The organism is Bacillus sp. T-10(2022) (assembly GCF_056502895.1).
The window spans coordinates 527843-758528 of record NZ_CP113518.1; the positions used below are offsets into that span (position 1 = coordinate 527843).

A 230686-nucleotide genomic window follows, 5' to 3' on the forward strand; every position below is an offset into this window, starting at 1 on the left:
TCAATAAGTATGTTCTTATATTTTGATCACACCTAACGCAAACGTTTGCGTTATGGATAAAGAGGTATAGTTAAACCATGCAAAGCAAGTTGCCGTGAAATGAATCTTGAATGGAGGAGGTTGTTCATGAGAGTCCTGGTATGGAATGAGTTTCGCCACGAGAGAACAAAGCCTGAAGTAGCCAAAGTATACCCAGATGGTATCCATGGTGCAATTGCCGGCTTTTTACAAAGTGAGCAGGTCGAGGTGAGGACCGCTACTCTCGATGAAGAAGAGCATGGATTAACGGAAGAAGCACTGGAACGAACCGATGTACTTCTTTGGTGGGGGCATGTTGCACATGATGAAGTTCAGGATGAAATCATTGCAAGGGTCCACAAGCGAGTACTCGAGGGCATGGGTCTCATCGTCCTCCATTCCGGTCATTTTTCAAAAATCTTCAAACGACTTATGGGCACGACTTGCGATTTGAAATGGCGGGTCGCGGATGAAAAGGAACGGCTTTGGGTTGTCGATCCCAGTCATCCTATCGTTGATGGAATCGGAGAATATATAGAGCTTGAGAAGGAAGAGATGTACGGGGAACATTTTGATATTCCTGCACCAGATCAATTAATATTCGTCAGTTGGTTTGAAGGCGGGGAGATATTCAGAAGCGGCTGCACGTATCAGCGGGGAAAAGGGAAGATTTTCTATTTTCGTCCAGGTCATGAAACATATCCTACTTTCCATAATCCGGAGATTCAACGAGTAATTAAGAATGCCGTTGATTGGGTCAAGCCGGAAACTGGAGTCGTAACGAACTATGGGAAAGCCGAACCGTTGGAATCCATCTCAGGCAAAGAGATGAAGTGAAGGAGAGAACAAAATGGGCAAAGTGAAGGTAGGAGTCATTGGATGCGGGAGTATCGCAAAAAACAGGCATTTTCCGGAGTATGATGCACATCAGGAAACGGAGATCATTGCCGTTTGTGATATTGTGCAGGACCGGGCGAATGCAGCAGCACAAAGGTATGGCGCCCAAGCATATACTGATTATATAGAACTTTTGAAGAATGAGGAGATTGAAGCGATCAGTGTATGTACACCGAATTACCTGCATGCACGCATCACGGTTGCGGCCCTGGAAGCTGGTAAGCATGTCCTTTGTGAGAAACCAATGGCTACTTCTTTGGTGGACGCTGAAAAAATGAATGCAGCAGCAGCGAAAAGCGGCAAAATACTAATGATTGGTCATAATCAGCGTTTTGTTCCTTCTCATCAAAAAGCGAAACAGCTTATTGAGAGCGGGGAGCTAGGGAAGGTCTATAGCTTCCGGACGGCTTTTGGACATTCAGGGCCTGAAACCTGGAGCGTGGACGGACTGGAAAGCTGGTTTTTTAAGAAGGATCAGGCAGTCATTGGTGCAATGGGAGATTTAGGCGTTCATAAAGCTGATTTATTACGGTATATCCTTGGAGAAGAATTTGTTGAAGTGGGAGCCTTTGTGGAAACGACTGCCAAGAAAAATACAGACGTTGATGACAGTGCGGCCTGTATCCTCCGGACGGAGAGCGGTATCATCGGAACTCTTACCGCCAGCTGGTCTTATGCAAAAGAAGACAATGCTACGGTCATTTATGCGGAAAAAGCGGTATTGCGCCTTGAAGACGATCCGAAATACTCACTTATCATCCATCATGATAATGGAAAGACAGAAACCATCCAATTAGGAAGCATCCAGACTAATGACTCAGAAGGACAGCATGATTCCGAAGTGATCAGCCACTTTGTAAAATGTGTGGTGGACAATGAGGAGCCTCTTGTCTCAGGAGTTGAAGGATTAAAATCATTAAAAGTCATTCTTGGCGCGATGGAATCAAATGCATCCCGAAAAATCATCCGCTTATAAAGGGGTTAAAAGTCATCATGTACAAATTAAAAATGGGTATTATCGGTGCTGGCGGAATTGCCCAAAAAAGGCATATCCCAGCTTTTCAAAAATTTCAAGATAAAGTGGTTTTATACGCCATTCAGGATATAGATGAAATGAAGGCGCGAGAAGTGGCGCGTGAATTTCATATCGAAAAGGTTTTCACCAATTATGAAGAAATGTTTGCTGAAGTGGATGCTGTTACTATTGCAACGCCAAACAAGTTCCATGCGGAGATTTCCATTGCTGCTCTGCAAGCGGGTGTTCATGTGTTATGTGAAAAGCCGATGGCCATTACAACTGAGGAATGTTTAGCAATAACCGAGGCTGCAAACATATCAGGTAAAGTGTTATCGACTGCTTATCATTACCGCTTCATGAAGGAAGCTCAGGCTGCCAAAAAAATGATTCAGGCCGGTGAGATCGGTGAACCGTATGTAGCGCGTGTACAGGCAATCAGACGACGCAAAGTCCCTGGATGGGGAGTTTTTACAAGCAAGGAATTGCAAGGCGGGGGAAGCGTGATCGATTACGGCTGCCATTTGCTTGATTTGGCATTATGGCTGATGGATGACCCAGAACCGATTGAAATCGTAGGTTCGACATATAATTATGTCAGTAAGGGTGTCGATCAGGTCAATTTATGGGGGAATTTCGATGCCTCGGTATTTGAAGTGGATGACCATGCCACGGCATATATCAAATTTGCCAACGGAGCATCTCTATTATTCGAAACATCCTGGGCCGCGAATATCCGTGAAGAAGCAACTGTTTTGAGTTTATCCGGAACGCAGGGCGGGCTTGATGTGTTCCCTTTAGTCTTGAATCAGGCTAAGCACGGCATGCTTTTAAATAGTGAAGCAGTATGGATGCCAGGGGAGGATACACCAGACCTGCAACAGGCAGAGAACTTTATTAATAGCTGCCTGGGGTTGGCAGAACCATTGGTAAAACCATCGGAAGCCATGAAAGTTTCAAAAATAATCGAAGCCATTTATCAAAGCTCGGCAAGTGGGAAGGTCATGAGTATAAATTAATGAAAAGGTGAGGTGGGGCATGTGAAATTAGGGATCTTTACAGTGCTATTTGCTCAAAAATCATTCGAGGATATGCTTGATTATGTCGCGGATTCCGGATTAAAAACAGTTGAAATCGGTACAGGCGGGTATCCAGGTAATATCCATTGTCCACTCGATGAACTGCTGGAAAGTGAAGAAAAGCGCCAAAAATACCTCGAATCCGTTCAAGCAAGAGGGTTAACGATCAGTGCATTCAGCTGCCACGGCAATCCAATCTCTCCAGATGAAGCATTCGCTAAAGAAAGTGATGAAACACTGATTAAAACAATCAAGCTTGCTTCCTTACTGAACGTCCCGGTCGTCAATACCTTTTCCGGTACAGCGGGTGATCACGAAGGAGCTAAATATCCAAACTGGCCCGTCGCCCCATGGCCGAATGAGTATACAGATGTGCTGAAATGGCAATGGGAAGAAAAATTGATCCCCTATTGGAAAAAGGCGGCCGCCATTGCCGATGAGCACAATATAAAAATCGGCCTTGAACTGCATGGGGGCTTTCTCGTGCACACTCCCTACACCTTGTTAAAACTGCGGGAAGCTACATCTGATGCAATAGGCGCCAACCTTGATCCAAGCCATCTTTGGTGGCAGGGCATCGAACCAGTCGGGGCCATCAAAATCCTCGGGAAAGCGGGAGCAATCTACCACTTCCACGCAAAAGACACATACTTGGATCAGGATAACATCAATATGTATGGGTTAACCGACATGCAGCCATATGGAAATATTCAGAGCCGTGCCTGGAACTTTCGCTCTGTAGGATGCGGCCACAGCCTGCAAGAGTGGTCCGACATCATGAGCGCCCTTCGCACATACGGTTACGATTACGTCGTCAGCATCGAACACGAAGATCCGCTAATGTCAGTTGAAGAAGGATTCCAACGGGCCGTAACCAATCTGAAAACTGTACTCATCAACGAAAGCCCAACTGATTTATGGTGGGTTTAATTTAGAGCCGATAACGAGCAGCCTAATGCAGGTTGCTTTTTATTTTTGGCCCTTACTCGTAGAAAAGAGGAATTCACGAGTAAAACAGTATAATTCACGAGTAAAAGTGCAAAACTCACGAGTAAAAGCGTGAAATTCACGAGTAAAAGTGCGAAACTCACGAGTAAAAGCGTGATATTCACGAGTAAAAGTGCGAAACTCACGAGTAACAGCATGAAATTCACGAATAAAAGAGGAATTCACGAGTAAAACAGTATAATTCACGAGTAAAGTGGAACTAATAATACGACAAAATTTCTTTTTCACTTCAATTGTGTTGAAGACAAACATATTATGACCTTTTCCGCCCTTACGTTTAAACGTGTTCTTCACTGTCAATATACAGAAATCTTTCGCCTTTCTTAACATACGTGTAGTCATTGTGAAAGAAGTATAGGAGGAATAAAAGCTCCATAAAAGAAATCAGCTGTATTCAATGCAGATAGCTGGTTTTTAAAAAAATTCAAGTTGACAGTCACCCTACTACGTGTTACATCATACCTTATAGTAAGTAACACTGGATACCAACATCACTGAATAGTGAAGTTGCAAAAATATTATTAAGAAAAGGAGTTGACACCTCTGCTACTCGGTGTTACAGTTTAGTTGTAATAAGTAATACTGAATAGCGTGGTTACCCAAAATCTATTCAATAAAAGTTCAGCAGTATCCAATGCAGATAGCTGGTTTTTAAAAAAATTCAAGTTGACAGTCACCCTACTACGTGTTACATCATACCTTATAGTAAGTATCACTGGATACCAACATCACTGAATAGTGAAGTTGCAAAAATATTATTAAGAAAAGGAGTTGACACCTCCGCTACTCGGTGTTACAGTTTAGTTGTAATAAGTAATACTAAATAGCGTGATTTTCCAAAAGCTATTCAGTAAAAATTCCCCTCGGAACTACGTTATAATATAAGTCACAAAATAGAGGAGGCTCTGAACATGGAAAATTTAACTGAAATGCTGAAGGGTTCGCTGGAAGGCTGCGTGCTGGAAATCATCAGCCGCCATGAAACCTATGGCTACGAGATTACCCGCCGCCTGAACGAGCTTGGGTTTACTGAAGTCGTGGAAGGGACGGTCTACACCATCCTCGTGCGATTAGAAAAGAAAAAACTGGTGAACATAGAGAAGAAACCGTCAGATATGGGGCCGCCCCGCAAGTTTTACTCACTTAATGAGGCTGGCCGCCAGGAACTTGAATTGTTTTGGGAAAAATGGGATTTTGTATCATCAAAAATCAATGTCTTAAAGTCAATCTAGCTTCATAAGATATTTCGTACGCTATTTTTGGAGTGTCTTGTTCAGCTTTATAAACAAGGAGGAAAAATAACATGATGGAATTGTTCAAAAAAATGATTGGTGATAAAAAAGAGTATAAAATGATGATGGCACGGGTTGAAGCCCTGCCAGAGGACTACCAGTTTGTATTTAAGAAAATTCAAAACTACATGTGGAATTTCTCAGCGGGCAACGGGATGGATATGCTGCACATGCAGTATGAATTAATCGAGTTGTTCGAAGCCGGTGCGGCGGAAGGCAGACAAGTGCTGGAAATCACTGGGGACGACGTGGCGTCCTTTGCCGACGAACTAGTGGCAAATGCTAAAACCTATTTCGCCAAGTATCGTGAAGATTTGAATGAAAGTATCATGAAGCGATTGGGAAAAAATAAATTCAATAAATAATTCCGACTGAATAGCTGGTTACAAATGTGAATTGCCACCTTCGCTATTCAGTATATTTTTAACTCGGTAATAAGTAATACAGAATATCAGTCAGACTAAATAGAGGAGAATAGGCAATCTAGTTCCGCTAGGCGCTCGACGGATATTTACGAAACTTACAAGCGGCCTTGCCGCGCTATTAAAAGGAGGAAAAAAAGTATGAGCAATGCAGCGATTTCTGTAAAAGGGTTAAAAAAATCCTTTAAAGACAATGAAGTCTTAAAGGGGGTGGATTTTGAGGTGCGGCGTGGCGAAATTTTCGCACTGCTGGGCTCAAATGGAGCGGGCAAGACGACGACGGTCAATATCCTCTCTACTCTGATGAAGGCCGATGGCGGCGAAGTAGGTATTTGCGGCTTTGACGTCCAGCGTCAACCGGATCATGTTCGCCAGAGCATCAGCCTGACAGGGCAGTTCGCAGCTTTAGACGGTATGCTCACCGGGCGGGAAAACCTGATGATGATCGCCAAGTTGCGGGGAGTTTCCAATCCCGCTCAAGTCGCTGACAATCTTCTTGCAAGATTCAGCCTGACCGATGCGGCCAACCGCCGGGCGGACAAATATTCCGGCGGGATGAAGCGCCGGCTTGACATCGCCATGAGCCTGATCGGGACGCCAGCAGTCATTTTTCTCGACGAACCGACGACAGGGCTTGACCCCGAAGCGCGGATTGAAGTCTGGGATACCGTCAAGGAGCTTGCCGGCGGCGGCACGACAATCTTGCTGACGACCCAGTACCTGGAGGAAGCCGAACAACTGGCGGACCGTATCGCCATCCTGCATGGCGGAAAAATCATCTCGACCGGGACGCTTATCGAACTCAAGGAGATGTTCCCGCCAGCGAAAGTGGAGTACATCGAGAAGCAGCCGACACTGGAGGAAATTTTCCTCGCAATCATTGGCAAAAAGGAGAAGATGTAAATGAAAAGTAAAACAGGGGTATTACTAGGACGTTTAATGCGCAACATCATGCGCAGCCCGGATACAATTATCACGGTGGCGATTACGCCGATTATGATGCTGCTGCTGTTTGTCTACGTATTTGGCGGCGCCATAGAGGCAGGCACGGACAATTACGTCAATTATTTATTGCCGGGAATCTTGCTGATGGCTATCGCATCCGGCGTCGCTTACACTTCCGTGCGGCTGTTTACGGATGTAAAGAGCGGACTGATGGCGCGTTTCATTACCATGCCCATCAAGCGCTCGTCGGTATTGTGGGCTCATGTGTTGACCTCGCTTGTTTCCAATGCGCTTACTATCGTGGTGGTTATCCTTGTCGCGCTCTTGATGGGCTTCCGTTCCAACGCTGATATCCTGGAATGGCTCGCGGTAGCTGGGATACTCGGGCTGTTTACGCTAGCGCTGACATGGCTGGCGGTCATTCCCGGATTGACAGCGGGGTCTATGGAAGGGGCGACAGCCTACTCGTACCCGCTGATTTTCCTGCCGTTTATCAGTTCGGCCTTTGTTCCCACCGAAACGATGCCTAAAATTGTCCGTGCGTTCGCTGAGAACCAGCCCGTGACTTCAATCGTGAATGCGATTCGTGCCCTCTTGTATGAAGGATCTGTTGGCAACGATATTTGGATCGCGCTTGCCTGGTGCGTCGGCATCATGGTCATCGCCTACTTCTTCGCCAGTAAAGCATTTAAACGCCAGTTAGGGTAAGTACACCATTATCGGATTAGCCATATCAATAGTCAGCCGCCGCGATGAATGCATGGAAGGCTGCTTAAATATTAGGGCAACCGTCCCATGGAATCCCTCAAAATTGTTATGATTGGTGGTGGCTCAATCACTTATCCCAACGCGAGGTTTGCCATGCATGCTCCGAGTAAAACAGCAAAACTCACGAGTAAAAGCATGAAATTCACGAGTAAAACAGCAAAACTCACGAGTAAAAGAGTGAAATTCACGAGTAAAACAGCAAAACTCACGAGTAAAAGAGTGAAATTCACGAGTAAAACAGCAAAACTCACGAGTAAAAGCGTGAAACTCACGAGTAAATCGGCAAAAACGTAAAACTAATAACAAATGATTGCTGAAAATTCTTCTGAAATTAAAAAAACGATGCCCCCGGAATTCCGGGGGCATCTTCATTATCATCTTTGCCTTGGGGTGTAATCCAATTCCTTAAATAGTTCCGTCAATTCATCCTCGGTCAGGTCGCGCCATTGGCCGTTCGCCAGTCCGTCCAGATGGATGTTCATGATCCGGATTCGATGTAAATCACGGACTTCATAACCCAGTGCGGAGCACATACGGCGGATTTGTCTGTTCAGTCCTTGCATCAAAGTGATGTTAAATGTATATTTGGTCAACTGCTCAACTTTGCAAGGAAGTGTTTTCGTATCCAAAATCTCCACTCCGGAGGACATATCTTTAATGAAGGACGCGGTAATTGGCTTATCCACGGTTACGATGTATTCTTTTTCATGCTTGTTTTCTGCACGAAGGATTTCATTTACGATGTCTCCGTCATTTGTAAGAAGGATCAGACCGCTTGAGTCTTTATCAAGCCGTCCGATATGAAAAATGCGAAGCGGATGATTTACAAAATCAACGATATTCCCTTTTATGTGTTTTTCGGTCGTACTTGTAATCCCTATCGGTTTATTCAGTGCAATATAGACATTTTGCTGTTCGACTTTTATCGGCTTGCCGTCTACACGGACATCATCGCCGGGTTCAGCTTGACTGCCGAGCTCAGCTACCGTGCCATTAATCGTCACACGGCCCTCGGCTATCCATTTGTCTGCGCCTCGTCGCGAGGTAATTCCGGATTCACTGATAAATTTATTGATCCTCAACTAAAGCACACCTTTACATTCAGATTTTCTTCTTTAAAGGATAACGTAAATCATGGTGCATAGACAAGGGGAAAAGACAAGAAAGCGTTCGTTGGTGAGAATTACTGGAGGTTCTTTACATGTTCTTCGTGACAGCTGCCGGATATGCCTTTTTCTTTTTGCTTGTCAGGTAAACGCCAATAAAGACAAGGATGCCACCGAGGATTTGGATGAACGTAATCGCATGACCTAAAACTAGGCTAAGGATGGCGGTAAATACAGCAATCAGATTCAGGTAAATTCCAGCCTGGCCGGCATTGATATGACGAAGGGAAATATTCCAGAAAATAAATGAGCCGACAGACGGGAAGATTCCAATATATAAGAGACCTGTGATTGCTTTGCTGCTTAAATCAAGGTTCATTCCAGAGCCAATGGCGAATGGAGCGACGAGAATCAATCCGAGAAATACGGAAACGGCAGTAGCAGAGATGATCGGAATGTTTTTCAGTTTTTTACCGATTATTGAATAGAAGGTCCAAACGAGAATCGCCAGGATCATCAATAGGTCGCCTTTATTATAGGTGAGCTGGAAAATATCCAGAAGGTGTCCTTTTGTCAAGACCAATAAAACGCCGAATAAAGATATGATAAGTCCGAGAGCATGGAGGGATGAAATTTTCTCCTTTAACAGCAAAGCGGAAAAAAGAACAATTAAGGCAGGGTTCATGGAATTGACAAGAGCGGCATTCATGGAAGTTGTATAGGTCAAAGCCCAATAAAGGAAAAAATTATAACTGATGATTCCGAGCACACCCAAGACTAATAGTAATTTCCAGGCTTTCCATATAATCCTCCAGTGTGGCTTTTCAATCCATTGCGCTAAAGGAAACAATAAGAAAACGGCAATTAGCCATCGCGTAAATGTTAGCTGGATTGGGGAAAGTTCTGTCACAACGTATTTTCCGAAAATGTAATTACCGGCCCAGAACAAATTTGCCAATATAAGAAATAAAATAACAATAGATTTTTTCATCAGACTGCCTCTTCCTTAATTTATGGAATATTCACTAAATATAACAAAGTAGAGGTACCTAAGCAATATAGAGACCCTACAGTCAATTTAAGTACAAGGATGAACCGCAGAGCAGGATAAAAAGGCCGTTCAGCTTAAACTGAACGGCCTTTTCACATCTATAATTAAGCGAAAATGGCACTGATTTCGGCGATTTCATCCATGGTTAGATCGACGTCCAATGCTTGTAGGTTGCGGGTGACCTGTTCTGGCTTTTTCGCTCCGGGAATCAATACATCGATCGAGTGCCGAGTTAAATACCAAGCTAGTACGACATCGGCGACTTCGGTATGCTTCCTGTTGGCTATCGCCCGTACTTCTTCCACTTTTTGCAGGTTGCTTACAAAGGCTTGTCCTTGGAAAAGCGGACTTTTTGCCCGGCCGTCATCGAATGTTGATTCCTGATTATATTTGCCGCCGAGCAGACCGGACGCAAGCGGGAAATAAGGAATGAAGGAAATATCATTCTCGGCTGTATATGGCAGCAGGTCTTGTTCTGCCTCACGTTTGAATAGATTGTACTCGGATTGCAGGACATCGACATAACCGTCTTTATTCGCTTCCTTCAATTGTTCGAACGAAAAGTTCGAGACGCCGATTGACTTGATTTTGCCTGCATCCTTCAATTCCTTTAAGGCACCTACTGCTTCATCTTTAGGGGTATCACTATCAGGGAAATGGATATAAAATAAGTCGATGTAGTCTGTTTGGAGCCTTTTTAGACTCGAGTCCACGGCATCTTTCAGAAAAGCAGGAGAGTTATCAAAGACGATGTTGCCATCGACAAATTTATGTGCCCCTTTAGTGGCAAGGACTATGTCATCGCGTCTGCGGCTATCTTTAAGGATTTCACCGATAATTTCTTCTGAACGCTCAGGACCGTAAATGTAAGCCGTATCCCAAAAGTTGATTCCCTCTTCCAATGCCGTTCTCAAAACATCCCTTCCTGTATCCTCACTTAGATTAGGGAAAAGGTTATGTCCGCCAATTGCATTCGTGCCAAGGCCAATCGGATTTACATACAGATCTGTTTTACCAATACGGGTTTGCTTAGACATATTACTTATCATCTCCTTTGACCCCATCATAACAAAAAGTGGATGTCGATTTCCAAAATAAAGCAATGCAGGCGTGCACAAAATAAGCAGATGATCTGTAAAATCACCTGCTTACTTCATTATTATAGTGTTTCGATTTCCAACTCCTCAGCTGGAGCTGTTTGTCCGATTTGACTGAGCAGAACGCCAAGGGCTGTACCGACGAGAGCAGGGATGATCCACTCCATGCCGAAGGCGGAAAGGGGAAGGACATCACTCAAGGTTTGCACGGGTCCTAATTGTAAGCCGAAAGCATTCAGTCCATCCATCAAGGCGAAAACCCCTGTGAAAGTCATTGCACTGCGATAAACCTTCTTCGGGTTTTTGAAATGACGGCTGAAGAATGTCAGGACAATCAGGACGATCGTTAACGGATAAGCCATCACAAGGAATGGCACCGATACTTTCAGAATTTGATTCAGACCCATATTTGAAAGGATGAAACCGACGATTGTTACGATCAGAATGACGGTTTTATAGTTCAGCTTGGGGAAAAGTTTCGAGAAATATTGTCCGCAAGCAGTCGTCAATCCGACAACGGTGGTGAAGCATGCTAAAGTGAAAATGATGCCGAGAAGGACCTTACCGCCAGTACCAAGTAAAAGGGTCGATGCGACAGTGAGGATATCCGTTCCGTTTTCGAATGAACCATCGGCTGCCATGCGTGCCCCGATTACTCCTAAGGAGATATAAACTACAGAAAGCAAAACACCAGCGATGAGACCCGCTTTTACTGTATATCTCGTCAATTGCTTTCGTTCGGAAATCCCCCTTTGCTGGATTGAAGTAAGGATGACGATCCCAAAAGCCAGGGAAGCTAGAGCATCCATCGTGTTGTAGCCTTCAATGAACCCTTTCGAAAATGCTCCTGCAGCATATGCTTCGGTTGGAGCTTGGAATGGAGCATCAAGCTTTACGAACCCAACGACGCAGAGAATGACCATGGACAATAGTAGAACGGGTGTAATCCAGCGTCCCATGAAGGTTTCCATTTTTTCTGGATTCAATGAAATGGCATAAACGATGATGAAAAATACGGTTGTGAACATGAATAGAAATAGTGATTGATTCATTGAGTCGCCAAGATACGGCTTGAAGCCCATTTCATAGGCAACATTCGCATTCCGCGGAATGGCCAGAAACGGCCCGATGCTTAAATAGATGACAACCATGAACAACGTACTGAATAGTGGATGTACACGGGCACCGATGGTTTGTGCCCCGCCTTTAACAAGTGAGACTGCAAGAAGCACCAAAATTGGCAGGCCGACTCCGGTGGCGACAAAACCGGCAATGGCCGGCCAGAAAGAAGTTCCTGAAGATGCTCCTAAAAATGGAGGGAATATAAGATTCCCTGCTCCGAAGAACATTGAGAAAAGCATAAGGCCGATAAATAATGTGTCTGTTTTTTTCATGGTGATTTCTCCTTTTTTTTAAAAATGATAAATCTCGCCGACTGGCCTGAAAAAGGCTAATTAAAGTGTTTTGTGCAAATAAAAAACTCGCCCCTGAAAATCAGGGACGAGTTTGTGCTCGCGATACCACCCATATTCCGCACTTCAAAGAAGCTGCGGCACTCAGTCAACGTACGAATTCATACGTGATCCGTTGTAACGGCGGAAACCCGTCAAAGCCTACTGCATTTTCAGCTTTGCATCTCAGAGATGATTTTCGGATAGGCCTTGGACATCGACTTCCACCACATGTCGACTCTCTGTGGAACAGGGTTCTCATCTTACTCTTTCTCTTCATAGATTTTATAATATAAAGACAATTTAGCAAATTCTGATTATGAAGTCAACATAATTTATCATTAATCCTTTAAAAGGAGCAGGAAATTAGTCCCTCATTGGCGAAACTTCCTTTATCCAGAGGATTTTTTGAGCAAGAATAGGCTATAACTCCCTATTATCTTTCTAATCGCAACTATATTATAATAGAAGGCAGAACACTAAAGGAGACAACAGTATGTCTGAAAATAAAAAATTAAGCCTGGCGGATGCAGTCAAACAAAAACTGGCTCAAAAGCAAGCAGGATCAAGTAAAGATAAACTGGAAACAGGCGTTGTAAAGAAAACGAAACAGCTTAAAAGCCAGTTGACCAAAAAGCCGAATAACCAACGTAAGCGTACAGGGGTATAATCCTAATTTGTCAAAGGACAAGTACTGTTCGGAGCTTATCAGAGAGCAGTTACCTTTTATGAATGAGGTACTGCTTTTTTATATGGATGAGGCAGGGTGATTTTGCTTTTTACCGTTTATAGGTAAGTTGAAGGGGTGGGCTTCTGGTAATTTAGAGGGAGAAGAATGGTTCGCTCACCTCTAGAAAAAACATATTTTCTCGAATATGGAAATGACATCTCTGTATCGGTTTATTAAAAACATTACAGTTCCAATTGTTTCTGTTTTAAAATTGTAAGAGTGGTGACATGTTGTTACCATATTGTTTTGCTAAAATAACATTTTAAGGTTTTGTAAATGATTTTTTAACTAAAGGAACCTATAGATTGAATGTTAGGTCTACTAGAAGGCTTATAGAATCAGTGATTATCCTTTAATTGAAAATATGAAATATATCGGGGGAATAAAGATGGACGAACGTCTGATCGGGAAAAAATATTATGAAACGATGATTGAGGATACAAGGAAGCACCCCATTCAAGCTTTGGGTGAAATGTTTCTCGTGGAACAAAAAAAGGAAATAGCGGATTTAACCGCAATTCGATTTGCTCAAGGAGAAATATATTTTCAGCATCATGACTATGAGGCAGCCATTTTTAAATGGGAAAACATAGAAGGGGAACTTGGTTCATGGGCGAAGAAAAACATCGCTGATGCTTATTTTGAACTGGAAATGTATTCAACCGCAGAGGATATCTATAAATCCGTCGATACGGATGAAGCGGTCTTGAAAACAGAGGTTCTTTTGCAACTGTTTTCCCTGTACATAGTGGAATCGAGAAATGACCTGGCTTCCAATGTCGTGAAAGAAGCGGTCGAGTTCCAACCGGACTACCCGAATGTCACGGAAATTGCACGCGCCTTTTTTGAAGAACAAAAGGATTGGAACAGTGCGGTTGTATTAGCGGCGAATGAAAGTATCCGTACAGAATCAATGGGCTGGTTCGATGTACTGAAAACGTATATCCAGCAAGGTGTTGCCCAATCGATGGATCCGGATTATTTTTCAACTGTCCTTGGTTCGCTTTACACACTCGACCAGGAACGTTTCGAAAAGGTGACGGTTGCCCTGTGGAAAAACTATAAATATACGGACTCTTATTTCGAATGGCTAAGAGTGATTAATAACTTGATAGATACCATCGAATTGAACCATGCGGATGTATGGGATGAGCTTTCCGTCTATTACAGGGATGCATATGCAGGTCTGTTAGAAGGAACGCATCTAATCAAGGAATTAAGTCCTGTCGTGCCAAGGTTGCTGGAAAACTGGCTCAAAATCGCAGACGGGGAGCTCTCGCTGTTTGCGGCGGCATCCGCGTTGTCCTGGAATGAAATCTTCCCGGATACGATCAATGCGTTGGTCATTCAGGACGCAGAGAGCCTGCTTTCGAAATCGCCTAAATTGGGTGGCGGACTGGAAGCGGGAGAGAAACTGTTCAATTCCATTATCCAGTGGGCTGAAGATAATGATTTAAAGGTTGGCAATAAGCTTAAATGGATGGTAGACGGGCTTAAGGATACCCGGAATTTCAATCTCCTTCTTGCAGGAAGTACAGGAAATGGCAAGACATCCTTTATTCAGTCAATCGTTGGCGAGAGCATTGCCGCTGAAGATCATTCTTCCCTAGTCAGTGTCAAAGACGGGGATGATTTGGAAATCCTTGAAATTACCGATACAGATAGCAAGGTTGTCGAGGAGCTAACTGATTTGGATGAAACACGCCGTCAGCGCGGGACTATTGTCGATGTGACGATCATCAGTGACTACCTAAGAAATAATCATCTGCGATTATTGGATACACCGGGGTTCAATGGGGAAAAAAGCGTGGAATCCGATTTCCAAGGCTATTTACATGGCAGTGATGGCCTGATGTTCGTTCTTGACGCCCGGGCGCCATTCACCGGCAGCGAACGGGATCTGTTATTGGAAATTCAAATGATGGCTCCGAAACTGCCGATTCATTTCTTATTAAATAAAATGGATACGATATACAGTGATCAGGTCGCAGTCCGGATGGAAGACGAAACATGGGATAAAGTGAATGCATATTTCCCGAATGCGAAAGTATTCGCTTTCTCCAAACATTATGACAGCAGGCAGCAATTGAAGGACCTTTCAGCCTTCCTTCAATCGAATTATCAAGATGATAATTGGAAGGAAAGAAGATCTGAAAAAATTCTGGCATTCATTCGTAAAACTTTATCTTATCTGTTAGAAAAACGGGCAGCCAATGAGCGGAAATGCGAGCATTCCATCTCTTGGAATGAACAGATGGAAGTCAAGCTGAATGGGGCGGTCAATCAACTGGCTGATTTGGAAAAAGAAAAAAGTGAAAATATCATAAGGTCGTATCGTCTGCTTAAGGACGAAGTGAAAAATCAGCTTTATTCAAAAATTCCTGAGTTACTGAGGGATTGTTCTAAATCGTTAACGGAAAGCAGTGATTTCAGTCAGGTCCATGTACAGTTAAACCAGGAAATGAATGAGCGGATTCAAAACTTCATTTCTGACAAGATCATGCCTCAATATTACCGTTCTCTTCAAGACTGGATTGCCAGTTCCCAAATGGAGTTCACACAAAGCCAGCAGTTTATGGATGAGATGAGTGCCGGATTCAATGAATTATACAAAGAAGAACGGATTACGCTGGCAGGCGACTTCAGGGTATTGGATGACTGGCGCCGTGATGCCGACCGGATGACAAGCAGTATCCGCATCGAAAACGTCAATATCCTTTTGCGCAGGACTCCATCTCAATTACTGCTTAAAGGGGCAGGGAAGCTGTTTGGGGCGATACCGCAAAATAAAGCCAATATGTACAATCGTTATAAGAAATACCTGGAAAGTGAAGATTACCTGGATGTTGCGGAAATGATCACGGAACGTTTCCTTACCCAATTTGGATTGTTTGAAAAATCTTTGGATCGTGACATCTCCCTTTTCTATCGCGGTTCATTTGCCTTACTTCAAAAAACGATTGAGCAAACGCAGACTGAAATAAAAGACTACCAGGCTGCATTGGAGCATATGAAAGAAAATCCGGAAGTTTACCGTGACCCTATCACTTTATTCGAAGTGAAATTAAGGCAGTTGGAGAGGCTTGAAAAGATTGAGAAAAAGCGTCTAGCCCAACTACAAAGAAAATAAAAAATAACGGGGAACATTTCAAATATTCAAAAATCTATTGACTTTACGACTATATCCCTATAAAGTGATAATTACGAAAACGCAACACATATATCTCTTATCAAGAGTGGCGGAGGGACTGGCCCTAAGATGCCCAGCAACCGTTCCATTAGGAATTGGTGCTAAATCCTGCAAAACAGAAATGTTTTGACAGATAAGAGAGGGACAAGTCTGCAAAACAGCCGATTAAACCTCTCTATATTAGAGAGGTTTTTATTTTGGGATTTACACCAACTTAACTGATAAGACTAATAAGAAAAAATGGAGGGAAACAAGATGAGAAGGTCTATTAAAGGGATATTCATTTCAGCCATCGCTTCGGCTTTGCTTTTAACGGGTTGCTCTACAGGGCAGAGTTCCACAGAATCGAAGAAAGAAGAAAAAGTATCATTTGAAAATGTTCCGGAAAGATTTGCTGATGGAGATGGAGCCAGAATCAAAGTGATTCGTAAAATTGGCGGTGATGATCATACGGCCCAATACCTGGCGGGGGCGAAGGAAGAAGGAGAAGCACTGGGGTTTCAAGTGGATACGTACACAGCCAATGGTGATACGGCTAAATTCCATGATGCGATAGCGCAGGCTTTGGAGGAAGATTATGACGGCTATATCATTTCACATGGAGATGATGCAGCAACTGTAAATGACGTTCAAAAGTTGGTTGATGCAGGTAAAAGCGTTGTCACATTCGATTCAATAAGCGATCTATCTAAAATAGAAGGCGTGACATTAACTTCACAAGATGATGAAGCTTTGGCAACACTGGCATTTGATAAACTGATAAAAGAACAGAAAGGTGAAGCGGCAATTGCATATCTTTGGGTGGACGGTTTTCCTCCAATGGTACGAAGAAATGCAGTCTATCAGGAAAAATTAAAAGAAAATCCTGGAATTAAAGAAGTCGAAAGATTCGGAGTGGCATCTGCTGATACTTCAGTTCAGACACAAAATGCTGTAGCCGCAATGCTGAATAAATACCCTAAAGGTAAATTGGATGCCATTTTCGCAACATGGGATGCCTTTGCTATCGGTGCAGCCCGGGCGATTAAAGAGGCAGGCCGTGATGAAGTGAAGATATATGGAATAGATGTTTCGAATGCAGATCTCCAGGAAATCCAATCGGCTGATAGCTCATGGTCCTACACGGCAGCAGTGGATCCCAAGTTGATCGGTGCAGTGAATATGAGGATATTGGCTAAAAAATTAGCGGGCGAAGAAACGCCGCAAACCTATGACTTGGAGGCTTCACTTATTTCACAAAAGCAAATCCAAGCGTCAAAAGAAGCGGTGAACATGGCAAATCTGTCTGGTATTGTCGATGGCTGGGGTGTATCGACGGAATTTGAAGAAGATTGGATGAAAGTTTTGAAAGATCATTATAAAAAGTAAAAAGAGACACTCTCTTTAAGTAGAAGGGAGTGTCTGTTCAATAAGGGGGAATGGACATGGGCACGCAACTAGAAATGAAGAAGATTTCGATTGAATTTCCGGGGGTGAAGGCGCTGAGTGATGTTGATTTTTCCGTGAAATCAGGGACAGCCCACGCATTGGTCGGTGCAAACGGAGCAGGGAAATCGACGTTAATGAAAGTTTTATCGGGAGCCCATGTTCATTACTCAGGTGACATTTTTATCGATGGGATGAAGCGGGATATCCGCTCGCCAAAAGCGGCTCAAGAACAAGGCATTCAAATTGTTTATCAGGAAGTGGATACCGCCCTCATCCCTTATTTAACGGTTGGGGAAAATGTAATGTTGAATGATATGGTCCAAAACATGGGAAAAAAACAGATGGTCCAATGGAAAGAGCTGCACAACCAAGCCGCTTCTATTCTTGAAGATATGAAAATTCGTGTCCCTTCGAAAAAGCTGGTAAGAGACCTTACCTTGGCTGAAAAACAGATGGTCCTGATAGCAAGAGCCGTTTCGACAGAATGCAAATTCTTGATTCTCGACGAGCCAACTGCTCCGTTAAGTCATACGGAGACGACAGAACTTTTTCGAATTGTAAATGAATTAAAGCAAAAAGGCGTGGGAATCATTTTCATTTCACATCGTCTGCCCGAAATTTTTGAAATCTGTGAGGAAATTACGATCATGAGGAATGGGGAGGGTGTCACTTGTCGAAAGAAGGAAGACATAACCCGTAACGAAGTTGTAGAGAACATGCTTGGGAAAACCATGGATGAACAGTTTCCTGAAGTGAATGCTTCGATTGGCGACGTTATTCTGGAAGTGAACGGATTGTCAGATGCAGAGAAAGTTAAAAATGTCAGTTTGAATATTAAAGCAGGCGAGATAATCGGCTTGGCAGGGTTGGTCGGGGCTGGGAAAACGGAGCTGTGTAAAACCCTTTTCGGCCATACGGCCATCACAGCGGGCGAAGTCATCCTGAATGGTCGAAAGCTTTCCTTGAAATCACCGCACGAAGCAGTAAAAAGCGGTCTGGCACTTGTACCTGAGGAACGCAGGAAAGAAGGGGTCCTTGTTCAGGAATCAGTCTCGGCGAACTTGACGGCAGCCAGTCTTGGCAAATTCTCCAAGACATTCAGCTTCGTGAATCGCAAGGCGGAAAAGGAAAGAGCGAAGGAAATGATCGCAAGTCTCGGCATTAAAACTCCTTCAGGGGAAGTGAATGTCGAAAACCTTTCAGGTGGCAATCAGCAAAAAGTAGCCATCGGGAAATGGCTTATGGCCGATGCGGATGTATACATATTCGATGAACCAACGAAAGGGGTCGATGTTGGAGCCAAGAAGGATATATTCGAATTGATTGCAGAGCTTGCAAGGAATGGGAAAGCGATCATTTATGCATCATCCGAGCTTTCTGAAATCATTGGCATTACCAACCGGACATATGTGTTATATGACGGGAGCACTGTCATCGAATTAGAAACAAGTAAAACGAATGAAGAAGAACTACTATTCTATTCAACAGGAGGAAAATAGAATGAGCATACCCATTCCTGTTACACAGACAGCGAAAGCGAAGAAAAAGGTGGAACTATTCGACTTTTTCTATAAATACGGCACAATATTGACGATTATCATTCTGATTGGAATTTTTGCCGTGTCCAATCCATCTTTCATTCAAACTACAAATCTGGTCAACATCCTGCGTTCCATTTCAATCGTGACCATCATTGCGATCGGCATTACGATATCCCTGACCGTAGATGGCTTCGACCTTTCCGTCGGTTCCGTCGCATCATTGGCCAATGCCATCGTCATCTCGATGTTTGTCTGGTTTTCACAGGATACATTAATTGCTATATTAGCTGCGATCGGTGCCTCACTTGTCGTAGGGGCCTTGAATTCATTCATGATCGTTAAATTGAGAATTCCCGACATGCTGATGACATTGGCTACCATGTTCATTATCCAGGGAATTGCCCTTACCTATACAAAAGGGGCCACGGTTTCACAAAATATGGTCATGCCCGACGGGACATTCGCAACAGGACTGATCAGCCCGTTTTTCGCCAAAATTGGCCAGGTACCATGGATAATCCTGATCATGGCCGTCATTGTGATAGCGACTCATATCTTTTTGACTTATACGAAGCACGGTCGTTATATGTACATTATTGGGGGAAATAAGGAAGCGGCGAGACTTTCCGGGATATCGGTTAATAAATACAAAATCCTTGCCTATCTGCTTTCGGCTCTATTTGCTGCAATCGGGGGGATTGTCCTTGCTTCAAGGGTCATGACATCGGAAATCAATTCAGGGTCACCCTATTTAATGGATGCCGTCGCGGCAGCCTTCATTGGTTCCTCCGTTTTAGGGGCGGGGAAGCCGAATGCCTTTGGAACCTTTGTCGGAGCAGTCCTGATCGGAATCCTTCAAAATGGGCTGATCATGATGTCCGTTCCGTATTATGCGATGGATATCGTCAAAGGAACAGTGCTGGCCCTTGCGCTCGCTGTAACCTATTACAAACAAAAACATTAAAATGACAGAAATCCTATAATTGTGAATTTAGAAGATTGATAAAAATCCTGTTGGAAATACAACAGGATTTTTCCTTTTTTAAAGGGACGGGTCATGGATATAAATTTTCGCATCTTCACCATTTTACTTTTGCTAAAATGGGGGCAGGAGGACCTTTTGCTCCCTCATTGTTAGAATATAAACATTGTCTACAATAGTAAACTTTTATAGGGACCTTATTTACCTTTTAATAAGATTGATAATGATCTATTGTAAAGTATGAACATTCATATCATATACTTATCTAAAGGAGAGTGTAAACTTATGCGCGAAACCTGTGTTCCTACTGGCGTGAAACCAAATGACACTGGCTTTGGATATACGTTGTCCTTAATAGGCGGCAAATATAAAATGATCATTATGTATTGGCTGTCTGAAAATAAGGTTATGCGGCATAATCAGCTGAAGCGGAGTATCGGCACCATTTCCTTTAAAACGCTAAGCATCATGTTAAAAGAGCTGGAGGCAGACGGCCTTATCATACGCAAGGAATTTCCCCAAATACCTCCGAAAGTAGAATATTCATTATCTGAACGTGGTCTATCCCTCATTCCATTGTTAAATATGATGTGCGAGTGGGGAGAGAAAAACAGTTTGCCAGCTCAGGAGATTGTACGGCCGTAGGTTTAGCTATTTTGATTAAATCAAAAGAAGTATTTCCTATACAAGGAAATACTTCTTTAATGAAACTGCCTATTAAAGGTTGTCGACAAAATTCAAATAATCTTGTGCGCTTTTTTCCAATTCGCTTGCAGACGGCTCATTTTCAGCACCATAAAACGCAAAGAATGAACGATAGTCTGCATTGCAGTACAGGAAGGTAGTTTCAAAGGGAGATAATAAATGTTCAAGTGTATAGCGATATCTTCCCCCTTCCCTATAATCCTCTTTGTTAATTCCGGCAGATACAGCTAAAGCAGCTTTGCGATTCTTTAATTTATCGCCTCCATTTGAACCATATGCCCAACCATAAGTAAAAACATCGTCAAGCCATCTTTTTAGGAGGGGCGGACAATTGAACCAATAAAAAGGGAACTGTAAAACAAGATTACTATGCGATTCGATTAATTGCTGTTCTTTTTCCGCATTAATGTTTCCGTCAGGGTAAACCTTATACAATTCGTGTACTGTATACTTTTCCGGATATTTCCTTAGCGCTTCTACCCACCGCTTATTTATGACGGATGTTTCTAGACTTGGGTGTGATACGATAACAAGAGTTTTCAAAGATTTCTCCTCCTTAATTTTTATTTATTTTAAGTATAAAGTGCACTCTGCAAGTACGTAAGTATGCACTTTTATTATAGGTACTTACCTAAAGGAGAGTGTTAAATCAGGTATAACTAAAAAAACGGTTAGTTGAATTTGTAATATTTTATCAAATGAATACCTTGCAATATAAAGTAATATAAAGTATATAATTACAATATGTAAAAAAAAGGATATTAATAAGGAAGTCTTAAAAGGTCATATAGACACGCTCATCCTGTCACTTTTACATAGGAGGGATATGTACGGCTTTGAATTAGCCAAAATTGTTCGTGAAGAAAATAATACAGACTTACATCAGTGGGTGAAGAAGGTTTTTAACAAAAGCGCCTGGAATGGGAATTTGTAAGAGATGTGATTGATTCCTTTTTAGATTGGGGGAAATAAGGAAGCGGCTAGACTTTCCAGGATATCGGTTAATAAAAACAAAATCCTTGCCATTTGCTTTCAGCCCTATTTGCTGCAATCGGGGGAATTGTCCTTGCTTCAAGGGTCATGACATCGGAAATCAATTCAGGGTCACCCTATTTAATGGATGCCGTCGCGGCAGCCTTTATTGGTTCCTCCGTTTTAGGGGCGGGGAAGCCGAATGCCTTTGGAACCTTTGTCGGAGCAGTCCTGATCGGAATCCTTCAAAATGGGCTGATCATGATGTCCGTTCCGTATTATGCGATGGATATCGTCAATGGAACAGTGCTGGCCCTTGCGCTCGCTGTAACTTATTAAAATGAATCCGTTACGTTAATATAGTGATAAATCTGTATGTAGAGGATTTAAGAGGCTGATAGCTAGCGGTGAGTTTTAGCTATAAGAGATAGGGGAAGAGGGTTCTTTTTAACCCTCTTTCCACACTAATTTCCAATATCCGAATTTTAAAAAAGTAATTACACTCACTATATTTTGTTTTTATAAATGACTTTGTTAACATCGTGTCTTACTGTTTTGTGACCTTCTTTAATTCCTTTCCCCATGGCAATAAGCATAACATCTAAATACCTATCAGAAATTTTTAAGGCTGACTTTAATTGTTCGGAATCATACCCTGACATTGTAATGGTTTCAAGACCTGCCTCGTTCGCCAATAAAACTAACGACATTGACGCCAGGCTTGCGTCTCTTATTAATTCAACCTTTAAATCTTCTTTTGATTTATTTAGATAATAATTGATTGCCGCGTTTGTTAGATAATCTCTTACTGATGCATCAAAATAACCTTTTTGAAATTCATCCTCATGTATCATTATGATATTTTCTTTTTCAAATGCTTGATAATCACCTAGTATAACAATCAGTACTGAGGCTTCAATTACCTGTTGTTGATTAAAAGCGATGGGCAGTAACAAATTCTTTAAATATGGTTCATCTATAACTAGGTATCGTGTTGCTTGAATATTGTTTCCGTTAGGCGATTTACTGGCTCCTTCAATAAGTGTCGCCAACGTTTCTGGACTAATTTTATAATCGGGATCATACTGCCTTACGGAACGTCTTTTTTCTATAGTCTCTCTTACACTCATCGTGTTCACTCCCAATGTTATATTTGCTTTATAATCAGAGTATAATGGACCCATGATGTAGAAGAAAATAACGCACAATAAAGTGGCATAGCCACCTTTATGTGCCTATTCAGGAGGAATGAGGAATGAAGAGCCTAAATACGGGAATAAATATTTTCATGAATACTGTAGGAGGAAAGTGGAAATGCTTAATCCTCTTTTTTCTGAGTCAAAAACCAATGAGGACAAAAGAGTTTTATATTCTAATACCGGCCATTACCCAGAAAGTCTTAACCGACCAATTAAAGCAGCTGGAAAGAGATGGGCTTGTCCGGAGAGAAGTATATAAAGTGGTACCACCAAAAGTAGAATACAGTTTAACTGAGTTAGGTCAATCATTTGTACCTGTATTAAATACAATGTGTGAATGGGGCACTACATATGCAGTCGAACAAAACCTAGAAAGACAAGATCAAATCTGTCGTCATCATAAATAAGTAAGATCTGCATCAACTAGGAGTATGGATTTTTTTTGACAAGTTCAGTGATGCAAGCAGAATTTATTCAAGCTATCAGTATAATTGTAAGAAATACGTTATTAGAGGGAATGTCTTGAAGATGACTTTTGGCAGTCTCTCTAGAGATTGTATTAAACTAACAGGTGCTTTTCTTTAAAGTAGTTGATTTGCCCCGCCCCGCTCTTTTTCTTATGGGTTTAAATGTAACGGTTAGTTGCATAAGATTTTTTTTGCTTTATAATTAGTACCAGGTGTTAATATCAAGTTATAAAATGATGCAATTCATACACACGAGGTGGCTATTCTATGTTCAAATCCAAAGCACGTATTACTGCGATAGGTTCGTATGTTCCTGAAAAAAGGTTAACAAATAAAGACTTAGAAAAAATGGTTGAAACCAATGATGAATGGATTGTTAAACGTACTGGTATTAAAGAACGAAGAATTGCACATGAAGAGGAGTTTACTAGTGATATAGGTTATAAAGCTGTAAAGGATTTAATGGAACGGTATGATAAATCTGTCGAAGATGTTGATATGATCATTGTCTGTACCTTTACACCTGATTTCAACACTCCAAGTGCAGCATCTTTAGTCCAAGCAAAGCTAGGTATTAAGAATACTGGAGCTATTGATTTAAACGCTGCCTGTGCAGGATTTACTTATGGGCTGCATGTAGCTAATGGATTGGTAACATCTGGTTTAAACAAGAAAGTTCTTGTTATTGGAGCTGATACTTTATCTAAACTTATGGACTATGAAGATCGAGCCACTTGTATTTTATTTGGAGATGGCGGAGGAGCAGTTCTTGTAGAATATGATGAAAAACAGCCAAGTTTTATTTCTTCACATTTATATTCGGAAGGAGAAGGCGGAAAACATTTATATAGTACAAACCTATCGACACGCATAAATGGTGAAGACTTAAATGATAGCGGCAACCTTGTACAAAATGGACGTGAGGTTTATAAATGGGCTGTCACGAACGTTCCAAAAGGAATGCAAACTGTGATGAAAAATGCTGAATATCAATTGAATGATGTTGATTGGTTCGTACCGCATAGTGCAAATTTAAGAATGATCGAGTCAATATGTGAAAGAAGCGGCTTTCCAATCGAGCGAACTTTATATAGCTTAGTGGAGTATGGAAATACTTCTTCAGCAACAATTCCATTAGCTTTAGAAATAGGATTAAAAGAAGGGAAGGTCAGTGCTGGTGAGAAGGTTTTATTATATGGTTTCGGCGGTGGGTTAGCTCAAGCCGGATTGCTTATCAATTGGACCTTATAACACTTTTTCTACAACTAATAACTGAGTTTGTACCGGAAGAAGGCCTCTCATTGGGGGCCTTCTTAAAGTATGATTCTTTGCAGAATTATATATTCAAGGCAAGGTAAAAAATATCTTTAAAACGATTCAGTAACATGACCTTCATTTGAACTACAAATAATGAGGAAATGATATCTATAAAGAACAGTTTCCGTTATGTTTTTTACTCACGGAATCATCCTGAAGAATGGGGAATTGCAAAAGCCGCAAGAGTAATAAATGCTTCGTGAAATTATGGAAGCGATCTTACAAGGCCTTTCTCTGCCACTTTCGTGTTAACTGGCTGCAATTTTTTGAAATTTTGACTTTCTACAGCAGTTCCGGAAAATTAAACGGACTCCCTTGATATATCAAGGTTTTCTTCGGTGTCACCCATAAGTTGCATAGTAATGCGCTTATTACTATCTTTACTTTGCATAATTCATCTCAATATACTAGGAGCAGGAAAGGCGATGAACTCATTATGATTTTTAGCGAACGATTAAAAAAGGAACGGGAGAAAAGAAATTGGTCACAAAATGATCTTGCAGAGAAGATTCATGTGAGTCGCCAATCTGTGTCCAAATGGGAAACGGGAAAAAATTATCCAAGTATTGAAGTACTCATTAATTTAAGTGATTTATTTCAAATTACGGTAGATGAATTATTAAGGAGTGACGAGGAATTGAAAGAGAAAATAATAAGGGAAAGTAAGCAGTTAGCATTTCCAAAAAGGAAAATGTTTTTTGATATCGTATTTTTAATAGGAGCATTTTTGTTAGTGTCCAAATTAATTATTTTTGGACTTAATAAATTTGCCGGCACAGATATTACCATTTTAAAAAGCATGCCAGTTTTAGCGAATTTTTTACCATTTGCTTTGATGGTTATTGGCGGTATTGGTTCAGATTATTTGAAGGATAAATATGTAGATTGAAAGAACTCTGCTTATAAAACTGATTAATGAATCATAAAATGGAATCTTGTATTTCCTTTATTGGGGGCAGGAAAACATTTTTGATTGAACTTGATCATAAAAGAACAGAACCTTTGGATTTCAGGTTCTGTTCCTATTTCTTATTTGAACTTTTGCACTTCTTCTTGTCCCTCGAATTTGTTATCTTTCAATATGCCGATTTCTTCAATATGGTTTCGTGCCGTTTCATCCCCTAATTTATAAATGAGGGCATAAAGCCTTTTCATGGCTGCATCGTATTTATCATTTGCCCGGTCATGATGATAGAGAAGGTAGGGCACATGTGAACGGGCATATGCCTCCAGGTCATCTGTCCGGTGTTCCTCCAAGCATTGTTTCAATTCTGCAAGTTCCTCATCGGTTGCGTGTACAGTGAAGCTTGGATTCTCTTCAAGTTTTTGTGCGAGTACGTCGCCGCTGACCAAATCGACATGATAGGTCTGTTTTTCCTGCATCATTCTGCGATCATCCTTTCAAGCGTTTATCTATTCTGTACCACTATTTGTAAAAAGTTAATCATCAATGTAAACATTTCCTTAATGAAAAAGATAGGAAATAGAGGTATCGGATTTCTTATCAAATGGTATAAGATGAATTTACAGAATAATATGGAAAATCAAGGAGTGATATAGTGAAGAGGTCAATCATGGTTATTTTTTTGGTGTTGATTGCTTCAGGCTGCGTAACAAGGAATTATGATTCCAATATGGATTTAGGGAAAAGTCAGTTGAATGAGGAAAATTATTTAGAAGCCCATGAGGCATTTGTATTAGCTTATAAAGAAGCAAAAACACCGGAATCAAGGGAGTTAATGGATCTTTCAGGTTTTCTGGCGAGTGGAATGAAGAAATACGACGAACAGGATTTTGATTCGGCCAAAAGCGATTTTGAAGAAGCAACCGCATATAAAGCAAAATACCGGGAAGGTAAACTAATGGTTTCAAAGGCGGTGGAAATGCAACCGGTATCAGAATCCGCCACGATTGAAGAAGTAGAGGGAAATGACAAGGCGGAACCGGCGGAGGAAGCAACTGTGGACGGAACCATTGGATCCAAACTAGAAGATGAGGCGGCAACGGATACAATAGGCAAAGAAGAGAGCAAGGCTTCGGTTGGAACATTAAGTAAATCTCAGGCAGAGAAGCTTGTGATGGATTATGTGGACATGGAAAATTTTCCGAATTTGGATATCGAATATGATCATGATGCTGAAAAGGGAGATTACATTTTTCATGTTTTCGAGGTGGATGAACCTAGTCAGAAAAGTGGCCACAAAACCACTTGGGGCTGGTATGGAGTGAATAAGAAGACTAAAGAAGTTTATGAAGTCTTGTAGGATAACTGTATGGTCGAATTGAAGGCCCCTGTTGAGGCCTTTTTATTTTGCAGTGCAGCAGCAAATTACAGGATTCGATATAATTTTATAATTTTTGTGAAAATGTTGCCCTATTCTTATTTTCTTAAGAATTTTTTAATATTTCCTGTTTATGATTGAGTCAAGTAAAGGATAAAGGAAAATCATAGGAGGGATAAAGATGGAGAATTATAATGGTGATGAGCAGGTCAGAGTGAAGGCAGAACGGAAAAAGGGAAAGTCTCTTTGGCTAACTAGCCTTGTTTCCGGAACGGTTGCTTCTATGGTTACATCGTCTGTATTTCTATTTGGCGGGGACTTTATAGATCAAGGGAGTAGTTCAGTGAATGAGTCAACCGAAACGGCAGGTGTACAGCAAACGGAAAGTGTTGAAAAAGATAAAAGTGTCACGGCGGAAAAGTTATCGACGAGTACTGATTCAAATGATAGGGCCGAGATGGTCGAATCAGCATCCAAATCGATAGTCGGGGTCGTGAATTTACAGGAGATGCAAAACCAGTACCCGTACGAGCGGCAAAGCACGGAGAGCGAAACGGTTGAAAGCGGCACCGGCTCAGGGGTCATCTATAAAAAAGCTGATGGGAAAGCCTATATCATCACGAACAATCATGTTATTGAAGGAGCTAAGGAAGTCGAAATTTCATTGTATGATGGACAAAAGGCAACGGCAGCTGTTGTAGGGGCTGATGCTTTGACGGACTTAGCGGTTTTGACAATTGATGCCTCGATGGCACCTGAGGGAATTAAATTCGGGAATTCCGATAGCATGCGTCCAGGTGAAGAAGTATTGGCAATTGGCAATCCTCTTGGACTTGATTTTTCACGATCGGTTACACAAGGGATCGTCAGTGCGACCGGACGCTCCATTTCAGTCGATACCTCGGACGGGGAGTGGGAACTTGATGTCCTTCAAACAGATGCAGCGATCAATCCCGGCAATAGCGGGGGTGCATTGATCAACACCGCTGGGGAAGTGATCGGCATAAACAGTTTGAAGATTTCCGAAAACGGTGTGGAAGGCTTAGGGTTTGCCATACCAAGTAATGATGTGATTCCGATTGTTACGGAGCTGATTGAAAATGGAAAAATCACGCGCCCATATTTAGGAGTCAGCTTGGCCAGTATGGAAGAACTGCCGCAATATTACATTCAAAATGTTCCAGAAGCCGTAAAGTCCGGCGTAATGGTGACGAGTATAGAAGCGGGATCGGCTGCGGCGAATGGAGGGCTTAAGCAACAGGATATCATCGTTGAGATTGATGGAACGAAAATTGATACTGCTGCAGCATTAAGGAAATACTTATATTCAGATAAGAAAATCGGCGATAAAGTAAAGGTTAAAGTATATCGAGGCACTGAAGAGAAAACGGTAACGATCACCTTGCAAAAACCATAGAAAGAGGTAAGGCCCCTGGTTATTCAACAGGGGTCTTTTATTGGAAGTTTTTTTATAGTATTCAAAAGGTTAATATCGGAAAAATAGATAGTGTATTTGCCCTGTTTTTGCAGTTTGTTCATATAGTCTTGAATACCTAAAAGTGAATGGTGGCGCCTTCTATTTGTCAAGGTTTTCATCGTGGATATGTTAAAAAATAGAAAAGATTTGACAAATTTGTGAAATGTCATAAAATAGAAAGAAAGGGGATGAAATTATGGAAGCTAATCAGAAGATGTTAGATGCAGTTAAATGGGTATCGGGCACAGGTTGTGTAATCGGAATTATTATTTTTGCTTTAAGTTTCTTTGTAAGCGATTACAATAAGGATTATATATTTACCGCTGTTGGAATCGCCATCACATTAAGCGCAGCTGCCATTTTTCTAGTTGGTATATTTTTTGTCCTGACAGAAGAAATGGTAATGAATACACATAAAGGCAAAAGAATTGAACCGGAAACGACTAAAATCATAAAAATGAAAACAAAGGCTAAAGCTCCAACAAACAGAAGTACAGAATTCAGTAACTAAAACGAGGAATATAGGGCAATATACTGTTTTTCTAAACAGAACTAGTTGTTCTTTTGCCTAACTTGCTGAATTTGAGTCAACTTGATCTCAATCAATGAATACGCTTTCATTTTATGTATATCAGAATCGAAATACCGATTTGTTACATTTTAAACTATATCCACGAGAAAAGGACACTTTTAAGAAGTCCTTTTTTCGTGGATTTTTTTCTATGTACTTTTAATTAAAAATTCAAAAGGGATACAGGTATCAATATGGGGTTATAGGACAGTGGGTTTTGCTAAAGGGGATTTGATAGAACCACTACTACCAAGCCTATTGCTAAACGGCTGTTTTAAAAATACTGACAGGCCATAAGGATTGCGAAAGAACCCAATTTCATTTCAAACTCGTCGTTTCCTTATATATATATAATATTGACCTGTGTTGGATCATAGGATATTGAAGCATGGAGACAATATCGTGTCCAATGTGTCTACCATTTACCAACCTCCATGGCCGAGTGAAAAAAATCCGTTTTAAATCATGTTTTCTAACGATAAATACCTAATTGACAGGATAGGTAATATAATTCATAATCTTTAAGAGTTTTGAGGCAATATACACAGTGAATATAATGTGAAATTTTTATTTCATTATATTAGAGTAATATTAAATGGAAAGAGGATCGGTACTATCTGCAATCCTGTACTGATAAGTGAAATTTTCAAAGGCAAGATATGAAACATTTATTATATTTCATTTGCTGAAGATTTTCGAACATTTCAGTTCATTTACCATCTTCTTACTGCTCTTTAATGAACTTTATGTGACAGATGTCACTTTGTATTGTCTTTTTTTAGACTTGGGATTAATATTGGTATGTCGGGGTTTGTGAACATGGTAACACTTTGTCCGAATAATTACCAATTGGAATTTTATTATGTAAGAAAGGGGTAGTACTATGAAAATAAAATGGGCTCTATTAACTATACTTTTTACTATTGCCACTGTGCTAACCGGTTGCGATAACCCATTAATGGTCTTGGACCCTAAAGGGCCGGTAGCTGCAACACAAGCAGATGTTATTATGATTTCGATATGGACAATGGCCTTTGTCGTCCTTGTCGTTATGGTACTGTATATCTTCATGATAATGAAATATCGTGCTTCCAAACAACGTGATGATTATGAACCGCCTCATATTGAAGGAAGTAAGGTTCTTGAAATAATTTGGGTTGCGATCCCAATTCTAATCGTCGCTTTCCTATCCGTTGTTACTGTTAAAACAACAAATGAAGTTGAGGCAACACCTAAAGGATACGGTGATCAGGAACCTTTAATTATTTATGCTTCATCTTCCAACTGGAAGTGGCATTTTAGTTATCCGGAAGAAGATATCGAAACAGTCAACTATCTGTTTTTACCTACTAACCGACCAATTGAATTTAAACTTTACTCATTCGGTCCAATCTCAAGTTTCTGGATTCCGCAACTTGGAGGACAAAAATACGCGATGTCGGACATGGTTAATACGTTGCACTTAGCAGCTGATGTACCAGGAGAGTATATGGGTCGAAATTCAAACTTCAGTGGTTCAGGTTTTGCTCAGCAAACGTTCAACGTTAATGTACTTTCTGCAGAAGAATACGATAAGTGGGTAGATGAAATTAAAGCTACTGCTAAACCGATTACTGAGGAAAAATTCAATGAATTATTAAAACCTGGTCATGTGGGACAATCCACTTACACTGGAACTCACTTAGAGTTTTCTCCAGCTCCTGAAGGGGAAAATGCTGGTCATGACCACGGATCTTCTGATAAGGAAGAAAATGATTCCAAGGATTCACACGAGGAACATTCAGAACACAGCAACATGAATCATGATCACTAAGAATTAATTTCGTTCGATAAAACAACTAGGTTTACAAGATAAGGAATATTTTCCTGAAAGGAGTCACAAAAGTATGGATTACTTTGATCGATTTGCCGTACCTCATCCAAGTCCTGCGATTTATGCATCCATGGTTGCCATTGGTTTAACCATGATTGCGGTTGTTGCCGGAATTACCTATTTTAAAAAATGGGGTTACTTATGGCGTGAGTGGTTAACAACGGTTGACCATAAACGTATTGGTATCATGTACATCTTGGCAGCACTGCTTATGCTTTTCCGTGGTGGCGTCGATGCTCTTATGATGCGTGCTCAAACGGCTATTCCAGATAACGGTCTTTTGGATGGACAGCATTATAATGAGGTATTTACAACACACGGGGTCGTCATGATCCTGTTCATGGCTATGCCATTTATCATTGGGTTAATGAACATTGTCACACCATTGCAAATTGGAGCGCGTGACGTAGCATTCCCACGTCTGAACGCAGTAAGCTTCTGGTTATTCTTCATGGGGGCAATGCTATTTAACATCTCTTTCGTAGTCGGTGGTTCTCCTGATGCAGGTTGGACATCTTACTTCCCGCTGGCAAGTAACGATTTCAGTGAATCAGTAGGTTCGAACTATTACGCGATTGCAATTCAAATAGCTGGTATCGGTACATTACTGACTGGTATCAACTTTATCGTAACAATCTTGAAAATGAGAGCACCTGGCATGAACTTAATGAAAATGCCAATGTTCACATGGTCTATCTTGATCACAAACTTCATTATCGTTTTCGCTTTCCCTGTATTGACAGTGGCACTTGCGTTGATGACAATGGATCGTCTATTCGGAACTCAATTCTTTACGATGGCCAATGGCGGTAGCGATATGCTTTGGGCGAACTTGTTCTGGGTTTGGGGACATCCTGAAGTTTATATAGTAATTCTTCCGGCTTTCGGTATTTACAGTGAAATCATTTCGACATTTGCACGTCGTAACCTGTACGGGTATAATTCGATGGTTATCTCCATGGTAGCTATTTCTACTCTATCTTTCATTGTATGGGCTCACCATTTCTATACAATGGGTCACGGTGCAATGGTTAATGGTATCTTCTCGATTACCACGATGGCAATTGCCGTCCCGACTGGTGTTAAGATTTTCAACTGGTTGTTCACACTTTGGAAAGGTAAAATCGTGTTTACCGTTCCAATGCTATACTCTTTAGCTTTCATTCCGATTTTCACGCTCGGTGGGGTAACAGGGGTTATGCTTGCAATGGCAAGTGCTGACTACCAATACCATAATACAATGTTCTTAGTAGCTCACTTCCACTACGTTTTAATCCCTGGTACTGTATTTGCCGTACTTGCTGGTTTCACGTACTGGTGGCCAAAAATGTTCGGTTTCATGTTGAGCGAAAAGATTGGGAAATGGTCGTTCTGGTTCATTACAATCGGCTTTAATGTAACATTCTTCCCGATGTTCATCACTGGTTTAGATGGGCAGGCACGTCGTATGTATACGTACTCTGAATCAACAGGGTATGGTCCATTGAATATGCTCTCGTTCGTTGGAGCGATTGGCTTGGCAATAGGTTTTGCACTTATTGTGTACAATATCTATTGGAGCACTCGTTATGCGTCAAGAAATATTTCAAACGATCCATGGGATGCACGTTCACTAGAGTGGGCTACACATACACCAATCCCTGAATATAACTTTGCAATTGTGCCAACAGTTGATTCTACAGAAGCATTCTGGGATTCAAAGAAAAAAGGCTTTAAGTTATTTGGCGGTAAAGTAGAAAAGATCCATATGCCAAATAACAGTGGTGTGCCGTTTATCATGAGCTGTATCTTCTTCGTTTGGGGCTTTGCGATGGTATTCAGCATGTGGATCATTGCAATCATTGCAACGATCGGTATCTTTGCTTGTATGATTCACCGTTCATTCGAAAAAGATCACGGACGTTATATCTCTGTTGAAGAGATCGAAGAAACTGAAAATAAATTGCGAGGTGCTAAGTAATGAAAATAGATAACTCGCTGCCACTAGAATATAGCACGGAAGAAAATCGCTTAAAGATTTTTGGATTCTGGATTTTCCTAGGAGCAGAAATAGCTCTTTTCGCTACACTGTTCGCCACTTATTTTGTATTGGTTAATGGAACTGGAAATGGTCCAACAGGGGAACATCTTTTTAAACTCCCAACCTTAATGTTCCAAACAATCTTTCTTTTAACAAGTAGTTTTACCATAGGTCTTGGAATCAATGCAATGAGACTTGGCAGACAGAAAGCAACGATTGGTTTCTTCATTATCACCCTTATTCTTGGTTTAGGCTTCTTGGGAGTCGAAATTTATGAATTCGTGGAGTATGTACATGAAGGAGCAACCATTCAAACAAGTGCTTTCTTATCTAGTTTGTTTACATTACTAGGTACGCATGGAGCTCACGTTACACTTGGTTTATTCTGGGGAACCTTCATCGTCATGCAGATCAAAAAGCGCGGTATGACTCCAGAAACAACAAACAAGGCTTTCATCTTTTCACTTTACTGGCATTTCTTGGACGTTGTCTGGATTTTCATCTTCAGTTTCGTCTATCTGAAAGGAATGATGTAATATGAAAGAATTATTCCCACGGGGCCAAGTTATGGGATTTGCGTTTTCTCTAGTCCTGACTTTGGTCGCACTATCAGTTATTATGTTTGATCTCTCACTAAAAATGGCCATGATCATCCTTCTTGTTACAGCTTTCATGCAAGCTGCACTGCAATTAGTTATGTTCATGCACGCAGGTGAGTCTGAAGATAAAGCATCGATTTACACAAACGTTTATTACGGATTGTTCGTTGCATTGGTTACAATTTTCGGTACAATGCTAACAATGATTTGGGGATATCAATAATCGATTCCGGAAAAGCTGGGCGTCTTGATGACGCCCAGTTTTTTGTATTTTAATAAGTATAAATTTGTTAAGAAGGATTTGGATGAAATCATTTTGTTTAGTATAACCATTTCGGAACATTATATTTATTAAGGGGAAATTGCGTTTAAGTACAATGTTTTACCAAAGTAAAACGTTAATAGAACGGACACATCTTCTAAGAAAAACTGCCAGCCCTATTGATATAATAAGTTATATAAGAAAGAAATAATTTATAAATGTAGCGGAGATGATGAATTGACATTGCCGGTTTTGATTTTGACAATTATCTTAAGTTTGTTAAAAATATTGGTTTCCTGTCTTCCAACCGATGCTGTTAATTGGATTATCAGCAAATTTAAAATACACTCAGAAATTAGTGGCGGGAATGCGATCGTATCCTTTGACGGAAAACGTTTGGAAGGTGAAGAAAAAATTCAAGTTATTAATCATTTTAATAACGCCAGATTTTTGAAGAAAAATCATATATTCCCGGGTAACGAGCAATTGTTTTTACATCCAGAGGACAGTGGGACTCCATTGGTCATTGATACTAAAAAAGGCAAAATTGATGTTAAGTTATTTGTGTACATTTACAATGACCGCGTGGATGTAGTTAAACAGTACAAGAAGAAACTCATTTCTTATAGTTTGTTTTCCGATAGCCTCCAAGAACGTTCCGTGCCATTAATAAGTAACTTAGCTTAAAAGAACCAAAAATCAATTATTATCAAGTTTGTAGACAAAAGGGGTTCTATCTAAATTTTAAAACAAAGTTGATTGGAACGGAGGGTACGAGACTCCTGCGGGAAATGCGAGTCCAAGGGAGACCCCGCAGGCGCAAAGGCGCCGAGGAGGCTCCCGGACCGCCCGCGGAAAGCGAGTGCCTGGAGTGGAAATTAACGTTTAAATTGTCTAAAGTCTGAGACGGTCCTTTAAAAGATCGTCATTTTTTATAAGTCTTTTATTCATTTAGGTACTTTTTTCATTAAAGAAAATTCTTAATTACTTGTTATTCAGATTGAGAGGTTTACTTACACAAACTGACGACTGAATTTTAGTGTCTTTGTGTTTTTAAGTAGGAGGGAATTGCTAAAAGAGGGTCTTTAATAGCGCATATGAAAAATATTTTGGATATTATTTAATGGTAATAAAAAAGCAGGTATCTATTGCGATGCCTGCTTTTTTATGCTTTCCATTGCTTTTCAACTTGATGAAGGGCTTGTTGTAAAATTACTTCATGATCTGTACCCGGTTGAGTAAGGACGTTAGTTTGATAAGATTTTCCTTGGAAATCTACTGTTACTGTAACTTTTACCATTATGCATCTTTCCTTTCTTGATTCAGAATTAAATGAGGTGGTTGTACCTATTTCTTTTATACCCATGGCAGAAGAATAATCAAACATTTCAAAAGCAGTAAAATTGAAAGAATTAATATTCAAAATTATCTGATATTTTTATGGATGTGTCAACATTTTTTTTTTTTTGACCTGCCCCATTTCCCGTTTAAATAGAAAATGACCTGGCTTGTACACATGACAGCCAGGTTGTTTTTGTAAACGAATTATATTCATATTTTAGTTAAAATAATACCGATTAATGCTGCAAGAACACCGGCAATTTGATAGGTTTTTAGTTTTTCCTTGAATAAATAACATCCAGCGAATACGACAACTAAACAGTTCAGGCTGACGACAGGGAAAATGATGCTTGCAATCCCGGTGTTCAATGCAAAGAAATAACATCCATAGCCTATCATGCTTAAAAAACCTACTAAGGAACCGATTTTGACTTCCTTTAGCTTGATTTTTTCTTTTTTAAAGGCCAGAGCCGAAAGAAGATAAAGCATTCCGCCTCCATACATTGATACAAGGATATCAAGGGAGTTTAAATGAAGACGTGTTGATGTCGTCATTAGAATTCCGAGCACACCAAATGATAAGATGGAGAATAATGTGTGCATGATCCAAGGGACATATTGATGGTTACCTTTGGCGTTAGGTGTATACTGGATAACTAATGTAGCGAGAAACATGCAGACGATTCCACTCCACTGCAAGGAAGAAATATGTTCGTGAAAAATTAAAGCTGCACAGAGTATGGGGAATATTGCATTCGCTGCGATTAATGGTGATGTCAAGCTTGCCGGCCCTTTTTCAAAGGCGCTTGCCATCTGGATGTTACCATTAGCGTTCAGTACACCAATTGCTGCACCAAGCATGATGGACAGCCAGTTCAGCTGTAAACCATCCATAAATACTCCATAAATAATGGACAAAATAAAAGCTGAAAAATAAAAGAAAAATTGGATATGTATCTTGGAATATCCTTTTCCGCTGCTCCATTTGAAAATACTGTTATTGATTCCGAAACATAAGCTTGTGATGAGTGCTGCAAAAATCCACATGTGTATATTCTCTTCTTTCTTATAGGTTGAACTGCTTTTTCCATTTTAAACTGAATATATAAAGGAATCAAACCCAATTTAAGAGAGTTGCATTGACAGATTGACTATTTTTTTTTATATTTACTAAGACAATTTTAAAATATTTCCCGATAAACGGGAGAGGTTCATAGCATCACCCTCTTAAAAAAACTATGGCTTTGATATTTTTCGCGAATCAACCATATCTTTGAGGAGATATGGTTTTTGTTATATAGAGGCCCATTTTATGAATCTCCCTGAAACGTGGGATTAGGAGGACTTTTCATGTCTGGAAGAAAAGAAGAAGAATTAAAAAAAGATATTACACTGCTTGGGAATCAAGGAACAAAATATACATTTGACTATGCGCCTGAAATCCTTGAGTCATTCGATAACAAGCATCCGAACCGGGATTATTTCGTCAAATTCAATTGCCCGGAATTCACTAGCTTATGTCCGATAACGGGCCAGCCGGACTTTGCTACCATTTACATCAGCTATATTCCCAGTGTGAAAATGGTGGAAAGCAAGTCTTTGAAACTTTATTTATTCAGCTTCCGCAATCACGGTGATTTCCATGAAGACTGCATGAACATCATCATGAATGATTTAATCGAATTGATGGATCCTAAATATATTGAAGTCTGGGGCAAGTTTACACCTAGGGGCGGAATTTCCATCGACCCTTACACGAATTATGGGAAACCAGGTACGAAGTATGAGGAAATGGCGCATTACCGCTTGATGAACCATGACTTATACCCGGAAACTGTGGATAATCGCTAAAGAATAGGAGAGACAATGGGCATATGCCCGTTGTCTTTTTCCTTGTTTTTAGCCATTCTTTATCAGTCGTCCTGATGATTTGTCCTTTTTAAAAATACAAATGTCCTCCTATAATGGAATTTCCGCTTGATTGTTTCGAGAAAAAGCGTAATAATAGGGAGAGTTGATTTTGACAGAATATTTACGAAAATAGGGGATGTCGAGATGAAAGTTGCAAAGTTTGGTGGAAGTTCACTTGCGTCAGGTGAACAGTTGAGGAAGGTATTCGAAATTGTTGTTTCTGATCCAGAGAGGAAGATTGTGGTCGTTTCGGCTCCAGGAAAACGCAATTCCGATGATATAAAGGTGACGGATTTATTGATTGAAGCTGCGGAACAGCAGCTGCGCGGGGATAACGGAGAGCATTTGATAGAAGATGTTGTATCCCGCTATGCGAGCATTGCTGAAGAGCTGGATATATCCGAGAGTGTCATCACTGGGATTCATGAGAATTTAATGGCACTGCTGCATGCAGACCAAACTAACCCGAAGCGCTATCTGGATGCCTTGAAGGCCAGCGGCGAGGATAATAATGCGAAGCTGGTCGCAGGTTATTTTCAAAGCCGTGGTGTAGAGGCACAGTATATCAATCCAAAGAAGGCCGGCTTGATCGTAACGGATGAAGGTGGATTCACCAAGGTGCTGCCAGAGTCTTATGATCGGTTATATGCTCTGCGTGATGAACCAGGAATCGTTGTATTCCCAGGGTTCTTTGGATATACGTTAGATGGTGATGTGTTAACCTTCTCAAGAAGCGGTTCAGATATTACTGGTTCGATTCTTGCGAATGGGGTCAAAGCTGATTTGTATGAGAACTTTACGGACGTGGATGCCGTTTATGCGGTGAATCCAAATGTGGTTTCCAATCCGAAGGGAATCCGGGAACTAACCTATCGTGAGATGCGTGAGCTTTCTTATGCAGGTTTCTCGGTATTTCATGATGAGGCGCTGATTCCTGCATTCCGTGCGGGAATACCTGTCCATATTCAGAATACGAACAATCCGGCGGCACAAGGGACCCGCATTGTGAATACACGGGATAATACGAACGGGCCCGTTATTGGGATTGCAAGTGATAAAGGATTTTGCAGTATTTACATTAGCAAATATTTGATGAACCGGGAAGTTGGTTTTGGCCGGAAACTGCTGCACATCCTCGAAGATTATGGAGTTTCATATGAGCATATTCCATCAGGCATCGATGATGTGACGCTTATTCTAAGGCAGGATCAGATGAAAGGTGAAGCCGAGAATAAAATCATTTCCCGAATCAAGAAAGAGCTGCATGCCGATGAAGTGAATGTGGAGCATGATCTGGCCTTGATCATGGTTGTAGGGGAAGGGATGCGTCATAATGTCGGTACAACGGCAAGAGCGTCAAAAGCCTTGGCCGAAGCAAAGGTGAATATTGAGATGATCAACCAGGGCTCTTCTGAGGTAAGCATGATGTTCGGTGTGAAAGGGCACAACGAAGAGACGGCGATTCAGGCATTATATCACGAGTTCTTTTGAGAATAATAGATCAGTGACCTCCTTTTAGAAGGGGGTTTTTTTGTGATCAATCTTTTAGTCACTATACATACGGCTGGACTTTTCATCTGGTACTTTATGATAGTGGCAATGACCGTATGGGGATATTGAATCTGAGCTAAAAGACGCGGATACTTATTGCAGTGAATTGGTATGGTATATTCGTATTATAAAGCTGGGAAAGACTATAAAGTTAAGACAAATGCTGCTTCTGGATGTTATCCCCAATTGGTTTAAAATATTCACTTTGAGTTGATCTCGCTGAATAGAATCATGTTTAGAAAGCCATCCTTATCACCTCAAGTTTAATACTTCTATATTTAATACAAAAAAGACTGTAGGAATAAGTTCTATCTGTATATTAAAACAAAGTTGATTGGAGCGTAAGGTGCGAGACTCCTGCGGGGAAAGCGCGTCAAGGGGAGACACCGCAGGCGTAAGCCGAGGAAGCCCGGACCGCCCACGGAAAGCGAGTGCCTGGAGAGGAGATCAACGTTCAAATTGTAAAAGTCATAAAAAAACTGTAGGCAAACTCGATTTTCATCGAGTTTGCCTACAGTCTGAGCCTCCTAATGGAAGATTGGAGGCTTTCCTTTTATGTTAGTCCATAATGGTCAGGAGTTGATCGATCGCGTTCCTTGGACGCGGGGCAGGGATCATATCGGGATAGCCAACGTGAAGGCTGCCCACGATCTTCTCGCCAGGTTTCACGCCTAAAGCTTCACGAAACTCCATGCTATGTATCATGCCGTATGTTTCCCATATCATCCCGATTCCCTGTTCCCAGGCAAGCAGGCTGAAATTCTGAATCAAGGCACTTGTAGCCGCATAATCTTCTTCACGTGTCATGGGATTCGGATTCTCTTCCATGATCACTGCGACAAACATCGGTACACCTATAAGTTTATTATATCCTCGCTGTCCGGCTGCTTTTTTCTTTTCAGGGTCCTTCTCTTTGCCTTCCATGAATGCACGGGTTGCTTCTGCGAGTTTTAAGCGGCTATCACCCAGAACCACGACGAAGCGCCACGGTTGGGTCAATTTATGGTTCGGTGCCCATGTTGAAGTTTCCAATAATGATTGGATGGTATCAATAGGAACAGGAATGTCTTTAAATCGTTTGATGCTGCGCCGTTCTTTAATGATATCTTCTAGTTTCATGATCATCCTGCTCCTTTAATCATATATGTAAATTTAATAGTTGAAAAAAATAATCCCCGGCTGCCTAATATGCTTCCAACGTGAATAAATTACTTGAATAAAGAGGGGGCAATATTCTAGTGACTTGCATTCGCTAATGAGCATATAATTTTACTAGGCACAGAGAAGCCGGGGCGACATTGTATCTATGTACAATATCAAAAGGGTACGATAAGAGAATATCGTAATTGCTTATCAAATTTCAGAGATCAATAATGAAATTGAAAATCATTATCAATTAGAATTTTCGCTTATTTCCTGTTATTTGTCAAGGGTATTTATAAAAAAAAATCAAGATTTTTACCAATGCTTTAAAACAGTTAAAATCTTTTAAAAAATCTGTATAAAAATGTATAATGAGAGGATGAAAAGATGCTATTTACATACGGAGAATCGAAGGTGTCATAGATGAAAAAATTGTCCTCATTTCTTAAGCCGTACTGGCTTTTGATCATTCTTGCTTTATCCTTAATGATTGTCGAGCTCGGGGTAGAGCTGTTACAACCTTTATTTATAGCAAAAATAATTGATGATGGCATTTTGCAGAAAGATTTATCGGTGGTGATTAAATGGGGAAGTGTCATGGTTGGGCTTTCTGTTTTTTCATTTCTTGGCGGGATTGTTAATTCCTTTACGGCATCACATGTAAGTCAAAGCTTTGGACATGATATCAGGAAAAGCCTTTTTGGTAAAATACAGGCGTTTTCTTTTGCGAATTTGAATAATATCCCGACTTCCTCGTTGATAACAAGGATGACAAATGATGTGACCCAACTTCAAAATACGGTTTTTATGGGCTTGCGTATCATGGCGAGGGCGCCATTGATCGTAATCGGCGGAGCGATAATGGCTATTGCGGTCGATTTGAAATTATCCCTTGTTTTGGTCATTTCAATTCCGGTTCTTGTTTTCTTCTTGCGATGGGTTATGAAACGGGCGGCTAAGCTGTTTAAGCTCGTCCAGAAAAAACTCGATAATGTCAATGGTGTCATGAGGGAAAATCTGATAGGCATGCGCTTGATCAAAGCTTTTCTTCGTAAGGAGCATGAAATCGGCCGATTTGATGATGCGAATGAAGAGTTGAAAAGAAAGACTGTGTCTTCCCTTCGTTTAATTGAAACGACGATGCCTGTGCTGATGCTGGTCATGAATGTGGCGATTCTGATCATTCTCTGGCTTGGAAGTGAATTTATAACAACGGGAGATATACAGGTAGGGGAAGTTGTGGCGATTGTCAACTATGCCACGAGGATTGCGGCATCCCTTTCCGTTTTTTCATGGCTGATCATGGTCATTTCCCGTGCAAAGGCTTCAGCGGAACGTGTGACGGAAATATTTGAAACCCCGATAGATATTGATGAAGGTAAGGCGGTAAGCAAGAGTGGGGCCGTCAATGGGGGAGGCATTAAGTTTCTGGATGTATCTTTCCGCTATCCTGGAACCGAAACCCCGATATTGAAAAACTTGACCTTCTCCATCGATCCGGGAGAATCGCTTGCCATCATAGGAGCGACAGGATCAGGGAAAACATCACTGTTTCAGCTGATTCCGAGATTATACGAAGTTGAAAGCGGCTCCATTCAAATTGATGGCCAGGATCTGAAAGATATTCCCTTGAATTCGCTGCGGAACAGGATCGGCTATGTACCGCAAGAGGCCCTGCTATTTTCAGGTACCATAAAGAATAATGTCGCTTGGGGAAAAGAAGGTGCCTCGATGGAGGAAATCATGGCTGCAGCCATGCATGCTCAGGTCCATGAGACTGTAATGAAACTTCCGAAGCAATATGAAACCCAGTTAGGGCAAAAAGGAGTGAATCTGTCGGGAGGGCAAAAACAGCGCTTATCGATCGCAAGAGCATTGGTGCGCAAACCGAAGATTCTCCTTCTGGATGATAGTACAAGTGCGCTGGATTTGAAGACGGAAAGTAAATTGCTTGCCGCTTTAAAGGGCTATACATGCACAACGCTCATCATTACACAAAAAATCAGTACAGCCATGGAGGCTGACAATATCTTGTTGCTGGAAAGCGGTCAAGTACTTGCGCTGGGGAAACATCAGGATTTGATGCAAACAAGCGATCTTTATCGAAAAATCGTTCACTCACAGTTTGGGGAGGAGGGGATTTCGCTTGAGTCGAAGAATATCTCCCGATAAGGCAAAGTCTAAACCTGTCAACTCCTGGAATACGATAAAAAGGATCATTCCCTACTTGGCAACGAATAAAAGCCTGCTATTTTGTGTCCTTTTCATGGTACTGATAAGCTCGGTTTTGGGATTGCTTGGCCCCTTTCTTGTTGGGATGGCCATTGATGATTATATTGTCACAAGAGATAGCGGGGGGCTGATCAGCCTTCTTTTAGGGCTTCTCGGAGTCTATATATTCTATTCCCTATCCATGTGGCTTCAGAATTATTGGATGATCGGAATCGCACAGGATACGGTTTATGCGATGCGCAATCAACTATTCAAAAAGCTTCACCAGTTGTCCATTCCCTTTTTTGATCGACGTCAGCATGGGGAATTGATGAGCAGGGTCACGAATGATATAGAAAATGTCAGTTCCACTTTGAATAGTTCCGTCATCCAGATTTTTTCAAGTGTGCTGACACTGGTCGGGACGATCGGAGTTATGCTGTATTTGAGCCCTTTATTAACCGTTTTAACCTTATTCATCGTTCCTCTCATGTTCTTCGGTCTGAGGTGGATAACGAACAGGACGGGAAAGCTGTTTAAAGCACAGCAGAAGAACCTTGGAGAACTGAACGGGTTTATAGAAGAAACGATTTCCGGACAACGGATCGTAAAGGCTTTTTCACAGGAAGATAAAGTGATCCGTGATTTTATCATCCGGAGTGAAAATTTAAAGAAAGCCGGATTTCTATCACAATCATACTCAGGGCTGATTCCAAAACTGATGAATTTACTGAACAACTTAAGTTTCACGGTAATAGCCGCTGTCGGCGGATTTTTGGCGCTGAGTGGCATAGGTACGGTTTCCATCGGGGTAATTGTCATCTTCACCGAGTACTCAAGGCAATTCACCCGTCCGCTCAATGACCTGGCTAACCAATTCAATACACTCCTCTCAGCTGTTGCCGGCGCTGAGCGGGTTTTCGCCATACTTGATGAAAAAGAAGAGGAAGTGGATGAGAAACAGGCTTCTGAACTTCGTGATGTCCGCGGTGAGGTGGACTTTGAGGGTGTTTCCTTTTCGTATAATGATGAAGAGCAAACGATATATGATGTTAGTTTCCATGCAAAAAAGGGGGAGACCATCGCGCTTGTAGGTCCCACGGGGGCCGGTAAGACTACGATCATTAATCTTCTTGCACGTTTTTATGAGCCGAACAGCGGCCGGATATTGATTGACGGCCAGGATATCCAACAGGTGACGAGGTCCAGTCTCCGTAAGCATATGGGCTTCGTTTTACAGGATTCCTTCTTGTTTCAAGGTACGATTCGTGAAAATATCCGCTACGGCCGGCTGGAGGCAGAAGATGAAGAAGTGGTGAATGCAGCCAAGCTTGCCAATGCCCATTCCTTTATCATGAAACTCCCAGATCGATATGAAACCATCTTGAATCAAGATGGCAGTGGAATAAGTCAGGGGCAGCGCCAGTTATTATCGATTGCCAGGGCTATTTTAGCTGATCCCGTTTTATTGATTTTGGATGAAGCGACAAGTAGCATAGATACGATAACCGAGCTTAAAATCCAGGAAGCATTACACCGCTTGATGGAGGGAAGGACAAGTTTTGTCATTGCCCACAGATTGAATACAATTCAGCAAAGTGATCAAATCCTTGTACTTGATGAAGGAAGGATCATTGAAAAAGGATCCCATGATGAATTGTTGCGGCAGAGGGGTTTTTATTACGATCTAAACCTCAGTTCATTAAGGGAAAATCAGATAGGATAAAGAAAAAATGTGTGCCATCAGGCGCACATTTTTTGTGTTGGTCCCATAACAAGGACAACTTCCGTTTCATTTAATGATGCTCAAAAAGGGATTTTTTACCTGGTGCGATTTTTATAAAGAATGTGTGAATTCATAAATGCATATTGGTGGGATAATAGGTAATTATCGACAAAATAATGGAAAACACTTTACAAATTGACTAAATTGCTATTGCTAATAAACCTTATGGTAACATATAATTCAGAATATATATAAAATTCTTTAAATTTAATGGGTACGGGGAGAAATATAGCCCTGGCCCCTTATAAATGAAGGTTTTTTATAGTTGCATACTAGATCAATAGAGAGGAGATGGAAAAAAATGAAAGCGCTTAAGTCGGTTATTCTTTGGGGGGTCATATCTGCATTGGGTGCGGTGAGTTTTGGTTTCGTCGCGCTAAACCGGGGGGAAAGCATCAATGCCATGTGGATTGTCACTGCGGCACTCTGTGTATATTCAATTGCATACCGCTTTTATAGTAAATTCATTGCACGGAAAGTGTTTGAGCTAGATGACAATCGCCAGACTCCATCGGAAGCGAATAATGATGGGAAAGATTATGTCCCTACAAACAAATGGGTGTTGTTTGGCCACCATTTTGCAGCAATTGCCGGAGCAGGACCTCTCGTAGGTCCCATCCTTGCAGCGCAAATGGGATATTTGCCAGGGACGCTATGGCTTGTAGTCGGAGTTGTATTGGCTGGTGCCGTACAGGATTTCATCATTCTCTTCGGTTCGATGCGCCGAAACGGCAAATCTTTGGGAGAGATGATCAAAGAGGAGATTGGCCCGATTACAGGCTTGATAGCGATGATCGGTATTCTCGGTATCATGATCATTTTATTAGCGGTACTTGCCCTGGTTGTCGTAAAAGCGCTGGTGGGCAGTCCGTGGGGGATGTTCACGATTGCCTCGACGATACCGATCGCTGTTCTCATGGGCATTTACATGCGTTATATAAGGCCGGGACGGGTTGGAGAAGGATCGATTATCGGAATCATACTTTTGATGCTCGCTTTATATTTCGGCCGCTTTGTAGCCGAAAGCGCAACATTGGCGCCAATGTTCACTTTCAGCGGGGAAACGATTGCCATCATGTTGATAGTATATGGTTTCGTTGCCTCCGTTTTGCCTGTATGGATGTTATTGGCACCGCGCGATTATTTAAGCACATTCTTGAAAATCGGTACGATCATCGGACTTGCACTTGGTATCTTTATTGTCATGCCGAGCCTTGAAATGCCTGCCGTCACTCAATTCATCGATGGAACAGGACCTGTATTTTCCGGAAATTTATTCCCGTTCCTATTCATTACGATCGCTTGTGGAGCGGTATCGGGATTCCATGCCCTCGTTTCCTCAGGTACAACTCCTAAAATGATTGAACGCGAATCGCATGCACGCCCAATCGGATACGGGGCGATGTTGACTGAATCCTTTGTAGCCATCATGGCGATGATAGCCGCCTGTGTATTGACGCCAGGTATCTATTTTGCCATTAACAGCCCGGGGGCCGTTGTGGGAACGGAACCAGCGCAAGTGGCTGCTACGATATCCGATTGGGGTTTCCTTGTGACACCTGAGATGATTACCGGCCTTGCAGACGATGTTGGGGAAGAGACCATTATATCCCGTACTGGAGGAGCTCCAACCTTTGCTATCGGCATGGCTCATATCTTCTCGCAAGTGATTGGAGGGGCGTCCCTGATGGCGTTCTGGTATCATTTCGCGATCCTGTTCGAGGCATTGTTCATATTGACCACCATTGATGCAGGAACCAGGGTGGGACGTTTTATGATACAGGATATCATCGGCACCTTTTATAAACCATTTGCCGAAACGAATAAATGGCTGCCCAATATAATTGCGACTGCCATTTGTGTAATCGGTTGGGGGTACTTCCTTTATCAAGGGGTCATTGATCCTCTTGGCGGGATCAATACCCTTTGGCCATTGTTTGGAATTGCGAATCAGATGCTTTCCGCCATTGCGTTGCTGCTTGGGACGACGGTCCTTTTCAAAATGGGCAAAAAAGCGTACACATGGGTCACTCTTGTGCCCACTACATTCTTGTTGATAGTGACCATGACGGCAGGGTGGCAAAAGCTGTTCCACGAAAACCCGGCAATTGGCTTTTTAGCACATAAGGATAAATTTAAAGCGGCTTATGATAGCGGGGAAGTTCTTGCTCCGGCAGCCAATCTGGTCGAGATGAAGCGGGTTATCGTCAATGATTATGTGGATGCTGCCCTATGTGCCATCTTCATGGTCGTGGTGATCACGGTCCTGATTTCTGCCATTAGGTTATGGATAAAAGTCTTGAAGAACCAGAAAATAGATTTACATGAAACGCCTTATGTATCAAGGTCGTCATAAGGGAGGGAAGGCAATGTTGAAAAGAATAATTACAATTCTCAGCTACAGAAAGCAATTCGTCAGTTTGCTCGTCGGCGTGCCAAGTTATGATACGTATGTGGCGCATATGAGAATGCATCATCCAGAAGAGCCCGTGAAAACCAGGAAAGAATTTTTCTGCGAAGCCCAGGATGAACGGTATAACGCAAAGGGCGGGAAAGTGTCCCGTTGCTGTTAATGAATATTTATTGAAGGGTCCTCAATAGGAGGGCCCTTTTTTTAGTGGTTTTTTCAAGGTGGGACATAAGTGGAGGGTGAAATGTAACACCCATGGAGTCGTAAAGATGTGGAAAAGTAATGATTAAACTAAAAAAATCACATTTACTGGTCCTTTATTCATGGAGATGTTATATAATCTAACATTTATTAGTAAAATATAAAAATTAAGTTGAATTATTAGAAAATTAAGTATATGATAAAAAATATAACATAATAGTGTTAATAAACATAACATAAACAAAAAACAAGGGGGAAAAAACAGTATGCAAATGGCAGATTCGGTATTCATGTTTTTGGCGACAATGATGGTTTGGTTAATGACACCAGGGATTGCCCTATTTTATGGAGGGATGGTAAAAAGTAAAAATGTCCTGAATACGGCAATGCATAGTTATATGCCATTGGCTGTCATTTCGATTCTTTGGGTGCTGATTGGATATTCATTATCATTTTCACCTGGTAATACACTTCTGGGCGGTCTGGACTGGGTTGGCTTAAAGGATGTAGGCTTTGCACCTGGACCATACAGCGAAACAATTCCTCATAGTTTGTTCATGTTATTCCAAATGACTTTTGCCGTTTTAACCGTCTCGATCATTGCAGGTGGCATTGCCGAGCGGATGAAGTTTTCAGCATTCCTGATTTTTACGATCCTTTGGTCTTTATTCGTATACGCTCCCGTTGCACACTGGGTATGGGGAGGCGGCTGGTTGGCGGAACTGGGGACACTTGACTTTGCAGGCGGCAACGTTGTTCATATTTCTTCAGGGGTTGCAGGTCTGGTTTTAGCGATCATGTTAGGTAAAAGGAAAGAGTCGGGAGACAGTGCACCGCATAATCTTCCTTTAACATTCCTTGGCGGATCATTAATTTGGTTCGGTTGGTACGGCTTTAACGTCGGAAGCGCACTGACAATCAATGAAGTGGCGATGAATGTATTCGTCAATACAGCTGTTGCAGCCGCTGCTGGTATTATAGGCTGGCTGATCGTTGAGTATATGGCTAATAAAAAGGCAACATTGCTGGGTGCGGTATCCGGAGCTATTTCTGGCTTGGTTGCCATTACACCTGCTTGCGGATTCGTAACCCCAGCCTCTTCCATCATCATCGGGGTCATTGGCGGTGCAGTATGTTTCTGGGGCGTATACTTCCTGAAGAATAAACTGGGTTACGACGATGCACTTGATGCTTTTGGATTGCACGGGATCGGCGGGACATGGGGTGGCATCGCTACAGGTTTATTCGCGACCACTTCCGTTAACGAAAACGGTGCAGATGGTTTATTCTATGGAGATTTCAACTTGTTGTGGAAGCAGCTTGTAGCGATCATTGCGACATATATCTTCGTTGCAGTGGTCACTTATATCGTTGCTAAAGTCATTAACCTTTTCATGCCGTTGCGTGTCAGTGAAGAAGATGAGTCAATGGGGCTTGATCTTACACTTCATGGAGAAAAAGCTTATCACGAATCCATTTAAGAGGGGGTTGCTCATATGTCCGAGGTTTTAACGAAAATAGAAATCATTACACGTCCGATCAAGTTTGAACAATTCAAAGCGGAACTGGCAAAAATAGGGGTAAGCGGAATGACTGTATCGGAAGTAAAAGGAACGGGTCTTCAGAAAAGTTATGTGGAAACCTATAGAGGCAGAAATCGTGAAATGTCACTACATGACAGAATGAAAATAGAAATCGTCGTGTGTGAAGTGCCAGTTCAGGATGTTGTGGATGTAGCAAGGAAATTCTTGAGTACAGGTAAACCAGGTGACGGAAAAATCTTCATTTATGAATTGGCGAATGTTGTGAATATCCGTACCGGGAAAGAAGGTCATGATGCGTTAAAAAATGACATCTGAATGTCCGGCCTAATGTGCCGGATACCGTTGATGCTAAGAAAGGGAGCTGAAAATGGGGAGACTGGTCCGAATTGTTAATGCAAAAAAACAGAAGATCGTTAATACGCTCATTTCAGAGGATGTATATCAACCTGATGACCGACCCTTTTTATTGGAATTGCCACTGAAAAATCTAGAGGAGATACTATCTCTAAGAATAAAATCCTCGTTTCAAAATCCCCGTTTTAAAAAATAATCTTTCAGCCGTTAACCTATATGGGGAGAGCGGCTTTTTTTATGCGTTCCACCCTCCGCTATGGCATTTAAATGTTAGTATATAAGGAAACTTTTTTCTTGAATCCCCCATGGAAATCGGGGAGCTTTCCAACTATAATGAATAAGAATATAAATTTAAATACGATTTTTTTGCTTTTTTCGACGCTTTTCGCTTAGTTACTTCAATTTTTCTTTAATTTTACGAAAAGAAAATTCAAAAAAATGTAAGTTTACCAAAAAACTATGAATTAATTCATGAATGCCCTGCTGAATAATAGGGAAATTATTAATATGTTCTTTTAAGAGGTGAAAGGAAATGGATCAATTTACGGTCGAATCCGTTTTAAATATCATCAGGGAATTTGTACCGAAGGATGCTTCAATTTCTGTGGCTGATTCCGAAAAATACATTTATTATCAACCGAGCAAACAAGTCGACTTAAGAATAAAACCAGGTGATTTAATCAGTGAAAACACAGCGACATATAAAGCACTGAGTGTCCGTAAAAAAATAGGGGTGCAGGTTGAAAGCAATGTATTTGGCGTACCTTACTATGGCCTGAGTGTTCCTATCATGGACCAGGGCAATCCTTTAGGAGCGGTTACGGCCATCTTGCCAACAAAGCCATTAATTTTACCGACATCATTTTTGACCATTAAAACGGAAGATCGCTGGATACCGCTTCCATATGATGAAATCATGTATCTGGAAGCTCAAAATAGGAAAACTAAAATTCAGTCCGAACGTGTGAGTGGATTTCATAAAATGAACTTAAGTGAATTGGAATTCATTTTACCTAGTGATTTATTCATTCGTGTGCATCGTTCGTACATCGTCAATATCAACTATATTCAAGAAATCCTTCCCGATTTTCATTCTACATTTTTACTGATAATGAAAGACAATTCCAAAATCCAGGTCAGTCAAACGTATGCAAGTCAATTCAGGAGGGCTTTAGGATTTTAATGATTCTCCCTTGTGTGAATAAAATGCTGGTTTATGCCCTATATAAGGCTTTTCATTCGAAAATGAATGTGACGATTACACAGGATTGGTAAAATTAAGTGTAAGAAAAGCGAAAATGGGGGTCTTTTGTATGAACGAAAGCGTTTTCAAAAAAATTCGCAATGAACAATTTAAGGGGAAAGTAGTTACAGCGGAAGAAGCAGCTTCATGGATTAAAGATGGGATGAAACTCGGTATGAGTGGATTTACCCGTGCTGGTGATGCTAAAGTTATTCCGATGGCTATAGTTGAAAAAGCAAAAACTGAAAAATTCAAAGTTGACGTTTATACTGGTGCCTCATTAGGACCGGAAGTCGATCAACATATGGCGGAAGCCGGTATCATAAACAAACGTTTGCCGTTCCAAGCGGATAAAGGCATTCGCAATAAAATAAATGCTGATGAAGTCACTTATGTAGACCAGCATTTATCTCATACAGCTGAACAAGTTCGTCAAGGCATTGTCGGACCTATAGATTTTGCAATCATCGAAGCATTGGCGATTACGGAAGAAGGATTGATCATCCCGACAACTTCTGTAGGTAACTCAGCCATATTCGTTCAAGAAGCTAAACATGTAATCATTGAATTGAACGTGTCCCATCCAGAAGGATTGGAAGGGATGCATGATATATATACACCAGCAAAACAAGGGGAACGCGAACCGATTCCTATGACTAAAGCTAGCGATCGCCTTGGATCGATCGGTATTGCGGTTGACCCTGAAAAAGTAATGGGAATCGTCATTTCTACAGATCTTGATGCACCTTCTACAATCGTGCCTCCGGATGAAGAAACTGCAACAATCGCCAACCACCTCATTAACTTCCTTCGTGAAGAAATCAAGGCTGGCCGTTTAACTGAAAGTCTTGCTCCGCTTCAGTCGGGTGTAGGTTCAGTGGCAAATGCAGTATTCGCTGGCTTTCTTGATTCTGAATTTAAAGATTTGGAAGTTTATTCAGAAGTGCTGCAAGATGCGGTATTTGATTTAATCGATGCTGGAAAAGTTAAATTCGCTTCAGGTTGTTCGATCACATTAGCTGAAGAAAAAGGGAAGCAAGTTTACGGTGAGCTTGAAAAATACCGTGATAAACTAGTTCTTCGTCCACAAGAAATATCCAACCATCCTGAAATCATCCGCCGCCTTGGCTTGATTTCAATCAATACAGCGTTAGAGTGCGATATCTATGGTAACGTGAACTCGACACATGTTTCTGGGACAAGAATGATGAATGGAATCGGTGGATCGGGAGATTTTGCCCGTAACTCACGCCTAGGCATTTTCGTAACGAAATCATATGCAAAAGGCGGCAAGATTTCCAGTATCGTTCCTTTCGTTTCTCATGTGGATCATACTGAACATGATGTGGATGTATTAGTGACAGAGCAAGGGATCGCAGATTTACGTGGCTTGGCACCAAAAGAGCGCGTAGAGTTAATCATAGAAAACTGTGCGCATCCTGACTACCGTCAACAGCTTCGTGCATACTTCACTGAAGCTGTTGCGCAAACGGGCGGGCATCAAACTCCGCACATTCTTGAAAAAGCATTTTCATGGCATACGAACCTAGCTAAAAACGGTACGATGCTTGAAGCGGTTCTTCAAGATCAAAAATAAGACTCAAAACCCCGCCAATACAGCGGGGTTTTTTTATTTGGGTCCGTGTCCGGTATAGGTGAAAATCCATGAATCTTTCGTCACATCAATGGAATATTGAAAGGTAAATAGATTATTTCTCCTGAGTAATTTGTATGATGTATCCTATTGATTCTTTTTCCTGCGACATATAACAGATTTAAAGTGTAAAATGATGCTTAACCATCAAAAGGATAGGGAACTGTATCTTTAGGCTTTTTTCTTTTATTTTTGTATATAATTATTCATCCAAGTTATAGAAATATGGTAAACTGCTAACAATGAATGATTATATACATAGGATTTTTCGCATTTATGATGTTGTTTCCTTAGAAATAGGGAGTTAAATAGAATTGCTATAGTGGAGGAGATAATTTGTTCAAGCAAAAACTGCATTTTTGGACGTTAGAGTTATTACTATTGTCTTTACTTTTTTATGTTGGTACAAAGATTTCTTTTCTTTTTGAACCAATAGTCATTTTTACATCTACATTGTTCTTTCCAATCTTGATTTCGGGTTTTCTCTACTTTTTGTTCAACCCTACCGTTGATTTCCTCGTTAAAAGGAGAATGCCAAGGGGATTGGCGATTTTATTGCTTTACGTATTTTTCCTTGGGTTGATTAGTTTACTGGTCGGTCTGGTTGGCCCGTCACTTTCCAAACAGGTTACGGATTTACTCAATAACCTTCCGGATTATTTCAATCAAACAAGGAAGTTCATTGAAGATTCAGCGGAGTCAAAATGGTTTTTGTGGACGGTGGAACAAGATTATGTACCTCTGCAAGAAGTAGGGGATTCGCTGCAAAAATATTTGACGAACTTACCTAGTAATATAACGAACAGTTTAACTTCCGTTTTCAGCGTAGTGACGAATATCACTTTAGTGGTCGTAACGGTTCCTTTCATCCTGTTCTATATGTTGAAGGATGGAGATAAGCTTCCGGCCGCCATCATGAAATTCGTACCGGTTCGCTATAGAAAACCAGCTTTAACAGTACTTCAGGAAACTGGGGGGACGCTTACTACATACATACAAGGGCAGATGCTTGTTTGCATGTTTGTCGGGATCGGAACGTTCATCGGATATCTAATCATTGGATTGCCTTACGCGTTCTTATTTGCGCTGATTGGTGCTGTAACCAATATCATTCCATATGTAGGCCCGTTTATCGGAGCGGCTCCTGCGGTCATTGTGGCTTTGATTCATTCACCGACCGAGGCGTTATTGGTCATTCTGGTTGTAACGGTCATCCAGCAATTGGATGGTAATTTCATTTCACCGTTAGTCATCGGGAAAAAATTGAACACACATCCGCTTACCATCATCATCCTATTGCTCGTCGCGGGAAACATTGCCGGTATCATCGGTATGATTTTGGCCGTTCCCACTTATTCCGTTGTTAAAACGATTGTATTGAATATCGTAAAATTCATCAGGATCCGGAAAGAGGAAAAGCTGGAAGAAGATATATTGGAATGAAAAAACGGGCCCGACTCAATTGAGTCGGGCCCGTTTTCTTAGTGCTCCTAAATAGGTTACAAACCTAAGGAAATATATTTTACTTCCAGGAATTCTTCGATGCCTTGGTGTCCGCCTTCACGGCCGAGTCCGCTTTGCTTGAATCCGCCGAATGGAGCTTGCGGAACGGAAGGAAGTCCATCGTTCAAGCCAACAATACCGAATTCAAGTGCCTCGGTGAATTTGATGCCCTTTGTGATGTTTTCAGTGAAGACGTAAGCTGCCAAACCGAAGATGGAGTCATTTGCCCTCTTGATTGCCTCTTCATCAGTCTTAAAGGAGGCAATGGGAGCTAGTGGACCAAATGTTTCTTCCTTCATGCAGAGCATGCTGTCATCAATGTTGGACAATACGGTTGGTTCAAGAAAAAGGCCGCTTATTGATTTACCGCCAGCTTCGAGCTTAGCGCCGCTGCTGATTGCTTCATCAATTTGTTTTTGAACCTTATCCACTGCATTTTGATCGATAAGCGGACCGATATCGACGCCATCTTCCAGTCCGTTTCCTACCTTTAGTTCCTTTACCTTGCCAACGAGCTTTTCGATGAAGGCTTCTTGAATGGCTTCGTGGACATAAATGCGATTTGAACAGACGCATGTTTGTCCTGCGTTACGGAATTTTGAACTGATGATGCCATCTACCGCTTTATTAAGGTCGGCATCTTCAAGAACGATTGCTGGTGCATGACCCCCGAGCTCTAGCGAGATTTTCTTTACCGTGTCAGCTGAGCCCCTCATAAGCGTTTTGCCGACTTCTGTAGAACCGGTAAACGTCAATTTGCGGACCCTCGTATCTTGAAGCCATGTTTCACCGATTTCTGATGATTTTCCTGTCACGACATTGATGACTCCTTTTGGAATGCCAGCTTCTTCAGCTAATTCAGCCATTTTTAAAGCTGTTATGGGAGTCAGGTTTGCCGGTTTAATGACGACTGTGCAGCCGACGGCAAGCGCTGGTGCCACTTTTCTTGTAATCATGGCTGCAGGAAAGTTCCAAGGCGTAATGACAGCTACAACCCCGACAGGCTGTTTAGTCACGAAAAGCCGCTTATTGGACACGGAAGCAGGGATCGTTTCGCCGTACACCCTTTTTCCTTCTTCGGCAAACCAAGATAAAAAGCCATTTGCATATGTCATCTCACCAAGTGCTTCTTTAAGGGGCTTTCCTTGCTCTTCAGTCATGATTTTTGCCAGTTCTTCTTTATGATCATCAATCAATCGATGCCATTTCCAAATCAGTTCAGCACGTTCGTAGACTGAGAGTGCAGCCCAGCCCGTAAAGGCTTCATATGCGGCATCTGCAGCCTTTGCCGCTTCAGTTGCACCGCCTTTAGGAACGGTGGCAACTATTTCATCCGTTGCGGGGTTTCTCACTTCAATTTTATCCAATCCAAAATCCGACCACTCACCGTTAATAAATAATCCGTAATCCTTCATGATAAAACCTCCTAATTTGGTTAAATCCATCAAACTACTAAAACTTTTAACTTTATACTTTTACCTGTTACATAAAAGTATAAACACTTTTCACTGATTCTGAAATTTATTTGATTGGATATTTATAGAAAATTGGCTAATTGATAGAAAGGGAGCAATACAAAAAAAGAGGTGCAAGTTGCACACCTCTTCATTAGTGTTCGATTATTTTTCCGATGAGACGGCCACTTCACTCATATCACCTGAGATGGCCTGGTTTGGATTGAATTCACCTTCTGATTTAGAAATGACCACTGTAGCGACACTGTTACCGATTAGATTGGTGATGGCACGTGCTTCAGACATGAAGCGGTCGACTCCCAGCAGTAACGCCATTCCTTCAACTGGAATCATTGGGAAGGCAGCTAATGTTGCAGCAAGTGTAATGAAACCGGATCCCGTTACACCAGCAGCACCTTTGGATGTTAACATCAAGATTCCTAGAAGGGTCAATTCCTGCCAGATGCTTAAATCGACACCATAGGCTTGGGCGATGAAAATCGCAGCCATGGATAAGTAGATGGATGTGCCATCAAGGTTGAAAGAATAACCGGTTGGGACAACCAAACCGACTACCGATTTTGAGCAACCGTATTTTTCGAGTTTTTTCATCACGCTTGGCAGGGCGGATTCCGACGAAGATGTTCCTAAAACTAAGAGGATCTCTTCTTTTATATAGGCAATGAACTTGAAAATATTAAAGCCGTACATTTTTGCGATCGAGCCAAGGATTAGAATGATGAATAATGCCATCGTGATATAAACACTGCCCATTAATTGTCCTAACGAGCTTAATGAACCAAGGCCAAACTTACCGATTGTATAAGCCATTGCTCCAAATGCGGCCAATGGAGAAACTTTCATGATCATTCCGACGATGCCGAAGAAAATGTCGGCAATATGCTGAAAGAAAGAAACGACTGGCTGCACTCTCGGTCCCATTGCCGCCATGGATAATCCGAATAATACGGCAAAGAATAGAATAGGGAGTAAGTCTCCGCCTGCCAGTGCTGCAACGGCATTATCAGGAATGATATTAGAAATGAAAGCAACGGCGCCATGTTCCGTTTCGGAAGCGGCTGTTGTATATTGTGATACATCTCCGCCCTCGACTGAATCGATGTTAAAGCCTTTACCAGGTCCCAGCAGATTGACCACGATGATTCCGATGGCAAGTGCGAAAGTGGTAACGATTTCAAAATAGAGCAGGGCCTTTCCGCCGATGCGGCCAACCTTTTTCATATCACCCATACCGCCAATTCCGATTACGACGGTTAAGAAGATGATTGGTGCAATGACCATTTTAATCATTTTAATAAATAAATCAGCTAATATCTTCAGTTGTTCACCGAAAGCAGGGAAGAAGTAACCGACTGTTATACCCAGAATGATACCGATGATGACCTGAACTGTTAGATTTTTTAATATTTTCAAGGTGCATTCTCCTTTGTTATATGATAGCGCTTTCTTAACTTGGTAATAGTGTAACAGAAGAAAGAATCAGAATATTCTTTTGGTGATATTGTTTTCTTTTTGTTCTTTTTGGTCTTGGGGATTTTTAATAACTGAAGGGATAGGAGGAATTAAAATGACGATTAGGTATAGATAGATTACTAAGCTGCAAAAAAAAATACCGGTGGAGCACCGGTATTGGCGAAAATTAATTTTCAAAAGGTTTTATGAGTGCATATAGGGTTCCGATCACAGGAAGTTTCAAACCGGCCTTTTCGGCAAGGCGCAGTGCACCGCCCTGTAAATGTTCCACTTCGAGGGTTAGGCCCTTCCGGCGATCCTGGTGCATGGAAGAGGTGGATTCGTCAGGTAAACCTGCCATGTTTTCTAACGCTTGAGCAATATTCTCCACAGTAATACCGACGTCATAAGCATTTGCAAGCTCCTTCATTTCAACAAGGACCTTTTCTAGCAATCCATTGGTTTCCGGGAATCTCCGTATCGTGCCGATAGGGAGGTTAGATGCAGTTGTCACACCGGAAAAAGCGGTGATAAACATATATTTGATCCACATCCTGATCAATATGTTTTCCGTTCTGCTTGCCTTCATGATAGCTGATCCGGCAGCCTGTTCGAATTCATCACAAATCTTTTTTTGTGACGGATGAAGCGGGCCATAGATTAAATCGTGATTTTCATTGGAGTGAATGACATGACCTTTTTCATCAAGGGTTGCTATGATGAAGGCGCTTCCTCCTAAGACGGCTTCTTCGCCCAGTTCGTCCTGTAAAATGGATACATGTTCCAACCCGTTCAAAAGCGGGAGGACCTTTGCGCCCCTTTCAACAAGCACCTTTAAATCTGTAAGAGTGCCTTGTAGATGCTGGCCTTTTACAGCGAGAATCACAAGATCGACCTTTTCTATATCATTTACATTCTCTGTGATATGAAGGTCGTTTAATTGGTAGTTTCCATGTGGGCTGGTTATGCTGATCCCGTTTTCCTTCAATTGTTTGGCGCGGTTTTTTCGGACAAGGTATTGAACATCCTGCCCGGCCTGCTGTAACCTGCCCCCAAAGTAGGAGCCGAGTGCCCCGGCCCCTATAATGACTATATTCAAAGTGCACACCTCTCTTTTGATTAAGATATTCTAATCATAACATTGACTGAATTTTCGGTAAATGTTAAGGATTATAAAGTGTTTATAAGCTTGGTTGCCTAAGTCAATCGGTCCTCATTGCAGTGGTCAAAAATGGAAATTTGGAGTATGATTGCTTTACCATTATATTTAGGCAAATCCTGTTTAATAGATAAATCCGCACAGTATCACATGGATACTGTGTTGTTTTAGTTGACAAAAGGAAAAGGCATTTGTGATTTTATAGTGAAATAGATTCGAGAATGGTATTAAAATATATATTGTTCCAGCCTTGTGTATTATTTCATATCTCTAATTCCTATTGCCATTCCAGACTAGCTGTTAATTCGTAAATTACCTTAGTTTATGTAGGGCGGAACAGTAAAATTGGTCATAAACGAAATTGAAAGGTTATTACTACATGTAAACTTCAAAGGATTTTAAAAAGTGTTATTTTTTTCGATATAAAAAGAGTATGAAATGTATTTTATAATCAATTCCAGGTAAGTTATAGATCGTTTTCAACCACTTATGATTAAATTTGAAAAATCATGAAATGCCCATGGTATATTTTAGAAGAAGCGGAGGAGGCTTATGCAAATTAAGCTAATAATCGATGAAAAATATGTCGAGCCAGAAGTAGTTATCCATGCAAATGAGTATAGCAGCCAAATAGAACAACTTATGAAGTATTTGAAGGCTACGAGTACAGATGTAATTGACGGATATTTACAAAAAGAAATTTTCATGTTGAAAATTGTCGACATTTACTTTGTATTTTCAGAAGGAGCTAAGGTTTACTTTCAAACAGAAGAAAATGAATATGAATCTAAGCGTAAGTTATATGAACTTGAGGAGTTATTAGAAAAAGATTTTGTACGTGTAAATAAATCCACACTTGTGAATGTAACGAAAATTTCCTCTATGAAGGTTGAGGGAATGGGGATGATGCAGCTCGTGATGAATAATGAAACGACTGTCCTTGTTAGTCGTTCGTATTTAAAAGGTCTTAAAAAGAGATTAGGAATCGGGAGGGATACATGATGAAAATCATTATGCAGGTTTCCCTTTTAGGAATGGTAATCGGACTAAGTATTTCCTATACAATCATTACTATTATCTTATTACAAAATCCAACCCATAAGATAGACGGTCAGGAGTTATTTTTAGAATTTCTTTTAGCTATTATTCTTGGGTTTGGCTGTGGTATTACTTTACTTATTTTTTACATTGAGCGATGGCCGATAACGCTAAAACTATTCATACATTATGCTGTTTCTTTGTTGCTTGTACTTGCTTGCGGTGCAAAAGGGCAGTGGTATGAAAGCCCATTTGAGAATCCTATGGCAATCATCGTGTTCTTTGTCATTCATCTTGCGATATATCTTGTTATTTTATGTGTAATTTATTGGATCAATTTTCAAGAAGTGAAAAGCATTAATGAAAAATTAAAAAGACGATAGAGGGATAAATTATGTCACAAAATAGCTATGAGAATGCAAGAAAACGTGTAAGGGAATTAAAGTTATTATATGTTCATTTAGTTTGGTATATTTCTGTGAATGTTATGTTGATTTTTATTAATATGATGACTAGTTCCGGCAGTTGGTGGTTTATTTATCCTTTAATGGGATGGGGACTGGGTATTGTCGCACATAGTTTATATACCTTGGTACTAAGTAGATGGGGCAAAGAATGGGAAGAGAAAAAGATAAAGGAATACTTAACTAAAGATAATGAATAAATTAATTATGGCTGGTATATTTCCTTTCGCTTAAGGATGAGTGAACCATGGAATTCCTAAACTGAACGACCAATTATTGATTATCATGGATACATAGATTTATAAATGTAATAAAAATCTGTAAAAGTTACTGTTAAAAACTAGTGAAATAATATTTTTTCTTGCGAAATATATAACTGGACAAATTATCACAGTCGATGGAGGTTTGATGATCTAAACCTCCTGTATAGATTGAAGAGGGTGAAGGAATGCCGGAAGAACAAGCCATTATTAAGGTAACGAATTTGCAAAAAAAATACGGTGCATTTGAAGCTGTAAAAGGGATATCCTTTTCGGTGAAAAAAGGGGAGCTATTTGCTTTTCTGGGAACCAATGGGGCAGGCAAATCGACAACGATCGACATTCTGTGTACGCTGCTAAAAAAAACCGCTGGGGATGTCATGATCGATGGCTGTATCCTCGGTGAGGGCAAAGGAAACAACTCGATTCGCGATAAAATCGGGGTTGTATTCCAGGAGAGCATATTAGACGAACGTTTAACGGTGTATGAGAATATTATGAACCGGGGCCACTATTATAATTTGAGCAAAAGTCAAATTCAAGAAAACTATCATTTTGTTTCGAAGTATTTGAACCTGGATGATATAAAAGCTAAAAACTACAGTACTTTATCAGGCGGTCAAAGGAGGCGGGCGGATATTGCCCGTGCCATTATCCATAAACCGAGTATATTATTCCTGGATGAACCGACGACGGGTCTGGATCCACAAACCAGGCTATTTGTTTGGGATGCCATTAAGAGGTTACAGGAAGAGACGAATATGACCATTTTTTTAACAACACATTATATGGAAGAAGCAGCCGTGGCTGATAATGTAGTTGTCATAAAAGAAGGGCGTCTGGTCGCAAAAGGTACACCTAGTCAATTAAAGGATGAATATGCATTTGATAGTATGCATTTAATATTTAACCAGGCTTTTGATCCCCCGTCATGGTTTAAGAAGAAACGATTATCCTATACGTTGAAAAATTCAACGTACACCCTTCGCTTGCCTTCTACGTTAGATGCGTATGGCATTTTAAAAGAACTAGAGGGGCAAATAAAATCGTTTGAGGTTATAAAAGGAAGTATGGATGATGTCTTTATCAACATTATAGAGGAAAAAGGGAGTATCTCACAGTGAAATCCTTGTACCACTTAATCAGTAGGAATAACAAAATATACCGTCGCGATCGTACATTATTGCTTCTTTCCTTATTGTCCGTTTTCATTGTCATTCTATTGTATGCGGTATTCTTACAACAAACCCAAATCGACACAATAAAAGAACTTGTCGGAAGCACAAAAGCATCCAAAGCGATGGTCAATGAGTGGATGGTCGCAGGGTTATTATCGATTACTGCAGTAACGACAACTCTAGGCGCATTCGGGATTATGGTCAAAGATAAAGAAAGCAAAAAAACAAATGATTTTTTAACGGCGCCATTATCAAGATCAACAATACAGCTAAGCTATGTTATAAATTCATTTGGAATTGGTCTGTTTTTCTCGTTACTTGCCTTCGTGGGTTGTGAACTATTTCTTGTCTTGGCAGGCAGTGAAATCATGAGTGGGGTGAAGATTTTAAAGGTATTGGGCATTATTGTTCTTTCGGTTGCCTTATCCAGTTCAATCAATTTATTCTTGACCCTTTTCATCCACACGCAAAACGCATTTTCCACACTGAGTACAATCGTCGGAACGGCCATAGGTTTTTTATGTGGGGTGTATGTCCCTATTGGTGGTGTCCCCACTTTTGTGCAGAATATCATCATGTACTTCCCGATAAGCCATACGGCCGTCCTCCTGAGGAAAGCATTCATGACGGATTCGGTACAAACTGTATTTAAAGATGCGACACCGGAACAGATCTTATAATACAAGAAACATTACGGCATAGTATATGAAATGAATGATAAGCTTGTGACATCCGCCTATAGTTTATGGATGATCCTAATTACGATGGTTGCATTCACTATAATATCCCTCATCGTATTCAAAAAGAAAAATAAATAACCATGAGGATCTTTTTATTGAATATGAATTCCATTCATAAAACAGATTATTATAGTTTGTGGGATACCTGTTTGCCAGAAAATAGGGCTAGGTATATCAATAGTTCAAGTCAGTACAGAAAGCAAACTATATTTGCAGGAGATATACTGTTGCGCTATGCTTTATTGAGTGAAAAATTAGATATTTCAAAAGTTAAGATTGGTTACGGCAAATATGGAAAACCTTATATAAAAAATGGTGGGATTCATTTTAATTTATCTCATAGTAAGAATTTTATTGTTCTAGGAATAGGAAAACAAGAATTAGGTATCGATATTCTATGTGAAAGAAAGTTAAATAAAGAATTAATTAAGTATTTTTTTAGTGAAGAAGAACAGAGATACCTCCATCACTTAAAAGAAGGAAAACAGGATTATTATTGGAACGCGTTATGCTATAAAGAGGCATATATTAAATGTAGTGGTGGTCAAATAATAAATATGAAAAACAGGCTTGTTTGTCCTAAGGATTTACAGTATGGCAAAGTAAACAGAGTGAAACAGGAAAGAGAACAGATCGAAAGCATATTCTTCAAAGATTCAAATTACCATATTTGTATGATTTCCAATAATATATCAAGGAAATTAACTTTTGAGATTTTAGATATGGATGTAATATATAGGAAAATTGAAGGTTTGATTTCATGATAAACGTGATATTCCCAAAAATAACTTGATTTTTGTAACCGATCATAGGCTTCTTTTATGTCGAAGTATGCGACATAAGGGAAGTCTATTTTTTGTTTTATAGTTTACTCTTAATAGTGACAGTCCTTTGTATGGAATCTATTGACCTTCCATTTCGGATTTATATGGTAAGGTTTTAGCTTTAGTAAGGAAAATATTGCAAAAAAAACAGCCCTGTGTAACCAGAGCTGATCAGATTCTACTATTATTATTTATAGATTTTTACTTTAACGGTTTTTCTGCCCCAATTGATAGCTTTTGAGTGAGAAGAGTAGAAGACGTCAATTTTATTACCTTTGATTGCGCCGCCTTTATCTGCCGCAATGGCATCCCCGTATCCTTCTACATGAACTTTTGTTCCAAGTGGAATGACTTTAGGGTCGACTGAGATGGCTTTTACGTTAGGGTTTTTCTTTAAGTTAAGACCCGATGCTGTAATCCCGCTGCAGCCTTTGCAGTTCGCTGTGTAAGCTGTTGCCTTCACCGTGATCGTTTTATATTTTTTTGATGATGATGATGTTTTAGCTTTAGGTTTAGCGGCGGTCGATGTTTTCTTGACCTTTAAAACTTGTTTTGGATGGATGTTATCTTTTTTCAGGTTGTTCCAACTTTTGAGTTGATTGACTGTTATATTATGTTTATTGGCGATACCCCATAGTGTGTCGCCGCTTTTAACTTTGTATGTAGTAGTAGCAGCCGATGAAACTCCGGAAAAACTAAATACCAAAAAGAAAGCAGTGAATAATGGAAGTAGTATTTTTTTCAAAATGAATAGTCTCCTTTGTTTTAAATCGTAGACTTAGAATAACAGGTCTTTATGACAATAATGTTTCGGTGGAATAGTAATTGTGTTACAAAAAGGTTTCCCTTGATAAATAAATGTAATATAAACTAGGTCAAAAGGACTTGTCTAATAAATGTAAATATATTATTTATTATGTCAGTATAAGCGTATTTTTGTTAAATAGTGTTGCTATAATGGCGTATCCTGTTTAATGAGGTAATATATGGATGTTTAATCCCTGGTTTTAAAGTCCTGTATATTTTGTAAAAAAACAACGTAATAATAGACGATTGAATGCTGTTTATTTTAGTAGGAGAGGATATGCGGAACATGAAAAAAGCCGACATCTATGTGATGCCGGCTTAGACTAGACAAACTCGATGAAAATCAAGTCTGTCTATAGTTTTTATGAGGGTTTGTAAAGCTTCGAACGTCGATTTCCACTCCAGGCACTCGCTTTCCGCGGGCGGTCCGTGAGCCTCCTCGGCGCCTTTGCGCCTGCGGGGTCTCCCTTGGACACGCTTTTCCCGCAGGAGTCTCGCACCTTCCGTTCCAATCAACTTTGTTTTGAAATTTAGATAAACCCCTTTTGTTTACAAACTCAGCCGGCATCTATGTGAAGCCGGCTTTTTTTCATGAAATGGTTTAATTTAAAATAAATTCAGAAGCGAAATCGACTAGCATTTTTTGATAGACTGCTACCGATTCAAGATTGACGCATTCCCTATCTCCATGCCAGTTCTCACCTTTTGGTCCGAATTCAATCGCTGGGATATCATATGCCGCAAAAAAGACGGTATCTGCGGAGCCGTGCTGTCCAAAAATGACAGCGTCTTGCTTCGTGTTTCTTTCGATAATCGGACGGAGCAGAGTGATGAATGGGTCTGACTCTTCGGTTTTTACAGGTTTACTGTACATATTAAGGTGGACATTATTTCCTGTCACACTTTCGATCTGAGCAAGGATATCTTCCATTGTTTGCGTAGGGAGATAGCGAATATCAAGACTTAGCAAACAGGCATCCGGTACCTTATTATAGACCTCCCCGCCTTTTATTTTTGCTAGGTTAAGTGAAGGGGAAGAGTAAAGGGGAGTATGATCCCGGGTGAAAGGAAGTTCCTTTATTTTTTGATAAAGATCATAGGCCTTTTCAATTGCATTCACGCCTTCCCATGGACGGCTTCCGTGTGCGGATTTGCCGGATACTTCAATATCGAGACGAAGGGCACCCTTTGCCTGGAGCCCGATTCCCAATTGCGTCGGTTCGGCACAGATCACAAAGTCCCCTCTATAACCATGTTTCGCTAAATATCCGGAACAGTTCAAACCGCCAATCTCTTCATCCGATACGATCTGAAGCTGGATTTTCAAACCTAATTCCTTATCTTTCAGTTCGGTAAATGCACACATCATCCCTGCAACACCGGCTTTCATATCGGCTGTCCCGCGTCCATATAAGTTTCCTTCATGAACCTCAGGGAAAAATTGATCCGGCGTTCCGCTGACAACATCGACATGGCCATTCCAAATTAGGGTTTTATCTCCGCTGCCAATCTCGCTTACAAGCATCTTATAACCGTTATTTACGATCACATTCACGGTAAGTCCTTGATCTTTAAGCCAGTTTGCACAGTAATCAACTGCCTGGTTAGCGCCTTCTTTCGATGAACTGTCGATAGATACTAAATCTTTAAGTAACTCGATGAGCAAAAAGAAAACCTCCTAAAAATATGCATACTATGATTATATATACCCTTTCTGGGGAAGGGTTAACTCAAAATTTTTTTCCTGTTAAATAACGTTTAGCACTTTCATCCTCTGGGGTATGTAAAGGGGGAGCGACAATTTACATTCTTTAAGGAGGATGATAGATATGGATAAACGTATAATTGGTGTATATGAAACTGGAGAAGAAGCCATAAAGGCTGTTGAGTCATTACAGGCCCAAGGATATGATCGTGAAGATATTTCAGTGGTAGCTAAAGATAAAGAGGAATTAAATGCAGTTAATGAAGAAACGGGTACAAAAGTTGAGGAGGGGCTCGCAGCTGGTGCGGCGACCGGAGGTATTTTGGGCGGTGCTGCCGGATTATTAGCTGGTGTGGGTGCGTTGGCGATTCCGGGAATCGGACCGGTACTGGCAGCTGGACCGCTTGCTGCAACATTAGCCGGAGCGGCTGTAGGTGCTGGTACAGGAGGATTGGCCGGTACATTAATCGGTATGGGCATACCTGAAGACGAGGCGAATCGTTATGAAGCGGATGTAAAGAGTGGCAAGCTGCTTGTGTTAGTCGATTCGGATGCGAGAAAATCCAGTTCTTCTTACTCAGGAATAACGGAAACCGATGAAACGCTAACGAACGGTAGAAGAACTCTATAGGTCGTAAGTTAAAAAAGGACGGATCCCTTAGGATCCGTCTTTTTTTTGATTAGAATGTGAACTTCTTTATTTCTTTGTGCATTTCCTGGGATAGGGCATCCAATTCACTAGCCAAGGAATTTAATTGTTCCATGGAAGCATTCGTTTGTTCTACGGAAGCAGATACTTCTTCAGTTCCTGCGGCAGTTTCCTGACTGATCGAATTTAATTTTTCTGCATTGCTCGCCATCCGTGTGACCTCGTTTACCATATCGTTCATCATCTTTTTGATTTCGTCAAAATTGCTGAATGTGTTCGCGATGATGGATGCAATGTGACTGAAGGCATTTTCCGTATCCGTTACAGAAGTATCCTGAAGATGGATTTTTTGATTGACTTGATCAATCAAATGAACGGTATTTGTTGTATCGGTTTGCATTGCTTGAATGATTTCAGAGATTTCTTTCAGTGAGTTTTCCGTCTGTTCGGCCAATTTCTTAACTTCATCGGCAACAACTGCAAACCCTTTTCCGTGCTCACCAGCCCTGGCTGCTTCGATGGCAGCATTAAGAGCGAGTAAATTCGTTTGTCCTGCAATCCCGCTTATGGTCTTTACGATCGCACTAATATCATTGGAGCGTGCATCCAATGATTTGACTGCCGTACTCATCTTATTGGATATTTGGGACGTTTCATTGAATTGTTGTTTCAGGCCTTGCACTTGAGTGATTCCGTTTTCGGAAGCCTTGAACATATTTTCGGATTCCGTGGCCATTTTGCCCGTTTGCGCCTCAAGATCATTGATTTTGTCAGCCAATAGCTTTACGGCCACTTCGTTATTCTGCCCGACTTCGATTTGGTCTATGGCTCCGGCTGCTATTTGTTCCATCGTCATGGCCACCTCGTTAGCTGCCGCTGAATTTTCATCGGCACTAGCCACTAGCGTCATGGAGGAATCCGATACTTTATCGGAAAGGTTGTTGACAACCCCTAACATATGACTCATATTCCTGGTCATTAAGCTGGTATCTTCTGCAAGTTGGCCTATCTCATCTTTCCTTGAAATGGAATTCCTGGAGGTGAAATCACCGTTAGCCATTTTCCGTATGGATTCCTGCAGCTTTTTAATGGGATTCGTTAAAGAACGGGTGATGAAGATGGCAGATAGTGCAGTGACGGTAAAGACGATCAACAGTGTGATGATATTATCGATTATCATCGGGTTTGCACGGACTAGCACTTCGTTTTCATCCATTACCCCTGCTATTCTCCATCCGGTTGTAGGATTTGTGGCGTATCCGACGATCCTGCTTTTCCCTTCAAATTCCTCGATCATTGAACCGGATTCACTTTTCATTTTTTTGAAAATATTTTCCTTTGATATATCCTGTTGAATTTTTTCCTTGTCTGGATGGGTAACGAATGACCCTTTCTTATCCAGCAAAACCGTATAGCCCGTTTCGCCGAATTTCGTTTGATTGACCATTGTGATCAATGTATCGATCGAGATGTCGACACCGAGCACGCCTATTAATTCATCACGATCATCATATACAGCTTTTGCTGCGGTAATGACAAGTGTATCCGTCGCCTTATCAATATAAGGTTCCGTCCAAATGGTCTTGTTTTTTTGTTTCAATGCGGATTGATACCAGTCCCTTTGTCTTGGATCGAAGTCAGTCGGCAATTCAGCTTTTGGGAATATTAATGTTTTTCCATCTTTCTCCGTGCCAAGGTATAAACCATTTATTTCAGAACTGCTTGATTGTGTATGGGAAAACTCATCCATTATGGATTCGGGGTTCTTATCATAAGTACTCATGATAGGATACTTACCGATCCTATCCAATTGACTTTCCGTTTTTTGAAAGAAGATTTCGAAAGAATCGTTCATTGACTTGACTTGCTCTTCAGTCGTTCCGGTAAATTCCTTGGTCGTCAACTCGATACTATTTTTATAGCTCATGTAAGAGATGGCCATTCCGCTTAACATGATCAAAGCTAAAAAAGGAATCAATATTTGTTTTTTTAGCGAATTAAAATACCAGTCTGTTAGTCTTTTCATATGTACAATTCTCCTTATATACCTCGAATTAATTTAGGCTTCTATAGATATTTCGGTCTGCTTTGACTTTTTTGAAGTTTCTAGTTAGAAAATTCCCAATATTAATTTTGAGGTGAGTGGGCGACATATATTCAAGGTATGAGGAGGATATAGAGGATAAAAAAAGAGCTGACTGCCGTAGTCAACTCTTTCATTCAATGATAACTATTCGACTTGGATATTTTTTGTCCTGTCCATATACCATGTGTAAAACTCGTCTGCATATTCAACGGATACATCTTGGAGCTTTGTATGGTGTACAGGCTTGGAGCGGTTGATCGTTTCAATTGTAGCAAGCCCGAAAAGCTTTTGCAGCTTCGAACGTTCCACCTCAATTTGAATGACCTTGCTTCTTTTGGTTATGAATAGTGATGTTTCCAAACTTCCGGATTTGAACTGAATGAACTCATCATTTATTAAGTAACGGCTATTTTTGTAATTGATTATTCTCAATGTATAAATGAGAACGAGTAGAATCAGTGAGATATACAATAGGGAGGGGTTGAAATAATAGATCGCCAATGTTGTGAGAATCCAGAAAAAGCTGGGCCGCAGCATTCGGATTTTGAAGGCCTGTTTCGATAGTGACTTCATTGACCGTTCCACTTTATAAGCGGGTAAAATCTCTTCTATCATCCCATATGCCCGTTCAATTGATAAAAAAGGATAGAGGGTGTTCGTTTCCAGCTCTTCATCACCGGTGCTTCCTGCACTGATCAGTTTCACTTCTGCCAACCCTAGTAATCTTTTAATGATTGATTGGGTGATTTCGACTGCTTGTACTTTTTCTTTCCGAATGGAAAAAGCGGATTCGTCCAGTACGCCTTTCTTGATATATATGCGCTCGTGATCCGATGAAATTTCATATTTTCCATATTTAACGAATGTGGAAACGATTCCGAAGGCAACGGCGACACATATGAGGCCTGCAATAACGATGGTAATGATCCACCATGTATCCAATAACTTGGCAAGAAACCCTTCGGCATTCTCCAAATCGATAAAATCATCGAGTGTATTATATAACGTAGCCAATATCGGGATAAGAGCCAGGAAGCTGAGTGATGTAAAGGAAGCTTTCAGAACATCTTGTTTGCTTGGCGTGAAGTGGATCGTTTTTTCATTGGCTGGTTCCATATCCTCAGCAATTCGTTCTTCGGGAATATCCGCTTCTATTACCGGAAGTTCCTGTTTTGAAGCATATTCCCCCTCAAGCCGTTCGGCCTCTTTTCGGGAAATCATCTCGAAAGGTACGCTACCCTGATCACCAGTCATCCCGGTTTCGAATGTTAAAGAGGTCAATCTGAAAATCTTATGAAATAACGTCGTGCGTTGCTGGACATTCTGAACCTTATGAAGCGGGACAGTTCGATACGATTTCGAGACAAGCCCTGAAGTAATATATAAGGTCCCATCTTTGATTTGGTATTTATATGTATACCATTTAAGGATGACAGAAATGACTTTCCAAATCAGATAAACTAGAAAGCCGATTTGGAGTACCTTCATATACATCTTTTCAGAACCGAAATTCAGGACATAAAGCATGATTATGAAAAATACATTTCCTTTCAGCAATTTCCACAATTCGAAAGGGATTTTGATAGGGTGTAATCGTTTTGCTTGTTCTTCCATCATTAATCCACTTCCTTAATTTTTGCGAAATGGGCAATTTTATCTCGTAATTCATACGCCTCTTTCTCGGGGATCGCTGGTATGTCATGAGAATCGCCCATTGTACCAATGCTTAGGGAATAAAGGTTGTATTTTCGCAAAAACGGTCCTTGGTTCAATTTGACGGATTGAACCTTCGTCATCGGAATGAGTTCATGCGTTTCACTCCAGGCTCCACGTCTTGTTTGAATGAACTCTTCGTTCACGTCGTAACGCCAATACTTTTGCAACAGTATCGGTTCAATGAAGATGGACCATATAGCATGGAAAAAAGATAATACGATAAGTCCGTTTAAAATCCATCCAATCCATTCTTTCCAAGTGAAATAATCATCAACAAATAATAGGGTGCCAAGGACGGCGAGGATAATGAGATTGGTAATGGCTTCAGTCATCCGCCACACCTTCACTGATTCTTTGGATATTTTCTTCGTTGGTGGCTGTATCTTGGAATACATATATTCACTCCTTACTATGTCTTTATACTTATACGGATTATCTTGCAAAAAAGTTCCCTATTATAAGTACATGTAAAGAAATTATGCAGCCGCATACCATGGAGTGGCGGCCGAATGATCCTGCAGTTTCCCGAGTATGTATAAATAAGGAGTTTTCTAGTGGATCTTTTCTTTTTATATGACCGAAAAATGGACAAGATAGAAGTGGTGAGTTTCTAGAGTGGGAGTGATAGGTTTGACGTATAAAAGGAAGTTGGGTTTTATATTCTTCCTGTTTTTGATTTGTTTTTTTTATGGAGAATCGATGCAGGCTGCGAATGATGATGAAAACCTAGGTCAGGAAATTCAACGAATATTGGAGCATTCGCCAGGATTGGCTGGGGCGTTGACGGGAATTTCCATCCGTTCAGCTGAAACGGGGGAAATGATTTATGAACAGGGGTCGCAAACGAGATTGCGGCCTGCTTCGAACCTTAAGCTTTTGACTGCAGCAGCTGCGCTGGAAACTTTAGGGGAAGATCATGCTTTTCAAACGGAACTATACATAAAAGGAGTGCAGGTTGGCCAGGTTCTGCAGGGCAATGTATACCTGAAGGGAAAAGGAGATCCTACATTATTGGAAAAGGATTTTGATGAGCTGGCAGCTTCACTGAAGCACAGGCAAGTTAAGTTCGTTCACGGGGATCTTATAGGCGATGATTCTTGGTATGATGATGTTCGTTATTCCCAAGACTTAGTTTGGAGCGATGAACAGGAATATTACGGTGCAGCCGTTTCGGCTTTAACCGCTTCCCCGAATGAAGATTACGATACCGGTACCATCATTCTGGAGATGACCCCTGGGGAAAAGGCTGGGAAGAGGGCAATGGTGAAGCTTGAGCCGGAAACCGATTACGTGAAGGTCATCAACAAAACGAAAACTGTATCGGCAGACGCTAATAACAAAATTGAAGTCGAACGGTCTCATGGCACACAAGTCATTACGGTTTCCGGGACCATTCCGGAGCATTCCGGTGTGACCAAAGAGTGGATTTCGGTGGAAGATCCCACAGGATATGCGCTGAGCCTATTTGAAAAATCAATGAAGGAACATGGAATTAAAGTGTTGGGAAAAAGGAAAAAAGGGAAAACGCCAGTAGGAGCGGACATGATTGCCACTCATCAGTCCATGCCGCTTTCACAGCTGCTTATTCCTTTCATGAAATTGAGCAATAACAGCCATGCCGAGGTTTTGGTAAAGGAAATGGGCAAAGAGGCAGAAGGGGAGGGAAGCTGGAAGGATGGTTTGAAGGTTACTCGAAATCAGCTGAAGAGTATGGGTCTCGATATGCAAACGATCATGATGCGTGATGGATCTGGAATTTCCCAAGTCAATATGATTCCAGCGAATGAAATAACGAAGCTGCTGTATGCCGTTCAGGAAAAAACGTGGTTTCCTGCTTACTTGAATGCTTTACCGATTGCAGGCAACGAAAATCGGATGGTGGGCGGTACGCTTAGAAAGAGGATGAAAGGGACACTTGCAGCCGGGAATGTTCGTGCGAAAACAGGAACGATTTCAGGAACGAGCTCCTTATCAGGATATGTGACGACCAAAAAAGGGGAAAAAATCATATTTTCAATCATCTTGAATAATTTTGTCGAAGAAAAAGGCATTACGGCAATCCAGGATAAAATAGCCGTAATGCTCGCAGAACAGGAAAACCTATTGGGAAGCGGCCATTAGTATCCATGGAAAGCTAAGTTGAAGTTCAGGATCTGCGAGAAACAGGTCGGCATCAGCCAAATCATTTTTATATAGTTTCCCAAACGACTGTTAGTGAGACGCCTGTAATCCAAGAGGAGTATACCCTGTCCAGCTTACTTCTGTTGGAAGAATCTTAAGCATTTTTCTTTAGTGAAGGACCTAATCTATTATTTGTTTGAAACAAGGTCCATATCGAAAATTGGATTTTATTAATAACAGTATCCTTCATCTTAGTTTTTTCATTTTATCCACTCAAGGAAGGAATTTAAGGGAGGATGAATAGAAATAAGTAGTATAGGGGGAATGCTTATGAACTTTCCAACACTTAATGGACCGTATACGATTAGCAGTCTTATAGCTGAAATTCACGAAATTTCCAAAGAACGATCTCTCTATATATTGGCCATAGATGGCCGGGGCGGGTCTGGAAAAAGTACACTCGCTGCCAGTATCCAAGCAGAATGTCCGGGCAGCGCGGTCGTACATATGGATGACTTTTATTTACCGTCTTCGGATAGGGTTCAACTGCCTCCATCCCAAAAGGCGATTGGAGCGGATTATGATTGGGAACGGGTTTGTAACCAAATCCTAAAACCGCTTACAGAGGGGAAAGAAGCAAGATATCAAAGGTATGATTGGGAAACGGACACTATGGCCGAATGGCATGAGGTTCCTGCTGGGGGCCTTGTCATTATAGAAGGAACTTATTCTATCCGTAAAGAATTGGCAGGGTATCATGATTTCACGATTTGGGTGGAATGTCCCCGTGATCAGCGTTTGAAACGTGGCCTTGAGCGGGATGGTGAAGATGCGCGTCAAATGTGGGAGGATAATTGGATGGTTCATGAAGATCTCTATGTGGGTGCGCAAAGGCCTCAAGAAGGAGCGAATCTTGTTGTGGACGGAACGAGCTGAGTCAGAGGATATTTTAATTGTAAGGGTTTACCTATAAAATAGATTGTATGTTTAGATAAATTTCTGGGGAGCCGGAAACAGGGGGGAAACTATGTTTACTAATGAAGAACAAGCTGCTGTATATAAAGCCATTTATAACCGAAGGGATATCAGGAGTTTTTTGCCAAAGCCCATTTCAAAGGATATACTCCGCAGAATTTTGGATGCTGCACATCATGCGCCATCTGTAGGATTCATGCAACCTTGGAGTTTCATCGTGATTTCATCTCAGGAAACCAAGAACAGTTTGGCATGGGCAGCGGATAAAGAAAGAAGGGCACTCGCTATTCATTATGAAGGAGGTAAAGAAAATAAGTTTCTTAGTTTGAAAGTGGAAGGGTTAAAAGAAGCACCATACACCATTTGTGTTACATGCGACCCGACACGGGGAGGCTCCCATGTTTTAGGGAGGAACTCCATTCCGGAAACCGATATTCTATCCACGGCCTGCGCAATTCAAAATATGTGGCTGGCTGCCTGTGCGGAAGGATTGGCAATGGGATGGGTAAGCTTTTATAAGAAAAATGATATTCGTGATATTTTGGAGATTCCGCCGCATATAGAACCCGTTGCACTCCTGTCGATTGGCTATACGGATCAATATCCGGATAAACCCATCCTTGAACTTGCTAATTGGGAAAAAAGAAGGCCGATGGATGAACTTATTTTCGAGGATAAATGGGGTAATAAATAAAACGATATATTAAGATTCCAAAAAAAAGCCCCTGGTTCAGGGGTTTTTGGTTGTGATGAAAATATAAAAGACTCTTACGAAAGATACATCTTTTGAAAGAGTCTTTTTAAAAATTTGGTTTGATTTTAAAATCTACGCCGTTTTGAAGATCCCGGTATACCGAGATCTTCACGGTATTTTGCAATAGTGCGGCGGGAGATCTTCGTTCCTTCATTTTCGAATATTTGACAAAGTTTCTGATCTGAAAAAGGCCTTATCTTATCTTCATCGGCAATCAACACCTTTATTTTTTCTTTGATGGTGGTCGTTGATTCGGTTGCTTGGCTGTTCACGCGGTGTAACCCTCTAGTAAAGAAGTTCTTTAGTTTAAAGAGGCCATGCGGCGTCTGGATATATTTATTGCTCGTCGCCCTGCTGATCGTTGATTCATGAAGCTGAAGTTTTTCCGAAATGTCTTTCAGTGTCATTGGTTTTAATCCCGTAATTCCCTTCATGAAAAACTCTCGCTGCTCGTCCACGATTGACGCTGTCACTTTGTAAAGTGTCATTTGCCTTTGTTCAAGCCCTTTTAAAAGTAATTGGGCATCATTTATGTGCCCTTTTATATAATCTTTAGCTGGATTAACAGAATTCATAGCAACGTGGTTCTTGTAGTAAGGATTGATGGAAAGTTTAGGTGTGCAGCTATCGTTGACCGTTATCAGAAAACCTTCTTTATCTTTTTCCACGTAAACGTCCGGCACGATGTAATGAGTCATATCATCGGAAAAGTGACTGACTGGACGTGGGTTTAACGTACGGATGAAATCCGAGGCCTCTTGTACTTCCTGAACGGTCACTTGGTAAAGGCCGGCAATTTTCCTGTAGCGTTTTTCTGCTAAATCCGTTAAATGCTTTTTAACGATCTTATACGCCAATTCATTGTAATCCTCATGCCCATGCAGCTGAATGAGTAAACAGTCGGTCAGATCTTTAGCCCCGACTCCAATGGGCTCAAGGGACTGCAATACTTGAATCATACTTTCGATTACTTCCACGGACACGGAAAAATGCGAGGCAGCCCATTTGGCATCCAATTCAAGAAATCCATATTCATTTAAGTTCCCAATCAAGAATTGGAGAATTCTCTTTTCAAAAGCTTTCAACGAACTTAGTAAACTCAATTGTTCCAGTAAATGGCTTTCCAGTGTTTCTGTGTTGATTGAATAATTGTTGATAGGGTTGTAATCATTGTCTCCGTTGAAACTTTTACTTTTAGAGGACCGTATCTGAGAATTTATTTTATGTGTATGAATGCTGGATTCAGAAAGTGATGCGAGGGGTTCTTTAAAGCTAATTTCGAGAACGGGATTTTCGTAAGCCTGTAGGTTCAGGAAATCTATCAGTTCATGGGTGGAGTATTGAAGGATATTGATCGATTGCTGTAATTCAGGGGTTAATGACAATTTCAATGTTTGTTTTTGGTACAGTTCAAATCCTACCTGCATATATATCAACTTCTTTCGTTTAGATTAACATAGCGGTTCAAAAGGAATGAAAAAATATTAAGATGATAATAATACAAATCTTCCGAAAATTCAACATTCTGTGTCAGGTTTTATAACATTGATTAGAAAATAAAGAGGGGGATTCAAAAATTTGTGTAAATTAATATTTAATTTAATGAATAGGTATCGAGTGATTCAAATTCGAATTGAATGATTCGCATATGAATCGACACACGCTCCTAATGATTCATCTATGAATCGTTTTAACTTGAATACCTTTAATATAAGGCTCATATAATTTGGCATGCATCTTGCTATATCTATATATATAAATATAAAAAATTAACTAGCTTGAAAAAAATCCATACATGAGAAGGGTGTTTTTTACATGATTAAAGAAACGACGGGTATTCAGGAATTAATCGATTTGGATAAAAAGCATTTTATCCATCCGACTACGGCAATCGAACAACAGCAGGCAGATGGTCCAAGTTTCATCTTTAAGGAAGGAAAGGGAATATATCTTACGGATGTAACGGGCAGGACTGTCATTGATGGCATGGCTTCACTTTGGAATGTGAATATTGGACATGGACAAGAAGAGATGGCTGAAGTCGCGAAGGAACAAATGGCGAAGTTAGCTTTCACCTCAAGTTTCGCCACTTTCAGCAATGAGCCGGCAATCCGTTTAGCGGCCAAAATCGCTTCCATCGCGCCTGGGGATTTAAATGCAGTTTTCTTCACTTCAGGTGGATCGGAGTCGAATGATACGGCTATCAAGCTTGCTCGACATTACTGGCTTTTGAAAGGGCAGCCTAATCGTCAAAAAATCATTTCCCGCTCGAAATCTTATCATGGAGTGGCAATGGGAGCCACAAGTGCGACTGGCCTGAAACCGTTCCGAGACTTCACGAATTCAATCGCACCGGATTTTTACCATGTAGACGGTTCCTCCATTGAGGAGTTGCGTAAGGTCATAGAACAGGAAGGACCGGAAACGATTGCGGCATTTATCGCTGAACCGATTCAAGGGGCCGGTGGCGTGAACCTTCCTCCTGAAGGCTATTTTAAGGAAGTAAGGGAGATTTGTAATGAATACGGTATTTTAATGGTGACGGATGAAGTCATTACAGGTTTCGGAAGAACAGGGACTTATTTTGGGATTGAGCACTTTGGTGTTGTACCTGATATGATGTGCTTTGCAAAAGGTGTGACAAGCGGATATGCACAGTTAGGCGGGGTCGTCCTGAATGATAAGATGCATCAGGATTTCATTGCCCTTTCAAAAGGCACGCTTTTACACGGCTACACATACAGTGGCCATCCTATGGCTTGTGCGGTTGCTTTGAAAAATATTGAAATAATTGAACGTGAAAACCTGATAGAAAACTCTAAACAGCGTGGTGAAGAGTTGCTTGCCGGCTTTAAGAAGCTTCAAAGCAAACATCCGATTGTTGGTGATGTCAGGGCACTTGGATTAATTGGAGGCATCTCCATCGTAAAGGACAAACAAACAGGCGAAGGATTTGAGACACAGCTTGCTCCAAGGCTGGTTGCTGAAGCGGCGAAAAATGGTTTGATTTGCCGGTCTGTTACGTTTGATCAAGATACACTCGTATTCGCACCGCCTTTAATCATTACTAAAGCGGAAGTCGAAAGAATAATTGAAATCCTTGATGAGACATTTACTGCTGTCGAAAAAGAAATTTTATAAGAGGTGAAAGTGATGGTCATGACGGAAACGCTGAAAAAGAAATTATTCATTAATGGTAAATGGCAAGAAGCTGAAAAGTTCACGACACTAAAGTCTCCTTATAGCGGGGAAGTTCTAGCGGAGATTCCTTCGGCAAGCCTTGAAGATGTCGAGTTGGCAATAGAATCAGCCTATCAAGCTAGAAAAACAATGGCAGCTTTACCTAGTCATAAACGTGCTGCCATACTTGAAAAGCTTGCGAGCCTTTTGGAAAGCCGCAAAGATGAGGCAGCTGAAATAATTGCTAAAGAGGCAGCGAAACCGATTAAAACGGCAATGGTTGAAGTATCCCGGACGATTGCCACATATAAATTTGCAGCAGAGGAAGCAAAACGGATTCATGGAGAAACATTGACGATGGATGCTACAGCTGACGGAGAAGGAAGAATAGGATACACAGTCCGTGAGCCTCTTGGTGTCGTGGGTGCAATTACGCCTTTTAATTTTCCGATGAACCTGGTTGCCCATAAAGTAGGCCCGGCGATTGCTGCCGGAAATACACTTGTCCTGAAACCTGCGAGCCAAACACCGCTATCTTCGCTATTTCTAGCTGAACTATTAGCCGAAACGGATTTGCCGGCAGGTGCGTTTAATTTAGTTACCGGAAGCGGCTCGGTAATCGGTGATAAATTAGTCACCGATGCACGGGTGAAGAGCATTTCATTTACCGGAAGTCCGGCTGTCGGAATTGGGATCCGTAATAAGGCTGGGTTAAAGAAAGTGAGTCTTGAACTAGGTTCGAATGCGGCTGTCATCGTTGATAAAGGGATTAATATCGATAAAATCATCCAACGCTGTGTATCGGCAGCATTCGCTTTTCAAGGGCAGGTCTGTATTTCCTTACAGCGTGCATATGTTCATGAAGAGGTATATGATGAGTTCGTCAAAAAATTCACAGAAGCAACGAAGGACTTGAAACTTGGAGATTCTTTGGACCCGTCAGTGGATATTTCGGCATTGATCAGCGCTGGCGATGTACAGCGAAGCCTGGATTGGATCGGTGAGGCTAAACAACACGGTGCGATTGTTGCGGCAGGAGGCAAATCTGAAGGAAATATCCTGCATCCCACTGTTTTGCTGGAAGTGGATGCAATGCTTAAGGTATCTTGCCAGGAAGTCTTCGCTCCAATTGTTTTGATCAATAAGGTTTCTTCCGTTGAGGAAGCGATTGACTTGGTCAATGATTCCGAATTCGGATTGCAGGCCGGGATTTACACGGAAAATATCAATCTGGCTCTTTCTGCCGCAGAAAAATTGGAAGTCGGCGGTGTTATCATTAATGATATCCCAACTTACCGTGTCGACAACATGCCATATGGCGGAGTCAAAAAAAGCGGAACTGGCCGCGAAGGGCTAAAATATGCCATTGAAGAAATGACGGAAATGAAATTGGTCATTATTAACCGGAATTAATCAGAAAAGAGGTGAGCAGCTGCTCATCTCTTTTTTTCTATGAATCTTGAAAGAGTTTGGCCCATGAGTTATGCAAAAATGAATAGGTAATTCACGACTGAATTTAAATGAGACAGGAAAGGGCAAAAAACCGTGAGTTACCTAATATTTCAAACTGGCATGAATCTTGCTCATATCTAATATATAGGTAGATAACTTAAAATCGAGGAGGAAATTACATGCAGGAAACATTGCAAAATAACAAGAAAAAAGACGGAACGGGAGCACTGGACTTAAAGATGTTCATCAATGGGGAATGGGTGAATTCGACTTCAGGTGAGAAGAGGGATGTATTGAATCCGGCTACAGGGGAAGTTATTGCCAAAGCTGCGGAAGGAACACAGGAAGATGTGGATGCAGCGGTCGAGGCAGCAAAATATGCTTTCTATGAAGGTGGTTGGTGGGGAACTCCTGCAGTGGAAAGAGCTCGCATTTTATTCAAAATAGCCGACAAAATAGAAGAAAAAGCTGAAGAACTAGCTGCGTTGGAAACATTGGATAATGGGAAACCATTGCGTGAGGCTCGTTATGATATCGCTGATTCAGCAGCCTGTTTTAGATATTATGCAGGATTGGCTACAAAACCGACAGGTCAGACTTTTGAAGTTCCTGACGGCCAGCAAGCGATGGTCGTAAGGGAACCGATCGGTGTATGCGGGCAGATCGTTCCATGGAATTTCCCACTAATGATGTCAGCCTGGAAACTGGCTCCGGCGCTTGCAGCAGGAAATTCCGTTGTATTCAAACCATCTGAGATCACTCCGGTGACAGCGGTCAAACTATTTGAAATCATGGATGAAGTCGGATTGCCAAAGGGTGTCGCAAACCTTGTGTTAGGAGCAGGGCCAGTTGTCGGACAAGCCATTGCCGAACATGAGGAAATCGATAAAGTAGCCTTTACAGGAGGAACGGCAACAGGACGTAAGATCATGGAGGCTTCACTTGGTAACCTAAAGAAAGTGACATTGGAGCTCGGCGGGAAATCGCCTAATATCGTATTTGCGGACTCTGACTTTGAGACTGCAGTTGATTATGCTCTATACGGGATTTTCTGTAATCAAGGACAAGTGTGCTCAGCAGGCTCCCGTTTACTATTGGAAGAGTCCATTTACGATCAGTTCATTGCAAGTCTTACTGCGAAGGCGAAAAAGATCAAAGTAGGTTCAGGTTCTGATGAAAACAGCCAGATGGGACCTATCGTTTCAGAAGCCCATATGAACAAAATATTATCGTATATCCAAATCGGAAAAGAAGAAGGTGCCAAATTAATCGTCGGTGGAAATCGAATTAAAGAAGAAGGCATGGATAAAGGTTACTTTGTCGAACCTACTATTTTTGTTGATACGACACCGGACATGCGGATTGTGCAGGAAGAAATTTTTGGCCCGGTGCTTGTCGTTCAAAAATTCAAGGATGAAGCGGAAGCTCTTCGACTTGCCAATGATACGAAATATGGTTTAGCGGGAGCGGTGTTCACGAATGATATCGCAAAAGCATACCGTGTCATTAAAAAAGTGCGTGCCGGCATCACATGGATTAACTCATATCATCCAACTTATAACGAAGCTCCTTGGGGAGGGTTCAAGCAAAGCGGAAATGGACGCGAACTGGGAACTTTCGGTTACGAAGCTTATACGGAAGTGAAGCAAATCAATAACAACTTGGATATCCAGCCAACAGGCTGGTTTGATGCAGAGTAAATAGCTTGACGAAAAGGCTGCTCCTTGGGGAACAGCCTTTTTTGGTGGAATCGGAGATATATTCTTGAAAATCGCAGATATAACGCCGGACTCGGAGATATATTCTTGAAATCGCAGATATAACGCCGGACTCGGAGATATATTCTTGAAATCGCAGATATAACTCCGAAATCGGAGATATAATCCGAAAATCGCAGATATAACGCCGGACTCGGAGATATAATCCGGAAAATCGCAGATATAATTCCGGACTCGGAGATATAATCCGGAAAATCAGAGATAAAACTCCGAAATCGGAGATATAATCCGAAAATCGCAGCTATATTCAAAGATTGCTCAACGTTGATCTACTCTTGTTGGACTTTTTCGAGATCGACCCGCCCTGAGAAGAAAACGGCGCCATTACCCATATCCGCGAGGCGATCTGGGGTAAGGGAATTGATGTGTTGCTTTGTTTCGGGCGTATTCTGCCACAAGCCTTGGCTGACAAGAACGCCTGGTAACACATTTTCACCGGGAGCAGCGGTAAGCAAACATTCACCGCGACCGTTCCAGATTTTTACGATATCTCCTGGGGCTATCCCCATAGTTTTGGCATCAGCGGCATTCATGTGCAGTTTCGGTTCCTTTTCCATGGAGATATGTTTGGCATTATTTGAAAAGGTTGAATTCAAGAAATTGTGATTAGGTGCCGGAATGAATAAAAATGGCAGGTCGCTGTCTTTAATGATTGGCGTATATGTTGGCAAAGGCTCGTATCCATCCCGCTTCATCCGTTCGGAATAAAGTTCGATTTTACCGCTTGGTGTCGGGAGTTTGCCTGGGAACATCGGCCGCATTTTGGCTTTGACAAATTGATTCCTTGAAAGGGAGTCATAGGTTATGCTTTCCAAATGCGGGTTGTCGGGAAAGTCCAGAGCCTGCCGTATCATATCTTCCTCTGAATCTCTAAATGCTTGTTCCCCAAATCCCATTCCAACAGCCAACAGTTTGAACAATTCAACATTCGATTTCGATTCGCCATATTTTTCGACTACAGGCTTTTGTATTTGGACGTAATTATGCCAGTATGAATTATAAAAATCCTCCGTTTCATAAGATGATGTGGCAGGAAGAACGAGGTCGGCAAACATGGCCGTTTCGGTTAAGAATAGATCATGGACCACTGTGAATAGATCTTCCCGCATTAGACCTTCCTGTACCTTATTTGCATTCGGAGCGACAAGTGCTGGGTTGGAGCCGTATACAAACATGGAGCAAATCGGGTTTTCTTTTTCCAGAAGAGCTTGACCGATTTGGTTCATATTAATGGTCCGGGTAGCTTTATTTTGCAATAAATCAGGACGTCTTAAGGCATTTGTATTAAACGCTAGATATCCTGAATTCCCTTTGATGGCTCCGCCGCCTTCCGCCATCCATTGGCCGGTAAGTGCAGGCAGGCAGGCAATGGTGCGTACTGCCATGCCGCCATTGTCATGGTGCTGCAGGCCATTGCCTATCCGTACGAATGATGGACTTGTCGTGCCGTACATCCTGGCTAATTCATATAAGTCATCAATTGGAACGCCGGTGATCGCGGAGACCGTCGCAGGGTCATATTGGCGGACGTGTTCGCGCAATTCAGCAGCACCCACTGTGTATTCATCGAGAAAGGGCTGGTCGACTAGATTCTCGGCATATAAGATATGCATTAATCCGAGGGCGAGCGCACTATCTGTACCAGGCAGAATCGGAATGAACCAATCCGCCCACTTGCCGGTTTGGTTTTTATGTACGTCAATGACAACTACTTTGGCCCCGTTTTTTCGGGCTTGCTGGGCAAGCGTAACTTGATGCATATTTGTGCTCACAGCGTTAATGCCCCACATGATGAAAAGCTTTGTATGAATCGTTTCTTCTGGGTCGGTGCCGAATGAACCACCCATTGTATAGCTGTATCCGACTGAGCCAGCCGCGTTACAAATGGAACGTTCGAGCATGCTTGCACCTAGCTTGTGGAAAAAACGGCGATCCATCCCCTCAGCGCTAAGATTGCCCATGTTTCCGTAAAAGCTGTAGGGAAGTATGCTTTCCGGACCGTGCATTTCGATCAGGTCTTTCCATTTGGATGTGATTATGTCAATGGCCTCTTCCCAGCTGATTGGAGCGAATTTCCCTTCACCTTTCGGACCGATACGCTTTAATGGCTGCTTTAAGCGATTGGGGTCATATAGACGGGCAGTCATGTTGCGTACTTTGTTGCAAATATTCCCTTTTGTGACTGGATGATCAGGGTCTCCTTGAACTTTAATGATTTTCCCGTCTTTTTTGTGCAGCAGTAAACCGCATTGATCAGGACAGTCAAGAGAGCAAACAGAGGGAAAGACTCCATCTGGCTGATTGATATAGGATTGCATGGCGTATTCCTCCTAATAATTTAATCTAATAAAATGAATTTTCTTAATTATATTGAAAGTGAAATCGATGAAAGGTGCAAGAACTTCTTAACATATGTTTTTTTTTCTGATAAGCTTACTAGATGAAAAATTAACCTAGGGGGATTCATTTTTGGATTACGGAATTATAATATCAATTGGTATATACATGGCCGGCATGCTGTTAATTGGTTATTTGGCCTATCGGAAAACGGCAAACTTAACCGATTACATGCTAGGCGGCCGGAATTTGGGCCCGGCTGTAACTGCATTGAGTGCAGGTGCTTCAGATATGAGCGGCTGGCTGTTGATGGGTCTTCCGGGTGCAATGTACATAAGCGGGTTGAGTGCTGGCTGGATTGTCGTCGGCCTGTGTGCAGGGTCTTATTTAAACTGGCTATTCGTGGCACCAAGACTTCGGACATATACGGAAGTAGCCGGCAATTCGATTACGATTCCCGACTTTTTGGGAAATCGGTTCAAGGATGGCTCCCGGGTCTTAAAAGTGGTATCGGCATCGGTCATTTTAATTTTCTTCACCTTTTACACATCTTCAGGTATGGTAGCAGGCGGCGAGCTTTTCCGCACGGCATTCAATTTGGATTACCGTTGGGGCATTTGGCTGACGGCGAGCGTCGTTATTCTTTATACATTATTCGGCGGATTCCTGGCTGTTAGCTGGACGGACTTCGTACAAGGTACGATTATGTTCATTGCCTTAATTCTAGTACCGGTTGTCACGATTGTAAATATTGGAGGCTGGGATCCCACCTTCAATGAAATAAATTCGATCAACCCGAATTTAATGCATGTTTTTGAAGGAACATCAACCATTGGCATCATATCTCTTCTGGCATGGGGGCTTGGTTATTTCGGACAGCCTCATATAATCGTTCGATTCATGGCGGTTTCATCTGTTAAAGAATTGAAAAGCGCACGTCGAATCGGTATGGGCTGGATGATTTTTGCCATCGTCGGAGCGATGTTCACCGGGTTGGTGGGGATTGCTTATTTTAACCTGACAAGCAGTCCTTTAGGGGAAAAAAATGCTGAGTCCGTCTTCATCATTTTAGCTAAAGAACTGTTTCCTTCCCTAATTACAGGCTTTTTGTTGGCTGCGATTTTAGCTGCGGTCATGAGTACGATTGCATCTCAGCTGTTAGTATCTGCAAGTGCCCTGACCGATGATTTCTATAAGCAGTTCATTCGGCCGAAGGCGTCTGATAAGGAATTAGTGCTGGTAGGTCGGTTTGGTGTATTGGCGATATCTGCCATTGCCTTATTATTGGCGTTTAATCCAAGCGGTACGATCCTTAAATTGGTGGGTTATGCATGGGCTGGTTTCGGAGCGGCATTCGGTCCTGTCATTCTGTTAAGCCTGTACTGGAAACGAATGACGAAATGGGGAGCCCTAGCGGGAATGATTGTCGGTACGGCAACCGTGATCGTCTGGGATATGATCGATAAGTTCGCTGAAGTATACGAAATCATTCCTGGTTTCATCGCTGGTTCAATAGCGGTGGTCGTTTTCAGCTTATTAACGGCCAAGCCTACAAAAGATATAGAAGAAGAATTCAATCAAGCCATTAAAAACCTCTCTTGATCATTGAAGGTCCAGTTAAAATGCTCTGGATTTTTTAGCGATATAAAACAATGATTGCAATATATATGGTACAATATCGATAGAGTCCTTATGTTTAAAACATGAGGGCTTTTTTTGAGTGATTTGGGAATAATAAACCAAAAACAATACAAAGGAAAAAATATGAACCAATCTCATAAAATTGCATGTAAAGTGGCTTTTATATATATAATCATTGGGGTCTTATGGATTGTCGTTACGGATTACATCTCTATGACACAGGCAAGGGCAGATGTTCAGATATATGCAATGTTTCAACATTCCAAAGGGTGGATGTTCATTTTCATAACCGGGCTTTTCCTATACTTCATAATCAGGTATTGGACGGGTAAAATGTTGAGGTCCCAACAGGAATTCAATCTGAAGGATGAACAGTATCGGTCGCTGTTCAAGCATAACCCGGATTGTGTCCTTGAGCTTAATCTCGAAGGAAATGTTGTTTCGCTAAACCCGGAAGCTGAGAAACTGTTGGGTCATAATAGTGACAATTTGAAAGGTAAGAATGCGAATCATCTCCTCAACTGGAATGAAAGTGATAAAGTATCTGAATTCTTTTTACAGTCCCTTCAAGGGGAGGCTGTTAAATTCGAAACGACCATCCAGAATAGCAGTGATGAAAAACGGATAATCCGTGTGACCTTTTTACCGATCATCGTTCACGCGGAAATGCTAGGGGTATATGCAATCGTTAGGGATATTACTGAATTGCGGCGCGAAGAGGAATTGATGATCATGTCTGAAAAGCTATCTGTTATCGGACATCTGGCTGCCGCCGTCGCACATGAGATAAGGAATCCACTGACATCGTTAAAAGGATTCGTACAGTTAATGGATATGACCAAGGAAGTAAACCCGCTGCATTCCGATATTATGTTAAAGGAAATTGACCGAATCAATATTATCTCAAGTGAACTTTTGGTTCTCGGGAAGAAACAGGATGTCGCATTTCGCAGGATCGATCTTGCCGACAGTTTACAGCAGGTATTCACGTTGATGAAAGCAGAAACGAATTTGAATAATATCGAAATGGGGTTCAGGGTTAAAACTGCCGAACCGATTTATATTATGGCTGATTCAATTGAACTTAAACAGTTGGTAATCAATATCATAAAGAACAGCATTGAAGCGATAAAGGATAATGGGGAAATTGAAATTTCGCTGCAAATCATCGATGGACAAGCTGTAGTCAGCGTGAGTGATAATGGCATGGGAATGGGGCCCGAGCGTCTTGAACGGATTGGTGAGCCTTTTTACTCCACGAAGGAAAAGGGCACAGGGATCGGGCTTGCAATTTGCCGGAAGATCGTTCATCGCCTTCAGGGGGAAATGCATTTTGAAAGTGAGATAAACAAAGGGACGACGGTTACAATTCGCATTCCGTTGGCTACTGGACAAGAATAAATGGTACTATGAAAGATAGGAAAAGTTTTATATTAAAGGAGAACGATATGAGCGAATTACCTGCATTAATAAACGATAGAAAACCATATATACAAGAGGTCTGGAAAAAGTCCGGATTCGGACAACTTACCCCGATTCAAACGAAAGCGATTCCCGTGATAGTCGAGGGAAAAGATATCATGGCCGAATCACCGACAGGTACAGGGAAAACATTAGCATATTTACTGCCTTTGCTGGAAAAGATAGATCCTGAAAAAAAATCGCCCCAAGCTTTGATTTTGGCATCATCACGAGAACTGGTCATGCAAATCAATGAAGAAATTCGCATTTGGTCAGAGGGAAGTGGCATTACAGGTGCAGCATTCATCGGCGGTGCTAATGTGAAAAGGCAGTTGGACAAACTGAAGAAGCGTCCACAGGTGATTGCTGGAACACCGGGACGGATTTACGAATTAATTGCCCAAAAGAAATTGAAGATGCATGAAGTTAAGACGATAGTACTTGATGAAGGTGACCAATTGATCACTCCGGAGCATATGGGAACGATCAATAATATTATCAAAACAACGCTAAAAGACCGGCAAATCATGGTGTTTTCAGCGACCCTGCCGGAGGAAACGGAAAAAGCGGCAAGGGGATTCATGAATGAACCCGAAATGATCAAGGTTGATAAGCATGAAAAAATGGAATCAAAGGTGGACCATCTTTACTTTGTTGTTGAGAGACGGGAAAAGTCCAAGATTCTGGAGAAAATCACAAGAATTAAAGATGTGAAGGCCCTTGCCTTCCTGAATGATATAGCAGAGCTGAGCGTCTTACATGAAAAGCTGAGCTATAAAGGTATTGAAATGGGCGTGCTTCACGGCGAATCCAATAAAGTCGACAGGGAGAAAGCGCTGCGCAAGCTTCGTTCCGGAAAATCCCCGATGCTGATAGCAACGGATGTAGCGGCAAGGGGGCTGGATATTAAAGGCCTTACTGCGGTCGTCCATATTGATATGGCTGACAACATCGAACAATATATCCATAGATCCGGGAGAACTGGGCGTGCAGGTGCAGATGGCACTGTCATTTCAATCGTAACGGAAAGAGAAGAGCGAGAGTTGAAAAAAATGGCTCGTGAACTTGAGCTACCATTAACGAGAGTAACCTTCTATGGTGGAAACATCGTAGTCGATGAATGATTCGCAAAAAGGGACGGCCATGGCGGCTGTCCTTTTTTTACGAATGCCCGTAGGTTTAAAAAGAGTTGCTCAATTTGCAGAATCCAACTGAACTTGTTCATCTATTGCCCTCGGAGAAATCATATTATTTTTACTAAATTCAGGAGTTCATTTATGGGTGATAATCATGAATGAAAACGCTTCCTTTATATGGGTTTTTGACATATGATAGCAATAGACATAGGTTAGGAGGAGACGGTATGACAGGAAAGTATAAACAATTTGAAACGGCAGTCATCCATGAAGGATATGACTCGAAGAAGCATTTAGGAAGTTTGGCAACACCCTTATTCCAAACCTCAACATTCACTTTCGAAAATGCCGAGCAAGGGGAGAGGCGTTTTGCCGGTATGGAAGATGGATATATTTATTCGCGACTTGGAAATCCAACGGTACAGGTGCTTGAAGAAAAGATTGCCGCTTTGGAAGGCGGGGAAGCTGGCCTTGCTTTCGGTTCAGGCATGGCTGCCGTTTCAGCTGTGCTTTTTGCGTTAACGAAAACAGATGACCACATCCTGTGCTCACAGGGGTTATATGGTTGTACATTTGGCCTCCTGCAGCTAATGAAAAATAAATACCGCATCACTCATGATTTTTGTGAAATGGATACAGAAGAACAGGTAAGGAAAATGATCCGGCCGGAAACGACCTGTATCTATGTAGAAACCCCGATCAATCCGACGATGAAAATGATTGACTTACAGATGGTGGTGAAAGTTGCGAAGGAATATAATGTGACGGTTGTAGTGGATAATACGTTTTCGACGCCATACCTACAGAGACCGCTTGAGTATGGCTGTGATATCGTCCTTCATAGCGCTACGAAATATCTTTGCGGGCATGGGGATGTCGTTGCAGGACTTGTCGTAGGTAAGAAGGAATTCATGAATCAGGTAGCTGGGACTACACAGAAGGATATCGGTGGAATCATTTCACCTTTCGATGCTTGGTTACTATTGCGGGGGTTAAAGACCTTGCCTGTCAGGATGGACCGTCATTCGGCCAATGCAATGGAAATCTTTCATGAACTTAAGAAACATCCAAAGGTGAAAAAGGTATATTATCCAGGTGATGAAGCTTCACCGGACCATTATATAATGCACAAACAGATGAAACATGGCGGCGGCCTTATCTCTTTCGAATTGCATGGCACAAAACAGGATGCACAGAAATTCCTCAATAAATTGAAACTAATCAAAATTGCCGTAAGTCTTGGGGATGCCGAAACATTGATCCAGCATCCCGCTACCATGACGCACTCTGCCGTTCCTGAAGATTCACGGAAACAAATGGGCATCAGTGACCAGCTGGTCCGTCTCTCAGTTGGCCTAGAAGCTTGGCAGGATGTCTGGCAAGATCTTCAGCAAGCATTTTAAGCTACCATTTTTCTTCTATTTTTAATGAAGATGGTGATGGATACGACAAAAGTGATGACAGCCAGGATATAAGAAATGTCCGTAATTACCGGATAGGCGGAGCTATTTCGTATCCCGATGCCTATGAACGCCCAAACGAATACGAGAGGATAGCACCAATCCCGGTTTTTACCTGCAAAGACAAAAGCCAGGATTGTTGCTGCAATCAGCAGGACGATCGTCCAGGCTAAACTTGAAACCCCAAAGCCGTCCCATTTGATATACGTGAGGTAATAAGAAATGTCAGCGATCGTTGCAACACTTACCCAGCCTGTATAAACGGAAAACGGAAATAGGTCGAAAGGAGTGTGCTCCACCTTTTTTATGCTTGTATAAATGACCATTAAAGTAGCCAAAAGAGCAATGATAATGAATACGGATAACAAAAAGTGTTCATAGTGCCAAGCCAAAAGCCAAGCTCCATTCAAGACACAGCTTAAAGCGAACCAAGGGAAGGATGCCTTATAAGCAGGGCTGTTTTGATGTTTGCTTAAGAACTGCCTGAATACCCAGATGGCGAGCAGGAAATAGATCAAGCCCCATATGGAAAATACATATCCGGCAGGAGTGAAAAGGACATCAAGTTTATCGGAAATCTCTCCTGATGTCTGGCCGTTCAATGGCAGGAAATTAGCTAAAAAATTCATCGTGACGACGAACAGATAGAAAATCAAGTTGATGATGGAAATAAGCATTATGGCTTCCTCCTTATATGAATTGTGATTCTCTAACCCTATTCCACAAATTTAGCCTGATTAACCTCTTTGGAGCACATCGGGGACTTGGGGGTCGATTTTTCATAAAGGGAGGAAGTTTCTGTAACCATTGAACCATTTAAGGTTAGAAATTTTACATCTTCACTTTATGGTGATAAAATATTCAAAGATTCATATTATTTTAGTCCTTCGGGGTCGGGTGAAAATCCCAACCGGCGGTGATGAAGAAATTCTAAGCCCGCGAGCCTGTTAAAGGCAGGATTTGGTGAGATTCCAAAGCCGACAGTAAAGTCTGGATGGGAGAAGGACGTGTGGAACCCAAGTGTATACGTACGCCTAATTTTTCAAAAATGAAAATATTAGGCTTTTTAGGTATACAATTTTTTTCACTCATTTCTCCTGCTAACTCCTTAGGTCATCCTAAGGGGTTTTTTATATTTTATAAAAGGGGGAAAAACATGTTTACGGGAATCATTGAGGATATCGGTACCGTACATTCCATGAAAAAAGGAAAAAGCAGTATGGAGTTATCGATTCGTTCTGAAAAAATCCTTCAAGATGTTCATCTGGGGGATAGTATTTCAGTAAACGGAGTCTGCTTAACGGTAACGTCCTTCACGAAAAGTTTGTTTACGGTCGACGTGATGCCGGAAACGGTCAAAGCTTCCTCGATCCGGACATTGAAATTGGGATCACCTGTGAATCTTGAACGAGCCATGAGTGCACAGGGAAGGTTTGGCGGTCATTTTGTTTCAGGTCATATCGACGGAACCGGAACGATCATAAAAAAAGAACGGAAAGAAAATGCCGTATATTATGTAATCCAATTGGAAGAGGGGCTCAGTGCCTTTTGCATTCCAAAAGGATCCGTGGCCATTGATGGAACGAGCTTGACGATATTTGGAATCGAAAGGAACCTATTGACTGTATCACTGATTCCATTGACTCATCAGGACACCATATTGGGACAAAAAGCGGCTGGCGATATTGTTAACATCGAAAACGACATGATAGGGAAATATATAATACATCAAATGAAAAATGGCAATCCAAAACCAGGACTGAATTTAGAGTTTTTGGCAGAGCATGGATTCTAATAAAAGGGCGGTGTAATGATGTTCCATACAATAGAAGAAGCGATAGAAGATTTGAAGGCTGGCAAGGTAGTAATCGTATCCGATGATGAAGACCGTGAAAATGAAGGGGATTTTGTAGTGCTGGCCGAAAAGGCGACACCGGAAGCGATTAATTTCATGGCGACTCATGGACGTGGTTTGATTTGTACAACCATCACTGAAGAACTGGCAGCAAAATTGAAACTGCATCCTATGGTAGGAGAAAATACCGATCATCATGGCACTGCTTTTACGGTAAGTGTCGATCATAAAAGCACCTCTACAGGAATCAGTGCTTTTGAAAGGTCCTTGACCATCCTTGAGCTTCTTAATGAAGATTCGGTCGCTGAAGATTTCCAAAGGCCTGGTCACACTTTCCCGATAGTCGCAAAAGAAGGTGGCGTATTAAGGAGGGCAGGACATACAGAGGCATCGGTGGACTTGGCGAAGTTATGCGGTGCCGCTCCAGCTGGTGTCATTTGTGAAATCATGAATGAAGATGGATCGATGGCCCGGGTATCCGATTTAGAAGTCATCGCTGATAAATTCAATCTGAAATTCATTACGATAGCCGATTTGATTCGCTATCTTCAACAAAATGATACGATCGGGAAACAGGAGCTTGAACTGAACATCCCTAAAGCTTGAGGATTTAAGGAATTACATCTTAACAGAACAAAAAATAATATTGTTTTTAAAAATTAGGAGGAATTGGACATGGGGAAAACTATTGAAGCACAATTAATCGGATCAGGATTGAAAGTCGGCATTGTGGTAGGAAGATTTAATGAGTTTATCACAAGTAAGCTTTTAGGAGGGGCATTGGATGGTCTTAAGCGTCATGGCGTAGATGAGAATGATGTTGACATCGCTTGGGTCCCGGGTGCTTTTGAACTTCCGTTAATTGCTAAGAAACTTGTGAATACAGGTAAATATGATGCGGTAATCGGTCTTGGAACGGTAATCAGGGGTGCCACTTCACATTATGATTATGTCTGTAATGAAGCAGCTAAAGGCATGGCTTCCGTTTCCTTGGAAACGGGTGTACCGGTTATCTTCGGTTTGCTGACAACTGAAAATATTGAACAAGCCATTGAACGTGCTGGAACAAAATCAGGTAACAAAGGCTATGAAGCGGCCGTTAGTGCCATTGAAATGGCCAACCTTGGAAAATTGATAGAACAGTGATTTCACATAAGGAAGCCGCATGGAATAACATTCCTGCGGCTTTTTTTGATGTACTGGATCTTGGGTCTGATTGAGTCAGCACTTCTTAAACCATTAAGCAATTCTTTAAAGTTCGTAAAGTTCCTAGCCATTGATCGATTAGGAAATGCTGCTCATCGACACTCACCGAAATCCCTTTAATGAAAATATCTCGGTTTCAAAGTAATGTGTTTTCCTTATATATACGTATAAATTATGGTAAATAAAGAATCATTAGGGAATTTTTCAAAAAAAAAACGAACAAAAGCATCACGCAATGGAAGCATGATAAAATATGCGGATATGATTATGCTACAATTGTAAAGATTGCAATTGAAATTCATGTCTTTAGGGAAAAGTAAATTTATTAGTTACTAGGAGGGGTTTGTGTGTACCATCTCTTTACACATAATGATTTAGATGGAGTCGGCTGCGGCATTATAGCTAAGTTGGCCTTCGGAGAAGAAGTAGTGGTAAGTTATAATTCAATTGGTCGCCTCAATCAGAACGTAGGAGCATTTCTTGAGCAAGCCAAGCTTGAAGATACATTGATCGTTACTGATCTATCGGTTGATGAAGATAACGAAAAAATGATTACTCAGTTTGTGGAAGATGGAGGCAAAGCTCTGCTGATTGATCATCATAAGTCAGCATTGCATTTGAACGAACATGATTGGGCATCTGTAACTGTCGAACAGGAAGATGGTAAACAGACGGCAGCGACATCATTATTCTATCAGTATGCAGTTGAAAATAAATACCTGGAACCTTCAAGCATTGTCGCTGAATTCGTTGAATTGGTCCGACAATACGATACTTGGGAATGGGAAGTCAATAAAAATACAACGGCAAAACGATTGAATGACCTGTTTTTCATGATTCCGATAGAGGAATTCGAAATGAAAATCGCAAATAAGCTGTCGACGGCTGAAAGTTTTGCTTTTGACGAAGTGGAGCAGACCCTTCTGAATGTTGAAGAGAGTCGGGTAGATCGGTACATAAACAGGAAAAAAAGAGAAGTCTATCAGGCTACGGTCGGTCCCCATACAGCTGGTGTGGTCCATGCAGAGTCATATCACTCAGAATTGGGTAATGAACTGTCGAAAGAGTTCTCGCATCTTGATTATATAGCGATCCTGATGGTTGGAAGTAAAAGAATCAGCTTCCGGACAATTCACGACGATATTGATGTTTCTGAAGTTGCTGGCAAGTACGATGGGGGCGGCCACCAAAAAGCGGCAGGTTGTACCATGTCCGAAAAGGCATATAGCCAATATGTCGAAAAGACCTTCTTTGCCGAGCCCCTTAAACGAGACGCACATAAGAATCAACTGAATGTAAAGGAATCCCCAGAGGGCTGCCTATATTCAACGAGAGACAAACAGGACATATTCATTTATGAAGATGAAGAAGAGCAATGGATCGTTGAAATCAACGGAAAACAACAGAAAAAAACATTCGATACATTTACGGAAGCGGAAAAATACATGAAGCGGAAATACGCGGCATGGCTGGCCCATGATGAAAGATATGAAGAGTTTGTCAATAAGGGATGAATAGGAAAGCGGCTGTCCGAATGGGACAGCCGCTTTTCTATCTTTTGTCGTAATTCATGTTTTTACCTTTTAAGCGGGACAGGATGGACGATAGTGCGGGATGGTTTAATTGGAATGGAGTTTTGGCGATGGAGAATTGCATTGATTTCTCCGCCGATCACAAAAATCAGACCACTCAAATACAGCCATAGCATCAAGATGATGACGCCTCCTAAACTGCCGTAAGTAGAAGAATAGTTGGCAAAATTACTGACATAGAATGAAAATCCAAGTGAGATTCCCAGCCAAAGTACAGTTGCGGTCACTGCCCCAGGGATGACATGTTTAATGGGAAAACTTTTATTCGGTGCAAAGCGATATAAAAAGGTCAGGACAAGTGATATGACCACAACCGCGATAACCCACCGTAATAAGCTGAATATTATTTGCGTTTCTTCAGGGATCGGAATGACTTGCTGTAATAAATCGATGATCACTTTTCCGAAGACGGGGAGACCCAACATGACGATGAATGCCACAACCAGGCCTAATGTCAATACAATGGAGATGAAGCGGGCTTTAATGAAATTCCTTGTTTCTTCAACATCATAGGCAATATTCATGGAATGGATGAACGCATTCATTCCATTGGAAGCGGACCATATGGTGCCAAGGAAACCAAAAGTCAGTAAGCCGCCGTTCCGTTCAGATAATATGTTAATGATATTTTTCTCGATGACTTCCATCGTTTCCGCAGGCATGAAGGTTTTTATCGTGTCCAGGGCAGTCTGAATATCGATGTTCAGATAAGGTAATAAGGACAGCAGTAAAATGAGCAAAGGGAATAGTGCCAGTAGATAGTAATAAGCTTGTTCTGCTGCCAGCCCGGTCACACGATCTTCCTTTATTTCTTTAATCAGTTTCTTTGAAAATTTTATCGACTTATTCATCTGGGCATCACTCCTGAATAGTTACTTAGGTTATTGCTTCTTTTCCCTCTGTTCATATAAGTTAATCCTCAAAAGAAAAGAAATTGAAAGCTCTAATCCGGGCACTTGTAAAAGCTTGTGACAATGATATGCCGGAATGATGGGATGACCAACCTTAGCCAGTTCTTTTTTCAATGCTTTTTTTACGGGGAAAGGCGAGTAACATGCCAGGGAAAATCAGGATTGAAGATTCGTACAGCAAGCGACTAACTGATAAGCATTCGATACTTCAAGCCTATCAATAATGCCAACACTACTGCTAGGTATGATTTTATGCCCTCTTTAAAACAAGTATAATAGCTAATTAAGTGAATTTATAAAGGTAAACAGAAAAGCTGCCAGACATTGCTGTCTGGCAGCTTTTCTCTATTGCACTTCTTTTCCCTGTTCCTTCTGAACCTTCGGAGGGGTCCATTTGAATACTTTATTTAGGATATTATAGATGTGTTTGGATTCTTTGGTAAGGATTGGCCCAAGAATCGCTAAGGTTAAAACATAAAGTGCCGCAAACGGGGTTAGTATAGGCATTAAACCGCCTGCAATGCCTAAGTTGGCTAAAATGATGGAGAATTCGCCGCGTGAAACGATCGTTAAACCGATGTTTGCGGAAGCTCTGTGAGATAAACCGGATTTGAGTCCAGCGATCATACCAGCTGCAAAGTTACCGATGATGGTGATGATGACGGCTCCAAGAACCATCCAGACAGCTCCGCCAAGGGTTGTCGGATCGATACTCAAGCCAAAGCTGAAGAAAAATATGGCCCCGAAGAAGTCTCGAAAGGGAATGACAAGTTTCTCGATCCTGTCGCTATGTTCCGTTTCAGAAAAGACTAGGCCGAGCAGTAATGCACCAATGGCTTCCGCAACATGAATCGTTTCCGAGAAACCGGCAATGAAGAATAGTAATGCGAACACGACGATGATAAAAATCTCATCGGAGGAGATATTGAATAATTTGTTAAGGACCCCAGATGCTTTCCGGGCGATAACGAAAAATATCAGCATATACCCAATCGCGATAAATGTAGAAAGTAATGTTCCCCAAACGGAACCAGAAGAGCTTAATACCAATCCGGATACGACTGATAAATAAACAGCGAGGAAGATATCTTCAAACATGATGATGCCAAGGATTAGCTCCGTTTCATTGTTACCGGTCCTTTTAAGGTCCACAAGCACCTTTGCCACAATGGCACTTGAAGAAAAACTGATGATCCCGGTTAATATCAGAACCTCTTTCAATGGAAGACCGAGCAGGAAACCGTACAGCAAGGCCATTCCCACGTTGATTAAAATGTAATAGGTTCCGCCTGTCACGATATTTTTCCCGGATTTCATAAGCTTTTTGACGGAAAATTCAAGCCCTAGGTAAAACAGAAGGAATAAAATACCGACCCGACCGAGGAATGCTATGATTTCATCGCTTTCGATGAAACGCAGGTCAATTAATCCGAAGTGCGGGGCATGGGGGCCAACGAGCATCCCGATGATAATTAATAGTGGAACATTCGATATTTTGAATTTACCTGCTACGAGAGCGGCTAATGCCACTAGAAGAAGGGCAGTTCCCACTTCAAAGACTAAATGGTCCATATGAGCTTAGTCACTCCTTTCGTCGGTCAATAATTCTCTTGTGAGGTTTCGGATATCTTTTCTTTCACCGGATATCACAAGGGTGTCGCCTGTTTCGATGATGGAGTCAGGACCAGGATTATTCAGTTGTTTTTTTCCTTTTTTAGAATGGGCGATGACGGTCACGTTATAATTGCTCCTGATATCAATCGAACCGATCGTTTGATTGATGGCCTTTGAACCTGGTTCGACTTTGAACCATTCAATCACCAAGTCACCCAATGACATTTCAATCGTTTCAAGTGCTTGCGGTTTATAAACCATGCCGCCAATGATGGAAGCCATTTGCCGTGATTCCTGATCGTTAAGGGTGATGCTCGATATGACGTCCTCATGTTCATTATCAAAATGGTATAATTCCCGACGGCCGTCATCATGAATGACGATTACTAACTTTTCATCATTTCTCGTTATGATTTCGAATTTTTGGCCAATACCAGGAAGTTCACTTTCTCTAATTCTCACTGGAATTCCTCCTTAAAATGTTGGTTAGAGTTAATAGAAGATAGCAGAATGTTTATAAGTTAACGTCAATATTCGTCTTGAATTTCTTCTCCTTTGATATGCCGATGTATTTTAATGTCTCCGATGGACTGGAATGATGGTAATGCTTCTGTATCAATGCCAGTGATACTCCTTGTTTATAGGCATGGTAGCCAAAAGTTTTACGCATCGAACTTGCTCCGAATTTGCCTGTCAGCCCTGCACCTTCCACAGCATCATGGATGATTCGGTGCGCCTGTTGACGTGTGATCGGCTTTTTTGTCTTAGGGGAAAGAAATAAAAATTGACCTTCGATAACCTTCGAGCCTTTAAGGTATTCTTGTAAGGCGGTACGGACTTTCAGGTTCAAATAAATTTGGTTGAATTCGTCATTTTCCGTCCGCTGCTCATAGAACTCCTTGATTTTGCCCGTTTCATCCAGAACGCTGGCGACGGTGATTTCGAGCATTTCATTTATCTTCATACCTGTATTGATGCCGAGTACAAACAATAAATAATCCCGACTGGAGTGAGAGCGTAAGTATGTTTTTATTTTGCTGATTTGATTGATATCCTTAAAGGCTTCTACATATTCCATAGATCTTCTCCTCTTGCCAATGTAACATAATTACATTATATCACAAGTTATGTAACATTGCATGCGTTAAGTCCTATTAAGGCTTCTCCAAAAAGCAAAGTACTGTTGAACCAAAAAAAGCTTTTTCTTATTCTCTACACAATCAAGTGAAAATATATCAGTTTCTTTTAAAAGCAAAAAGGGGTTTGTCTACATTTTTTTTGGCTTGTACAATGTGGGCGTGGTTGTAACGAGAGGCACTAAGCTTTCCAGAGGCGGTACGGGAGCCGCATCGGCTTTCAGCGAGGCTGCTGAAAAACTAACGGTTTTGAATGAGTTATTGTTTTTTCAACAAAAATAGATCACTTCCTGTACGATAATGAACAGGAAGTGATCTATTTCTTTCATATTTAGTTACTTTTCTGCTTTGATTTTCGTGGAAATTCGTTTGAGGTTGACTGCGAAAATGGCTGTTGCTCCTTGAATTCTCATGCCAAATAGAGACCCGCTGATGATGCTTCATCATACCCGTGTCTGTGTAGTCGGATAACGATTTGAAATGGCGTTTTTCACAGGATAAATCGTTATTATGTATTATTGATATGTTTAACTATGGAATTAAACTTTATATGCCACTTTCTCACAAGGATATGAAACGTTAATTTAAATAACTTAAATAAAATGAAGTACCCTAATAATGTCCCTGATATATTAAAGATTACATCATCAATATCAACAAATCTAAAAGTATATCCTGCATATAAAGCTGTTAGTAGTTGACCTGATTCGAGAATTATTCCAGTTAATACACCAGCTATTAAAATTTTCTTAAATGAGGCTCTAAATAAGAAGGGTAATCCAAAGCCTAGTGGGACAGTCATTAAAATATTAAAAAAGCTCAATTTGGTAAATTCATATTTAAATGGGATTAAATTCATTTCTCTCCAAACATTTTGCCCCCCAAATGCTTCTCTTTGATCATCATCTACATAAATGGGAAATTGAGTGAGGTTTATAACATTACATAAATAAACATACATAATTGTATAGAATAAAAGATAGGTATAACTTTTTTTGAAACTTAATTTTAGTATTAGTGCCAAAATGATATATAAAATTATAAAACTGTTAAGAATCCAACCGCTGAAATGATAAACCATTTTAGAGACTCCTATCGTAAAATTGCAGTTCCTTTATTTAATTTAAAATATTGACCGTTTTACTTCCATCAACTATACGAAGATTCATTGTAAAGCTATAAGCATTAGTTGCTGCAAAAGCAAAAGAGGGCATTGCTATTATAATTGATAATATACATATCACTGAAACTGAAAATAATTTAGTTTTTAATAATTACACCCTTTCCGTTTTTAACAAGGACTATAGTATCGTAAATATCCACAATTTACGTCTCAATTTTGAAATGTTCTGATTCAGAAAAGAATAATAGTATAAAGAAATAAATGGTGAAACGATGTTTGAATATTTAATTTTATTTTAAAATTCATGGTGAATAATGATTGTAAGTTAATGAACAACAGATGTATTAAAGGAAGTGGTTGTAACGCAGATAAATCAAGTTTATCGAGTTGAGGTATAACCATGAAAAAACAATCTTTTACATAATCACTATGTTATTTATCAGCATACGATTTTAGTAGTAAAGAAATTAAGGTGAAATTTAATGATGTTGAGTGTTAGAAATCTGGGCTATGTGTCTAATATCATTATTTATGATAAGCCTAAAAAAGTCGCAATCTTAGACAGCGTTATTAATGATCAGTAACCTGGATTAAATGGACAAATTGTTGCTAAATATGACGTAATTAATAAAAAAATTATACAAAAGATTTATATGGTCATGGAACTCCAATTGCAAGCATAATTGCCGCAAAGGAAAATGAAGAAACGGTGCAAGGAATTAATCCTTTACGTAGAAGTAAACGGTGTAAAAGTAATTGATGACGAAGGGAGGGATAAGATGTTAAGCATTGAAAGAAATCCAAAAAATCGAGTATATTAAGAACAGCTTGATTTATGCTTTGATGTGTGTGATGAGTTTCATCTAGTTGTTAGAAACGATATGGGTTCGATACGAGGGTTAGAAGAAATAATAAATAAGTTAAAAGCATCATTAATAGAATTGAGATGCGAGTCAACATGGGCTAGTACCACTCTTGGTGATGATCAAACAGCAAATGTTTATTATTTTCACGCTGACGAGAATGCAAAGAAAATTATAATATTGATTACAAAATCGCTTTATGAGTGGGAAATGCCAAATTTACCTGAAGATTTGTCATTTTTTTAAACAAGGAAAGTTTTGGTTTGGCTACTTCTTCGCATGAAAAACAATGCTTTATTTATCCTGAATATGATACCGAAGCTTCTAGGATTAAGGATATTGAAGGCTTAAGAATTCGAGAATTGGAAGATTAACAAATGGGAGTTTTCCTTGATAATAAAATAAGGGTGAATCCTATATACCTTTACAAAGCATGAAAGAGTCTCAACTTAAATGTTGAGGTCTTTTTTCTTTGTATTGGATACGCAAAAAAGGTTGCTGGAGGACGGCGCTATGGGGATAGGCGTATCACCTTAGAATTACGTAACCAAGGTGCTCGCATCAAGTGTAATTTTGTATAGGATGAAACAAGTCCTTCCATTCCATATTTTAGATAGCGACCCATCTTTTCAGAGGGGATAAACCTGATGTCTTTCTTGGTTTTTTTCCTTCTAAGTAATCTAAAACTGCGTTTGATTTTTGGTCTATCGTATATTTAGGAAAAAAAACTGCACCTCCAATTGTTAGATGTTGTCTAACAATTGGGGTGCAGTTCAAAGACAGCCATTTATTTCTAGTATACGGCTTTTTGTAATTTGTGAATGACTTCAAGTGAAAGCCCGGTTCCGATGGCAACTGATTCAAGCGGGTTATCTGCAAGTTGGACTGGGACGACGATTTCATTCGTCAGCCATTCTTGTACCCCGTTGAGAAGTGCACCCCCGCCGGATAAGATGACACCTTGATCGACGATATCCCCGCTCAATTCAGGAGGGCAATCTTCCAAAGTGGCCCTGATTGCTTCCAATATATGAAGAAGCGATTCCTGGATGGCTTCCTGAACGTCAGTGGATGATATTGTAATAGGCTTTGGAAGACCCGTTACAAGATCGCGGCCCCTGACTTCCATGGTGATCACAGAATGTTTAACGAGTGCGTAGCCGATTTCTTTTTTTATTTCCTCGGCTGTTCTTTCCCCAATCAGCACATTATGTTTTTTTCTGACATATTGGCTGATATCTTCATCCAATTGATCTCCGCCAATTCTGATTGAATTGCAAGAAACGACGCCGCCATAAGAGATGATTGCGACCTCAGTCGTTCCGCCGCCGATATCAACGATGACATTGGCAACTGGCTCTTCGACAGGCAAGCCCGCACCTATTGCTGCTGCTACTGGTTCCTCGATAAGGTGGACCTGTTTCGCTCCGCAGCTTTTGACTGCATCCTGAATGGCCCTTCTCTCAACTGATGTGGAACCTGATGGTGTACAGACCACTACACTAGGTTTGCGAATTGATAATCCTAGGGCCTTACTTGCTTTTTTCATGATTTCCCGAAGCATTTGCGCGGTCACATCAAAATCCGCAATGACACCATCCTTAAGCGGACGGATTGCCACAATATTTCCAGGTGTTTTCCCGATCATGTTTTTTGCATCCACACCGACTGCCAATACTTTATTAGTCTCTATATCAATGGCCACCACAGATGGCTCATTAAATACGATTCCTTTATTTTTACTGTAAACTAGCGTATTTGCAGTTCCTAAGTCAATGCCTATTTCTGTATTTGATAACATCTAGTCACCCCTCCATAAGAGTTTGACCCCTATATACTCATTCTACCTTTTATAGCGAATTTGTGGGGGTGGGAAATCTAGTAAATAGTGGAAGTGCCGTGCTGTTACTTTCATAGAGCGAAAACTTGATGAAATATATAAATGCACTGGTGAGGGAGGCGCGCCAAGAACGGCCAATGTCCAATTGGCATCCTGACATTGGAATGGTGAAAACAAGCGTGGGTGCAGCTTTGAATCCGACTATTTTATGTTAAGATAAAGATGAAAATCCGCTTAAATAAAGAAGGTAATTTTGTGAGTGTAAATTTAATCGAGAGTAAGAGTTTTAGAGTAATCTTTACAGCTTTTCTAGCTTTCCTGGGCGGTTATGCGTTTGATAGCCTTGGAATATACCTGCCATGGATGCTTGGACCATTATTCGTCGTGATGATTGCTAAAGTGAAGTTAAGGAAGTACTTGTATTGGTCTAAAACCTTTAGAAGTACTGGATTGGTCATTCTAGGTTTACAACTGGGCAGTTCATTCACGAAACAATCGCTAAATGAGATGATTGAATATCTGCCTGTTATGCTTTTTACGACAATTGCAATCATTTCATTTACAGTGTTGACTGGCTGGTTTGTCGGAAAGCGTATGAACTTATCCTTGGGCACATCGATGCTTGGCAGTTTTCCGGGAGGCCTTTCCCAGATGGTGGTCTTAAGTGAGGAAATGAAGGATAGTGATGAAACGGTTGTAGGTTTCATGCAAACTCTGCGGGTCATCCTGGTGATATCCATTGTTCCTTGGATTGTGACCCATGTAATGTCAGTTCAATCAGGTGCGGTAATGGCCGTATCGGAGCGGCCGTTTTTTTTATTTGAATATGATGGGAAATTAGCACTCATGATGTTGGTAACATTGCTGATATTCATCTTCATCACAAAGAAAGCCAATTTTCCGCTCCCTTTTTTGCTAGGACCTCTTATGGCAGCAACACTATTCAATTTAGCAGGCCCAGGTGCCCCGCAGATTCCTGACTTTTGGTTGAACTTGTCCCAATTGTTGATCGGAGCACATTTAGGCTACACACTGAAGGTTGATAACCCCCGACTTTTCAGAAAGATGTTCGGGGCGGTATTCGTCAGTAATGTCCTATTGATTGGATTTTGCTATTATCTTTCCATTCAGTTTGCCCCAATCCTATCTTTACAGGCGAACGAATTATTTTTGAGCATGGCGCCAGGCGGCGTCGCCGAAATGGCAGTCACAGCCATGTCTGTGCATGTGGATTTATCCGTTGTCACAAGCTTTCATTTATTCAGGATCTTATTCATTTTATTTTTTCTATCACCCATCATAAAATGGCTGGCCGGAAGAAACCACGGGAAACAAAAACAGGGACAAAGCTGACAGGCTTTGTCCTTTTGGCGTTAAGCGGAACTCACGAGTAAAAGTGTGAAACTCACGAGTAAACCGCTGAAACTCACGAGTAAAATGCTGAAATTCACGAGTAAACCGCCAAAATTCACGAGTAAAAGTCCGAAACTCACGAGTAAACCGTCAAAATTCACGAGTAAAAGAGCAAAACTCACGAGTAAATGCCCATATTCCAGTTGTATTGAGATAATTTCGTACAGAACAGGCTGGTGATTCCATTCTCGAAAAAATATTGTACCCAAACCATTGAAATGTACTGTTGGTTAAGCTCATCTGGCAATAAAGTTGGTGGATTTTGTGATGATTTAGTGAAAATTGAAATCGAATAGTAAAATAATCCTCACTTTTTTTGAACTTCATCCGATATAAGGAGGAGACGAGACTTTAAATGAATGGGTGAGTATTATGGATATAACATCAGTTTTAGGCGTAGTTCTGGGTATCGTGGCCATCTTGGTCGGAATGGTGTTGAAAGGCGTTAGTGTAACGGCGCTGATTAACCCGGCGGCTATTTTGATCATCATTGTAGGGACGATAGCTGCTGTCGTAACGGCTTTCCCTTTGTCGGAATTAAAAAGACTGCCAAAAATATTCAAGATTTTATTCTTTGAACAAAAATTGACAAAGCCTGAAGATTTAATAAAAACCTTTTCTGAATGGGCGGTCATTGCCAGGAAAGAAGGCTTATTGGCATTGGAAAGCATTTCGGATCAAGTGGATAATACTTTTTTGAAAAATGGCTTGAATCTTGCAGTCGAAGGTCAGAGTGCCGATTATATTCGTGATATTTTAGCAGAGGAAATAGATGCGATGGAAGAACGTCATCTAAGCGCGGCAGCGATTTTCAGTCAAGCCGGTACATACGCACCGACGCTGGGTGTATTGGGTGCGGTAATCGGGCTTATTGCTGCATTGGGTAATATGGCCGACACTGAGGCTTTGGGACATGCCATATCTGCAGCGTTCGTCGCAACCTTGATGGGGATTTACACGGGGTATGTGTTATGGCATCCATTTGCCAATAAGCTAAAACGGAAGTCGCAGCAGGAAGTTCGAATCAAAGAAATGATGATAGAAGGGATTTTATCGATCATCGAAGGGGAAGCGCCGCGAACGATTGAACAGAAATTAACATCATATTTGCCTGCTGGAGATCGTAAAAAGTGGTTAGAAGGCGATGTGAGAGAAGATGGCTAGGCGCAAAAAGAAACAAAGGCATGAAGAGCATATCGATGAATCATGGCTGGTTCCCTATGCCGATATCTTAACATTGCTTCTCGCGCTTTTTATCGTCTTGTTCGCATCAAGTTCGGTTGATGCAGTAAGGTTCCAGCAGTTGTCCAATGTATTTAACCAGGTTTTTACAAGCGGAACGGGTTTTATGGATTTTCCAAGTGATTCCCCCAGCAATGAGCCAACGTCACCAGAACAAAGAACAGGTGCGGAAGATCTTGAGAAGCTAGGGAAAAACGAGCAAGAAGAACTTACGGAAGTTCAGGAGCGTGTAAATGCCTACATTCAAAAGAATGATTTAACGGATAAATTGGGAACGAACCTTACGGATGAAGGCATGTTGATTTCAATTAGGGAAAACGTGCTGTTCGAATCGGGTGTGGCTGAGGTGAGAAGTGAAAACCGAAAAATCGCTAAGGAAATCTCGGATTTGCTGGTCATGGATTTACCCAGAAACATTATCGTAAGCGGACATACCGATAATATTCCTATAAAGAATCACCAGTATGAATCCAACTGGGATCTGAGCGTGATGCGATCCGTGAATTTTATGAAACTTCTCCTCGAAAATAAAGAGTTGGATCCCGAAATGTTCAGCGCTAAAGGACATGGGGAATTCAAGCCGGTTGCTTCCAATGAAACGAAAAAAGGAAGGGCGAAAAACCGGAGAGTTGAAATCCTAATTGTTCCACGGACAGCGATAAATGAGTGAAAACCTGTCAGGAATGGACGGGTTTTTCTTTTTTAAGGAGATTATATGGAAAGAGAATATACAAATGTAATGGAAGAAATCGTTGTGACTTGGGTGCAGGTTTTAATGTCAGGTATGGAATACCAAACATTTTGTTCATGCGGTAAATGTAAAAATGACATCATCACATTATCATTGAATAACCTGCCTAATTACTATGTAACCACGGAAGAAGGGCGGAAAAGGATATTTGGAAATTTGAATACAGAAGAAAACAGGAAATGGATCAATAAAAGAATCATCAATGCGATACACGTTGTTGGCCAGTATCCTAAACATTGATTTGCTTTGGGAATAGGCTAAATATAGCACTAACATTAATTATGTGTTTTATTTATGGTAACAGAGGGAACATGAATAAAGTGCAAAGTAGGTTCATTCAATCAAAAATTGAGGAGATGAATTATTATGGGTAAAAATATCGCATGTGTAGTAACGAATATGTTTGAGGACTCGGAGTATAGTGAACCGGCAAGGGCATTTGAAGAAGCCGGCCATACGGTAACGACGATTGAAATGATAAAAGGGAAAACTGTTAAAGGAAAACAAGGGGAGGTAGAAGTCGAGATTGACGAAAGCATCGACTCAGTGAAACCGGAAAATTTTGATGCATTATTCATCCCCGGTGGGTTCTCGCCTGATCAGCTGCGTGCTGACGAACGCTTCGTATCTTTCGCCAAATCGTTCATGGATGATAAAAAGCCTGTATTTGCGATCTGTCATGGACCGCAGTTGCTGATTACAGCCAAAACACTTGAAGGGCGCCACGCAACAGGATATACATCCATTAAAGTCGATATGGAATATGCAGGTGCCACATATTTGGACAAGGAGGTTGTGGTTTGCGGCAACCAGCTAGTAACCAGCAGGACACCTGAAGATCTTCCGGCATTTAACCGGGAATCGCTCAATCTATTGAAATAATGAAAAATCCCGGCAGCTGCCGGGATTTTTCATTTTAAAGGATTCATATACTTTCATCTTTGCAGTAAAATAAAAGGAGAGACGAATAAAAAAGGAAGTGTCACGATTGATCGTATTAAAATCTGCACGTGAAATTCAAGCGATGCATGAATCGGGTAAAATTTTGGCAGCTTGTCATAGGGAGATTGCTAAGTTGATTGTTCCTGGGGTGACAACATGGGAAATAGAAGAATTTGTTGAAGGATTCTTAAAAACACATGGTGCGAAGCCGGAACAAAAGGGTTACAAAGGGTATGAGTATGCGACATGTGCCAGCATAAATGAAGAAATCTGTCATGGTTTCCCTCGTAAGACCCCTTTGAAAAATGGAGATATCGTAACGATTGATATGGTCGTCAATTATAACGGGGCCCTTGCCGATTCTGCCTGGACGTATACGGTCGGTAAGGTTTCAAAGGAAACCGAGCATTTGGTTCATGTGACGAAGGAATCTTTATATAAGGCGATTGAAGTATGTGTGGAAGGCAATCGGATTGGAGATATTGGTCATGCCATACAAACATATGTCGAGGCGGAAGGCTTTTCTGTCGTTCGTGATTTCATCGGCCACGGGATAGGAAGTGTCATTCATGAAGAGCCGCAGGTTCCGCATTATGGACTGCCGAATAAAGGTCCGCGTCTTAAGGAGGGCATGGTATTCACCATCGAACCAATGGTAAACGTAGGTACATATAAAGCAAGCCGGGATCCGAATGGATGGACGGCATCCACTGCAGATGGGAAATACTCGGCTCAATATGAGCATACGATTGCCATTACGAAAAACGGTCCGCTTATTCTGACCGAACAATGAACATGAAAAAACAGCATCGATTATGATGCTGTTTTTCATGTTAATCAATTGGCCGTTCCAATGAATACAAATCTTCTTCGATATTTCCTAATCTGTCCTCAATGACTTTTTTAGCATCTTTGATACCTTCATTATATATAAATGGAGCAATATTTTCGAAAATGAACTGCAAGTGATTTTCAGCAGCGATTTCACCGATTTCCTTGCCATGTTCCTGATATACATATTCTTGGATACTTTCGATCATCTTGCGGCGTTTTTCTATGGGAAATTGAATGAACATTGTGCCCTCCTTCATATTTGTTCTAAAAACCATGTAATGAATGAATCCGAATCCAAAGGGAAGACAGGTACTGAAGCATGATTCCTGGTTCGTTCCAAACATTCGGGCCAAGCCACCGCTGCTTTGACATTAGTAAGCCGTTCCAATAACACGAGGTCACTTTCTTCCTTGATTAAAATGACCTTAGGAAAGTCCTCTTGCTTATAACCCTCAATTAAAATCACATCAGGGAGGAATAGACACAGTAATTGAATCAGCTCAGTGATAGGGGCTTCCCCCTTGAAATTCCCGAGCAGCTCGATTGTTCCATCACCTTCAACAAGTGAAGCTGCCGCCCCAGCCTGAAAGTGTTTATTGGAATCCTTCATACCGTTAACATCCGGTTTTCCGCCATGTCCATGATGTTTTAAAACGGCTGTCTCTAATTTGGCTTTGCGAAGCTTTTTGATAATATTCGTTATAAAGGTTGTTTTTCCTCTATTTTGATAGCCAACCACCTGAAAAATAAAGGGCTTCACCAAGGCCATTTGCATCCTTCTTGGTCATCGAGGAGCAGGATGTCCACGATATCTCCCGTTTGGAAACCACGGGTCCCCCCAGGTAAGACGGTCAGTGAATTGGCACCTGCCAAGCTTGTTGTAATATTGGATTTATCCACACCGCTGGGAATTACCTTCAACTGGCCGGATTCATAAAATAATCGGGTCCGAAGCAGACGTGAGAATGGATTGGGCTTTAAGAAGTCCTCTGCCAATTGCGCCGTCTCTTTTCGTAAATGCGGATGTTCCGAAAACAGCATGGTGCGGATGATCGGTCTTGCAAATAGTTCAAAGCCGACATAACTGGCGGAGGGATTGCCTGATAAGCCGAATAAAAATTTGTTATTATATACCGCTACGGTCGTCACGCTGCCGGGGCGCATTGCCACTTTGTTGAATAAGACTTCAGCACCCATTTTTTGATAAATATCCGGGAGAAGGTCAAAATCACCGACAGAAACCCCTCCAGTTGTAATGAGCAAATCCACTTCCTTCAAGGCAGTTAAAATGGCCTCGTAGCTTAATTCGAATTCGTCCTTAAGCTTTCCATAAAAGCGGACTTCTCCTCCGGCCCTCTGAATTTGGGCGGAGATGGCATGTGAATTGCTGTTGCGGATTTTCCCAGGCTGCAACGGTTCGTTAACATCAAGAAGTTCCGAACCTGTAGCGAATAATCCGACGACAGGTTTCTTGGCAACTGGGACTTCGGCATATCCGAATGTTGCCAGCAAGCCGATGATCCCAGGATTGATCGCTGTTCCTTTTTTTACAAGAACATCGCCTTTCTTTGCATCCTCTCCTTGAAAAGATACGTTTTCGCCTTCCTTAAGTGAGCGTTTAAATGATATGTACTTCTTTCCGTCCTTTTCGAATTCCTTTGTGAGCTCGAGCATGATTACGGCATCACACTCAGCTGGCATCTGAGCTCCAGTCATGATTCTCGCCACTTGATTTTTTTGTACAGGGATAGTCGATACCATCCCCGCAGCCAGTTCTTCAACCACTTCGAACTCAAGAGGGTTATTTATGGAACCTTCTGCCGTATCCTTGGACCTGAGGGCAAATCCATCATATGGAGAGCGGTTAAAATGCGGAACATCATTTGTAGCTACAATATCTTGAGCCAAAAAACGGTCTTGGCTTTCCTTGAGGGGAATCAGTTCCACATGTCCTATTAATTTATGCTTCATCACTTTTTCAACTGCTTCTGCAATACTGATGGGTGTTCTTCTTTCTACCATGCTTACAACTCCTGTCGGTTTTCAATTTCTATATCAAATGTAGCAGAATTATTTTAAAAATGAAAAAAATCCTCACCGGTATGGGAGGATTTGAATGTTACTTATTACGCAGTCTTCCAAGTTCTTCGGCGATGGCTTCCATTTCACGGACACTGAAATTCGTTTTTTTCATCACCATTGTATAAATATCATGCAGTTCTTCGTACATTTCGATATCAAAATGGGTTGATTTGATTGCACCGAAGTTCATCACTTTTAATTTATCCTTGATTGCTTCGATCATAAACTCGACACTTTCGGCTGTGTTTTGCGTTAAATCCATTTCCCTCATCCTTTCTACGTTCCTAAATTATTTTCATCTTTGCATGATTACCGCTGGAAGTCAATGAATATTACGAAGCTTGATCCCCAATATACTTGGTCATCTCCACGTTTTAAACTGAGGTAGTTTGGGAAAAGATAGGAAAAAACTTTTTTAAACATTGTATAATGGAGATAGCTACCATTATCCATCAACTAATATATGACGAGGAGGAGAATATATGAGCAACATTCGAGAAGAATATAAGTGTGACAAGAAAAGTAAATTTATGCAAGCGGTCTTTATTGGGGCGTTAGCAGGGGCTGCGATAAGCCTTTTTGACAAGGATACGCGTAATTCTGTATTGGAAAACAGTAAAAGCTGCATGAGTAATATGAAGGAATTCGTGAAGAATCCCAATGGGGTGCTTACACAAGTACGTGAAACATCATCAAAGGTCCGTTCCACTGTTGAAAAAATTTCCGATGATGTATCCTTCATTTCCCAAAAGGTGGAGGAAATGAAAGATATTCCATCGCAAGTTGCCCAAGTGGTGATGGAGACGAAGGAAGTTTTTGCTGCAGAGCAAGATGAGTCTTCTTCAAGTCACCATGAACGGATTTCCTTAAATTAGAAAATGGGGTGGAGGTATGGCCAATAAAAAAAAATGGCTGAAAGGCTCATTCTTCAAGACTTTCATAAAACGGTTACAGATGGATGATGTGTCGGGGCTTGCCGCACAGCTGTCTTATTTCTTCTTACTTTCCCTGTTTCCGTTACTTATTTTTTTATTCACTTTATTGGCCTATCTGCCATTTTCCCAAGAAGATATATTAAATACGGTCCGTACATATGCGCCTGACGATTCGATGAAAATCATTGAGGCCAACCTATCTGAAGTAATGGAAGCGAATGGGACTTTATTGTCGTTTGGTGTCATCGGAACGATATGGTCGGCATCGAATGGGATGAATGCAATCATTAAAGCATTTAACCATGCATACGATGTAAAAGAAAGTCGAACTTTCTTTATTTCCCGGGGAATGTCGATTCTTCTCACTTTAGCGATGATTTTTGTTTTTATTGTCGTTTTATTGCTGCCGGTATTCGGAAAACAGATCGGAGTATTCCTATTTGCCGAAATTGGACAATCCGATGAGTTTCTTACGGTTTGGAACCAGCTTCGCTGGGTGATAAGTACGCTTGTATTTTTAATTGTGTTCACTATCCTTTATTGGATTGCCCCCAACATAAAGCTGAAATGCATAACCGTACTGCCCGGTGCTATCTTTGCAACGGCAGGATGGAGTCTTGTTTCCTTTTTGTTTTCTTTTTATGTGGAGAACTTCGCTAATTATTCTGCAACATATGGAAGCCTTGGAGGGATCATCGTATTAATGGTCTGGTTTTATTTATCGGGGCTCATCATCATACTGGGCGGGGAAATAAATGCGCTCGTAAGTGAAAGGCAAAAACCAGAATGTGCATGAGCTTCCTGGAGTTCCCGTAATAGCGGACAATCATGCTGCAGATACTATTCAAGAAATAACAACTTTTGAAGAGGAGGAGTTCTTTCATGAGTAAAAAGGATGGCAGCACAAAGCAAAAAGGAAAAAATAAAGGTTCGAACCATAAAACATCTGGTTCTGCAAATGGTAAGAACGGATATCACTAAATGAAATGATCATAAAAAAAGGGAGCCTTGGAGGGCTCCTTTTTCATGCTTAGTTTCTCAAAAGTCTTAAGCTGTTCAGTATAACGAGAATTGTGCTTCCTTCATGTCCAATGACGCCGTATGGAAGGTCAAGGAATTGAAGGAAATTGGATGCGATCAGGATCATGATCACCGAAATTGAAAAGATGACGTTTTGTTTGATGATTCGATTCATCTTCTTGGATAATTTGACTGCTTCCGCGATGCGTGGCAGGTCATTCTTCATCAGAACAACATCCGCTGTCTCCAAAGCAACATCCGTGCCTTCACCCATTGCAATTCCCACAGATGCCGTTGCCAGAGCAGGTGCATCATTGATGCCATCCCCAACCATTGCTACAGTGCCAAAATGTTCTTTCAGCCTTTTTACTTCAGTCACTTTGGTTTCTGGCAGGCATTCGGCAATATATGCATCAATATGGCTTTCCGACGCAATCGCTTTAGCCGTTTTTTCACCATCGCCTGTCAGCATGACGGTATGGATGCCCTCATTTTTCAAAGCTTCGATGGCTGTAATGGTTTCTTCACGCACGACATCTTTCAAAGTGAGAATACCGGCAATCCCTTGATCATCCTTTGCATAAACGATTGTCTTACCTTGTTCAGCCAATGTCAGTGCAATGCCATTTTGGAATCGTTCTGCTTCACTGCGACCGACGAAATCAGCCTTTCCGACTTTCCAAAGCACGCCATTGATGTATGCTTGAACCCCATTGCCTGAGATATCTTCCATGTTATCCGGTTTAATGATGTCTCTTTGCAATTTTGTTTTGGCATAACGTACGATCGATGTTGCCAAAGGGTGGTTCGAATAATTTTCAACAGATGCAATATGAAATAAGAAATCATCTTCGTTTAAATCTTCGCGGATAATGACATCCGTTACCTCCGGTTTTCCTTTTGTCAATGTACCGGTTTTATCTAAAGCAATTGCCTGAAGGTTACCTAGATTCTCAAGATGGATGCCGCCTTTAAATAAAATGCCATGACGAGCACCATTTGAAATGGCAGAAAGCGTAGCTGGCATAATAGAGGCCACAAGGGCACAAGGTGAAGCGACAACGAGCAGGATCATCGCTCTGTAGAATGTTTCGGTCCAGCTCCACCCCAATATGAAATGGGGTACGAACATCATCAAGCCGACAACGGTCAATACCACTTTTACATAAGTCCCTTCAAACCGTTCAATGAACAGCTGGGAAGGGGACTTTTCACTTTGTGCGGATTGAACGAGAGTGATTATTTTTTGAAATAATGTTTCACTTGCTGGTTTGGTAATTTCCACGGTAATCGTACCACGGAGATTAACCGTTCCGGCAAATACTTCATCATCCAATGATTTGCTGACCGGTATGGATTCACCAGTGATGGCGGCTTCATCGATATTGGTACGGCCGTCCGTGATTTTTCCATCTGAAGGAACTCTCTCACCTGGTTTCACTAAAATCTGATCCCCGACATGCAGCTGTGAAACGGATACGGTTTCTTCATATCCGTTAGTGATACGCAGTGCTTCCTCAGGCTGTAAGTCCATAAGTGCCGAAATTTCTTTATGGCTTTTATTCATCGTGTATGTCTCAAGGGCACCGCTTAAAGCGAAGATGAAAATCAATATGGCACCTTCCGTCCAGTAACCGATAACCGCAGAACCGATGGCCGCAAAAATCATCAGCATCTCAACATTCAATTCCCGGTCGGCAATCGTATCTTCTATTCCTTCTTTTGCCTTGGCATATCCGCCAATCAAGAAAGAAGCTAAGTATATGACGATGGAAGTGGACTCCATTCCGTTCTTTGAAAGGGCCCAGCCCAACACTATTAATAAACCGCTGAATAATGCAGCAATAAGTTCTAGATGAGGTTTTGCTTTTTCCAACCAAGTGGTTTGGCATGAAGCCGGTTGGGTTAAATGTTTAGTATCTGTAGTCATAAGATTCCCTCCCACATTCTTTTCTATTTTGTGTAAATGATATAGATTATCATTTGTATGATATATAATTGAGAAAGATAATCAACGTCATTTCTCTGGATAAAATATGAAAGCTGCCACCGTAATTGCGATGACAGCAATGTTTTCAAAGGTTTTTAAACGTAATGTCCCTTTTGTTATTATTATAATACCACATATGCTATTCAGAAATAAAGAAGAATGATTCTAATCTAGTAAAAAATATAAAGTACTTCCTATCCAAATATTTAGCCGCTATTGAGAAATACCTTTCAAATTGAATAATAAAAGAAGTAGTCCAGATAATAAACTATACTACATAACTGAAGCAGGCATTTTCTCCTTAAACAAGGCCAATGAAATGAAGACAAGGAAAAGCATGATGCTGATCATATAGAAAAAATTCCCACCTTGTATATGTTCAATGACGAGGCCGCCAAAAAACGGACCGCCGATGCTGCCGAGGCTAAAGAAAATACTGCATAATAAATTTCCAGCAGGTAATAGGTTTCGAGGCAAAAGGTCTGCCATATAACTGATTCCCAGCGAGAAAGTCGAACCAACCATCATTCCGCCAAACATAAAGCAAATGAATAGACCAAGCACTGAATAAGAATAAATCCCTGCAAGAGTGAATATGGCAAACCCTGAAAAAAGTATCGTCAGCAAGGTCTTTCGCCGGCCAAAACGGTCACTTATCATCCCCAAGGGAATCTGGGTAAGCAGAGTCCCTGCGGAAAATGCCGGAATGATGATGGATACTGCGGTTAAATCGATTCCGGAGCGCAGGGCGAATACAGGAAAATTGCTATTCAATGATGCTTCAAGCACGCCAAATGTGAACGGAAGTAAAAAAGCGACCCAAGCTATGCGACTAACTTTCGTAAACCTTTTGAGTGTGCCAAGGAATGATGTGCTTTCAGAATCATCCTGTTCAGGAAGCTCATTTCTAATAAGGAAAACAGTGGACCAAGCTAGAAGACTAAGTATGGATGTGATGATGAAAGGCAAAGACTGATTAATCTCGAGAAGCTTCGTCATCATCGGGCCAACCATGAAGCCAAGACTGAAGAAAAGTCCATAAATGGCAAGATTCCTTCCGCGCTTCGTTTTTGGTGAAATGGCAGTGATCCATGTCTGGGTAGCAAAGTGAAGTGTATGATCGCCGATTCCAATGAAGAAACGGAGGACGAACCAGAACCAGAATGATTTCCAAACAGGAAATAAGGCAAGCGATAGAATGACCGTTATCCCGCCAAATAATATCAATGGCTTATAGCCGTATTTACGAAGCGGGGCTTCCATAAAAGGAGAAATCAACAGAATTCCAATATAAAGCGAGGCTGCATGAAACCCGTTTAGTGATGAGCTAATTCCGTCATTTTCAAAAATGATGGCTATGATCGGCAGAAGCATCCCTTGAGAAAACCCAGATATGCCGACAATTACAATTAAAACGCTAAAAAGCAATTTATTATTCATAAAATCATGTCTCCTAAGATATGTATACCTTCTTGATGTTACATCTTAGGAAGAGGATTAAGCAATAGAAATTTGGGTAAATATTGACAAGAAGAGAGAAGATGATAAAATTTTCCTTTGTCATCGCCGGAAGATTATGTATGATAGTTTTTGTTACATAAAAAGAACTATAGGATTGTGAGGAGAAGTATCGTGAATAAAATATTTTTGGGGCTTGTCCTGTTAGGCGTCCCTATATCAGTCATTGGGTCATTATTGCATTGGCCGAGTGTGATCATGTTCATCGTATATTGCTTAACCATCGTCGCGCTAGCAGGATTCATGGGCCGTGCGACTGAAAGCTTAGCGATCGTTATGGGACCAAGGATAGGCGGTCTCTTGAATGCAACCTTTGGAAATGCAGTGGAATTGATCATATCCATCTTTTCATTAAAGGCGGGGCTTGTTGGGGTCGTGTTGGCTTCTTTGACTGGTTCCGTATTAGGAAACTTATTGTTGGTGGCAGGACTTTCATTCTTTGTCGGAGGGACTAAATACAAACGGCAGAAATTTAATGTATTCGATGCGAGGCATAATGCCGGTCTATTGATTTTTGCAGTTATTGTAGCTTTCGTCATACCTGAAGTATTCACACAAGACATGAGTGAATCAAGCACGATGTCTTTAAGTGTAGGAATTTCCATTATATTGATCTTATTATATCTTGCTGCATTATTCTTTAAATTGGTTACTCACCGCGGGGTATATCAGCATACGGAGAAACCTGAGGAACATGAAGAGGAAATACCGGAGTGGAGCAAGAAAAAGGCAATTATAATACTTGCTGTCGCTACATTGGCCGTTGCGTATGTATCGGAGAAACTTGTTCATACGTTCAGCGAAGTGGGGGAAACCTTCGGATGGTCGGAGTTATTCATCGGTGTCATCATCGTTGCAATCGTGGGTAATGCGGCAGAGCATGCGTCCGCCGTCATAATGGCCTATAAAAACAAAATGGATGTCGCAGTGGAGATTGCCGTTGGTTCCACGCTTCAAGTAGCGATGTTCGTAGCTCCTGTACTAGTGCTTATTTCATTAATGTATCCAACGCATATGCCGCTTGTTTTCACAATGCCAGAACTGATATCAATGGTTACAGCAGTCTTTCTGATGATCATGATTTCGAATGACGGGGAAACGAACTGGTTTGAAGGCCTTACCTTATTGGCCGCTTACTTCATTATGGGAATTGGATTTTACTTATTATAAGGATGCAGGACTTCCGATGCGGGAGGTCTTTCTTTTTATATAATTGAAAAATAAAAATGACTCTGCTCAAGTTAGATTTAGCAGAGTCATTTCTATATTAGTAAATTACCATTCATAAGTTAATCCAAAATTTTTCATCATGCTTTTGTAAAAGTTGAGAAAATATTCTAGAGTGTCACACCATCCTTTTACATCAGATTTAAGTATAGGCGAATTCGTTTTCTGTCATCCTTTAAAAGGGTGTCATGGATTGTTCGATAAGCATACCTCCTGAAGGTTTAATAGGTATGAACGATTTCGCCTCCTTTTTATAATGTAAAATAAGTATAACCGATTTGAATTAAAAAGTAAATATTCTGAACTTTACAAATTCATTACAAAATCGAAATAAGAATGAAATGTATAGAATGTTGGCTAAAAACAAAATCTATAACAAAATGATTGAACCCCTCAAAAGGAGTGCGACAGCATGAGAAGAACTATTCTTATTACGATGATTGCCCTAATTGCCTTCATTCAGGCGAATGTAAGTTTTGCAGCTGATATTCCAGAAGGCAAAGCAAATCCGAATATGGTGAATATCCCACCTTCCGTTTTGAATATTGCAAAGGAGAATACGTATCCGAACCCAACCCAGGATCTTCCGATGCTGCAGCCGAGTAAGCTGGCCGAACAATTGATCGATTCAACGGATATCAAGATTGAAAATCCAGAACTCATCCATATGTTGAATGAATCGGCAATTGCAAAAGCTCCGCTTGCTTTTGGTTACAGGGCAACGATTTACCTTGGCCATTGGGCATTGAATTATGAGTCTTCGGAAACGGCGCCAAACTGGGAATACCAAAAAATCAATACGAATTACTACGATAATCGCGGCGGTGAGGTTCCATACAAGATCCGTTATGTCCAGGAAAGTCAGAAGGCAGTGAGTGGCGGTCTCACAGCAAAAATCCCTAAGGCAGAGGATGTTCAAAAGATGATGCTGTTAAAAGCCACTGAGAAAACGAATTTGCCATTGGCTTTTGAAACGATCATCGGAGCTGGTACGAAAAAAGATGAAGTATACAATATTGCTTCTAATAGGATAGGTTACTTATCCAGTTATGCTTCCGCCGTCAATGAAAAAGGGAAGGTCACATATGGGGAAGTGTATTTGAACTTAAAAGGAAGTAAAAGAACCATTACGATAAAGAACATCACTTCACAAGGCATCGGTGCATGGATACCGGTTCAGGACCATGTTTCCTTCAGCTTTACAGTCTCGCAGCAACCCAGGTAAATTAAAAAACTCGCCGGATTGGCGAGTTTTTTTCTTCATATGGTTGACTTCCTGATCCTGAAGTCCTCCTTCGGGTAGTATGCATTTTTGACGAGAACATTCGGGCCTAGACATTTGACTGCCGGGCAGTGGCAATTCAATTCATTGGCCAGTTTCGAATTCATCCATGTTTCATAGGATTCGGTCAAGGGCTGGTCTTTGATATTCCCTAATGTAGGTGCGTCCCCGAAATCGGTCACGATCACTTCCCCTGTGAAAATATTGATGTTCAACCGGGAACGTCCATCAGGGTCATTACGAACAGTCACTTTATGTGAACCATAAAGGCGTTGAAGCAGCTTTATATCCTCTTTATTGTTATTGCAAGGATAAAATGGCAGGGTACCGAAAAGCATCCAAACATTTTCATCACGGATATCAAGCAAATGATGAATCGCTTCACGCATTTTGTCCAGTGATAAAGTTTCAAGTGCCGAAGCGAAATCGCTTGGATACATAGGATGAATTTCATGCCTTTGACATCCCATTTCATCGACGATCTGCCTGTGAATATGCTCAAGATGAGGCAATGTCCGTTTATTGAGCATCGTTTCTGCAGATACCAGCACACCAGCTTTTGTCAGGGCACGGGAATTTTCAATCATTTTATCAAATAATTTCTTTCGCTGTTCCCGAGATGGTTTTCGGTCCATCATGGCAAAGCCGATATCAATGAATTCATCGATTGTTCCCCAGTTATGGGAAATGTGCAGAACATCCAAATAAGGAATGATTTCCTCATACCGTTCCAGGTCAAGGGTCAAATTGGAATTGATTTGTGTCCGGACCCCGCGGCTACGGGCATATTTCAATAGAGGCAAAACATAATTCTTCACTTGTTTTCTTGAAAGCATCGGCTCCCCGCCAGTGATGCTGAGCGAGCGAAGCAAAGGGATCTCATCGAGGCGCTGAATCAGTAATTCCAGTGGCAGTGCATCCGGGTCCTTGGGCTGGAGTGTGTAACCGACGGCACAATGCTCACAACGCATATTGCAAAGGGTGGTTGTGGTGAACTCCACATTGGTAAGGCTGAGTTTTCCATATTGTTCAACGTCCATATATGCTTCCCAAGGGTCATACTTGGGTGTAATTGGTGTTAAAAGATCTTGCTTGATTATTGACATATTTAAAACTCCTTACGTAATAATGCACTAACCCATTATGAACAATGGGGACAAAAATTGTCAAATGGCGGAGAGCTGCATTTATAGCTTGCCATTGCACTTTCAAGCAGATTTCGTTACGATGAAAGAAGAACGGAAGGAGAGTGCCTCATGGGAAAATCCATTACAGGTAAAAACGAACAATTAACATACTTAAAAGAACGCCTCACGATGTTCATGGAAGTTCTTGATCATATCGAACCGGAAAATACGGAGTTGGAAGATATAGACCGTTTAATCGGCATGTTAGATGATTTGGAAGGCAAAGTGGAACAATTCAAAACCCGCGAAGACTAATATCTGTTTCGATAGTATGATTTTTTCAATGTTAATATTCATGAAGGGATGACGGGAAAACTGCGTCATCCTTTTTTGATGGAAATGATTGGTGATGAAATTTAACTCATGGGCTATTTCTGGCGCTTTGCTCATTTCTCTCCAAATTGCTTTTCATTATGAAAAATAATTACTTGTTTTCGAAAGATTATGTTAGATGTATAATAAAACGGGTGTTGTATCATTCGCTATTTATAGAGAAGCAGGGAAATGATTAAATTTAGGGGAAATAAGAGGGGGAAGAGAAATTTGGATATTCAAAAATTCCAAGAAAGTATGTACAGTCTAATCGTTGAAACTTCAACGAATCTTCCAAAGGATGTTCGTCGTGCGGTCAAAAGTGCAAAACAACGTGAAAATGCAGGTACTCGTTCTGCATTAAGCCTGACCACCATCACGAATAATATTACAATGGCTGACGACAATGTATCACCGATTTGTCAGGATACTGGTCTGCCGACTTTCAAAATAAAAACTCCAGTTGGCGTGAACCAACTTGAAATAAAAAAAGCAATCCGGAATGCGATCATCTTAGCGACAAAGGGCGGAAAACTTCGTCCAAACGCAGTTGACTCTTTATCGGGTGAAAATAGCGGGGATAACCTTGGGGAAGGTCTTCCTGTCATTAAATTCGATCAATGGGAAAAAGACTATATTGATGTTCGGCTCATCTTAAAAGGCGGCGGCTGTGAAAATAAAAACATCCAATACAGTCTGCCTATGGAGCTTGAAGGATTGGGAAAAGCGGGCCGTGATTTGGACGGAATCCGTAAATGTGTCCTTCACTCTGTCTACCAAGCACAAGGACAAGGCTGCAGTGCCGGCTTCATCGGCGTTGGTATCGGAGGGGACCGTTCATCCGGATATGATCTGGCTAAGGCTCAACTTTTCCGCAGTAATGAAGATGTGAATCCGAATGAAGACCTTCGTAAACTTGAAGATTACATCATGAAGACAGCTAATGAATTAGGAATCGGCACGATGGGCTTTGGCGGCGAAACTACACTGCTTGGATGTAAAATCGGTGTCATGCACCGTATTCCGGCAAGCTTTTTCGTATCCGTTGCTTACAACTGCTGGGCGTTCCGCCGTTTAGGAGTTAAAGTCAATCCTGAAACAGGCGAAATCAATGAGTGGTTATATCAAGAAGGGGAGAAAATCGACTTTGCTTTGGAAGCGGAAAAAGCAGCGAAGGATGAAGTGGCAGCCGCTGCAGAATCGGACGTTGAAGCTTCCCGTGAAATCACCCTGCAAGCACCAATCACGGAAGAACAAATCCGTGAATTAAAAGTTGGTGACGTCGTTCATATTAACGGCAGAATGTATACAGGCCGTGACGCCATCCACAAGCACTTATCTGAAAATCCTGCACCAATCGACCTGGATGGACAAATCATCTACCACTGTGGACCGGTTATGCTGAAGGATGAAGAAGGCAAATGGCATGTGAAGGCTGCCGGACCGACAACAAGTATTCGTGAAGAGCCATACCAAGGCGATATCATGAAACGATTCGGCATCCGTGCAGTTATCGGTAAAGGCGGAATGGGACCAAAAACACTAGAAGCACTAAGTGAACACGGCGGCGTTTATCTAAATGCAATCGGCGGGGCTGCTCAATATTATGCAGACTGCATCAAATCCGTCGAAGGTGTGAACTTCACTGAATTTGGTATTCCAGAAGCAATGTGGCATCTGAATGTTGAAGGATTTACTGCCGTGGTTACCATGGATTCACATGGAAACAGCCTGCATAAAGACGTTCAACAATCTTCATTGGAAAAATTGGCACAATTCAAAGAACCAGTATTTAAATAAATGTATGGCAAAAGACGCTCACCAAACGGTTGGGCGTCTTTTGCATAGCTTACTCTTCTATTTCCGGCAGTGGATCGATCCTCGATGCATCCTCTAAATTCAATCCACTTTTCACAAAATGAACAAACACTCCACCACTTAAACCAAGACAACCAACAAAGCCTAAAGTGATAACCCATTCCAGCATTTAATTCCCCCCCTGCTAATGTATATGAAAAAAAGGCGAAAATTACCTCAGAAAAGTACAATCTTTTGGAAAGGTCGCACATACATTAGAAGAGAAAGGGGGGATTTTCATGCAGAATAACTACTTCTTATTCTTTATGGCCATGCTAACCGGTTTTGCTTTCATCAAACTTCCTGTGGCAAACACGATTTTCTCCGGACTTGAAACATTCCTTGACGTAATCGGAATTGTAATCGTTCTCATTTTCGCTATCGCCATTATTTGGAAGGCGGCACAAGCGTTATTTAAAGGATAAACAAAACATGGAGGGCCAATCCTTTTCGGAGGAGACGCCCTTTTTTATTTCTGATTATAGACACGAACTAACTAATTCGGCCTCCGGGGCGTTAATTTGATCCAGAGCGAAATTTTATTCGACCCACGGCGCGAAAATTCGACCTGCGTTGGCAGTAATTCGACCCACGGCGAGATCAATTCGACCTACGTCGGCAGTAATTCGACCCACAAGGCGAAAAATTCGACCTACAACGAGATCAATTCGACCCACAAGGCGAAAAATTCGACCTACAACGAGATCAATTCGACCTTCACAATATAATGCATATAAATCTCCATGTTCCAAACAATAAGAAAAAAGAACATGGGGGATATTCCAAATGAAAAAAATGGTGATTTTATCCGCTTTTATTTGCTTGATATGCTCTTTGGCAAGCCCGGCTTTTGCAGAATCCTATAACTGGGGTTTCAATAAAGGGAAAAATGGGACACCTGCCGATGCCGGTAAAAAATTCAATGAAATGCTGCCTGAATATGAAGCGATTTATAAGGGGGATACAAAGAAAAAAGTCGTTTATTTAACATTTGATAACGGTTATGAAAATGGCTATACGGCTCAAATTTTGGATGTTCTGAAGAAACATGGTGCTCCTGGAGCTTTTTTTGTCACGGGTCATTATTTAAAAACGGCACCTGAGCTTGTTGTCCGAATGGCTAATGAGGGACATATCGTAGGAAACCATTCATGGAACCATCCGGATATGACCAGCGTGACGGATGATGTGATTCGTACGGAGCTTGAGAGGGTAAAAGAAGCAACGGAAAAATTAACGGGACATAAGGGAATGAACTACTTAAGGCCGCCTCGTGGGGTATTTAATGAGAGAACAATGAAGGTCGCAAAAAAAGAAGGGTATTACCATATCTTCTGGTCACTGGCATATAGAGACTGGATTGTTGATCAACAAAAGGGTGCCGCGTTCGCACACGATGAAGTTCTTAAGCAGATTCATCCCGGTGCGATTTTATTATTGCATACCGTATCGAAGGATAATGCGGAAGCATTGGACTCGATTCTGACGGATCTTGAAAAACAAGGGTACGCTTTCGGTAGCCTTGATGATTTAATGATTGAGAAGCAGTTGCCGAACCGAATGCTTTATTAAAATGAGAGGCGGGTCCTGTAGAGATAATTCAGGTCCCGCTTTTATCCATTCTCCTCAATTTCAAGTAATATTTCAGGAAACATGCTATAATACGTGGAAAACTGCTAAAGGATGGATCGCTTGTGTGGACAGAAAAATTACAGGTTCAAGGACCCTATAATTTCGATCTAGTTCTCGAACGATTATCGTTAGACCCACTTCAGGTAGTTGATTTTACTAACAGGACGGTAAAAGTTCCGCTATATATAGAAAAAGAACCAATCGTTTTGCAGGTTCAGGCAATAGGAAATATCGATGAACCATCTTTTATCATCAAAGGTCATTCAGAGGTATACAAGTCAAAAGCAATCGAACGGTTAAAAAAGGTTTTTCATTGGCATCAGCCATTAGAAGGCGTTTCCCGGCATTTCCGGGAATCCGATTTGCGGGAAATCTTCGAAGAGCACCGCGGTACTGCCATAGTCTTGGACTTCGATTACTACAGTTGCCTCGTCAAATGCATCATACATCAGCAATTGAACTTATCCTTTGCCCATACGCTTACGGAACGATTCGTTAAAACCTTCGGCTACCAGATGGAAGGTGCCTGGTTTTATCCGACGCCGGAAACAACCGCCCAACTTAAAATCGAGCAATTGAGAGCCATTCAATTCAGCGGCCGGAAAGCGGAATACGTCATCGGACTTTCCGAGCAAATCATTCAGGGCCATCTCAACCTTGATATAATGGAAAAGCTATCCGATCAAGAGGTTATGGATACACTAATAAAAATACGCGGTATCGGTAGATGGACGGCTGAAAACTTCCTGCTTTTTGGACTTGGCCGGTCGAATCTATTTCCTAAAGCCGATATTGGCATTCAAAATGCCTTGAAAATATTATATGGCTTACCGCAAAAGCCAACCCTAGAAGAAATGGAGTCCTATAGTGAGAAATGGGCTCCATATCTAAGCTACGCTTCCCTCTATTTGTGGAGAAGCATTGAAAAACGGAGTGAAAAGAAATGACAAACATTCAAGATACAAAACTGGAAGTGAACCAAACCCTTCCCCTTACGATTAAACGGCTTGGCATTAATGGAGAGGGAGTCGGTTATTTCAAAAAGAAAGTCGTCTTCGTCCCAGGAGCATTGCCTGGTGAAGAAATTGTAGCTTTGGTCACAAAGGTGCAGCCAAACTTCACCGAGGCGAAAATAAAAACCATCCGTAAAGAATCACCGCATCGCATTGCAGCGCCATGTCCGGTTTACGCTGAATGCGGCGGATGTCAGTTACAGCATTTGAGCTATGACCAGCAGCTTATCGAAAAGCGCGATATCGTCATTCAAGCGATGGAACGCCATTCAAACTTCCCAGTTTCTTCATTAAATGTAAAAGAAACGATCGGTATGGAAGATCCTTGGAATTACCGCAATAAAAGTCAGTACCAAGTCGGCCAAAAAGATGGTAAATTGATTGCTGGCCTTTACGGCTTGAATTCCCATAATCTAATCGATATCCCGAATTGCCTTGTACAGCATAAGGCAACAAATAAGGTAACACGTACAGTGAAAAAGATACTAAAGAACCTGAACATCTCGATATATAACGAAAGAAAAAGAAAAGGTGTTATTCGTACGGTCATTACACGGGTAGGCTTTGAAACAGGTGAAGTGCAGGTTGTCCTTGTTACAGGTGCGGAGGAAATTCCACAAAAAGATCAGTTGCTAAAACAAATCCGGGACCAATTGCCAGAAGTGAAATCGGTCGTTCAAAACATCAACAACCGGAACACATCACTGATCTTTGGTGAAAAAACGATTCATCTGGCAGGCGAAAAAGTCATCAACGAAACATTGGGTGACCTATCATACGAACTATCAGCCCGTACATTCTTCCAGCTTAACCCCGTTCAAACTGTTCGCTTATATGATGAAGTGAAAAAAGCGGCAGCCTTAACCGGCACGGAAAAAGTGGTTGACGCTTATTGCGGTGTAGGAACCATTGGGTTATGGCTGTCTGAAAATGCCAAGGAAGTCAGAGGAATGGACGTCATTAAAGAATCCATCGAGGACGCCAAGAAAAATGCCAAAAAACATAAACGCGACAATGTATACTATGAAACAGGCAAGGCCGAGAATATCCTTCCACGCTGGACAAAAGAAGGCTGGAAACCGGACGTACTTGTCGTCGACCCGCCAAGATCCGGCTGTGACCAATCATTACTGCAGACAATCTTGAAAGTAAAACCGAAAACCATAGTGTACGTATCATGCAACCCTTCCACATTGGCGAAGGACCTACAAGAACTGAGCACTTCTTATCGCGTTGAGGCCATACAGCCTGTGGACATGTTCCCGCAGACGAGCCATGTAGAGTGTGTCTCGCAACTCATTTTAAAAGAAGGAAACTAACGAATCGCTATTTGCCTTTGTATAGAGTTTTTACACGATAAATATATTATTGGAATCACGTATTATTTAAGGGAATAAAATACTGATTTTCTGAGAACATGTTTTATTAAAACATGTTCTCCTATTTTTTATCCTTCTTCATACTGTAATTCTAGTGGGTTTGAGCTATAAATGCGTTTTGGGTATTCAAGTCCGCCGTCAATTCCATTCAGGACCGATTTTCGTTAAAATAAACATTGTATAGTTTTTCACAAATTATAAATGTCCAAAATGTACTTGTGTTTGATAATAAGTTATTAAGCATGATATAAGTGTAAGTGTAAAAGAAGTGGAACAATTGGCTTTATATTTTTTGACCGAGAGTTTGAAGTTGTATCCATAGTGAGAGGATTTGAGTTTGAAATGATAGATAATTTTTGGCGTGATTTACCACGACCATTTTTTGTACTTGCACCAATGGAAGATGTGACAGATGTTGTTTTTCGTCACGTGGTAAGTGAAGCCGGTCGACCGGATGTGTTTTTCACAGAGTTTACAAACTCGGATAGCTATTGTCATCCAGAGGGCATGAAAAGTGTGCGTGGCCGTTTGACTTTTACAGAAGATGAACAGCCAATGGTGGCACATATTTGGGGGGATAATCCCGAATATTTCCGTCAAATGAGTATTGGCATGGCAGAGCTAGGATTTAAAGGCATCGATATTAATATGGGCTGCCCTGTACCGAATGTGGCATCGAGAGGGAAAGGTAGTGGCCTTATTCTGCGTCCAGACGTTGCGGCAGAACTTATTCAAGCAGCAAAAGCGGGCGGACTGCCTGTCAGCGTGAAAACACGACTTGGCGATAATGATGTAAATGAGTGGGAGGAGTGGCTGACGCATATTTTAAAACAGGATATTGCGAACCTTTCCATTCATTTGCGTACAAGAAAGGAAATGAGCCAAGTAGATGCGCATTGGGAGCTAATTCCGGAAATCAAAAAATTACGTGACCGTATCGCACCAAATACGCTACTAACAATCAATGGAGACATTCCTGATCGTCAAACTGGGCTGCAGCTTGCTGAACAATATGGTATTGATGGCGTTATGATCGGGCGAGGTATTTTTAAAAATCCTTTTGCTTTTGAAAAAGAGCCAAAAGAGCATAGCAGTAAAGAATACCTCGATCTTTTAAGACTGCAGCTTGATCTTCAAGATCAATACGCGGAAGAAGTGCCACGTTCAATCACAGGGCTACATCGCTTTTTCAAAATTTATGTCAAAGGATTCCGTGGAGCTGGTGAATTAAGAAATCAATTGATGAACACGAAATCAACAGATGAAGTGCGTGCATTGCTTGATAACTTTGGAAAAGAATGTTGATGGGAGCAATAAGCAGAGTGATCCGGGAATCTGTAAAAGGTTCTCGGATTTTAACCTGCGTTTATTTCCATCCATTTGTGAAATAATGAAAGTACTGTGAATAGAGAAATACATAGGAGGTTTTTGGATGCATAATCATGATATATTAATTCGATTAAGATATGCGCTTGATATTAAAAATAAAGATATGGTAGAGATATTTAAACTAGGGGAGATCGAAGTGACAATGGAAGAAGTCATGCAGATGCTCACAAAACCAAAAGATGATTATTATGATGAATATGAAGAATATGATGATATGGATGAAGAGGAAGATGGGGTAACCTGCAATAACATGATGTTAGAGTCCTTTTTAAATGGTTTGATCATTTTTAAAAGAGGGAGACAAGAGCCAAAACCTGGTCAGCCTCAAAGTCAGGCACCTGCTGTAAAGAATAAGGAAAGTGTGAACAATATCCTTCTGAAGAAACTGAAAATAGCATTATCATTAACCAGTGAGGATATGATTGATATTTTGGAAGAAGCAGGAGTCATGATAACCAAAGGGGAATTAAGCGCTATACTAAGAAAAGTGGGTCATAGGAATTATAAAGAGTGCGGAGATCGATACGCGAGGAATTTCTTAAAAGGATTAACTTTGAGATATAGGGGATAAGGGTTCAGTAACTGTTTCTATCATGCACATCATTACAATTAGGCCTTGATTTCGTGAAAAGTACTTTTTGCGATTTCAGGGTCTTTTTTCGTATGAACGTTATTGAAGGGATAGAAAGTGCGAAATAGTAAAAAACAGAAGGCACCCTCAAGGCACCTTCTGAAACATTAACCTTTTAAAAAGTCTGGCTTTGCGAAATTGGGGTTGGGATATTTATAGAAGCCTTCTCCTGCTTCTCTTCCGATTTTCCCTTTATCGATATACTCTGTTTTCAATAAGTTAGCCAGTTTTTCGATCTCTGGATCACCTGTCGCTTTCGCTTTTGCAAGTGAAATATTATAAGCTGTATTGATTCCTACCACGTCCAATATAGCGAAAGGACCAAGAGGTGCCCCTGTTGCGACCATCCACGTTTTATCGATGGTTTCCGTATCAGCCACTCCTTTTAATAAGAGCATTTGGGCAGCATCCAAAAGAGGAACCAATAAGGAATTCAGAATATAGCCTGGCTGCTCTTTATGTAAAGGCAAAGGAACCATTCCAATCGATTTTGCAAAATCAATCACTTCATCGAACACTTCACTATCCGTTCCAGGATGCTTCATGATTTCTGCCGTATTGTTTTTCCAGATTTCATTAGCGAAGTGCAAAGCGAGGAATTTTTTTGGACGGCCTGTCGCTTCGGCGAATTGGCTTGGTAATAATGTAGAAGAGTTCGTGGCGAAAATTGTTTTTTCAGGTGCCACTTTTCCTAACTCTGTGTAAAAATCGGTTTTGATTTGAACCACTTCCGGAATCGCTTCAATCACAAGATCAGCTTCTGCAACTGCCGCAGATAAATCACTGTGGAAAGAAATGCGGGCATAAGCAGTATTAAGATCATCCTCCGCAGCGCCTATGTCTTCTTTATAGTATGGCTTTAAATTAGTGATCCTATCTTTTGCACGTTCCAATGCTTCATCATTGATGTCATATACTGATACGTTAAATCCTTTGAATGCGGTTTGAAATGCAATCTGACTTCCTAAAACGCCGCTGCCGGCAATCGTGATATTCTGGTAATTCATAGTCATTCTCCTTTATTTCTTTGGATATCTATACTTGTTAATTATTTCACTTAGCTTGAAAATAGATGCAGGAATAGCTTAGGATATATATTATTTTCCCTTTAAGGGACCCGATAAACGCATAGTGAAACGTAACACCCCTTCTTAGATGCAGGAGTTTCTTCATCACATTCCTATCATTTTGGATTGATGATAGCTTGTACGTATTGCTCATTTCATCAGTTGCCCATTGCATTTCACCCGTAACCACATAGTTTATAATAAAAGGTTGGACGAGGTGCAAAAATGGATGATTACCAAAAAGTGATAACCATTCTTGGGAGTGCAGGAGGGGCCGCAAAATCAATACTTTCCATATTGAATAAATCAGCTATTGATAAAAAGGATCCAATCCATCTTTTTATATCCAGTTGTATTATTCACTTAATTGATATTAAACAAAAGGAAGAAAAATATTATCATGAATTATTTCCACAACTAAAAGATAAAATTGTACTGCATCAATTTGATTTAAAAGATACAAAGCGGTTTATTAAGCATCTTGAAAGCACAAAAACATTATGTGTCATTGATCTTTCATGGGCGGATACGGTTGAAATGCTGCAATGCTGCGACGCATTAGGCGTTAATTATGTTAATTCCGCTTTAGAAAACACAATGATCGATGAAAATGAAGAATTATATTATGGGTTTCCTCTAATTGAACGAATCAGGCTTTTTGAAAAGGTTAAAGATCAATTTTCCAATTCTACAGCTATCATTGGGTCGGGAATGAATCCAGGGGTGGTCCAATGGATGGCCATTGAGCTGTTAAAGAGTGATTCAGGGGAACGACCGCTTGGCTGTTACATTGTAGAGCATGACAATTCTTTTTTTAAGGACAAATCGAAGGCAAAGAATGGAGTTATATACACGACCTGGTCTCCCGAGTGCTTTCTGGATGAGGCTATTTCATGCTATCCAATGTTTATGAACCACCATACACCGCTCTTTTTATATGAAAATGTGTATGATGTCGAATTTAAGGTCACTTTAGGGGACAAGCAGTTTTACGGTTGTTTAATGGCTCATGAGGAAGTATATACTTTAGGTAAATTGTATGATATGGAAGGCGGCTTTTTATATAAGATAAATGACCATACAACGGAGTTAATCCGCTCGAAACTGGATGACGCCGATCAATTGTGGAACCATGACATGAAGGTTCTCGATCCGCTTGAAGCCGAACTTGACGGGGAAGATCTAGTTGGTGTCCTTATCGTTTATCAAGATAAGGAGCGTTATATGTATAATACATTAAAGAATCGCGATATCTTTTCCAAATACAAAACCAATGCAACATACTTTCAAGTGGCCTGCGGGATATATGCTTCATTATCGGTGCTGCTAATGGATCAAGTCCCCAAAGGGGTATACTATGTGGATGAGTTATTGTTAAATACCAATAATCATTACGGTCAATATTTGACCTATTATATGACGAGTTTTGTGATTGGGGAAAACAATCATTCAGATGGTCCATTACTTCACAGAATGAAAAAGATGAATCAATAATGTGAATTTTAAGTCGGAATCAATGAAGGGCGCTGGCTTAATTTTTCAACTATATAAAGTTGTGCACAAGGTGGGGGAAAGGAAAAAGGGAAATCCTTATTCTTCAAATATTCCTTCTGAATGTGCATAACTTTTTTTGTTTTTAGATCTTCTTTTCACGTGAACGTTACGGCAATATCCGGAGCTGATCAGCAGCTCTTTTTTTATTGTTGTAATGGACTTTAGCGTCCATTAGTACAATGTAAAACAGGCAAAAAAGAGGATAATTAATCCCCTTGCAGACTATAGACAATTTCAGTTTTTTTCTTTGAAAAAAATTCCAGCTTGATTTAAGAAATTCGCTCCTTTCCGCCGACTGTCTGCCAAGCGTCATCTGGAAGGGGGGGCGCAAATTTCTTCAATTCAGTGAGTTTTCGTCTCGTTAAAACAATTAAAAATCATGGAGTATAACCAAGCATTGTTTTAAAAATATGGTGAAAATCACTTCGGTAAAATCGTGAAGGGATTCTGCAGGAGAGCATTCCGGACTCCCTTTGTCGACAAACTGAAAGAGGATAATCAATCCCCTTGGTCGTCTTCATTTGTTTGTTCATCAGATTTTTGGACGATTTCTTTTAATTCACCAATGTCACCTTTTGCATTGATAATCTCAAAAATCTCATTTAAGCCTTCTGAGGTTTTTTCATCTTCCGTTTTCACTATACCCCTCCTTAATTAGGTTAATGGTTAAGGTCTCCAAAAAACCAGTAGATAAAACATCGGTTGCCTTGGAAAATTGATGAAATTCTCTTCGCATTTCCATTGATATAAACGCATTTTAGACGGATGTTGATTGTAAAAACTACAAAAATTCAAATTTTTTTGTCCACGCAATATGGACAACATTAAAATTATCTATTATTATGATTGTTATAACACTTAGTATAAAGGGATTTATGTTAATATCGAGTGTGTTTCTGGAAAAGACACGTGTATTTTTGGAAAAAAGGAAAAAAATACAATTTTTTAAATAGGGGTAAAACATATAAAGATCCTGCATTTATTCCAACCATCAATGAGGGGGTATATTAAATGTCAAGTGAAATATTAAATAAATTTTTGAAAGAAAATTTGGAAGATTTAAAAGAAAAGGGACTTTACAACGTTATTGATCCGGTGGAAGGTCCAAACGGTCCGGTAATCACCATTGCAGGCAGAGAGCTTATTAATTTATCATCCAATAATTATTTAGGTTTAGCAACAGATAGACGATTAATAGAGGCTTGCATAGAAGCGACGAAAAGATATGGTGTCGGTGCCGGTGCGGTTCGTACGATCAACGGAACGTTAGACATTCATGTCAAATTAGAAGAAAAGCTTGCCGAGTTCAAACATACAGAAGCAGCCATTGCTTATCAATCTGGATTTAACTGTAATATGGCAGCGATTTCAGGAGTGATGGATAAACACGATGCCATTCTTTCAGATGAACTGAATCATGCTTCAATCATTGATGGTTGCCGATTATCCAAGGCGAAAATTATTCCCTTTATCCATTCCGACATGGACGATTTACGGACAAAAGCACGTCAAGCAAAGGAGTCCGGATTGTATAACAAGATCATGATTATTACCGACGGAGTGTTCTCCATGGATGGGGATATTGCCAAGCTTCCTGAAATTGTGAAGATAGCAGAAGAGTTCGATTTAATCACGTATGTTGATGATGCGCATGGTTCGGGTGTATTAGGTAATGGTGCAGGAACGGTAAAACATTTTGGATTATCGGATAAAGTGGATTTCCAAATTGGAACATTATCCAAAGCCATTGGTGTTGTTGGAGGCTATGTAGCAGGAAAGAAAGATTTGATTGATTGGTTAAAAGTGAGAAGCCGTCCATTTTTATTTTCAACGGCTGCCACACCGGGAGCAGTTGCAGCTAGTATAGAAGCCATCGATATTTTGATGAATAGCTCAGAACTTCAAAATAAGCTGTGGGAAAACAGCGATTACTTGAAAAAAGGCCTAAAAGAATTAGGATTTGATATCGGGGAGAGCGAAACACCGATTACACCTTGCATTATAGGTGATGAAGCAAAAACGCAGCAATTCAGCAAGAGGCTGAATGAAGAAGGTGTGTATGCCAAATCCATCGTATTCCCTACCGTTCCAAAGGGAACAGGAAGAGTGAGGAATATGCCTACGGCTGCTCATACAAAAGAGATGCTGGATCGTGCAATTGCCATTTATGAAAAAGTAGGAAAAGAGATGTCGATCATATAAGAGATTGCTTGTTTCGTAGTTTAAAACATGGGGAGGGATTTTTGATGAAAAAGGTCTTGGTAACGGGGGCTTTAGGTCAAATTGGTTCAGAATTGACGCTGAAAATGAGAGAGATTTATGGAGCTGACAATATCATTGCAACAGATATTCGAAAAACGGACAGCGATGTTGCTCAATCAGGTCCATTTGAGATATTGGATGTTACGGATGAAAAAGCGATGTATAACATGGCAAAAAAACATGAAGTGGATACGATTATACATTTAGCCGCTTTATTGTCGGCAACAGCTGAAAAGAAGCCGCTTTTAGCCTGGCATTTAAACATGGGCGGATTGGTCAATGCTTTGGAATCTGCACGAGAACTTGATTGTCAATTATTTACACCTAGTTCCATTGGAGCGTTTGGTCCAACCACTCCTAAAGATTGGACACCGCAAGACATCATTCAACGACCGAATACGATGTACGGAGTGAATAAAGTATCCGGAGAGTTATTATGTGATTATTATCATCATAAATTTGGGGTTGATACGAGAGGTCTTCGATTCCCGGGACTGATTTCGTATGTCACACCTCCTGGCGGCGGAACTACCGACTATGCAGTTGAAATTTACTATGAAGCGATTAAAAACAAACGATATACTTCTTACATTGATAAGGGAACGTATATGGATATGATGTATATGCCTGACGCTTTAGCAGCCATCATTAATTTAATGGAGGCAGATGCCTCAAAATTAAAACATCGCAATTCTTTCAATGTGTCAGCCATGAGCTTTGATCCGGAGCAAATTGCAGCCGAAATTAAAAAGCATATTCCGGAATTTGTCATGAATTATGAAGTCGATCCTGTAAGACAATCCATTGCAGACAGTTGGCCAAATACAATTGATTCAACTTGTGCGAAGGAAGAGTGGGGATTCAAGGCGGAATATGATTTGGAGAAAATGACGAATGATATGTTGTTAAAGCTGAGATTAAAGTCCCTTTTAGTAACAGCATAATAAACCTGCCAGCCGAATAAAAGAGTTGCAATACTCTTTTATTCGGGTTACTTTATACAGGGGAATTTTAATGTTTAAGGGGTGAGCTGTTATAAACGATAAAAAGTAAGCGCTTTCTATGAAACCTTGAACAGAATTAAGAAATAACATGAAATTTGATAGTAATCTTTCTAACTGTCAGGAATGCTTAAGAGTGAAGAATGATTTTATGAGGCAGCTTTAAGAAAGATAAAAAAAGTGGAGCCTGCTATATCATTTCTATACTAAATAGGGAGTGTATTAAGCATCTTGAAAAAATTTCGACTATTAGTAGTGTAGGGGGAAATGGAATGGCAAACAAAGATTTGAATAGGGACTTGAAAGGTCGTCATATTCAGATGATCGCTTTGGGCGGAACGATTGGTGTCGGTTTATTTATGGGTTCAGCCAGCACGATCCAATGGACAGGCCCGTCTGTAATGTTAGCTTATGCGATCTCTGGGCTTTTTATATTCTTGATCATGCGCGCAATGGGGGAAATGTTGTATTTGGAGCCAAGTACAGGTTCATTTGCAACATTTGGTTATAAGTACATTCATCCATTGGCAGGGTATATGACAGCATGGAGTAACTGGTTCCAGTGGGTTATTGTCGGGATGGCAGAAATTATTGCAGTTGGGACGTACATGCAGTATTGGTTCCCTGATCTCCCTGCTTGGATTCCAGGTTTAATCGCAATGGTGATTCTTGGAGCAGCGAACTTAATTTCCGTTAAATCCTTTGGGGAAATTGAATTTTGGTTTGCATTGATTAAAATCGTGACAATCATTTTAATGATCGTTGCAGGATTTGGACTTATCTTCTTTGGAATCGGTAACGGAGGGGAAGCCTTAGGATTATCGAATCTTTGGGAGCATGGCGGTTTATTTACAGGTGGCTGGAAGGGCTTCTTCTTTGCTCTTTCACTTGTGGTTGCCGCTTATCAAGGTGTAGAATTAATTGGGATTACAGCTGGTGAAGCAAAAGATCCGCAAGAAACGATAACGAAAGCGATTCAAAGTACCATTTGGCGTATTTTAATCTTCTATATCGGTGCGATTTTCATTATTGTAACCGTTTACCCTTGGGATCAATTAAGCGCGATTGGCAGTCCATTTGTTGCGACTTTTGCGAAGGTTGGTATCACGGCAGCAGCTGGAATCATTAACTTTGTCGTAATCACGGCTGCTATGTCTGGCTGCAATAGTGGTATTTACAGTGCTGGACGCATGCTTTACACATTAGGGATGAATGGACAAGCACCAAAATTCTTTGCTAAAGTATCTAATAGCGGTGTTCCTTTATTCGGTACGTTCGGAGTGATAGTCGGGTTAGCAATTGGGGTTGTTTTAAGTTATATTGCACCAGAAAATTTATTTGTGCATGTATACAGTGCGAGTGTACTTCCTGGAATGATTCCATGGTTTGTCATTCTGATCAGTCAAATTAAATTCAGGAAAATCAAAAAAGCTGAAATGCACAATCATCCATTCAAGATGCCTTTTGCACCTGTTACAAACTACCTGACCATCGCTTTCTTGGTCATGGTATTGATCGGTATGTGGTTTAATGATGACACACGTATATCACTTATGGTTGGAATAGGTTTTCTTGCTATCGTTGTAATTAGTTATTTCGCTTTTGGAATAGACAAGCGTGTACAAGCCAATGCTCAGGCAGAGGCTCAGGAAGATAAAGTGGGTTAATCTATCATTCACTTTGGGTTTTACAAAGGGTTGCTGCGGCAGCCCTTTTCCAATGAAACCAAAAGGGCAGTTCAGTTTTAACAAGAGATGATAAAATGGAATAAAATGATTGCTTACTTGTGAAGGGTGAACTTTTTATGTTCGGACTTAAAAATCATAAAAAAAGGGGAAGTTGACAATGACAACTTCAAAGAAGAATTTGAGGACTTGCGAAAAGGGACACAAATACTATAAATCCAGCGACTGTCCGACCTGCCCTGTATGTGAGCAGGAACGAAAACCTGACACCGGATTTCTTTCAGTGCTCTCGGCACCAGCCAGACGTGCATTGGAATACAATGGGGTAACCTCTTTACAACAGCTCTCAACATATAGTGAAAAAGAGATTTTGAAATTTCACGGTATGGGACCAGCTTCTTTACCTAAACTTAGGGCTGCTTTGGAGACAGGCGGGTTATCATTCAAAGATTAATCACTTTACGTGGATAAGGAATCAGGAACATCTTTTTTATGGTCATCATCCTTGTTAAACTGATAGTAACTCTAAAAAGTGAGGTAACGAAAAATCATGAGTTCCTATACTCCCTATTTTGAATTCAATCGAGAAAAGTGGGCATCTCTGCGAAACCATACTCCTCTTCCTTTAACAGAAGAAGAATTGGATAACTTAAAAGGAATAAATGAAGAAATATCCATTGTGGAAGTAGAAGAGGTTTATTTGCCCTTGACTCGTTTGATCAATTTACATGTTGAAGCATCTCAGCAGCTTAACACAGCCACCACTTCATTTCTAAAAACTGATGCTAAAAAAGTACCATATATCATTGGAATTGCAGGAAGTGTTGCTGTAGGAAAGAGTACGACAGCAAGGTTGCTTCAGACTTTATTATCTAGATGGGATAATCACAGAAACGTAGGTCTTGTCACTACCGACGGTTTTTTGTACCCAAATGATCTTTTAGAAGAAAAAGGACTCATGAAAAGAAAAGGGTTTCCTGAAAGTTATGATACTCAAAAATTAATTAATCTTATCGGAGATCTAAAAGCAGGAAAAAATAAAGTGGAAGTTCCAATCTACTCACATTTGAAGTATGACATTTTGCCAAATGAAGTGCAGACTATCTGTAATCCGGATATTTTAATCGTGGAAGGTGTTAATGTTCTTCAAGTTGACAAGGAAAACCAAGTATTCGTCAGTGACTTTTTTGATTTCTCACTCTATGTAGATGCAAACGTAAACGACATAGAACGATGGTATGTTGAAAGGTTCCTTTTACTTCAAAAGACCGCATTTCAAAGTCCGGAATCCTATTTTCACCGTTATATTAACTTGTCTAAGGAACAGGCCATTAAACAAGCGACTCAAATTTGGGAAGAAATTAATTTGAAAAATTTACATGAAAATATACTGCCGACTAAAGGACGGGCAAAACTCGTCTTGAAAAAAGGATCAGAACACAAAGTTGAAAATATCTTTTTGCGAAAATAATAAAATGGATGCAAGGATTGTGTATTAGAATAATATTTTTTTGTAATAGCAATAAAGTAAGGAATTTTATTTATAATGGACTATGCAATAAGTCTTAAAATTAGCAATATTATCAATGGTCTTACCTTATATTGGTTTAATTATCAGTAATTATTGGTATTGTTATAATATCTAATAATTGGGTGAAATTTATGATACAAGTCAAAAAGGTAGGAGTTTAACATTTTCAGGAAGGTCCTTATTTTTTAGGGAAATGGTTACAGATCCTTCTAATTTCACTTCTGATTTTGTTAATAAATGTGTATTTTCGTCGCCTTTTCCGATGTGTCAATATTATTTCACTAACAGATTTTTCCTTCAATGAGGAGAAGTTGCTGAAAAAATCTTTTAATGCGACTATCGGGGCGGTTAAGTTTAAGCTAATTTCTTCACAAAATCAATATTTTAGCAAAAAAAGTAATAGTAGAATATTTTAATCTATGAAATAATAATAATAGACTATGATATAGTTATAAGGAGACAGAAAAGGTGTGTTCCTTGTTCGTGCCTGGCTTTTTGTGACACCTAAGCAGGAGCGCCTACATCTTTTTTGAAAATATAGGGGATAAGGAAGGTTATAATGAGCAACATACAGAAACAAACAGACGTTATCTTAATTGGCGGCGGAGTCATGAGCGCGACTTTGGGATCATTACTGAAAGAGTTAGCACCGGAATGGGAAATCAAAGTATTTGAGAAGCTTGCAAACGCAGGAGAAGAAAGCTCTAACGAATGGAATAATGCGGGTACGGGTCATTCTGCACTGTGCGAGCTTAACTATACATCCGAAAAATCTGACGGATCTATAGATATAAGCAAAGCAATTAAAATTAATGAACAGTTCCAAGTTTCATTGCAGTTTTGGTCGTATCTTGTAAACTGTAAGTTGATTGATAATCCGCAAGACTTTATCATGCCATTGCCTCATATGAGTATGGTACAAGGGGATAAAAATGTAGCGTTCTTAAAGAAACGTTTTGAAGCGCTGTCAAAAAATCCTCTGTTCCAAGGTATGGAGTTTTCCGATGACCCAGCAAAACTGATGGAATGGATTCCACTTATTATGCAAGATCGTCCATCAAATGATTCTATAGCGGCAACAAAAATTGATTACGGTACAGACGTTAACTTTGGTGCTTTGACACGCATGTTGTTTGACCACTTAAAGACTAAAAACGTCGATATCAAATATAAACATAGTGTTGATAATGTTAAACGGGCTAGCGATGGCACATGGGAATTAAAAGTGCGTAATGTCGATACTGGCAGCGTAGAACGCCATAATGCTAAATTCGTCTTTATCGGAGGCGGGGGCGGAAGCTTGCATCTGCTGCAAAAATCCGGTATTCCTGAAGGGAAGCATATCGGCGGATTCCCAGTTAGCGGATACTTCATGGTATGTAATAATCCGGAAGTTGTTGCGCAGCATCATGGAAAAGTATACGGAAAAGCTAAAGTTGGTGCTCCACCAATGTCTGTTCCGCATCTTGATACACGTTTTATCGACAATAAAAAATCGTTGCTATTTGGACCATTTGCGGGCTTCTCTCCGAAGTTCTTAAAAACAGGTTCAATGTTCGATTTAATAACTTCCGTAAAACCGAATAATGTTTTAACTATGTTGGCCGCAGGCGCAAAAGAGATGCCATTGACAAAATACCTGATCCAGCAAGTTATGTTATCGAAGGAACAGCGCATGGAAGAGTTACGAGAGTTCATCCCGAACGCTAAGAGCGAGGATTGGGAATTAGTAGTAGCTGGCCAACGTGTACAAGTCATCAAGGATACTGCTGAAGGCGGCAAAGGTACACTTCAATTTGGTACGGAAGTTGTCAGTGCATCCGATGGCTCGATTGCAGCATTGCTAGGTGCTTCTCCAGGGGCTTCTACTGCTGTTCATGTTATGCTTGAGGTAATTAATAAATGCTTTCCGCAACGTATGAAAGAGTGGGAACCGAAAATTAAAGAAATGATTCCTTCTTATGGAGAGTCACTAATGGAAAATACAGAGCTTCTGCACGAAGTTCAAACTTCAACATCAGAGACGCTTGGTCTAAGCAAAAAAAAAGAGTTAGTTTATAGTTAATTTTTGGATACTGAAGCAATATTGAAATTAAAAACAACAGAACCTTTAATCTATCATTGATTGAAGGTTCTTTTTTTGTTTTAAAGCCTATTCAATTAAGAATGCTTATTTTTAGGCAAACTCGAAGAAAATTGAGATTATTGCTTGTACAATTTGGACGTTGATTGGAACGTAGGGCAGGCGGTCCGGGAGCCTCCTCGGCTTGCGCCTGCGGGGTCTCCCCTAGACGCGCTTTACACCCGCTCCAATCGACTTATTTTTAACTTTTAGATAGAACCCTTTTGTCTACAAGCTGAGGGATGCTATTATAGCATCCCTAAAGATTTCTGCTTCTAATGTGTGCATTTGAATTTATTTGGGAAATGGTCTCTTTATCGCAAATAATGAAAAGCTGTGCATCATCAGGAATTCGTGCATCTAATTTTTGGTTTATGTTCAGATCACCACGATCCGCTACCAGTGTGGCTCCTTTGTTAAGAAGATCTATAAACGCATCACGATAGGTTAGCCATTCATCTTGTTTAGGAATCTCATACATAGTTTCCTCATATTTCGTGCTCATAAGTTCTGAATACATGTGGGTGACTCCATGAGAAAATAATGATCGTACTGCTGCGTGGGAAATCATTTCTTACGTAGGAATAAACTCATCCACCTTTACACGCTCGAATAAACGAATATGCTTTTGATTGATCACCTCGGCTGTGACATGGATGGACGTATTTGTTTTTTCTTCAATGGCCGTTATGGCAGTGGCAACTAATAATGTCTTTCCATCGACAAGTAACGGATCCTTTGTAGCATAATTATCTTGTGTTATTTGGTCAGCAAAAATGATAACGCCTTTTGCTTTAGGCAGATTTGCACGGAGTAATGTTTCTTCATCGGTGGCATCCCCGCGAACATAAAACAGACGCTCCTCCATCATAGGAGCTTTTTCCAAGTTATCAATGATTACAATATCAATGGTTTCATCAGATTTAAAAATTTCTTGGAGTGCTGATTTTGACTTATCACTCCAACCAATCAAAATGATATGATTTTTACCTGTATATTTCATTTTTCCACCAACTTTACGTTTTTCGATAAGATATACAGATTTAATGATTTTTCCAATAAAAAGACTAACAAGCCCAATGCCCGTGATGTAAAGACCAATGGTAAATGCTTTTCCAAGATCGGTGACCGGTGCATAGTCCCCAAAACCAACCGTAGCAAGCGTTGTAAGAACCCAGTAAACTGAGGTTAAATATGATTCGAACGTCTGTGGCTCAATAGAAAAAGCAACATACGCAGCAACTAATATGTATAAAATGGCAAATGGTATAAAGATTCTACCTCTTAATTTAATCAGGTAATATATTATTTTTTTTACCTTAATTCTCATCATACCCATCCTAGTTTTCAAGTCATCATCGATTAAATTTATATTTCCCCAATTAAACAATTAAATAAACGTAAGTGTAAAAAAACTATTTTTTACCCAAGTAGGGAGTAAGAAGCAAAAGAGAACTGTTTAAAATAACGTTCAGGGCTCTTTTTCTTATGCAAAAAAAGGGGCGGATCGTTGAGAATTCCATTGAGTTTCATCTGCCCAAGTTTAATAGACCATACAATCAGTTTAAGTTTCAAAACCAAGCATTTTGCTATTAAATTTCGCTCTAATTTAATATAGATTATAAAATGAACAATATTAGATGAATTTTTGTAAATAAATTATAAAATAATCATCAAAAAATAAAATTATTATTAGAATTTTCAGTATACAATGAATGTTAAATAACGAGGAGGTCTATCAAAATGAAAGCGGATACAATAAATGGAATAACGACTTTATGAAGGAACAGGATTGCATACAAAAGACAGTACTTCCCATATTAATGAACGACCGGAATATAGCTGAGCACCCAGATGGCGGTGTAAGGCGGGATTGGAAAGCGGCACATAACTGGAAGTGTTTTGCTTCGAATCCTCAATAAGAGCTGGAAGAGGGTGAAACTCTGGGGAATCCTAACAATGCACGAGGATCGGATATGGGTATTATATAATAGGGGGAATAATTATGGGATCACCAAATGTGGCGACAAATACGAAACAAGAGAAGCCGCAAATTCAATCAACTACTAATATACTGAAGTTTATAGTATATAGTTTAATAGGAAGTTTTATGTTTTTTATTCCTATTACCATAAATGGTGTTTCAAGCATACCAATTGATCATATAGTAACATGGATCAAAGTAACCTTGCCGTCAGCCGTTCCTATTTATGCTCTTATTGTCATTCTATTAGGAGCTGTTTATCCATTTATTTCAAAAAGCTGGAGCAAGGATAAGGTATCAATAGTTTTTTCCTTTTTAAAAGTAATAGGTGCTGTTGTTGCGATCTTAATATATTTCAAGATTGGGCCCGAATGGTTAATGGCCCCAAGTATGGGTCCTTTCCTTTTCGAAAAACTTGTCATACCTGTAGGACTTGTCGTTCCTTTTGGTGCTCTATTTTTGGCGCTTCTCATTGGATACGGGCTTCTCGAATTTTTAGGTGTACTGATGCAGCCAATCATGAGGCCGATATTTAAAACGCCGGGGCGTTCAGCAGTTGATATGGTCGCCGATTTAGCAGGAAGCTACTCCATTGGTATGCTTATTACGAATCGACTATATAAAGAAGGAAAATACACGGTTAAAGAAGCCGCTATTATTGCAACTGGTTTTTCAACCGTTTCAGCAACGTTCATGATCGTTGTAGCAAAAACTCTCGGGCTTATGGACATATGGTCCCTTTTCTTTTGGGTTTCTTTAGGGATAACATACCTTGTCACTGCCATTACCGTACGTATTTGGCCATTAAATAAAATGAGTGACGATTATTATTCGGATAATGCCGATCCAGAAGAGGTTATCAAAGAAGGACTTCTCAAAAATGCCTGGTATAGTGCGATGGTTGGAGCAAACAATTCCGTAAGTCTTGGCAGAAATTTATGGGATAACTTAAAGGACGGTTTTCTTATGACAATGAGCATTCTGCCGTCCATTTTATCGGTTGGTCTCATTAGCCTTGTATTAGCGGAGTATACTCCAGTATTTAATTTACTTGGCTATCTTTTTTACCCATTTACTTGGGCATTGCAAATACCTGAACCATTTTTGGCTGCAAAAGCTTCAGCTATAGGAATTGCAGAAATGTTCCTGCCGGCGCTTCTCGTAGTAGAAGCACCTCTGGTAACTAAGTTCATTATTGCCGTGGTATCTGTATCATCCATATTGTTCTTTTCAGCGACGATCCCTTGTATCCTATCAACCGAAATCCCAATCAGCATTACGAAGTTGATTGTAATCTGGTTTGAACGGACGCTCATCACGTTAATTATTACTGCACCTATCGCAATATTGCTGCTTTAGTACAAATCAACGAATCTTAATTCGATCACAAATCGAACGGGGAGTTCGTATTAGAAGGTCAACCAGTAAAAATTACTGGTTGACCTTCTTTAATAGAATCTTTTATAGTCAGGAGGCATGGTAGGACGTACGGGTGCGTGGGGCATTTGAAGGCTTGTTGGGACGTAGTATAAATTATTTGGAGCAGCATCACCACAGAAAAGGATTTTGAGTTTATATGTTTCTAACAAAACATATTTATATCTTTCAAGAATTTCGACATTATATTGACAATAATATAGTTACTCATTAGAATTGAAAATGATTCTCAATATGGTACTGGAGGCACCAATGTTATGTCAAAAAGAAGAAAAAGCAAACAAGTGTTATTTATATCCGCAATCGTTTTAATTTTATCAACGCTTTTACTTGGATGTACAAATGAATCAAAAGAAAATTCAACTTCAAATAAAGACAGTAAAGACATGCTTACTTTGGCTTGGCCGAGGGATATAGGTGAAATGAATCCGCATGTCTATAATCCTTCTCAATTATTCGCTACATCAATGATATATGAACCTTTGGTTAGCTACCAAGATGGAGGAGAGCTGAAGCCGCATTTAGCTGAATCTTGGGAAATTTCCAAGGATGGGAAGGAATATACGTTCAACCTCCGTCAAGATGTGAAATTTTCTGACGGTACGAGCTTTAATGCTGAAATTGTGAAAAAGAACTTTGATACTATATTGAAAAATGTTGATTTACATAGTTGGTTGGGCTTTATTACGAAAGTGGATCAAACGGAAGTAATTGACCAAAACACATTTAAACTAACATTAAAGGAGCCATATTATCCTACTATTCAAGAGTTAGCCGTCGTTCGTCCAGTCCGATTCTTAGGTGATGCTGGATTCCCTAAAGATGGTGACACTTCTAAAGGTGTTACAAAACCAGTCGGTACAGGCCCATGGATTTTGGAAGAATATAAAGCTGATGAATATGCTATTTTCAAACGCAATGAAAATTATTGGGGTGAACTCCCTAAAGTTAAGAAAATCAAAGTCAAGATCATTCCTGATGCTGAAACCCGTGTTCTTGCTTTTGAAAAAGGTGACCTGGACCTAATTTATGGTGAAGGTGCTATCAGTCTGGATGCTTTCAAACAATTAGAAACAACAGGTAACTATGAGACTAGTATTTCTGATCCGGTTGCGACAAGACAACTAGTTATGAATACGAAGAAAGAACAACTTTCAGATTTACGTGTTCGTCAAGCGTTACAATATGGATTTAATAAAAAAGCAATGGTTGACGGAGTTACTTCTGGGTTGGAAGAGAAGGCAGATTTCATTTTACCGACAAACTTCCCGTATACTTCAGACATTGATGTAACAGCGATTGATTATAATGTCGAAAAAGCAAAAGCTTTATTAGATGAAGCAGGATGGAAGCTTCCAAAAGGAAAAAACGTTCGTGAGAAAGACGGAAAGCCGCTTGAAATCGAGTTAATGTACGACTCTGCAGAATCGATTCAAAAAGCAATGGCCGAAACATTACAATCTGAGTGGGCGGCACTAGGTGTTAAATTAAACATCGTTGGAGTTGAGCTTACGGTACAAATTGAAAGATTCAAAGCTAATGATTTTGAATTGAATTTCTTTAGTAACTATGGCGCTCCATATGATCCACATACTTTCGTAAATGTCGTTGGTTCAGAAGGATTTGGTTTTAACGAAGCCATTTCATCTTATCCGAACAGAGATGAGTTGTTAAAACAAATTGCAGATGTTCCTGGAACAACAGATGAAAAAGAACGTCAAGAACTTTACTCAACCATTTTGGAATCACTGCAAGACCAAGGAGCGATTGTGCCTATTTCTTATATTAAGAAAATAGCTGTTTACCAAAAAGATGTATCTAATTTTACATTCCCTGCTAACCGGGATGAACATCCATTCACAGGAATTAGCATCGAGAAGTAAGTTACAGGAGGGTTATCATGGGCACTTATATCTTGAAACGAATTATGGCCATTATTCCCATCTTTCTTTTGGCCACTCTTCTAACGTTTGGAATGATTCACCTTTCACCAGTGGACCCAGCTGAGGCATATTTATCTGCAGCACATATCCAATCTACAGATGAGATATTGGCACAGAAAAGACATGAGTTTGGCTTAGATCAACCCCTCCATGTTCAATATGTAAATTCTATTATTAAGATATGCCAATTTGATTTTGGCATATCTTATCTTTCGAATAAACCTGTTTGGGAAGAGGTTACCTATCGAATGCCAGCGACCATTCAGTTAGCTTTAGGTAGCATCATATTAGCTATCCTGGTCAGTGTCCCTCTTGGATTTTTGGCAGGCATAAAGAAAAACAGCGGTATTGACCATTTTAGTCGCCTTCTCTCTTTTTTCGGGGCATCCATCCCCTCTTTTTGGCTTGGTTATTTATTGATTTTTTTCTTTTCTGTTAAACTCGACTTGTTCCCTGTTGAAGGAATTGGGACTTGGCAACATCTGGTTCTCCCTTCCGTTACTTTAGCTTTGCCATTAATAGCCTTGTATACTCGACTATTACGTGCTAGCGTTCTTGAAAATTTACAGGAACCTTATGTCCTTTTTGCTCGCACAAGAGGGATTCATGAAAAAGTCATTATGGGAAAACATGTATTGAGAATAGCCATATCCCCAATGATTACTGGACTGGGGATGAATTTAGGAAAGCTGCTGACTGGAACCATTATCGTCGAAGCGGTTTTTTCCTGGCCAGGATTCGGTCGTTATTTCATTGAAGCTATTTTTAATCGGGATGTTCCGGTCATTCAATGCTATGTGCTTTTAGCAGCGGGACTATTCATTTTTAGCAACTTGATTGTTGACCTTATTCAAATGTGTATCGACCCACGCATCTCCAGAAAAGGAGGGCAACGTCAATGATAACAAGTCTTCGTATTATGATGAAAAGTCAGAAAGTGATTGTCCTTTGTTCGATAATATTGAGCTTCCTATTTATCATTACCATCTTGGCTCCTTGGATTGCACCTAATGATCCTATTGCTGTCAATTTAGCTAATAAACTACAGCCCTCTTCCTTTGAGTATCCATTGGGAACCGATCATTTAGGAAGATGTACGTTATCACGCATCTTATATGGAGCTCGCATTTCGTTAGGATTTGCCACATTAATCTTTATCTCATCTTTAGGCATCGGCTTGATTGTTGGAACCATTGCTGGTTATAAAGGTGGATGGGTCGACCAGGTGCTAATGAGACTTTGTGATGGTGTTATGGCATTTCCGAATCTTTTGCTCATTCTTGGACTTGTTGGTATTTTGGGACCTGGCCTTAAACAGGTCATCTTAGCATTGATGCTTGTGCAATGGGTGTATTATGCGAGAATTTTCCGAGGAATGGTACTTAGTCTGAAAGAACAAAACTATATAGCGGCAGCTAAAATAAGCGGTTCTTCTCAATGGAAGATAATAAAGAAACATATCGTTCCAAATGTTCTTCCGCCGCTCGCTGTTATGGGTACATTAGAAATGGGTTGGGCCATCATGGATATATCGGCCATGTCGTTTCTAGGTTTAGGTGTGCAACCCCCTACACCAGAATGGGGAGCAATGATTCATGAAGGGAAATCGTATATTCGGACGAATCCAGAATTAATGCTATATCCAGGTTTGATGATTATGCTCGTTGTCGTCACCTTCAATTTATTAGGCGAAGCGCTATCAGAACGTTTTGGAGTCAAACGTCGTTAATAAAAAGGAATGAGAAGATTGGGAACAGAACGGTCGTATGTATTAAAAGTGAGCGATCTACATGTACAAGTAAAAACAAAAGATGGTGCTTCCACCCTCGTTCAGGATATTAATTTTGAACTGGAAAAAGGGAAGGTACTGGGGCTTGTTGGGGAAAGTGGGAGTGGTAAAACCGTTACGAGTATGTCCATTCTACAGCTTCTTGATCGGAGAACAACGACCATTGAAGGTAGCATTACCCTCCAAGGACGAGAATTGAATGGTTTAGACGATAAAGAAATACGTGAAATTCGCGGCAAGGATATTGCCTTTATTATGCAAAATCCGATGAATGCATTTACGCCTGTTTTTACAATTGGCAATCAATTTATCGAAACGATTAGGTCTCATACCTCATTGAATAAAAAACAAGCAAAAGAGCTTGCCATCGATGCGATGCAAAATGTAAACCTGCCAGATCCCGCGAAACTATTAAAAAGCTACCCTTTTCAATTGAGTGGAGGTATGCTTCAACGCGTGATGATTGCGATGGCTGCTTGTTTAAATCCTACCGTTATTATTGCTGATGAGCCGACAACTGCACTCGACGTTCATAACCAATTACAAGTACTTCGCCACTTGGATAAAATTCGTTCTGAATATGGAACATCCATTTTACTCATTTCTCATGATTTAGGAGTCATTTCTGAAATGGCAGATGATGTAGTCGTTATGCAACATGGCAGAATTGTAGAAACTGCAAATGTATTTGAATTATTTGATAATCCGCAGCATGAGTATACAAAGAAACTGCTAAATGCCCGCCTTATCTTAAACCATGAAGAACCTATCACCCATATGTTGTGATATATAGATTGCATTCTTTTGAGGGGTGAACAAATGAGTTTATTACAAGTAAAAGAAGTAACTCATAGCTATAATTCTCATGCGTTTTTTAAATGGAAAGAGCATTCTAAAAAAGTACTCACTGACATTTCCCTTTCTATAGACGAAGGAACATGTTTAGGACTACTTGGCACGAGTGGAGCTGGAAAAAGTACATTAGGAAAAGTGATCCTTGGCTTAGAACGTCCACAGCAAGGACAGGTTCTGTTTCAAGGGCATGATATCTATACGGCTGATAAGCTTACACGACAAAAGATACGCCGAGATCTACAAGTCGTCTTTCAGGATTCGTATTCATCTGTCAATCCACGAATGACAGCCGAGAGTATTATAGGCGAGCCATTAGGAAACTATGAAAAACTAACCGTAGCCGAACAAAAAAGAACGGTTATTGAGTTATTGGAAAGAGTGGGCCTAAGTGAAAAGGATTTGAAAAAATACCCACACCAATTTAGCGGTGGACAATTGCAAAGAATTAATATTGCTAGAGCAATCTCTCTTAAGCCACTGCTAATCGTCTTAGACGAATCCGTAAGCAGTCTGGATATGGTTAATCAAACACTAATTTTAGAATTATTAAGTGAGTTGAAAAAAGACTTCGGCTTATCTTATCTTTTTATTACACATGATATTAAAGCGGCCTATTCAATCTCTGATACTTTGGGTGTACTGGAAAAAGGAGAATTAATCGAGCTTTACGATTCTAAAGATCAGTTTTTTTCGTCAGAACATCCTGTCATTAAACAAATGAAAGGCTCTATCCTTGCTGAGCATCCACGTTTTCGTTCTCTTCCGACGAGGACTAACTAGACCTAGTCTAGAATCTATATTTATTGATTAGAAGGCCTCGATTTCAGTTTATTAATCGAGGCTCTTTTTTATATTTCTTCTGAAGAACATATTGGAGGGCCTAAAATCGATAATCAAGCTTCCAATGATCTTAAAGGGTTGTCTCCTAATGGGGGTTTCAAAACTGAATCTGGTAAAAACAACTTTAAAGGCATGATCGGCTGTTTTTATAGTGAAGGATTCCATATCCTTTTTATTTTCCATCACTGAAACAATATTAGGAAAAACATCCATAAAAATTATTTGGAGAAAATAATATTTATTCTAAAAATTCATATTATAATACTTTGTTCTTATGCTATATTATAGGGAGAATTATTTATTATCACGTATAATTTAAGAATTGGAGTGATTTGAATGAAGAAACTTGGTTTACTTAGTATGTTTTTGATTCTAACTATCTTTATCTCGGCTTGTGGCACCAATGAAGAAAAAAATGCAGGTGAGGAAAAGAAACCTGAAAAGGTATATAAAGTTGGTGTGGATACGACTTATCCTCCTTTTGAATTTAAAGAGGGGAACGAATATAAAGGCATTGATATTGAATTGATCAATGCAATCGCAAAAGACCAGGATTTTAAAATCAAATTGTCTCCAATGGATTTCGGCGGAATCATCCCGGCTATGCAAGCCAATCAGCTTGATGTGGCCATTGCGGGAATGAGCATTACAGAGGAAAGAAAAAAGGTAGTGGATTTCTCAACACCGTATTTTGATGCAGGATTAACGATAGTTGTTAAAAAAGAGAATACAAGTACTAAAACTGTTAAAGATCTTAAAGGAAAAACCATAGCAGTGAAAAAAGGGACAACCGGTGCTAAATATGCACAGGATAATGCTACGAAACTGGGAATTAAAGTTGTTCAATTCAATGATAGTCCAGCGATGTTCCAGGAAGTGGCCAACGGCAACGCCGATGCCCTTATAGAAGATTACCCGGTTATCTCCTATGCGATCGCCCAAAAAGATCTTGGGTTGAAAATCGTAGGTGACCGTTTGAATGGTGACCAATATGGAATTGCTGTATTGAAAGGGCAAAACGAGGATTTATTGAAGAAAATAAATGATGGTCTTGCCAATCTTAAAAAAGACGGCACGTATGATGAAATTATAAAAACGTATCTTGGTGAATAAACAATAGATTAAAGCTCAATAAGCGCGCTTATGGCGCGCTTTCTTTTTCAAAGGGGTGAAAGAAATGGATATAATTGTTGCGGCATTGCCTATTTTATTAAAAGGACTTCAGGTGACACTTTATATCTTTGTGATTGCCATTATCCTAGGTTTTTTGATTGGTTTACTTGTCGCATTGCTGCGACTTGCCCCCATCAAAATCTTGAACTGGATTGCAAAGGTTTATGTGGACGCGATACGAGGGACACCGTTCATCGTTCAGTTATTTTTTATCTATTTTGGTGTGAATTCACTGAATTTGATTTCTTTGGACAGTACAACAGCTGGTATAATTACCGTTGCAATCAATGCAGGGGCATATTTTGCTGAAATAATAAGGGCAGGGATACAATCCATTGATAAAGGACAAACGGAAGCGGCAAGATCCATCGGGTTCACTGGAACTCAAACAATGAGGTATGTCGTGCTTCCGCAAGCCTTCAGGAGGATGCTCCCTACCATTACGAACCAATCGATCATCAGCTTGAAAGACACTTCTCTATTATCGGTCATTGGTATAGCCGATTTAACCCAGCAAGGTCAGATTCAGGCTTCGGCAACCTTTGAAGCATTCAAGATTTGGCTGGCAGTTGGTGTGATCTACTTTATCATCATCTATTTGTTAACCCTAATTGCTAATTTCATAGAAAGGAGGGTACAAGTTCGATGAGCATCATTACTGTAAAAAACCTGAGAAAATCATTTGGAACTGTCGAGGTTTTAAAAGATATCAACGCAGAAGTCCAGGAAAAGGAAGTAATTTGCGTAATAGGCCCTTCTGGATCTGGAAAGAGTACCTTCCTTCGTTGCCTGAATCTCCTTGAGGAAGTTACGGGCGGTGAGGTGGTCATTAACGGACATGATATAACCGATCCTAAAAGGAAAATCAATATAAACAAAGTCCGGCAAGAAGTTGGAATGGTTTTTCAACATTTCAATCTATTTCCTCATAAAACCGTTTTGGAGAACATAACCTTGGGTCCTATTAAAATTCGTGCCACCGATAAAGCAGAAGCGAGAAGGTTAGCGCTTGAGTTATTGGATAAGGTTGGTCTAAAGGAAAAAGCAAATAGCTATCCAGGGGAACTTTCCGGCGGACAAAAACAGCGGGTCGCAATCGCAAGGGCATTGGCGATGAATCCGAAGATCATGCTATTTGATGAACCGACTTCGGCCCTTGACCCTGAAATGGTCGGCGATGTTTTGGAGGTAATGAAACAACTTGCAAAAGAAGGCATGACAATGGTCGTTGTTACGCATGAAATGGGCTTTGCCCGGGAAGTCGGGGACCGGGTGATATTCATGGATGGAGGGTATATCGTGGAAGAAAATGAGCCGAATGAATTATTCGGTAACCCTCAGCACGAAAGAACGAAAGCATTCTTGAGCAAAGTGCTTTAACTGGATGTCTATAAAAGATCATGGTTAATCATGAATGAAGTTGTGCATAAAGTGTGGACAAAGGAATGCGGGAAATGAGGGGAAACCCAAACGCATGAGCCTTTCCCTCGACTTTGTGCATAACTTTTTTGGTTTTTAGAGCAGGAATCGGTCAGGCGATGGCTTCAATTGGCAAACATCAAAAAAAGAAGAAACCTATGCATTCTACACATGCATAGGTTTCTTCTTTATTTACTTGGTACCGTAACTAATCAAGTTCGTCATGATTCGATATCCGCCTGGAACCTGTCCTTGAATTTGCCTGTATAGCACAAGGTTAGTGTAGAGGTAGGTGCCATTACCGTATTTGGACATGAGGATTCCGCCATCAAATGGTTCTTCATTTGGATCAGCCATGGAAATGAATGTCTCATACCGTTCATCCCATTCCATTGGGAAATACAATCCTCTTTCTTGGACCCAATTGCTCCAGTCATTGCTTGTTATTTTATTTGGATAGTTAAAAAGCGCTGATTCTGGTTTCGACACGTTTACCGTGGCTTTTTCATCGGTTACCCGCCAGCGAATGGAAGGATTCCCGAGGGTAAGAGGATATGGAGCAGTCTTCATGGCATCCCAACCATCACCCGGTTTATGGTATTGCACGACGAGATGACCGCCGTTTTCCACATATTCAAGTAAGCGCGCGTTATTTGCCTTTAAATCTTCCCTTGATAGATAGGCACGGATGCCTGTAACGATCGTATCATATTGACTTAAATCACCTTCAGCTAAATCAGCTGCAGTTAACTTCGTAATGTTCAGCCCTGCATTGCTTAAGTAATCTGCCACTTTATCGAATCCGCTTTCAATGTACCCCACTTTTAATGAAGCTGGCTTCAAAAGCTCGAATGCAACGGTATTGATAGCTGCTGGGTATTGGTAATAGAATGTTCCGATATGGTCATAGGAAATTTCCTGAATGGTCGAATCAAAGGTTTTCCCATTGACAGTAGCAGCTGCCTTCACCTGATATTCACCATTTTGTATTGTCTTCGGTGGTCTGAGGGTGAACTTCACTTGTTTTTCTTCTGATTTTTCTTTAAATGATACAGTGGCATTTTGGGGATGAACTCCCCAATTTTCAGGGACTTTTAAAGCGACCTTTGCCGATGCTTTTCCTTCTGTATAGTTTTTCAAGGTTACCGTCACTGGGACTTCCTCTTTTACATCTGCTGTATTTACGACGATATCTTCAGGAGATAGGGTAAGGCCAACGTCGGGAAGGACAGCGATCGTTCCATCCACTTCCTCCTTGATGGAAGTTTTTGTGCTGCCGTATTTATAAGAAATGCTGGTCGTAATGGTTGATTGATCATAGGCATGGTAATAGGCTGCATCTTCAGGGACTTCAACCAGATAGGTCATTGTCGCTGATTTATTTGGTGCCAGATTGACATCTTTAGCTTTTGTTTTGGTCTTCCATCCTTTAGGCACGTTCAATGCAGCAGAGACTTTTTTCAAGGTTTGTTTCCCGTTATTCTTCACGGTTACGGTTACGTGCGTTTTTTGACCTTTCGTCAGGATCTTTGAAGCTGCTTTAGCTTGAACTTCGAGTCCTGAGGAGACATAACTGACGTTTTGCAATTGCTCTTCTTTTAATGAGAGCTTATGAAGCAAGTCGTTCTTAATGGCAGGGCTTAGCTTTGCCTTTTTGACTTGCGCAGTAATTGAACGAACATTGGAGAGAGCATTTTGGGATATTGAAAAAACACGTTTTTCATTTGGATAAGCCGCAATAACAGCGTCCAAATTCCGTTGCAGGTATTTAAATTCACCTTTTAATTTTGAAGCTGAGCGGGGGAGTTTTTCAGCCCATTCAGTAAAATTATAAGGTACACCTGCAAAAAGGTCCGACTGGTTTTTTGTATCAACGGCGCTTTGCTTCAAATCCAGATGAATCTGGCGTGGTGCTGCCGGGATATCAGAACCCATGCCTTGGCTTTTATGCAGATAGCGGGATTGTTCTCCAAGCTGTGGGTAAGTCATATTGTATATTGGGTCATATTCACCGATTTCAATCGAAGTGGTTGCTTGATCTGCCGAGGAAACGGGCAAATATAACTTTTTCACTTGCCATACCGATAGCCCTTGTTTCAATTGTTGCGGAAACACAGTTGGGTCGGCCGCATCCTTAAAGGCACGTTCACTTAAGATTGTCATTGTTCGATGATGTCCATGCTGGGTAGCATCATTTTGAAAGGATGGCATCAATATATCCGGCTGATACGTCCGAATAAAGCGGATAAGCCGTTCATAGGTGAGTTCTTCGCCCCATTTTTCTAATGTTTCCTCTGGTGTTTTAGAGAAGCCGAAATCATAAATGGGATCTGAGGTAGTTTCACTTAGATGATAGGCCTTAACCCCGGTGATTTTCGCAGCTTCAATCATTTCCCTCGAACGGATGATTCCAAGAGCATTGTCCAGTTCATCCCCAATTTCATTTTGTCCGCCTTCACCTCGGTTTGCTATCAGGCTGGATGTCTTCACCCCTAACCCTCTCGATAGATAAGCGAGAAAGTCACTGCGTTCATCATCTGGATGGGCACCGCTGTTCAAGAATGTCACGGTCGTCTCGAGCGGCTTGACCGCATTCCATAACTCAACGTTGGCTTCCTCAGGATTTGCAGCGCTACCTCCAAGCGGCAATAATGCAAGAACCAACAAAAGGGAAAGCAGCGATAACAGAGCTTTTTTCATTAATTTTTTAACCCCCTTCAACTTTATAAGACACCTAAAAAAATGTAGGTTAGTAATATTTTCTAACTAACCAGACGAAAAAAACTTATCTAATAAATAGCATTAATGGTTATAAATGTAAATGATCCGAAGTAACTATTAAAAATTGAACATTTTAAATGTTCAGAAAAATAACTTGTGTACTGAATTTTTTTAAGTTATATTTTTACTTAATTAGGAAGATTTACTAACTAAATGATGTAAGGCCGTGATGTGATGAGTTTTAAAAGACCACCCAGTCATCAAAAATATGTCAATAAAAAAAGAATCATTCAATGCATCCAGGAATGTTCGCCCATTTCAAGAGCTGAAATCGCCGTTAAGCTTCAGCTAAGTAAACCAACTGTTTCTCTAGCTGTGGATGAACTTATAAGGGAGAAATGGGTATTTGAGAAAGGAATAGGAGAATCCTCCTCTCAAGGCGGGAGAAGGCCCATCCAGCTCTTTTTTAATGAAAAGGCTGCCTATATCATTGGGGTCGATATAGGCGGGACGAAAGTGAAAATCATTTTAAGTGATTTAAGCGGCAACATTCTTGCCGACACTAGTTTTTCAACAAACACTTATTTACATTCAGGACTTCTTAAACAAATGGCGATTGAAACGGAACGGTTAATTGCAAAGAACCAAATTGCGAAAGGCAGGATATTGGGGATGGGAGTCGGGATTCCTGGTATAACGCAAACGGCAAGCGGATTAGTAATAGAGGCACCGAGTTTAGGCTGGGTACAATATCCGTTCATAGCCGAAGCGAAGCGGTATTTTGATTTCCCCATTTTTTTGGATAATGATGTAAACGCGGCTGCATTAGGTGAACAGTGGCTGGGTAATGCACAAAATAAGCGGAATTTGCTGTTCATTGCGGTTGGCACGGGGATAGGAAGCGGTATTATCTTGAATAACCAGTTATACAGAGGGGCTTCCAGTGCAGCTGGGGAAATGGGATATATGGTAACGGACAAAGAGGATATGAAGCGTGAATTCAAGCCGATTTTCAATAGATACGGTTATTTGGAAAGTGTCGCAGGAGGAAAGTCGATAGGCAGTCATTTTACAAGGGAGGTTCTCAAGGATCCTCTTCATCTTTTATTCGAACGGGCCAAATCTTCCGAACTATCGGGGGAGGATGCCTTTTTGTCAGCAAAAAAAGGAGACACGACTGCAATGGCCGTCATAAATGAAGCCATCGAACATTTAGCGTGCGGAATTGTCAATGCGGCTAGTTTGCTAAATCCAGAAGTGATCATTTTAGGAGGTGGTGTATTAAATTCATCTGAATACATTTTACCTAGAATTCAGGAGGTCGTTGATCGATATCTTCCAAGTTTAGTAGAATTGAAAACTTCACAACTTGGAGAAAACGCAGGAGTACTAGGAGCGGTTTCCTTATTCTTAAGGGAGCATGATGGCATTTTGAATTTTCGGGATGAGGGGGAGTATTAATGAAAAATAGGAAAAAGTCGCTTGTTTCAGTAATGGCCTTATCGGCAGCACTATTGATTTCGGGATGTAACGGTACAGATACGAAAACGAATTCGGATGCTGGCGGTGCCAAGGGAAAAAAGGGTGATCTGGAAGATAAAATCGTTGTTTATTCACCGCATGGCAAAGATATTTTATCTAAATTCGAAAAGCAGTTCGAAGATGAGTATGGTATTGATGTTGAGTGGCTTGATATGGGGTCCCAGGAAATCCTTGACCGCGTTCGATCAGAGAAAAGTAATCCGCAGGCAGACGTTTGGTGGGGGGCACCTTCCACGAACTTCAATCAAGCAAAGGGTGATGGGCTGCTGGCTTCTTATAAGCCTAGCTATTCCGATAGTCTCGATGAAGGATTCCACGATCCGGAATGGTATTGGACGGGAACGAGCCAGACACCGGAAGTCATCATGTATAACAGCAAAGAACTATCAAAAGACGAGGTACCGAAAGATTGGGATGAGCTGCTTGATCCGAAGTGGAAAGATGAAATCATCATCCGCTATCCGTTAGCCTCCGGAACGATGAGGACAATTTTTTCTGCTATGATCTATCGGACGTATAAGGATACAAATGATCCAAAAGAAGGGTATGCCTGGTTAAAGAAGCTCGACCAAAACACAAAGGAATATTCAGCAAACCCGGAAATGATGTATAACAAGGTAGCCAAAGGAGAGGGCTCACTTTCCGTTTGGGCAATGCCGGATGTTGTCATGCTGAAGGAAAATAAAAATTATCCGTTTGAGTTCGTCATTCCGGAAAGCGGAACACCTGTATTGACAGAAGGTATCGCCATCGTTGAAGGTGCCAAGCATCCAAAAGCGGCTGAAGCCTTTTATGAGTTCGTGAATTCACCAGAAGCCGCAAAAACATTGGCAGAAGAATTTTACAGAATTCCGACCAGAAGTGATGTGAAGGATTTACCTGAATGGATCACGGAAACGGAAATTAAAGCGATGGATATTGATTGGAATGCATTCGAGGAAAAAGGTGACGAGTGGATGAAATACTGGGACGAAAATATTAAAAGTGGAGATAAAGAAATTAAAGAATAAGGAAGTGTCGTTGGGATGGCGTCAATAAAAATAGAGAATGTCCAAAAAGCCTTCGGGAAAACGATAGCTGTTGACCATTTAAATCTGGACATCAAAGAAGGGGAGTTTTTTACCTTTCTTGGTCCAAGCGGCTGCGGTAAAACGACAACGCTTCGGATGATTGCCGGTTTTTATTATCCAACAAAAGGTGTCGTCCGATTTGGCGACAAAGATATGACGCGTGTACCTCCGGAGAAAAGAAATACAGGCATGGTTTTTCAAAACTATGCCCTCTTTCCCCACATGACTGTTTTTGAAAATATAGCGTTTGGCTTGCGTGTGAGAAAGGTTTCTTCTGCTGACTTAAAGAGGAGAGTGCTGGATGCCCTCCAAAAGGTCAGGCTGGAGAGCTACTCGAATCGTCAAGTGAGCCAGTTAAGCGGAGGGCAGCAGCAGCGGGTGGCCCTTGCAAGAGCACTGGTCATTGAACCCGAAATATTACTGCTGGATGAACCATTAAGTAATCTGGATGCCAAGCTTCGTGATGAAATGAGAGTGGAAATCTTAAGGCTGCAGCGTGATTATAAGATTACCACCATTTATGTCACGCATGATCAAGCTGAGGCATTATCCATGAGTGATCGGATAGCTGTGTTCAATTATGGTGTATGTCACCAGGTCGGGACACCGGCAGAAATTTATAATCGGCCGGCCAATGATTTTGTGGCGAGTTTTATAGGCGAGATTAATCTATTGCCCGTTCAAGTCGAAAAAGTCCAACAAGATAATATAGAGGTTGCCCTTAAAAATAGTGAACAACCGATTAAATTGCATGTACCAAATCAAGCTAGGGACGGAATTTCGATCTTACAGACTGATGATGACCTTGCTGTTTCGATTCGTCCTGAAGCAATCAGATTTCTGGATGTGACCGAGGAAGGAAAGAATATCTTTAAAGGTAAAATAAATTCCGTCCAATTCTTTGGATCTGTTGTGAATGTCATGGTGGATGTTCAAGACGTGTTACTAAGGGTCGACGTATTTAACACTTATGATTTTGGATACTTTTATCAAGGAAAGGAAGTGTATGTCCAGCTTCCTGAGAAACAGCTGCGTCTTATCCCTGTCATAAGCGGTGATGCGCCATGATTAAAAATCGTGATACGAGATTGACGGTTTGGCTCCTTATACCAGTTGCATTGGTGCTCATAGCTTATGTACTCTATCCATCGTTGAGGACCTTTATAGAAAGTCTGCAAAAAGAAGGAACGATATCCCTTGGGAATTATCAGGACTTCTTCGTACAGGAATCGAAAACGAACTTAGAGGCTCTATGGAATTCTGTTTATATATCCTTATTGAGTGTATTGGTCAGTGCCTTGATTGGCATTCCGCTCGCATTCATTTTTAACCGTTACGATTTTCCCGGCAGAAGCTTCTTTTCATCAGCAGCGATTTTGCCGATTGTCCTTCCATCATTGGTAGGGGTCATGGCCTTTATGTTTTTATATGGAGAATCGGGATTGATTCCAAATGCCATCAAGGACCTGTTTGGTCTCGAGAAGGTTCCATTCAAGATTGGCGGGGTATCGGGAATCCTTATCGTGCATGCCTATACGATGTATGTTTATTTTTATATGACCGTATCAGCTGCAATCAATAAAATAGATCCGTCCCTTGAAGAAGCGGCTTATAACTTAGGTGCAAATAAAATCAAGGTTTTTTGGAAGGTTACATTTCCATTATTGACACCTGCCATCGTTGCCGCTTCTCTACTTGTTTTCATGATATCGATGGCTTCTTTCAGTGCCCCGTTTTTATTAGCTGGCGGATACAGGGTGTTGAGCCTGCAAATTTATTTTTCAAAAATCAATGGTGATATGGAAATTGCCGCTACTCAATCCGTCATTCTATCCATCGTTTCGATTTCATTTCTATTATTCATGCGTTGGTATCAGAATAGGAAGGATTATCGCATGGCTTCGAAAGGAATTGGCGCACACAGGAATGAAGTGAAGAACCCGTTTATGAAATGGGTGATGGTCTTAACGGGTATCATCGGCGTAATTATTCTGCTTTTACCGCACTTTACGATTCTATTGCTTTCACTAGTGCCTGATGGAACCTGGACATTTCAAACATATCCAACAGTATTTAATATGGAAAATTACCGGCTTTTGTTTGAAGACCCTAATATCTTCAAACCGTTACGAAATAGTTTACTGATGGCGGTTATTGCTACGTTGGCAAATCTGGTGTTTGGGGTCATAGCGTCCTATGTACTTGTTAAACGGAAATTCGTCGGGAAAAGCTTTGTCGATATTCTAGTCATGATTCCTTGGGCGTTGCCTGCAACGGTCATAGGGATGAACTTGATATTCGCATTCAATGAACCTAGCATTTTTTCCTTTGGTCAAATATTGGTAGGAACATTTTGGATTTTGCCGCTTGCCTATTTCATCAGGCATATTCCGCTCGTTGTCCGTTCGACTAACGCCGTTCTGGAGCAGCTGGATGACTCGATTGAAGAAGCAGCAAGAAACTTGGGGGCAAAGTGGTTTTATACCTTCAGAAAAGTCATATTCCCGATTATTATGCCTGGTGTTTTATCAGGGACATTATTGGCATTTATCGAATCTGTAGGGGAATTCCCGACCTCGGTCCTGTTGTACACAATTTCAAACAGGCCCATATCCATTGAAATCATGAATCAGCTTCGGATGTTCAATATGGGGCAGGCAGCTGCCTATGGGATGATTCAAATCACGCTGATTGTAATCGTTCTCTTTATTTCGAACAAGTTTTTTGGAATCAAAGCGGAAAAAGCTTTATAAATCGGAGGTTCAAAGATGAGCAGGCTTGAAGAATTTATCAAAAATGAAGGTAGTGCCTTTCCCGGAAAAACCTATGCTAGAGAGCTTCTGATGCCTGTTTTTAATGATCAAAGAGATTACTTATTTCATGCAATGTTCGATATTCATCGGGCACATGTCATCATGCTTTCGGAACAAAAGATCATTAAAGAAGAAGAGGCGAAAACCATGCTTGATGGGATTCGGAAAGTGGCTCAAACAGATCTCGCGCAATTGATCTATCAGCCTCAATTCGAGGACTTATTTTTCATGATGGAGGCAAAGGTCGGTGAGGAAATCGGTCATGAGCTTGCAGGAAAGATTCATATCGGCCGCAGTCGTAATGATATGGGCGTTGCGATGTACCGGCTTGTTTTGAGAGGTCATCTGCTTCAATTGATTGGCTATGCAAACCAATTGAGTGAAGCATTCTTGGTGCAGGCTGAAAAACATACGGAAACCTATATTACAGGTTACACGCATACCCAACCGGCTCAGCCGACTACAATGGGACATTACTTTTTAGCCATTTATGATGTTCTTCAAAGGGATATTGGCCGATTATGGGCAGCCTATGAAACGGTTAACCAATCCCCTTTGGGCGCGGCCGCATTAACGACCACAGGTTTTCCGATCAGCCGGAAACGTACTGCTGAACTGCTTGGATTTGATTCGGTGATTGAGAATTCCTATGACTCGATTGGCGGGGCGGATTATTTATTGGAAACCGCAACTGCCATCATGACGTGCATGGTCAATACCGGAAGATGGATTCAAGATTTCCTGCAGCATGTGACAAGGGAGTTTGGAACCTTTCATGTGGCGGACCCTTATGTTCAAGTGAGCAGCATCATGCCGCAAAAAAGAAATCCAGTCTCCATTGAACATTCCCGTTCGATTGCAAGCAGTGCTTATGGTGATGCACTTGCTGCAATGAATATGATCCACAATACACCATTTGGTGATATCGTCGATACGGAAGATGATTTACAGCCGCATTTATATCGGGCTTTTTCGAATGCAGGACGTGTCATGAAACTAATGTATGCCGTCATGTCGACTTTGAAAGTAAATGAAGAACACACAAAGAAAATGGCCGCAAAATCCTGTATAACGGTTACTGAATTAGCGGATACCCTATCAAGAGATTACGACATATCCTTTAGAAAAGCCCACTCCATAGCAAGTACAATTGCAAAACGGTCAATTAGTGAAGGGAAAGAGCTATATGATTGGGACACACAAGAAATCAACAAGATCATCAATGAATTCGTTTCAGTGAACATAGCAGAAGATGAATGGAAAAAAATAATCTCCCCCGAGTATTTTGTGGAAATTAGAAGCATTCAAGGCGGGCCCTCCCCTAAAGAGGTTACGAGAATGATTGTAAATAGAAAACAAAAACTGGAACAAGATTTGCAGGAATACAAGGAAATGGTCAAAGCATTGAATGATGGCAGGAAGGCTTTAGTGGATTATTAAAGGTACGGGGCATAAAGGAAATGAGTCTTAACGCGCATGAAACTCCCGAGTAAAAGCGTGAAACTACGAGTATTTGCGCCAAACTCCCGAGTAAAAGCGTGAAATTCGAGTATTTGGCTCGTAAGCATTAGCATTTTACTGAGAAAGCTTCATATTTCATGATATATAGTCATTCTTTATTAGGGTGGCTATTTATTTTGGATTTTTATTGCAACTGAGATATCCCCATTGACAATAAATGTAGATTATTTCCAATAAAAATGCTATTATTTGTAAAATATATAATATGAGGCGGAATGTAAATGTCAAATAGATCTCAGTTCGGTGTTATCCTGATTTTAATAGCTTTCGTAATATCGATTACCTTTTGCTTTAATCCGGAAGCCTTATTAAGAGGTGGATATGACTTAGCTATTGATGGCCTGGTAGTATCCAGAACCTTGATGATTATTTTTTCATTGTATTTATTAGTTAAAATAGGGGATTTGTTTATAAACAGAAAAGATTAATAGTCTAAAATGAGACTTCCTATAATCAATCTTGAGAAAAAGGACATTATGCTTTGGATGTCGATAATAAGGAAGGCTCAGTCTTTTGACTGAGCCTTCCGATGTTTATTATCCAAAATAACCTTCATATATCGTTAACGGATTTAGGTTCCAACTGAACCGCGTGCTTTCTGAAAGCAAGACTTACTGTCATCATCACAATGAAATTGACTGCCAATGCGATGATTCCCACATTCAAATCTTTCGCTGCTTGTGGCAAGGATGGAAACAAGGTCCCTATTGTCGATTGACTGAGTGTAATGCAGATTACGATGGCCAATCCGGTAATGATGCCGGCGATTGCGCCAAATTTATTGATCGGATTGTTCCTTTTCAGACTAAAGAGAAGGGACGGGAAAAGCTGTGTGATGAGACTGTATCCCATAAGAATTAATGCCGACATCGTTTCGCCGCCGTTTAAGGTGAAGTAGACGGCTATAAGGGCAATGACTGGAACAAGGAACTTTGCCAATCGTACAACATGGCGATCGGATACTGCAGGTGCAAATTCCTTATAGACGTTTTTCGCGAGCAGTGTAGCGACGCTCATCAAAAGCATGGATCCCGGCACCAATGCGGTCAACAATCCAGCTCCGCCGATTATGCCTATAAACCATGGATCAAAGGTCTCGATCGAAAGGCGCAGCAATGACAGGTCTGCATCTGCCCCAACGAGTCCGGGCACTTTCAATATAGCTGTAAACCCAACGAAAAAGACGAATAACAGCATGAGTGTATATAATGGGCTGATAATGGCATTTTTTCGAAATACCTTGCCGCTGCGTGCTGAATAAACAGCGCTGAAAACCTGGGGCCACATATAGAAACCGAATACGAGCAATATTACCGTGGAGATGAACCATGATACGCTAAGTCCCTGATCTGGGAACTTTAGAAAACCAGGCTTGGCCGCATCAATCGCTTCAAACATCGGCTGAAATCCGCCAAAGTAATGAATCGGCAGATAAATCCCCAAAAATCCTATTATGGCAACCATCATGATATCTTTAATGACCGCTGTCCAAACTGATCCGTGTATACCGGAGATCATCACATAAATGGTAAGGCTGATCGCCCCCATCCAAACTGCCTCAGACATAGAGATGGCACCATAAGATGCTTCTGAGACAATGATCCCCAATCCTTTCAGCTGCACGACGATCACTGGAATCATCGACACCACACCGACAAGCGCAGCCAAAACTCCTAAACCGGGACTCTTATATTTGCTTACAAAGAAATCGGATTGAGACATCAGTTTATTTTCCTTGGCATATCTCCAAATTTCCGGCAGGAGCCAATAGGATAATACGTAAGACAAAGTAATGTAAATTAGAACATATAGAGCGGGTGCGCCCTTGCCATAAGCCCAGCCGCTGCCGCCAAGGAAGGAGAAGGTCGTATAGATTTCCCCGGCCATCAGCAGAAAGACGAATATCGCACCAAAACCGCGTCCGCCCACCGTCCATTGTTCCAAGTCCATATCTTTTCCTTTTGAAGAGCGTATGCCTAAAAATATCGATAGAAGTAAGAATGCTAAAATGATTAAGAGAGCAATATTCATTCCTGGTCACCTTCCCGATTCCTGGGATCCAGCTTATACATGATGCCCAGTATGGCAGAGGTAAGGACCACCCACATAGCCATCCAGAACATATTGAAAGGCATCCCTAATACATATGGTTCTATTTTATTAACAAAAGGCAGAAATCCTAGTATGCCTATAAAAGGAACTAGAGTAAGAATATATATAATCTTCATAAACAAACCCCTCCGTTTTAATAAAGTGAAACGCCCACCAATGGGGTTTATTCTTCAATGCCACTGATGGATGGGTGAACCAAACCGGAATGAAAAATTCATACATGACGGAAAAGGTCCGATAATATATATTAGCTTACACTATTTTGATATAAAATTTAATGCAGTTGCCTGATATATTTGAGCAACTGTGCGCAGACAGCCGAACCCTGATATGTTCATAAGACAGATAAAGCCTTGAATTCATAGTGAGTTCAAGGCTTTTTTCCTTTAGCTATCTTTTTTTCCGATAGTTATATAGTATCACCAAGAGTATGAACCAGAGTGGGGTCAAGAGCAGTGATAGTCGTGTAGCTTCAGCGAATAGCATAACAATAAGGATGAACAGGAATAATCCTAAAATGGCGTAATTGACAAAGGGTGTAAAAGGAGCCTTGAAAGTCGATTCGGCTCTTAGGTCAGGCCTTGTTTTCGAATATTTGATATGGGAGATCAAGATAATGCTCCATACCCATATGAAACAGATGGCACTGATGGTCGTCACGACAGTAAATGCCTGTTCCGGTATCAGCTTGCTTAATAATGCCCCTATTGATACAACGATTGTGGATGTTAATAAGGCATTGCCCGGAACCGCCTGTTTATTTAATTTTTCCAGTTTAGCAGGGGCTTCGCCATTCCTGCTTAACGTATAAAGTATTCGGCTCGTTGAAAATAAACCGCTGTTGCATGCAGAAGCAGCGGAAGTCAAAACGACGAAGTTGATGATCCCTGCAGCGACAGGAATGCCGATTAACGCAAAGACCTCTACAAATGGGCTGCTCGTGGCATCCAGTTGTGTCCATGGGTTGACGCAGAGAATGACGAATAGTGCACCAACATAGAAAAGTAAAATCCGGACAGGGATTTTATTGATGGCAGATGGAATGTTCTTTCTCGGGTTTGCCGTTTCTGCTGCGGAAACCCCGACCAATTCGACACCGACAAATGAGAAGACGACCAGTTGTAAAGATAACAGGAATCCGGAAATGCCATTGGGGAACATGCCCCCATGATTCCATAGGTTGGTTAGGGAAACCGTTCCGGTATTGGTATTGAAGCCGATGATCAAAAGGATGATTCCCACGATGATCAAGGCGATGATCGTAATTACTTTAATGATGGCAAACCAGAATTCCAATTCACCAAATAACTTAACGGTCAATAGGTTCAATCCTAAAAGAATGACCAGGCATATTAGAGCCGGAATCCATTGAGGGATATCGAACCAATATTGTATATAGACGCCGACAGCTATGATATCGGCCATTGCGGTCATAATCCAACAGAACCAATATGTCCAGCCTGTCACGAAGCCGGCCCATGGACCGACATATTCGGTTGCAAATTCAGTGAATGATGCATACCCTGCATTGGATAAGAGCAATTCACCTAGTGCCCTCATCACAAAAAACAAGGCAATCCCTATTATAAGATAGGAAAATAAAATAGAAGGACCTGCCAATTGTATGGCTTTTCCGGAACCTAAAAATAATCCGGTGCCAATGGTTCCTCCTATTGCAATCAGTTGTACATGTCTATTTTTTAAATCTCTTTTTAATTCTTGTTTAGCCAATTCCTACGCCCCCGTTTTTTTATTGTCTTGGTAGTGAATGAGTTTACCTGCATGGTCTTGGAGAGAGGGACGTGATTTTTTCGTCCAGCTTGCCTTTCCCATTGGTTTTAAAGCTGTTGTTTTTAGTCCAACCACAAAATGGACAATAAAAAAAAGAGATTGGATAATACCAATCTCTTAAAGGGTTCAGAATAACAATTTTATCATTCGTTACTCTTCTGTCCTTTTGCCTGAGATTGTGAATCCTTCGGCGCTGCATCTTGTACAGTCTCTCCAGAAGCTGCTCCTGCTATAGTGTCATCCATAGCATTCATCGCTTGCTTGTATGCGGTTGTGAATAAATGTCGTCAGTGATAATCTACCACTGCTGAATCATTCATTATGCTTATAAAATAATATTGGAATTCTATCATCTATTTTTCGGTAGGTCAACAAGTTTTTTTGAAGTGAAAAAGGCAATATCTGCAGTTTTATAGTGATCTTAATTTTTATTAAGGTACTTGAAAAATTTATTTTTTGGATGATCACTATTATGAAATATTGATCATCATTTTTTTGAAATGATATTTTTAGATTAGGGAAATTGCCAAGATATATTTGGCAACTGTTTATTTCAAAAATACAATTGTATTTTTACAGAATATTTACTATTATAAGATAAGAAAACATAATTGAAGTGTTATTGATATTTTTTCTTCGATAGAGCATTTCTAATCGCAATAATTAATAGAGAGTCGTTCGTGGTAAGGATAGAAAAGCATTACCGATATTGCATCTGGGGGAGTTAAACATGTCGAACAAGGAATTAAAGAGAGGGCTGGAAGCACGTCACATTCAAATGATAGCTTTGGGCGGAACCATCGGTGTCGGGTTATTCATGGGATCGGCGAGCACGATCAAATGGACCGGGCCCTCTGTAATGCTTGCTTATGCCATCGCAGGTATTTTTATATTTTTCATCATGCGTTCCATGGGTGAGATGCTTTATTTAGAACCGACTACAGGTTCATTTGCAACCTTTGCGAGCAGCTATATACATCCTTTGGCAGGTTATATGACTGCTTGGAGCAATTGGTTTCAATGGGTAATCGTCGGAATGTCCGAAATCATCGCGGTTGGGTTGTATATGCAATATTGGTTCCCGGAGTTACCGGCCTGGATACCAGGTGTGGTCGCCATGGTCATCTTGGGGGCGGCCAACCTCATTTCCGTCAAATCCTTCGGGGAATTTGAATTCTGGTTTGCGCTTATAAAAATCATAACGATTGTATTGATGATCGTTGCCGGCGTTGGCCTTATCTTCTTTGGAATAGGGAATGGCGGGGATGCGATTGGATTATCGAATCTTTGGGAAAATGGCGGCTTCTTTACGGGAGGCTGGACAGGATTCTTCTTTGCGCTTTCCCTTGTCGTGGCATCCTATCAAGGCGTTGAGCTTATCGGCATCACAGCCGGAGAAGCGAAAGACCCAACGAAGACCGTAACAAAAGCGATCCAATCAATCATATGGCGCATATTAATTTTCTATATTGGCGCCATATTCGTCATCGTGACAGTCTTCCCTTGGGATCAACTGGATGACTTAGGCAGCCCATTCGTTTCAACCTTTGCAAAAATAGGTATCACAGCAGCAGCAGGAATCATCAATTTTGTCGTAATCACTGCGGCAATGTCTGGATGCAACAGTGGTATTTTCAGTGCAGGGCGTATGCTTTACACACTTGCATTGAATGGCCAAGCTCCGAAAATCTTTGCTAAAGTATCTAAAAATGGAGTGCCGGCATATTGTACGATCGCTGTACTTTTAGGATTGGGCATCGGGGTTATCCTGAATTACCTTGCACCGCCGCAATTATTCCTTTATGTGTACAGTGCGAGTGTATTGCCCGGGATGATTCCATGGTTTGTCTTACTGATCAGTGAGCTTAAATTCAGAAAGGTAAATGCCGCTGAAATGGAGAAGCATCCGTTCAAGATGCCGTTGGCCCCTTTCAGTAACTATGCGACAATAGCCTTTTTACTTATGGTGCTGGTCGGTATGTGGATCAATCCTAGTACAAGGATTTCCTTGGTTGTCGGAATCGTTTTCCTAGCCTTGGTCGTGGCAAGTTATTACATCCTGAAAATGGATAAACGAACACCATTGGATGCTAAATCCGATGATGAAATTTCGGGATAAGCAACTCTATTGGAAAGCCCTTCTCTTAATTCGAGAAGGGCTTTTTTGTCTTTGGTGATCAATTGTTGGAATTCACGAGTAAATCAGCGGAATTCACGAGTAAACCAGTGAAATTCACGAGTAAAACGGCAAAACTCACGAGTAAATCAGCGAAATTCACGAGTAAACCAGCGAAACTCGAGTAAAGCTGCGAAACTCGAGTAAACCAGCGGAATTCACGAGTAAACCGCGAAACTCACGAGTAAACCAGCGGAATTCACGAGTAAATCGTCGAAACTCACGAGTAAACCAGTGGAACTCACGAGTAAACCAGCGGAATTCACGAGTAAAGCTGCGAAACTCGAGTAAACCAGCGGAATTCACGAGTAAACCGCGAAACTCACGAGTAAACCAGCGAAATTCACGAGTAAAGCTGCGAAACTCGAGTAAACCAGCGAAATTCACGAGTAAAGCTAATTAGCCCCCGTAACAAGGGATGCCAGCAGTGGGTCGCTTATGGAATGTGTCTTCCTGACAGATTTTTTCATAGGATGTAACATCATCTTACCCGAGGAAGGGGTTATATTTTGGAAAGAACAAAGCTTACCGGGCGGGTCGTTACACCTAATGATGCTGAGTATGAGCATGCCAGGATAAATAATAACTTAAGTTTTTCTAAATTCCCAAAGGTCATTGTGTTTTGTCAAAATTCCAATGATGTGTTGAATTCATTGAAGTGGGCCCGGGAAAATCATACACCTTTCCGGGTTAGGAGCGGCAGGCATAGTTATGAAAATTTTTCATTAGTGAATGGCGGTCTAATCATTGATATAAGTGAAATGTACAATATCAAGGTCAACCGTGAAAAAATGATTGCAAAAATCGAAGCAGGAGCTGATTTAGGTCAAGTATATAATATGCTATGGAAGTATGGCACGACGATTCCGGCTGGGACCGAAAGCGGTGTTGGTCTTGTAGGCCTTACGCTTGGCGGTGGAATAGGTATGTTATCGAGACGCTTTGGACTTACTTGTGACAATTTGCTTGAAATAGAAATGGTAAGGGCGTGCGGAAAGAGGGGCGCTAAACTCATTAAAGCAAATAGGAAAATTAATAGTGATTTATTTTGGGCATGCTGCGGGGGAGGAGGGGGAAACTTTGGCATAGTCACTTCTCTTACCTTCAGGGTACACCCCGTATCAAGGGTATCGATTTTCTCCGTCACATGGGGATGGGAAGATTTTGAAGCGGTGTTTGAAGCCTGGCAGGATTGGGCCCCTCAAGTTGAAGAGTGTTTAACTTCAGAAATCGAATTCAAGTCAAAGGAAGTAAACCAAATTATCGCTCAAGGTGAATTTGTTGGGCCATCATATAGGTTGCAGCAGCTTCTAAAGCCTTTGACGAGAGCAGGTTCTCCAGCAAATATCATGATAAAGGAAGTTCCGTACATTGATGCTGTGCAATTCTTTAATGATCCAAGTGGAAATCGACCGGCCCATCGCAAGCGGTCGGGGTCTTTCATAGAAAAACCTTTTCAACGGCAAGCAATCTTGACGATGAAGCATTTTTTGGAAAACGTTCCAAATGAAAATGCAGCCATTTGGCACCAATCCTTAGGAGGGGCCGCTGGCCGTGTGGCCCCAAATGAAACGGCTTTTTATTATCGGGATGCCATCATCGCCCAGGAGTATCTGGCTACATGGACGAATCCAGAAGAAGAGCGGCAAAACATCCATTGGATTAAAGAACTTAAATGCGCTTTGTCACCATATACTACAGGTGACTACGTGAATTGGCCGGATATCCTCATCGAAGATTGGCCAACTGCGTACTATGGAGAAAATTTCAAGCGGCTTCGGGAAGTGAAAACGAGATATGATCCGTACAATACGTTTAAATTCCCTCAAAGTATACCGCCTTTAAAGAAGTGGGTCTGAAAAAGCTTGGATGCACCAAAAACATTCGTTATTAAAAGGCCTATTCCTCAATTGGGATAGGCCAGTTTTATTTTCATTTTCCCAAAATCATTCCGCTTGCTGAGCTTGTACTGCACTGTAAACCTGATTTACGGAAGACTGGGCTTGCGCGATTTCTTGAGCAGCTTGTTTAATGGCTTCTTGTGCCAAGGTTGGATCAGAGGAAGATTTTTCAATTGCTTGTGAAAGTAAGGTTTGTGTTAGGGTAACGTTTGCTTTTGCTTGGTTTAATTGATTGATATCAATTTGTTGTTGAGGCATGTAGCTTCTCTCCTTATGTCATTATTGGAATTACTCCATTAGGATGACCTTTCTTTTCTTTTTTATAAGGAGAAAAATATATGATGTAGACAGGATGGGTAAATTGGAAAAATTATGAAATTAGCAAAAAAGTCCATTTAAATACGATGCAAAATTTATGGACAATCCAAATTCGTGTAAAAGGTACACCCTTAAGATTGAAAAACGGGCAGAAAAAGAAAGGAATCATTAGGGTTATTTACTTTAGAATCCTTAAATTTTCAGCATAAATAGTATTACGTTCCTTGAATACAATGTAATATCTGTGATCTTTCTTCACGAAGTCCCTACAAAGTATAGAAGGAACCGGATGAGCTCTGCTCTTCCGGTTCTTTGTATATCAGTTAGCTGCTGGAATCAATCCTTTATGAATGGAGACTTCCTTAATGGCACGGTAGGCGGTTTCGACCATGAAATCGAGTTCCTTTTCTGACATGGAAAGGATCGGCATCATCGTGATGACTGGACCAAGTTCCCGAATGATCAGGCCATTTTCCCGTGCTGTATGGATGATTCCGGAAACGACATTCTCTTGGAGGGTGAACGTTTCTTTTGTTTGGCGGTCTTTGACGATTTCCACTCCAATCATGAAGCCGCGCTGGCGGATATCGCCGACTATCGGGAGTTCGTATAGCGCTTGCAGTCTTTGTGATAGATATTTAGATTTTTTCTGGATGTCTTTAATTAAATTGCGGCTTTCCATCAGCTCGATATTCTTCAGTGCCAGTGCACAGGCAAGCTGATTTCCTGTATAGGTGTGACCGTGATAGAAGGTTTTATGTTCTTCCCGTTCCCCCAGGAAGGATTGAAAGATCTGCTCGTTCATGATAGTGGCGGCGAGTGGCATATATCCCCCAGTGATCCCTTTGCCCATACACATGATATCGGGTACGGCATCTTCCTGTTCGCAGGCAAACATTGTACCGGTTCGACCGAATCCTACAGCCACTTCGTCACAAATTAAGAGGATATTGTACTTTTTGCATAATTGCTCGACCTCTTTCAAAAAGCCATGGGGATGGGTTATGATGCCTGCTGCTCCCTGCACAAGCGGCTCGATGATCAATCCTGCAATTTCCTCTGATTGTTTCTGCAGTAACTTCTCCAGTTCCTTCAAGCAATGGTTTTTCACGGCTTCTTGATCTCCATACTCAGTCATGTGATAGGCATATGGTGAAGGGGCGGAAATCCGTTGAAATAAGAGGGGCTTAAAGATTCTATGGTATAGATCCATTCCGCCCACACTTACAGCTCCGACAGTATCGCCGTGATATGCCTCGTCAAGTGAGACAAATTTGTTTTTATTCTGATGCTTGACGGGATCGATATTCTGCCAATATTGATAAGCAACTTTAAGGGCGATTTCCACTGCGGCTGATCCCGTGTCGGAGTAGAAGACTTTCGATAAAGAACCAGGAGTGATCTCGGCTAGTTTTTTTGCCAGTAAGATCGATGGTACATTCGCAGATCCCAGCAGTGTGGAGTGTGCGACTTTATTCACTTGTTCAATTAGGGCGCCGTTTAATTCCGGCTCGTTATGTCCGTGCACGTTCACCCATAATGAAGCATAGCCGTCGAGGTAGCGTTTACCCTCCACATCAATCAGGTAGCTGCCTTCGCCGCGTTCGATGATCAGCGGTTTGCTTTCCCGATACGTTTTCATTTGTGTGAACGGATGCCATACATATTCCTTATCCCATTGTTCTAAATCCTGACTGTTCATGCCTTGAACACCTCTTTCAGTTGTTGGGTATAATCTTGATCACTAAGTAAATCAAGGATGCAGATCCTCAAGTCTTTTCTAACATCGGCCAGTGTTGGGATGCAGGCGAGGCCATTCAGCCCAGTCAGCTTTTCAATGGTTTCGATATTGTCTTGATGAATCCGATCTTCCGGCCGGTAATGATTATACAAAATGGTTTTCACGTTTATATCGTGGACTTGGGCATAAGAATGGGTCGTCACGACATCATGAATCGCCCCTAAACCGCTTGTGGATACGAAGAGGACAGGCATGCCGCAATCCTTTATGAAATCCGCCGTCATATAGAAACCTTCCGTTCGTTCAATAAGCGGCACAGCCAATCCGCCAGCGCCCTCGACTAATACGATGTCATACATTTCCTCAAGTTCATGAACCCTTTCCACGACTTTCTTCTCATCGATAAGACTGCCGGTTAATTTAATCGCCAAATGTGGGGAGGTTTCCGGTTTCAGTGTGTAAAACCCTGAATCCTTTACACCGAGTTCCTGCTCAAACCAAGATATATCCGGGTATGTATGATTTTCCTCATTGATTCCAGTTTGAAATGGCTTGAATATCGTGACGCTTTTTCCCAATGTTTGAAGAGACAGATAAAGTGCGCTCGTGACGATGGTCTTTCCAATATCCGTGCCAGTTCCGGTTATAAAGTAGGCTTGGCCCATGGATGATTCAGCTCCTTTACGTTTATATATCTTGCAATGCGCGGACGTACTTGTTGAATGATGACAGCACATAGAATGCATAGCATTAAATCACCGGGTACAGGTAACAAGAAGCCGTAAAGAACCGTCTGGTTGATGGAAAACGGCGTTTCAACAATCCACTTCATCGCACCATACAGCCAGATGCAGCCGAAAAGGTAAACTGTCAGCAAAGAGGCGGCATTAGCAAAGAATATGGAACGAATCGTGGAGAGGGAAAACCGGTTGATCAGCCATCCATTTACATAGGCTCCCAGTATATATCCGAGCAAATAGCCGAATGTAGGTTTGAATATATAGCCGAATCCCCCGCCTTCAGCAAACACGGGCACCCCGATAAGTCCGATCAAGACGTAGCATAACTGACTGAGCATCCCAAGCCGGGGCCCCAATAATGCGCCTGCCAAATAGACTGCCAGAATTTGCAGTGTGAATGGTATGTAAGGGATAGGTATCTTAATAAAGGCGCCAATGGCAGTTAACGCGGTAAAAAGGGCCACATAGGAAATCGTCCTTGCTTTCAAGTTTTTAACCTCCTTTTTCAAAAGTGCTGGCAAAATGCCCACTATTAGTTTGCCTGATTCTTATTTTATATGTCAACTAATTTATTATTTAGTTAACATATAAAAGGCCAGCTTTATCGGGATTTAAAGGACAGACTAGGAAAATATTGAAAAAAGACCATTGAATAATAATTTGTTAGTATGTTATTATTCTATCGATATGTTAACTTAAAATATTATAGGTTAACAAATTTATTTACATTGCAGGCAGTATTGATACTGCTAAATGTTAAGTGCTCCCCAATGTGGTTGATGGTGCACATGCGGTTGGAAGGGAAAGTGGATTGGAGATGGAGACACTCGCGGTTGGAGCATCAGGTGGATATATTGCAGACAGCTGGTCTTTATTTACCAGACCGGGTTATGCTCCTTTTCTAGGAATTGCATAGTCAAGGAATCCATAAACCAGCGATTCGGCACACAATAAAGAAAAGAGGGATAGTTTTGGAAACATTGGTAAGGGATTGGAAGATGTTAGCGGAGAACGTTATCAAAGGATATAAAGTGACGGAGGAAGAGGCATTATCCATCGTACAAGCCCCAGACGAAGAGGTTTTGGAAATTTTGAATGCAGCCTACTTGATACGCAAGCATCATTATGGGAACAAAGTTAAATTGAATATGATCATCAATACGAAATCAGGATTATGTCCCGAAGATTGCGGCTACTGCTCGCAGTCGATCGTGTCGGAAGCCCCGATCGATAAATATGCTTGGCTGACGAAAGAAAAGATTGTCGAGGGAGCGCAGGAATCAATTCGTCGCAAAGCGGGTACTTATTGCATCGTTGCGTCTGGCCGTCGTCCGACCAACAGAGAAATAGATCATGTCATTGAAGCGGTAAAAGAAATCCGCGAAACGACGGATCTTAAAATCTGCTGCTGTTTAGGTTTCCTGAATGAGGAACATGCGGGCAAGCTAGCGGAAGCAGGCGTTCATCGCTACAACCACAATTTGAATACATCACAGGAAAACTACAGTAAAATTACATCGACGCATACATATGAAGACCGGGTAGATACAGTCGAAGCTGTGAAAGAAGCCGGAATGTCCCCATGTTCTGGTGCCATTTTCGGTATGGGGGAATCTGAGGCGGAAGCGGTGGAAATCGCCCTATCCTTACGCAGCCTTGATGCAGATTCCATTCCTTGTAATTTTCTCAATGCAATTGACGGAACGCCGCTTGAGGGAACTTCCGAATTGACCCCCACTAAATGCCTGAAATTGATATCGATGATGAGGTTCGTTAATCCGAGTAAAGAAATCCGTCTGGCCGGCGGTCGTGAGGTCAATCTCCGTTCCATGCAGCCCATGGCACTTTATGCAGCCAATTCCATCTTCGTCGGCGATTATTTAACGACAGCTGGTCAAGAACCCACAGCGGATTGGGGAATCATCGAAGACCTGGGATTCGAAATTGAAGAGTGTGCCCTCTGATAAAGAAGATAATGGAAAACAATATGAATTAAAAAAAAACACCCTTAGGGTGTTTTTTTTCAGTTTGTCGAAAAAAGTGCATGGAGGGTCGAAAAAAGTGCGTTTTAGGTCGAATAAAGAGTATGGAAGGTCAACATCATGTTTTTTTACAGTAATTCATATTGGATTGAAGAAATTGGCGACACTCCTGCCGAATAACTGGCTAGCCAAGACCCCGCAGCCGCTTGCGGTGAGGAGGCTTGGCAGACAGTCGGCGGAAAGGGAGCGGATTTCTGAAATCAACTCGAACGGTTTTAAAAGAAAAAAACTGCAGGCAAACTCGATTTTTCTTGGAATTTGTCTAAAAACAAGACTAGAGTACCCTTCATGTTTTTTTACAGTAATCCAAATTGGATTTCTGAAATCAACTCAAACGGTTTTAAAAGAAAAAAACTGCAGGCAAACCGCTCTAATTCAAATATGTCTTCTGGGTGTTTTATTAATTTGCTGTAATAGAACTAATGTCCTTCAACCTTTACAAAAATAAAAAAATGATAGATAAGTGAAAATAATGAAAAAAAAATGCTAAATTGTAAGAAGAGGTTTTATAATGAATTACCTGAATACAATAAAATTTGCTGCATTGTGGTAAATGAATATGATATAGGGAAAGAATCAGTATTGGTAATATCAATAATGAGAGGATAGTTTTGTGTGATGCATATATGGCTGATTAGTTTTATTATTTTATTATTGCTATTAATATTTTATACTATTATCCCGACGGTGCTTATTCGTGTATGCAGTCTGGGAATAACCAAAAAAATCAATTCGAATAATGGGATAGCGCTAACTTTCGATGATGGCCCAAACCCTGAATATACAATAAAATTGCTTGATCTTTTAAAAGAGTATGAGATAAAGGCCACATTTTTTGTTGTTGGCAGTAAAGTGAAAAGTAATCCTGAGATTATTAAAAGAATGCATGAAGAGGGACATACTATAGGGATCCACCATTATCATCATGTTTCAAGCTGGGTCCTATCACCCATCCATCTACGGAAACAGTTGGAAATGACTGAAAAGGCGATAAATGAAGTTACGAATGAAAAGGTTGTTTTTTATAGACCGCCATGGGGCCATTTCAATATGTTCACCCCACTTTTCAGTAAGAAATATAGAGTGGTGATGTGGTCAGGCATCTTCGGGGATTGGAAAGTTGAAAATTGCAAAAATACTTTGCTTGATCAACTGCGAAGCACTTCGACAGAAGGTTCCATCCTGTTGCTTCATGACTGTGGTGAAACATGGGGAGCGGATAAAGAAGCACCAGGCTATATGATTGAAATGTTAAAAATTTACCTACAGGAAAGTAAGGAAAAAGGAATACACTTTATTACTTTAAAAGACTTATAACTAATTCTGGGGGTATTATGAATATAGATACGCTTTTACATTTTATTGATTCATATGGATACCTGATCATTTTTCTTTTTTTATTCTTCGGCATTGTGGGAGTGCCTGCTCCAGAAGAATCACTTCTATTTCTGATTGGGGTATTGGTAGCACAAGGTAAGCTCTCACTGGGTTTTGCCATGCTGTGTGCAATTCTCGGCGCCTTTATCGGAATGCTTGCAGCTTATGCATGCGGAAAATATGTAGGGTATCCATTTATAAATAAATTTGGAAGATTCATTGGGATTACGACTGAACGCTGGGAGAAAGCGAAGAAAAACTATACGGATAATGCACAAAAAACCTTAGTATTAGGATTTTATATTCCGGGAATAAGACAAATTAGTCCATATTTCGCAGGAATCTCATCTATACCCTTTCGGAAATACTTCCTATTTTCCCTAATAGGCACTATACTTTGGACCGTCCCTTTTATAGTGGCTGGTTATTATGTCGGGGATGCTTTTAATGTTAATCCCAAATATGTTCCATATTTAGGGCTTGTATTTTTAGTTATTTTTGTACTATATGTTACTATCAAATACATTAAAAAGAGAAAACAAATGTCCAAAAGTTGAGTCTGCTCCTTTTTATAAAAGTTGGAAATTTATTGTAAGAGGAAGATATCAGAACTATATATTTTGTATTTTCAGAATGATTTCTTAGGAGATGACACATATATGAAGAAGATTTTGTTTTTACCTCTCTTTCGAATGCAGTCGGGACATCATCAAGTTGCAGAGGCATTAATGGATATGTTAAAAAAGCATTCAAAAGGGATTACTTATAAAAAAATCGATCTAATCAGTTATACCAATACCTCTCTAGAAAAATTCATCGCAAATAGTTATCTGACATGGATCCGTTATGCGCCGGAAACCTATAATCTTGCCTATAAGAATCTGTTTTATGTTCACTCGCCAAAGGAAAGTGTATGTAAATGGTATCAGCAATTATTCATGAATAAGATGGAACGATTGATAGCAGAAGAGAAGCCTGATTTAATTGTGTGTACACACGGTTTCCCTTCATATCTTTTGAGTCAGTTAAAGATGAAAGGGAAGTGCAGCACACCGGTAATAAACGTGTACACGGACTTTTTTATTAATAATGTGTGGGGAAGCGAAGGGATAGATGCCCATTTTCTTCCTAGTCAAGAAGTGAAAGAAAAGCTGATGAGTAAGCGTCAAATACCAAAACAAACGATGATGGTCACTGGCATTCCTGTGCACGAGGAAATCACAAAAAATGCCCGTGTCCAAAGAAACACAGCACGGCCAAAAGTTTTGATATCCGGAGGAAATAGCGGTCTGGGAGGGATTTTGAACTTAGGTGATGAGTTAAAGAATTCAACCGACTTTGATTATTTAGTTCTTTGCGGAAATAACAACAAGCTTTATGAAGAAATCGATACATGGAACTTACCTCATATCAAACCATTGCCTTATATCTCATCAAGGTCTGAAATGAATAAGCTTTATGAAGAAGTTGACGCAATCGTTACGAAACCGGGCGGTGTCACGATCAGTGAATCATTACGAAAAAGGCTTCCGATTTTTGTTCATTCCAGGCTTCCGGGGCAGGAGGAAATTAATCTGCAGTATCTAAAACAACAAGGCCTTGTATTTAAACTTAATCAGAAAACGCCTTTTGAAAAACAATTGCTGAGTATATTGAAGGATCAGAAAAAAATGAAAAAATGGAACACATCCATAGAGTCTTATCATAAGGAAATAGAGTTGGAGAAACCTGAGGGAATAGTGGAGGTCATGAAATTGATCCTTAATCTTAATCAAAATGGTACACCTTCCTATCTAGCCCGACAGCCCAAACTTCTTTATAGCTGAGATGCATGGTGTTCTCACTGGTGAACCTAAATGAAAGAATGAATACGGAAGGCTGCTGAATTAACAGCCATCCTAAAATGAAAGGTCGGAAGAAGAGTGACTTTGAAAAAAACATACCTTATGATTTTTTCGATTATGCTGCTTGCGGCAGCGGTCGCAGGGTGTTCAAGTGATGAAACGGAAAAAACGGAAATGAAGGCGCAAGCCGGTGGTAAAGTGGAATTGACGGTTTCCGCAGCTGTAAGTTTGCAAGATGCCTTAAATGATATAAAGAAGTCTTTTGAAAAAGAGAATGCAAATGTGGAAGTTCATTATAACTTTGGAGCCTCTGGAGCTCTTCAGCAGCAGATATCCCAAGGCGCACCTGTTGACCTGTTTTTCTCAGCAGCAGAAGATAAATTTGATAAATTAGTAGAGGAAGATCTTATTGAAGAGAAAAACGGAATTGATATAGTCGGCAATGACCTGGTGCTGGTGGTGCCAAAGGATTCCAAAAAGGAAATCGGATCGCTGGAAGACCTCACGAAGGCAGCTAAAATTTCGATTGGCACTCCAGAGTCTGTACCGGCAGGGCAATATGCGAAACAAACTTTAGAAAACATGAACCTCTTTAAAGAGCTTGAAGATCGATTGGTATATGCAAAGGATGTCCGGCAAGTGCTTACATATGTGGAAACGGGAAACGTGGACGCAGGCCTCGTCTATAAAACGGATGCGCTCAACTCATCGAAAGTTGAAATCATTGCAGCAGCCGAGGCGGATTTACACGATCCGATCATATATCCCGTCGGAATGATCAATGACCTGGATCATGCTAAGGAAGCCAAGCTATTCTATGACTATCTCCAAACGGAAGACTCCATGAAAATTTTTGAAAAATACGGATTTAAAAATTTGAAATAACCACCAATATGGTGGTCTTTTTTTATACATCTACAGTAATATTAGGTATATTTTCCTTTATATTGAAACCTTATCTCACTTTTATACGTAAGAATAAGAACATGCATGTATTCATCTTTCAACATAAGCGGATAATTCGACCCACACGAGAATTAATTCGACCTAAAGCAAGAATAATTCGTCCCACACACAAATAATTCGACCCCCAAGCGAATAATTCGGCCGCTTGAGTAAAAAGAACCTTGTGACAAAGGAAGGACAGCAAATTACTGTCCTTTGGCTTGACTGTGAATGGTTCCATTCTTTTTGAAAACTGTGTAAAACAGCTTAATCGGCAGGTATCCTATAATCCCACCAAGAGTATTCAGGATCATATCATCGGTATCAAAACTTCCTAATTCAAATAAAAGCTGAATAACCTCATAGGTGAAGCTAATACAGAATGTTGCAATCAAGATCGATCTGGGTAGGGAAAACCTTGTTGATAATAATGGAAGCATGAAGCCAAATGGTACAAAACCGATGATATTCCCCACTATATTTTCGATCCGGATGGATGTATTTACATCCGCTAAGAAGAGGTAATGGAAAATGGTTTTAAAAGGGATGAAGTTATGGGAACCCCAATAGCGGTCATTGAAGGAAAAACTAATATGATCATTCATTTCGGTTATCGAGAAGGTTTTAAATAAAATGAGCTTTGTAAGGATTAATAGATAAAGAACCATAAATAACGATAATACAATTTTCACAAAAATTTTCATGATACAACACCAATATTAAAGTAGGAAATATTTATCATTTTATTATAAATGGTATATGATGAGCTTAATGTAATATTTTACAAGTTTTTTAGGGCAAGGAGGGGTAAAAGTGGAGGAAGCAATAATTGATTTTCTCATTGCAGTTATGTTAATTATTGGTTTCACATACGGCCTCATTAGGCAATTTAGACATTGTGTCAGTATCAGGAACGGAAATAAGTCGGAGTATGTACATTACAAGAGGGTATTGATTGGAAACTACCTGATTTGCCTGTCCTATTCGGGTTTTCTTTTTTCTTATATTTTGAATTCATTACTATCATCTCGTATTATACCGGCTTCATTTATTACAAGTAATAATACTAGTTTTTGCTGTTTTGGTTTTCTTGCCATTCTATTAATCGCTAAATTTGGGATTATTCCAAAGGAAAATGAACAAGTTGAATTACAAGAATACATAGTGGAGAAAGAGGAAATATGAAAAAAATTTCGCTTACCTTATTAATCGTATGTATATCGATCACCTTTCTATTGAATTTTGCCAAGCCTGAATTTGCTGGCAAAATGAAAGACAATATAAGTTCCATGAATATCCTATATTCATACAGTGTCACAAAATCATTCTCGGAACAAACCCAAGAAACGATCGAAATGGCATCCGTGCCTTCAGGGAAAACTGAGACCAGGAGCGCCGATTTCCGAAGTGATGTTAAGCTTGAGGGAACTCCGCTGAATATTAAAAGTGTAGTGAAAGAGAGCTTGAACAAGCCACAGGCGTATAAAACTAAAGAGAAATTAACCGGTCCTGAAAAAGGGCTTTCATACCGGAAATATTATCTTACCAAAAATTATGATAAAGGAAGATATACAGTCATCCGAACGAATAAAATAACCGGAAAAGAAAAGGTGTATGTCGGAACTTATTATGAGCCGAGTACGCAAGACCCGATCGTCAAATGGTCACGTGATGAGAATTAATGGCTGATAATATCTTCTACATGAAAAGTTGAGTGAATATATGGAAAAAATAGTGAAGATCGAGGGTTATAACCCTGATTGGGTTTATGAATTTCAACAGGAAAAAGCGAGGATAATGGGGGTTTTAAAGAACTATTCCCTTTGTGTTGAGCATATTGGAAGTACTTCCGTCATAGGGTTGGGGGCAAAGCCGATTTTGGACATAATGGCTGGCGTACAGCATTTAGATGAAGCTGACACGTTCATTGAACCATTGAAATCGATTGGGTATGAATTTGTCCTGCATAAGGAGTTTCCCGAAAGGCGTTTTTTTAGAAAAGGCCAATGGAGAGCGGGGACACATCATTTGCATATCTATAGATTCGGAAGTGAACAATGGAAGAATCAACTTTCATTCAGGGACTATCTAAGAAGCCATCCTGACGTACGGAAACAATATCAGGAATTAAAATTATCCTTGGCTCAAAAGCATCCTGGGGATATAGTGGAGTACACGAAAGCGAAAGCTCCATTTATATTAAATGTCATGAAGAAAGCGAAATGTCTAAAGGAACGTACATGAAAGGGATGCTTATATGAGAAAGGTCGAGGTCGTACCATATAAGAAAGAATGGTCCAAGCTATTCCATGATGAATGCCATAAATTAAGGGATATTTTCGGGCCTGAAATGATGAATTTATATCATATTGGCAGTACGGCCATCCCGGCCATCCATGCCAAGCCAGTAATAGATATTTTGGCAGTGGTTAAAGATCTGGAATGTGTCGCTGATTTTAATAAAGAGATGGAAGAGATAGGGTATGATGCCAGGGGCGAGAACAGAATCGCCGGACGACGTTTTTTTCGTAAAGGCGGGGATGAGAGGACGCACCATATTCACATGTTTCAAAAAGGACATGAGGAAATAGCCAGACACATCGCTTTTCGGGATTATTTGCTATCACACCGTGATGAAGCACAAAAATATAGTAGGCTGAAGCAGCGCTTGGCAGCGGAATTCCCAGATGATATTAAAGGATATGTTAACGGGAAAAATGATTTTATCAAAAAGGTTGATGAAAAAGCGAAACATTGGGCGAAGCGTGGTGATCATCATGTTAATGAAGTGGATTAAATGCCAAGTGAATGAGGAAAACAAGCGTTCATTTTCAAAAGCACAAGAGGGATGGGGAGAATTGCGCAAGTGTGCTGGTTTCATGGGTCAAATCGGAGGGTGGAATAGATATGAACCCTTTGAAGCAGGCGTTCTCTCCGTTTGGAAAGATCTCCATGCCTATCAAAGTTTCATGCAGCATCAGCATGATGCAATATTCGCCAAAAGTGACCAGGGAAGTACTTATACAAATATTTCTGTCGATATATTCGAGAGTATATTCAATATAGGAACAACAGACATTACAGCTTTTTTTTGCAAGGGGAAATTACTGCGAGTGGCTGACTGTTTTGTTGAAGAGGATAAACATGCCCGTTTTGAGCAGGTGCTAAAAGAAGCAGGGAGCAAGGGCATGCTGTCTGGCGCATTCGGTAGTAAAAGGCAAAACGGCAGATACCTTGTCGCCTCAATATGGGACAGTAAACATTTACATCAAAGGTATGCGGATAAGGAATTGCCTGCCCTGATAAACGAATCGGGAGTGAACGTTTCAACCCATCGCATTACAGGAAGTTTAATTGAATTGCATCCAAAGTGGGTGGTCATTTAGAATCGAACATTATCAATCTATCAATTGGAGCTATGGCGTCTTTGATTGGAATGTTAAGGACATATCAGAGCTCTAAATATATTCTACAGAAGGTGATTACAAATGAAACTAGATTATGATTCACAGTACATCAGGGGCATCTACCTGAATAGAGATCGAATATCTTCATATGATCATTTCCCCTTTGATCTGCCGGTTATCAGGCATCTTCAAGAAGTTGCTTTTCATCCCAGTGTTACCTATGTTATCGGGGAAAATGGAATGGGGAAGTCCACCTTGCTTGAAGGTATTGCGATTGCGTATGGCTTCAATCCGGAAGGCGGAACGTTGAATTTCAATTTTTCCAATTATGATTCACATTCCAATTTGGACCAATTCCTCCGTTTGAAAAAAGGCGTGTATAAACCGACGGATAATTTTTTCTTTAGGGCGGAAACCTTTTATAATTTAGCTACGAATATAGAGGAATTGGACAGGGAGGCATCGTTTGGGTCGAAAATCATTGATTCCTTCGGTGGAAAATCACTTCACCAGCAATCTCATGGTGAATCGTTTTTTTCTGCTTTTGTAGAACGATTTCAAGGCAATGGATTGTATATCCTCGATGAGCCTGAAGCCGCTTTGTCGCCATTGAGACAAATCTCGATGCTGGCCAGGATAAATGAGCTTGCCAAACAAGGTTCCCAATTCATCATTTCCACCCATTCCCCGATCATCATGGCCTACCCGGATGCTAAAATCCTCCAAATTTCAGATGAGGGAATGAGTGAGGTGACTTTAGAGGAGTCCAATCACTATTTGTTAATGAAACAGTTTTTTGAAGATAAAGATCGTCTGCTTCATCATCTATTTCAATGAGATTTAAGCATCTCCATTAAAAGCAACTAATGAAAACCCCGACTGCACCGCACATTCGGGGTTTTCATTTTTCTGGAATTCATTGTTGACAGCTAAGGTGTATTACGGGTATAGTACATCTATAAGGTGTATGAACCACTTAGTACATACACGCATATCAGACTTTTTTAAATAAATAGGGGGTGGTTTTAATGAACGTAAATACCCGGGAACCGGTATATCTGCAAGTCGTTAGGCATTTTAAAGAACAAATAGCCATAGGCAAATTCGTAGCTGGACAGGAAATTCCCTCGCGAAGGGAACTGGCGGCTTCACTCAATATAAATCCCAATACCGCTCAAAAAGCGTATAAAGAAATGGAGGAACAGGGCTTGATTCATACTGAACGAAATTTCCCAAGTCAAATCACGACGAATGAAACGATTTTACAGGCTGTAAGGCAGGAATTGATTCTGGCAGCCGTTGATTCGTTTGTCAATGCGATTCGTCCGATTAATGTACCAGTTGATGAACTGCTTCGTGTTGTTAAAGAAAAATATTCGGAAGAAATAAGGGAGGAGGAAGAAAAATGATAGAAGTAAAACGGATTTCCAAGAATTACGGCCGGAAAAAAATCTTGGATAGTGTTTCTTTTACAGCTAATAAAGGGGAAGTCACGTGTCTGATCGGGATAAATGGTGTCGGTAAAACAACTACACTCAAAGCGATCATGGGATTGACGCCATATAAAGGTGAAATCCTGATCGATGATCAAAAGATGACAAAGGACAGTTATGAAAAAATCACCTTCATACCGGACGCACCGACCATGCTTCCGCAAATGACCGTTAAACAGGCAATGGTTTTCATGGAGGATTTCTATACCTCCTGGAATCCGGAAAGAGCTAACCAACTAATGGGGTTTTTCAAGCTTAAAGAGGAGAATCGCATTTCGGAATTGTCAAAAGGGAATACAGCTAAGCTCAACCTGATGCTTGGTTTGTCCCTTGACGTGGATTATGTACTGATGGACGAACCATTTTCAGGCATCGATATGTTTAGCCGCGAGCAAATCGCCGATGTCTTTGCGAGCCACCTTATTGAAGATAGGGGAGTCATCATCACGACCCATGAAATCGGTGATATTGAACATATAATCGATAAGGTCATTTTATTGGATAACGGTACAGTGCTTAAAGAGTTCAATACCGAAGAAATGCGTGAAGATGAAGGAAAATCGGTAGTCGATGTAATGAGAGAGGTGTATCAATCATGATGCGATATATAAAACTAGTGAACTTTGAAATCAACCGTTTCAGTAAAATCTATATTAGCTTATTGTTGATAACCTTGGTTTCGCAATTTGCTGGAGTGATCATGGGAATAAAGAGTTATCTTAATCAAGCACATGAAATCATGTCGGAAGAAAAAATATCAGAAGCTGTCTATGTTACTAACTATAATGGAATTGATTTTACCCATATCGCCAATACCCTCTGGTTTCAAGGACCAATCGCGTTGAGTGCAGTTGCCCTGATTTTTTACATTTTTCTTATTTGGTACCGTGATTGGTTTGGAAAGAATACATTCATTTACCGCCTATTGATGTTACCGACATCCAGATTATCGATCTACCTTTCCAAAGCCACGGCCATCTTCCTGATGGTGTTAGGATTGATTGCTTTCCAGATCATCATTTTACCAATGGAAAATGCCCTATTTAATTCAAACGTGCCCGAAGCGTTCTTGAACATGGAAATGTCTTCTTCAACTATCACGAAAACCAGTCCGATTCTGGCATTGGTCATGCCAAGCACGTTCACGCAATTCCTGCTTTCCTATGGCATCGGTCTTATGATCATGTCGATATTATTCACGGCGATCATGTTTGAAAGGAGTTTCCGCATAAAAGGAATCATTTTGGGCTTGATCTATTGCGGAATCGCTGCAGCGTTATTTTTAGCTCCCGTTTTCGTAATGGGGCTTGGTAATATCTATTTTTACCCAAATGAATTACTTGGTCTACAGCTCGCATTCGGAATCATCGTGACAGGACTATCGATTTGGCTTGGTTCTTGGTTATTGAAAAATCGTGTTACCGTATAACAACTATTAAAGGAGAGTGAACAAGGTGAAACGTTATTTATGCAGCATCATTATTGGAGTGGTTGTCATCTTAAGCATCGGGACCTATTATGTCAAAGTAGCTTCCTCTGCCTCCAGCCTTCCAAAGTATACGTTCAAGACACTGGAAGGCAGTGATAAAGAGCTTGATCCGGTAATCATAAATGCTTCGCTTGATAATGGTCCTTATTATGAATCATTAACATTTGAATCCAATACAACAACATATGATATTGAAAAGTCTTACTTGGAGAGCTTTTCTGGAAGACAAGATTATCGAATTGAAAGATTAATAAAAGAACATCGTTCGTTTATGCGTGGCAAGGATTCCATCAGTTCTTTATATGAAGACGATGATTTTCTGGCTTACGCTTGGGTGAATAGCGAAATTACGAATAACGGGAAAACGGAAGCGGAATTTGATATCGGTTTACTGGAGAAGAAGGACGAAGAGGAAACTTCATTCCAAATTGAACTTCCGAATCAAGAGAGAATCATGAATGCTGATGTCAGGGATGTGCAGTTGGTCCATTCAAAACTACAGGTTTTAACGATGAATGATGTGAAATCAAACAATGAGAAACAAACGAAAGAGGTTCATCTGTATACGATCGATTTAGCCAATAAAAAAGTTTTGAGCGATAAAACCCTTGTATCTGAAACCTTTACTTACCCTAATCAAGTTGATTTTGAGATACCGACGGATGTTGCTCCCATCCAGCCAAACAACATGGTTTTAATTTCGTTAATTAAAGGGGTAAATCATGAGGACGGTTCCTATAAGGAAAAGCCAAGCAAACTGTTATCATATAATTATGAAACGGAAAAAATAGAAACGGTTAAATTGCCCAAAAATGAATCGCTTAGCCTGGGCATGGCAAGATCAGGATATACGGACGGAAAAACACTTTATCTAATTGATAAGAAATCCGATAATTATCGCATTAAAACGTTTGACCTAAGCAGTCGAACGTTAACGAATGACAAGGAACTGGATGTAGCTGTTAATAAAGAGGAACAATACTTCGCTGCGATTAAGAACGGGCGTGTGTACTTTCTGATAGGCAACGGAGTGGATCAAGTGGGCTCATTAACATACAAGCCTGCCCAACTTCTAATTGCTGATTTAAAGACTGGAAAGACTTTATATAAAGGTGAAACGGTCATGCAAGCAACAAATAAAAAGAACGGCAAAAAATCTGGCTTTATTATCGAAGAATTGGAAGTAAAATAAGGATCACTATAATAGAAGCTGTTTCAAAAAGTATAAACTTTTTTGGCAGCTTCTTTTGGTGTAGGTTGAATTATCGGTTGCTAAGGTCGAATTATTTCTATGTAGGTCGAATTATCGGTCGTTAAGGTCGAATAATTACATTGTAGGTCGAATTATCGGTCGTTAAGGCCGAATTATTTGCATGAAAGCTGAATTATCCCCATCGACGGAAGAATTTCAGTAGGCAAGAGGGTTCTATCTAAATTAAAACATAGTTGATTGGAGCGGGTGTGCGAGACTCCTGCTTAGAAAAGCGCGTCCAGGGCGGACCGCCCGCGGAAATCGAGTGCCTGGATCGGAAATCAACGCTAAATTGTACTAGCAAAAAAAAACTGCAGGCAAACTTGATGAAAATCGAGTTTTCCTACAGTTTGGGGATATCCACCAATGGGATATCCCTTTTTATTTAAATGGAAGCCAAGTTCGTTCTGGCTGTACGTTCCTTCTTGCCGTGCAAGAAGTAGTAAAGGACGGAGGTTGCGATGACCAAAACGCCCAAGATTACATAAAGTGTGCTGTAACCTGTTACCGGAATGATGAATCCCAGAATATAAGGGCCAAAGCCAAGTCCTGCATCAAGCATGATAAAGAAGGTGGACGTTGCCATCCCCATCCGGTGAGGCGGTGTCAGTTTAACGGCAATCGCCTGCGAGCTTGATTGCATATTACCGAATCCAAGGCCAATAAGGAAACCTGCTGCCAGTAAAGTGAAACTATTGGTTGTTAAACTTAGAAGGAGCAAGCCGATTCCGAAAATAATGAAAGCCGGATACATAATGAAGTTTGATCCTTTCCGGTCCATCAATGGTCCTGAGAAAGGACGTGATAACAATACGGCTACTGCGTAAACTACAAAGAAGAAGCTTGCCGTATTGACCAGATCGATTTCAATGGCATAGAAACTGATGAAAGAAAGGACACTGGAATAACAGAATGCCAATAACAGGGTGATGATTGAGATGGGCAGTGCCTTAGGTTCGATGAAATTGGAAAGCTTGAATCCTTTGCTTTCCGTAACTTTGGCCGTCACTAACAATGCCGGGACATACAAGAAGAATGCGGTAATCAGGCTGATTACCCCTAAAGCCAGGCAGAAACTGAAAATGACTTGGAAGCTTGTATGTTGAGCCATATACAGACCGATAAAAGGACCGATTGCCGTCGCAAGTGTTGCGCTCATACTGTAATAGCCGATGCCTTCTCCCTTTCGTGTTGGCGGGATGATCTGGGCGACGATCGTTCCTGTCGCAGTGCTCGCCATCCCCATCGCCATCCCGTGGATCAGGCGGTTAACAAGCAGGAAGCCGATCCCAAGGTCCACAAAATATAGAAGAGTTGTCAAAGTGAAAAAGATCAAACCTATGAATAATGTTTTCTTACGGCCGATTGAATCAATGAAACGGCCAATGAACAGGCGTCCGATCAACGTCCCGATAATAAAAATACCAGATATGAGTCCGGCTTCACTTGTAGAAGCATCCAATTCATTAACAGCATAGATGGCAAGTGTCACCATCAGTAAATAAAAGATTAATGTTATGAAAAAATTGATGGACGAAACGATGACAAAGTCCTTCGTCCACAGTCTGGTTCTGGATTGGTCCATGTTTATTATCTCCTTACTTTATAATGTTATTTCTTATTTCGCCCATGATGCGTATGGCTGCGAGTTGTTCCTCTTCAGTGATCCCTTTCAAGATCTCCTGTTCGTATTGATCGATTGTCACACGGACTTCACTGTAGATTTTTTTGCCAAGCTCCGTAAGCCGCATTCTTTTCTCGCGTCTATCTTTGCTTGGCACATGCTCGACATACCCCAGCTCTTCCAAGCGGGCAATGGTCCTCGTAATCGTTGGTTTTTCCACACTTTGATAATTGGCAAGCTCTACAAGCGTCGCCGAACCATAATTGATTAAGTAATACAAAATGGACCACTGCGCCCTGTGTAAATCATGCTTGTTCAGCTGGATATTAAGATTATTTTCAAACGGCCGGTACAGCAATAATAATTGCTGAAAGAACTTTTGGTAAGTCTCTATCAGAATCACCCCTTATATCAATATATAGTTACCGTGAGTAATTGTTACCCTGAGTAACTATAATAACAAAACAAATCCATTCTGTCTACTCGGATTTGTAGTATCTTTAGAGAGGACTTTCAATCAGGATTAACGGCTATCACCTTTTGGAAAGCCGTAAGTCGGCTTTTGAAAATCATTTTTCACTTTGGCTTTTGAGCCAATTGACAAATCATCGTTAACATCAAGCTGAACAATAAAACGACAAAAAATGAGTCTGAAAGCGTTAACAAATGACATGTTTTTACTGATACACTAAGAACAAGCAAGGGGGAATAATACATGTATTTAGACGAAAGGAGCAATTTAATATTTAAAGAGGTTTTGAGTAATCCGGATATTTCAAATGTAAAGTTAGAAAATAAATATGCTTTGTCCCGAAGACAAGTCAGCTATAGTTTTAATAAAATCAACAACTGGTTAGAAGATAATAATTATCCAACCATTAGACGGACAAATAGCGGAAAATTCATCATCAGTCCAATCCTAATTGATTTATTTGCTGAGAAAGTAGGCGAGTCTGCTTCGGCAAATTATATTCTATCTGAAAAAGAAAGAGCTCAACTGATTCTGCTGTTGTTACTGAGTAGCGAGGAAGAACTCTCCTTAGCACATTTCTCTATTGAACTGGAAGTAAGCAAGAACACAGTACTTCGAGATATAAAGTACACTCAAATACTGGTCAGGACTTATCAGTTAGAGATTGTTTACTCCAGAATGTACGGTTACGACATAATAGGAAGTGAGTGGAATAAAAGAAAACTATTAGTGAAAGTTCTACAGGTTATAATGGGGTTTTATAAGGGTGAACAGTATATTCAGCGGGTGATTCTAATCTCCAGCGAAGAGATCGAAAAGATAAAAATGCAAATGGAAGATGTTGAAAAACAGTTACACCTTCAATTTATCGATGAGAAAATGAAGCTTCTTCCCTATATCATTGCAATTCTATTAAAAAGGATTAAAAAAGGAAAATTAATTACTGATTCCTACCATATTGATTATGAAGAATTATCCGATACCAAGGAGTACGAAGCAGCGGAAATCTTAATCCAAGGTGTTGGAAAAATTCCGAAAGTGGAACGTTTATTCATTACTCTGCAGCTTCTTACGTCAAATGTATTATCAACCCAGTTTTTAACGGATAAAGAAATACCTCAATTAACAAGATCTCTTAGGGACAGCTTAGATCTTTTCGAAAAAAAAGCATGTATCACGCTAAAAGGAAAAGAAGAATTATTGAATAAGCTGGTGCTGCACATGAAGCCAGCATATTACAGAATTAAATATCATTTAACGACCGATTATACTTTGATCGAAAAGGTTAGCGAAGAATTTGAGGCCATTCATTATATTGTGAAAGATGCGATTAAACCATTTGAACAATATATCGGCTGTGAAATACCCGAAAGTGAAATAATGTTTATCACTATTTTTATAGGCGGTCATTTAATCAACAGCGGTGAACGAATTCAAGCCAAGAAAAAAGCAGTTGTTGTCTGTCCGAATGGTGTGTCCATCTCACACTTGATGGAACACACGTTACGGGATTTATTTCCTGAGTTCTACTTTTACCAAGCTTTATCCATTCGTGAATTTGAAAAACTGGAATTTGAATATGATCTTGTGTTTTCACCTGTACCGCTGCAAACAGATAAACATTTGTTTATCATTGACCAATTTATTTCGGACTTTGAAAAGTTACAATTGCGTCAACGTGTAATGAAGGGGATATTCGGCCTCGATTCTTCAGTTATAAATATTGAACAGCTTATCAATGTTATCGAAAAGCATGCAAAGGTAGAAGAGAAACAATTACTCGAAAAAGCCCTGCAAAATTACTTTTCATTTCAAGCAACAAATGAAATTTCGCAGAAATCAGATTATGTTCTATCCGATTTTATCACTCCAGAAACCATTGTTTTACAAGAAAGAGTAGAGGATTGGAAGGAAGCGATTGCACTGGCAGCTGGGCCCCTTCTGCAAAAAGGCGCAGTTACTAAATCTTATGTAGAGGTGATACAAAAACAATATCCAAAGATGTCACCTCATATCGTACTGCGATTAAATATCGCGATCCCTCATGCAAGTCCGGAGGATGGAGTCAATAGAGTTGGCATGAGCTTATTGAGGATAAGAGAGGGTCTTGAATTTGATGATAAACATAAAGTACACCTTGTCGTAGTTATTGCGGCATTGGATAAGAAAAAGCATCTTAATGCGTTGTTACAATTAATGAAACTAGCCGACCAAACTGAGGTCATAAATGAAATGGCTCAAATGGATCATCTAAGCGATATTTATAAAGTAATTCAAGACTATTCGGTATAAAAAAATCGGATTGGAGGATAGAACATGCCATTGGAGCAATTTGTTAGAGATGATTTAATTAAACTTCATATTGAATGTGAAAACCAAGATCAGCTTTTTGATGTGATGTATCAAGAAGCATTCAAACTAGGGTATGTTAGTGACTCTTTTCTAGGTAAGATCAAAGAAAGGGAAGCTTCCTTCCCAACGGGGCTAAATATGGACCATTACAACGTAGCCATACCTCATACGGATCCAGAATGTGTTTTCGAACAATTTATTGGTGTCGTCACACTTGAAAAACCTGTAAGATTTCGTTTGATGGATGACAATACAAAAGAAGTTGATGTATATGTCGTATTAATGCTGGGGCTTAATCAACCGCACAGTCAGCTGAAGGTATTGCAACAGTTAATGGAAGTGATTCAAGATGAACGTAATTATAAGCAAATTTCACAGGCACAAACAAACGAAGAGATTCATTCTGTTTTTAAAAAAATTAATTTGAATGCAAAGGGAGAGTAATGATATGAAAAAGTATACAGTTCTAGTAGCGTGTGGTGCAGGGATTGCGACTTCAACGGTGGTATGTGACCGAGTGGAAAATTTATTGAAGGATAATCATGTAAATGCTGAGGTTGTGCAATGCAAAATATCTGAAGTATCTTCCCGTCAAGAAAGTGCGGATTTGATCGTTTCTACTACTATTTTACCAACAACATATAACATTCCAGCAGAAATTGCGACTGCATACATTACTGGAATTGGGATGGATAAATTAGATCAGAAAATCTTAGGTCATTTAAAAAGCTAAACCGCACATAATTTTTAATCCTAAAAAGAAAAGGAAAGCAGGGGGTTAATTATGGATAAGCTTTTATCAGTGGTTCAGGAAGTATTGAATTTAGGGCCTACGGTGATCCTGCCAATTGCGATTTTAATTATTGGAATGATGTTTGGAACGGGATTTAAGAAAGCGTTTAAATCTGGTATCATCATCGGAATTGGATTTGTGGGGATCAATCTGGTTATTAATTTGCTCATTACAAACCTAGGTCCGGCCGCCCAACAAATGGTAGAACGTTTTGGTCTTAACTTAACAGTGATTGATACAGGATGGCCGTCTGCTGCAGCCCTTTCATTTGCTTCCCCAGTGGCAGCTATACTGATTCCCATTTGTTTTTTTCTCAATATTGCGCTTATTTTATTGAAATTAACTAAAACACTGAATATTGACATTTGGAATTACTGGCATTTTATTGCTGCGGGGGCGACAGGGTATGTTGTAACGGGTAGCTGGTGGTTTGCCATTTTATGTACCATTCTTTATCAGTTGGCCGTTCTGTTCGTAGCAGACAAAACAGCACCGATGGTTCAAAAATTCTACGGGCTGGAAGGGATTTCGTTGCCAACTGGCTCTACGGCAGCATTTGCACCAATTGGTATTTTGGTAGGGATGTTTATCTCTAAAATTCCCGTAATCCGAAACCTGCATGCAGACCCGGAATCTATCCAAAAACGTTTTGGCATTTTTGGAGAACCGATGATGATGGGATTAATTCTTGGCTGTGTAATTGGTTTACTGGCCGGTTATGGACCAGGTGATATTTTTCAAACGGGTATCTCTTTAGGAGCGGTTATGCTACTGCTTCCGCGAATGGTGAAAATCTTGATGGAAGGACTTATCCCCATTTCTGAGGCCGCTCGCTCTTTCCTGCAAAAACGCTATGGCGACCGGGAGCTCTATATCGGCTTGGATGCAGCGTTAGCTGTAGGTCATCCCGCTGTTCTATCAACCGCATTGATTCTAGTTCCGATTACATTGTTTCTGGCCGTTATTTTACCAGGAAACAAGGTATTGCCTTTTGGTGACTTAGCAACGATTCCGTTTTATGTTGCGTTTGTGGTTGGATTTCTTAGAGGGAACATTGTCCATTCGGTCCTTGCAGGTACCGTGATGATTGCTTTTTCTCTATACATGGCGACAGACTTTGCCATCATTCATACACAGATGATGGAAGGGGCTAAATTTGACATGCCCGAAGGTGCCACACTCATTTCCAGCCTGGATATGGGCGGAAACTTGTTCAACTGGATCATTCTTAAATTCTCGCAATTATGGGCATCCATTTTCTAAGATTACTATAGTAAAAGAGGTAATGACTGATGAAAGCTGCCGTTTTATATTCAGAAAATCATATTATATGTGAAGAAATAGATATCAATCCATGTGAAGCGAATGAAGTCAAAATAAAAGTGATGGCCGCTGGAATTTGCGGCTCTGATACACACAAGATGACGAATAAATGGAAATATACACTGCCAGCTATTATGGGCCATGAGTTCTCAGGCTATGTTGTTGAAGCGGGTAAAGATGTTACTGATATAAATATTGGCGATCGTGTGGTCGCGATTCCTTTCATTCCTTGTCGTGAATGTGAGTATTGTAGGCGAGGGGAATATTCTGTATGCGAAAATCACGGAATGATTGGTTCTAAATCATTCGGTGCGTTTGCCCAGTATGTTAACATTCCATCCGTCAATGTGCTACCGATAGGGGAGATGGATTTTGAGGAAGCAGCCATGATCGAGCCATTGGCCGTTGCGCTTCACGGAGTATTAAATATTAAACCACGACTTGGCGATGTAGTAGCGGTATTTGGAGCTGGAACGATTGGCATTTTAACGATACAGTGGCTGAAAATTGCCGGAGCAAAAGAAATTATCGCAATTGATATTTCCGATGATAAATTAGCTGAGGCAGCTGCCTTGGGATGCGAGAGAACCATCAATCCAATGAAAGAGGATTTAACTGAAAAAATTAGCGAGTACACAAGTGGAATAGGCGTGGACATTGCGCTCGAGTGTGCGGGGTCTAAAGTAACACAGGAACAGTGCTTGCTGGTTACGCGAAAAAAAGGAAAAGTCGGCTATTTAGGAATCGCTTATTCAGATGTTCATCTTTCCGAACAAGCATTTGAGAGTATTTTTAGAAGAGAATTAACATTAAAAGGGTTTTGGAATTCATATTCAGCTCCATTCCCGGGTGAAGAATGGACGAAGAGCATCGATTTTATCAATAAAGGGAGAATCGTGCTAAAAGAATTAATTTCTCATCGTTTTGGGCTCGAAGATACGCAAAAGGCCTTTAACATGATCATAAATCGGGATGAGACGTATGGAAAAGTGCTGATCATCCCAAATAAGGAGTGAATAGACATGAAAGCAGTAATGAAAACAGCACCGGGACAGGACAATATGTCACTTGAAAATCTACCGGAACCAAAAGTGCAAAATGATCTGGTCAAAATCAAAGTGGCCTATACAGGAATCTGCGGTACAGACATTCATACCTTTACTGGGGAATATCGAAATTCAAAAACGCCTGTTGTGCTTGGGCATGAATTTTCTGGGACGGTTGTAGAAGTTGGGAATGGTGTTACAAAAGTTAAAGTAGGAGATAAAGTAACGAGCGAAACCACATATACTACGTGCGGAAATTGTGTATATTGCTTGGAAAAAGATTATAACCTGTGTTCAAACCGCACCGGAATAGGCACACAAGTAAACGGAAGCTTTGCAGAATATGTACTCTCCCGTGAAGAAAGCATTCACGTACTGCCAGAGGACATTAGCCTGAAAGCAGCCGCTTTGACCGAGCCGCTTGCTTGCTGTGTACATGCAGCATTAGAAAAAACAACTATAGAAGAAGACGATAAAGTCCTTATTTTTGGACCGGGTCCCATTGGTCTTCTGCAATGTCAGGTAGTCAAGGCTCAAGGTGCTTTCGTCATTATGGCGGGTATTACAAAGGATAAAAATCGGCTCGATTTGGCTAAATCACTGGGTGCAGATGTTATTGTTGATATTCAGGAAGAGAACTTGGAAGAAATCGTTTTTAAGCAAACAAACGGTTACGGAGTGGATAAATTATTTGAGTGTTCTGGTGCAGTGCCGGCTATTAATCAAGGCCTGCCATTGGTGAAGAAAAAAGGTACATTCGTACAAGTTGGCATTTCTAGAGAGAAAATGAATCCAATTGATCAAGAATCGGTCATTCAAAGGGAAATTCAGTATGTTGGCACACGCTCTCAAAAGCCAAGCTCTTGGCATACAGCATTGGAGCTGCTGAAAGAACATAAGATCGATACAGAAAAAATGGTGACGAAAATTGTCTCATTGGAAGATTGGCGCCAAGGATTTGAAGCAGTTCTATCGGGAAATGAAATTAAAGTCCTTGTTAAATCCCTGTCATGATAATACCTTAGTATGCTGAGAATTAAATCATCATACCCGTTCCTCTTAACTGGAGCGGGTATTCCTACAATTTCGGGGAGCATCGATCTTCCTCTGAAGGTGATAAATTATGCAGTCTGCTACATTTCTCACCTAATAATAATAGTCGAAAAGGGCAGTCAATCCCACATATCTTTCCTGCTTCTTTTTAGACTTCAAGCTTATGAAAAGTTTGAGTTTACGATTGTCTCAACCCTGTGTTTTACTATATATCAATGCCACTGGTTGTTAAGTGACACGATAAAGGAGGATGATAAGTTGTCAAAAGGATATCTTCATCATATTGAGCTGAATGTTACAAATTTAAAGAGGAGCATTGATTTTTGGGCCTGGTTTTTGGACGAGATGGGCTATGAGCCATTTCAGGAGTGGGTAAGCGGGAAGAGTTGGAGATTGGGTGATATGTACATTGTTTTTGTACAAGCGGAAACAAGGTTTCTTGACATTCCCTATCATAGGGGACGAGTGGGTCTTAACCATTTAGCCTTTCACGCCACTTGCCGGCAACAGGTTGATGAGATCGCAAGAAAGTTAAGGGGCAGAGGAGTTACCATCCTTTATGCCGACAAGCATCCATTTGCCGGCGGGAAGGATCATTATGCCGTATATTTCGAAGATCCCGATCGGATGAAGGTCGAACTCGTGGCCCCTTAATCTACGTAATAGTTGGCATAGCTATAATGTCCTTTCTCAGGTTGTTCGGGTTCTGGGCCAAGTGAAAAGGCCTCGATCAATATAAATGCACCGAAAACTTGGGTCCAGCTGCCTAGTAAAAGAATTTGTTCTCCCATCCGTACTTTTTCATTTAAAATGAAGATATTTCCGACCGATTCCAAAAAAGAACCGGCTGCAATGAGTCCATTTCCCTTGACTTCAAAAGAGCGTGAAATGGACTCCTCCGTCAATGATGCCCCGAAGGCTTCAAAAGCGGCACCAAGGCCTTGGATTCCACTGCCGATTGCATCGGTTCTGGTGCCCTCCTCCACTGAACCACTCAACTGCATATCTATTCCAACTGCATTTGCGATATTGCCAATAGCCTCAAGCCAAGCACCGAATATGAAATAGGTTTCCGAACGTTCATTTTCCGGGTTCAGCATTTTCGAACGGCCGATTGCTTGCAGCGAATTTCCAACGGCTTCAATACCATTCCCTTTGAGGACGAGATCTTTTCCAAGATTAGTGCTCGTTAAAGTTTGCCGGGTTTGCCCGATTGCACCTACAAGTGTGCCGATGCCGAGTAACCATGCTCCTGAAATAAGGAGGTCATCTCCATGAGTGATCATATCTCAAACGCTCCTTAAAAGTGGTTAGATTATATTATTCAGGAAACAGTGTTTGTTTACATATTCCTTTATCACTTTGGGCTCGGTTGAAAATTACCCACTTATTGGTATAATGACAGCTGGAGGAGATGATATTGACTTTTAATAATTTTTTACAAATGATTATCACTGCACTTTTCTTTATGGTTTTTACGTTTTGTACCTGGTATGAAGGCAGTGAAATTCTGGATAGACCTTCGGAATGGAAGTATTCCACGCCTTTCACACAAGTAAATGATGATCAGGCAATGGATGCAGATGATATTTCGAATTTCGATTATTTCGTGTATGCCGCAAAATTCAAACCGTTATTTCCATTTCTTATGGTCCTAGCCTCATCGTACTTAATCATACTTACGGGATATATCCTGTTCAAAAGAAGGATTAAAAAAATGGCTCTATTCTTGTTGGGATTTGGTGTCCTTTTTCTGTTTTCAAGTGGTTTTGTATCCAATTCCCCGACTGTTGGAGGAAATATCTTTACAGCATTTTTTCTGATAGGCGGAATGATAGCGATAATAGGTGCAGCTCTATATTATTTCCGAATGCCAACAGGATTCAATACGATCATGAAGTAAGCAAGGCTGCCGATGAGGCAGCTTTTTTTTGTGCAAAATGTTGACACAAAATAACGAAAAATAATAGTCATTTTCGCAAAATTCTTAGATTGAACTTCACTGAAATGTAGTTTATAGTTAAGTCGAAATTTAGTGGACCAGTTGCTATATTACCGGCGATGAACCCTATCGATTGGATAAATCAGTGATTGAAGAATAAAGCGAAAAGGTGATAATATGTCAGGCAAAATCAAAATTGAACAGCCAAAGATCCCTCAAGACTTAACACAAGCGAACTTTCAGGAAATATATTATCAGGATGAGCCTTATCTTGAGTCCTGTATCATAACCAATTGCACGATCGATAGAGAAAAGATGGATAAAATCGTATTATCACAGGTTGTTTTTAAAAATGTGACATTCAGCGATGTATCATTCAGGAATATCGAGCTGACGGATGTCATTTTTGATCATTGCGATTTAACGAATGCCGATTTCATGGGCGGCTCGATTCATCGTGTGGAATTCAAAGAGTCCAAACTTTTAGGCATTAACCTGTCTGACGCAAGTTTAGGGAATGTCTTCTTTGAGAATTGCAACTTGAATTTAAGTGCCTTTGGTTATTCCAGTTTAAAGCAAGTGAGGTTCGATCATTGCTCATTGGAAAGTGCTGATTATTATGAGTGTAAATTCATTAAAGTGAAGTTCGAAACATGTAGATTAAATGAAGTGAACTTTTCCCGGACACCGCTCAAAGGAATTGATATTAGCAGTTCTACATTTCAAAGGATTACCGTATCCCCGGAAGATCTGAAAGGATGCGAAGTTTCCCCGGACCAAGCGATAGTTTTTGCAGCCATGCTTGGACTGAAAATTAAAGAGTGAACCTTTCAATAAGGCTGAAACGAGGGACCACCGAATTTGGAGGTCCTTTTTGAGTTGGCCTGTCGTTAATTCATTGGATATTTGTGGTAAAAATAGAAAGGGTGAATAGAATTATATAGTTTTTGAATAGTACGGAATGTTTGCATAAATGGAGGATATCTTTACAATATTTGTTAAGCGGAAGGGGGATTGGATGTTGATTATCAATAAGGTCACTTTGTATAGTCATGCCTGGAATGAAATGCGGAGTTTTTATGTTGATGTATTAGGATTTGAGTTACTATCGCAAACTGATGATGGTTTTGAAATTAAGGCTGGGGAAAGTGTACTTGAAATTAAAAAATATCATCACAAGGAAAAGCCTTTTTACCATTTTGCCATGAACATACCGACCAATTTATTTACTTCGGCAAAAGCATGGGCGAAATCAAAAGTGGAATTGACTAGAGAAGATGATGATGACGAAGTTTATTTTAGCTTTTCAGACGCACATTCTTTTTATTTTTTAGACCCTTCAGGCAACATTGTCGAATTCATATCGAGATATTCCGTATCACCCGAATCCGAGGCTGAGTCTTTTTCAACTCAAAACGTCCTGTGCATCAGTGAAATAAACATTACGACAGATGAAGTCAGGGCTTTGGGAAATCAGTTAATAAGTAATGGTGTACCTGTAAGGAAGGGTGAAGCGATAAGTGAAGATGGGTTGAATTTCATGGGGGAACATGAAGCAGGTTCGTTTTTACTTTTAGGTCCAAGGAAACGGCGTTGGATTTTCTCGGATAAAGAGTCGGAAATCTTTCCGCTTTCGCTAGTCATAAATCAGCAACTGGATATTTCATTGGATGGCGAAGGATTTATGGAACTGAAAAAGGTGGAATGATGTAGATTTATATTTTGGTAATAAACTTCAAGCGACCGATTGGAATCATGAAAGCTAGCACAGAAGCAGGGCTTCCTGCCATTGATATATCTCCAAACCACCATTTAATCTCATTACTGATGCGAGTCTTACGATTATAAGCTTGTTACTCCTAATATATAATTAGGAGTTTCACTTTTTTTAAATAAGGCTATGTTAAAATTTTGAATAAATCGTAATCATTTATGGTAATCTGATTTATTTTTGAAAACAAAAGGTACAATTCGGATACTATGGCAACGATATTAGCTGAGCTTGTTAACTCACCCTTTACTCCTTCTGCTCACAAACGTCGGTTAGCTGTATATATTTATATTTTTACTTAATAAATTCTCTAAACTCATCAATATAGAAAGCTACATAACCACAATTTGGGCATACAGATGCTTTAGGGTTTGCAGAAACACTACTGAAAAGTCCTTTCTTTTGACTAATCTTTATCCCATACATTCCGCCCTGAACATTTACTTTGCAATTATCTATCATTTCAGTTTGGCACTGATTACAAATTCGATTCATGAAAACACTCCTTTTTCATTTAAAAAACTACTTAAGTAGAAACACTCAGAATCCAATGTTAATTTTAACATAAATATCCAAAAGAGCTTGTGACATTTTGGAATTACATAAGAAAAGTCATGTTTAATAGAGGAAAAGTTGATAACATAGCAGTCTAAAAGAATTTAACAACACCATTGAAATGTTCCTTGCCGAACATAAAAATGAAGTGAATACTGCACCATAACCGAAGGAGCAAAGCCATGAAAAAAAGAAGTTTATTGATAGCGATGGGCGTGATCATTTTCGGGATCATTGCCTCGATAGCATTGGTATCTCAAATCAAAAAGAAAGAGATCGCCGGTAAAAGGGCATTTCCACAGCATACAGTCTATCAAGCGGGGACGATAAAACCTGACAATCTGTCACAGGAGGAGATGGACACTGCCGTAGCGAATTTTTATGAAACCTGGAGAAAGGAATATCTTAAGCAGCCTGTCGATAAAAATGATGAATATTATATTTTTTACAATGATAAAGGATATGCAGAGCCCAAGAATGCAGTGACCGTTTCTGAAGCTCATGGTTATGGGATGATGATAACGGCAATCATGGCAGGCAGCCAGGACAAGCAGTACTTCGATGGGCTTTATCGTTTTTATAAAGCGCATGGAAGTGATAATGACCCTTCATTAATAGCATGGCAGCAAGTAAAGGATAAATCGGGTAAAATCATCAATACGCCAGGGGATGCCGATTCAGCAACTGATGGCGATATGGATATCGCCTATTCGTTACTATTGGCACATCGCCAGTGGGGAAGTGAAGGGGAAATTGACTATCTTGCCAGTGCAAAGGACATCTTGGGTGCGATCATGTCGAATGAGATAAATCGGTCGCAGTACCTTGTTAAACTAGGGGACTGGGCGGAAGATGAAGATGACGTATACGGACAATCGACTCGTTCATCTGACCTTCTTCTCAATCATTTTAAGTCATTTGAGGCGGCAACTGGGAATGATGAATGGAAAGGTGTAAGAGATAAGGCCTATAAGGTCATTCAATCTATTTATAAGGAGAAAAGCGGCAATACTGGCCTCATCCCGGACTTCATTGTACAATCCAAGGGAGAATATCAGCCGGCAGAAGCGGGCTTTTTAGAAGGGGAGAATGACGGCAATTATAGCTGGAACAGCAGCAGGACCCCTTGGCGCTATACGCTCGATTACTTACTGACAGGTGATGAAAGAGCGCTGCCGCAATTACAGAAGATGAATGATTGGATTAAAGCGGAAACGGATGGCAACCCTGAAAATATCCAATCCGGTTATACGCTAAGCGGAAAAGCCGTGGAAGAAGGGAATAGTACAAGCTTCGTCGCTCCATTCATGGTGAGTGCCATGGTTGATTCCTCCAACCAGCAATGGATTAATCGCTTATGGAATCGGACGATACAGGACCAAGATGATGATGATTATTTTGCCAATACGATAAAATTACAGACAATGATTGTGGCTTCAGGTAACTGGTGGGCGCCATGATTCAATAGGAGAAACTAATTAAAGATGAAAAGGAGTTTGATGAGAATGATGAAGGTCACACCTTTCTTGATGTTCGAAGGTAATGCGGAGGAAGCGATGAATTATTACACATCTTTAATCGAAGGATCGAAAATAACGAGCATTGTTCGGTATGGTGCAAATGAATCAGGTACAGAGGGAAGCGTCATGCAGGCTACCTTTACCTTGAAAGATCAGGAATTTATGTGCATCGATAGCAATGTTAAGCATCAATTTACGTTTACACCATCGTTTTCAATATTCCTTACATGTGATAGTGAAGAGGAAATTGACAGCCTTTATTCGAGTTTAACTGATGGCGGACAAGTGATGATGCCATTGGGTGACTATTTCTTTAGTAAGAAGTTCGGCTGGGTATCTGATAAGTTTGGTGTTTCCTGGCAGCTTACTCTACCAATATGAATGAAGTGAAAACGCCACTGGATAGTGGCTTTTTTCAGTTTGGTGGCCAAAGGGGTTCGTAAGTGTCTCACCCCGAACCATGATTTTAAAAGAAGACTTTGTGAGGCTTTTTCCCGAAGCATAGAAAAGGTACATAAACGGATCAAGGATAAACCGTTTGTGCTGTGAAGGAATTAATTATATATTAATCCTTGAGTACATTAATTCATGGATTAAAGTATGATGATAAGAAAAGCCCGGAGGAGACAATCATGAAAAATATCAATACAGAACAAGAATATCGTGAACAAATCAACCAAGAGGGACTGACAGTCGGGATTTTTACGACTACATGGTGTCCGGACTGCAAACGTTTAGACATGTTCATCGATGAGATCACTCAAGAACATCAAGACAAACAGTGGTTTACGATCGATCGTGACGAGTTCCCTGAGATTTCTGAAGAGCAAACGGTAATGGGAATTCCATCACTATTAGTATTTAAAAATGGGGAAAAGGTTGCGCACCTCCACAGTGCAAATGCTAAAACTCCAGAAGCGGTCAATGAATTTCTAAATGACCTATAAAAGATCTTGAAAAGGTGAACCCCTTATTGTGCTGTAATGAGGGGTTCATCTTTTTTTTAGAAATTTTTTCTAGAAATGACTTGATTTCTAAGGTGAAACGGGTTTTAATTATAGATACCGAATATCCATTATGGATATATGATATCTACATACATATTAAAAGAGGTGAACTGATTTGCAATTAACAAAAGGGGTCGAGCAAGCCATATGCATCATCGTTATACTCTCTACCCAGGATAAAAATGTCCCGCTTTCGTCTAATGAGATCAGCAGGCGATTAGAGGTGTCTCCTTCTTATTTGAAAAAAATCATAAGGAAATTGGTCGTAAAGCAGATAATCACTTCCGTTCCTGGTAATAACGGCGGCCTTACTCTTGCCAAAAGTGTAGATAAGATTAAAAACCTTGAAATTATTGAGGCGATGGAAGGTCCCATTTCGATGTTTCCGGATACAGGACTTATAGAAAAAGCGTTTAAAGATGGAGAGTATGCAGAGAAGGGAATGGACGTCCTTCGTCGGATGTTTTCTCGGGCGGATCAACTTTTAATAGAGTTCTTTTCCAGCCAAACAGTGGCAGATTTGCTTAAAGAAAGCTTTGGCACCACGGACATACCGACTCTTAATTGGAATACCGCGTCATTGAGTGATGTACTGCGTGAAAAGAAAGGTGAAAAGAAGTGAACATGCTTAAACAAGAATGGAAGCTTTTCCTTACAAATCGAAAACTGGTCGGTGTCGCAATCGTTTTACTGTTCGTCCCGATTATTTATGGGGGGTTATTCCTTAGTTCTGCTTGGAATCCATACGGAAATACAGGCAAATTGCCTGTTGCAGTCGTGAATAAGGATGTGAAGGCGGAATATGAGGGAAAAACCTTAACAGTCGGTAATGAGCTAGTCGAGCAATTAAAGGACAATGATGATTTAGAATGGCATTTCGTAACGGAAAAAGCGGCGAAAAAAGGGTTTGATGATGGTACATATTATATGGTCGTTACCATTCCGGAGGATTTTTCAAAAAATGCATCTACCGTCATGGATGATAAGCCCAAAAAAATGAATCTGACGTATGATGTGAATCCAGGACGCAGTTTCGTTTCTGAAACGGTCGGGAAACAGGCAACGAATAATTTGAAAACGGAAATTGCCGAAAGTGTCACAAAAGAATATGCGGAAGCGATCTTCTCCCAACTGGATGAAATCGGAGAAGGATTCGGCGATGCGGCAGATGGGGCATCAAAATTGGATGACGGTGCAAAAAAACTGCATGATGGAAACAAAGAAGTGACGGAAAATCTGAATAAGTTAGCTTCGAGCACATTAACTTTTAAAGATGGAGCGAATAAACTTCAAATTGGCGTTGGCGAGTTTTTGGAAGGAGCCAACAAGCTTGAAAGTGGCGCATCGGATCTAAATAAGGGAATTTCACAATATACTTCCGGTGTCGGTCAGTTGCAAAAGGGTGCGGATGAACTAGCATCAGGCACAGGGGAATTAGCTAGTAATAGTGAAGCACTTATACAAGGTTCTTCCCAACTTTCCACTGGTTTGGCCAAAGTGGTTCCAGGAGCGCAAACTTTAAATACTGGATTGGCACAAGCGCAAACAGGCAGTGCGAATTTGAATGATGGGTTGAATCAATTATCACAAAATGCAAGCCAGCTGACGGACCAATCGACAGGAATTCCAAAATTGGCAGCAGGTCAGCAGAGTTTAAATCAGGGAATCAATAAACTGGCAGAAGGTAGCCAGGCATTAAATGACGGCCTGAAAAAAATGGATGGCCAATTGCCCGCAGAAGAACAGCTGAATCAGCTTAAGCAAGGACTGACAAGCATTCAAAGCGGTGTAAATCAATTGCAAGAAGCGGTTCCATCAGGAAGCAGCACGTCCGGTACCGTATCCGGCATTACCGAAGATCTCAATAACAGTCAAGCGGCTTTAACGGAACTTCAATCAACGATTGCGAATAATGGTCAGAGCACGATCAATGCCGTTCAAAACACGGAAGCCTTCAAAAGCATGACCAGTGAACAGCAATCCGAATTAATCGGAGCGGTTCAAAATGAACTTCAAAGCCAGGCGGAAGCACAAAAACGAATCGCATCGACTCTTGCTGCAAGTGTATCCGACTTATCAACGCAATTAACGGATAAAGTAATGCCTGTATTGAATGGATTAGGCCAGCTTCCGGAACAATTGGCCAATTTAAATAATGCGGTGAATAAAGTCAATCCAAACGCTGTTTCAGCGTTAAACGGATATACGGCAATAAGGAACGCACTGGAAGAACAATTGATTCCTGGTGCGACCCAATTAAATGGCGGCTTGAATGAAGCTGTCGAAGGAAGCAATCAATTAACGGCGGCAACACAAAGTTTAAATGAACGGACACCAGAATTAGTGAAGGGGATCAACCAGTTAGCACAAGGCGGTTCCTCGTTAAATAATGGCCTTTCAAAACTAACTGAGGGATCTGGTCAGTTGGTTGATGGAGTTTCACAACTGCAATCAGGGTCATCCTCCTTTGGGAATGGTCTTGAGAAGTACGCATTTGGTGTTAGCCAAGTCGGCGAAGGGGCAAGCAAACTGGCTAATGGGGCCAATCAACTGAATGCCAACTCAGCGGCCTTGAACGAGGGCTCATCAGCACTTGTTAAAGGCACTGAACAATTGGCAAGCAATCTGCCTACTTTGAGCAATGGAGTCATCCAGCTTGCTGATGGCGCAGGTAAGATCAATGAAGGTTCATCAGCACTTGCTGAAGGTTCCGGTAAATTGGGTGATGGAATCACCTCACTTGAAGATGGAACTGTCGAGCTTTCGGAAAAACTCAGTGATGGTGCAGAAGAAATAAGTGAAAATAAAACAAACGATGATAATTACAGCATGATTGCTGAACCGACACAGGTCAAAGAACAAAAAAGCAGTGACGTGCCGAATTATGGTCATGCACTGGCTCCTTATGTATTGTCTCTAGGGTTATTTGTTGGAGCTATTGCCTTCAATATGGGATTCCCGACAGGATTGCCTTCTACAAGGCCTACATCAGGAGTGGCATGGTGGTTCAGTAAATTTACGGTCCTATTCATCCAAGCGACGCTTTCTGCATTAGTGTTGGATGCGATCATGGTTTGGGGAATGGATTTACAGGTCGAGAACATGGGGCAATTCATTGGGGTTTCCATACTGACTTCACTTACGTTCATGTTCATCGTTACTTTCTTGACCGTAGGGTTTGGAAATCCAGGTCGTTTATTGGCGATGATATTCCTTGTATTACAGTTAGGTGCAAGCGGAGGAATGTTCCCTGTGGAGCTGACCAATAACTTCTTCAGTCATGTTCACCCGTTCATACCGATGACATACTCTGTCATGGGCTTCCGTCAGGCGATGAGTACGAGCCTTGGAGCGGATGCATTGACAACGAGTATAGTGTTCCTTACTGGATGCATCATTGTCTTTAATCTGCTGCTATTGCTAACGATGGTCATCAAGAAGCGCAAAGCACACAATATTGAGATGGATGCATAAACTAATGAAGAAAAACCCCGGTGCAATGCGCCGGGGTTTTTCTTCATTATGATGGTTCATTCGTGTCCTTTTCTTTTTCGATGACTTTCAATCCATTTTCCCCTGAATTTTCAATCGCATGTTTAAGGATGGATAATTTGTTATCCCAGAATCGATCGTAAAAAGAAAGCCACTGTTTCAATTCAGCTAAAGGTTCCGGCTGAAGCCGAAAGCGTTTCTCTCTTCCTACCTTCCGGCCACTGACCAATTCAGCTTCAGAAAGGATATGAAGGTGCTTGGAAATCGCTGTACGGCTCATGGAAAAGTGAGAAGTGATTTCTGAAATGGGTAAATCCCCTTCAGCAAGCAATTGCAGGACCTTTCGGCGGGTCGGGTCGGCGATAGCCTGAAATACATCATGTTTTTCTGCTGCAGACACTTAGCCCTCAACAGCCTTTTTAAGACCTTGATTAACGATCTGTTCCCAGCCATGATTCATTCTATCGCGAATCACTGAGCTTTTTTCGTTCGGTTTCGGAAGAATCGTATCAGGCTCTTTCCAACCGCCATGAATAAGGGTGAACTCCGTTTTGCCATCCACTTCTTTTAAAATGAAGGAAATGAACCAACCGTCCGTATCCCAACTGAATGAAAGGCGATGAGGAGCATCTAACTCCATTACCTTACAAGGAGATGGACCGAAGGGGGATTGCACATGGAACTCATGTCCCACTTTCGGTTGAAAATCATTTGGCATGAACCATGAAGCTATGCCCTTTGCAGTGGAAACTGTATCCCAAACTTTTTGGATAGGTGCTTCAAGAATAACCGTCTTCTTGATATCCTGTAATGTATTTTCCATAATGATTCTCCTTTTTAAGTGAAAATGTGAAACCAATTGGTTTTGCTTTGTTGATTATATAAAACCTTTTGGTTTCATGTCAATAATTTGTTTCAGGCGAATCCTTTTTATTCATTGCATGATGCTTAATTTCCCAACTCTTCAATTTGTTTTGCCAATCCCGTTATATTATCGATTGATTTCATTATCTCTGAATCTTCCAATGCCTTAGGATCAATTTGGCCCTTTTCAATATTATTCAGATATAATTCAATTCCATCTGAAAGCTGTTGATTTGAGCTGACGATCTTCTCATGGATGCCTTCAGCGATTTGGGGTGGTTCAGTTGCATTGAATTCTTCAATCTCCGTTTTCATCAATTCCAGTTCCTTTTCAAGATTTGCTCTTACTTCGGCATTCGTGACGGCGTCCTGTGACATTGCGGGAACCTCATTGGAAAAATCCTTAACGGTATTTACATACTCCGTCGCATTATCTGCATACTCCAATGATGAATTGACTTCTTCTAAAGCTGAGCATCCGCTTAATGTAAGGATGGACAGCAGAGCAATGGTCATTATTTTTTTCATATGTGCCTCCAATGTGATTTTTTTATAGTAAGGATCAGATGGGCAGAAATCTCTTTTTATAAATCGCTGCAATGGAATTCAGTATGAAGCTTGGAATCTTCTTTGGAAAAAATGACTTCGAATAGAAAAGGTGAAAGGCACTTTTCAAGTCGTGCCACTGATTGCAGGATTTCACTTGCTTAAACCTTGCAACGTCAATGATCTTCACCTTTTTTTCGGAAGTGATGAAGATGTTTCGTAAATGGATATCCGAAGGGTTCAATCCCTCTTTCCTTGCCAATTGCAGGGCATGGTCTATCTCCGCAATGTTTTCTTCCGTTATCGGGATTCCCAATGTTAAACATTCAAAAAGAGTGTTGCCTTCAATGTGATCTATAACCAGGTAATTTACCCCCGCATCATATAGGGTTGGATAGTAATCGATGGATTGGACGGTTTTGTATATTTCAGCTTCAACTTTAGCTGTGTGTGTATGATCCGGGAAAAACACTTTTAGTGCCTTATTGGTGGAATGTATCCGGAATACATATGCGCTGCGGCCTTTTCCGATTAGTGATAAAGATGGGTCGGCATCAAGCAATATATGCTTTTTATCATCGGAAATCTTAACGCTTTTAGCTAATTCATTATAGTTCTGCATACTTTTCACCTCTATTGTGCAATTTTTCGAATCAAAAAAGACGGTATAACCGATTATTGGTTATACCGTCTTTTAAAAATTAAAAGACCTCACCAAATAATCGGCAAGGTCTTGCAAACAACTAAAATCAGTTGCCAATAAAGCCGAGGATTCAATCCTGTACTGACGACTTTATTGTATAGCTACTCCCCTTAACAGAAGGATTCTTATAAGTTATATACAGTAATTATATAGGTTATTGCCTCTATCCGTCAAATATAAGGATTGGTGCTTACCCTATATATATATTCGATTTAGGCAGAAAGATGCTCGTCTCATCCTTATTAATTTGAGTGGTAAGTAATTATATCAATATACTTTATATTCATCATTTGTTTGTCGCACAAGCTTCATTGCGAATATTTCTATTTAATTACTTAAATGTCTATTAGTTTACTATTATGTTACAATCTGCTTCATCTCCATATAGATCTAATGGAATATGATATATTTTAGATGATAAGTATATTTACCTATATTATTATACTGATTTTAACCGATATTTAAATAAATGTTAAAAATATAATTCTTTAGTAGGGAGAATGAGATGAAGAAATTAATTATACCAACTTTCTGTTTTGCGGTGTTGTCGACAGTTGCTTTCGAAGAAAAAATATCTGCAGCTCCACTACATGCGGAACAGGCCAAAACTGAAGACGTCATGTTTGTACAGGTAAATTCCGGATCGCTCAATATGAGAAAAACCGGGGCGGAAGGTGCAAGCATAGTTGCAAAGCTGGCAAATGGCACACAGGTAACGGTGTATTCGGAATCCAAAGGCTGGGCGAAAATCAAAGCCAATGGGAAAGAAGGATATGTCAGTACCAAGTATTTATCGGCAACAAAGCCAGGGACTTTAACGAAAACTGCAGTAACCATTAAAACGACAACAAAATATGTGAATGTCAGTACAGGTTCACTTAATATGCGAAAAAGCGGCAGTGATAGTGCCAGCATTGTCACGAAACTGACAAGGGGCACACAGGTGACTGTGTATTCGGAATCCAAAGGCTGGGCGAAGATCAAAGCCAATGGAAAAGAAGGATATGTCAGTTCCAAGTATCTCTCGGCAACGAAGCCTGGAGAGGTAAATAAAGCTGCGGCGACCGTTAAAACGACAACAAAATATGTGAATGTGAGCACAGGTTCACTAAATATGCGGAAAAATGGGACAGATAGTGCCAGCATAGTCTCGAAGCTGACAAGAGGTGCACAGGTAACGGTGTATTCGGAATCCAAAGGCTGGGCGAAAATCAAGGCCAATGGAAAAGAAGGATACGTCAATACTAAATATCTCTCGGCAACGAAGCCTGGAACGGTAACCAAAGCTGCGGCAACGGTTAAAACGACAACGAAATATGTGAATGTGAGTACGGGTTCACTTAATATGCGAAAAAGTGGAAAAGCTACCGCAAGCATTGTTGCCATACTTTCAAAAGGGACGAAAGTGACGGTATATTCGGAATCCAATGGATGGGCGAAAATCAAGGCCAATGGAAAAGAAGGATATGTGAGTACCAAATATCTGTCTGCTTCAAAGCCGGGATCGGGATCAACAGTAGCCACACCTGCAAAAACGACGACGAAATATGTGAATGTAAGCACGGGTTCACTCAATATGCGAAAAAGTGGAAAAGCTACCGCAAGCATAGTGGCCATACTTTCAAAAGGAACGAAAGTGACGGTGTATTCGGAATCCAATGGATGGGCGAAAGTCAAAGCCAATGGAATGGACGGATATGTCAACACCAAATATCTATCTGTTTCAAAGCCAGGATCGGGATCTTCGGCCGTAACGCCTGAAAAAACGACGACGAAATATGTAAACGTAAGTTCTGGAACTCTCAATATGAGAAAAAGCGGATCGGAAAGCGCGAGCATAGTCGCGAAGCTTTCAAAAGGAACGAAAGTGACGGTCTATTCGGAATCCAAAGGTTGGGCCAAGATCAAAGCAAATGGAAAAGACGGGCATGTCAGTGCGAAATATCTATCGACAACAAAACCATCAACGGCCGTAACGCCTGAAAAAACGACGACGAAATATGTAAACGTAAGCTCTGGAACACTCTATATGAGAAAAAGCGGGTCGGAAAGTGCGAGCATAGTCGCAAAGCTGTCAAGAGGAACTGAAGTGACGGTGTATTCGGAATCAAAGGGTTGGGCGAAAATCAAGGTAAATGGGAAGGATGGGTATGTTAGTACTGACTATCTTTCGACGACAAAGCCTGGAATGGAATCCAAACCATCCATACCTGAAAAAACGACAACGAAATATGTAAATGTCAGCACGGGTTCACTGAATATGCGGAATAAGCCGTCAGAAAGTGCTTCCGTCATTGTGAAATTGGCAAGGGGTGTAGAGGTAGAAGTCATCTCGGAATCAAATGGCTGGTCAAAAGTTAAAGCGTATGGCGGAGAGGGTTATGTCAATACGCAATATCTATCAGCAACGAAGCCTGGTCCTTTACCGGGGCTGAATCCAGACGAAGAAGGAAACACGTCAGTTAAATATGTAAATGTGAATGATGGATCCAGTCTGAATATGCGATCTGCTGCATCAGCTTCCGCTTCAATTATAGCCAAGCTTGTAAACAATACGGCCGTAACGGTTTATTCAGAGTCTAATGGTTGGTCAAGAGTCACGGCCAATGGAAAAACCGGATATGTCAGTACGCAATATTTAACGGCCAAAGCACCGGAAGGTCCGGGTAGTTCAAATGGATCGATAATCAGGATTGATAAAGAGTATAATCTTACGATGGAAAAGATGGTTGAAATTCAAATGGCCGTAAATGGTCAAACGGATAAAAAGTATAAAACCTACATACGTGAAGATGGATTAACTTTGATCAATTCAACAAAAGGTACGGTTAAAGGAACCGGATGGCGTGTCAGGGGCGGAGCTGGTTCTAATTATTGGGTAGTCGGTCCTGTCAGCAATAACCAATCATTGAATATTAAATCGAAAGTAAAGGGCTCAGATGGATACTATTGGTATGAGGTGGACTATAACAAGACATGGGTAAATGCCAGTCCGGAAGATATAAAATATAATCTTAACCCAAATAATTTTGTGAATGATCCAGTCAATTCATTCCAATTCGTCAAGCTTTCCCAAGTCACCAACATGAACGTTTCAGAAGTTAATAATAGAATCCTTTCAGGAAAAGGGATTTTACAAGGCCAAGCTGCAACCTTCACTGCGGCAGGGGAAAAATATGGGGTCAATGAAATCTACCTGATATCACATGCTTTGCTGGAGACCGGGAATGGCACATCACCGTTAGCGACTGGCGTAAAGGTAAACGGGAAAACGGTCTATAATATGTATGGAGTGGGAGCATTTGACGGAACGGCGCTAAGCAGCGGCGCTCAATACGCCTATAATGCAGGCTGGTTCACTCCGGAAGCGGCCATCATAGGCGGTGCAGAATTCATCGCCAAAGGATATATATCCTCTGGACAGGACACGCTTTACAAAATGAGATGGAATCCTACAGCTGCAGAGAAATATGGATATGCTTCACACCAGTATGCCACTGATATTGGCTGGGCAACAAAACAAGTGAAACAGATTTATAATTTGTATAGTTTACTAGATTCCTATAAATTGACAATTGAAGTTCCTAAGTATAAATAAGAAAACAGGAAAAAACACATGAGTCCGACTCATGTGTTTTTTTGCTAATTAGTTTTTATCCTTTTCCAGAATACCTCTGACGACATCCTCGATCGTCACCACTCCCAATGCCTTTTCCAAGGCAAGTTCAGCAACTGAAAAGATGGGCTCTATTGTATCTTGTATATTTCTTCCAACAGTGCATGCTGGATTAGGATTTTCATGGATTCCAAATAATTCTTTATCGGAGACAATGTTGACAGCCTGATAAACATCGAGCAAAGTGATATCCGATAATTCCTTGGCCAATGTTGCTCCTGCGATACCCGGCCGAACATTCACTAAACCAGCATTCTTCAGCATGCCGGTGATTTTTCTGATTAAGGCTGGGTTGGTGTTTACACTTTTTGCAATGAAATCAGAAGTGTTAACACCTTCTTTATTTATTTCTAAAAGAGATAATATATGGATTCCTACGGAAAAGCGGGTACTGATGGACATCTCTTTTTTCTCTCCTTTAAAATCTCTATTCTTATATAGTATAAATTATTTAACATGTAATTCAAGTGGTTACAAGTTATAATGGCCTGCAAGAATAATATTTATCCATGATCCGTTTCCTTGTCAAGTCACGCCGTTTCTGCAAAGGCGAAAATAAAAGGTATGTGTAATTGACAAACCAGATGGTGAATCTTATATTATAACGTGTAAATGAATCAGTTACAGGTGAAAGGTGCAGGAAGGGGGAACTGAATTCGGCCGCTATGGCTGGATAAGAAATATCGGCACAACAACAAGTGATGGAGGTATATGATGGCTAATAAAAAAAAGGGTAATCAAAAGCAATCTTCTGCATTCACGTTTTGGATCATCGGGTTAATCGCTGTAATCATTATTGGCTTTATATTTTTAGCAAATGGGAAAGACGAAGATACAGCCGTTAATGAAATCGATTATAAATCACAGCCTTATTTGGGAGAAAAATCAGCTCCTGTCCAAATAGTGGAATTTGGGGATTATAAATGTCCAGTCTGTAAGACATTCGAGGAGCAATTCTTCCCTTCTATACAAAGTGAATTGATTGATACAGGAAAAGCGCAATTTTATTTCATGAATTATTCGTTCATTAACGTCGATTCAACCAGATCTGCTAAATTCGCGGAAAGTGTTTATCAGGAATTAGGAAATGAGACCTTTTGGAAATTTCATGAGCTTTTGTTCGAAAAGCAGCCAGCTGACCTGAAATATGAAAAGGAAGATGTCTTTACAGACAAATTCTTAGAAGAAACATTGAAAGAAATCGCAAATGACAAAGATGTGAAAAAAGTCGTTACCTCTTTTAAAGCCAAAAAGTCCGAGGACCAATGGAACAAGGATATGGAGCTGGCCGACGAATTGGGCGTTACTGGAACTCCTTCCTTATTTGTCAATGGCAAGAAGTTTGAAGGAAATACAATCGATGATTTAGTGAAAATGGTTGATGATGCAGCGAAGGAGAAATAGTGATGAACAAGCCACTATTATTTTCTTGGATCCTGTCCATCATCGCCACTGCTGGAAGTCTCTACTTTAGTGAGATTCTCCATTATGTACCCTGTACCTTTTGTTGGTATCAAAGGATCCTGATGTACCCGCTCGTTATCTTATTGGGCCGGGCCTTTTATGAACAGGACCTGAAAATCTATCGATACATCCTCCCATTATCGATTTTGGGCATGTTGGTGTCAGGGTATCACTATAGTCTGCAAAAAATTCCAGCACTACAGCATTTCGAAATGTGCCAAAGCGGTGTTCCCTGCTCAGGTGAGTATATAAATTGGCTAGGATTCATCACGATCCCGTTTTTGGCCTTTATCGCTTTTACGCTCATCACAATCTGCATGGCACTGCTAATGAAAAAGAGAAAAAGCATGTAATTAAGCGCGCACCATTCTAATAGGAATGGTGCTTTTTTATATATATCAGATGAAAAATCCGGATATATCTGCAAAAATCCGGATATATCTCCGAAATCTGCAATATATCTGCGAAAATCATTATATATCTTCGAAAACTCCAATATATCTACAAAACTCCTCAAAATAAAAAATGTTGACAAGATAAAACCTGTAACTTATATTATTACATGTAATAAATTTAGTTACAATTAAAGTTTCTAAAACAATATATAGGAGGAATTTAATATGAAAATCGGTATTATTGGTGCGAGCGGGAAAGCTGGAAGTCTGATTTTAAAGGAAGCATTGACTAGGGGACATGAAGTTACGGCCATTGTCAGGGATGAAGCTAAAGTCCAAATTCAAGGAGCATCCGTACTGGAAAAAGACGTATTCGATCTGAAAGCAGAGGACATTAAAGAATTCGATGTGGTAGTGAATGCCTTTGGCGCTGCTCCGGGGAAAGAACATCTGCATGTCGATGCAGGAAAAATCCTGATTGACGCAATGAAAGGGGCGCCTCAAACTAGACTGATCGTTGTTGGCGGAGCTGGAAGCCTTTTCGTTGACGAGGCAAAAACGGTCCGTGTACTGGATACGCCTGAGTTCCCTAAAGAATACTTTGCAACAGCCTTTAATCAATCAAAGAACCTTGGAGATCTGCAAAATGCGACTGGCATCCAATGGACGTTCATCAGTCCTTCCGCCTTCTTTGATCCGCAAGGAAATAGAACAGGCGGGTATAAACTGGGTAAAGATAACCTTCTTGTAAACTCAAAGGGTGAAAGCTATGTAAGTTATGCCGATTTTGCCCTTGCAGCCCTTGATGAAATTGAAATTCCAAAGCACATCAACCAACGCTTTACCGTTGTTGCCGAAGCTGAATAATTAAGTGGACGTCGCTCCTTGTGGTGACGTCCATTTTTTCGACCTATTATGTATAACGAATTTAATATTGACTGATGTCCATTTATTGCAGATAATATAGCGAGAAAGTCCTATAGAGGCTTTTTTTTTATTAATTTGTATTGTTAGTTTTTAGTAGAAAAATCTAGATTTCCCAACAAAGAAAGAAGGACTATGCGAAGATGAATTGGAAATGTTCTTACGACTCATGGGTGAATTTCGAAGCCCTTGATAATGAAATGAAATCATTACTTAACGAGATGCAAGATGATGAAAAAAATATAGAAGATGCGTTTTATAAAAACCTGGAATTCGGCACAGGCGGTATGCGCGGGGAAATTGGGGCAGGTACGAATCGGATGAATCTATATACAGTCCGTAAAGCAACTTTGGGATTAGCCCATTATCTGCAATCGATGGGTGATGAAGCAAAACGCAGAGGTGTCGCGATTGCTTACGATTCACGTTTTAAATCGCCTGAATTTGCCTTGGAGGCAGCCAAGACCCTGGCTACAGAAGGAATCAAGGCTTATCTATTTGATGAGTTAAGACCAACTCCGGAGTTATCCTTTGCCGTTCGTGAACTGAATGCATATGCTGGGATCGTTATTACAGCAAGTCATAATCCCCCTGAATATAATGGCTATAAAGTGTACGGGCCAGATGGCGCACAGCTTCCACCGGCAACGGCTGATGTAGTGATAGAATTCGTGAATGCGATTGAAAACGAACTTGCCATTTCGGTTAAAGATGAAGAGACATTGAAAGCGCAAGGCCTAATTGAGATTATCGGAGAGGAAATCGATACCGCATATAATGATAAATTGCTTACTGTGCCCGAAAACAAAGATTTAAGTGAAGAAGTGGATGTGACAGTTGTATTCACACCGCTTCATGGCACGGCAAATAAGTCTGTCAGACGTGCTTTACAAGATCTGGGATACGACAAGGTACACGTTGTAAAAAAGCAGGAATTGCCTGATCCCAATTTTTCGACAGTTCAATCCCCGAACCCGGAAGAGCATGCAGCTTTTGAAATGGCCATTGAATTAGGAAATGAAGTATCGGCAGACCTTTTGATCGCAACAGATCCGGATGCAGATCGACTCGGTATTGCCGTTAAAAATAAAGATGGCGAATATGTGGTGCTTACAGGTAATCAGACAGGTGCACTAATATTGGATTATCTTTTAAAAGAAAAGAAAGCGAAAGGCACTTTACCTCCCAATGGAGTTGTCTTAAAAACGATAGTAACTTCTGAAATCGGGCGCAGAATCGCTAAGGAATACGGTTTAGGGACCGTTGATGTATTAACGGGTTTTAAATTCATCGCTGAAAAGATCAATGAATATGAGGATAGCGGCAAGCACACGTTCTTATTCGGATATGAAGAAAGTTATGGCTATTTAATCAAGGATTTTGCCCGTGACAAAGATGCGATCCAAGCGGCCGTTCTTGCGGTGGAGGTTTGTGCCCACTATAAAAAACAGGGCATGGATCTATATGAAGGATTGCTTAGCATCTTTGAAAAGTACGGATATTATCTGGAGGGACTTCAGTCATTGACCTTAAAGGGGATTGAAGGCGCCGGGCAGATTCAAGGGATACTGAATCAGTTCCGTGAGGCTCCTCCAAAGCAAATTGCCGGTAATGCTGTAATGGTGCAGGAGGATTATCAAAGCGGTGTGAGACTGACGGTGGGCACCAATAAGGAAGAAGTCATCGATTTACCTAAATCAAATGTAATCAAGTACTTCCTTGAGGACGGCACATGGGTATGCTTGCGGCCATCTGGTACTGAACCTAAAATCAAATTCTATTTCGGGATCCAAGGTGAAACGATGGAAGAAGCCGAGCTGAAATTGAAGCAGGTCATGAATGATTTCATGGAAAAAATAAATGGAATGATCAATAGTGCTAAATAAATAAGTCTTTGGACCTGCCAATCATATAAGTAAGAAAAATAAGGCCTTTCCCTGAAATATCGGGGAAAGGCATTTACTTTAATCCATTAAGCGATCAAGTGGATGACGGTCAGCCAGTTGGAATCCTGTCTTTAAAGTTGTGGATGGTCAAATTTCCAGCCAATAAAGTAAAAAATTGACTTAATAAGTTTTGAATCTTGAAGAAATTGGTATATAATAAATGCATATGAAAGTATTGAATATACTAACATTTTAACAAAAAACCAGACTATGTTACTATGAATATGGTGATTAAGAAAACTTGTAATTATTAGGATTTTAATTATTAAGTTGATATGGAGGAGTTACAAGAGAATGAAAAAAGTAAAAAAGGCCATTATACCTGCAGCGGGATTGGGAACCAGATTTTTGCCTGCTACGAAGGCAATGCCAAAAGAAATGCTGCCAATAGTGGACAAACCAACTATTCAATATATTATAGAAGAGGCCGTTAAGTCGGGAATCGAAGATATAATCATTGTCACAGGAAAGAATAAACGAGCGATAGAAGATCATTTTGATAATGCGTACGAGCTTGAGAACAACTTGAGGGAAAAAGGGAAATTCGATTTATTGGAGAAGGTGCAATACCCATCCAATTTAGCTAATATCCACTACATTAGGCAAAAAGAGCCAAAAGGCCTTGGACATGCCGTTTGGTGTGCACGTAACTTTATTGGTGATGAGCCATTTGCCGTCCTTTTAGGCGATGATATCGTAGAAAGCGATGTGCCTTCCCTACGTCAATTAATGAATGAGTATGATGCGACAGGTTCGTCCATCATTGGAGTGCAGCCAGTCAATGAGAACGAAACACATAGATATGGCATAATTGACCCTCTTACGCAAGAGGGCAGAAGATACGAAGTGAATAGTTTCGTTGAAAAACCGAAACAAGGAACGGCCCCATCCAATTTAGCCATCATGGGGAGATATATATTAACCCCGGAAATATTCGATTTCCTAGCCAAGCAGGAAACTGGGGCTGGCGGTGAAATCCAGTTGACGGATGCCATCCAGAATTTGAATGAAATCCAAAAAGTCTTCGCTTACGATTTTGAAGGGAAACGCTATGATGTCGGAGTTGTCGATGGCTTTGTGAAAACGACAATTGAATTTGCCCTGCAACGTCCTGATTTAAGAGACGACATTATAGAAGTAATGGAAAATATCATCAAAGAGCATAAGGCAGGTATCAAATAACCCATTTTAAATAGGGTCCTTATGATATTATTCCCTTTAGGTAGAAAGTGTACTAAAATCACCAACAATTGTGGGTGGTACATGACTATTTAGAGGGGATTATTATGCCTGAAAAAGGACTGAATTCCGATCCAAGGATGCGTCCAAAGCTTTTAGGAACCGGACGTTTGTTGGGGGACCTTATAACGTGATGAAGATAGGGGAAATTCTATATGATTTTGGTCGTTGGCGGTGCAGGATATATTGGAAGTCATCTTGTAAAAGAGTTAGTGAATACTGAAGAGGTTGTCATTCTGGATAATCTCTCAACCGGTTTTCGTTCGCTGGTCGATTCGAAGGCCGTCTTGGTGGAAGGAAACTTAGGGGACGAAGCGGTTTTGAATGAAATATTCCTTAAGTATCCCATTAAAGCTGTTATGCACTTTGCCGCTAATAGCTTGGTGGGGGAGTCTGTTCAAGATCCTTATAAATACTATGATAATAATGTTGGTGCAACTCTTACATTATTGAATACCATGCTCAAGCATGATGTTAAGAATTTCATTTTCTCATCAACGGCAGCTACGTATGGGATACCAAATGTTGATATGATTGATGAAGATCAGCCAACCAATCCGATTAATCCATATGGCCGCTCGAAATTGATGGTTGAACAGATCTTAGGGGACTTTGCAAATGCGTATGGACTTCATTATGTCGTCTTGCGTTACTTTAATGCAGCTGGAGCGCATGCGTCGGCAGAAATCGGTGAAAGTCATGAACCGGAAACACACCTGATTCCTATTATTTTACAGCATTTATTAGGACAACGTGAGAAAATATCAGTGTTTGGAACGGACTACGACACAGAAGATGGCACATGCATTCGTGACTATATCCATGTAACGGATTTAGCCCAAGCTCATATAATCGCCCTTCAAGCCCTATTATCCGGGAAGAAGGATACGGCCACCTACAATCTTGGGAATGGAAAAGGATTTTCGGTTAAGGATGTAATCGACACTTGTGAAAAAGTCACAGGAGTGAAACCGACCATAGAGTATGCAGACCGTCGCCCTGGAGATCCAGCCCGTCTGGTTGCTTCGGCAAATAAGATATATGAAGAGCTTGGATGGAAAGCATCGATAGATTTGGAAGAAATCATTGAAAGTGCATGGAAATGGCATAAATCTCAAATGAATTAGTGGTCCCTTGGGACTCGGTAGACTGTAGACAAACTCGAAGAAAAGCGAGTTTGCCTGCAGTTTTTTTATTTAAAGGAAGTTACAGTAAAAAAACATGTAGTATAACCAAGTCTTGTTTTAAAATCCTGGTACGCACTTTATTCGACCGTTCCCGCCAGTTATTCGACCTACCGCGCACTTTATTCGACCGTTCCCGCAGTTATTCGACCTACCGCGCACTTTATTCGACCGTTCGCGCACTTTATTCAACCTACACCAAACTTTATTCTGCCGTCCACGAATTCTAAGCTTGCAAAGCTTTTTGGATTGATTTTTTCATGGCTTCTACAAAATTCTGACGTGTTTCATTCGTTAATTCCAGCAGGGACAGATAGGGGTTTAAATCCTCCAGTTCTACTAATAAAAGTTCACCTTGCTCATTCCGGCAGGCATCAACTCGTTGGATGCCCCAATCAAGATTGTTCCATTCTATAAATCGTTTAGCAAAAGCCAGGTCTGCTTCAGTAGGGGCATATTCTTTTAATTCCCATCTTTTCTCTTTATCAGGCGCATAAAGGGCGTACTGAAATTCCTTATCGATAAAATAAAAAGAGACTTCATACTCAAAGTTGATAAATGGCTGTACCAATGTGTTCTTTGATTCCAAATCCATTTTATCTCCCAGTTCTTCTTTCGTGGCAAATTCCAAACCGATGGAATCCGCGCCATCTTTCGGCTTCACTATATACGTTTCCACATTAGGAAGTTTATTTAAAGATTCAAGTGTATCGATGGTCGGAATGACAGGGAATTGGGCATTCGTCAGTTCGATTAAGTATTCCTTCCCATTCATATCAGCCTTTCCAACAAATGAATTGTACGTTTTCAAACAACCGGCAGCCACTCTATTACGGAATGCTAGATACTTATCTTTAAAATTGGCTACTGGACCGGCATTTCGAAAGACGATCAAGTCAAAATCCTTTTCAAACGTTTCAATGTCTTCAGGATGGCAAAGTACTAACTGAAAATCTTCTCTAAGCTTCGAAGTAAGGAACAAATCCTCCTCATAATAATTTCTTCCTTTTGCTTCATAGTATAAATCCGTTACGAATAATAGTGTCTGCATGACTCCTGCACCTGCTTTCCCGTTATTTTCATTGAATAGGTTAAAAACAAAAAATCCCGTCTCATTAAGAGACGAGATTTGAACTCGCGGCACCACTCTTGTTTAATGACAAACGCACATTAATGCGTTGTCCCATTTAACGGGGGAAACCGGAAAAGCTTACTGAGGCTTCGGCTTTACTTCTCGGGGATGATCTTCGGTTATATTCTGGACACTGGCTTTCAGCAAAGCACCAGCTCTCTTTGGAACAGAACGACAACGTACTCCTTCCCTTCATGGAATTTTACATTTGATGAATTTGAGTAATTGTATAATATTCAGAAAATAAAATCAATGGTTGTTTCACTTAATATAGGACGAAAAAGGGATATTGAAAGAGATATAGAATTACTATTCAAGAGAAGCGCCATCATTTAATAGGAGATGTTAGATTTGAAAATGGTAAGGGTTTTTCATTACGATGCGTTCAGCAGTAAACCGAATAAAGGAAATCCGGCAGGTGTGGTTTTAGATGCGGATGGACTGACAGAAAAGGAAATGCAGGAAATAGCGGAGAAGGTGGGGTTCAATGAAACCTCTTTTCCGATGGATACCGATATTGCCGATCTTAGAATCCGTTATTTTACACCGGGACATGAAATGAATCTTTGCGGACACGCGACAATGGCTACCATCCATGCACTGAAGACCAGGGGATTATTGGATAAAGATGAGCTGATGATTGAAACAGGAGCGGGAATATTGCCAATCAAGATCCATACCACGGCGGATCAAGATATATATATTACGATGAAGCAGGCCGCGCCTCAGTTTGAAGCGTTTAACGGAGATAAGGGTGGCTTAGCCAGTTCCCTTGGCCTGGATATAGAAGATCTTGAAAGTGAATTACCTATTGTTTATGGAAGTACAGGTTTATGGACTTTACTGGTTCCTGTAAAAGAAAGAAGTTCATTTAAAAGGATGAAGGCACAATAGCATGTTTCCGCAATTATTAAAGGAAATGCCAAGAGCATCCGTTCATCCCTTTTGCCTGGAAACGTACGATAGTGACGCCCATATGCATGCCCGGCATTTTTCCTCGCCATTTTCAGGTACGCTTGAAGACCCGGTTACAGGAACGGCTTCAGGTGTAATGGGTGCTTATTATGCAAAATACATAAAGGATGGTCTTGAAGATGAAGTGCACCTGTTAATCGAACAAGGACATGAAATCGGAAAGGATGGCAGAGTTCGCGTTTCGGCTACCAAAAACGATGACACATATGATATTGAAATCACGGGGAATGCTGTCTACGTTAAAGAATTTGAAGTGGAAGTTTAAAGGTCAGGCTGGGAGGATGGGCGGTTGAATGGTAAGTAAATCTGAGAAAGGTATATGAATATATAAAAACCCTGTGCTAAGACGTTGTATGTCTTAGCACAGGGTTCGTGTAGATCATTCTCCCATTTCATTCCTTTTTAAACGACTGCAGTCAGAAACACGGTCACGCAAATGATTGAGGTGGATGCGACAATCGTTGTCCTTTAGATGAGGGTCACGTTTTTTTATAAATGCTGTTCTTGAAAGTTACGCCTTTTAAATTTGCACTTTTAAATAAGGTGCCAGTTAAATTGGCGTTTTCAAAGATGCGATTATCTAAGTTACTGCTTTTAAATGTGCTGTTCGTCAGGTCGGAATGGCTGAAGTCATAACGGCTTAAATCGCAGGAATTAAACTTCCCATCATGCACCGAAACCGAGCGGAAGTCGGAATCCAATAAGCGATGCCTGGAATAGTCCATGTTTATCGCCTGCTCAAGCATATTGTATTGTAAGTTGAGTGATTCCATGAGCTCTGATACCTCCCCAATCGAATCAACAGTCTAATTTACCAGATATAATATCCGCTTGGAATGGATTTATCATGCTTCATGGAAGTAGTATGTAAGGGGGTGGGGATGTTGAATAATTCGTGGAATAAAGTGATTTATAAATTTTGGTCGCCAATTTATGACAAAATCTTCAACTCTCATCTCTTTTTAGATGCCAGGAAAAGAATGTTTGAAGAGATGGATTTTCATGATGATGCAAAGGTTCTGTTTGTGGGCGTAGGTACGGGGGCCGATTTGGAGCTGATCAAGAACCTTGACCTTGAGATAACGGCGATAGACCTGTCAGCCGATATGCTAAAAAAAGCGATGGGGAAATTTGATGATGCATCGATCAATTTCCTCGAGATGGATGCACAGCATATGGAATTCGATAACGAAGCGTTTGACTATATAGTGGGAAGTTTGGTTCTTTCCGTCGTACCTGATGCCAATGAATGCCTTCGGGAAATGATCAGAGTTTTAAAAGGGGATGGAAAAATAATACTATTCGACAAGTTTATTTCTAAAGATGAAGTGCCTTCACTACCCAAAAAGCTTCTGAGGCCTATCATTCGATTTTTAGGAACGGATATTGGCTTGAGGTTTGAAGACTTGTTAAGTAGACATGTTAAGAATATGAAAATTGAAGAAGATCGACCAATCATGCTGAATGGAATGTATAGAAAGATAATCATCAGTAAACGGATGTGACAGGAAGGTGGCGGAGGGATGTTTCAGAAGTGGATTGGGAGTCGGATTCAAAGACATCAGGATACATCATAGAGCTGAGTTTTGTTGTTTGGAAGCTAAACTTGATTTGCTGTAAAGAGCATGTAATATTTGACATGCTTATATAAAACCCATGTCCTTTCTAACATGGATAATGAGCCGATCATCGGGTTATTTAGTAAGAATGTAACATACTATCAGAAGGCTGTTCGAACGCATCTTTGATACCTTTAAATTCCAGTGATCATCATATAATCAACAAGTCCAATTGTGTCTAAACATTCTATGTCACTCATTTTTGATGCAGCTGTTACATAGGCACAGGGTGAAATCAGTATAATTAAATGGTTGGATACAATGGGAAGAGGTGATGGTTTTGTCCGAGACGATAACAACCTATGAAGATCTATTGAATATGCTCGACTCGTTATTGCGTGAGCCAACTGGATTCTGGAATGGTTTTTATGAAGACCGCTCCAAAGGGGTTCCCTTTTTCGAAAATTTCCCTGATGAAAATTTGGTTGCATATTTTGATGGTGGGTTAATCCGGCCAGGAAAGGTTCTTGAGCTTGGGTGCGGACCTGGGAGAAATGCCATTTACCTTGCTCAAAAGGGCTTTACCGTCGATGCGGTGGATCTTTCAAAGGAAGCCCTTGAATGGGGGAAAGAACGATCGGCAGAAAAGAAAGTGCACGTGAACTTCATTCAAAGGAATATATTTGATTTGGACATTGAGGAAGGGCAATATGACTTCGTCTTTGATTCAGGTTGTTTTCACCATATTGCTCCACATAGAAGGATCAATTATTTGGAGATGGTGAAAAAGGCGTTAAGGCCTAAGGGATTGTATTCGATTACTTGTTTTGTCGAGGGCGGCATATTGGGTGGTGCCGATATTTCGGATTGGGAAGTATATAGGCAAAGAAGCCTTAAAGGCGGATTAGGTTTTACGGAAGAAAAACTCAGAAAGATATTCAAGGATTTTGAAGTGGTGGAAATACGTAAAATGAGGAAAATGGAACAATCGGATGAAACCTTTGGGGTGCAAGGTTTATGGACGGCTTTATTTATGAAATGAGAAGGCGAAAGGGTTTTAAACGGAGGATCTGGGATCAGGTCCTTTTTTGCGTGGAAATTGTTAACAAAAAATAAAAATGGTAAACTATAACAATACAATAGAATTTTAGGAACGTAGATTTACCAGAATGATAGATGAAGGCTTTTGCTGATCTTTTTTTAAAAAAAACAGTGGTTGCATGGTTTCAAAAACAGCTGGGAAGGTATATGGAAAGAGGGGCAATTGGGCATCAGAGCATAAGATTTTAAGTGTGGAAGAGGTTATCTTCGATGCTTACTTTGTTGATAATATTTCAATACCCTGACAATGCCGTTTTCAGCGTTAGATTTATCGATTGCTTTTTATAAAAAACTAAATAGGAGGAGTTTATGCACGTAAATAAAGAATTATATTCCTTTTTATTGGGTGTGGCAGCACAACTGACTGAGGATTGGTACGCATCATTGAATAAAAGTGATAAGGCGGGTGTTTATAGTTCATCCGATCCCAAAGTGATTAAAAAACTTAAGCAGCAAAATAATGAATTCCATTTACGTTTCTTTCAGGTCTTTGATACAGAGGAGAGGGAATTCTTTAAGCAGCTTGGTGATTGGATTGAAGATATCGGTCAGGATGAGCAGCATTTAAACACACCCATCTATTTTATATTGAGGGAGTTTTTCCGAACGCAAGAGCAATACCTGGATTATATTGACCGGTTTGTGAAATTGCATGGAGATCAATATACACAGGAGGAAATAAACTCCTGGTATCGGATAGTGGTGAAGGTGTTCAGTGAAGTAATGGAGAGGTTTACGGAAGCCAATCATAGATATGCCAATAAAATTATGAAAGCCCAACAGGCAACGATCGATGAATTGAGCACGCCCATCATTTCCCTTAAAGATAACACGGCATTGCTTCCCCTGATAGGCGATATTGACACGGCGAGGGGCATGTCCTTGCTTGAAAACACCTTACAAAAGTGCGCTGAAAAAAATGTCACCAGACTTTTCATTGACCTATCTGGCGTTCATGCAATAGACAGCGGATCCGCACACCAGCTGTCTCAATTGATTGAATCCTTGCATTTGATCGGAATTCAAACAACCCTTTCAGGACTTCGGCCGGACATAGCCATGACTGCCGTTAAGCTTCAACTGCCTTTTGATAAAGTGACGATAAAGTCCACTCTTGCCCAAGCGATCAGTACAATAAAATAATACATACATATCCAGGGCACGGGGATGCTCGTTATGAATTTCATCGAGAAGACCTCCATATGGCGGTCTTCTCGTAGTATTAGCATTCAAAATAGGTATCGGGCTACATAAAGCAAGAGCCGGAACCTGCCGGATTATTCAATATTGGCAAAGACGGCCAGATCTTCTTTATTGCCAACCACTAAAAGCATATCTTTTTCATGGATATCCTGATCCGGTGAGGGTGCAATGATAATTTCTCCATTACTCACGATGGCAATGACGCTGATATTATATTTTGCCCGTAAATCAAGCTCCCTGAGGCTTTTTCCCTTCATGCTCATGGGGAGGATGATTTCCTCGATATTGTATTCTTTAGAGAGCTCTATATAGTTCAGCATGTTAGGGGAAAGGAGCTGATTCGCGACCCGTTCCCCCATATCCCTCTCAGGATAGATGACCCAGTCGGCACCGACTTTTGTGAGCACCTGACCGTGATTTTTATTAAGTGCTTTGGCAATGACCTTTTTGATCCCAAGCTCTTTTAAAAGCAAGGTAGTTAAAATGCTCGATTGCATGTCATTTCCGATGGCTACGATGACACAATCGAAATTACGGATTCCGATTGCTTTCAATGTCTCTTCTTCAGTCGTGTCCGCCATGACCGCATGGGTAACGTTCAGTTCCGCATTCTCGACTCTTTCCTCGTTGACATCAATACCCAAAACCTCTTGACCGGCCGTATATAATCTATGGGCCACACTGGTTCCAAATCTGCCTAAACCTATCACGGCGTATTGTCGTTTTCCCATCTTTTACACTCCTCCATTCATTATTAACCAATCATGATTTTCCCTTTTGGCCGGCGGAACGGATCTGGCTTGCGCCTCATGGCGATAGCAAAGGCCAAAGTCAAAGGACCCACCCGGCCTGCAAACATCGTGAAAATTATGAGCATCCGGCCAACCGGTGATAATTCTGGGGTCAAACCCATTGAAAGTCCCACGGTGGCGAAAGCTGAAGTGGCTTCGAACAAAATCATCAAGAAGTCAGTTCCGCTTTCAGTGATGGTCAGCAGAATGGAGATGATTGAAACCACGAATACACCAATGAATGTGACGGATAATGCTTTAAAAATCGTTTCACTCACGATGCGGTGGCGGAACAATACCACATCACCCTTACCTTTGATCTGTGACCAAACCGTTCCGACAAGCGTCGCCAATGTAGTCGTTTTAATCCCGCCGCCAGTCGATCCGGGTGATGCCCCAACGAACATCAAGAAAATGATGAGCAGTAATGTAGGCTGAGTTAAATCAGGGATATTCAGCGTGTTGGAGCCTGCCGTCCGTGGTGATACCGATTGAAATAAAGACGACAGCGTTTTACCCATGAAAGATAAAGGCTGCAATGTCTTTGGGTTACCAAACTCGAATAAAAAGATTATAATCGCGCCGGCAATCGTAAGGGTCAAGCTAGTCGTCAGAACTATCTTCGTATGTACGGATAAACGATGTGTATTCCGATATTCGTATATTTCATTCATCACGATAAAGCCTATCCCGCCAAACGTGATGAGGAAGGCGACGGTAAGGGTTACGAATGGATCCGATACATAAGGGGTCAAACTCCTGAATTCCCCCATTAAATCAAAGCCGGCATTATTGAAATTCGAGATGGAATGAAAAACACCGTAATAGATCGCCTTGCCGATTGGCATGTCAAAAGAAAAGCGAATCGATAAAATAAGGGCACCCATGCCCTCAATGATGGCCGTGAAAATTAAAAGCCGTTTCACTAACCTGACTACACCTGCCATGGATAGATTATTTAAGGACTCCTGCAAGAGTAACCTGCCTTTTAAAGAAATCTTTTTGCCTAATAATAAAAAGAAAAACGTCGCAAATGTCATGAACCCTAAGCCGCCTACCTGAATCAATGTTAGGATGACCAACTCACCAAAAGTGGTGAAGGTCGATCCCGTATCCACTACGACCAGTCCTGTTACACATGTAGCTGAAGTCGAGGTGAATAAAGCATCCAGAAAAGAAAGACCATTTCCATTTTCTGTGGAAATCGGCAGGGTCAATAAATAGGCCCCAATAAGTATCAGGATGGCAAAGCCGAGTACAAGTATTTTTGGCGGATCCAATTTTGTCATTCTCAAATGATCATCCCTACCCATAAAAAAATTGTGTAAAACTGTATGACATTTCAATCATCAATCTGCTTTTCGAATCTTTTTAAAGGCATAATAAAAAGACCTGCGAAAAACCTCGAACTGCTGTTTTGTCACAAAAAGCGTGCAAAATAAGCTCCCGAAATAGGCGGTCTTATGACCTCCTTCGCTTTAGCCGACGAAGTTAGCTGACGGGTAGGATGGCGAAAGAGCTGATCTCATCCCTTCTGCAAGGCAGAATTAACCCCAAATGATTGGGTCCTCCGTACTCATTTTCCATGAGTTTTGGCCGAAATGCATTAAATTGATAAACGTATTCTACTCCCATCATTTAGCAGTTGTAAACCCCTAAATCGTAAAAAAATATTTCTTTAACAAAACTGAAAATTTACGTTTTATTTACATTTAGAAAACGTATTGACAAATATTAGTTAGCACATTATGATAGGTTCGATTAATCCAATTATGATAACCGGCATCGATGTACTTTATTCAATAGTTTCAAACAAAACATGCTATTGCGAATCAAAATTTGTAACATATATATTATGTTTCTTTTGTAAAAGATAAAGGTAAAAGCAGTACATTATTATTTAAATTCAATACATTTTATTAAAAAGGCGGGCAATTATGGAGAAGACGTTCAATAGATATGTTATTAATGCTACAGGCAAGGGTGGCCAAACATATTTAACACAATGCCAGGATAAAGATGCACTTAGGAAATGGATAGCCGATCATGAGGATCAAATCATCATGAATGAGTTAAGGATAACGGATAAGAAAAAGAATCCGTTTTTAAAATTGTTTTCCCTAAGGTAAATCAACTGAATCCAACATTCATTAGCGGTATTCAATTATGTATTCCTGTGTTCTATCCGGAACGCTGAGCGAAAAATCCATATCTTGTTTTGCTTTTAAACTCATTTATTTTGAATGAGTTTTTTTGCGTTATTTACATTATAAAAACATTAATGTTAAAATTTAGTAATTAAGTAGGCGTAAAGAGGAGAAAAGTAAATGAAATGACCACTTTCCAAAAGAGCCTTGAACGGCAGCCGAGGATAGTTAGGGGGGGCACCGCAAATTGATCTCGTCCCGAGACGCATTGCTGGGGGACCGGGTTTTTTATTATTCGGTCAAAGGGGGAGAAGCGATGAAATTAAGAAATACATTAGTATCTTGGAAATACCCTTCCATTCTTTTGTGCGGAATAGGAATCTCCAACTTTGGTTCTTGGGTTTATTTCATTGCCCTTAATTTAATCGTTCTGGATATGACTGATTCAGCCTTGGCGGTAGCTGGTCTTTATATCGTTAAACCGATGGCTTCCATATTAACGAATGTGTGGGCAGGCAGCGTGATCGACCGGATAAATAAGCGGAATCTGATGGTGGCACTTGACCTATTTCGCACGGTATTCATAGCATTGCTGCCATTGACTTCTTCTATTTGGGTCATCTATTCCCTTGTCTTCGTGGTCAATATGGCAGGGTCCATGTTCGTAACAACATCAAGGTCGTATATTACAAAATTAATTCCCATTGAACAGAGGAAACGATTTAACTCATTACGAAGCTTAATGGATTCTGGAGCTTTTTTGATTGGACCGGCGCTAGCGGGGATCCTTTTCATGATCGGTACGCCCGTTTTAGCGATTTATATTAACGCGGCTGCCTTATTACTATCCGGTATCATCACCCTATTCATGCCTAATCTTGAAAAGGATCATCCCCTTGAACAATCCAGTCATTACCTGTCTTGGACCATCATGAAAAAGGATTGGGGCATCGTCCTGGACTTCAGCCGGAAATCTTCCTACATCATGCTCATTTATTTCTTATTCAGCTGCATTGTGGTGATGGAAACGGCTATCGATTCCCAAGAAGCGGCGTTTGCCAAGGCCGTGCTCCTTTTGTCGGACAGCGATTACGGATTCCTTGTAAGCATCGCCGGGGCAGGCATCATTGCTGGGGCCATAGTCAATGTTGTATTCATCAGTAAAGTGAAAATCTCGCACATGATCGGTCTTGGATCTTTATTTGTCTCGATAGGTTATATGATCTTTGCCTTTTCGAATTCCTTTTCAATGGCCGCCATCGGTTTTTTCATCATTGCCTTTTCATTGGCTTTTGCCAACACCGGCTTTCAAACCTTTTATCAAAATAATATTCCGGTGGACATCATGGGCAGGGTCGGAAGTGTTTTTGGCTTGTTAGAAGCATTATTGATCATCATGTCTACCGCAATTGTTGGTGTTTCAGCTCATTTCATTTCGATTCGGTTCGTGGTGATTTCAGGTTCCATGATCATGTTCGCTTTATCAATTTTATTGTCGATGCTTAGTATGAATACCTCCAAAAGGAGGTATTATTCCGTTGGTGATGTAGAGGTAGAAGCTAAGGAAAAGATGTAATCCGATTTAAAGGCATGTTGATGGAACATGCCTTTAATGAATCGTTCATTGGATGAATGTGCGCAATTGGCTGATGAAGTTCAAGATTTGAAAATGGATTTTGGCCATTTCTTCCGCCGTTTGTTCTTCACAGTTCTCTAGCCACTCCTGTATCACCCCTAAAATCGCCGATGTAAGGAAGGCGTGCATATACATGCGGAATGCTTCTTCTTTAGCTGCTGGATGCAGGCTGATCAAACGCTCCAACAGTACTTCACCGAAAACTCGCTTTATTTTTTTCGCAAAAGAAGGATCGCCCTGATCACCAAGAATGGCCCTTAATGCGTGAGCATGTTCACTGATGAATTGAAAAATCGCTATGAAAGGCGGGTAAAGTTGTTGTTGATGAAGAGCCAAAAAAGCCTCTTTCGGCAAAATGGCAGTAATGCGGGTTTGAAGTTCATGTAACAATTCTTGCTGTAAGTGATCCATCAATTCATATTTATCTGTGTAATGCAAATAGAATGTGCCCCGATTAATGTTGGCTCGCTCTGCAATTTTCTTCACTGATACATGTGAGAACCCCTCTGCTTCAATGAGTGCAATAAAATGATGTTGTATCTGCTTTTTCGTCTTTTGTACCATATCCTCATGAATCGATGCCATGGAATGTCTCCTTCACTAAACATTTTTCCAAATGTGTTGATTGTATTAGACCGACTGCTGCCTTAGAATGATGATACACTCAACACCGTGTTAATTAAAGAGGGAGGATGTGTGTGAATGAAAAATGCGATTTCCATTGAAGGAATGGCTAAGGGTTTTCAGCAGAAGAAGGTCATTCAGCCATTGAGCCTGAATATAGAAAAAAGCGGAATTTTTGGCTTATTAGGTCCATCCGGATGCGGAAAGACGACTTTGATTAAAATGATTGTCGGATTGATTAAGCCCGATGCGGGTAAAGTCACGGTTCTGGATCATGAAGTGCCAAATGAAGCATTGTTAATGGATGTCGGCTATATGGCACAGTCCGATGCTTTATATACAGAACTGACGGGAGCTGAAAACCTCGAATTTTTTGCGAAGCTATACCGTTTTTCGAAAAAGGAACGAAGGGAACGCATTCAATATGCAGCTGAAATCGTACAGTTGACGAATGATTTGAACGTACGGGTTGCCCATTATTCAGGGGGAATGAAACGCCGTCTGTCACTTGCGGTTGCACTCATCCAAAATCCGGAGATTCTCATTTTGGATGAACCGACAGTAGGAATAGACCCTTTGCTGAAACAATCGATTTGGCAGGAACTTGAGCGTTTAAGAAATGAAGATGATAAGACGATCATCATCACGACGCATGTGATGGATGAAGCGGAACGATGCGATAAACTGGCGATGCTGCGTGAAGGTGAAATCATCGCGGCAGGAACCCCTGCAGCTTTAAAAGCAAAATTTGCCGTAGAAACGCTAGATGATGTTTTTTTAAGGATTGGAGGCAGCATGAAATGAGAATTGCCTCTCTTGTTACTCGTATTACCCAGCAGATGCGCCGGGATCGAAGGACGCTCGCTTTATTTTTCCTGGCTCCATTGCTCATTTTAACGCTCATGTATTTTATTTTCGATACAGAAGCAAGTGATTTGAAAATCGTTGTTACAGGCAGTGATGAAACGATCGTTAAAGCATTGAAAAAAGCGGATTTTCAAGTAACGGCTGCTAAGGAATTCTCACAGGAAAAGATGATTGAAAATGATACGGATGGCTGGCTGCATGTTGAAAATGGCAAAATGAAACTCACACTATTGAACGACGAACCGACCCGTGCAAAGGCCGTTCAAATGCAAATGATGCAAGGCTTGCAAGGGAATGAAAAAAACACACCTTCCATTAAGGAGCAATATGTTTACGGAGATGCCAACACGAAGGGTTTTGATACCTTCAGTCCGATGCTCGTCAGCTTTTTTGTTTTCTTCTTTGTATTTTTAATAGCGGGGATTGCGCTTTTGAAAGAACGTACAAGTGGTACGTTGGAACGGCTGCTTGCCACCCCGATTAAAAGATACGAAATCGTAGCGGGCTATGTGATCGGATATGGCTTATTTGCTCTCGTTCAAACCATAATTGTCGTACTATATGCTGTCAATGTGTTGGACATCGTCCTTGTTGGCTCCATTTGGCTCGTTTTACTGACGAATATACTGGTCGCGCTCGTTGCATTATCGCTCGGTACATTACTATCGAGTTTCGCGACTTCTGAATTCCAAATGGTACAATTCATTCCGCTGGTCATCGTGCCGCAAGTCTTCTTTACAGGGATTTTCCCATTGGATGGCATGTCAGACTGGCTCCAAAAAATCGGCAAGATCATGCCTCTCTATTACGCATCGGATGCCATGAACGGCATTATGTACAAAGGCTTCACGTTCAATGAGGTCTTACTGGATCTGCTCATTCTCCTGACCTTTGCCATCGTTTTTATCACCATCAATATCATTAGTTTAAAAAAATACCGTGCACTATAACTCTTTAAAAAAAGCCGGATTCCTGGAACATGAGGAACCGGCTTTTTTGTTTTCCTGGACATACTTTTGAGTTGAAAAGGATATAGATACTTATACCTTTTTGATCATGACCTTTTCATTGTTATAATCTGATTCGCCATTGAATGCAAAGCCGAATTTCCTATACAAATGAAGGGCAGCCTGATTATCTTCGACTATGCTTAAATAGATTTCAGGACAATCATATTCTTCTATTATTCTTTTTATTAATGCCTCCAACATGATGCTTCCAAGCCCAAAACCCTGATGTGCAGCGTCAATGAAAAAGCGGTCTAACCACACTCTGCCATTTTCGCCTTCCCCAGGGAAAAATCCATACATCGCAAAGCCGACCAAGATATCATCATAATAGAGCCCAACTGGCCTGTAATATTTACATTCCTTAGCGTCTTTTAAACATTGTTCAGTCGTTTCGATGTAAGCCTTTTGCTTTTCGTATATTCGCAATTTCAAAATATCCGTCACATTTTCGTTCGAGACTTCATTTATAGTGGTCTTCATCATTTATTTTCCTTCCTCATTTCGCACCTGGTTATCCGCTTTGTTATCATGATATATTAATACCCTAAGGTATATGGTTACCATATAGTCAAGAGGAGAGATCGTAATGCCCGATGGAAATGTAGGCAAATATTTTACTACTGGCGAATTCGCCAAATTATGCAATGTAAAAAAACAAACGCTCATTCATTATGATGAGATTGGGCTTCTTACTCCCGATTTAAAAAACGAAAAGGGCTATCGGTATTACTCTTATCAACAATTTGAAGTTTTTTCGGTCATCACGCTTTTAAAAGAATTCAATATGCCTTTGAAAGAGATCAAATGGTTTCTTACTAACAGGTCACCTATGGAACTAATTGAACTTTTCAAAGAAAAGACCATAGAATTAGAAAAAAAGATAAAGAACCTTCACAGAGTGCAGAAGATCATTGAAACGAAAATATCCCTCACTGAAAAAGCAATTTGTATGGATGACTCTCAAATCACCTTGAAACTTCAGGAGGAAGAACAGCTCTTCCTTAGTGAATCCATCCTGAACTCTTCTGATGCGGAATTCTTAAAATCTACATCTGACTTCATTGATTTCTGTAATGAGAATGAATTTTATACAGGATTCCCTATCGGTGCCATGATTAGTAAAGAAAACATCATCAATGGGAATCATGATGACTATTCATTTTTGTACACGAAAGTCATGGAAAAGCACCCAGCCCACACTTTCTATTCAAAACCTAAGGGACTCTATGTTGTTGCCTATCATAAAGGAAGTTATAAAAATATCTCCGAAACGTACGAAAGAATATTACAATTCATGGAGAGTGAAAACTTGAACCTCAAATCGTTTGCGTACGAAGAATACATCTTGGATGAAGTCGCGGTAAAGGGGTATGAAAATTACCTGACGCAAATCATGGTTGAAGTGGAATGAGATTGGGGGGATTTCACATAGTTCGGGCGAGGACTAAAACATGCGAATGAATCATTCCAAGCAATGCCCTTAGCCTTGAAAAAGCTTATCCTTGACGGTTTTCTAATGACAGGTTAATGCAGTTTGTTGACGGGTTGTTAAAGTTGTCCTAGGATATAAGGATATGAATTGATTTGGTAATAAATAGAAGGGGGAGTTATATATCTCTAAAATCGGTCATGCTTTCCCTTTTACTGTCGCAAGCAATGTTTTTGTGCGGTTTGCCTTTTTTTCTTCAGCTTCTATTATATTTGAATCCTTTGGTGATCATGGTTGTCTGGTTTTGTATACTTCTTTTCGTTTCGTTTGCGGTTCTTTATTTTCGAGGTGAAACGATCAGAATTCCGCGCCTTTTAGGGCAGGCAGTATTGTTTGGCTACAGTTTATCGTTATTGGTTTTGCTGTTCTTTCGACCGGAGGGGCAGGTATATTCGTATAATTTGATTCCTTTTTCTACGATTCTTTCATATTTATCGAATGAAATGAATGGGCTTGTATCATTTTATAACCTTAGCGCAAATGTGGGGCTGTTCATTCCATTCGGGCTGTATTTGTTGTCCGGGGAAGGGAAAGAGCTCTCCGCTAAAAGGAAATTTCTATTTCTATATCCATTACTTTCGATTTCAGTCATCGAAATCTGTCAGTTTGTTTTTCGGCGCGGAAGTTTGGATGTTGATGACCTGATCCTGAATATGATTGGTGTTTATCTCGGGTACATTCTGTATCCTTTGTTCAAGAAAGTCGTAGTGTTCCATTCTGGAAAAGTAAAAAGATGAGAGGCAGTACAAATAGGTTAAATGAAAGGGTGTATTTCCATGTATAGCACGTTAGAAGAATTATCGAGCCATCCGGTGTTTCATTATTTTGCAGCGATTTCCAAAATCCCGAGAGGATCGGCTAATGAAAAAGCGATCAGTGACTATCTGGTTCGCTTCGCTAAGGATAGGAACCTGGAGGTGATCCAGGATGAGGCGCTGAATGTGATTATCAAAAAGCCTGCCACAATTGGATATGAGAATGCACCTACAGTCATTATCCAGGGGCATATGGATATGGTTTGCGAAAAGAACAAGGGAACGCTTCATGATTTTGAGAAAGATCCGCTTCAATTAAGGGTTGTCGGAGACATGTTGTATGCAACGGATACAACATTGGGGGCGGATAATGGAATTGCTGTTGCTTATGCTTTGGCATTATTGGATGCCGATGATATTCCGCATCCCTCTCTTGAAATAGTGATAACGACTGAAGAAGAAACGACAATGAACGGTGCACTTGCCGTGGATCCGGCTCACTTCAAGGGGAAAATGATGATCAATATCGATTCGGAGGAAGATGGAAAGCTGCTGGTCAGCTCTGCTGGAGGAATACGCGTGCGGCAGGTCCTGCCAATCGGATGGGAAACGGCTTCCATTGTTGATGCTGTATCTTATAACATCAGGATTAAAGGGTTGAAGGGCGGGCACTCCGGTATGTCCATCCATAAGGAAAGAGGGAACTCCAATAAACTTTTGGGCAGAGTATTACATGAATTAACGACAGACTTCCCTTGCTGCATACAGCAAATCAACGGGGGCTTGAAAGGGAATGCAATCCCTCGTGAAGCGGATGCCACTGTACTGATTTCTGTTAAAGATGTTCAGAAGATAACGGAGAGACTCCAGAAATGGGAGAATACTTTTAAAAATGAACTGCAATCTTCCGACCCTGAGATATCGATTAGGTTTGAAAAGATCGAAACGATTTCTTCAAACGTTTTTTCCAAAGAGACGGTGACTAAAGCCGTTGCCTCCTTACTGGTAATCCCGCATGGCGTTCAAGCAATGAGCATGGGAATAGAAGGATTAGTCGAAAGTTCGACGAATCTAGGGGTCGTTACAACAAATGAAGCGGAAATGATATTCGAAAGTGAAATCAGGAGTTCGGTCAAAAGCATCAAATATAATATGGTCACGCAGGCAAAGGCGATAGCTGACATGCTTGGGTGCAAGCTATTGGTTGACGCGGATTATCCGGAATGGCCCTATAATCCTGATTCGAAACTCAAGAAATTATTTGAAGAGACATACAAAGAAAAATATCAGGAAGATATTGAAATCATCGCTGTGCATGCAGGGATCGAGTGTGGGGTATTCATAGATAAGATACCAGGGTTGGATACTGTTTCATTAGGGCCGGATATGTTTTCCGTACATACACCTGAAGAACACTTAAGCATCCCTTCGACCATAAACAACTGGGAATATTTTGTTTACACACTAAAGCGGATGAAGAATCTATAAACAACTGCATGTTTGGGGAACAATTGAAATTCAATAGATTTGGAGATATCCTATCGTTCAACGATAGGATGTCTTTTTTTCGTTGAAAAAAGGAACAGCCCGAGGATATGGAACATGATCAATTCCATGAGCCTAGTTAAAAATATAATTGAAGTTATATTAATTTTAGAAAGAGTAAGAAAGAGCCATTAAAGAGAACCAGTCTATCAAAGGTAGATATTATCCTGTTTTGTTGACTTGATATTCAAGTGAAAAAAGCGTTTACAATTATATGTAAACGCTTTATAATTCATTTGTACCTATAAATTCATACCAATGAATTTAATGTATACTTATCAATATGAATTAAAAATGCCAGAATTCCCTTTAATTAAGGATGGAAGTTATTAATGAAGAGTGGCTTTTAAATTCAGAACATTCTGTTTTTTATTCAATCATCTTCTAAATAATTAGATTAGCAGAAACATATTTCATATCTTTCTTTAAAGGGGGTGACATACATCTTCATTTCGTTTTGAGATTTACCTGGATCAGAAGCAAAAAGTAATCTAAATCAAATAATGGAGGAGAAAAATGAGAAAAACCATTTCGATAATAATTTTGTGTATTTTTACCATTACTTTGTTCGTCGGGAATATACCAGGAACAGTCAAGGCAAAGCAAGCAGGGAAACCATTATACATGAATGAGAAGGCACCTGATGAAGAAAGAGTCAAAGATTTGTTAAAACGAATGACAATCGATGAAAAGGTCGGTCAGATGATACAGGCTGAGCGAGCCTCAGTAACCCCAAATGATGTAAAGGAATATAAATTAGGTTCGGTATTAAGCGGGGGAGGTTCTTTTCCGGATGGAAAGGAGGAAAACAGCACCCGTGAAAAGTGGTCAAACTTAGTGGATTCATATCAATCCGGGGCTGTTTCTACCCGATTGGGCATTCCACTATTATATGGAGCAGATGCTGTCCACGGTCATAATAACGTAAAAGGCGCTACCATTTTCCCGCATAATATTGGTTTAGGTGCCACTAGGAATACAGAATTAATAGAGAAAATTGGATATGCTGCCGCATCAGAAATCAAATCTACAGGCGTGAATTGGACGTTTGCCCCGACAATGGCAAATGTCCAAAACATCCGATGGGGAAGAACGTATGAAGGGTTTGGAGAAAACTCAAAACTTGTTGCCACCATGGGTGCAGCCTATATTGACGGGCTTCAAGGCAAAAACCTTAAGAAAACGGAAAATGTTCTAGCTACCGCTAAACATTTCATTGGTGAAGGATATACAAAAGGCGGAGTCAATCAAGGTGATGTGACTGAGTATACAGAAGAAGAGATACTTAAGAATGACAGGAAGATATATGAGGAGGCTATCGAATCAGGAGCCAGAACGGTGATGGCTTCTTTTCATAGTATCGAAGGGTTGAAAATGCATGCGAACAAACGGCTGCTTACCGATGTATTGAAGAAGGATATGGGCTTTACGGGATTTGTCATTTCTGATTGGTATGGGATACAGCAAATCACGAAGGATCAAAATGGGAATGCGGTTTCCGGGTTAAAGCAGCAGATTGACGTGGCAGTGAATGCTGGGGTCGATATGTTGATGCAGCCTGAAAACTGGAAAGAGACACTTAAACTTACAAAAGAACTGGTGAATGAAGGTGAAATTTCAGAAAAAAGGCTAGATGATGCCGTTACACGGATTCTTCGGGTCAAGTTTGAGTCTGGTGTTTTTGAAAAACCAATGACAGATCCAAAGTTGGCTAAGTCATTTGGGTCTGAAAAGAACAGGGAAATAGCGCGTCAATCCGTCAGT

211 protein-coding genes, 6 pseudogenes, 5 riboswitches and 2 other annotated features (1 of these 224 only partly in view) are annotated in these 230686 nt (G+C 40.7%); of the genes and pseudogenes, 153 read left to right on the plus strand and 64 right to left on the minus strand.

Going from position 1 to position 230686, the window contains the following annotated elements; translation table 11 throughout:
* The first annotated feature begins 126 nt into the window (after nt 1-126).
* The 8 genes from OSJ91_RS02550 (at nt 127) to OSJ91_RS02585 (ending at nt 7384) form a co-directional block, all read left to right on the plus strand.
* Entirely contained in the window at nt 127-855 is a 729-nt protein-coding gene (locus tag OSJ91_RS02550; protein WP_413015202.1) for a ThuA domain-containing protein, read from the plus strand.
* A 13-nt stretch (nt 856-868) separates the two neighbouring features.
* A complete protein-coding gene (locus tag OSJ91_RS02555) occupies nt 869-1891 on the plus strand; it encodes a Gfo/Idh/MocA family protein (RefSeq protein WP_413243396.1) in 1023 nt (340 codons plus the stop codon).
* Between the two features lie 17 nt (nt 1892-1908).
* Complete coding sequence (locus tag OSJ91_RS02560; RefSeq protein ID WP_034305944.1) at nt 1909-2949, plus strand: Gfo/Idh/MocA family protein; 1041 nt, start codon at nt 1909-1911, stop codon at nt 2947-2949.
* A 21-nt stretch (nt 2950-2970) separates the two neighbouring features.
* Complete coding sequence (locus tag OSJ91_RS02565; protein ID WP_137018590.1) at nt 2971-3939, plus strand: sugar phosphate isomerase/epimerase family protein; 969 nt, start codon at nt 2971-2973, stop codon at nt 3937-3939.
* Between the two features lie 989 nt (nt 3940-4928).
* Nucleotides 4929-5249, plus strand: a complete 321-nt coding sequence (locus OSJ91_RS02570) for a PadR family transcriptional regulator (protein ID WP_033796096.1) — start codon at nt 4929-4931, stop codon at nt 5247-5249.
* A gap of 71 nt (nt 5250-5320) precedes the next feature.
* Nucleotides 5321-5674 carry a DUF1048 domain-containing protein gene (locus OSJ91_RS02575; protein WP_350301085.1) on the plus strand — a complete coding sequence of 118 codons (354 nt, stop codon included), beginning with the start codon at nt 5321-5323 and terminating at the stop codon, nt 5672-5674.
* A 198-nt stretch (nt 5675-5872) separates the two neighbouring features.
* A complete protein-coding gene (locus OSJ91_RS02580; RefSeq protein WP_350301086.1) occupies nt 5873-6634 on the plus strand; it encodes an ABC transporter ATP-binding protein in 762 nt (253 codons plus the stop codon).
* Nucleotides 6635-7384, plus strand: a complete 750-nt coding sequence (locus tag OSJ91_RS02585; protein WP_485890936.1) for an ABC transporter permease — start codon at nt 6635-6637, stop codon at nt 7382-7384.
* A 434-nt stretch (nt 7385-7818) separates the two neighbouring features.
* On the opposite strand, the gene rluF is transcribed toward OSJ91_RS02585, so the two are convergent.
* The 4 genes from rluF to brnQ form a co-directional block, all read right to left on the minus strand.
* Nucleotides 7819-8526: a 23S rRNA pseudouridine(2604) synthase RluF gene (gene rluF / locus OSJ91_RS02590; protein WP_350301088.1), complete on the minus strand. Its 708-nt coding sequence runs from the start codon at nt 8524-8526 to the stop codon at nt 7819-7821.
* Between the two features lie 115 nt (nt 8527-8641).
* Nucleotides 8642-9541, minus strand: a complete 900-nt coding sequence (locus tag OSJ91_RS02595; protein ID WP_350301089.1) for a DMT family transporter — start codon at nt 9539-9541, stop codon at nt 8642-8644.
* 164 nt (nt 9542-9705) lie between these two features.
* Nucleotides 9706-10638 carry an aldo/keto reductase gene (locus OSJ91_RS02600; RefSeq protein WP_350301090.1) on the minus strand — a complete coding sequence of 311 codons (933 nt, stop codon included), beginning with the start codon at nt 10636-10638 and terminating at the stop codon, nt 9706-9708.
* A gap of 122 nt (nt 10639-10760) precedes the next feature.
* On the minus strand, nt 10761-12092 hold the full coding sequence (gene brnQ, locus OSJ91_RS02605) for a branched-chain amino acid transport system II carrier protein (RefSeq protein ID WP_350301091.1): 1332 nt from the start codon (nt 12090-12092) through the stop codon (nt 10761-10763).
* Nucleotides 12093-12191: 99 nt separating this feature from the next.
* Nucleotides 12192-12438: a binding site (T-box leader), on the minus strand.
* 207 nt (nt 12439-12645) lie between these two features.
* Between brnQ and OSJ91_RS02610 the strand changes: the two genes are divergently transcribed.
* From OSJ91_RS02610 to OSJ91_RS02635, 6 genes are all read left to right on the plus strand, one after another.
* Nucleotides 12646-12819 carry a hypothetical protein gene (locus tag OSJ91_RS02610; protein WP_164468807.1) on the plus strand — a complete coding sequence of 58 codons (174 nt, stop codon included), beginning with the start codon at nt 12646-12648 and terminating at the stop codon, nt 12817-12819.
* A 448-nt stretch (nt 12820-13267) separates the two neighbouring features.
* Entirely contained in the window at nt 13268-16009 is a 2742-nt protein-coding gene (locus OSJ91_RS02615; RefSeq protein WP_485890937.1) for a GTP-binding protein, read from the plus strand.
* 94 nt (nt 16010-16103) lie between these two features.
* Nucleotides 16104-16209: riboswitch (SAM riboswitch) on the plus strand.
* A gap of 115 nt (nt 16210-16324) precedes the next feature.
* Nucleotides 16325-17437 (plus strand): sugar ABC transporter substrate-binding protein, encoded by a 1113-nt coding sequence (locus OSJ91_RS02620; protein WP_350301093.1) that lies wholly within the window; start codon nt 16325-16327, stop codon nt 17435-17437.
* A 56-nt stretch (nt 17438-17493) separates the two neighbouring features.
* Nucleotides 17494-18996: a sugar ABC transporter ATP-binding protein gene (locus OSJ91_RS02625; RefSeq protein WP_485890938.1), complete on the plus strand. Its 1503-nt coding sequence runs from the start codon at nt 17494-17496 to the stop codon at nt 18994-18996.
* A 1-nt stretch (nt 18997) separates the two neighbouring features.
* On the plus strand, nt 18998-20002 hold the full coding sequence (locus OSJ91_RS02630) for an ABC transporter permease (RefSeq protein ID WP_350301095.1): 1005 nt from the start codon (nt 18998-19000) through the stop codon (nt 20000-20002).
* A 303-nt stretch (nt 20003-20305) separates the two neighbouring features.
* Complete coding sequence (locus tag OSJ91_RS02635; protein WP_485890939.1) at nt 20306-20665, plus strand: winged helix-turn-helix transcriptional regulator; 360 nt, start codon at nt 20306-20308, stop codon at nt 20663-20665.
* A gap of 72 nt (nt 20666-20737) precedes the next feature.
* On the opposite strand, the gene OSJ91_RS02640 is transcribed toward OSJ91_RS02635, so the two are convergent.
* Nucleotides 20738-21268 carry an NAD(P)H-dependent oxidoreductase gene (locus tag OSJ91_RS02640; RefSeq protein ID WP_485890940.1) on the minus strand — a complete coding sequence of 177 codons (531 nt, stop codon included), beginning with the start codon at nt 21266-21268 and terminating at the stop codon, nt 20738-20740.
* A gap of 199 nt (nt 21269-21467) precedes the next feature.
* Here OSJ91_RS02640 and OSJ91_RS02645 point away from each other — a divergent pair.
* Nucleotides 21468-21697 (plus strand): annotated as a pseudogene (locus OSJ91_RS02645) (hypothetical protein).
* Nucleotides 21684-22036: pseudogene (locus OSJ91_RS02650) on the plus strand (ABC transporter permease subunit); the annotation flags it as partial. The pseudogenes OSJ91_RS02645 and OSJ91_RS02650, both read left to right, overlap by 14 nt.
* A 167-nt stretch (nt 22037-22203) precedes the next feature.
* Here the strand turns inward: OSJ91_RS02650 and OSJ91_RS02655 are convergent.
* Entirely contained in the window at nt 22204-22827 is a 624-nt protein-coding gene (locus OSJ91_RS02655) for a nitroreductase family protein (protein ID WP_350301098.1), read from the minus strand.
* A 125-nt stretch (nt 22828-22952) separates the two neighbouring features.
* Here OSJ91_RS02655 and OSJ91_RS02660 point away from each other — a divergent pair, with 125 nt between their 5' ends.
* The 3 genes from OSJ91_RS02660 to OSJ91_RS02670 all read left to right on the plus strand — a co-directional run bounded on the left by OSJ91_RS02660 (nt 22953) and on the right by OSJ91_RS02670 (nt 25569).
* Nucleotides 22953-23303, plus strand: a complete 351-nt coding sequence (locus OSJ91_RS02660; protein ID WP_034305903.1) for a winged helix-turn-helix transcriptional regulator — start codon at nt 22953-22955, stop codon at nt 23301-23303.
* 327 nt (nt 23304-23630) lie between these two features.
* Nucleotides 23631-24614, plus strand: coding sequence for a beta-ketoacyl-ACP synthase 3 (locus OSJ91_RS02665; RefSeq protein WP_485890941.1), 984 nt, complete (start codon nt 23631-23633; stop codon nt 24612-24614).
* A gap of 502 nt (nt 24615-25116) precedes the next feature.
* Nucleotides 25117-25569: a helix-turn-helix domain-containing protein gene (locus tag OSJ91_RS02670; protein WP_350301100.1), complete on the plus strand. Its 453-nt coding sequence runs from the start codon at nt 25117-25119 to the stop codon at nt 25567-25569.
* Between the two features lie 140 nt (nt 25570-25709).
* On the opposite strand, the gene OSJ91_RS02675 is transcribed toward OSJ91_RS02670, so the two are convergent.
* On the minus strand, nt 25710-26066 hold the full coding sequence (locus OSJ91_RS02675; RefSeq protein WP_350301101.1) for a hydrolase: 357 nt from the start codon (nt 26064-26066) through the stop codon (nt 25710-25712).
* 188 nt (nt 26067-26254) lie between these two features.
* Between OSJ91_RS02675 and OSJ91_RS02680 the strand changes: the two genes are divergently transcribed.
* The 8 genes from OSJ91_RS02680 to OSJ91_RS02715 all read left to right on the plus strand — a co-directional run bounded on the left by OSJ91_RS02680 (nt 26255) and on the right by OSJ91_RS02715 (nt 34451).
* Complete coding sequence (locus OSJ91_RS02680; protein ID WP_350301102.1) at nt 26255-26944, plus strand: hypothetical protein; 690 nt, start codon at nt 26255-26257, stop codon at nt 26942-26944.
* 199 nt (nt 26945-27143) lie between these two features.
* A complete protein-coding gene (locus tag OSJ91_RS02685; RefSeq protein WP_350301103.1) occupies nt 27144-28379 on the plus strand; it encodes a S1C family serine protease in 1236 nt (411 codons plus the stop codon).
* 256 nt (nt 28380-28635) lie between these two features.
* Nucleotides 28636-28950 carry a hypothetical protein gene (locus OSJ91_RS02690; protein WP_241590067.1) on the plus strand — a complete coding sequence of 105 codons (315 nt, stop codon included), beginning with the start codon at nt 28636-28638 and terminating at the stop codon, nt 28948-28950.
* 943 nt (nt 28951-29893) lie between these two features.
* Complete coding sequence (gene qoxA / locus OSJ91_RS02695; RefSeq protein ID WP_350301104.1) at nt 29894-30823, plus strand: cytochrome aa3 quinol oxidase subunit II; 930 nt, start codon at nt 29894-29896, stop codon at nt 30821-30823.
* A gap of 73 nt (nt 30824-30896) precedes the next feature.
* Nucleotides 30897-32843 carry a cytochrome aa3 quinol oxidase subunit I gene (qoxB, locus tag OSJ91_RS02700; RefSeq protein WP_101224932.1) on the plus strand — a complete coding sequence of 649 codons (1947 nt, stop codon included), beginning with the start codon at nt 30897-30899 and terminating at the stop codon, nt 32841-32843.
* Nucleotides 32843-33439 (plus strand): cytochrome aa3 quinol oxidase subunit III, encoded by a 597-nt coding sequence (gene qoxC / locus OSJ91_RS02705; protein ID WP_413015229.1) that lies wholly within the window; start codon nt 32843-32845, stop codon nt 33437-33439. Before qoxB ends, qoxC begins: the two co-directional genes overlap by 1 nt.
* A 1-nt stretch (nt 33440) precedes the next feature.
* Nucleotides 33441-33725 carry a cytochrome aa3 quinol oxidase subunit IV gene (qoxD, locus tag OSJ91_RS02710; RefSeq protein ID WP_048684982.1) on the plus strand — a complete coding sequence of 95 codons (285 nt, stop codon included), beginning with the start codon at nt 33441-33443 and terminating at the stop codon, nt 33723-33725.
* A 276-nt stretch (nt 33726-34001) separates the two neighbouring features.
* The gene (locus OSJ91_RS02715; RefSeq protein WP_485890942.1) at nt 34002-34451 is read left to right on the plus strand and encodes a YfmQ family protein; all 450 of its coding nucleotides are present in this window, start codon (nt 34002-34004) and stop codon (nt 34449-34451) included.
* A gap of 478 nt (nt 34452-34929) precedes the next feature.
* On the opposite strand, the gene OSJ91_RS02720 is transcribed toward OSJ91_RS02715, so the two are convergent.
* Both OSJ91_RS02720 and OSJ91_RS02725 read right to left on the minus strand, forming a co-directional pair.
* Complete coding sequence (locus OSJ91_RS02720) at nt 34930-35187, minus strand: BA3454 family stress response protein (protein ID WP_485890943.1); 258 nt, start codon at nt 35185-35187, stop codon at nt 34930-34932.
* 128 nt (nt 35188-35315) lie between these two features.
* Entirely contained in the window at nt 35316-36152 is an 837-nt protein-coding gene (locus tag OSJ91_RS02725) for an EamA family transporter (RefSeq protein WP_137017866.1), read from the minus strand.
* A 153-nt stretch (nt 36153-36305) separates the two neighbouring features.
* Nucleotides 36306-36351, plus strand: a riboswitch (PreQ1 riboswitch).
* Between the two features lie 104 nt (nt 36352-36455).
* Between OSJ91_RS02725 and queF the strand changes: the two genes are divergently transcribed.
* The gene (gene queF / locus OSJ91_RS02730) at nt 36456-36956 is read left to right on the plus strand and encodes a preQ(1) synthase (protein WP_485890944.1); all 501 of its coding nucleotides are present in this window, start codon (nt 36456-36458) and stop codon (nt 36954-36956) included.
* A gap of 204 nt (nt 36957-37160) precedes the next feature.
* On the plus strand, nt 37161-38507 hold the full coding sequence (locus tag OSJ91_RS02735) for an aspartate kinase (RefSeq protein WP_350301107.1): 1347 nt from the start codon (nt 37161-37163) through the stop codon (nt 38505-38507).
* A 618-nt stretch (nt 38508-39125) separates the two neighbouring features.
* Here the strand turns inward: OSJ91_RS02735 and OSJ91_RS02740 are convergent.
* Nucleotides 39126-39686, minus strand: a complete 561-nt coding sequence (locus tag OSJ91_RS02740; RefSeq protein WP_350301108.1) for a nitroreductase family protein — start codon at nt 39684-39686, stop codon at nt 39126-39128.
* 447 nt (nt 39687-40133) lie between these two features.
* On the opposite strand from OSJ91_RS02740, the gene OSJ91_RS02745 reads away from it, so the two are divergent.
* The 9 genes from OSJ91_RS02745 to OSJ91_RS02785 all read left to right on the plus strand — a co-directional run bounded on the left by OSJ91_RS02745 (nt 40134) and on the right by OSJ91_RS02785 (nt 52556).
* The gene (locus OSJ91_RS02745) at nt 40134-41882 is read left to right on the plus strand and encodes an ABC transporter ATP-binding protein (RefSeq protein ID WP_485890945.1); all 1749 of its coding nucleotides are present in this window, start codon (nt 40134-40136) and stop codon (nt 41880-41882) included.
* Complete coding sequence (locus tag OSJ91_RS02750; protein WP_485890946.1) at nt 41857-43647, plus strand: ABC transporter ATP-binding protein; 1791 nt, start codon at nt 41857-41859, stop codon at nt 43645-43647. Before OSJ91_RS02745 ends, OSJ91_RS02750 begins: the two co-directional genes overlap by 26 nt.
* 361 nt (nt 43648-44008) lie before the next feature.
* Nucleotides 44009-46063: a carbon starvation CstA family protein gene (locus tag OSJ91_RS02755; RefSeq protein WP_485890947.1), complete on the plus strand. Its 2055-nt coding sequence runs from the start codon at nt 44009-44011 to the stop codon at nt 46061-46063.
* 13 nt (nt 46064-46076) lie between these two features.
* The gene (locus OSJ91_RS02760; RefSeq protein WP_133351748.1) at nt 46077-46280 is read left to right on the plus strand and encodes a YbdD/YjiX family protein; all 204 of its coding nucleotides are present in this window, start codon (nt 46077-46079) and stop codon (nt 46278-46280) included.
* Nucleotides 46281-46584: 304 nt separating this feature from the next.
* Nucleotides 46585-47799, plus strand: a complete 1215-nt coding sequence (locus OSJ91_RS02765) for an ammonium transporter (RefSeq protein WP_485890948.1) — start codon at nt 46585-46587, stop codon at nt 47797-47799.
* A gap of 15 nt (nt 47800-47814) precedes the next feature.
* A complete protein-coding gene (locus tag OSJ91_RS02770; RefSeq protein ID WP_063235326.1) occupies nt 47815-48177 on the plus strand; it encodes a P-II family nitrogen regulator in 363 nt (120 codons plus the stop codon).
* 571 nt (nt 48178-48748) lie between these two features.
* Nucleotides 48749-49399 carry a LytTR family DNA-binding domain-containing protein gene (locus tag OSJ91_RS02775; protein WP_133351753.1) on the plus strand — a complete coding sequence of 217 codons (651 nt, stop codon included), beginning with the start codon at nt 48749-48751 and terminating at the stop codon, nt 49397-49399.
* 130 nt (nt 49400-49529) lie between these two features.
* Nucleotides 49530-51056 carry a succinyl-CoA:acetate CoA-transferase ScpC gene (gene scpC / locus OSJ91_RS02780; RefSeq protein ID WP_485890949.1) on the plus strand — a complete coding sequence of 509 codons (1527 nt, stop codon included), beginning with the start codon at nt 49530-49532 and terminating at the stop codon, nt 51054-51056.
* 393 nt (nt 51057-51449) lie between these two features.
* Nucleotides 51450-52556, plus strand: coding sequence for an AI-2E family transporter (locus OSJ91_RS02785; protein WP_289348694.1), 1107 nt, complete (start codon nt 51450-51452; stop codon nt 52554-52556).
* A gap of 56 nt (nt 52557-52612) precedes the next feature.
* On the opposite strand, the gene OSJ91_RS02790 is transcribed toward OSJ91_RS02785, so the two are convergent.
* From OSJ91_RS02790 to OSJ91_RS02800, 3 genes are all read right to left on the minus strand, one after another.
* Complete coding sequence (locus OSJ91_RS02790) at nt 52613-54031, minus strand: NAD-dependent succinate-semialdehyde dehydrogenase (protein ID WP_350301114.1); 1419 nt, start codon at nt 54029-54031, stop codon at nt 52613-52615.
* 204 nt (nt 54032-54235) lie between these two features.
* Nucleotides 54236-55504 carry a dicarboxylate/amino acid:cation symporter gene (locus OSJ91_RS02795; protein WP_485890950.1) on the minus strand — a complete coding sequence of 423 codons (1269 nt, stop codon included), beginning with the start codon at nt 55502-55504 and terminating at the stop codon, nt 54236-54238.
* Between the two features lie 226 nt (nt 55505-55730).
* Complete coding sequence (locus tag OSJ91_RS02800) at nt 55731-56651, minus strand: ketopantoate reductase family protein (RefSeq protein WP_485890951.1); 921 nt, start codon at nt 56649-56651, stop codon at nt 55731-55733.
* A gap of 603 nt (nt 56652-57254) precedes the next feature.
* Between OSJ91_RS02800 and OSJ91_RS02805 the strand changes: the two genes are divergently transcribed.
* The 6 genes and pseudogenes from OSJ91_RS02805 to OSJ91_RS02830 all read left to right on the plus strand — a co-directional run bounded on the left by OSJ91_RS02805 (nt 57255) and on the right by OSJ91_RS02830 (nt 61146).
* Nucleotides 57255-57704, plus strand: a complete 450-nt coding sequence (locus OSJ91_RS02805) for a LytTR family DNA-binding domain-containing protein (protein ID WP_350301117.1) — start codon at nt 57255-57257, stop codon at nt 57702-57704.
* Nucleotides 57701-58123, plus strand: coding sequence for a DUF3021 domain-containing protein (locus OSJ91_RS02810; RefSeq protein ID WP_350301118.1), 423 nt, complete (start codon nt 57701-57703; stop codon nt 58121-58123). Before OSJ91_RS02805 ends, OSJ91_RS02810 begins: the two co-directional genes overlap by 4 nt.
* Nucleotides 58124-58134: 11 nt before the next feature.
* Nucleotides 58135-58404, plus strand: coding sequence for a 2TM domain-containing protein (locus tag OSJ91_RS02815; protein WP_350301119.1), 270 nt, complete (start codon nt 58135-58137; stop codon nt 58402-58404).
* Nucleotides 58405-58652: 248 nt separating this feature from the next.
* Complete coding sequence (locus OSJ91_RS02820) at nt 58653-59588, plus strand: ABC transporter ATP-binding protein (RefSeq protein WP_413015263.1); 936 nt, start codon at nt 58653-58655, stop codon at nt 59586-59588.
* Nucleotides 59585-60460: pseudogene (locus OSJ91_RS02825) on the plus strand (ABC transporter permease). The gene OSJ91_RS02820 and the pseudogene OSJ91_RS02825 overlap by 4 nt, the downstream one beginning before the upstream one ends.
* Nucleotides 60461-60483: 23 nt before the next feature.
* On the plus strand, nt 60484-61146 hold the full coding sequence (locus tag OSJ91_RS02830; protein ID WP_485891834.1) for a 4'-phosphopantetheinyl transferase family protein: 663 nt from the start codon (nt 60484-60486) through the stop codon (nt 61144-61146).
* Between the two features lie 247 nt (nt 61147-61393).
* Here OSJ91_RS02830 and OSJ91_RS02835 read toward each other — a convergent pair whose 3' ends face one another.
* Both OSJ91_RS02835 and OSJ91_RS02840 read right to left on the minus strand, forming a co-directional pair.
* The gene (locus tag OSJ91_RS02835) at nt 61394-61951 is read right to left on the minus strand and encodes a 3D domain-containing protein (RefSeq protein WP_101224913.1); all 558 of its coding nucleotides are present in this window, start codon (nt 61949-61951) and stop codon (nt 61394-61396) included.
* 663 nt (nt 61952-62614) lie between these two features.
* Nucleotides 62615-63679: a M20 family metallopeptidase gene (locus OSJ91_RS02840; protein ID WP_350301122.1), complete on the minus strand. Its 1065-nt coding sequence runs from the start codon at nt 63677-63679 to the stop codon at nt 62615-62617.
* Between the two features lie 163 nt (nt 63680-63842).
* Here OSJ91_RS02840 and OSJ91_RS02845 point away from each other — a divergent pair, with 163 nt between their 5' ends.
* On the plus strand, nt 63843-64349 hold the full coding sequence (locus OSJ91_RS02845; RefSeq protein ID WP_241590034.1) for a general stress protein: 507 nt from the start codon (nt 63843-63845) through the stop codon (nt 64347-64349).
* 49 nt (nt 64350-64398) lie between these two features.
* Here the strand turns inward: OSJ91_RS02845 and OSJ91_RS02850 are convergent, their stop codons facing one another.
* From OSJ91_RS02850 to OSJ91_RS02865, 4 genes and pseudogenes are all read right to left on the minus strand, one after another.
* Complete coding sequence (locus tag OSJ91_RS02850) at nt 64399-65346, minus strand: methyl-accepting chemotaxis protein (protein ID WP_485891835.1); 948 nt, start codon at nt 65344-65346, stop codon at nt 64399-64401.
* A gap of 24 nt (nt 65347-65370) precedes the next feature.
* Nucleotides 65371-66393: pseudogene (locus OSJ91_RS02855) on the minus strand (HAMP domain-containing protein); the annotation flags it as partial.
* Between the two features lie 204 nt (nt 66394-66597).
* The gene (locus tag OSJ91_RS02860; protein ID WP_485890952.1) at nt 66598-68070 is read right to left on the minus strand and encodes a PH domain-containing protein; all 1473 of its coding nucleotides are present in this window, start codon (nt 68068-68070) and stop codon (nt 66598-66600) included.
* Nucleotides 68070-68564 carry a PH domain-containing protein gene (locus tag OSJ91_RS02865; protein WP_350301126.1) on the minus strand — a complete coding sequence of 165 codons (495 nt, stop codon included), beginning with the start codon at nt 68562-68564 and terminating at the stop codon, nt 68070-68072. The genes OSJ91_RS02860 and OSJ91_RS02865 overlap by 1 nt, the downstream gene beginning before the upstream one ends.
* 304 nt (nt 68565-68868) lie before the next feature.
* Between OSJ91_RS02865 and dacB the strand changes: the two genes are divergently transcribed.
* The 3 genes from dacB (at nt 68869) to bluB (ending at nt 71959) form a co-directional block, all read left to right on the plus strand.
* Nucleotides 68869-70290, plus strand: a complete 1422-nt coding sequence (dacB, locus tag OSJ91_RS02870) for a D-alanyl-D-alanine carboxypeptidase/D-alanyl-D-alanine endopeptidase (RefSeq protein ID WP_485891836.1) — start codon at nt 68869-68871, stop codon at nt 70288-70290.
* A 330-nt stretch (nt 70291-70620) separates the two neighbouring features.
* Nucleotides 70621-71226 carry a uridine kinase family protein gene (locus tag OSJ91_RS02875; protein ID WP_485890953.1) on the plus strand — a complete coding sequence of 202 codons (606 nt, stop codon included), beginning with the start codon at nt 70621-70623 and terminating at the stop codon, nt 71224-71226.
* A gap of 91 nt (nt 71227-71317) precedes the next feature.
* A complete protein-coding gene (gene bluB / locus OSJ91_RS02880; protein WP_063235341.1) occupies nt 71318-71959 on the plus strand; it encodes a 5,6-dimethylbenzimidazole synthase in 642 nt (213 codons plus the stop codon).
* A 125-nt stretch (nt 71960-72084) separates the two neighbouring features.
* Here the strand turns inward: bluB and rpoN are convergent, their stop codons facing one another.
* Complete coding sequence (rpoN, locus tag OSJ91_RS02885) at nt 72085-73446, minus strand: RNA polymerase factor sigma-54 (protein WP_485890954.1); 1362 nt, start codon at nt 73444-73446, stop codon at nt 72085-72087.
* 388 nt (nt 73447-73834) lie between these two features.
* On the opposite strand from rpoN, the gene OSJ91_RS02890 reads away from it, so the two are divergent.
* The 3 genes from OSJ91_RS02890 to OSJ91_RS02900 all read left to right on the plus strand — a co-directional run bounded on the left by OSJ91_RS02890 (nt 73835) and on the right by OSJ91_RS02900 (nt 78351).
* Complete coding sequence (locus OSJ91_RS02890) at nt 73835-75160, plus strand: aminotransferase family protein (RefSeq protein ID WP_350301130.1); 1326 nt, start codon at nt 73835-73837, stop codon at nt 75158-75160.
* Between the two features lie 18 nt (nt 75161-75178).
* Nucleotides 75179-76612: an aldehyde dehydrogenase family protein gene (locus OSJ91_RS02895; protein WP_485891837.1), complete on the plus strand. Its 1434-nt coding sequence runs from the start codon at nt 75179-75181 to the stop codon at nt 76610-76612.
* Between the two features lie 218 nt (nt 76613-76830).
* A complete protein-coding gene (locus OSJ91_RS02900; RefSeq protein ID WP_350301132.1) occupies nt 76831-78351 on the plus strand; it encodes an aldehyde dehydrogenase family protein in 1521 nt (506 codons plus the stop codon).
* A gap of 347 nt (nt 78352-78698) precedes the next feature.
* On the opposite strand, the gene OSJ91_RS02905 is transcribed toward OSJ91_RS02900, so the two are convergent.
* Nucleotides 78699-80747 (minus strand): molybdopterin oxidoreductase family protein, encoded by a 2049-nt coding sequence (locus tag OSJ91_RS02905; RefSeq protein ID WP_485890955.1) that lies wholly within the window; start codon nt 80745-80747, stop codon nt 78699-78701.
* A 151-nt stretch (nt 80748-80898) separates the two neighbouring features.
* On the opposite strand from OSJ91_RS02905, the gene putP reads away from it, so the two are divergent.
* From putP to megL, 4 genes are all read left to right on the plus strand, one after another.
* A complete protein-coding gene (gene putP, locus OSJ91_RS02910) occupies nt 80899-82368 on the plus strand; it encodes a sodium/proline symporter PutP (RefSeq protein WP_350301134.1) in 1470 nt (489 codons plus the stop codon).
* Between the two features lie 114 nt (nt 82369-82482).
* Nucleotides 82483-83808, plus strand: a complete 1326-nt coding sequence (locus OSJ91_RS02915; RefSeq protein ID WP_350301135.1) for an ATP-binding protein — start codon at nt 82483-82485, stop codon at nt 83806-83808.
* A gap of 47 nt (nt 83809-83855) precedes the next feature.
* Complete coding sequence (locus tag OSJ91_RS02920) at nt 83856-84992, plus strand: DEAD/DEAH box helicase (RefSeq protein WP_413015281.1); 1137 nt, start codon at nt 83856-83858, stop codon at nt 84990-84992.
* A 239-nt stretch (nt 84993-85231) separates the two neighbouring features.
* Complete coding sequence (gene megL, locus OSJ91_RS02925; RefSeq protein ID WP_413015283.1) at nt 85232-86407, plus strand: methionine gamma-lyase; 1176 nt, start codon at nt 85232-85234, stop codon at nt 86405-86407.
* Here megL and OSJ91_RS02930 read toward each other — a convergent pair.
* Nucleotides 86404-87141 carry a TspO/MBR family protein gene (locus OSJ91_RS02930; protein ID WP_350301138.1) on the minus strand — a complete coding sequence of 246 codons (738 nt, stop codon included), beginning with the start codon at nt 87139-87141 and terminating at the stop codon, nt 86404-86406. The genes megL and OSJ91_RS02930 overlap by 4 nt on opposite strands.
* A gap of 202 nt (nt 87142-87343) precedes the next feature.
* Nucleotides 87344-87474: riboswitch (FMN riboswitch) on the plus strand.
* Between the two features lie 146 nt (nt 87475-87620).
* On the opposite strand from OSJ91_RS02930, the gene ribE reads away from it, so the two are divergent.
* The 4 genes and pseudogenes from ribE (at nt 87621) to OSJ91_RS02950 (ending at nt 91039) form a co-directional block, all read left to right on the plus strand.
* Nucleotides 87621-88259, plus strand: coding sequence for a riboflavin synthase (gene ribE, locus OSJ91_RS02935; RefSeq protein ID WP_413015287.1), 639 nt, complete (start codon nt 87621-87623; stop codon nt 88257-88259).
* A gap of 18 nt (nt 88260-88277) precedes the next feature.
* Nucleotides 88278-88916: pseudogene (gene ribB, locus OSJ91_RS02940) on the plus strand (3,4-dihydroxy-2-butanone-4-phosphate synthase); the annotation flags it as partial.
* A gap of 78 nt (nt 88917-88994) precedes the next feature.
* Nucleotides 88995-89465 carry a 6,7-dimethyl-8-ribityllumazine synthase gene (gene ribH / locus OSJ91_RS02945; protein WP_048685088.1) on the plus strand — a complete coding sequence of 157 codons (471 nt, stop codon included), beginning with the start codon at nt 88995-88997 and terminating at the stop codon, nt 89463-89465.
* 407 nt (nt 89466-89872) lie between these two features.
* Nucleotides 89873-91039 carry a DHH family phosphoesterase gene (locus OSJ91_RS02950; protein WP_350301140.1) on the plus strand — a complete coding sequence of 389 codons (1167 nt, stop codon included), beginning with the start codon at nt 89873-89875 and terminating at the stop codon, nt 91037-91039.
* 62 nt (nt 91040-91101) lie between these two features.
* On the opposite strand, the gene OSJ91_RS02955 is transcribed toward OSJ91_RS02950, so the two are convergent.
* The 6 genes from OSJ91_RS02955 to mreBH form a co-directional block, all read right to left on the minus strand.
* A complete protein-coding gene (locus OSJ91_RS02955) occupies nt 91102-91968 on the minus strand; it encodes a YihY/virulence factor BrkB family protein (protein WP_350301141.1) in 867 nt (288 codons plus the stop codon).
* A 405-nt stretch (nt 91969-92373) separates the two neighbouring features.
* On the minus strand, nt 92374-93600 hold the full coding sequence (locus OSJ91_RS02960; protein WP_350301142.1) for a cation:proton antiporter: 1227 nt from the start codon (nt 93598-93600) through the stop codon (nt 92374-92376).
* Nucleotides 93601-93606: 6 nt separating this feature from the next.
* A complete protein-coding gene (locus OSJ91_RS02965) occupies nt 93607-94104 on the minus strand; it encodes a cation:proton antiporter regulatory subunit (protein ID WP_137017835.1) in 498 nt (165 codons plus the stop codon).
* Nucleotides 94105-94156: 52 nt separating this feature from the next.
* Entirely contained in the window at nt 94157-94720 is a 564-nt protein-coding gene (locus tag OSJ91_RS02970) for a tyrosine-type recombinase/integrase (RefSeq protein WP_350301143.1), read from the minus strand.
* 566 nt (nt 94721-95286) lie between these two features.
* Complete coding sequence (locus tag OSJ91_RS02975) at nt 95287-95859, minus strand: VanZ family protein (protein ID WP_485890956.1); 573 nt, start codon at nt 95857-95859, stop codon at nt 95287-95289.
* Between the two features lie 1698 nt (nt 95860-97557).
* Nucleotides 97558-98565 carry a rod-share determining protein MreBH gene (gene mreBH / locus OSJ91_RS02980; protein ID WP_350301146.1) on the minus strand — a complete coding sequence of 336 codons (1008 nt, stop codon included), beginning with the start codon at nt 98563-98565 and terminating at the stop codon, nt 97558-97560.
* A 128-nt stretch (nt 98566-98693) separates the two neighbouring features.
* On the opposite strand from mreBH, the gene OSJ91_RS02985 reads away from it, so the two are divergent.
* The 7 genes from OSJ91_RS02985 (at nt 98694) to map (ending at nt 103745) form a co-directional block, all read left to right on the plus strand.
* A complete protein-coding gene (locus tag OSJ91_RS02985) occupies nt 98694-98819 on the plus strand; it encodes a hypothetical protein (RefSeq protein WP_485890957.1) in 126 nt (41 codons plus the stop codon).
* Nucleotides 98820-98859: 40 nt separating this feature from the next.
* Nucleotides 98860-99957 carry an AbrB family transcriptional regulator gene (locus tag OSJ91_RS02990; protein ID WP_413015299.1) on the plus strand — a complete coding sequence of 366 codons (1098 nt, stop codon included), beginning with the start codon at nt 98860-98862 and terminating at the stop codon, nt 99955-99957.
* A gap of 432 nt (nt 99958-100389) precedes the next feature.
* On the plus strand, nt 100390-101181 hold the full coding sequence (gene motA, locus OSJ91_RS02995) for a flagellar motor stator protein MotA (RefSeq protein WP_101224885.1): 792 nt from the start codon (nt 100390-100392) through the stop codon (nt 101179-101181).
* Nucleotides 101174-101929 (plus strand): flagellar motor protein MotB, encoded by a 756-nt coding sequence (motB, locus tag OSJ91_RS03000; protein ID WP_350301149.1) that lies wholly within the window; start codon nt 101174-101176, stop codon nt 101927-101929. The genes motA and motB overlap by 8 nt, the downstream gene beginning before the upstream one ends.
* A 45-nt stretch (nt 101930-101974) precedes the next feature.
* The gene (locus OSJ91_RS03005) at nt 101975-102250 is read left to right on the plus strand and encodes a late competence development ComFB family protein (protein WP_230177842.1); all 276 of its coding nucleotides are present in this window, start codon (nt 101975-101977) and stop codon (nt 102248-102250) included.
* Between the two features lie 126 nt (nt 102251-102376).
* A complete protein-coding gene (locus tag OSJ91_RS03010) occupies nt 102377-102892 on the plus strand; it encodes a type 1 glutamine amidotransferase domain-containing protein (RefSeq protein ID WP_350301150.1) in 516 nt (171 codons plus the stop codon).
* Nucleotides 102893-102998: 106 nt separating this feature from the next.
* A complete protein-coding gene (gene map / locus OSJ91_RS03015; protein WP_350301151.1) occupies nt 102999-103745 on the plus strand; it encodes a type I methionyl aminopeptidase in 747 nt (248 codons plus the stop codon).
* A 40-nt stretch (nt 103746-103785) separates the two neighbouring features.
* Here the strand turns inward: map and OSJ91_RS03020 are convergent, their stop codons facing one another.
* The 4 genes from OSJ91_RS03020 to OSJ91_RS03035 form a co-directional block, all read right to left on the minus strand.
* Nucleotides 103786-104028: a DUF2164 domain-containing protein gene (locus tag OSJ91_RS03020; protein ID WP_063234700.1), complete on the minus strand. Its 243-nt coding sequence runs from the start codon at nt 104026-104028 to the stop codon at nt 103786-103788.
* 11 nt (nt 104029-104039) lie between these two features.
* Nucleotides 104040-104555 (minus strand): molybdopterin-guanine dinucleotide biosynthesis protein B, encoded by a 516-nt coding sequence (gene mobB / locus OSJ91_RS03025; RefSeq protein WP_350301152.1) that lies wholly within the window; start codon nt 104553-104555, stop codon nt 104040-104042.
* The gene (locus OSJ91_RS03030; protein ID WP_485890958.1) at nt 104543-105808 is read right to left on the minus strand and encodes a molybdopterin molybdotransferase MoeA; all 1266 of its coding nucleotides are present in this window, start codon (nt 105806-105808) and stop codon (nt 104543-104545) included. The genes mobB and OSJ91_RS03030 overlap by 13 nt, the downstream gene beginning before the upstream one ends.
* 97 nt (nt 105809-105905) lie before the next feature.
* Nucleotides 105906-106130, minus strand: coding sequence for a DUF1128 domain-containing protein (locus OSJ91_RS03035; protein ID WP_034305672.1), 225 nt, complete (start codon nt 106128-106130; stop codon nt 105906-105908).
* Nucleotides 106131-106350: 220 nt separating this feature from the next.
* On the opposite strand from OSJ91_RS03035, the gene OSJ91_RS03040 reads away from it, so the two are divergent.
* Together OSJ91_RS03040 and OSJ91_RS03045 are read left to right on the plus strand one after the other, a co-directional pair.
* Nucleotides 106351-106743, plus strand: a complete 393-nt coding sequence (locus OSJ91_RS03040) for a YtxH domain-containing protein (RefSeq protein ID WP_350301154.1) — start codon at nt 106351-106353, stop codon at nt 106741-106743.
* A gap of 16 nt (nt 106744-106759) precedes the next feature.
* The gene (locus tag OSJ91_RS03045; protein WP_485890959.1) at nt 106760-107599 is read left to right on the plus strand and encodes a YihY/virulence factor BrkB family protein; all 840 of its coding nucleotides are present in this window, start codon (nt 106760-106762) and stop codon (nt 107597-107599) included.
* A gap of 234 nt (nt 107600-107833) precedes the next feature.
* Here the strand turns inward: OSJ91_RS03045 and OSJ91_RS03050 are convergent, their stop codons facing one another.
* Both OSJ91_RS03050 and OSJ91_RS03055 read right to left on the minus strand, forming a co-directional pair.
* Nucleotides 107834-109753: a heavy metal translocating P-type ATPase gene (locus OSJ91_RS03050; protein ID WP_350301156.1), complete on the minus strand. Its 1920-nt coding sequence runs from the start codon at nt 109751-109753 to the stop codon at nt 107834-107836.
* Nucleotides 109754-110086: 333 nt separating this feature from the next.
* Nucleotides 110087-111253, minus strand: coding sequence for an MFS transporter (locus OSJ91_RS03055; protein ID WP_350301157.1), 1167 nt, complete (start codon nt 111251-111253; stop codon nt 110087-110089).
* A 192-nt stretch (nt 111254-111445) separates the two neighbouring features.
* Between OSJ91_RS03055 and cax the strand changes: the two genes are divergently transcribed.
* Together cax and OSJ91_RS03065 are read left to right on the plus strand one after the other, a co-directional pair.
* The gene (cax, locus tag OSJ91_RS03060) at nt 111446-112501 is read left to right on the plus strand and encodes a calcium/proton exchanger (protein ID WP_485890960.1); all 1056 of its coding nucleotides are present in this window, start codon (nt 111446-111448) and stop codon (nt 112499-112501) included.
* A 469-nt stretch (nt 112502-112970) separates the two neighbouring features.
* Entirely contained in the window at nt 112971-113783 is an 813-nt protein-coding gene (locus OSJ91_RS03065) for a YfkD famly protein (RefSeq protein WP_350301158.1), read from the plus strand.
* Between the two features lie 35 nt (nt 113784-113818).
* On the opposite strand, the gene yfkAB is transcribed toward OSJ91_RS03065, so the two are convergent.
* A complete protein-coding gene (gene yfkAB, locus OSJ91_RS03070; RefSeq protein ID WP_434547783.1) occupies nt 113819-114940 on the minus strand; it encodes a radical SAM/CxCxxxxC motif protein YfkAB in 1122 nt (373 codons plus the stop codon).
* A 156-nt stretch (nt 114941-115096) separates the two neighbouring features.
* On the opposite strand from yfkAB, the gene OSJ91_RS03075 reads away from it, so the two are divergent.
* Together OSJ91_RS03075 and OSJ91_RS03080 are read left to right on the plus strand one after the other, a co-directional pair.
* Nucleotides 115097-115282, plus strand: coding sequence for an SE1561 family protein (locus OSJ91_RS03075; protein ID WP_101224874.1), 186 nt, complete (start codon nt 115097-115099; stop codon nt 115280-115282).
* Nucleotides 115283-115570: 288 nt separating this feature from the next.
* Nucleotides 115571-117139, plus strand: a complete 1569-nt coding sequence (locus OSJ91_RS03080) for a fumarate hydratase (RefSeq protein WP_133351834.1) — start codon at nt 115571-115573, stop codon at nt 117137-117139.
* A gap of 49 nt (nt 117140-117188) precedes the next feature.
* Here OSJ91_RS03080 and OSJ91_RS03085 read toward each other — a convergent pair whose 3' ends face one another.
* On the minus strand, nt 117189-117326 hold the full coding sequence (locus tag OSJ91_RS03085; protein ID WP_170971547.1) for a hypothetical protein: 138 nt from the start codon (nt 117324-117326) through the stop codon (nt 117189-117191).
* 109 nt (nt 117327-117435) lie between these two features.
* Between OSJ91_RS03085 and OSJ91_RS03090 the strand changes: the two genes are divergently transcribed.
* The 6 genes from OSJ91_RS03090 to OSJ91_RS03115 all read left to right on the plus strand — a co-directional run bounded on the left by OSJ91_RS03090 (nt 117436) and on the right by OSJ91_RS03115 (nt 123180).
* Nucleotides 117436-117621, plus strand: a complete 186-nt coding sequence (locus OSJ91_RS03090; RefSeq protein WP_101224872.1) for a hypothetical protein — start codon at nt 117436-117438, stop codon at nt 117619-117621.
* A gap of 361 nt (nt 117622-117982) precedes the next feature.
* Nucleotides 117983-118768, plus strand: a complete 786-nt coding sequence (pdaA, locus tag OSJ91_RS03095) for a delta-lactam-biosynthetic de-N-acetylase (RefSeq protein ID WP_485890961.1) — start codon at nt 117983-117985, stop codon at nt 118766-118768.
* A gap of 122 nt (nt 118769-118890) precedes the next feature.
* The gene (locus tag OSJ91_RS03100; protein ID WP_350301160.1) at nt 118891-119775 is read left to right on the plus strand and encodes a DNA-3-methyladenine glycosylase family protein; all 885 of its coding nucleotides are present in this window, start codon (nt 118891-118893) and stop codon (nt 119773-119775) included.
* Entirely contained in the window at nt 119772-121160 is a 1389-nt protein-coding gene (gene rlmD, locus OSJ91_RS03105) for a 23S rRNA (uracil(1939)-C(5))-methyltransferase RlmD (RefSeq protein WP_485890962.1), read from the plus strand. Before OSJ91_RS03100 ends, rlmD begins: the two co-directional genes overlap by 4 nt.
* Before the next feature lie 402 nt (nt 121161-121562).
* On the plus strand, nt 121563-122525 hold the full coding sequence (locus OSJ91_RS03110) for a tRNA dihydrouridine synthase (protein WP_350301162.1): 963 nt from the start codon (nt 121563-121565) through the stop codon (nt 122523-122525).
* 127 nt (nt 122526-122652) lie between these two features.
* Nucleotides 122653-123180 (plus strand): YehS family protein, encoded by a 528-nt coding sequence (locus tag OSJ91_RS03115; RefSeq protein ID WP_485890963.1) that lies wholly within the window; start codon nt 122653-122655, stop codon nt 123178-123180.
* 167 nt (nt 123181-123347) lie between these two features.
* Here the strand turns inward: OSJ91_RS03115 and OSJ91_RS03120 are convergent, their stop codons facing one another.
* A complete protein-coding gene (locus tag OSJ91_RS03120) occupies nt 123348-124247 on the minus strand; it encodes a 3-hydroxyacyl-CoA dehydrogenase (RefSeq protein WP_485890964.1) in 900 nt (299 codons plus the stop codon).
* A 285-nt stretch (nt 124248-124532) separates the two neighbouring features.
* Between OSJ91_RS03120 and OSJ91_RS03125 the strand changes: the two genes are divergently transcribed.
* Nucleotides 124533-125801, plus strand: coding sequence for an S-adenosylmethionine decarboxylase related protein (locus OSJ91_RS03125; RefSeq protein ID WP_485890965.1), 1269 nt, complete (start codon nt 124533-124535; stop codon nt 125799-125801).
* A 558-nt stretch (nt 125802-126359) separates the two neighbouring features.
* Here the strand turns inward: OSJ91_RS03125 and OSJ91_RS03130 are convergent.
* A complete protein-coding gene (locus tag OSJ91_RS03130) occupies nt 126360-126500 on the minus strand; it encodes a hypothetical protein (protein WP_350301166.1) in 141 nt (46 codons plus the stop codon).
* A 372-nt stretch (nt 126501-126872) separates the two neighbouring features.
* On the opposite strand from OSJ91_RS03130, the gene OSJ91_RS03135 reads away from it, so the two are divergent.
* From OSJ91_RS03135 to OSJ91_RS03160, 6 genes are all read left to right on the plus strand, one after another.
* Complete coding sequence (locus OSJ91_RS03135) at nt 126873-128063, plus strand: glycine C-acetyltransferase (protein ID WP_350301167.1); 1191 nt, start codon at nt 126873-126875, stop codon at nt 128061-128063.
* Between the two features lie 44 nt (nt 128064-128107).
* Nucleotides 128108-129067, plus strand: a complete 960-nt coding sequence (locus OSJ91_RS03140) for an L-threonine 3-dehydrogenase (protein ID WP_350301168.1) — start codon at nt 128108-128110, stop codon at nt 129065-129067.
* Between the two features lie 329 nt (nt 129068-129396).
* Nucleotides 129397-130791 carry an amino acid permease gene (locus tag OSJ91_RS03145; protein ID WP_350301169.1) on the plus strand — a complete coding sequence of 465 codons (1395 nt, stop codon included), beginning with the start codon at nt 129397-129399 and terminating at the stop codon, nt 130789-130791.
* 178 nt (nt 130792-130969) lie between these two features.
* The gene (locus tag OSJ91_RS03150) at nt 130970-131263 is read left to right on the plus strand and encodes an RNA polymerase alpha subunit C-terminal domain-containing protein (protein ID WP_137024044.1); all 294 of its coding nucleotides are present in this window, start codon (nt 130970-130972) and stop codon (nt 131261-131263) included.
* 96 nt (nt 131264-131359) lie between these two features.
* The gene (coaA, locus tag OSJ91_RS03155) at nt 131360-132280 is read left to right on the plus strand and encodes a type I pantothenate kinase (protein ID WP_350301170.1); all 921 of its coding nucleotides are present in this window, start codon (nt 131360-131362) and stop codon (nt 132278-132280) included.
* A gap of 619 nt (nt 132281-132899) precedes the next feature.
* Nucleotides 132900-134405, plus strand: a complete 1506-nt coding sequence (locus OSJ91_RS03160) for a malate:quinone oxidoreductase (protein WP_413015331.1) — start codon at nt 132900-132902, stop codon at nt 134403-134405.
* 316 nt (nt 134406-134721) lie between these two features.
* Here OSJ91_RS03160 and OSJ91_RS03165 read toward each other — a convergent pair whose 3' ends face one another.
* A complete protein-coding gene (locus OSJ91_RS03165; protein WP_485890966.1) occupies nt 134722-134982 on the minus strand; it encodes a hypothetical protein in 261 nt (86 codons plus the stop codon).
* Between the two features lie 54 nt (nt 134983-135036).
* A complete protein-coding gene (locus tag OSJ91_RS03170) occupies nt 135037-135795 on the minus strand; it encodes an ion channel (RefSeq protein ID WP_485890968.1) in 759 nt (252 codons plus the stop codon).
* Between the two features lie 382 nt (nt 135796-136177).
* Here OSJ91_RS03170 and OSJ91_RS03175 point away from each other — a divergent pair, with 382 nt between their 5' ends.
* The 10 genes from OSJ91_RS03175 to OSJ91_RS03220 all read left to right on the plus strand — a co-directional run bounded on the left by OSJ91_RS03175 (nt 136178) and on the right by OSJ91_RS03220 (nt 145863).
* Complete coding sequence (locus tag OSJ91_RS03175; protein WP_350301173.1) at nt 136178-136384, plus strand: hypothetical protein; 207 nt, start codon at nt 136178-136180, stop codon at nt 136382-136384.
* An 83-nt stretch (nt 136385-136467) separates the two neighbouring features.
* Nucleotides 136468-137805 carry a YjiH family protein gene (locus OSJ91_RS03180; protein WP_350301174.1) on the plus strand — a complete coding sequence of 446 codons (1338 nt, stop codon included), beginning with the start codon at nt 136468-136470 and terminating at the stop codon, nt 137803-137805.
* A 335-nt stretch (nt 137806-138140) separates the two neighbouring features.
* Nucleotides 138141-139766: a nickel ABC transporter substrate-binding protein gene (gene nikA, locus OSJ91_RS03185; RefSeq protein WP_485890969.1), complete on the plus strand. Its 1626-nt coding sequence runs from the start codon at nt 138141-138143 to the stop codon at nt 139764-139766.
* A gap of 17 nt (nt 139767-139783) precedes the next feature.
* Nucleotides 139784-140728, plus strand: coding sequence for a nickel ABC transporter permease subunit NikB (gene nikB, locus OSJ91_RS03190; RefSeq protein WP_057276529.1), 945 nt, complete (start codon nt 139784-139786; stop codon nt 140726-140728).
* Nucleotides 140725-141555, plus strand: coding sequence for a nickel ABC transporter permease subunit NikC (nikC, locus tag OSJ91_RS03195; RefSeq protein WP_063234728.1), 831 nt, complete (start codon nt 140725-140727; stop codon nt 141553-141555). Before nikB ends, nikC begins: the two co-directional genes overlap by 4 nt.
* 18 nt (nt 141556-141573) lie before the next feature.
* Nucleotides 141574-142401 carry a nickel import ATP-binding protein NikD gene (gene nikD, locus OSJ91_RS03200; protein WP_485890970.1) on the plus strand — a complete coding sequence of 276 codons (828 nt, stop codon included), beginning with the start codon at nt 141574-141576 and terminating at the stop codon, nt 142399-142401.
* 33 nt (nt 142402-142434) lie between these two features.
* Nucleotides 142435-143250 carry a nickel import ATP-binding protein NikE gene (nikE, locus tag OSJ91_RS03205; RefSeq protein ID WP_485890971.1) on the plus strand — a complete coding sequence of 272 codons (816 nt, stop codon included), beginning with the start codon at nt 142435-142437 and terminating at the stop codon, nt 143248-143250.
* A 396-nt stretch (nt 143251-143646) separates the two neighbouring features.
* Nucleotides 143647-144423: a transporter substrate-binding domain-containing protein gene (locus OSJ91_RS03210; RefSeq protein WP_137017804.1), complete on the plus strand. Its 777-nt coding sequence runs from the start codon at nt 143647-143649 to the stop codon at nt 144421-144423.
* A 64-nt stretch (nt 144424-144487) separates the two neighbouring features.
* A complete protein-coding gene (locus OSJ91_RS03215; RefSeq protein ID WP_076370951.1) occupies nt 144488-145132 on the plus strand; it encodes an amino acid ABC transporter permease in 645 nt (214 codons plus the stop codon).
* Entirely contained in the window at nt 145129-145863 is a 735-nt protein-coding gene (locus OSJ91_RS03220; RefSeq protein ID WP_101224851.1) for an amino acid ABC transporter ATP-binding protein, read from the plus strand. The genes OSJ91_RS03215 and OSJ91_RS03220 overlap by 4 nt, the downstream gene beginning before the upstream one ends.
* A gap of 231 nt (nt 145864-146094) precedes the next feature.
* On the opposite strand, the gene OSJ91_RS03225 is transcribed toward OSJ91_RS03220, so the two are convergent.
* Nucleotides 146095-148602, minus strand: coding sequence for an NEW3 domain-containing protein (locus OSJ91_RS03225; protein ID WP_413015349.1), 2508 nt, complete (start codon nt 148600-148602; stop codon nt 146095-146097).
* A 255-nt stretch (nt 148603-148857) separates the two neighbouring features.
* Between OSJ91_RS03225 and OSJ91_RS03230 the strand changes: the two genes are divergently transcribed.
* The 6 genes from OSJ91_RS03230 to OSJ91_RS03255 all read left to right on the plus strand — a co-directional run bounded on the left by OSJ91_RS03230 (nt 148858) and on the right by OSJ91_RS03255 (nt 155997).
* Nucleotides 148858-150084: an ROK family transcriptional regulator gene (locus tag OSJ91_RS03230; RefSeq protein WP_485890972.1), complete on the plus strand. Its 1227-nt coding sequence runs from the start codon at nt 148858-148860 to the stop codon at nt 150082-150084.
* Nucleotides 150084-151175, plus strand: coding sequence for an extracellular solute-binding protein (locus OSJ91_RS03235; RefSeq protein WP_485890973.1), 1092 nt, complete (start codon nt 150084-150086; stop codon nt 151173-151175). The genes OSJ91_RS03230 and OSJ91_RS03235 overlap by 1 nt, the downstream gene beginning before the upstream one ends.
* A 15-nt stretch (nt 151176-151190) precedes the next feature.
* The gene (locus tag OSJ91_RS03240) at nt 151191-152303 is read left to right on the plus strand and encodes an ABC transporter ATP-binding protein (protein ID WP_485890974.1); all 1113 of its coding nucleotides are present in this window, start codon (nt 151191-151193) and stop codon (nt 152301-152303) included.
* Nucleotides 152300-153988 carry an ABC transporter permease gene (locus tag OSJ91_RS03245; RefSeq protein ID WP_350301183.1) on the plus strand — a complete coding sequence of 563 codons (1689 nt, stop codon included), beginning with the start codon at nt 152300-152302 and terminating at the stop codon, nt 153986-153988. The genes OSJ91_RS03240 and OSJ91_RS03245 overlap by 4 nt, the downstream gene beginning before the upstream one ends.
* Nucleotides 153989-154003: 15 nt before the next feature.
* A complete protein-coding gene (gene argH / locus OSJ91_RS03250) occupies nt 154004-155488 on the plus strand; it encodes an argininosuccinate lyase (RefSeq protein WP_485890975.1) in 1485 nt (494 codons plus the stop codon).
* Between the two features lie 302 nt (nt 155489-155790).
* Nucleotides 155791-155997: a hypothetical protein gene (locus OSJ91_RS03255; RefSeq protein WP_413015361.1), complete on the plus strand. Its 207-nt coding sequence runs from the start codon at nt 155791-155793 to the stop codon at nt 155995-155997.
* 124 nt (nt 155998-156121) lie between these two features.
* On the opposite strand, the gene OSJ91_RS03260 is transcribed toward OSJ91_RS03255, so the two are convergent.
* From OSJ91_RS03260 to OSJ91_RS03270, 3 genes are all read right to left on the minus strand, one after another.
* Nucleotides 156122-157600, minus strand: coding sequence for a sodium:solute symporter family protein (locus OSJ91_RS03260; RefSeq protein ID WP_485890976.1), 1479 nt, complete (start codon nt 157598-157600; stop codon nt 156122-156124).
* Complete coding sequence (locus OSJ91_RS03265) at nt 157597-157797, minus strand: DUF3311 domain-containing protein (protein WP_048685209.1); 201 nt, start codon at nt 157795-157797, stop codon at nt 157597-157599. The genes OSJ91_RS03260 and OSJ91_RS03265 overlap by 4 nt, the downstream gene beginning before the upstream one ends.
* Nucleotides 157798-158071: 274 nt before the next feature.
* A complete protein-coding gene (locus OSJ91_RS03270; protein ID WP_485890977.1) occupies nt 158072-159412 on the minus strand; it encodes an amino acid permease in 1341 nt (446 codons plus the stop codon).
* A gap of 208 nt (nt 159413-159620) precedes the next feature.
* Nucleotides 159621-159699, minus strand: a riboswitch (glycine riboswitch).
* Nucleotides 159700-160202: 503 nt separating this feature from the next.
* Between OSJ91_RS03270 and OSJ91_RS03275 the strand changes: the two genes are divergently transcribed.
* Nucleotides 160203-161591 carry an amino acid permease gene (locus tag OSJ91_RS03275; RefSeq protein WP_485890978.1) on the plus strand — a complete coding sequence of 463 codons (1389 nt, stop codon included), beginning with the start codon at nt 160203-160205 and terminating at the stop codon, nt 161589-161591.
* 566 nt (nt 161592-162157) lie between these two features.
* Entirely contained in the window at nt 162158-163507 is a 1350-nt protein-coding gene (locus OSJ91_RS03280) for an FAD-binding oxidoreductase (RefSeq protein ID WP_350301190.1), read from the plus strand.
* Nucleotides 163508-163594: 87 nt separating this feature from the next.
* On the opposite strand, the gene OSJ91_RS03285 is transcribed toward OSJ91_RS03280, so the two are convergent.
* The 4 genes from OSJ91_RS03285 to OSJ91_RS03300 form a co-directional block, all read right to left on the minus strand.
* Nucleotides 163595-163807: a hypothetical protein gene (locus OSJ91_RS03285; RefSeq protein ID WP_101224840.1), complete on the minus strand. Its 213-nt coding sequence runs from the start codon at nt 163805-163807 to the stop codon at nt 163595-163597.
* A gap of 379 nt (nt 163808-164186) precedes the next feature.
* Complete coding sequence (gene bioA, locus OSJ91_RS03290; RefSeq protein ID WP_350301191.1) at nt 164187-165569, minus strand: adenosylmethionine--8-amino-7-oxononanoate transaminase; 1383 nt, start codon at nt 165567-165569, stop codon at nt 164187-164189.
* A complete protein-coding gene (gene bioD, locus OSJ91_RS03295) occupies nt 165566-166273 on the minus strand; it encodes a dethiobiotin synthase (protein WP_350301192.1) in 708 nt (235 codons plus the stop codon). The genes bioA and bioD overlap by 4 nt, the downstream gene beginning before the upstream one ends.
* On the minus strand, nt 166252-166836 hold the full coding sequence (locus OSJ91_RS03300) for a biotin transporter BioY (RefSeq protein WP_350301193.1): 585 nt from the start codon (nt 166834-166836) through the stop codon (nt 166252-166254). Before OSJ91_RS03300 ends, bioD begins: the two co-directional genes overlap by 22 nt.
* Nucleotides 166837-167120: 284 nt before the next feature.
* On the opposite strand from OSJ91_RS03300, the gene OSJ91_RS03305 reads away from it, so the two are divergent.
* From OSJ91_RS03305 to modA, 6 genes are all read left to right on the plus strand, one after another.
* Nucleotides 167121-167264, plus strand: a complete 144-nt coding sequence (locus OSJ91_RS03305; RefSeq protein ID WP_350301194.1) for a hypothetical protein — start codon at nt 167121-167123, stop codon at nt 167262-167264.
* A gap of 82 nt (nt 167265-167346) precedes the next feature.
* Nucleotides 167347-168312, plus strand: coding sequence for a biotin synthase BioB (bioB, locus tag OSJ91_RS03310; protein ID WP_485891838.1), 966 nt, complete (start codon nt 167347-167349; stop codon nt 168310-168312).
* A 696-nt stretch (nt 168313-169008) separates the two neighbouring features.
* Nucleotides 169009-169707, plus strand: a complete 699-nt coding sequence (locus OSJ91_RS03315; protein WP_350302777.1) for a polysaccharide deacetylase family protein — start codon at nt 169009-169011, stop codon at nt 169705-169707.
* A 17-nt stretch (nt 169708-169724) separates the two neighbouring features.
* Nucleotides 169725-170324, plus strand: a complete 600-nt coding sequence (locus tag OSJ91_RS03320) for a DedA family protein (RefSeq protein WP_485890979.1) — start codon at nt 169725-169727, stop codon at nt 170322-170324.
* A 102-nt stretch (nt 170325-170426) separates the two neighbouring features.
* Nucleotides 170427-171593, plus strand: coding sequence for an MGDG synthase family glycosyltransferase (locus tag OSJ91_RS03325; RefSeq protein ID WP_350301197.1), 1167 nt, complete (start codon nt 170427-170429; stop codon nt 171591-171593).
* A 102-nt stretch (nt 171594-171695) separates the two neighbouring features.
* On the plus strand, nt 171696-172496 hold the full coding sequence (gene modA / locus OSJ91_RS03330) for a molybdate ABC transporter substrate-binding protein (protein ID WP_485890980.1): 801 nt from the start codon (nt 171696-171698) through the stop codon (nt 172494-172496).
* A 266-nt stretch (nt 172497-172762) separates the two neighbouring features.
* Here the strand turns inward: modA and OSJ91_RS03335 are convergent, their stop codons facing one another.
* Nucleotides 172763-173260 (minus strand): VanZ family protein, encoded by a 498-nt coding sequence (locus OSJ91_RS03335; RefSeq protein ID WP_485890981.1) that lies wholly within the window; start codon nt 173258-173260, stop codon nt 172763-172765.
* A gap of 109 nt (nt 173261-173369) precedes the next feature.
* On the opposite strand from OSJ91_RS03335, the gene OSJ91_RS03340 reads away from it, so the two are divergent.
* The 10 genes from OSJ91_RS03340 (at nt 173370) to OSJ91_RS03385 (ending at nt 180137) form a co-directional block, all read left to right on the plus strand.
* Complete coding sequence (locus OSJ91_RS03340) at nt 173370-173741, plus strand: hypothetical protein (RefSeq protein WP_485890982.1); 372 nt, start codon at nt 173370-173372, stop codon at nt 173739-173741.
* A complete protein-coding gene (locus tag OSJ91_RS03345; protein ID WP_485890983.1) occupies nt 173738-174238 on the plus strand; it encodes a hypothetical protein in 501 nt (166 codons plus the stop codon). Before OSJ91_RS03340 ends, OSJ91_RS03345 begins: the two co-directional genes overlap by 4 nt.
* 40 nt (nt 174239-174278) lie before the next feature.
* A complete protein-coding gene (locus OSJ91_RS03350) occupies nt 174279-174800 on the plus strand; it encodes a GrpB family protein (RefSeq protein ID WP_413015387.1) in 522 nt (173 codons plus the stop codon).
* Between the two features lie 13 nt (nt 174801-174813).
* Entirely contained in the window at nt 174814-175353 is a 540-nt protein-coding gene (locus tag OSJ91_RS03355; protein WP_485890984.1) for a GrpB family protein, read from the plus strand.
* The gene (locus OSJ91_RS03360; protein WP_485890985.1) at nt 175340-175942 is read left to right on the plus strand and encodes a YdbC family protein; all 603 of its coding nucleotides are present in this window, start codon (nt 175340-175342) and stop codon (nt 175940-175942) included. The genes OSJ91_RS03355 and OSJ91_RS03360 overlap by 14 nt, the downstream gene beginning before the upstream one ends.
* Nucleotides 175943-176044: 102 nt before the next feature.
* Nucleotides 176045-176800 (plus strand): AAA family ATPase, encoded by a 756-nt coding sequence (locus OSJ91_RS03365; RefSeq protein WP_485890986.1) that lies wholly within the window; start codon nt 176045-176047, stop codon nt 176798-176800.
* Nucleotides 176801-176991: 191 nt separating this feature from the next.
* Complete coding sequence (locus OSJ91_RS03370; protein WP_485890987.1) at nt 176992-177372, plus strand: GntR family transcriptional regulator; 381 nt, start codon at nt 176992-176994, stop codon at nt 177370-177372.
* Complete coding sequence (locus OSJ91_RS03375) at nt 177369-178055, plus strand: ABC transporter ATP-binding protein (protein WP_485890988.1); 687 nt, start codon at nt 177369-177371, stop codon at nt 178053-178055. Before OSJ91_RS03370 ends, OSJ91_RS03375 begins: the two co-directional genes overlap by 4 nt.
* Nucleotides 178052-178885: a hypothetical protein gene (locus OSJ91_RS03380; protein ID WP_350301208.1), complete on the plus strand. Its 834-nt coding sequence runs from the start codon at nt 178052-178054 to the stop codon at nt 178883-178885. The genes OSJ91_RS03375 and OSJ91_RS03380 overlap by 4 nt, the downstream gene beginning before the upstream one ends.
* Nucleotides 178886-178910: 25 nt before the next feature.
* Nucleotides 178911-180137, plus strand: a complete 1227-nt coding sequence (locus OSJ91_RS03385) for a hypothetical protein (protein ID WP_485890989.1) — start codon at nt 178911-178913, stop codon at nt 180135-180137.
* A gap of 445 nt (nt 180138-180582) precedes the next feature.
* On the opposite strand, the gene OSJ91_RS03390 is transcribed toward OSJ91_RS03385, so the two are convergent.
* Nucleotides 180583-181782 (minus strand): MFS transporter, encoded by a 1200-nt coding sequence (locus OSJ91_RS03390; RefSeq protein WP_485890990.1) that lies wholly within the window; start codon nt 181780-181782, stop codon nt 180583-180585.
* A 13-nt stretch (nt 181783-181795) separates the two neighbouring features.
* Nucleotides 181796-182215, minus strand: a complete 420-nt coding sequence (locus OSJ91_RS03395; RefSeq protein ID WP_350302778.1) for a MarR family winged helix-turn-helix transcriptional regulator — start codon at nt 182213-182215, stop codon at nt 181796-181798.
* Nucleotides 182216-182536: 321 nt separating this feature from the next.
* On the opposite strand from OSJ91_RS03395, the gene OSJ91_RS03400 reads away from it, so the two are divergent.
* From OSJ91_RS03400 to OSJ91_RS03430, 7 genes are all read left to right on the plus strand, one after another.
* Nucleotides 182537-184585 carry a BglG family transcription antiterminator gene (locus OSJ91_RS03400; RefSeq protein WP_485890991.1) on the plus strand — a complete coding sequence of 683 codons (2049 nt, stop codon included), beginning with the start codon at nt 182537-182539 and terminating at the stop codon, nt 184583-184585.
* A gap of 24 nt (nt 184586-184609) precedes the next feature.
* Nucleotides 184610-185089, plus strand: a complete 480-nt coding sequence (locus OSJ91_RS03405; RefSeq protein WP_413015407.1) for a PTS sugar transporter subunit IIA — start codon at nt 184610-184612, stop codon at nt 185087-185089.
* Nucleotides 185090-185093: 4 nt separating this feature from the next.
* The gene (locus OSJ91_RS03410) at nt 185094-185378 is read left to right on the plus strand and encodes a PTS sugar transporter subunit IIB (protein WP_485890992.1); all 285 of its coding nucleotides are present in this window, start codon (nt 185094-185096) and stop codon (nt 185376-185378) included.
* A 51-nt stretch (nt 185379-185429) separates the two neighbouring features.
* The gene (locus OSJ91_RS03415) at nt 185430-186701 is read left to right on the plus strand and encodes a PTS galactitol transporter subunit IIC (protein WP_485890993.1); all 1272 of its coding nucleotides are present in this window, start codon (nt 185430-185432) and stop codon (nt 186699-186701) included.
* Between the two features lie 29 nt (nt 186702-186730).
* Nucleotides 186731-187777 (plus strand): galactitol-1-phosphate 5-dehydrogenase, encoded by a 1047-nt coding sequence (locus OSJ91_RS03420; protein WP_413015411.1) that lies wholly within the window; start codon nt 186731-186733, stop codon nt 187775-187777.
* Between the two features lie 6 nt (nt 187778-187783).
* Nucleotides 187784-188821, plus strand: a complete 1038-nt coding sequence (locus OSJ91_RS03425) for a zinc-binding dehydrogenase (protein WP_413015413.1) — start codon at nt 187784-187786, stop codon at nt 188819-188821.
* A gap of 297 nt (nt 188822-189118) precedes the next feature.
* Nucleotides 189119-189514, plus strand: a complete 396-nt coding sequence (locus tag OSJ91_RS03430) for a VOC family protein (RefSeq protein WP_350301212.1) — start codon at nt 189119-189121, stop codon at nt 189512-189514.
* On the opposite strand, the gene OSJ91_RS03435 is transcribed toward OSJ91_RS03430, so the two are convergent.
* Complete coding sequence (locus OSJ91_RS03435; RefSeq protein WP_485890994.1) at nt 189511-190146, minus strand: DUF6944 family repetitive protein; 636 nt, start codon at nt 190144-190146, stop codon at nt 189511-189513. The genes OSJ91_RS03430 and OSJ91_RS03435 overlap by 4 nt on opposite strands.
* 134 nt (nt 190147-190280) lie before the next feature.
* Here OSJ91_RS03435 and OSJ91_RS03440 point away from each other — a divergent pair, with 134 nt between their 5' ends.
* From OSJ91_RS03440 to OSJ91_RS03450, 3 genes are all read left to right on the plus strand, one after another.
* Nucleotides 190281-190763: a DUF4306 domain-containing protein gene (locus OSJ91_RS03440; protein ID WP_350301214.1), complete on the plus strand. Its 483-nt coding sequence runs from the start codon at nt 190281-190283 to the stop codon at nt 190761-190763.
* Between the two features lie 216 nt (nt 190764-190979).
* Complete coding sequence (locus OSJ91_RS03445) at nt 190980-191627, plus strand: pentapeptide repeat-containing protein (RefSeq protein WP_258832223.1); 648 nt, start codon at nt 190980-190982, stop codon at nt 191625-191627.
* 193 nt (nt 191628-191820) lie between these two features.
* Complete coding sequence (locus tag OSJ91_RS03450) at nt 191821-192510, plus strand: VOC family protein (RefSeq protein WP_350301215.1); 690 nt, start codon at nt 191821-191823, stop codon at nt 192508-192510.
* Nucleotides 192511-192867: 357 nt separating this feature from the next.
* Here OSJ91_RS03450 and OSJ91_RS03455 read toward each other — a convergent pair whose 3' ends face one another.
* Nucleotides 192868-193068 (minus strand): nucleic acid-binding protein, encoded by a 201-nt coding sequence (locus tag OSJ91_RS03455; RefSeq protein WP_350301216.1) that lies wholly within the window; start codon nt 193066-193068, stop codon nt 192868-192870.
* A 242-nt stretch (nt 193069-193310) separates the two neighbouring features.
* Here OSJ91_RS03455 and OSJ91_RS03460 point away from each other — a divergent pair, with 242 nt between their 5' ends.
* From OSJ91_RS03460 to OSJ91_RS03480, 5 genes are all read left to right on the plus strand, one after another.
* Nucleotides 193311-194588 carry a family 8 glycosyl hydrolase gene (locus OSJ91_RS03460; RefSeq protein WP_485890995.1) on the plus strand — a complete coding sequence of 426 codons (1278 nt, stop codon included), beginning with the start codon at nt 193311-193313 and terminating at the stop codon, nt 194586-194588.
* A 45-nt stretch (nt 194589-194633) separates the two neighbouring features.
* Nucleotides 194634-195029 (plus strand): VOC family protein, encoded by a 396-nt coding sequence (locus OSJ91_RS03465; protein WP_350301218.1) that lies wholly within the window; start codon nt 194634-194636, stop codon nt 195027-195029.
* A gap of 203 nt (nt 195030-195232) precedes the next feature.
* The gene (locus OSJ91_RS03470; RefSeq protein WP_373689809.1) at nt 195233-195595 is read left to right on the plus strand and encodes a thioredoxin family protein; all 363 of its coding nucleotides are present in this window, start codon (nt 195233-195235) and stop codon (nt 195593-195595) included.
* 175 nt (nt 195596-195770) lie between these two features.
* On the plus strand, nt 195771-196277 hold the full coding sequence (locus OSJ91_RS03475) for an RrF2 family transcriptional regulator (protein WP_034310735.1): 507 nt from the start codon (nt 195771-195773) through the stop codon (nt 196275-196277).
* A gap of 2 nt (nt 196278-196279) precedes the next feature.
* A complete protein-coding gene (locus tag OSJ91_RS03480; RefSeq protein ID WP_485891839.1) occupies nt 196280-199129 on the plus strand; it encodes a YhgE/Pip family protein in 2850 nt (949 codons plus the stop codon).
* A gap of 46 nt (nt 199130-199175) precedes the next feature.
* On the opposite strand, the gene OSJ91_RS03485 is transcribed toward OSJ91_RS03480, so the two are convergent.
* From OSJ91_RS03485 to OSJ91_RS03500, 4 genes are all read right to left on the minus strand, one after another.
* Nucleotides 199176-199547 (minus strand): ArsR/SmtB family transcription factor, encoded by a 372-nt coding sequence (locus OSJ91_RS03485; RefSeq protein ID WP_485890996.1) that lies wholly within the window; start codon nt 199545-199547, stop codon nt 199176-199178.
* Nucleotides 199548-199976: an SRPBCC family protein gene (locus OSJ91_RS03490; RefSeq protein ID WP_485891840.1), complete on the minus strand. Its 429-nt coding sequence runs from the start codon at nt 199974-199976 to the stop codon at nt 199548-199550. It abuts the gene before it with no gap.
* Between the two features lie 119 nt (nt 199977-200095).
* Nucleotides 200096-200539 carry a DUF6376 family protein gene (locus OSJ91_RS03495; protein WP_413015430.1) on the minus strand — a complete coding sequence of 148 codons (444 nt, stop codon included), beginning with the start codon at nt 200537-200539 and terminating at the stop codon, nt 200096-200098.
* Between the two features lie 34 nt (nt 200540-200573).
* Nucleotides 200574-201179, minus strand: coding sequence for a protein kinase family protein (locus OSJ91_RS03500; protein WP_350301222.1), 606 nt, complete (start codon nt 201177-201179; stop codon nt 200574-200576).
* Nucleotides 201180-201765: 586 nt separating this feature from the next.
* On the opposite strand from OSJ91_RS03500, the gene OSJ91_RS03505 reads away from it, so the two are divergent.
* On the plus strand, nt 201766-204858 hold the full coding sequence (locus tag OSJ91_RS03505; protein WP_485890997.1) for an SH3 domain-containing protein: 3093 nt from the start codon (nt 201766-201768) through the stop codon (nt 204856-204858).
* A gap of 48 nt (nt 204859-204906) precedes the next feature.
* On the opposite strand, the gene OSJ91_RS03510 is transcribed toward OSJ91_RS03505, so the two are convergent.
* Nucleotides 204907-205338, minus strand: coding sequence for an Rrf2 family transcriptional regulator (locus tag OSJ91_RS03510; RefSeq protein ID WP_413015434.1), 432 nt, complete (start codon nt 205336-205338; stop codon nt 204907-204909).
* Nucleotides 205339-205647: 309 nt separating this feature from the next.
* Between OSJ91_RS03510 and OSJ91_RS03515 the strand changes: the two genes are divergently transcribed.
* The 6 genes from OSJ91_RS03515 (at nt 205648) to galE (ending at nt 212031) form a co-directional block, all read left to right on the plus strand.
* Nucleotides 205648-206340, plus strand: coding sequence for a DsbA family protein (locus tag OSJ91_RS03515; RefSeq protein WP_485890998.1), 693 nt, complete (start codon nt 205648-205650; stop codon nt 206338-206340).
* A 2-nt stretch (nt 206341-206342) separates the two neighbouring features.
* Nucleotides 206343-206753 carry a disulfide oxidoreductase gene (locus OSJ91_RS03520; protein ID WP_350301226.1) on the plus strand — a complete coding sequence of 137 codons (411 nt, stop codon included), beginning with the start codon at nt 206343-206345 and terminating at the stop codon, nt 206751-206753.
* 267 nt (nt 206754-207020) lie between these two features.
* The gene (locus OSJ91_RS03525) at nt 207021-207662 is read left to right on the plus strand and encodes an NAD(P)-dependent oxidoreductase (protein ID WP_350301227.1); all 642 of its coding nucleotides are present in this window, start codon (nt 207021-207023) and stop codon (nt 207660-207662) included.
* A gap of 200 nt (nt 207663-207862) precedes the next feature.
* Entirely contained in the window at nt 207863-209605 is a 1743-nt protein-coding gene (locus OSJ91_RS03530; RefSeq protein WP_485890999.1) for a phospho-sugar mutase, read from the plus strand.
* Between the two features lie 354 nt (nt 209606-209959).
* Entirely contained in the window at nt 209960-210847 is an 888-nt protein-coding gene (galU, locus tag OSJ91_RS03535; RefSeq protein ID WP_350301229.1) for a UTP--glucose-1-phosphate uridylyltransferase GalU, read from the plus strand.
* A gap of 212 nt (nt 210848-211059) precedes the next feature.
* Entirely contained in the window at nt 211060-212031 is a 972-nt protein-coding gene (gene galE / locus OSJ91_RS03540; RefSeq protein ID WP_350301230.1) for a UDP-glucose 4-epimerase GalE, read from the plus strand.
* A 283-nt stretch (nt 212032-212314) separates the two neighbouring features.
* Here the strand turns inward: galE and OSJ91_RS03545 are convergent, their stop codons facing one another.
* Nucleotides 212315-213139, minus strand: coding sequence for an ATP-grasp domain-containing protein (locus OSJ91_RS03545; protein ID WP_485891000.1), 825 nt, complete (start codon nt 213137-213139; stop codon nt 212315-212317).
* A gap of 64 nt (nt 213140-213203) precedes the next feature.
* Nucleotides 213204-213425 (minus strand) — a binding site (T-box leader).
* A gap of 146 nt (nt 213426-213571) precedes the next feature.
* Between OSJ91_RS03545 and OSJ91_RS03550 the strand changes: the two are divergent.
* A pseudogene (locus tag OSJ91_RS03550) lies at nt 213572-214460 on the plus strand (PhzF family phenazine biosynthesis protein).
* 214 nt (nt 214461-214674) lie between these two features.
* On the opposite strand, the gene OSJ91_RS03555 reads toward OSJ91_RS03550, so the two are convergent.
* Nucleotides 214675-214968, minus strand: a complete 294-nt coding sequence (locus OSJ91_RS03555; RefSeq protein ID WP_485891001.1) for a pentapeptide repeat-containing protein — start codon at nt 214966-214968, stop codon at nt 214675-214677.
* A gap of 111 nt (nt 214969-215079) precedes the next feature.
* Here OSJ91_RS03555 and OSJ91_RS03560 point away from each other — a divergent pair, with 111 nt between their 5' ends.
* From OSJ91_RS03560 to OSJ91_RS03570, 3 genes are all read left to right on the plus strand, one after another.
* A complete protein-coding gene (locus OSJ91_RS03560; RefSeq protein ID WP_350302781.1) occupies nt 215080-215700 on the plus strand; it encodes a class I SAM-dependent methyltransferase in 621 nt (206 codons plus the stop codon).
* 394 nt (nt 215701-216094) lie between these two features.
* The gene (locus OSJ91_RS03565) at nt 216095-216796 is read left to right on the plus strand and encodes a class I SAM-dependent methyltransferase (protein WP_413015445.1); all 702 of its coding nucleotides are present in this window, start codon (nt 216095-216097) and stop codon (nt 216794-216796) included.
* A 368-nt stretch (nt 216797-217164) separates the two neighbouring features.
* On the plus strand, nt 217165-217998 hold the full coding sequence (locus OSJ91_RS03570) for an STAS domain-containing protein (protein WP_485891002.1): 834 nt from the start codon (nt 217165-217167) through the stop codon (nt 217996-217998).
* Between the two features lie 134 nt (nt 217999-218132).
* On the opposite strand, the gene OSJ91_RS03575 is transcribed toward OSJ91_RS03570, so the two are convergent.
* Nucleotides 218133-218789 carry a potassium channel family protein gene (locus OSJ91_RS03575; RefSeq protein ID WP_034310793.1) on the minus strand — a complete coding sequence of 219 codons (657 nt, stop codon included), beginning with the start codon at nt 218787-218789 and terminating at the stop codon, nt 218133-218135.
* Nucleotides 218790-218812: 23 nt separating this feature from the next.
* Nucleotides 218813-220138, minus strand: a complete 1326-nt coding sequence (locus OSJ91_RS03580) for a TrkH family potassium uptake protein (protein ID WP_485891003.1) — start codon at nt 220136-220138, stop codon at nt 218813-218815.
* A 176-nt stretch (nt 220139-220314) separates the two neighbouring features.
* A riboswitch (cyclic di-AMP (ydaO/yuaA leader) is annotated at nt 220315-220457 on the minus strand.
* Nucleotides 220458-220786: 329 nt separating this feature from the next.
* Here OSJ91_RS03580 and OSJ91_RS03585 point away from each other — a divergent pair.
* Both OSJ91_RS03585 and OSJ91_RS03590 read left to right on the plus strand, forming a co-directional pair.
* The gene (locus tag OSJ91_RS03585; RefSeq protein ID WP_063236327.1) at nt 220787-220978 is read left to right on the plus strand and encodes a hypothetical protein; all 192 of its coding nucleotides are present in this window, start codon (nt 220787-220789) and stop codon (nt 220976-220978) included.
* Nucleotides 220979-221312: 334 nt separating this feature from the next.
* On the plus strand, nt 221313-222572 hold the full coding sequence (locus OSJ91_RS03590) for an MFS transporter (protein ID WP_485891004.1): 1260 nt from the start codon (nt 221313-221315) through the stop codon (nt 222570-222572).
* 45 nt (nt 222573-222617) lie between these two features.
* Here OSJ91_RS03590 and OSJ91_RS03595 read toward each other — a convergent pair whose 3' ends face one another.
* Nucleotides 222618-223217 (minus strand): TetR/AcrR family transcriptional regulator, encoded by a 600-nt coding sequence (locus OSJ91_RS03595; RefSeq protein WP_350301238.1) that lies wholly within the window; start codon nt 223215-223217, stop codon nt 222618-222620.
* Nucleotides 223218-223334: 117 nt separating this feature from the next.
* Between OSJ91_RS03595 and OSJ91_RS03600 the strand changes: the two genes are divergently transcribed.
* Nucleotides 223335-224060: an ABC transporter ATP-binding protein gene (locus OSJ91_RS03600; protein ID WP_413015454.1), complete on the plus strand. Its 726-nt coding sequence runs from the start codon at nt 223335-223337 to the stop codon at nt 224058-224060.
* The gene (locus tag OSJ91_RS03605; protein WP_485891005.1) at nt 224057-225073 is read left to right on the plus strand and encodes an ABC transporter permease; all 1017 of its coding nucleotides are present in this window, start codon (nt 224057-224059) and stop codon (nt 225071-225073) included. The genes OSJ91_RS03600 and OSJ91_RS03605 overlap by 4 nt, the downstream gene beginning before the upstream one ends.
* Nucleotides 225074-225163: 90 nt before the next feature.
* Here OSJ91_RS03605 and OSJ91_RS03610 read toward each other — a convergent pair whose 3' ends face one another.
* Nucleotides 225164-225613 carry a GNAT family N-acetyltransferase gene (locus OSJ91_RS03610; RefSeq protein WP_485891841.1) on the minus strand — a complete coding sequence of 150 codons (450 nt, stop codon included), beginning with the start codon at nt 225611-225613 and terminating at the stop codon, nt 225164-225166.
* Nucleotides 225614-225719: 106 nt separating this feature from the next.
* On the opposite strand from OSJ91_RS03610, the gene OSJ91_RS03615 reads away from it, so the two are divergent.
* The 4 genes from OSJ91_RS03615 to OSJ91_RS03630 form a co-directional block, all read left to right on the plus strand.
* The gene (locus OSJ91_RS03615; protein ID WP_485891006.1) at nt 225720-226544 is read left to right on the plus strand and encodes a MerR family transcriptional regulator; all 825 of its coding nucleotides are present in this window, start codon (nt 225720-225722) and stop codon (nt 226542-226544) included.
* Between the two features lie 173 nt (nt 226545-226717).
* On the plus strand, nt 226718-227359 hold the full coding sequence (locus OSJ91_RS03620) for a VanZ family protein (RefSeq protein ID WP_485891007.1): 642 nt from the start codon (nt 226718-226720) through the stop codon (nt 227357-227359).
* Between the two features lie 39 nt (nt 227360-227398).
* On the plus strand, nt 227399-228865 hold the full coding sequence (locus OSJ91_RS03625) for an aminoacyl-histidine dipeptidase (protein ID WP_485891008.1): 1467 nt from the start codon (nt 227399-227401) through the stop codon (nt 228863-228865).
* Nucleotides 228866-229438: 573 nt separating this feature from the next.
* Nucleotides 229439-230686 carry the 5' end (the start) of a glycoside hydrolase family 3 N-terminal domain-containing protein gene (locus OSJ91_RS03630; protein ID WP_485891009.1) on the plus strand. It continues 2496 nt past the right edge of the window, so only the first 1248 of its 3744 coding nucleotides appear in the window; it begins with the start codon at nt 229439-229441; the stop codon falls past the right edge of the window.

Bases quoted from the DNA above. Each gene is read 5' to 3' on its own strand.
- OSJ91_RS02550 (WP_413015202.1), top strand. From the start codon at position 127: ATGAGAGTCCTGGTATGGAATGAGTTTCGCCACGAGAGAACAAAGCCT.
- OSJ91_RS02555 (WP_413243396.1), top strand. From the start codon at position 869: ATGGGCAAAGTGAAGGTAGGAGTCATTGGATGCGGGAGTATCGCAAAA.
- OSJ91_RS02560 (WP_034305944.1), top strand. From the start codon at position 1,909: ATGTACAAATTAAAAATGGGTATTATCGGTGCTGGCGGAATTGCCCAA.
- OSJ91_RS02570 (WP_033796096.1), top strand. From the start codon at position 4,929: ATGGAAAATTTAACTGAAATGCTGAAGGGTTCGCTGGAAGGCTGCGTG.
- OSJ91_RS02575 (WP_350301085.1), top strand. From the start codon at position 5,321: ATGATGGAATTGTTCAAAAAAATGATTGGTGATAAAAAAGAGTATAAA.
- OSJ91_RS02580 (WP_350301086.1), top strand. From the start codon at position 5,873: ATGAGCAATGCAGCGATTTCTGTAAAAGGGTTAAAAAAATCCTTTAAA.
- OSJ91_RS02585 (WP_485890936.1), top strand. From the start codon at position 6,635: ATGAAAAGTAAAACAGGGGTATTACTAGGACGTTTAATGCGCAACATC.
- OSJ91_RS02595 (WP_350301089.1), bottom strand. From the start codon at position 9,541: ATGAAAAAATCTATTGTTATTTTATTTCTTATATTGGCAAATTTGTTC.
- OSJ91_RS02600 (WP_350301090.1), bottom strand. From the start codon at position 10,638: ATGTCTAAGCAAACCCGTATTGGTAAAACAGATCTGTATGTAAATCCG.
- brnQ (WP_350301091.1), bottom strand. From the start codon at position 12,092: ATGAAAAAAACAGACACATTATTTATCGGCCTTATGCTTTTCTCAATG.
- OSJ91_RS02610 (WP_164468807.1), top strand. From the start codon at position 12,646: ATGTCTGAAAATAAAAAATTAAGCCTGGCGGATGCAGTCAAACAAAAA.
- OSJ91_RS02615 (WP_485890937.1), top strand. From the start codon at position 13,268: ATGGACGAACGTCTGATCGGGAAAAAATATTATGAAACGATGATTGAG.
- OSJ91_RS02620 (WP_350301093.1), top strand. From the start codon at position 16,325: ATGAGAAGGTCTATTAAAGGGATATTCATTTCAGCCATCGCTTCGGCT.
- OSJ91_RS02625 (WP_485890938.1), top strand. From the start codon at position 17,494: ATGGGCACGCAACTAGAAATGAAGAAGATTTCGATTGAATTTCCGGGG.
- OSJ91_RS02630 (WP_350301095.1), top strand. From the start codon at position 18,998: ATGAGCATACCCATTCCTGTTACACAGACAGCGAAAGCGAAGAAAAAG.
- OSJ91_RS02635 (WP_485890939.1), top strand. From the start codon at position 20,306: ATGCGCGAAACCTGTGTTCCTACTGGCGTGAAACCAAATGACACTGGC.
- OSJ91_RS02655 (WP_350301098.1), bottom strand. From the start codon at position 22,827: ATGAGTGTAAGAGAGACTATAGAAAAAAGACGTTCCGTAAGGCAGTAT.
- OSJ91_RS02660 (WP_034305903.1), top strand. From the start codon at position 22,953: ATGAAGAGCCTAAATACGGGAATAAATATTTTCATGAATACTGTAGGA.
- OSJ91_RS02665 (WP_485890941.1), top strand. From the start codon at position 23,631: ATGTTCAAATCCAAAGCACGTATTACTGCGATAGGTTCGTATGTTCCT.
- OSJ91_RS02670 (WP_350301100.1), top strand. From the start codon at position 25,117: ATGATTTTTAGCGAACGATTAAAAAAGGAACGGGAGAAAAGAAATTGG.
- OSJ91_RS02675 (WP_350301101.1), bottom strand. From the start codon at position 26,066: ATGATGCAGGAAAAACAGACCTATCATGTCGATTTGGTCAGCGGCGAC.
- OSJ91_RS02680 (WP_350301102.1), top strand. From the start codon at position 26,255: ATGGTTATTTTTTTGGTGTTGATTGCTTCAGGCTGCGTAACAAGGAAT.
- OSJ91_RS02685 (WP_350301103.1), top strand. From the start codon at position 27,144: ATGGAGAATTATAATGGTGATGAGCAGGTCAGAGTGAAGGCAGAACGG.
- OSJ91_RS02690 (WP_241590067.1), top strand. From the start codon at position 28,636: ATGGAAGCTAATCAGAAGATGTTAGATGCAGTTAAATGGGTATCGGGC.
- qoxA (WP_350301104.1), top strand. From the start codon at position 29,894: ATGAAAATAAAATGGGCTCTATTAACTATACTTTTTACTATTGCCACT.
- qoxB (WP_101224932.1), top strand. From the start codon at position 30,897: ATGGATTACTTTGATCGATTTGCCGTACCTCATCCAAGTCCTGCGATT.
- qoxC (WP_413015229.1), top strand. From the start codon at position 32,843: ATGAAAATAGATAACTCGCTGCCACTAGAATATAGCACGGAAGAAAAT.
- qoxD (WP_048684982.1), top strand. From the start codon at position 33,441: ATGAAAGAATTATTCCCACGGGGCCAAGTTATGGGATTTGCGTTTTCT.
- OSJ91_RS02725 (WP_137017866.1), bottom strand. From the start codon at position 36,152: ATGTGGATTTTTGCAGCACTCATCACAAGCTTATGTTTCGGAATCAAT.
- queF (WP_485890944.1), top strand. From the start codon at position 36,456: ATGTCTGGAAGAAAAGAAGAAGAATTAAAAAAAGATATTACACTGCTT.
- OSJ91_RS02735 (WP_350301107.1), top strand. From the start codon at position 37,161: ATGAAAGTTGCAAAGTTTGGTGGAAGTTCACTTGCGTCAGGTGAACAG.
- OSJ91_RS02740 (WP_350301108.1), bottom strand. From the start codon at position 39,686: ATGAAACTAGAAGATATCATTAAAGAACGGCGCAGCATCAAACGATTT.
- OSJ91_RS02745 (WP_485890945.1), top strand. From the start codon at position 40,134: ATGAAAAAATTGTCCTCATTTCTTAAGCCGTACTGGCTTTTGATCATT.
- OSJ91_RS02755 (WP_485890947.1), top strand. From the start codon at position 44,009: ATGAAAGCGCTTAAGTCGGTTATTCTTTGGGGGGTCATATCTGCATTG.
- OSJ91_RS02760 (WP_133351748.1), top strand. From the start codon at position 46,077: ATGTTGAAAAGAATAATTACAATTCTCAGCTACAGAAAGCAATTCGTC.
- OSJ91_RS02765 (WP_485890948.1), top strand. From the start codon at position 46,585: ATGCAAATGGCAGATTCGGTATTCATGTTTTTGGCGACAATGATGGTT.
- OSJ91_RS02770 (WP_063235326.1), top strand. From the start codon at position 47,815: ATGTCCGAGGTTTTAACGAAAATAGAAATCATTACACGTCCGATCAAG.
- OSJ91_RS02775 (WP_133351753.1), top strand. From the start codon at position 48,749: ATGGATCAATTTACGGTCGAATCCGTTTTAAATATCATCAGGGAATTT.
- scpC (WP_485890949.1), top strand. From the start codon at position 49,530: ATGAACGAAAGCGTTTTCAAAAAAATTCGCAATGAACAATTTAAGGGG.
- OSJ91_RS02790 (WP_350301114.1), bottom strand. From the start codon at position 54,031: ATGAAGGATTACGGATTATTTATTAACGGTGAGTGGTCGGATTTTGGA.
- OSJ91_RS02805 (WP_350301117.1), top strand. From the start codon at position 57,255: ATGCAAATTAAGCTAATAATCGATGAAAAATATGTCGAGCCAGAAGTA.
- OSJ91_RS02810 (WP_350301118.1), top strand. From the start codon at position 57,701: ATGATGAAAATCATTATGCAGGTTTCCCTTTTAGGAATGGTAATCGGA.
- OSJ91_RS02815 (WP_350301119.1), top strand. From the start codon at position 58,135: ATGTCACAAAATAGCTATGAGAATGCAAGAAAACGTGTAAGGGAATTA.
- OSJ91_RS02820 (WP_413015263.1), top strand. From the start codon at position 58,653: ATGCCGGAAGAACAAGCCATTATTAAGGTAACGAATTTGCAAAAAAAA.
- OSJ91_RS02830 (WP_485891834.1), top strand. From the start codon at position 60,484: ATGAATTCCATTCATAAAACAGATTATTATAGTTTGTGGGATACCTGT.
- OSJ91_RS02845 (WP_241590034.1), top strand. From the start codon at position 63,843: ATGGATAAACGTATAATTGGTGTATATGAAACTGGAGAAGAAGCCATA.
- OSJ91_RS02850 (WP_485891835.1), bottom strand. From the start codon at position 65,346: ATGACCAGGAATATGAGTCATATGTTAGGGGTTGTCAACAACCTTTCC.
- OSJ91_RS02860 (WP_485890952.1), bottom strand. From the start codon at position 68,070: ATGATGGAAGAACAAGCAAAACGATTACACCCTATCAAAATCCCTTTC.
- OSJ91_RS02865 (WP_350301126.1), bottom strand. From the start codon at position 68,564: ATGTATTCCAAGATACAGCCACCAACGAAGAAAATATCCAAAGAATCA.
- dacB (WP_485891836.1), top strand. From the start codon at position 68,869: ATGCAGGCTGCGAATGATGATGAAAACCTAGGTCAGGAAATTCAACGA.
- OSJ91_RS02875 (WP_485890953.1), top strand. From the start codon at position 70,621: ATGAACTTTCCAACACTTAATGGACCGTATACGATTAGCAGTCTTATA.
- bluB (WP_063235341.1), top strand. From the start codon at position 71,318: ATGTTTACTAATGAAGAACAAGCTGCTGTATATAAAGCCATTTATAAC.
- rpoN (WP_485890954.1), bottom strand. From the start codon at position 73,446: ATGCAGGTAGGATTTGAACTGTACCAAAAACAAACATTGAAATTGTCA.
- OSJ91_RS02890 (WP_350301130.1), top strand. From the start codon at position 73,835: ATGATTAAAGAAACGACGGGTATTCAGGAATTAATCGATTTGGATAAA.
- OSJ91_RS02895 (WP_485891837.1), top strand. From the start codon at position 75,179: ATGACGGAAACGCTGAAAAAGAAATTATTCATTAATGGTAAATGGCAA.
- OSJ91_RS02900 (WP_350301132.1), top strand. From the start codon at position 76,831: ATGCAGGAAACATTGCAAAATAACAAGAAAAAAGACGGAACGGGAGCA.
- OSJ91_RS02905 (WP_485890955.1), bottom strand. From the start codon at position 80,747: ATGCAATCCTATATCAATCAGCCAGATGGAGTCTTTCCCTCTGTTTGC.
- OSJ91_RS02920 (WP_413015281.1), top strand. From the start codon at position 83,856: ATGAGCGAATTACCTGCATTAATAAACGATAGAAAACCATATATACAA.
- megL (WP_413015283.1), top strand. From the start codon at position 85,232: ATGACAGGAAAGTATAAACAATTTGAAACGGCAGTCATCCATGAAGGA.
- OSJ91_RS02930 (WP_350301138.1), bottom strand. From the start codon at position 87,141: ATGCTTATTTCCATCATCAACTTGATTTTCTATCTGTTCGTCGTCACG.
- ribE (WP_413015287.1), top strand. From the start codon at position 87,621: ATGTTTACGGGAATCATTGAGGATATCGGTACCGTACATTCCATGAAA.
- ribH (WP_048685088.1), top strand. From the start codon at position 88,995: ATGGGGAAAACTATTGAAGCACAATTAATCGGATCAGGATTGAAAGTC.
- OSJ91_RS02955 (WP_350301141.1), bottom strand. From the start codon at position 91,968: ATGAATAAGTCGATAAAATTTTCAAAGAAACTGATTAAAGAAATAAAG.
- OSJ91_RS02960 (WP_350301142.1), bottom strand. From the start codon at position 93,600: ATGGACCATTTAGTCTTTGAAGTGGGAACTGCCCTTCTTCTAGTGGCA.
- OSJ91_RS02970 (WP_350301143.1), bottom strand. From the start codon at position 94,720: ATGGAATATGTAGAAGCCTTTAAGGATATCAATCAAATCAGCAAAATA.
- OSJ91_RS02975 (WP_485890956.1), bottom strand. From the start codon at position 95,859: ATGGTTTATCATTTCAGCGGTTGGATTCTTAACAGTTTTATAATTTTA.
- mreBH (WP_350301146.1), bottom strand. From the start codon at position 98,565: ATGTTATCAAATACAGAAATAGGCATTGACTTAGGAACTGCAAATACG.
- OSJ91_RS02985 (WP_485890957.1), top strand. From the start codon at position 98,694: ATGAAATATATAAATGCACTGGTGAGGGAGGCGCGCCAAGAACGGCCA.
- motA (WP_101224885.1), top strand. From the start codon at position 100,390: ATGGATATAACATCAGTTTTAGGCGTAGTTCTGGGTATCGTGGCCATC.
- motB (WP_350301149.1), top strand. From the start codon at position 101,174: ATGGCTAGGCGCAAAAAGAAACAAAGGCATGAAGAGCATATCGATGAA.
- OSJ91_RS03005 (WP_230177842.1), top strand. From the start codon at position 101,975: ATGGAAAGAGAATATACAAATGTAATGGAAGAAATCGTTGTGACTTGG.
- OSJ91_RS03010 (WP_350301150.1), top strand. From the start codon at position 102,377: ATGGGTAAAAATATCGCATGTGTAGTAACGAATATGTTTGAGGACTCG.
- OSJ91_RS03020 (WP_063234700.1), bottom strand. From the start codon at position 104,028: ATGTTCATTCAATTTCCCATAGAAAAACGCCGCAAGATGATCGAAAGT.
- mobB (WP_350301152.1), bottom strand. From the start codon at position 104,555: ATGGCCTTGGTGAAGCCCTTTATTTTTCAGGTGGTTGGCTATCAAAAT.
- OSJ91_RS03030 (WP_485890958.1), bottom strand. From the start codon at position 105,808: ATGGTAGAAAGAAGAACACCCATCAGTATTGCAGAAGCAGTTGAAAAA.
- OSJ91_RS03035 (WP_034305672.1), bottom strand. From the start codon at position 106,130: ATGGATTTAACGCAAAACACAGCCGAAAGTGTCGAGTTTATGATCGAA.
- OSJ91_RS03040 (WP_350301154.1), top strand. From the start codon at position 106,351: ATGAGCAACATTCGAGAAGAATATAAGTGTGACAAGAAAAGTAAATTT.
- OSJ91_RS03045 (WP_485890959.1), top strand. From the start codon at position 106,760: ATGGCCAATAAAAAAAAATGGCTGAAAGGCTCATTCTTCAAGACTTTC.
- OSJ91_RS03050 (WP_350301156.1), bottom strand. From the start codon at position 109,753: ATGACTACAGATACTAAACATTTAACCCAACCGGCTTCATGCCAAACC.
- OSJ91_RS03055 (WP_350301157.1), bottom strand. From the start codon at position 111,253: ATGAATAATAAATTGCTTTTTAGCGTTTTAATTGTAATTGTCGGCATA.
- OSJ91_RS03065 (WP_350301158.1), top strand. From the start codon at position 112,971: ATGAGAAGAACTATTCTTATTACGATGATTGCCCTAATTGCCTTCATT.
- OSJ91_RS03075 (WP_101224874.1), top strand. From the start codon at position 115,097: ATGGGAAAATCCATTACAGGTAAAAACGAACAATTAACATACTTAAAA.
- OSJ91_RS03085 (WP_170971547.1), bottom strand. From the start codon at position 117,326: ATGCTGGAATGGGTTATCACTTTAGGCTTTGTTGGTTGTCTTGGTTTA.
- OSJ91_RS03090 (WP_101224872.1), top strand. From the start codon at position 117,436: ATGCAGAATAACTACTTCTTATTCTTTATGGCCATGCTAACCGGTTTT.
- pdaA (WP_485890961.1), top strand. From the start codon at position 117,983: ATGAAAAAAATGGTGATTTTATCCGCTTTTATTTGCTTGATATGCTCT.
- rlmD (WP_485890962.1), top strand. From the start codon at position 119,772: ATGACAAACATTCAAGATACAAAACTGGAAGTGAACCAAACCCTTCCC.
- OSJ91_RS03110 (WP_350301162.1), top strand. From the start codon at position 121,563: ATGATAGATAATTTTTGGCGTGATTTACCACGACCATTTTTTGTACTT.
- OSJ91_RS03115 (WP_485890963.1), top strand. From the start codon at position 122,653: ATGCATAATCATGATATATTAATTCGATTAAGATATGCGCTTGATATT.
- OSJ91_RS03120 (WP_485890964.1), bottom strand. From the start codon at position 124,247: ATGAATTACCAGAATATCACGATTGCCGGCAGCGGCGTTTTAGGAAGT.
- OSJ91_RS03125 (WP_485890965.1), top strand. From the start codon at position 124,533: ATGGATGATTACCAAAAAGTGATAACCATTCTTGGGAGTGCAGGAGGG.
- OSJ91_RS03135 (WP_350301167.1), top strand. From the start codon at position 126,873: ATGTCAAGTGAAATATTAAATAAATTTTTGAAAGAAAATTTGGAAGAT.
- OSJ91_RS03140 (WP_350301168.1), top strand. From the start codon at position 128,108: ATGAAAAAGGTCTTGGTAACGGGGGCTTTAGGTCAAATTGGTTCAGAA.
- OSJ91_RS03145 (WP_350301169.1), top strand. From the start codon at position 129,397: ATGGCAAACAAAGATTTGAATAGGGACTTGAAAGGTCGTCATATTCAG.
- OSJ91_RS03150 (WP_137024044.1), top strand. From the start codon at position 130,970: ATGACAACTTCAAAGAAGAATTTGAGGACTTGCGAAAAGGGACACAAA.
- coaA (WP_350301170.1), top strand. From the start codon at position 131,360: ATGAGTTCCTATACTCCCTATTTTGAATTCAATCGAGAAAAGTGGGCA.
- OSJ91_RS03160 (WP_413015331.1), top strand. From the start codon at position 132,900: ATGAGCAACATACAGAAACAAACAGACGTTATCTTAATTGGCGGCGGA.
- OSJ91_RS03165 (WP_485890966.1), bottom strand. From the start codon at position 134,982: ATGTATTCAGAACTTATGAGCACGAAATATGAGGAAACTATGTATGAG.
- OSJ91_RS03170 (WP_485890968.1), bottom strand. From the start codon at position 135,795: ATGATGAGAATTAAGGTAAAAAAAATAATATATTACCTGATTAAATTA.
- OSJ91_RS03175 (WP_350301173.1), top strand. From the start codon at position 136,178: ATGTTAAATAACGAGGAGGTCTATCAAAATGAAAGCGGATACAATAAA.
- OSJ91_RS03180 (WP_350301174.1), top strand. From the start codon at position 136,468: ATGGGATCACCAAATGTGGCGACAAATACGAAACAAGAGAAGCCGCAA.
- nikA (WP_485890969.1), top strand. From the start codon at position 138,141: ATGTCAAAAAGAAGAAAAAGCAAACAAGTGTTATTTATATCCGCAATC.
- nikB (WP_057276529.1), top strand. From the start codon at position 139,784: ATGGGCACTTATATCTTGAAACGAATTATGGCCATTATTCCCATCTTT.
- nikC (WP_063234728.1), top strand. From the start codon at position 140,725: ATGATAACAAGTCTTCGTATTATGATGAAAAGTCAGAAAGTGATTGTC.
- nikE (WP_485890971.1), top strand. From the start codon at position 142,435: ATGAGTTTATTACAAGTAAAAGAAGTAACTCATAGCTATAATTCTCAT.
- OSJ91_RS03210 (WP_137017804.1), top strand. From the start codon at position 143,647: ATGAAGAAACTTGGTTTACTTAGTATGTTTTTGATTCTAACTATCTTT.
- OSJ91_RS03215 (WP_076370951.1), top strand. From the start codon at position 144,488: ATGGATATAATTGTTGCGGCATTGCCTATTTTATTAAAAGGACTTCAG.
- OSJ91_RS03220 (WP_101224851.1), top strand. From the start codon at position 145,129: ATGAGCATCATTACTGTAAAAAACCTGAGAAAATCATTTGGAACTGTC.
- OSJ91_RS03225 (WP_413015349.1), bottom strand. From the start codon at position 148,602: ATGAAAAAAGCTCTGTTATCGCTGCTTTCCCTTTTGTTGGTTCTTGCA.
- OSJ91_RS03230 (WP_485890972.1), top strand. From the start codon at position 148,858: ATGAGTTTTAAAAGACCACCCAGTCATCAAAAATATGTCAATAAAAAA.
- OSJ91_RS03235 (WP_485890973.1), top strand. From the start codon at position 150,084: ATGAAAAATAGGAAAAAGTCGCTTGTTTCAGTAATGGCCTTATCGGCA.
- OSJ91_RS03240 (WP_485890974.1), top strand. From the start codon at position 151,191: ATGGCGTCAATAAAAATAGAGAATGTCCAAAAAGCCTTCGGGAAAACG.
- OSJ91_RS03245 (WP_350301183.1), top strand. From the start codon at position 152,300: ATGATTAAAAATCGTGATACGAGATTGACGGTTTGGCTCCTTATACCA.
- argH (WP_485890975.1), top strand. From the start codon at position 154,004: ATGAGCAGGCTTGAAGAATTTATCAAAAATGAAGGTAGTGCCTTTCCC.
- OSJ91_RS03255 (WP_413015361.1), top strand. From the start codon at position 155,791: ATGTCAAATAGATCTCAGTTCGGTGTTATCCTGATTTTAATAGCTTTC.
- OSJ91_RS03260 (WP_485890976.1), bottom strand. From the start codon at position 157,600: ATGAATATTGCTCTCTTAATCATTTTAGCATTCTTACTTCTATCGATA.
- OSJ91_RS03265 (WP_048685209.1), bottom strand. From the start codon at position 157,797: ATGAAGATTATATATATTCTTACTCTAGTTCCTTTTATAGGCATACTA.
- OSJ91_RS03275 (WP_485890978.1), top strand. From the start codon at position 160,203: ATGTCGAACAAGGAATTAAAGAGAGGGCTGGAAGCACGTCACATTCAA.
- OSJ91_RS03285 (WP_101224840.1), bottom strand. From the start codon at position 163,807: ATGCCTCAACAACAAATTGATATCAATCAATTAAACCAAGCAAAAGCA.
- bioA (WP_350301191.1), bottom strand. From the start codon at position 165,569: ATGAACAGTCAGGATTTAGAACAATGGGATAAGGAATATGTATGGCAT.
- bioD (WP_350301192.1), bottom strand. From the start codon at position 166,273: ATGGGCCAAGCCTACTTTATAACCGGAACTGGCACGGATATTGGAAAG.
- bioB (WP_485891838.1), top strand. From the start codon at position 167,347: ATGTTAGCGGAGAACGTTATCAAAGGATATAAAGTGACGGAGGAAGAG.
- OSJ91_RS03315 (WP_350302777.1), top strand. From the start codon at position 169,009: ATGCATATATGGCTGATTAGTTTTATTATTTTATTATTGCTATTAATA.
- OSJ91_RS03320 (WP_485890979.1), top strand. From the start codon at position 169,725: ATGAATATAGATACGCTTTTACATTTTATTGATTCATATGGATACCTG.
- OSJ91_RS03325 (WP_350301197.1), top strand. From the start codon at position 170,427: ATGAAGAAGATTTTGTTTTTACCTCTCTTTCGAATGCAGTCGGGACAT.
- OSJ91_RS03335 (WP_485890981.1), bottom strand. From the start codon at position 173,260: ATGAAAATTTTTGTGAAAATTGTATTATCGTTATTTATGGTTCTTTAT.
- OSJ91_RS03345 (WP_485890983.1), top strand. From the start codon at position 173,738: ATGAAAAAAATTTCGCTTACCTTATTAATCGTATGTATATCGATCACC.
- OSJ91_RS03350 (WP_413015387.1), top strand. From the start codon at position 174,279: ATGGAAAAAATAGTGAAGATCGAGGGTTATAACCCTGATTGGGTTTAT.
- OSJ91_RS03355 (WP_485890984.1), top strand. From the start codon at position 174,814: ATGAGAAAGGTCGAGGTCGTACCATATAAGAAAGAATGGTCCAAGCTA.
- OSJ91_RS03360 (WP_485890985.1), top strand. From the start codon at position 175,340: ATGAAGTGGATTAAATGCCAAGTGAATGAGGAAAACAAGCGTTCATTT.
- OSJ91_RS03365 (WP_485890986.1), top strand. From the start codon at position 176,045: ATGAAACTAGATTATGATTCACAGTACATCAGGGGCATCTACCTGAAT.
- OSJ91_RS03370 (WP_485890987.1), top strand. From the start codon at position 176,992: ATGAACGTAAATACCCGGGAACCGGTATATCTGCAAGTCGTTAGGCAT.
- OSJ91_RS03375 (WP_485890988.1), top strand. From the start codon at position 177,369: ATGATAGAAGTAAAACGGATTTCCAAGAATTACGGCCGGAAAAAAATC.
- OSJ91_RS03380 (WP_350301208.1), top strand. From the start codon at position 178,052: ATGATGCGATATATAAAACTAGTGAACTTTGAAATCAACCGTTTCAGT.
- OSJ91_RS03390 (WP_485890990.1), bottom strand. From the start codon at position 181,782: ATGGACCAATCCAGAACCAGACTGTGGACGAAGGACTTTGTCATCGTT.
- OSJ91_RS03400 (WP_485890991.1), top strand. From the start codon at position 182,537: ATGTATTTAGACGAAAGGAGCAATTTAATATTTAAAGAGGTTTTGAGT.
- OSJ91_RS03405 (WP_413015407.1), top strand. From the start codon at position 184,610: ATGCCATTGGAGCAATTTGTTAGAGATGATTTAATTAAACTTCATATT.
- OSJ91_RS03410 (WP_485890992.1), top strand. From the start codon at position 185,094: ATGAAAAAGTATACAGTTCTAGTAGCGTGTGGTGCAGGGATTGCGACT.
- OSJ91_RS03415 (WP_485890993.1), top strand. From the start codon at position 185,430: ATGGATAAGCTTTTATCAGTGGTTCAGGAAGTATTGAATTTAGGGCCT.
- OSJ91_RS03420 (WP_413015411.1), top strand. From the start codon at position 186,731: ATGAAAGCTGCCGTTTTATATTCAGAAAATCATATTATATGTGAAGAA.
- OSJ91_RS03425 (WP_413015413.1), top strand. From the start codon at position 187,784: ATGAAAGCAGTAATGAAAACAGCACCGGGACAGGACAATATGTCACTT.
- OSJ91_RS03435 (WP_485890994.1), bottom strand. From the start codon at position 190,146: ATGATCACTCATGGAGATGACCTCCTTATTTCAGGAGCATGGTTACTC.
- OSJ91_RS03445 (WP_258832223.1), top strand. From the start codon at position 190,980: ATGTCAGGCAAAATCAAAATTGAACAGCCAAAGATCCCTCAAGACTTA.
- OSJ91_RS03450 (WP_350301215.1), top strand. From the start codon at position 191,821: ATGTTGATTATCAATAAGGTCACTTTGTATAGTCATGCCTGGAATGAA.
- OSJ91_RS03455 (WP_350301216.1), bottom strand. From the start codon at position 193,068: ATGAATCGAATTTGTAATCAGTGCCAAACTGAAATGATAGATAATTGC.
- OSJ91_RS03460 (WP_485890995.1), top strand. From the start codon at position 193,311: ATGAAAAAAAGAAGTTTATTGATAGCGATGGGCGTGATCATTTTCGGG.
- OSJ91_RS03465 (WP_350301218.1), top strand. From the start codon at position 194,634: ATGATGAAGGTCACACCTTTCTTGATGTTCGAAGGTAATGCGGAGGAA.
- OSJ91_RS03480 (WP_485891839.1), top strand. From the start codon at position 196,280: ATGCTTAAACAAGAATGGAAGCTTTTCCTTACAAATCGAAAACTGGTC.
- OSJ91_RS03495 (WP_413015430.1), bottom strand. From the start codon at position 200,539: ATGAAAAAAATAATGACCATTGCTCTGCTGTCCATCCTTACATTAAGC.
- OSJ91_RS03500 (WP_350301222.1), bottom strand. From the start codon at position 201,179: ATGCAGAACTATAATGAATTAGCTAAAAGCGTTAAGATTTCCGATGAT.
- OSJ91_RS03505 (WP_485890997.1), top strand. From the start codon at position 201,766: ATGAAGAAATTAATTATACCAACTTTCTGTTTTGCGGTGTTGTCGACA.
- OSJ91_RS03510 (WP_413015434.1), bottom strand. From the start codon at position 205,338: ATGTCCATCAGTACCCGCTTTTCCGTAGGAATCCATATATTATCTCTT.
- OSJ91_RS03515 (WP_485890998.1), top strand. From the start codon at position 205,648: ATGATGGCTAATAAAAAAAAGGGTAATCAAAAGCAATCTTCTGCATTC.
- OSJ91_RS03520 (WP_350301226.1), top strand. From the start codon at position 206,343: ATGAACAAGCCACTATTATTTTCTTGGATCCTGTCCATCATCGCCACT.
- OSJ91_RS03525 (WP_350301227.1), top strand. From the start codon at position 207,021: ATGAAAATCGGTATTATTGGTGCGAGCGGGAAAGCTGGAAGTCTGATT.
- OSJ91_RS03530 (WP_485890999.1), top strand. From the start codon at position 207,863: ATGAATTGGAAATGTTCTTACGACTCATGGGTGAATTTCGAAGCCCTT.
- galU (WP_350301229.1), top strand. From the start codon at position 209,960: ATGAAAAAAGTAAAAAAGGCCATTATACCTGCAGCGGGATTGGGAACC.
- galE (WP_350301230.1), top strand. From the start codon at position 211,060: ATGATTTTGGTCGTTGGCGGTGCAGGATATATTGGAAGTCATCTTGTA.
- OSJ91_RS03545 (WP_485891000.1), bottom strand. From the start codon at position 213,139: ATGCAGACACTATTATTCGTAACGGATTTATACTATGAAGCAAAAGGA.
- OSJ91_RS03555 (WP_485891001.1), bottom strand. From the start codon at position 214,968: ATGGAATCACTCAACTTACAATACAATATGCTTGAGCAGGCGATAAAC.
- OSJ91_RS03570 (WP_485891002.1), top strand. From the start codon at position 217,165: ATGCACGTAAATAAAGAATTATATTCCTTTTTATTGGGTGTGGCAGCA.
- OSJ91_RS03575 (WP_034310793.1), bottom strand. From the start codon at position 218,789: ATGGGAAAACGACAATACGCCGTGATAGGTTTAGGCAGATTTGGAACC.
- OSJ91_RS03580 (WP_485891003.1), bottom strand. From the start codon at position 220,138: ATGACAAAATTGGATCCGCCAAAAATACTTGTACTCGGCTTTGCCATC.
- OSJ91_RS03585 (WP_063236327.1), top strand. From the start codon at position 220,787: ATGGAGAAGACGTTCAATAGATATGTTATTAATGCTACAGGCAAGGGT.
- OSJ91_RS03590 (WP_485891004.1), top strand. From the start codon at position 221,313: ATGAAATTAAGAAATACATTAGTATCTTGGAAATACCCTTCCATTCTT.
- OSJ91_RS03595 (WP_350301238.1), bottom strand. From the start codon at position 223,217: ATGGCATCGATTCATGAGGATATGGTACAAAAGACGAAAAAGCAGATA.
- OSJ91_RS03600 (WP_413015454.1), top strand. From the start codon at position 223,335: ATGAAAAATGCGATTTCCATTGAAGGAATGGCTAAGGGTTTTCAGCAG.
- OSJ91_RS03605 (WP_485891005.1), top strand. From the start codon at position 224,057: ATGAGAATTGCCTCTCTTGTTACTCGTATTACCCAGCAGATGCGCCGG.
- OSJ91_RS03610 (WP_485891841.1), bottom strand. From the start codon at position 225,613: ATGAAGACCACTATAAATGAAGTCTCGAACGAAAATGTGACGGATATT.
- OSJ91_RS03615 (WP_485891006.1), top strand. From the start codon at position 225,720: ATGCCCGATGGAAATGTAGGCAAATATTTTACTACTGGCGAATTCGCC.
- OSJ91_RS03625 (WP_485891008.1), top strand. From the start codon at position 227,399: ATGTATAGCACGTTAGAAGAATTATCGAGCCATCCGGTGTTTCATTAT.